The sequence below is a fragment of the Curtobacterium sp. MCPF17_046 genome, from assembly GCF_003224295.1.
GTDB lineage: Bacteria > Actinomycetota > Actinomycetes > Actinomycetales > Microbacteriaceae > Curtobacterium.
The window spans coordinates 173,015-341,197 of the sequence record NZ_QKLB01000002.1 but is presented as its reverse complement, the minus strand read 5'-3'; the positions used below and the strand labels follow the sequence as shown (position 1 = coordinate 341,197).

Sequence of the window (168,183 nt, the reverse complement as noted above, 5' to 3'; positions counted from 1 at the left end):
CAACGACACCGGGGAGGTGTTCACACGGACGGACGCCGAGGACCTCGCCCGCTGGTCCGTCGCGCACGGGATCGAGGTGCTCGCCTGGTGGGAGGTCACGCGCGACCAGCCGTGCACCCCGTCGATCCCCACGTACATGTGCTCGGGCGTGACCGACGCACCGTGGACCTTCGCCCGTGCCTTCGTCCGCGGGGCGACGAGCTAGTCGGGGAGCCGGTCAGTCCGGCCGACGCAGCGTCGCGACGCCGTCGTGCAACGGCTGTGTCTCCCACCCAGCCGTGACGGCCCCGTTGGCCAGGTCGACGCGGACGTGCAGCAGGTGCGGTGTCTCGACGAACCGCACGTCCACCGACACGACGTCCCCGGAGCGCGCCCCGCTCGTGGCGGTCGCACCCGCGACCAGCCACTCGCCGTCGCCGACAGGAGCCGTCACCTCGCCGGACGGGTCGACCAGGGTGAGCACCCAGTGGCCGGACGGGTCCTGGGACAGGTGCACGGCCTCCAGTCCGGAGTCGCCGGCCACCGGTGCCGGCGATGACGGCGGGGTGGCGGGCAGGATGCCGAGCGGCTCGCCGACGAGCGGCGGCAGCGCGAGCCCGGCGAGTCGGGCGCGCAGGCGGTCGTCCGCGTCCGCCGGACCCGCGCGGTCGACCGCGGGCAGCAGGTGCTCCCACACCGCGTCCAGGACGGCCTGCATGTCGGTGCTCTGACCGGTCATCGCGACGACCACGTCCGACTCGGGGAGCACGACGCAGAACTGGCCGTAGGCACCGTCACCGCGGAAGCCGTGCCGGGCCATCCAGAACTGGAAGCCGTACCCCTGCGACCAGTCCGGGTCCGCCTCGTCCGGGTTCACCACCTGCACGCTCGTGGCCTGCTCGACCCAGTCCTCGTCGAGGATGCGTTCGCCGTCCCACACGCCGCGCTGCAGGTACAACTGACCGAGTGCGGCGATCGCGTCCGTCGTCGTGTAGCCGCCGCTGTAACCGAGTTCCGCGCCGGTGTCGTCGCGGCGCCACGAGAAGTCGTCGATGCCGAGGGGGGCGAAGAGCCGCGGCCGCAGGTACTCGAGCAGGGACGTCCCACTGGCCCGCCGGACGATCTCGGCGAGCGTGTACGTGCACGGCTGGTTGTAGGCGAAGACGCTGCCGGGTTCCTCGTCGGGCGGCAGGAGCAGGAACCCACGGACGGTGTTCGTCGGGTCGATCGCCTCGGCGCGGTCGATCGTCTCGCTCCGGTGGCCGCTCGCCATCGCGAGCAGGTGCCGCACGCGCATCCGCCGGGTCCGTTCGTCGGTGACCTCGGCGTCGAGCTCCGGGAAGTGACCGACCACGGGCGCGTCGAGGTCGACCAGTCCGGCGCGGACGGCGATCCCGACGGCGGCCGCGGTGAAGCTCTTGCTGAGCGAGTACAGCAGGTGCACCCGGTCCGGCGCGAAGGGGGCCCACCACCCTCCGGCGGCGAGCTCGCCGTGCCGCAGGACCATCAGGCTGTGCGGCTCCACTCCGGGCGCGGCCTCGAGCGCGGAGACGAGCTGGTCGATGCCCGCGGCGTCGATGCCGAGTGCGGACGGGGAACTGCGTCGGAACGTCGTCGTCACCCGTCCGACCCTAGCCCGACCGGCCGTTTCGACGTCCGGCTCGCCCGACACGCGGACGGGAGGCCCGGATCACCCCGCCGGTCGGGTACAGTTGACGACGTTGGCCACCCAGGTGGGCAGCGTGCGGATGTGGCGCAGTGGTAGCGCATCACCTTGCCAAGGTGAGGGTCGCGAGTTCGAATCTCGTCATCCGCTCGGAACAGCAGGACACGTGAACCCCTCGGCCGGTCGGCCGGGGGGTTCAGTCGTTCGCGACGGCTCGCGCGCCGGGGAGGGCGACCCAGTGCTGCGCCCCTGCGTCGACCACCGTCACGAGCACCGTGTCGCAGCCGCGGCAGCGGGCGACGCTGCCCATCGCGGTCCGGTACACCCGGGTCACCGCCAGGCGGCCGGTCGTGTCGCAGCCCGAGCAGCGGAGCCGGGCCGAGGTGGCATCGACCCCGAGCACCTCGCCGAGGTCCCCGGCCAGGGCGTTGCCGTCGACGATCGTCATCAGGAGCCTCCGAACCGTTCCGCACGCACCCCGGTGGTGTCGTGTCCGAGTTCCCCGAGCCAGCGCAGGACCTGTTCGACGAACGGCGTCGACCCGCAGACGTAGACCTGTGCGTCGGCGTCCGGCGGCAGGACGGCGGCCGCGAGCCGGTCGCGCGTGAGTCGTCCGACCGGGGCCGTCGACCCCTCCGGGGCGCGTCGGCTGTACACGACGTCGAGGTCGAAGGGCGCGCGGTCCGCGGTGCGCAGGGCTGCGTCGAGCTCCGCTCGGAAGAAGACGTCCTCCGGGGTGCGGACGGCGTAGAGCAGCCGGAAGGGCGTCGGGTCCTCGGCGTCGGCGTGCGCGGCGACCATCGGCAGGAGCGGCACGACGCCGGACCCGCCGGCGATGAGCTGCACCGGGCGGGACGCCGGGTCGGCGCCCGGACGCCAGACGAACCAGCCGCCGAGGGGACCGTGCACCTCGAGCGCGTCACTGACCTCGACGGCGTCGACGAGGAACGGGGACACCTCGCCGTCCTCGACCCGGTCCACGGCGAGCGTCACGCGCGTGCCGTCCCCGGAGGACGCGATGGAGTAGGACCGCGTGGCCTGGTAGCCGTCCTCGGCCGTCAGCCGCAGGTCGAGGTGCTGCCCGGGGTCGTTGCCGGGCCATGACGGCACGTCGAGCACCAGCCGTCGGGCGTTCGGGGTCTCGGGGGAGACCGCGGCGACGGTCGCCGGGTGCCACCCCGGGCGGCGGAGCGGACGGCCCGGCGTGACGGGACCGGTGCGTGCCTCCAGGCCGGGGGCGCCGTCGGTGCTGGACAGGGTCACCAGTACCGCTCTTCCTTCCACGGGTCGCCGTGCATGTTGTAGCCGGCGTTCTCCCAGAAGCCGGGCTCGTCCTCGGCGTGCATCGTGATGCCCCGCACCCACTTCGCGCTCTTCCAGAAGTACAGGTGCGGCACGAGCAGCCGGGCCGGACCGCCGTGCTCCGGGCTGAGGGGCTCGCCGTCGGCCTCGAACGCGATCCATGCCTGACCCTCGAGGAGTTCGTCGAGGGGGACGTTCGTCGTGTAGCCGCCGAAGCTGTGCACCATGCAGAAGTCGAGCGAGGTCTCGATGTCCGCGAAGAGCTTGTCGAGGGGGACCCCGCGCCAGGCCATGCCGAGCTTCGTCCAGTGCGTGACGCAGTGGATGTCGACCGTGACGTCCTCGAGCCCGAGCGCCCGGACCTCGTCCCACGTCCAGGTGTGCAGGCCGGACTCGGTGCGGATCGAGAAGCTCCACTCGGAGGGCTCGATCTCGGGTGTGGCACCCGCCGAGAGCACCGGCCAGTCCTGCACCAGCGTCTGCCCGGGCGGGATGCGGCTGTCGTCGGCGTCCCGGCGGCGTCCGCCGAACCCGCGTGTGAAGGTGGCCATCGCGTCCTCGTTCCCATGGTCGTCGCCGGCGTCGTCCCGCCGCTGCGTCGATCCTGCCGCACGGCCGACCACTTGTCAGCAGCCGCGCGGCGCTGGGCGTGGCGTGCCCGATCGGTCAGGTGCCCGGGTGCTGATCCGCGTGCTGCTGGTGCGCTTCGTGCGCGAAGACCACGTCCGGCGCGTCGACGGAGCGGTCCGTCACCGTGGTCGGGGCCTCGAGGTGCACGGCCCCGGACGGCACGATGCCGGCGCCGCCGAAGCGCTCCATCACCCGCCACTGGACGACCACGTCCTCGCCCGCGTGCCCGATCGGCAGGGTCTCCCAGAACCCGAAGCCGCCGACCGCCTCGAGCGCGGCCCGGTCGTACATCGCACAGGCGCCGACCCACGCGACGCGGTACGGCAACCAGCCGCCCGGCTCGACGTCGAGCTCGGCGGCGACGTGGACCAGGTTCGCGGCGTTGTGCAGCGACCAGCGGTCGAACCCCGGCGTGCCGCGGCGCACCACCTCGGGGACGACCGGGCCGTCCCACAGCGCGAACGGTGCCGTCTCGTGCGGACGGCGGTCCTCGAGGTACGACAGCCCCTGGACCGCGCTGCCGACGAAGCCGGTGCCGAGCGATCGCAGGGCGTCGAGCATCCGGTGCACGGACCCGGGTTCCAGCCAGACGTCGTCGTCGAGGAACAGGACGGCGTCCGCGGTGGCGTGCGCGAGCAGGAAGTGCCGGTGCTCGGCGAGTCCGCGCCGCTCCGGGTGGGTGAGCAGCGTGACGGGCCGACCCTGGGCCTCCAGGACGCGGACCATGGCGGCGATCGCCGGCTGCGCGGCGGCGTCACCCGTCGCGGACTGGTCGCTGAGCACGAGACGGAAGGCGACGTCGGTCTGGGCCGCCAGGCCGGCGAGGGTCGCGGCGAGCTCCGCCGTACGCCCGACGGTCGGGACGAGGACGTCGACGTCGACCGGGGTGCTCTCCACCGCCGGGTCCTCGGTCGGGCGACCCCACTCGCCGGACCACCGTGCCCCGCGCGTCATGCGTCCCCGGACACGGCGGTCGGGTCTCCCGTCGGCGCGCCGGTGCCGGCGCCGGTGCCGGCGGCGGTCTCGCGGATGCGACGGACGACGGCGCTCGTCGAGTGCTCGGCGACGTAGTCGACCATGACGACCTCGCCGCCGTGGGCCCGCACGACCTCGGTCTCGCTGAGCATCTCGGGGGAGTAGTCGCCGCCCTTGACGTAGACGTCCGGCCGGATGCGCTCGATGAGCGGGATCGGGGTGTCGGTCGCGAACACCGTCACCAGGTCGACGCAGGCCAGCGCGGCGAGGACGCCGGCGCGGTCCTCGGCGGTGTTGATCGGCCGCTCCGGACCCTTCAGTCGACGGACCGAGTCGTCGTCGTTCAGTGCGACGACGAGCAGGTCGCCGAGCTCGCTCGCCTGGCGGAGGTACGTGGTGTGCCCGCGGTGGACGACGTCGAAGCAGCCGTTCGTGAACACGATGCGGCGCCCGGCGCGACGGGCCTCCTCGACGGCGGCGGCGAGCTCGTCGTGGTCGACGACGGTCTCGGCCGGTGCGGACACCGAGGCCACGAGCGCATCGGCCGTGCAGACCGAGGTCCCGGCCTCGCGCACCACGACGTCGGCAGCCGCCTGGGCGAAGGAGACGGCCTCGCGGACCGGGGTCCCGACGGCGAGGGCGACCGAGGCCGCGGCGCAGAACGTGTCGCCGGCGCCGGACGCCTGCTGCTCGGACGCCGGCGTGGCACGCGTGCGGTGCACGTCCGACAGCGTGCTGTCCGCGCCGGCGGCCTCGAGCAGCACCGTCCCGTTGCGGTCGAGCGTGACGACCGCGTTGCGCGCGCCGGTGACGGCGAGGACCTCGTCGCGTGCGGCGACCACGGTCGTGGCCCGATCGGCGCCCTGCCCGAGGTCGCGGCCGAGCAGCGCGGCGGCCTCGCCGGCGTTCGGCGTGACGAGGTCCGGACGGAGGGTCTGCCAGCGGCTGAGGTCGTGGGCGTCCACGACGACGGTCGTGGGGCGGTCCTGTCCGAGGACCGGCACGATGGCGGTGGCGTCGACGCCGAGGTCGTAGTCGCAGACGACGACCGTGTCCGCACGGGCGTCGGTCGCCGTCCCGGGGGCGTCCCCGGACGCGGTGCCGCGCACGGCTGCCGCCGTCGCCTCGGCGAGGAGGGCCGTGTCCGCCGCACTCGGCGGTCCGGCCAGGTCGTCGACCCGGACGACGACACGGTCACCCCCGACGATGCGGTCCTTGCAGGTGGTCGTCGCACCCGGGACCGCGACGAGCCAGCGCGTGTCCACCCCGGCGGCCTCGAGCCGGTCACGCAGGACCCGCCCGGTCTCGTCGTCGCCGATCAGGGCGACCATGCGGACGCGCGCACCCAGGGCGCGGGCGTTGACCGCGGTGTTCGCCGCGCCTCCCGGGACGGCGATGGTCTCGGTGACCCGGACGACGGGCGCGGGGGCCTCGCGCGACACCCGTTCGGCGGCACCGACCGTCCAGCGGTCGAGGATGACGTCCCCGACCACCACGACGACGGGCTCCTGCGCCGCGACCGCGTCGACGACGCGACGGACCGAACGGACGTCGGCGCTCATCGGACGTCCTCGGCGGTGGCGGTGTCGGTGTCGTGGCTGCCCGCGGTGGCCGGGTCGACGGCGTCGGTGGTGCCGGTGGGGGCGCTCGTCCGACGCGGGGCTGCCTCGAGGTGCACGACCGTGGTGGTCGTCATCTCGTCGAGCAGGTGCGGGCCGTAGCCGAAGCCGGAGCCGGAGGCGCCGCGGGGCTCGGCGCTGCCACCCGGTGCGCCGCCGAACACGGCGTTGATCTTCACGGTGCCGACGGGCAGCTCCGCGGCGGCACGGAGCGCGGTCGCGGTGTCGCCGGTCAGGACGGTCGCGGCCAGGCCGTACCGGTCCTCGGCGGCCAGGCGGAGCCCCTCGGCCATGTCGTCCACGACGCGGAGCGGGGCGATCGGACCGAAGGTCTCCTCGGTGAGCACGAGCATGTCGTCGGTGCAGTCGGTGAGGACGGTCGCGGGGTAGAACGTGCCGGCACCCTCCGGCACCGAGCCGCCCGTCAGCACCCGGGCGCCGGCATCGACGGCCTGGTCGACGTGCTCCTGGACGGTCGTGCGCAGACGCTCGTCGACGAGGGGACCGAAGTCGGCGGCGGCCGAGGCGGTCTTCCGCTCCGCGGCGCGCACCAGGGCGGCGGTGAAGTCATCGGCGATGTCGCGGTGCACGTAGACGCGCTCCACGCTCGTGCAGATCTGTCCGGTGTTCGCGAAGGCACCGAGGGCGACCTGTTCCGCCGCCCACACCGGGTCGACGTCGGCGTCCACGACCGCGGCGTCGTTGCCGCCGTTCTCGCGGATCACGTGCGCGCGGGTGCGGAGCGCGGCCTCGGCCAGGCGGTCGCCCGTCGCCGTCGAGCCGACGTGCGCGTACACCGCGATGCCGTCCTCGGCGAGGAGCTGCTCACCGGTCGTCGCGTCGCCGTCGACGCCCACGAGCACGCCCTCGGGGAGCTCGGCGGCGAGCAGGCGGTTCAGGAGCGCGATCGTGCCCGGGCTCCGCTCGCTGCCCTTGTGCACGACCGTGTTGCCGGCGACGATCGCCGCACCGAGGATCCCGCACGCGACGGCGACGGGGTCGTTCCACGGCGTCAGCGCGAGCACGACGCCGCGCGGGTGCGGGACGGCGAAGTCGGCGGCGCCGTGGTTCCCGCGGAGCGCCTCGCCCCGGTGCAGCGGGCCGAGCTCGGCGTACTGGATGAGCGTGTCGATGCCGGCCTCGACGCCGCCGAGGGCGTCGCCCGGCACCTTGCCGGTCTCGCGGGTGTTCATCGCGGCGAGTTCGTCGGCGTGCCCGCGGAGCCGCTCGGCCGCGGCGCGGAGGACCGCGCCGCGCTCACCGGGAGCAGTCCGGGCCCATCCCGTCGCCGCCGCCCGCGCACGCGCGACCGCGTCGCGCACCTCGTCCGCCGTGCTCCGGCGGGTCTCCGAGGCCACCTCGCCGGTCACGGGGTCGAGCACCGTGATCGTGTCCGCGGACGGGTCGTCCGTCGACGGGGCGGTGGTGGTGGTGGCGTCGAGCGTCATGTGCGTCCTCTCGTGGTGGTCCGGCCTCGTGGCACCGGCCCCTCCACGCTCCTCCTTCTCCGCTGGACACGCCCGGGGGATGCGTGGGTGTGTCCACGGGACGCAGCGCGGAGCGGCGCCGCAGGGCTGCTGCACACCGGCCCGACCGCGGCCGGGTAGGAACGAAGGGATGCGGTCGGACGACCCGCCGCGTCGGACACGAGGAGGACGACGGGCGTGGTGCAGATCGGACGTGGCGGCGAACGGTTCGAGGGGGTCCGCGAGATCGCGGTGCTCCGCGGTGGGGGACTCGGCGACCTGATGTTCGCGATGCCCGCGATCGAGGCCCTCGCGGCCGCGTACCCGGAGGCCCGCCTGACGCTGCTCGGGACCCCGATGGCGGCGGCGCTCCTGCCGGGGCGCACGGACGCCGTGCACGCCGTCGAGGAACTGCCCGTCTCGCCCGGTGTGCGTGACGGCGGTGACGGGGCACCGGACCTCGAGGACTTCTTCGCCCGGCTCAGTGGCCGGTTCGACCTCGCCGTCCAACTACACGGCGGCGGGCGCAACTCGAACCCGTTCCTGCTCCGCCTCGGCGCCGCGCACTCGGTCGGCACCGCCACCGAGGACGCCACCCCGACCGAGCGCTGGGTGCGCTACGTCTACTACCAGCACGAGGTGCTGCGCGCGCTCGAGGTCGTCGGGCTGGCCGGTGCCGAACCGGTCACCCTGGACCCGAGGATCGTCGTCGGTGCCGACGAGCGCGCCGCGGTCCGGGACCGACTCGGGGTACGGGGCCGCCTGGTCGCGATGCACCCGGGCGCGACCGACCCGCGCCGCCGGTGGAGCCCCGAGCGCTTCGCCGCGGTGGCGATCGCCCGGCTCGAGGCAGGCGACGACGTCGTGCTCGTGGGCGACGACTCCGACCGACCGGCCGCGACGAGCATCCGGGCGTCCGTGTCCGAGGCGGTCGGGCCGGAGGTCGCCGCACGGCTGCACGACCTGACCGCCGTGCTGCCCCTGCGGGAACTCCCCGCCGTGCTCGCCGCGGCCGACGTCATGGTCGGTGACGACTCGGGCCCCCGGCACCTCGCGGTCGCCGTCGGCACGCCGACCGTGGGCGTCTTCTGGTTCGGCAACGTCATCAACGCCGGTCCGCTCGACCGCGGCCGGCACCGCGTGCTCATGAGCTTCGTCACCCGCTGCCCGGTGTGCGACGTCGACGTCACCCAGGTGGGGTGGAGCGCCGAGCGCTGCGAGCACGACCCGTCCTTCGTCGACGAGGTCACGCCGGACCGTGTGCTGGCCGACGTCGAGGACCTGCTGGCCACCACCTGAGCGGCTGCGCCCGCGCGGCGCCACCGCAGACGGACGGGAGGCCCGGTACCAGCTGGTACCGGGCCTCCCGTCCGTCAGGCGCGTGCGACGGTCAGGGCCAGCTGGGCTCGGTCGCCGGCATGATCGACAGCTCGCGGATCTCGCAACCGGCCGGCTGGGAGAGGGCGAAGATGATCGAGTTCGCGACGTACTCCGGCTCGATGAGCTGCGCGTCCGGACCCGGCTTGTACTGCTCGGTGCGGTCGGCGAAGAAGTTCGTGCGCATGCCCGCCGGGATCACGTTCGTGACACCGATGCGGCCCGCGGTCTCGGCGGCGAGGGCCTGCGAGAACCCGCGGACGCCGAACTTCGACGCCGAGTAGGCGGTGCCGTGGCCGACGCCGCGCAGGGCGAGCGACGACGAGATCGTCACGACGCGGCCGTGCGAGGCCTCGAGCGCGGGCAGGGCGGCACGGACGGTCGACGCGGTGCCGATCAGGTTGACGCCGACGATCTTCTCCCAGTTGCCGGAGGAGATCGCGTCGATCGGGGCCGGGGTGTCGATGCCCGCGGCGGTCACGACGGCGTCGAGGCCTCCGTGGCGCTCGACCGCTTCTGTGACGGCGCGTTCGACGGCGTCGGTGTCCGAGACGTCCACGGCGACGGCGTCGACGCCCTCGGGGACCGCGTCGATCCGGAGGTCGAGGACGATCGGGGTACCGCCGGCCTCGGTGACGGCGGCGACGACGGCCGCGCCGAGTCCGGAGGCGCCGCCGGTGACGAGGACGCGGCCGATGGGGGTGGTGGGGACGGGCATGGATGTCCTTCGGTTCTGGTGCTGTGGTCGTGAGGTGGAGAGCGGGGCTCAGCCGACGCGTTCGATCGCGGCGGCCAGGCGGGTGGTGGAGCGGCCCGGGTGGAACGGGACGGTGACGACCCGGCCGCCCCACTCGGCGAGGGTGACCGACTCGGGGAGTTCGTCGGCCGTGTAGTCGCCGCCCTTCGCCCAGACGTCCGGCTTGAAGCGACGGAGCGCCTCGTCGGGGGTCGACTCGTCGAACACGACGACGGCGTCGACGCAGTCCAGCGCGAGGAGGAGCTCCACGCGGTCGTCCTGCCCCATGATCGGGCGGTCCGGACCCTTCAGTCCGCGGACCGACTCGTCGGAGTTCAGGCAGACGACCAGGCAGTCACCGAGGGCGCGGGCAGCGGACAGGGTGCGGGCGTGCCCGGCGTGCAGCAGGTCGAAGCAGCCGCCGGTCGCGACGACGACACCGCCGGCGGCCCGGACGTCGTGCACGACCCGGAGGGCGTCCCGGTCGGCGCCCGGCACCGCGATCGGTGCGGGTGGTGCGCCCGCGACGAGCGAGGCGACGCCGCCGGCCGCGAGGTACGCGGAGGCGTCGACGACCCCGGCGGTGACCGCGTCGGCGATCTCCGCGCCCGATGCGAGCGCGACGGCGACGCCGGCGGCGAGACGGTCACCGGCACCGCAGGGGTCGCCGGCGGTGACGGAGGGTGCCGGGACGAACCGGGAGTCGAGGCCGCGCTCGGTGCGACGGCCGACGAGCGCGCCGCGTTCGCCCATGGTCACGGCGACGGCGTGCGCCGCCCACCGGGCGACGAGGTCGGCGGCGGCGTCGGTGGCGAACGCGACCCCGGTGCCGCCGAGCCCGGTGAAGCGCTGCGCCTCGCTCGCGTTCGGGGTGACCACGGTGACGCCGACCACGGGCGCCTCGCCCTTGGGGTGCGGGTCCCAGACCACCGGGGTGCGCTCGGCGACGGCGGTGAGCGCCGACCGCATGTCCTCGGCGGCGGTCAGCCCGCGACCGTAGTCGGCGACGACGACGGCGTCGGCGTCCTCGAGCGCGGCGCGCATCTCAGCGGTGACCGCGGGGACGGGCGGGGTGTCGCACCCCTCGTCGATGCGGACGAGGGCGTGGTCCCCGACGCGCACCCGGGTCTTCACCGGGGTCGGTGCGCCGGAGGGGCCCTCGACGATCGTGACGCCCGGCAGGAGCGACCGCAGCCGCTCCGCGGGGGCGTCGTCGCCCAGCACGGTCACGAGACGGACGTCGTGGCCGTCCTTCGCGAGCATGGTGGCGACGAGCCCGGCACCACCGGCCCGGCGCTGTTCCGAGCGGACGTCGAGCACGGGCACCGGGGCGTCCGGGCTGAGCCGTTCGCTCGTGCCGCTGACGTCCACGTCGAGCAGGGTGTCGCCGACGACGACGATGCGGAGCTGACGGTCGGTCATCGGGTGCCTCCTCGGCGGAGCGCGGGCTCCATGGCGCGGCAGAGGGCGTGGACGAGGACGAGCTGCGCCTCCTGCACGTTGGCGGACGGGCCGTCGATGGCGATGACGTCGTCGACCGCGCTCGCGAGCGGGTTCGGGACGGGACCGGTCATGGCGACGGACCGGGCGCCGACGTCGCGAGCGGCGGCCGCGGCGGCGAGCAGGTTCGGGCTCTTGCCGCTCGTGCTGAGGAGGACGACGACGTCGCCGGCCCGGGCGTGCGCGCGCACCTGCCGGGCGAACACCTGCTCGAAGCCGTAGTCGTTGCCAATGGCGGTCACGGCGGAGGTCTCGGCGTGCAGCGCGATCGCGGAGTACGCCGGGCGGTCGCCGTCGAACCGGCCGGTGAGCTCCGAGGTCAGGTGCTGCGCCTCGGCCGCGGACCCGCCGTTGCCCGCCGCGAGGAGCCGACGTCCGGCGACCAGGCGGGCGGCGATGTCGTCCGCCCATGCCGCGATGTGGTCGCCGTGGTCGACGAGCGACGCGATGACGGGCACCGACGCGGCGATGTGGTCGAGCACGACGCGCGTGCTCGTGCCCTCAGCGGGGCCGGCTGTGCCGGACTCGGTCGTGCCGATCCCGGTCTGCTCGATGGTCATCGGGCGTTCCTCTCGGTGATGGGTGCGGTGGCTCCGACGCGGCCGCCGGCGACCAGGCGCTCGTACACGCGCTGGGTGTCGGCGGCGACCTTCTGCCAGGTGTACTTGGCCTCGGCGCGGCGACGACCGGCGTGCCCGTAGGCCGCCCGGCGCTCCGGGTCGTCCAGCAGCCCACCGAGCGCGACCGCGAGGCCGTCCTCGTCGCGCGGCTCGACGTGCAGGCCGGTGGCGTCCTCGACGACGGTGTCGATGAGGCCGCCGACGCGGGAGGCCACGACGGGCACGCCGCACGCCATGGCCTCGAGCGGGACGATGCCGAACGGCTCGTACCAGGGCGCGCAGACGACGACGTCGGCGCTGCGGTACACGGCCCCCATCTCCTCCTGCGCGAGCTGCCCGCGGAAGGACACGTGGTCGCGGATCCCGAGGTCGCGGGCCAGGGAGTCGAGTCGCTGGTACTCGGGGTCGTCGGGCAGGTCGGCCCCGGCGACACCGGCACCGCCGACGACGACGAGCTCGACGTCGCGACCCTCGGCGACCAGGCGGGCGACGGCGGCGATGGTCGTGCCGACGCCCTTGCGCTGCACGAGCCGGGAGGCGGTCAGGACGCGGTGGGTCCGGCCGCGCTCCTCCACGGGGCCGTCCGGGCGGAACAGCTCGACGTCGACGCCGCAGGGCACGACGGAGATGGAGCGGAGGGGGACGCCGAGGGTCTTCAGCTCGAACGCCTCGTCCGAGCACGTCGCGACGACCTGGTCGGCACCGCGGCCGACGGCCGGTTCGAGCCACTCACGCTCGGGCGGGCTGGTGTCCGCCGAACCCTGGTGCCGACGCTTGACGACACCGAGGGCGTGGAAGGTCTGGACGACGGGGATGCGCGGCTCACCGGTGCGCAGCTGCACCTGGGTGACGGCCTCGAGGGCCGCGTGCCCGGACATCCAGAAGTGCCCGTGCACCACGTCGGGGCGGTCGGACAGCCACTCGGATGCCAGGACCTGGGCGAACGTGCCCATGTAGGGCAGCAGGTCGTCCTTCGGCACGTGCTCGGCCGGACCGGCGTCGACGTGCACGACGTCCACGCCGGGGCGGAGGGTGACACGGACGGGCAGGGCCGCGTCGTCGCGGCGTGTGTAGACCGTGACCGTGTGGCCGCGGTCGGCCAGGGCCGCGGAGAGGGCGGCGACGTGGACGTTCTGGCCGCCGGCGTCGACGCCGCCGAGCGTCGCGAGCGGGCTCGCGTGCTCGGAGACCATGGCGATCTGCATCTAGCTGCTCCTCCCACCGGCCGGCAGCGCTGCGGCTCCGGCGGTCTCCGTCTCCCGCTCCGGACGCGGCGTGCGCATCCGGGCGTGGTGCTCAGTGTGCACGTCGTCGAGCAGGGCGTCCCAGTCCGCGGTGAAGCGGGACAGCGCGTGTCGCGCGAGCACGGCCTCCCGGGCGACGAGACCGCGTCGGCGCGCCTCGTCGGGGTCCTCGAGGAGCGTCCGGGAGGCCCGGACGAGCTCGTCGACGTCCGTCGCGATCGCACCGGCCTCGGCGGGCACCGTGCGGGACGCGTCCGTGGTGGCGAGGACGAGCACCGGCATCGCCATGTGCATCGACTCGATGAGCGACAGCCCGAGCGAGGTCCAGCGGTTCGCGTGGACGTACGCGCGGCGCTTCGCGAGGGCCGCGTGCATCGGGTCGGGCTTCACGTCCCCGAGCCCGACGAGCAGGTCGCCGTGGCCGAGTCCGGCGAGCTTCTCGGTGCCCATGCCGAAGACGTCGACCGGGGCGACCGCACCGAAGCGGGGGAGCAGGTCGGTGCCGACGACCCGGTTGCGGCGGACCGGCTCGTTGATGACGGCGCCGAAGCGCTCGAGCTCGCCGGTGTACAGAGCACCGGGGTCGACGACGCCGTGTTCGACGACGGTGGTCCGGGTCGAGCCGCAGTCCCACATCAGGGCGTTCCAGTGCGTCACGTGCGCGATCGTCACGTCGTCCCGGTCCCGGAACGGGTGCAGGCTGTCGGGTACGTCGAGGCGTGGAGCGTTGTGCTCGACGAAGACGGTCGGGAAGTCCGTCCGCCCGAGGAGCCGCTGCGCGACCGCGAGTTCCTCCGGTCGCTGCAGGACCACCAGGTCCACGCCGGCGTCGGCGACGTCCTCGGGTGCGATCTCGACGGCGTTCGTCCCCCAGTCCCGGCCACCACGGCCGAGGCCCCAACCGTCACGCTCCGGGGTGGTCGGGATGAGGTACTCGTGCGGGCCGCGGACGAAGGCGTCCATCCAGCCGCCGTGCACGTGCCACACGAGGATCCGCATGCACTGCCTTTCGGTCGCTGTCGATCAGGAGGAGGAGGAGGAGGAGGAGGAGCAGCAGTGCCGCACGCTACCGATCGGCGTCTGGCGGCGTTCGCAGGGACCCCTGGTTCGTCCGGAGAGCGCACCCGACGAGCCGTTCGTGGGCCGCGAGGACGTCGTCGACGCCGACACCGGCCAGACACGGGTGGCCGGGCACGGGGCAGTCGCGTGCCCGGCTGAGACGGCACGGCGCGCCCTGGTCGCCGAGCAGTTCCACGTGCGCCGCGTACGGCGCCCACTTCACGGCGGGGACCACGGGGGAGAACAGACTCACGATCCGGGCCCCGACCGCTGCGGCGAGGTGGGCCGGCCCGGTGTTCCCGACGACGACGACCTCGGCGCCGGCGAGGACGGCGGCCAGCTCGGCCGGGCTGGTCCGACCGCCGAGGTCGATGCCGGTGCTGCCGGCGACCGCGGCGGTCAGCTCCCGCTCGCCCGGCGAGCCGGTGACGACCACCGGGACGCCGAGCCGGGCGTACTCCGCCACGAGCGCCCGGTGCGAGGACGGCGGCCAGGACCGCGCCTCCACACTGGCGCCGGGGTGGACGACGACGTACCGCTCCAGCGCGGCCACCACCGGGGGCACCGCGACGTCCTCGCCGACGCGGACCCGGAGCAGTCCGTCGTCGCCCTCGGGCAGGGTGAAGCCCGCGGCCGCGGCGATGCGGAGCGCTCGTTCGGGTTCGGGGACGTCCTCGGGCAGGTCCTCCCCGGGTCGGAGCCGGACGTCGAGCAGCGAGCCCGGGTGGTCGACGGACGCACCGGAGACCCTCGGCACCCCGGCGAGCCGGAGCAGCATCGCGAGCGGCAGCGGGGACTGGTGGAAGGACGTCAGCACCACGGCCTCGTCCGGGCGTTCCGCGTCGACGAGGGCGCGGAACTCGGCCAGGACGCCGTCGTCGAGCGGTCGGGCGGTCTCCGTGACCCACGGCGCCGCCCACACCCGGAGCGTGTCCACCCCGGGCAGCAGCGCGCCGGCCGGGGCACCCTGCGGGCCGCACAGCAGCGTCACGTGGTCGGCGCCGGCCGCGACGGCACGGACCGCCGGCCCGGCGACCAGGACGTCGCCGAAGGAGTCGAGTCTGGCGACGAGCACCCGCCGACCGCCGGTGTCCCGGTCGCTCTCGGTGTCCACGGTGTCCGCGGCACGCACGGTGTCCGCGGCGCTCACGGTGTCACCGGTGCCGCCTGGGCGACGACGAGTGCGACCGCCTCCTCGATCGTCCGGGCGACGGTGGTCGCGCCGTCGACCTCGGCCGGCAGGGTGCGTGCGGTGGGCACGAGGACGCCTTGCCCGCCCGCTGCGGCCGCGGCACCGACGTCCGCGCCGATGTCCCCGATGACGACGAGGTCGGCCGGGTCGAGGCCGAGCCGTGCGGCCGCCGCGAGCACCATGCCGGGGCGGGGCTTGCGGCAGGAACAGTCGTCGGCGCGGTCGTGCGGGCAGACCTCCCACACGTCGAACGGCCCGACCAGCTCGTCCACCCGGGCGTTCGTCGCGTCGACCTGTTCGCGGGTCGCCATGCCCTTCGCGATGACCGACTGGTTCGTGACGACGCCCACCGCGAGTCCCGCTGCCCGGGCCGCGGCGACGGCGCGCGCGGCACCGGGGACCGGGACGACGAGGGCCGGGTCCGCGTTGTAGGGGACGTCGACCACCAGGGTGTCGTCTCGGTCGAAGAGCACGCCGCGCAGCGGTCGGTCGGAGAGGGCCACACCCCTCTCTACCGGGCGGACGCGGGGCTCGCCCAACCGGGCTGCGTGCGGTGGCGCGCCGCGGACAACTCCCCGGGCGTGGCGGACGGGGCGGTCGGCGCCCGGTAGCGTCGGACCTCGTGACCGCCGTTCCCACCCTGCCCCCGTCCGACGGCCGCCCGGAGCTCGTCGTGCTCCGTGCGATCAAGCTCGGCGACCTGCTCGTCGCCGTCCCCGCGCTGCACGCCCTCAGGCGGGCGTTCCCCGGGCACCGGATCACGCTCGCGACGACGGCCTGGCTCGCGCCGGTCGTCGAGCTCGTCCCCGACGTGGACGTGCACCTCGCCCAGCACGGCCTCGACCACCCGATCGCGGTCCCGGCGGGTGTCGTGGACGTCGCGGTGAACCTGCACGGTGCCGGCCCGGAGTCCGGGCAGCTCATCGACGCGCTGCAGGCCCGCCGCGTCATCGGACACGGCGCACCCGACGGGCCCGAGTGGCAGCACGACGTGCACGAGCGCGAGCGGTGGGCGGGTCTCATGACCGCGCACGGCATGCCCGCCGACCCCGACGACGTCTCGATCGCGGTCCCGGCCGTCCCCGCCGTCGTCCAGGGCGCGGCGGTCGTGCACGTCGGCGCCTTCCACGGCGCCCGGCACTGGCCGGTCGACCGCTTCGCCGCCGTGGTGCGGGGGCTGGTCGAGCGCGGCCACCACGTGGTGCTGACGGGAGGCGCGGACGACGTCGAGCGCGCACTGGCCGTCGCGGAATCGGCAGGTCTGGACGACGCGGCGGTGCTCGCGGGTCGCCTCGACCTGCAGCCGTTCGCCGCGGTCGTGGCGGCAGCGAGCCTCCTCGTCACGGTGGACACGGGAGCGGCGCACCTGGCGTCGGCCTACGGGATCCCGTCCGTCGTGCTGTTCGGACCGGCTCCGCCCGAGGCCTGGGGTCCGCCCGCGTCCGGCCCGCACGTGGTCCTCACCGACGCCTCGGTCCGGCGCGGTGACGTCTTCGCGGAGGACCCGGACCCGGCGATCCTCGCGGTCACCGCCGAGGACGTGCTCGCGGCCGTCGACGGGCTCGGGGTCGTGCCCGCCGTCCGCGCACCCAGCACCGGTCGGTAGCGTCGATCCGACGGCACGGAAGGTCCGGCCGTCGGAGGGAGTCGCCGTGTTCGAAGCAGCCAACATCCGGGACTGGATCGGTCTGCCGGTCGTCGACGACCAGGACGACAAGATCGGCAACCTCGAGAGCATCTACTACGACACCGCGACGTCGGAGCCGGCGTTCGGGTCGATCACGACCGGCGTCGTCGGGAAGAAGCTCGTCTTCGTCCCCCTCGTCGGCGCGACCGTGACCCCGAAGCACCTCGTCGTGACCTTCGACAAGAAGGCCGTCAAGGACGCTCCGTCGATCGCGACGGACGGCGAACTCGACGCCGCGCTCGAGCCCGAGCTCTTCGCCCACTACGGTCTGCCGTACCAGCCCGGCGCGGGCGGCGAGCGTCGCCTCGGTCGTCGCTGACATCCCGGCGGCGGGAGTCGAGCCGGACGGACCGACCGTGCCCGCTCGACCCCGCCCGTCGGGCCGCCCACCCGCCCGAACCCGTTCCGGAGCCCACCCTGCGCCGCTCGACCGTCCCCCGCGTCCTCACCGCACTCGTCGCGACCGTCCTGCTGGCGGGGACGGCGTCGGTCGGCGGGGTACCGGGCACACCGACCGCTCCCGGTGCCGCCGTCGCCGCTCCGCTCTGGCCCGTCCCACAGCCCTTCCCGGCCACCGACGACCCGCCCGAGACGCTCGCCGGGCTGCCGCCGGGCAGTGCGTACGTCGCGCTCGGTGACTCGTACTCCGCCGGGTACGGGCTCGGGCACCCCACCGGGCTCCCGGTCCGGGCGTGCGCGCAGTCCGGCGAGGACTACCCGCACCGCATCGCCGCCCGCTTCGGACTCGACCTCACCGACGTCACCTGCGCGGGCGCGACGAGCGAGGACGTCCGGGACCGCGTGCAGTTCCGCGGCGCCCGGCCGCAACTCGAGGCGCTGTCCGCCGACACGCGGCTCGTGACACTGACGATCGGCGGCAACGACGCCGACCTGTTCGGCACCGCGGGCTCGTGCCTGGCACTGTCCGCCACCGGCCCGGTGTTCTCCGGCCAGAACGCCCCGTCCTGCCGGTCGACACTCGCGTCCGACGGGGTGGACACCCTCGGCGCCAAGATCCAGGGCCGCGTCGCCCTCGGCGTCGCCGAGACGCTCGCCGACGTCCGGGCCGCGGCGCCGAACGCCACGGTGATCGTGCTCGGGTACCCGGCGATCTTCCCCGACGCGGCACATACCCCGTCGTCGGGCTGCTTCCGCCCGGCCGTCGACCTGGGGACCCTGGCCGGGCGGTTCCCCCGGGACACCTACCCGTTCACCGACGCCGACGTCCGCTGGCTGCACGGCGTGCAGGAGCAGCTGGACGACGTGACCCGGAACGCGGCGCAGGCCGCGGGGGCGACCTTCATCGAGGTGTTCGCCGAGACGCAGGCGCACTCGGCGTGCGCGCGGAAGGGCGCCTACGTCGAGGGGATCTCGCTCGAGTCGCTCGGCGGCCTGAGCCGGATCGACCTCCGTCCCGGCGCGCTCCACCCGAACCGCGCCGGTGTGCGCTTCCTGACCGACCGGACCGCGGACGTGCTCCGGAGCAGGTTCGGCTGAGCCGACACGTCCGTCTCGGACCCGCTCCGCGGTCCGAGTGCCCCGCGACCGCGGAGCGGGTCAGCGCAGCACCGCGGCGAGCCGGTCCAGGAGCACCGGGACCGCCGTCAGCGCCGAGATGTGTCCGTCCGCGGGCCGCTCCTCGTACGCCACGGCGGGGAGTGCCGCGGCGAGGCGCCGCCCGTGTGCGACCGGCACGACCCGGTCGCGGGCTCCGTGCACGACGGTCGTCGGGACGGTCACGGCGGACAGCGGGAACCCCCAGTCGGTGACGAACGCCACGTCGTCGTCGGTCGCGCCCTGCAGGCCCGACCCATCCGCCGCCGTCGCGTCCTGCCCGAGCGCGGCCCAGTCCCCGTCCAGGGCGGCCCAGTCGCGGTCGACGAACTGGGACGGGTCGAACGTGGCGGTCGACGCCCAGGCGAGACGGGCCTCCCGTCCGGCGGCGGCCGACCGGAGGCCACCGTCGGCCGCCATGCCGTCCCACCACCCGGTCGTGTCGTCGAACGGCGCGGGCGAGGCGACGACGGCCGCGGCGGCGACCCGGCCGGGCAGCAGTGCCGCGGCGGCGAGCGCGTGCGGGCCACCACCGGACCCGCCGAGGACCGCGACGCGGGGGAGTCCCAGCGCGTCGAGGACCTGTTCGAGGTCGCGAGCGCCGTCCGCGACGCGTCGTCCGGGCAGGGGGTCGGCTCCGCCGTAGCCCGGTCGGGTCACCGCGACGAGACGGAGCCCGCGGGCCGCCGCCGCGCTGGTGAGCGGCTCGAAGAGGGCGCCCGTGTGCGGGGACTCGTGGTGCCACACCACGGTGGGCCGGACGGCGTCCGGTGCGGTGTCGTCCACGAGGACCGAGCGGCCGTCGCGGAGTCCGATGCTGCGCATGCGCGCGAGGGTAGTCTCCGACCGTGCCCCTCCGTTCCGCCGGTCTCCTGCTGCACCGGGGGAGCGGTCCCGCCCTCGAGGTGTTCATCGCGCACATGGGTGGCCCGTTCTGGCGTCGGCGGCCGCGGGCGTGGACGATCCCGAAGGGCGAACCGGTCGCGGGCGAGGACACCCTGACCACGGCGCTGCGGGAGTTCACCGAGGAGATCGGCACAGCACCGCCGGACGGTGTCCCGCACCTGCTCGGCGACTTCCGGCAGGCCTCGGGCAAGGTCGTCACGGTCCACACGCTGCACGCACCGGACTTCTCCGTCGACGTGGTGCGCAGCAACACCGTCGCGCTCGAGCTGCCGCGCGGCTCCGGTCGGTTCGTCGAGGTGCCCGAGGTCGACGACGCGCGCTGGACGCCGGTCGACTCCGCGCGAGGGCTCGTCGTGGCCGGGCAGGTCGCCGCGCTCGACGCCCTCGCAGCGCGCACCTGACGCCTCCCGTTTCCTGCCCGAGCACGACGGGGAAGGGCGAGCGTCGGGCGTGCGCGGGGCGCTACCGCTCGCCGACCGTCCGGACGGAGCCGGTCGCGGTGCGGATCGAGCCCGTCGCCGCCCGGTGGACCGTGGCGACGGAGCCCGTGATCGTCTGGATCGCACGGCTCACGGTCGGGATCGAACTCGTGACGACGGCCAGCGACGAGGTCAGGACCTCGATCGACGACGTGCTGAGGTGCGGCTGCGCGGTCGTGTGCACCGGGAACCCGCGGCGCGCGAGCACGACGACGGAGAGCCCGCCGAGGAGCACGACCGCCCCGGCGAACGGCAGCGTCTGCAGCCCGGAGAGCCCGAGCACCTGCCCCCCGAGCGCGGCACCACCCGCGATGCCGATGTTCGACGCGCCGTTCACCAGGGCGCCTGCGATCTCCGGGCTGACCCCGCCGGTGCGGATCGCGGCGGCCATGAAGAGCGTCCCGGTCGTGCCGTTCGCCGCCATCCAGACCCCGGCGACGAGCATCGTGCCGGCCAGGGACCCGTGCGTGAACGGCATCACGACGAAGGCGGCGGCCATCGCGGCGATCGACACGACCAGCGTCTGCCGTGGTGCGCGGTCGACGAACAGCCCGGCGAGCCAGAGTCCGACCACGCCGGTGCCGCCGAGCACGAGCAGCGCGCCGGACACCATGCCGGCGTCGAGCCCGGCGTCGACGACGTAGGGGCCGACGTACGTGTACACGACGTAGTGCCCGGCGAACAGCAGCAGGTCCGCGACGACGACGGAGAGCAGTCCGGTCCGGGCCCACGCCCTGGGGGACCCGACGTGCGGGGACGCGGCCCCGCGGACGGAGGGGAGGAAGGCCGCCGCGACCACGGCGAGGACGGCGGCGCACGCGGCGACCCCGCCGACGGCCGGTCGCCAGCCGACCGTCTCGCCGACGCCGGTGGCGAGCGGCACGCCGATCACGAAGCCGAGCGAGCTCCCGGAGTAGACGAACGCGATGGCCCGGCCGGCCAGCCGCGGCGGCACGATCCGGGTGGCGTACGCGGACGCGACGGAGAAGAACAGGGCGTGCGCGATGCCGCCCACGACCCGGCCGGCGCAGACGACGGCGAACGAGGGCGCGAGGGCGACGAGCGCGTTCGACACCGTGTACCCGACAAGGGTGGCGACGAGCACCGTCTTGCGTGGCAGCTTCGCCGTGAGGGACGTCAACGGCAGCGCGAGCAGCGCGACGGCGGCCGCGTACACCGTGATGACGACGCCCATGGTCGACTCGGTCACGCCGAGGTCGCGGCTCATGGTCCCGAGCAGGCCGACCGGCATGAGTTCGGTCGTGATGGCGAAGAACGTGGCGAGCCCGAGCACGGCGATCCCGACCACCGACGACGTCGTGACGGTGATCGGCGTCGTGTACGGGTGGACGGTCTGGTTGCTGGTGGTGGACACGGCTGACCTCCTCGAGGACGTGGAGGAGCGCGCGCGGACGACGGGTCGGCCGGGGGAGAGCGCGCTCGGGTGGACGGGATGTGGAGACGGAGTTCTTGCCACTCCACGGCGAGTGCGCCCGTCCAGTGTTGCACGCTCGATCCGGTTCGCGCGAGAGCACCCGGGTGGCTCTCAGGAGCGCTCCAACGCCGCGCGGGCAGGAGCCGTCAGTACATCCGACTCGTGGCGGTGCTCGTGACCGTGCCGCGTACCGCACCGCCGACCAGGCGCACCCACAGCGTCCCGCTGGCCGACGTCGCGGAGAGCGAGACCGTGCCGTGGAGGGCGTCCTCGCGGGGGTAGCAGGCGCTCGTCCCCTCGATCCGGTCCGCCGTGGCGACGAGGCAGATGGTCGACGGGTCCCGTCCGACCGCCGCCCACACGTTCCACGGCGTGCCCGCCGCGTCGCCCGACAGCGAGCGGTTCGTGAAGACGAGCCGCGTCGAGCGCAGCGCGACCGGGGCCTCGATGGAGCCGGGGAGTTGGTCGGCGAAGGTCTGCGGCAGGTCGAGCATCTGTTCGACGGTGACCGTGCCGGCCGCCGGGGTCACGGTGGCGCGACCGGGTGCCGCGGACCTCGCGCCGACCGAGAGTCCGACCCCGGTGCCGAGCACCAGTCCGACCACGACGGCGCCGGCACCGGACGCCCAGAGCACGGTCCGGTCGGTCCGGCGCGCCCGGTCAGCCAGCCGTCGGGCACCGGCGAGGAGGCCCGATCCGCCCCGGTCGGGCGCGTCGCGATCCGCGCCGTTGTCCGCGCCACCGACGACGACGCCGCCCTCTCCGACCCCGTCCCCGCCGACCCGCTGGTCGTCGGCCCGGTGGTCGTCGGCCCGGTGCTCGCCGGGGTCGCGGACGTCGGCGTCCCCGGCGAGGCCCGGGATGACCGCGCCGTCGTCGGTCGGGTCGCCCTCCGGACCGGCCGACCGGCCACGTCGCGACGCGGGGCGGGCCGCCGCCCGTCGACCGTCGGCGCCGGAGGACGTGGCGGGCGCGACGTCGGAGCGGGGGCGCCTCCGGGCCTCCCGGTCGAGGTCCGCCAGCGCGATGCGGGCGCGGGCAGCCTCGGTGGGTGTCGACGCGGCGCCCCAGGCGATGCGTTCGAGACGGGCACGTGCTGCCGCGTCGTCGTCGGTCCGGCTCATGCGCGCTCCTCGTCGTCACGCCTGGGGCAAGACTGCCACCGCAGCGGTGTCGGCGCCCACCCAGACCGGGGGGAGTACGCCCGAGGGATGACCGACGCGCAGAACGACCAGTCGACCGACCCGGCGGTGCCCGCCGACGCCACCGGTTCCACACCGGCGGACGTCGACGAGGAGACCCTCGAACCGCTCAGCCACGACACCCAGTCCGGCGCGGCCGACTACGTCGCGACGAGCCCGGGCGGCAGCGGCACCGAACGCCACGTCCCGCTCCCCGAGGAGGAACAGGGCCGCGACACCGAGTACGACCCGGTCGACCAGGGACCGCAGCAGGAGGGCCAGGGCGGCTGAGCCGCGGCTCGTGCGGCCCCGCGCCCGCCGTCACCGCACGAGCCGGCGCAGGACCGCGCGCTCCGCGAGCGTCCACACGGCGCTCGTGACCAGGTACAGGGCGGCGGCGAGCGGCGCGACCGCGGCGAAGACGACCGAGACGAACGGGACCCACCGCGCGATCCCGGCCGTGACGGCCGCTCCCGGCACGGTGACGTCCGGGGCGGGGACAGGCGCCGGGTTCCAGTGCTGCTGTGCCCGACGCGTGTGCTCGACCGCGACGACGAGCACCGCGAGCAGCACGAGCACGAGCCAGCCGTGCACCCACAGCGGGGACGTCAGCACCGCGACGGCCGACTGCGCGAGCGGGATGCCGGCGAGGGACGCGCGGAGCAGGGTGTTGACCGTCCCGTCGATGCTCGCGTGCGTGAAGACCGTGTACAGCAGCGAGACCACGGGTGCCTGTGCGAGGACGGGCAGGCACCCGGCCAGCGGTGCCACCCGTTCGGCCGTGTACAGCTCCTGGAGCGACCGCTGGAACCGTGCGGTGTCGCGACCGGCACGTCGGCGGAGTTCCGCGATCCGCGGCGCGAGGCGGCGACGGTCCCGCTCCGCCCGGACCTGCAGCACGGACAGCGGGACGAGCAGGACGCGGACCGCGAGGGTCAGCACGACGACGGCGAGCGCCGCTGCTGCCGGTCCCGCGACCGGGGTGAGGGCGTCGGTGAGGACGGCGACGAGGTCCGCGCCGGCGTGCAGCACGGCGCTGAGGCCGGGCAGGGTGGTGATGTCCATGGATGGTCCTTCGATCGGAGGGGTCGGGCGCGAGCGCGGCCCGACACCGACCGGTGTCAGACCGCCGGGACGCCCCCGGGAGCCCGTGACCGCACGTGCCCGTCCGCATCCGGGTTGCTCCAGGCGATCCGGGTGACGAGGTCCGGTGCCGTGGAGGGCACCGGGAGACGGTCCGCTCCGACCGCGGCGATGAGCAGGGCGACGAGCCGCAGCACGAGCGCGGCTGCGGCGAGCGCGGCGAACCCGGCGACGGTGACGCCCACGACGGTGACGCCGAGCACGGCGACCGCGAGGGCCGGTGGTGCACCAGGGACCCATGCGTGACCGAGCGCGGCGGGGCCCGGCGCGTGCAGCGCGGAGACCACGCGGAGCAGCACCTCGATGACCGTCATGGTGCGGCTCAGCGTACCGTCCGCGAGCCTCCGGAGACGTGCCGGGGACGCGGGGCAGGATCGGTGCATGAGCGCAGCTTCCCCGAGCACCCCGGCGACGGTCGCGCTGGAGCGGGCCGGCGTCCCCTACACGCCACACGTCTACGAGCACCACGAGAGCGCGACGAACTTCGGCGAGGAAGCAGCGGCGGCACTCGGGCTCCGCGAGGAGCAGGTCTTCAAGACCCTCGTGGTGTCGGTCGACGGTGAACTCGCGGTGGCGATCGTCCCCGTGGCGGACCGGCTCGACCTCAAGGCCGTCGCGGCGGCCGTCGGCGGGAAGAAGGCGTCGCTCGCGGACCCCGCGCTCGCGGAACGCCGCACCGGGTACGTCGTCGGCGGGATCAGTCCGGTGGGACAGCGGACACGACTGCGCACCGTGCTGGACGCGTCGGCCGCCGACCACGCGACGATCTTCGTGTCCGGCGGGCGCCGCGGGTTCGACATCGAGGTGGTCCCGGCCGACCTGGTGCGCGTCACCGACGCGAGCACGGCGGCCATCACCCGGACCTGAGTCGACTCGCCGCAACTTCTTCCCGGACACGGGAATGACCGCGGCCCTCCTGCGTTGCATTGAGCCGAAGGCACTCAAGTTCCCCAGGAGGTCCCTTTGCCACAGACGTTCGGCCCGACCGGCGGCAACGACTCGTTCGACGAGTTCCTCGCACGACTGCTCGCGGCTTCACAGAACCCCGGTCAGTCCCAGCGGTCCATGCCGTTCGGACGGCCGGTCGACATCACCCGGCTCCTCAGCCGGCGCACCCACGAGCTGCTCCAGCAGACGGCCGCGTACGCCGTCGAGCAGGGGCAGCACGAGATCGACGCGCTGCACGTGCTGCACGTGCTCGTCGGCACCGAGCCCTTCGCGGCCGTCCTCCGGTCCGCGGGTGCCGACCCCGAGCGGTTCGCCGCCGAGGTCGAGCAGCGCCTCCCGATGCCGTCGGGTGACCGTGTCGAGGGTCGCCCGGCCCTGACCCCGTCCGCGCAACGGATCCTGCTCGAGGCCACACAGGCCGCGCGCGGGTTCGGCAGCACGTACACCGACCCCGAGCACGTCTTCTTCGCGCTCGTCACCGACCAGGACACCGTCGCGGGGCAACTCCTCGCGAGCGCCGGCGTCACCCCGCAGGTGATGCAGTCCTACGCGCACGACGCGGCCGAGGCCGCACGAGAGGGGCGCCCCATGCCCGGCACCACCACCACCGCCGACCAGGACCAGCAGTCGGAGACCCCGACGCTCGACCAGTACGGCACCGACCTCACGGCACGCGCTCGTGACGGCCGCATCGACCCGGTGATCGGCCGCGCCGACGAGATCGAGCAGGCCGTCGAGATCCTGCTCCGCCGCACCAAGAACAACCCCGTCCTCATCGGCGAGCCCGGCGTCGGCAAGACCGCCATCGTCGAGGGACTCGCCCAGCGCATCGTCGACGGAGACGTCCCGGCCCTGCTGCAGGGCAAGCGCGTCGTCGCGCTCGACCTGCCCGGCATGCTCGCCGGCACCCGGTACCGCGGTGACTTCGAGGAGCGCCTGACCAAGGCGATGGACGAGATCGCCGCGCACGCGGACGAGCTCATCGTCTTCGTCGACGAGCTGCACACCGTCGTCGGCGCCGGTGGTGGCGGCGAGGGCGGTTCGATGGACGCCGGCAACATCCTCAAGCCGCGCCTCGCCCGCGGTGACCTGCACCTCGTCGGCGCGACGACGCTGAAGGAGTACCGCCGCATCGAGAAGGACGCCGCACTCGAGCGTCGCTTCCAGCCCGTGACGGTGGGGGAGCCGAGCGTGGAGGACGCGGTCGCGATCCTCACCGGTCTCAGCCCCCGCTACGCCGAGCACCACGGCGTGACGTACTCCGACGAGGCGCTCCGAGCGGCCGTCGAGCTCTCGCACCGCTACGTGACCGACCGGCACCTGCCGGACAAGGCCATCGACCTCATCGACCAGGCCGGTGCCCGCCGTCGCCTCGCCCGGTCGGGCGACGTCGACGTCGACGCGCTCCGTGCCGAGGTCGCCGACCTCACGGCCCGCAAGGACCGCGCCGTCGCCGGGGAGCAGTACGAGGAGGCGTCCGACCTCCGCGACGAGATCGCCGGACTGGAGGCCCGGATCACCGCCGCCGACACGGGTGACGTGGCCGCGTCCTCCGTCGCGCACCCCGTGGACGACGTCATCACCGAGGCGGACATCGCAGCCGTCGTGTCGCGCGCCACCGGGATCCCGGTGACCCGACTCGGGTCGGCCGACAAGACCCGCCTCGCGAGCCTGGAGTCCGAGCTGCACGACCGCGTGGTCGGCCAGGACGACGCCGTGCGGGCGATCGCGAAGGCGGTCCGACGCAGTCGCACCGGGATGGGCGACCCGCGTCGCCCGGTCGGCAGCTTCCTGTTCCTCGGACCGACCGGTGTCGGCAAGACCGAGCTCGCCAAGGCGCTGGCCTCGTCGCTGTTCGGGGACGAGTCGGCGATGCTCCGCTTCGACATGAGCGAGTTCGGCGAACGCCACACGGTCTCGCGACTCGTCGGTGCCCCTCCGGGGTACGTCGGCTACGACGAGGCCGGGCAGCTGACCGAGCGCGTCCGTCGGAACCCGTACTCGGTGATCCTGCTCGACGAGGTCGAGAAGGCGCACCCGGACGTGTTCAACCTGCTCCTGCAGGTGCTCGACGACGGACGGCTCACCGACGGACAGGGCCGGACGGTCGACTTCCGGAACACGGTGGTCATCATGACCTCGAACATCGGGTCGGAGTTCCTCGCGTCCCGCTCGGGTGCGCTCGGGTTCTCGGTGGCGGCCGACGGCGGCTACGCCGAGGAGGACCTCCGCAACCGCGTGATGGGCAGGCTGCGCGAGTCGATGCGGCCGGAGTTCATCAACCGGATCGACGAGATCGTGCTGTTCCGCAAGCTCGAGCGCGGGCAGCTGCGCTCGATCGTGTCGCTGCTCCTGCAGGACACGGCGTCCCGGCTGGCGGCGCAGGGCATGGTGCTCTCGGTGTCCGAGTCGGCGATCGACTGGCTCGCCGAGCACGGCTACGAGCCGGAGTACGGCGCCCGCCCGCTCCGCCGACTGATCCAGCGTGAGGTCGACGACCGCATCGCGACCCTGGTGGTCGACGAGCAGGCGTACGACGGTGGCACCGTCCGGATCGACGTCGAGGACGGCCGGCTCGTCGCCCGCGCGTCCGCCCCCGCCGCGGTCTAGTCCGACCCACACCCGAGCACGGCCCCGGTACCCCAGCGGTACCGGGGCCGTGCTGCGTCCGGCGGCACCGATCGTGTTCGGCGATGCAATTCCAGGAATGTTCGAGAAAGGGGTTGCGCTCGCATTCCTGACGCCGATAGTGTTCACGAGCATCACCGGCTGTACGAGACCGAGAGGGGGCCGACAATGATGATCTCCACGACGAACCCGTTCCGTGGAATCCGTGGGATCGGCGGCACCCCGCTCCGTTCGCACTGACGCGGGACGTCCCGCTCCAGCCGTCCTCCCTCGATCGATCGAAGCTCCATCCCGCGCTGCGCTGACTGCGTGGTGGTGCCGCTCCGGTCGTCGTCGCACAGCCCTGTCGTGCCGCGCCGCACGCGCCGTGCACGCCACGACTGCCCGTCCTGCTGACGGCCGCCCGTCCTGCTGACGGTCGCCCGTCCTGCTGACGGCAGCCGGGCGTGGCGGCGGGGTGGACCGAGGTCGGGCCGCGAGCGGCGGACGTCTCCCGCGACGACTCCACGCGGTGACCCCGTTCGGTCACCGACAATGCAGCCGTGCGCATTCCTGCGCGCCCGGCGACCATTCTCGCCCGCATTCACCGGGCGGTCTTCCGGACCCGTTCCCGACGCATTTCCGCGCTCGGTGGTCGGGTTCTCCGTCATGCCCTCGGGCACTCACGAAAGGCACCACCGTGTCGAACGACATCGACGTCCGTCCCCCCGATACCCGCGCGGTGCGCCGCCGGGTCACGCTCGCCGACCGCATCGCCCTCCGGATCGGCATGTCGCTGATCATCTGGAGCCGTCGGACGCACCACGTGCGCCCCTCGGTCGACTTCGCGACCCGGCAGCGGCTCGACCGCGAGCGGCGCGAGCGCGAACTCGACCTGCTCGTGCGGAGCGCCGCGATGCGCATGTGGCGCTGAGCGCGCCGCGCCGCGTCGCGGCCGCCTCCGCACGGACGGAGCTGCACCACGATCGGACCACGAAGACGACATCGGACCAGGCTCGTCGCCTGGTTCGATGTCGGATTCCTGGTTCGACCCCCGACGGCGTGCCGGCGCCTAGCGCTTCCGGTTGGCCACCAGTGCGACCGCGTACGACGGGAACCACGTGCCGGCAGCGGGGCCCCCGTTGCAGGTCCCGTCGCTCGCGCCCGGCGTCTTCACCCAGAGCAGGGCGTCGAGCCGGGTCCTGCCCGCCGCGACCTGCGGTCGCCCGCCGAGGCCGGCCCCGGTGGGGTTGCACCAGGTGCCGAGCCACCCACGACCGTTCCTCGACACGTCGATGACGTACCGGGCACCGCCCGTCATCGTGCTGAGTCGCTCGGCGTAGACCCGCTCACCGTCGACGCCGTAGAAGTTCGCGACGTTCGTGAAGAAACCCCGGGCCTGGGCGACGCCGGCCTCCCGCAGGTACGACGCCTGCAGCTCCGCGCTGTTCCAGTTCTCGTTGCCACCGTCCAGGTAGGTGGGGACGCCCGCGGCGGCGTAGTCGCGCACGGCGGCAGCGATGATCCCCGGCCGTCTCGCGCGTTCTGCGGTGCACGTGCTCAGGTGCGCCAGGGAGTCCGGCTCGACGATCACGACGGCCCGGTGCCCCTTGAGGTCGGCCGCGATGCGGCGGTTCCACTCGGCGTACCGGGACGGGGTGAGGCCGCCCGCCGAGTACCCGCCGCAGTCGCGGTTCGGCACGGCGTAGGTGACGAACACCGGTGTCGTGCCGGCGCGCTCGGCGGCGGCGAGGTTCCGTGCGATCACGCGGTCCAGCGCGTCGCCCGTGTACCACTCGCCGAGCCAGATCGCGATCGGCTGCTGCGCGATGGTCCGGGCCGCAGCGGCCTCCCTCGTCCGGCCCGCAGCGCTGAGTGCCGCCGCGGCCTGCGCGGGCTGGCTGTCCGACTGCCGGAACAACCCACCGGCGAAGACCTGCCCGGGTGTCGCGGAGTGGAGGGCAGCGCGCGGCAGCGGTGCGACGACGGCCGCTGTCGCAGGGGCCGGGGACGTGACGCTGCCCGCAGCCACCGCCGTCGCTGCGATCGCGAGCGCGACCAGTGTCCTGATCCTCGAGTGCATGATCCCGTCCTGTGTCCGTCCGCTGCCGGGACGCCCCCGCCGTCCCGCTCCACCTGCCGCAGACCATCAGAACCCGTGGAGCGGCGAGAGGGCGATCTCCAGAACGAGGGACAGACGCCGGACAGCCGGGTACGTGCGGCGCCTGCGGTCGCGTACCGTTGTGCGGTGACCGAAACCGCAGCTGCACTCGTCGAGCGCCTGACCGCCATCGTCCCGGACTTCCCGAAGCCCGGCATCCTGTTCCGCGACGTGACGCCGGTGTTCTCCGACCCGGTGGCGTTCGGCCGCGTCTGCGAGGCCCTCGCGGCGCCGTTCGCGATCGGCGCGGGCTTCCAGGCGGTCGCCGGCATCGAGGCGCGCGGGTTCGCCCTCGCCGGCGGCATCGCGGCGCAGCACCAGGTCGGCGTCCTGACCGTGCGCAAGGCCGGCAAGCTGCCCGGCGAGGTGCTCGGCGAGCAGTACGCGCTCGAGTACGGCGAGGCAGAGCTCGAGCTCCGGCCTGGCCAGCTCCCGCAGGGCACGCGCGTGCTCGTCGTCGACGACGTCCTCGCGACCGGGGGCACCGCTGCGGCGACGGTCACGCTGCTCGAACGCGCGGGGTACGAGGCGATCGGCTTCGCCTCGCTGCTCGAGCTCGACGGGCTCTCGGGCCGGGAGCGCCTCGAGCCGCGCCTGCCCGTCACGACGCTCGGCCGCGTCCCCGCCTGAACCGCCACGGCCGCGCACTAGTCTTGAGCCACCCCTGAACCGACCGAGGAGCACCACCATCGTGACCGACGCAGTCGCACCCGAGCCCGCCGACGTGCCCCAGGCGCCCGAGCCCCGCACCGCGACGACGACCACGACGGGCACCGAGCTGTTCGACGGCGTCCGCGGTGTCGTCGCCGTCCGGGTGGCCGGTGTGCTCAAGGACCTGGCGGCCGAGGTGGCGGCCGGCGACGTCGTCGAGCCGGTGACCCTCGACGAGCAGGACGGCCTCGACATCCTCCGGCACTCCGCCGCGCACGTGCTCGCGCAGGCGGTGCAGCAGATCAACCCGGACGCGAAGCTCGGCATCGGGCCGCCGGTCACCGACGGCTTCTACTACGACTTCGACGTGGCCGAGCCCTTCACGCCCGAGGACCTCAAGGCGATCGAGAAGGGCATGGACCGCATCGTCAAGCAGGCCCAGCGCTTCCGCCGCCGGGTCGTGACGGACGACGAGGCCCGCGAGCTCATGGCGGGGGAGCCCTACAAGCAGGAGCTCATCGGCCTGAAGGGCGCCGCTGCCGAGGGCGACTCGGGCGAGAGCGTCGAGGTCGGCGCGGGCGAGCTCACCGTGTACGAGAACGTCGACCCGAAGTCCGGCGAGGTCGTCTGGCAGGACCTCTGCCGCGGCCCGCACGTCCCGCACACCCGGTGGATCGGCAACGCGGCGAAGCTCATGCGCGTCGCCGCCGCCTACTGGCGCGGGTCGGAGAAGAACCCGCAGCTGCAGCGCGTGTACGGCACCGCCTGGCCCGACAAGGACCAGCTCAAGGCGTACCTCGTGCGCCTCGAGGAGGCGGCGAAGCGCGACCACCGCAAGCTCGGCGCCGAACTCGACCTGTTCTCGTTCCCCGACGAGATCGGCTCCGGCCTCGCGATCTTCCACCCCAAGGGCGGCATCATCCGCCGTGAGATGGAGGACTACTCGCGTCGTCGGCACGAGGAGAACGGCTACTCGTTCGTCTACACGCCGCACATCACCAAGGGCGACCTGTTCGAGCAGTCCGGTCACCTCGGGTGGTACAAGGACGGCATGTTCCCGCCCATGCACATGGACGAGGCGCGGGACGAGGACGGCAACGTCACCCGACAGGGCGCGGACTACTACCTCAAGCCCATGAACTGCCCGATGCACATCCTGGCGTACCGGTCGCAGGCCCGCTCCTACCGCGACCTGCCGCTGCGGATGTTCGAGTTCGGCACGGTCTACCGCAACGAGAAGTCCGGCGTCATCCACGGCCTCACCCGGGTTCGTGGCCTGACCCAGGACGACGCGCACATCTTCACCACGCAGGAGAAGATGAAGGAGGAGCTCACCACGACCCTCCAGTTCGTGCTGTCCCTGCTCCGCGACTACGGTCTCGACGACTTCTACCTCGAGCTCTCCACCAAGGACCCCGAGAAGTACGTCGGCGACGACGAGGTCTGGGAGGTCGCGACGAACACCCTGCGCGAGGTCGCCGAGGAGTCCGGGCTCGAACTCGTCGCCGACCCAGCCGGTGCGGCCTTCTACGGCCCGAAGATCTCCGTGCAGGCGCGCGACGCCATCGGCCGCACCTGGCAGATGTCCACCGTGCAGCTCGACTTCAACCTCCCCGAGCGGTTCGGCATCGAATACACGGCTGCCGACGGCACCCGTCAGCGCCCGGTGATGATCCACCGCGCCCTGTTCGGGTCGATCGAGCGGTTCTTCGGCGTCCTGACCGAGCACTACGCGGGGGCGTTCCCGGTCTGGCTGTCCCCGGTGCAGGTCGTCGCGATCCCCGTCGCCGAGGAGTACGGCGACTACCTCGACGAGGTGGTCGCGAAGCTCCGTGCGAAGGGCGTGCGCGCCGAGGTCGACCACTCGGACGACCGCATGCAGAAGAAGATCCGCACGCACACCAAGGCGAAGGTGCCGTTCCAGCTCATCGCGGGCGGCGACGACCGCGACGCCGGGGCGGTCAGCTTCCGGTTCCGGGACGGCCGCCAGGACAACGGCGTGCCCGTGGACGAGGCCGTCGAGCGCATCACGACGGCCATCCGCGACCGCGTGCAGGTCTGATGTCCGGCCCGCTCGACGACGAGGGCGACCCGCTGGTGATCCGGGACGCCGCCACCCAGGCGGCGGTCCCGGACGCCTTCCAGCGCCTGTGGAACCCGCACCGGATGGCGTACATCGACGCCGGCCGGGCGGGCGAGGGTCGCGGGCACCGTGACGACTGCCCGTTCTGCGAGGCACCGCGGAAGTCCGATCGTGAAGCCCTCATCGTCGCGCGGGGCGAGCACGCGTACGTGTTGCTCAACCTGTACCCGTACAACAACGGCCACCTGCTCGTCTGCCCGTACCGACACGTCCCGCTCTACGACGAGGCGTCGCCGGAGGAACTGCAGGAGATCGGCGAGCTGACCCAGACCGCGATGCGGGTCCTCCGCCGGGTCGCCCACTGCGACGGGTTCAACATCGGGATGAACCAGGGCGAGGTCGCCGGCGCCGGTGTTGCCGCACACCTGCACCAGCACATCGTGCCGCGGTGGCAGTCGGACGCCAACTTCTTCCCGATCATCGCCCGGACGAAGTCGCTCTCGCAGATGCTCGGCGAGACCCGTCGACTCGTCGCCGAGGGGTGGCCGGAGCACTAGACTGGGGGGATCATGAGCGACAGCACCCCCAGCACCGTCACCGCCACTTCGACCACCGGGTCCTCACGCGTCAAGCGCGGCCTCGCGGAGATGCTCAAGGGCGGCGTCATCATGGACGTGATCGACGCCGACCAGGCCCGCATCGCCGAGGAAGCCGGCGCCACCGCCGTCATGGCCCTCGAGCGCGTCCCGGCCGACATCCGTGCGCAGGGTGGTGTCGCCCGCATGTCCGACCCGTCGATGATCGAGGAGATCATCGCCGCCGTGTCGATCCCGGTCATGGCGAAGGCCCGCATCGGCCACTTCGTCGAGGCCCAGGTGCTCCAGGAGCTCGGCGTCGACTACATCGACGAGTCCGAGGTGCTCTCGCCCGCCGACTACGTCAACCACATCGACAAGTGGGGCTTCACGACGCCCTTCGTCTGCGGTGCGACGAACCTCGGCGAGGCCCTCCGCCGCATCACCGAGGGCGCGGCCATGATCCGCTCCAAGGGCGAGGCCGGCACCGGCGACGTGTCCGAGGCCACGCGCCACATCCGCACCATCTCGAAGGAGATCGCGGCGCTGCGGAACCTCAAGGAAGACGAGCTCTACGTCGCCGCCAAGGAGCTGCAGGCCCCGTACGACGTCGTGAAGGAGGTCGCGCAGACCGGCTCACTCCCGGTGGTGCTCTTCACCGCCGGTGGTGTCGCCACCCCCGCCGACGCCGCGATGATGATGCAGCTCGGCGCGGACGGCGTGTTCGTCGGCTCCGGCATCTTCAAGTCCGGTGACCCGGCCAAGCGCGCCGCGGCGATCGTCAAGGCCGTGACCTTCCACGACGACCCGAAGGTCATCGCCGAGGTCTCGCGTGGGCTGGGCGAGGCGATGGTCGGCATCAACGTGGCCGACGTCCCCGCGCCGCACCGCCTCGCCGAGCGTGGCTGGTAACGCCGCGCCCCGGATCGGCGTCCTCGCCCTGCAGGGGGACTTCCGCGAGCACATCTCGTCCCTCACGGAGCTCGGCGCCGACGTCGTGCCGCTCCGCCGTCCGGAGGAGTTGGCGGCGCTCGACGGCGTCGTCATCCCCGGCGGTGAGTCGAGCGTGATGGACAAGCTGTCCCGGACGTTCGGCCTCGCGGAACCGCTCGCCGATGCCATCCGGGGTGGCCTGCCGGCCTACGGCACCTGCGCGGGCATGATCATGCTGAGCGCGCGGATCACCGACGGCATCGCCGGGCAGCACACGCTCGGGATCCTCGACACGACGGTCCGACGCAACGCCTTCGGCAACCAGAACGACTCGTTCGAGACGGACATCCCGATGCCGGAACTCGGCGCGGACCCCGTGCACGCGGTGTTCATCCGGGCGCCCGTGGTCGAGGAGCACGGCGTCGACGTGCGCGTGCTCGGGGCGCTGACCGACGGGCAGGTCGTCGCGGTGCAGCAGGGCAACGTGCTGGCGAGCGCTTTCCACCCGGAGGTCGCGGGGGAGGACCGCTTCCACCGGCGCTTCCTCGACCTGGTCCGTTCCGCCTGAGCCGGGCCGCCGGTCGGCGGCGCCAGCGAGGCGGAGCCCGGCCGAGCCTCCCGGGTCGGTAGACTGGACCGGATTTTCGGCTAGACGCAAGGAGAACCGTGTCCGGGCATTCCAAGTGGGCAACGACCAAGCACAAGAAGGCGGTCATCGACCAGCGCCGTGCGAAGTCGTTCGCCAAGCTCATCAAGAACATCGAGGTCGCCGCGAAGATGGGCGGCGCCGACATGTCGGGCAACCCGACGCTGGTCGACGCGGTCCAGAAGGCCAAGAAGACCTCGGTGCCGAACGACAACATCGACCGTGCCGTCAAGCGCGGTGCCGGCCTGACCGGTGAGTCGATCGAGTACACGACGATCATGTACGAGGGCTACGGCCCGAACGGCGTCGCGTTGCTCATCGAGTGCCTCACCGACAACAAGAACCGCGCTGCGGCCGAGGTCCGGACCGCGATGTCGCGCAACGGCGGCACCATGGCCGACCCGGGCAGCGTCGCCTACAACTTCAACCGCAAGGGTGTCATCTCGGTCACGAAGACCGACGGGCTCTCCGAGGACGACGTCATGACGGCCGTGCTCGACGCGGGTGTCGAGGACGTCATCGACCAGGGCGGCGGCTTCGAGGTCATCACCGAGGCATCCGACCTCGTCCAGGCACGCACGGCCCTGCAGGACGCGGGGATCGACTACGACTCCGCCGACGCCGAGTTCGTGCCGAACCTCAAGGTCGAGGTCGATGCCGACACCGCCCGCAAGGTGTTCAAGCTCATCGACGCGCTCGAGGACTCGGACGACGTGCAGAACGTGTACGCGAACTTCGACGTGCCCGCCGACGTGCAGGCCGAGCTCGACGAGGACGAGGAATAAGACCGTGCTCCGCGTGCTCGGGGTGGACCCCGGGCTCACCCGGTGCGGTGTCGGCGTGGTCGAGGTCACGCCGGACCGGCGCGCCCGCCTCGTGCACGTGACGGTCGTCCGCACCCCGGCGGACATGGCCCTGGAACTGCGGTTGCTCGCGATCGCGGAGGGCATCGCGGAGCAGATCGACACGCACCGGCCGGACGCCGTCGCCGTGGAACGCGTCTTCGCCCAGGCGAACGTGCGCACCGTGATGGGGACCGCGCAGGCGTCCGGACTCGCCCTGCACGCCGCAGCGGCGCGCGGGCTGCCGGTCGGGCTGCACACCCCGTCCGAGGTGAAGGCCGCCATCACCGGGTACGGCAACGCGGACAAGCGGCAGGTGCAGGCGATGGTCGCGCGGGTCCTCGGCCTGGCCGAGGCACCGAGACCGGCGGACGCCGCGGACGCGCTCGCCCTCGCGGTGTGCCATGCCTGGAGGCTCGGCTCGCCGGACGCCGTCAGCACCGGCACGCAGACGCTCACGCCCGCGCAGCGCGCGTGGCGTGACGCGCAGGCCGGTGCAGCCGGGCGGAGCGCGGCGTCCCCGCTCGTGCGGAGCGGCGGTCCGAGGACGTCCGCGGTCCGCCCTAGGCTCGGGGCATGATCGCGAGTCTCCGGGGCACCTGCATCGACGTGGCCGGATCGACCGCCGTGGTCGAGGTCGGGGGAGTCGGGTACGCGGTGACGGTCACGCCGGCGCACGCCCTGACCATGCGTCACGGCGCAGAGGTGTTCGTCCGCACGGCGCTCATCGTCCGCGACGACGCCTTCGAGCTGTTCGGTTTCGACTCGGTCGAGGCGCTCCGTGTGTTCGACCTGCTGCGCAGCGTGTCCGGCGTGGGGCCGAAGTCCGCGCTCGGCGTCCTCGGGCAGATGACCGCGGCACAGGTGGCGAACGCCGTCGCGAACGACGACGACGGCGCGTTCCGGAAGGTCTCCGGGATCGGTCCGAAGACGGCCAAGCTCATCATCGTCGCCCTCGCCGGCAAGCTCGCCGCGTTCGAGGCGCCGACCGCCTCGGCTGCCGCCGGTGCGGTCGCCGCGCACCCCGCCTCCGAGGACGTCGTCATCGCACTGGTCGGACTCGGCTGGCGCGAGGAGGCCGCCCGGTCGGCCGTCGACGACGCCGTCGCGAACGAGCCCGGCGTCGCCCAGATGGGGACGCAGGCGCTCCTCCGCGCCGCGCTCGGCACGCTCCGACCGGCGGGTGCCGGCCGATGAGCGGCGGCATCACCGCGGCCGACGCCCAGTCGCCCGAGGAGCTCGCGTTCGAGGGAGCGCTCCGCCCGAAGTCCCTCGACGAGTTCGTCGGGCAGCGGAAGGTCCGCGGGCAGTTGGACCTGCTCCTCAAGGCCGCTGCCATGCAGGACCGGACGCCGGACCACATCCTGATGGCCGGACCGCCCGGACTCGGCAAGACGACGCTCGCGATGATCGTGGCGCACGAGTCGAACCGCCCCCTGCGGATGTCGAGCGGCCCGGCGATCCAGCACGCGGGTGACCTCGCCGCCGTCCTCTCGTCGCTCATGCCCGGCGAGGTGCTGTTCATCGACGAGATCCACCGGATGGCCCGATCGGCCGAGGAGATGCTCTACCTCGCGATGGAGGACTTCCGCATCGACGTCATGGTCGGCAAGGGCGCCGGTGCGACGAGCATCCCGCTCGACCTCGCCCCGTTCACCCTCGTCGGTGCGACCACCCGGGCCGGACTCCTGCCGAACCCCCTGCGCGACCGCTTCGGCTTCACCGCGCACCTGGAGTTCTACGAGCGTGACGAGCTCGAGCAGGTCCTCATCCGCGCCGCCCACCTGCTGGAACTCGACTTCGACCGGTACGCCCTGCGGGAGATCGCCGGGCGCTCCCGCGGGACCCCGCGCATCGCGAACCGTCTGCTGCGACGGGTCCGCGACTTCGCGCTCGTGCACGGCACCCGGGACGGCATGGCCGCGGTCCAGGGCGCACTCGACCTGTACGACGTCGACGAGTACGGCCTGGACCGGCTCGATCGCGCCGTGCTCGAGACGATGCTCACCCGCTTCGACGGCGGTCCGGTCGGGCTCAACACGCTCGCGGTGTCCGTCGGCGAGGAGTCCGAGACGATCGAGTCGGTCGTCGAGCCGTTCCTCGTCCGCATCGGGCTCGTCACGCGGACCCCGCGCGGCCGCATCGCGACCCCGCAGGCCTGGCGGCACTTCGGGCTCACGCCAGGACAGGCCGCAGCACAGCCGGGGTTGTTCGACGCCGACGGTGCGTGAAGGACCGGACATCTGCGTGCTCTAGACTGCTCGCGCCCGAAACCGCTCGACCGACCGGAGGGTCCCCATGGACCAGTACTTCCTCATCATCATCATCGTGGCGTTCGCGGCCTTCATGTTCTACAGCAGCCGCAAGCGCAAGAAGCAGCAGTCGGAGACCGCCAGCCAGATGGTCCCCGGTGCCCGTGTCATGCTCTCGTTCGGCCTCTACGGCACGCTCGTGTCCGTCGACGACGAGAAGGTCACCGCAGACGTCGAGATCGCACCGGGCACCGTCGTCACGGTGCACCGCCAGACCCTGTCCCGCGTCGTGCCGGAGGAGACTCCCGAGGCCGTCGAGACGACCACCACGACCGAGCCCGCGGCGGACCACGTCACCGAGCTGAACGGCGAGCCGATCTACGGCGAGCGGGTCGAGGACGTCGACACCACGAAGCGCAAGACCGAAGACTGACCGACGACGCCGTCGGGACCGCCCGACGGTGCGACACCATGGGCCCCGTGCGTTCCGACGTGCGGGGCTCACGACAGAAAGACGAGACGACCGGTGGCACGATCGACACCCGTCAAGAAGGCGCTCCGCTCGCTCACCTGGTTGGTGATCATCCTGGCGATCCTCGCGGGGCTGAACACCGCAGCGTCGATCCTCGCGAGCACGTCGAAGGACGCCTCCGACAAGTGGTACGACGGAGCGAGTTGGGTCCCGGAGCTCGCGCTCGACCTGCAGGGCGGGACCCAGATCACCCTCGCGGCACAGAGCACCGAGGGGTCGGCCGTCACCTCGGAGCAGCTGCAGCAGGCGGTGAACATCATCCGCCAGCGCATCGACGCCACCGGTGTCTCGGAGTCCGAGATCAACACCCAGGGCGCCAACAACATCGTCGTCTCGATCCCCGGCAAGCCCGACCAGGAGACCATCCAGCGCATCGAGGCCGCCGCGAAGCTGACCTTCCGTCCGGTGCTCTACACCGAGGCCGCGTCGGACAGCGCCGTCGGCGACGACGGCTCGCAGTCCGCGTCCCCGACGCCGTACTCGCCGCCCGCATCGCTCCAGGCCACTCCGAGCGCCGAGCCGACCAACGGCAGTGACCTGGCCTGGGTGACGCCCAAGCTGCAGGACCTGTACACGAACTACAAGTGCTCCGCCCCGGACGACGTGACCGCCGCCCCGGACGACGAGCCGCTCGTGACGTGTGACGCCGACGGCACCGCGAAGTACATCCTCGGCCCGGTCGAGGTCTCCGGCGCGGACATCAGCAACGCCACCTCCGGCCTCGCCTCGAACTCGCAGGGCACGACGACGGGCGAGTGGGCCGTCAACCTGACCTTCAACGGCGCCGGCACGAAGGACTTCGCGACGGTCACGAACCGCCTCGTCTCGCTCGCGCAGCCGCAGAACCAGTTCGCCATCGTCCTGGACGGCACGGTCATCACGGCACCGTCGACGAACGCGGCGATCACGAACGGCAAGGCCCAGATCACCGGCGCCTTCACCGCGGACTCGTCGAAGACCCTCGCCGACCAGCTGAAGTACGGCGCGCTGCCGATCAACTTCCAGGTGCAGTCGAACGAGGTCATCTCCGCCACGCTCGGCACCGCACAGCTCGTCGGCGGTCTCGTCGCCGGCCTCATCGGCCTCGTGCTGGTCATCATCTACTCGGTCATCCAGTACCGGGCGCTGGCGTTCGTCACGGTCCTGTCGCTCGGCGTCGCCGCAGCCCTGACCTACCTGGTCATCGCGATCATGTCCTGGCGGGTCGACTACCGGCTCTCGCTCGCGGGTGTCGCCGGCCTGATCGTCGCGATCGGGATCACGGCGGACTCGTTCATCGTCTACTTCGAGCGCATCCGTGACGAACTGCGCGACGGCCGCGCCCTCGAGAGCGCGGTTGAGTCCGGTTGGAAGCGTGCGCTCCGCACGATCCTCGCCTCCGACTCGGTCAACTTCCTCGCCGCCGTGACGCTCTACGTGCTCGCGGTGAGCGACGTGAAGGGGTTCGCGTTCACGCTCCTCCTGACCACCCTCATCGACGTCGTCGTCGTGGCGCTGTTCACGCACCCGATGATGCAGCTCATCGCCCGCAGCCGGTTCTTCGGTGAGGGGCACACGTTCAGCGGTCTCGATCCGGCCGCCCTCGGCGCGGTGTACCGCGGCCGCGCGCAGTTCCGCGCACCCATCGTCGACGGCAAGCGGCAGCGCAGTGCGCGTGAGGCCGCCCGCCGCCAGACCATCGCCGAGCGCAAGGCATCCGGCAGCACGGGCAACGACACCGGCAACGGGAAGGACAGCTGATGGCGAGCTTCAGCCAGTTCGGCAGTGACCTCTACACGGGCAAGCGGTCCTACGACTTCGTGGGACGGCGGAAGACGTGGTACCTCATCGCGGTCGCCTGCATCGTGATCTCCCTCGCGGTGCCGTGGCTCCGTGGCGGGTACCAGCTCGGCATCGAGTTCACCGGCGGCTCCGAGTTCACGGTCTCGGACGCCGAGTCGACCGACCAGAACATCGCCACCGAGACCGTCGAGCGCGTGGTGTCGGACGAGGCACCGCGTGTCTCGCAGCTCGGGACCCACGGCATCCGCGTGCAGACCGGCCAGCTCACGAACGCGCAGACCGACGAGATCGCCTCGGACCTCGCGGCCGCGTACGACGTGCCGGAGTCCCAGGTCGCCGCGACCTTCATCGGAGCGACGTGGGGCGCGGACGTCCTGGCGCAGGCCATCCGCGGTCTGGTGATCTTCCTCGCCTTGGCCGCCGTGTTCATGGCGCTGTACTTCCGCACCTGGAAGATGTCGCTCGCGGCGATGACCGCGCTCGTCCACGACCTGCTCATCACGGCCGGCGTGTACGGCATCGTCGGTCTCGAGGTCACCCCCGCGGCCGTGATCGGCTTCCTGACGATCCTCGGCTACTCGCTCTACGACACGGTCGTGGTCTTCGACAAGGTCCGCGAGAACACCGCGATCGAGTCGCACCGGACGTTCAAGCAGTCCGTCAACCTCGCGATCAACCAGACGCTCGTCCGGTCGATCAACACCTCGGTCGTGGCGCTGCTGCCGGTCGCGGCGATCCTCTTCATCGGGTCGTACGTCCTCGGCGCCGGCACCCTGCGGGACATCTCCCTCGCGCTCTTCATCGGCATCATCGTCGGCACCTACTCGACGATCTTCCTGGCGGCGCCGATGTACGCGCACCTCCGCGAGAACGAGCCCAAGGTCCTCGCGAGCGACGCGAAGAAGGCACAGGCGGCCGCGAAGCAGCGTCCCGTGCAGGCCGGGGCGGACGTCTGATGGGCCCGCAGGAGGTCGAACTGGCCGACGCGCTCCAGCGGATCGAGGACGGCGCGCCCCTGATCGACGTGCGCGAGCAGTCCGAGTGGGACGAGGTGCACGCACCGCAGGCGACGCTGCTGCCGATGTCGGAGCTGCAGGCGCGGTGGGCCGAGGTGCCCGCCGACGACGAGCACCCCGCGGTCGTCGTGTGCCACAGCGGGTACCGCTCGGCCCAGGTCGTCGCCGCGCTCGAGCGCGCCGGTGTCCCGGCGGTCAGTCTCGCCGGCGGGATGGTGGCGTGGGAGCAGTCCGGCGCCCCGGTGGTCCGCCCCGGACGGACTCCCGCCGCTGACGGCGAACGTGGTCACGAGCACTGATCCGACGCGCGTAGTGTTGTCGGATCGAGTCCCGGGAGGCGCAGCATGACCGACACGCGTGAGTCCTCGCAGCCGGATGCCGGTGCTGCTTCCCGGCCGTCCGACCTGTCGCGACCAGGGTCCGCTCCGCGCCCGTCGAGCCCGCCGCTCGGGTCGAACACGACCGGCAACATCGGGTCACTCCGGTCGCTGCTGCCGCGGCTGTTCTCCCGCGCACAGCCGGCCGGTGCCGTCGACACCCTGATCCGCACCGTCCGGTCGCACCACCCGAAGGCCGACACGACGCTGATCGAGCGGGCGTACTCGGTTGCGGAGCGCGCGCACGACGGCCAGAAGCGCAAGTCCGGCGAGCCCTACATCACACACCCGGTCGCGGTCGCGCAGATCCTCGCCGACCTGGGCATCGGCACGATCACGATCGCCGCAGCGCTCCTGCACGACACCGTCGAGGACACGGACTACCAGCTCGACCAGCTGCGCGAGGACTTCGGTGACGAGATCGCGATGCTCGTCGACGGCGTCACGAAGCTCGACAAGGTCAAGTACGGCGACAGCGCGCAGGCAGAGACCGTCCGCAAGATGGTCATCGCCATGTCGAAGGACATCCGTGTCCTGGTCATCAAGCTCGCCGACCGCCTGCACAACGCCCGCACCTGGGGCTTCGTGGAGTCGGCCTCCGCCACGCGGAAGGCCAAGGAGACCCTCGAGATCTACGCGCCGCTCGCGCACCGCCTCGGCATCCAGATGATCAAGCTGGAGCTCGAGGACCTGTCGTTCGCGGTGCTGCACCCGAAGCTCTACGTCGAGATCGACAGTCTGGTCAAGGAACGACAGCCGAAGCGCGAGCAGTTCGTGCAGAACGTCACGGCGACGCTCAAGAAGGACCTCAAGGCCGCGAAGGTCCGCGGCGACGTGATGGGCCGCCCGAAGCAGTACTACTCGATCTACCAGAAGATGATCGTGCGCGGCCGCGAGTTCGACGAGATCTACGACCTGGTCGGGATCCGCGTGCTCGTCCCGACCGTGCGCGACTGCTACGCCATGCTCGGTGCCGTGCACGCGCGGTGGACGCCGCTGCCCGGCCGCTTCAAGGACTACATCGCGACGCCGAAGTTCAACCTGTACCAGTCGCTGCACACCACGGTGCTCGGGCCGCAGGGACGTGCGGTCGAGATCCAGATCCGCACGCACGAGATGCACCAGCGTGCCGAGTTCGGCGTCGCCGCGCACTGGAAGTACAAGCAGCGCGTCACCGGTCGTGATGCCGAGAGCACGTCACAGTCCGACCAGGACATGGCGTGGCTCGCCCACATCACCGACTGGCAGGCGGAGACGAGCGACCCGGCGGAGTTCCTCGACTCCCTGCGCTACGAGATCGGTGCCAAGGAGACCTACGTCTTCACACCGCAGGGCAAGGTGATCGGCCTGCCGGCCGGCGCGACCCCGGTCGACTTCGCCTACGCCGTCCACACCGAGATCGGGCACCGCACGATGGGTGCCAAGGTCAACGGCCGGCTCGTCCCGCTCGAGAGTCAGCTGTCCAGCGGGGACGTCGTGGAGATCTTCACCTCGAAGAACCCGGACTCCGGCCCCAGCCAGGACTGGCTCACCTTCGTCCGGAGCCCCCGGGCCCGGAACAAGATCAAGCAGTGGTTCACCAAGGAGCGCCGGGAAGAGGCGGTCGAACAGGGCCGTGACGCGATCGCCCGGGCGATGCGCAAGCAGAACCTGCCGCTCCAGCGCATCATGAGCCAGGACACCATCTCCGAGGTGGCATCGGCGATGCGGTACGACGACGTCTCGGCGCTGTACGCGGCCGTCGGCGAGGGGCACGTCTCGAGCCAGTCGGTGATCGAGAAGGCGCTCGGCAGCATCCAGAACGAGACCGAGACGGACGAGCCAGAACTCGCGTTCCCGCGGCACGTGACGAGCCGCCAGCTGCGGAACAGCGACAGCGGCGTGCTCGTCCGCGGGGCGCCGGACATCCTCGTGAAGCTCGCGAAGTGCTGCACGCCGGTGCCGGGCGACCAGATCGTCGGGTTCATCACCCGCGGTCAGGGCGTCTCGGTGCACCAGGCGTCGTGCACGAACGTGAAGTCCCTCATGAACGAGCCCGACCGGATGATCGAGGTCGAGTGGGCCCCGTCGTCCAAGTCGGTGTTCCTCGTGCAGATCCAGATCGAGGCGCTCGACCGTTCCGGCCTGCTCAGTGACGTGACCCGCGTGCTGACGGACCACCACGTGAACATCCTGTCCGCCACGGTGTCGACATCGTCCGACCGGCTCGCCCTGTCCCGCTTCGTCTTCGAGATGGGTGACACGACGCACCTGGACCGCGTGCTCAACGCGGTGCGCCGCATCGACGCCGTGTACGACGTCTACCGCGTCAGCGCGGGCTGAGCCGGGTCGGCTCAGCGGAACCCGGGCCCGGGTCAGGGCAGCAGGCTGATCCCGGCGTCGCGGAAGCGGCGTTGCGCCTGGCGACCCATCGGCAGCCGCTCGGACGCCGTGAGCAGTGCCGCGAGGCGAGGCGGATCGACGAGTGCGGTCAGCACCAGACCGCGCAGCGCCTCGGCCTCCGCCGCCCCGAAGCCGCGTCGGTCGCGCAGCAGGTCGAGCGCCGTCGCGTCGGGGCTGAGGACACGCACCCCCGCCCGCAGCACGACGTCCTCCGGGCGGAGTGCGATCTCACGGACACCGGCCCAGGCCCCGCGGCGGCGGGACCGTTCACCGGCCGGCACACAACTGTCGTGGGGGAGCGGCGGACGGGAACACGCGCCCCAGATCCACGCCGCGCTCCGCCCCGCTGCCACGAACTGCGCACCGGCGACGGACCACGCGTAGGACGCCGCCCGGAGCGCCGTGTCCTGCGGTTCGGCGACGGACGCCCAGCACGCGCCCACCGGGACGAGTTCGCCGGCGAGGACCGCGGCACGTGCCTCGGCCGCCGGCCAGTCGTCGGTCGTGACGAGGCGGGAGGAGGGCACACGGAGATGATGCCCGATCACGCCACCCCGACGCCGACGGTGTGGAGAAGGAGGGTCAGCGCAGGACGTCGGCGCGGTGCACGAGGGCGGCCGCTCCGATGAGGGGACCGTCCTGGGACAGGCCGGTGGGGACGATCCGGACCTTCGTCACGAACGGGAACTCGACCCGCTCGGCGACGGCCTGTCGTGCGTACTCGAACAGGTCGGGGGAGACGTGCGAGAACCCGCCGCCGATGGCCACGACCTCGAGGTCGACCAGGCTCGTCGCCGCGGCGATCGCCTGCCCGAGGGCTCGTCCGCTCCGCTGCACCGCGGCCACCGCGACCTCGTCGCCGGCGGCGTAGGCGGCGGAGAGCTCCTCGCCGGTCGTCCCGGTGAAGCCCTGCCGTCGCGCCCATGCGACGGTCTTCGGTCCGCTGGCCACGGCCTCCAGGCAGCCGGTGCCGCCGCACGCGCACGGGTCGTCGTAGCCGCCGCACTCGACGTGGCCGATGTGCCCGGCGTTGCCGGTGGGGCCGCTGACGGTGCGTCCGTGCAGGATGAGGCCGCCGCCGACGCCGGTGGACACGATCATGCCCATCACGTGGTCGGAGCCCTGTGCCGCCCCGACCCAGTGCTCGGCGAGCGTGATCGCCAGCCCGTCCATGCGGAGGGTCACCGGCACGTCGTCCGGCACGTGGACCGCGACGCGGTCGCGGAGCGGGTACCCGCGCCAGACCGGCATGTTGAGCGGTGACACGAGCCCGTTCACCTCGTCGACCGGTCCGGCCGACCCGATGCCGACGCCGACCAGGGTCGCGTCGGTGGGGAGCGCCGCGAGCGCGGCGACCACGACCTCGTCGACCGCGGCCTGCAGCTCGTCCGAGGTCCGTCCGGGCCCGGTCGGGCTGCGGTGTCGCGTGCCCGGCAGGACGACGCCCTGGTCGGTGACGAGCGCGGCTTCGACCTTGGTGCCGCCGAGGTCGACGGCGAGGGCGAGGGCGAGGGACGAGGACGTGGTGCTGGACATGCGCACTCCGGTGTGGCGGTCGGGAGGCCCGGCAGCGGTCCGCGACGCTGACGTCGCGTCCGGCGCAGCCGACCCGGGGAGGGGATCGGATGGGAGGTCAGGGGACGGAGCCCCGGAGCCGCGGCCCCCACGGGGGCCGACGGCCGTCAGTAGGACGAGGTGTCGTCGCCGCGGTCGGAGGAGGAGCCGGTCGCGACGCGGTGTGCGACCTCGTCGAGGATGCGTGCCGAGGCGCTCGTGCCGATCCGGTCGGCGCCGGCGCGGACCATCTCGAGCAGGGTGTCGAGTCCGCGGACGCCGCCCGAGGCCTTGACGCCGGTGTCGGCGCCGACGGTCTCGCGCATGAGGCGGATGTGCTCGGCCGTGGCACCGCCACCGGCGAAGCCCGTCGAGGTCTTCACGAACGACGCTCCGCCGGCGACCGCAGCGCGGCTGGCGGCGACGATCTCGTCCTCGGTGAGGTAGGCCGTCTCGAGGATGACCTTCACCACCGTGTCGCCGGCTGCCTCGACCACCGCGCGGACGTCCCGCTCGACCCGCTCCCAGTCGCCGGACTTCGCGGCGCCGATGTCCTGGACCATGTCGAGTTCGAAGGCGCCGTCCGCCAGGGCCTGCAGCGACTCGGCGACCTTCGTGGCGGTCGTCGTGGTGCCGTGCGGGAAGCCGATCACGGTGCCGACGCCGACCCCGGTGCCCTGGAGGCGCTCGACCGCGTGGCGGACGTCGCTCGGACGGACGCACACGCTGAACACGCGGTACGTGGCGGCCTCGTCGAGCTGTGCGTCGACGGCTGCGCGGTCCAGCTCCGGCTTGAGGATGGCGTGGTCGATGAGCCGACGGACGGCCTCGGCGGTGACGGGGAACGATGCGTTGTCCACCCGGCAAGCCTACTGGCAGGCGCACGGCGTACCGTTCCGGCCATGCGCGTCCTCGTCACCGGGGCCACCGGGTACATCGGTGGCCGACTGGTCCCCAGACTCCTCGACGCCGGACACGACGTCCGGGTCCTCGTCCGCAACCCGCAGAAGCTGCAGGACGTCCCGTGGAACGACCGGGTGGAGGTGTCCGAGGGGGACCTGCAGGACGCCGACGCCGTCCGGTCGGCGGTGGACGGGATCGAGGCCGTGTACTACCTCGCGCACGCCATGGGCGCCGACGGCGACTTCGAGCAGGCCGAGCGCGACGCCGCCCGGACGATGGCGCGCGTGGCCCACGAGTCAGGGGTGCAGCGGTTCGTCTACCTGGGCGGCCTGCACCCGGACGGCGAGCTCAGCAAGCACCTGCGCAGCCGGAAGGAGGTCGGGGACGTCCTCCTCGGCTCCGGCGTGCCGACGGTCGCGCTGCAGGCCGGCGTCGTCATCGGCAGCGGGAGCACCTCGTTCGAGATGATCCGGCACCTCACCGACGTCCTGCCGTGGATGCCGGCGCCGCGGTGGGTCCGGAACCGGATCCAGCCGATCGCCGTCCGCGACGTCCTGTACTACCTGGTCGAGGCCCTGACGATCCCCGCCGACGTCAACCGCACCTTCGACATCGGCGGGCCGGACGTGCTCCGGTACGGCCAGATGCTCAACGGGTACGCGGTCGAGGCGAAGCTGCCGCAGCGTCCGATCTCCGTCCTGCCCGTGCTGACGCCCCGCCTGGCAGCGCACTGGTTCAACGTCGTCACGCCGATCCCGCGCAAGCTCGCGACGCCGATCATCGAGTCGCTGCAGTTCGAGTGCGTGCAACGTGAGCACGACATCGACGACGTCGTCCCGCAGCCCGAGGGCGGCCTCACGTCCTACCGGCGCGCGGTCCGGCTCGCCCTCGCGAAGATGCGGTCCGGCGAGGTCGAGACGAGCTGGCGCAACGCGACCCTGTCCAGCGGCTCTGCCGACCCGCTGCCGAGCGACCCCGACTGGGCCGGCCACACGGTCTACGTCGACGACCGCAAGCGGCACTCGTCCGCACCGCCCGAGGCCGTGTGGAGCGTCGTCGAGTCGATCGGCGGCGAGAACGGCTGGTACTCGTTCCCCCTGGCCTGGGTCGCCCGTGGGTGGCTCGACAAGATCGCCGGTGGCGTCGGGCTGAACCGCGGCCGCCGCGACCCGAAACGCCTGGAGCAGGGCGACGCGCTCGACTGGTGGCGGGTCGAACGGCTCGTCCGCGGCCGGTACCTCCGGCTCCGCGCCGAGTTCAAGTCGCCCGGTCGCGCCTGGCTCGAGATGACCGTCACGCCCGCGGACGACGGCGGCAGCGACTACCACCAGCGCGCGATCTACTTCCCGCAGGGCCTGGCCGGACGGCTGTACTGGTACGGGATCCTGCCCTTCCACGGCGTCATCTTCCCGGGCATGGTCGAGCGGATCACCGCCCGGGCCGAACGGGAGGCGCACCGCACCGATTCGACGCAGCGCAACTCCACGTACCAGGATGACGTCGCGCAGCCCGCGCACGAGGAGACGGCATGACCGACGACGGCACGGTACGAGGACGATGACGGCACGCAGGGGACGACCACCCATCGGTTCGTCGCAGCAGCACGGGTCGGCCCGTCCCCAGCCCGTGGCGCGGGCGGCCGGTGCACGCGACGCTCGGGCCTCGTCCGCCTCCGGGCGCGGGGAGGACGGACTGCCGGCGTTCACCCGGCCGGCTCTGGCGCCCTCGTTGCTCGCCGCCGTCGTGCTGCTCGCCTGCGTCGCCTTCATCGACTCGTCCGCGTTCGTCTTCGCCCGTTGGGGCGTCACCGTGCTCGCGCTCATCGTGCTCGTCTTCGCCGTCCGCGGCCGCGTCTGGTGGGCGGCGGTCCTCACCGCCGCCGTGGCGGTCTGCTGGAACCCCGTCGTCACGCTGCCGCTGCCAGGTGAGCTGTGGGCGGGCCTCCAACTCGTGGCCGCCGCGCTCTTCATCGTCGTCGGCATCGCCGTGAAGGTCCCGCGCCCGGCGGAGTGAGCCTCCCGGTCGCCCCTCCGTCGGCGCGTCCGGCGCGCGCGGGCCGACCGGCGGCGCGGACGGTAGGATCGGCGGTGCCGTGCACGGAGCACGGCAGTGCGACCTGGAAGGCGTGGATGAGCGACGAGACCGAGCCGGTGACCGAGAGTCCTCTGCTGACCCCTCGACCGTCCTCCGGCGGTCTCGACCGACCCGACGTCGTGCTCCGCAAGGGGCGGCTGACGCTCATCAACGGGCACCTGACACCGCAGCAGTCGATGATCGAGGACCTCCTGTTCCTCGACGACGCACTCACGGCCGGCGACGTCGACCACCTGCTCATCCGCGGGAACGACCAGCGCCCGGTGATCGCCGTCGACGAGCGGGACCGCCAGCGCGCCGAGAGCGCCGTCATGGCCGCCGGCGCGGGAGAGCCCTTCTACGCCAAGCCGCCGGGCAAGCCCGCCGTGCTCGTCCTCGACGACGGCTTCGGGTCGGTGGACGAACCGGTGCTCCGCGTGTTCCGTCCCCGGCTCGAGCCCATGGGCCGGCTCCGCTACGGCGCGGAGACGAGCGTGCAGCTCGAGTTCTGGCGGGTCACCGAGACCGAGGTCCTCGCGCCGGTCGAGAACGCCCTGATGCGCCGCAGCCTGCCGATCGAGGAGTTCGTCCTCGTCGACATCGACCGGTACGGCCGGTCCTGGAGCACGGTCGAGCACATGTTCGACGACCACGTGTCGGACATCCGGTTCCCGATCGACATCGTCTTCTCGTGGGTGGACGGCAACGCCATCGAGTACCAGCGTGCCCGCCAGGCCGCACAGGCGGACGCCGTGCTGGGAGAGGGCGACGACGCCCCGGCCCGGTTCCGACAGATCAACGAGCTGAAGTACGCGCTCCGGTCGGTGCACACCTTCGCGCCGTGGATCCGAACCATCTACATCGCGACGGACTCACCGGCGCCCTCGTGGCTCGCCGACCACCCGAAGGTCCGCATCGTCCGCAGCGAGGAGTTCTTCGCCGACCCGTCCGTCCTGCCGACGCACAACTCGCAGGCCGTCGAGTCGCAGCTGCACCACATCCCGGGGCTCAGCGAGCACTTCATCTACTCGAACGACGACATGTTCTTCGGTCGGCTCATCGACCCGTCGGTGTTCTTCAGTCCGGGCTCGGTCACGAAGTTCATCCTCGCCGACACCCGGATCGGCCTCGGCGTGAACAACGCCGCGCGGAGCGGGTTCGAGAACTCGGCCCGTGTGAACCGGAGGCTCCTGCAGCAGCGCTTCGGCGCCGTGACGACGCGACACCTCGAGCACGCGGCCACCCCGCTGCGAAAGAGCATCATGACCGAGATGGAGCACGAGTTCGCCGACGAGTTCGCCGCGACCGCGGGTTCGCGGTTCCGTGCGGCGGACAACATCTCCGTCACGAACTCGCTGTACCACTACTACGCACTCCTCACCGGGCGCGCGATCATCCAGGAGAACGCCTCCGTCAGCTACATCGACACGACGATGCAGGCCGGGCTCCGGACGCTGGACGAACTGCTCAAGAAGCGCAACGTCGACTTCTTCTGCCTGAACGACGGCAGCTTCCCGGAGGTCAGCGACGAGGAACGCACCACCCGGGTGACCGACTTCCTCGAGCGCTACTTCCCGTTCCCGGCACCCTGGGAGCGTCCCGAGGCGTGACGGCCCGAGGCATGACGCCCGAGGCATGACGCCCGAGGCATGACGACCCGAGGCATGACGACCCGAGGCATGACGACCCGAGGCGTGCCGCCCCGAGCCTGATCCCCGCCGAACGGCGGACGGGAGGCCCGGTGCCGCTCGGCACCGCGCCTCCCGTCCTCCCATGGGTCAGCGCCGGATGGGCGAGACCGGGATCGTGTCGAGGGTGAAGACCGGCATCGACGCGGTGACAGGGGCCGGTTCGACCGCCGGGGGGATCACGACGCCGGCTGCGGCGAGACGCGCTTCCGTCTCGACAGAGGAGACCGGCTCACCGACCGTGGCGTACGTCCCGATGGGGACCACGGAGTGGACGACCTGGTTGCCGTACACGTGCATCAGGTTGAACGACTGCGCGCCGTCACGCCCGCGGGTACCACGCTGGAACTCGTTGAGGTCCTGCGTGTAGCACGTGGCGCTGGCCACCGAGACGGGGATCCCGGCGAACACGGCGCTGGTCGAGTAGTGCAGGTGCCCGGCGATGATCGAGATGACGTCGCTCCCCTCGACCACCTCGGCGAGGGCAGCCTGGTCGCGGAGCTCGACGAGGACGGTCAGGTCCTGCACGCTCGGGACGGGCGGGTGGTGCATCGCGAGGATCGTGCCGTGCGGCGCGGGCTCGGACAGGACCTCGGCCAGCCAGTCCAGCTGCTCGGGGGAGACCTCGCCGTGGTGGTGGCCCGGCACGCTCGTGTCGAGCGTGATGACGCGGAGTCCGTTGACGTCGTAGACGAAGTCGACGGGACGGTCGGTCGGCTGGAGCCCGAAGAGCTCCTGGCGGAACGCACCGCGCTCGTCGTGGTTTCCCATCGCCCAGATCACCTGGGCACCGATGCGTTCTGCAGCGGGCTCGATGATCGCGCGGACACGGGTGTACGCGCCGGGTTCGCCCTTGTCGGCGACGTCGCCGGTGACGACGATCGCTTCGGGTCGGGCACCTGACGCCTCGATCTCGGCGATGATCTGACCGAGACGTTCCGCCGAGTCGACCGCCCCGTACAGGGGACCGTCGCCGGCGAGGAGGTGGGTGTCGCTGAGGTGGAGCAGGAAGTGGTTCGGCCTGGGGTGTTCGGCCGTCCGGGCGTCCATCGGGTCTCTTCTTCCGTTGGCAGCGAGTGCGTGGTGCAACACGATGCCACACCGACTTCGACGATTCCAACACCGCGGTGTGAACGCCCCGTGAACTGTGGCGGCGTGTCCGATGTCCGCGGGATGACGCGATCGCTTGAGGCGAAACGCAACGCCCCCGACCACGGAGTGGACGAGGGCGTTGCGTTTCTTGCCGAGGAATGTCACCTACTTCGTGCCGGCTCCGACCTGCGGGGCCTGGTGGGTCCCTTCGAGGTCAGGACCGTGGTGCGCGGCGTGCGCAGCCTCGAGCTCCGACTTCGACACCGGCTCGATGCGGTCCTCGAAGAAGAAGCGGGACACGCGCGCCCGGGCCTTCTGCATGGAGCTGATGCGACCACGAGCGTCGGGACGGATCATCAGCGGCTTGTAGTCGTTGAACTCCAGCAGGCGCCACCGCTCGTACTCGTCGAGCTGCTCGTGTACCTCGATGAACTCACCGTGCGGCAGGCGCACGATGCGGCCCGACTCGTACCCGTGCAGGACGATCTCGCGGTCCTTCTTCTGCAGGGCGAGGCACACCCGCTTCGTGATCCAGAACGCCACGAACGGACCGAGGACCGTCGCCGCCTGGAGCACGTGGATCACGTGGTTGATCGAGACCATGAAGTGCGTCGCGATGAGGTCGGAGGACGCCGCCGTGAACAGCGCACCGTACAGCGTGATGCCGGCGACACCGAGGGCAGTGCGGGTCGGGGCGTTGCGCGGACGGTCGGCGATGTGGTGCTCGCGCTTGTCGCCGGTGACCCACGCCTCGATGAACGGGTAGACGAAGATCGCGACGACCAGGCCACCCAGGACCGCGATCGGGACGAGGATGTTGAACGACACCGTGTACCCGAACCAGACGACCTCCCAGTGCGGCGGCACCAGACGGAGCGCGCCGTCCGCGAAGCCGATGTACCAGTCGGGCTGGGTTCCGGCGGACACGGGGGAGGGGTCGTACGGGCCGTAGTTCCAGATCGGGTTGATCGTGAACAGCGACGCGATGGCGGCGAGGGTGCCGGCGACGATGAAGAAGAACCCGCCACCCTTCGCGGCGAACGCCGGGAGGATCGGAACGCCGACGACGTTCTCGTTTGTCTTGCCCGGACCCGCGTACTGCGTGTGCTTGTTGACGACGACGAGCACGAGGTGCACGCCGAGCACCGCGACCAGGATCGCCGGCAGCAGCAGGATGTGGAGCGTGTACAGGCGGCCGACGATGTCGGTGCCCGGGAACTCACCACCGAACAACAGGTAGGCGATCCAGACGCCGATCACCGGGATGCCCTCGATCATGCCGACGATGATGCGGAGACCGTTGCCGGAGAGCAGGTCGTCGGGGAGCGAGTAGCCGGTGAAGCCCTCGGCCATGGCGAGGATCCAGAGCACGAAGCCGAAGACCCAGTTGAGCTCACGCGGCTTGCGGAACGCGCCGGTGAAGAAGACGCGCGCCATGTGCAGCATGACCGAGGCCACGAACAGCAGTGCGGCCCAGTGGTGGATCTGTCGGACGAACAGCCCGCCGCGGATCTGGAACGAGATGTCCAGCGTCGACTGCAGGGCGACCGACATCTCGACGCCCTTCATCGGGACGTACGGACCGTTGTAGACGACCTCGGTCATCGACGCCTGGTAGAAGAACGTCAGGAAGGTCCCCGAGAGCAGGACGACGACGAAGCTGTAGAGCGCGACCTCGCCGAGCATGAAGCTCCAGTGGTCGGGGAAGATCTTGCGCCCGACCTCCTTCACCAGTCCGGAGAGGCTCGTGCGCTCGTCGATGTAGTTCGCGGTGTAGTTGATCAGCCGCGACCCACGGTCAGGAGTCGGCTTGTTCGACGACTCGGTGTTGGGGGTGGTTGTCGTTGTGCTGCTCATGAGCGGGCACGCTCCCAGAAGGACGGGCCGACCGGCTCGTGGAAGTCGCTCTGTGCGACCAGGTAGCCGTCGTCATCGACCGAGATCGGAAGTTGGGGGAGGGGGCGGGCCGCCGGTCCGAAGATGACCTCGCAGTTGTTCGAGACATCGAAGGTGGACTGGTGGCACGGGCACAGCAGGTGGTGCGTCTGCTGCTCGTAGAGCGCGACCGGGCATCCGACGTGGGTGCAGATCTTGGAGTACGCGACGATGCCGTCGTAGCCCCAGTTCTCCTGGCCCTTGCCGGGGTTGAGGTCCTTCGGGTCCAGGCGCATCAGGAGGACGGCGGCCTTCGCCTTCTCCTCGAGCATGTGCTCGGAGTCGAGCATGCCCTCGGGGATGACGTGGAACACCGATCCGATGGTGACGTCGGACGCCTTGATCGGCAGACCCGTCGGGTCCTTGGTCAGGCGCAGGCCCGACTTCCAGAAGGTGTGACGGAGCAGCTCGTTCGGGTCTTCCTTCGGCGCGAGGTCGCGCACCAGGACGATGCCGGGGAGGGGGAACGCGACGAGGGCACCGATGAGGGAGTTGCGGATCAGCTTGCGACGGCTGAAGCCGGATTCCTTGTCGGCGAGCTGGAATGCCTCGACCGCCTTGGCACGGGTCTCGTCCGAGCCGCGCGTGGTGTGGCGCATCTCGGTGAGCTCGCGGTCGGAGACCAGGGTCTTCGACCAGTACACGGCGCCGATGCCCAGCGCGAGCAGCGCGAGCGTGATCGAGAGCCCGAGGAAGAGGTTCGCCGAGCGGACGGACCCGAAGTCGTCCGCGTCGATCGGGAAGGCGATGTACGCCGCGATCGACAGGACGCTGCCGATGATCGACAGGTAGAAGAACGTGGCGACCTGACGCTCGGCCAGGCGCTGCTTCTTCGGGTCGACGTCGGTGCGCCGAGCGCGGTGCGGCGGCTCACCCGGGTTCTCGAACCGCTCCGCCGGCAGGACAGCGGTCCCGGCCGGCTGCGTCGCGCCGTGCTTCTCGACAGCCGAGGACGAGTTCAGCGCCTCGTCATCGTGCTCTGCCATGGTGTTCCCTTCAGTGTCGTGCGACACGGACGATCAGTTCTGCTTCGCGGTCAGCCAGACGGTCATCGCGACGACCGCGCCGAGCCCGAAGATCCAGATGAACAGACCCTCGGCGACCGGGCCGATGTCACCCAGGCCGAAGCCACCGGGCGACCGGTTGTCCTGCACGTACTTGAGGTACGTGATGATGTCGGCCTTCTGGTCCGGCGTGAGGTTCAGGTCGTTGAAGACCGGCATGTTCTGCGGGCCGGTCAGCATGGCCTCGTAGATGTGCTTGCCCGAGACGTCGCGCAGGTTCGGCGCGTACTTGCCCTCGGTCAGGGCACCACCGGCGCCGGCGACGTTGTGGCACATGGCGCAGTTGATGCGGAACAGCTCCGCGCCTTCTGCGGCGTCGCCCTCGGAGCCGTTCGTGAGCTCCTTGCCGGGGACCGACGGGCCGGGGCCGAGCGAGGCGACGTAGGCGGCCATCGCGTCGACCTGCTGGTCGGTGAACTGCTCCGGCTTCTCTTCACCCTGCGGGCCCTGCGCGGCGAGGGGCATGCGGCCCGTGCCGACCTGGAAGTCCACCGACGCGGCGCCGACACCGATGAGGGACGGGCCCTCGCTCGTGCCCTGCGCCGACAGCCCGTGGCAGGTGGCGCAGTTCGACGCGAAGAGCTTCTCGCCCTCGTTCACCTGGGACTGGCTCGACTCGGCGACGGTGCTCGACGTGCTGTCCTCGGCGTTGGCCGAGGTGCTGAAGAGCGCGTACGCGCCGCCCGTCGTCATGAGCGCGACGGCGAGGAGGGACACGGTCGCCAGGGGGGAGCGACGGCCCTTCTTGTTCTGCTTCGTTGTGTTGAACATGCTGTGGGGCTGCCTGATTCTCACTTGAGGAGGTAGATGACGGCGAAGAGACCGATCCACACGACGTCGACGAAGTGCCAGTAGTAGGACACGACGATCGCGGTGGTGGCTTCCTTGTGCCCGAAGTTCTTCGCGGCGAACCCACGGCCGAGCGTGAGGAGGAAGGCGATGAGGCCACCGGTCACGTGCAGGCCGTGGAAGCCGGTGGTCATGTAGAACGCGGAGCCGTAGGCGCTCGAGGAGAGCGTCATGCCCTCGTGCCAGAGGTTGGCGTACTCGAAGATCTGCCCACAGACGAAGATCGCGCCCATGCAGTAGGTGACGAAGAACCACTCCGTCATGCCCCAGTCCTTGGGGTTCCAGCTGGTGCGGTGCACCTGGAACCGCTCGGCGGCGAAGACGGCGAACTGGCAGGCGAAGCTCGACAGCACCAGGATGATGGTGTTCACCGACGCGAACGGCACCTCGAGCTTGGCGGTCTCGGTCGCCCAGAGCTCGGGAGAGGTGCTGCGCAGCGTGAAGTAGATCGCGAACAGGCCGGCGAAGAACATGACCTCGCTGCCCAGCCACACGATCGTCCCCACGGCAACGGGGTTCGGCCTGTTCAGGACCGGACCGCTGACGGATCTGGAGAGAGGGGTGCTTGTCACGTCCTCCATTATGGCGGAATCCACCGACAGTGTTTTCGCAGGCAACTGGCGGGTCTTCGAGAATCAGTACGATCGAGCCATGTCTGACGCTCTCTCCTGGCCTGCGGTGATCAGCGCGCTCATGGCGCGCGAGGACCTCTCGATCAGGCAGTCCACATGGGCCATGGAGCAGATCGTCCAGGGTCGGGCCACCGACGCCCAGATCGCCGCGTTCGCCGTGGCGCTCCGCGCGAAGGGCGAGACGGTCGACGAGGTCGTCGGGTTCCGCGACGCGATCCTCGACGCCGCGGTCCCGCTCGACGTCGACCCGATGGCCCTCGACATCGTCGGGACCGGCGGCGACGTCGTCGGCACGGTGAACGTCTCGACCATGGCCGCCGTCGTCATCGCGGCCGCGGGCGTCCCCGTGGTCAAGCACGGGAACCGCGCGAGCTCGTCGAAGTCCGGCTCGAGCGACGTGCTCGCCGCACTGGGCCTCGACCTGACCATGGACGCCGCGCGTGTCGCCGAGACCTTCCAGCGTGTCGGTCTGACCTTCGCCTTCGCGAGCGCGTTCCACCCCGGATTCGCCAACGCAGCCGCGGTCCGGCGGGAGATCGGGGTCCCGACGGTGTTCAACTTCCTCGGGCCCCTGGTCAACCCGGCGCGCTGCGAAGCGAACGCGGTGGGCGTGGCACAACTCGACCTCGTGCCGATCATCACGGGCGTGTTCCAGACGCGTGGGGCGACGGCGCTCGTGTTCCGCGGTGACGACGGGCTCGACGAGCTCACCACGACCGGGCACAGCCACATCTGGCAGGTCTCCGGCGGTCGCGTCACCGAACACGACCTCGACCCGCGCGACCTCGGCATCGCCCGTGCGCGCACCGAGGACCTGCTCGGCGGCGAGCCGGCGGAGAACGCGGCCATCGTCCGCCGGGTGTTCGCGGGGGAGTCCGGGCCCGTCCGGGACATCGTCCTGCTGAACGCGGCGGCGGGTCTCGTCGCCTTCCGGCTGGCGCAGGACCCGGACGAGGTCGACCGTCCGATCCTGCAGCGGTTCCGCGAGCAGCTCGTGGTCGCAGCGGACTCGATCGACTCCGGCGCCGCGACGCGCAAACTGGACGAGTGGGTGGGCGTGGCGCCCGCCGCCGTCTGACCCGTACCGCCCGGGGTCACCCCGGACGGACGCCCGCGCCTGGTCCCGACGCAGCACGGACGCGACGACGGGAGGCCCGCACCGGTCCGTGGAACCGGTACGGGCCTCCCGTCCGTGTCAGGCGATCCGCGTCAGCGGACGTCCTCGTCGACCCAGTCGAAGGTCTTCGTGACGGCCTTCTTCCAGAGGCGGAGGGTGCGCTCGCGCTCGGCGGCGTCGAGCTGCGGCTCCCAGCGCTTGTCCTCCTGCCAGTTGGCACGGAGCTCGTCGAGGTTCGCCCAGAACCCGACCGCGAGACCGGCGGCGTAGGCGGCACCGAGGGCCGTCGTCTCGGCGACCACGGGCCGGACGACCGGCACGTCCAGGATGTCGGCCTGGAACTGCATGAGGGCGTCGTTCGCGGTCATGCCACCGTCGACCTTGAGCTCGGTGAGCGCGACACCCGAGTCGGCGTTGACGGCGTCGAGGACCTCGCGGGTCTGCAGCGCCGTCGCCTCGAGGGCGGCACGCGCGATGTGGCCCTTGTTGACGAAGCGGGTCAGGCCGACGAGGGCGCCGCGGGCGTCCGGGCGCCAGTACGGCGCGAACAGCCCGGAGAAGGCCGGGACGAAGTACACGCCACCGTTGTCCTCGACGGTCGTGGCGAGCGTCTCGACCTCCGGCGCGCTGCCGATGATGCCCAGGTTGTCACGGAGCCACTGGATGAGCGAGCCCGTGACGGCGATCGACCCCTCGAGGGCGTAGTGCGTCTCCTGGTCGCCGAGCTTGTAGCCGACGGTGGTGAGCAGCCCGTTTTCGGAGCGGACGATGTCGGTGCCGGTGTTGAAGATGAGGAAGTTACCGGTGCCGTAGGTGTTCTTCGACTCGCCCTGATCGAACGCGGCCTGCCCGAAGGTGGCGGCCTGCTGGTCGCCGAGGATGCCGGCGATCGGGACCTCGCGGAGCAGGCTCGAGGACTCGACGTGGCCGTACACCTCGGAGGAGCTGACGATCTCCGGCAGCATCGACTTCGGCACACCGAAGTCGCCGAGGATGTCGTCGCGCCACTGCAGCGTCTCGAGGTCCATGAACAGCGTGCGGGACGCGTTCGTGACGTCGGTCTTGTGGACGCCGCCGTCGGTGCCACCGGTCAGGTTCCAGAGGACCCAGGTGTCGGTCGTGCCGAAGAGCAGGTCGCCGGCCTCGGCCTTCTCGCGTGCACCCTCGACGTTCTCGAGGATCCAGGCGATCTTCGTGCCCGAGAAGTAGGTCGCGAGCGGGAGTCCGACGATCGCCTTGTAGCGGTCGGTGTCGCCGTCGGCGAGCTTGTCGACGATGGCCTGCGTGCGGGTGTCCTGCCAGACGATGGCGTTGTAGACGGCCTTGCCGGTGGTCTTGTCCCAGACGACCGCGGTCTCGCGCTGGTTCGTGATGCCGACCGCCGCGACGTCGTGGCGGGTGATGTCGGCGCGCGACAGGGCCTGACCGATGACCTCACGGGTGTTGTCCCAGATCTCGGCCGGGTCGTGCTCGACCCAGCCCGCACGCGGGAAGATCTGCTCGTGTTCCTTCTGCCCGACGGAGACGATCGAACCGGAGTGGTCGAAGACGATCGCTCGCGTGCTGGTGGTTCCCTGGTCGATGGCGACGATGTAGTCGGCCATTGGTGCTCCTTACGACGGTGTTCGGTGCTGCGGCCGGGCCGGGTCGACCCGGCCGCGAGGGTGGTGCAGGTGGTGGGGAGCGCGTCGGACGCGCTGGTGGTGCGGGGGTTCCCTGCGGTGCTAGGACACCATCGGGAGGAGCGCGCCGGAGACGACGGCGGCGAGGGCGCCACCGACGAGCGGGCCGACGACCGGCACCCAGGCGTAGGACCAGTCGCTCGTGCCCTTGCCCTTGATCGGCAGGATGGCGTGCGCGATGCGCGGGCCGAGGTCACGGGCCGGGTTGATCGCGTAGCCGGTCGGGCCACCGAGCGAGACACCGATCGCGATCACGAGGAAGGCGACGGGGATCGCGCCGAGCTCGGCCGGGGTCTGGCCGTTCGTGAACGCGATGACGACGAAGACGAGGACGAACGTGCCGATGATCTCCGTGACGACGTTCCAGCCGTAGCTGCGGATCGCCGGACCGGTGGAGAAGACGCCGAGCTTGGCGGCGGCGTCGGGCTCGGCGTCGAAGTGCTGCTTGTAGGCGAGCCAGACGATCACGGCACCGATGACCGCACCGATGAGCTGGGCGAGCCAGTAGAGGAACATCTCGCCGACCGTTATGTTGCCGAGGATCGCCTGCGCGAGGCTGACCGCGGGGTTCAGCTGGCCGCCCGACTTGTAGGAGACCGTGACACCGGCGAAGACCGCGAAGCCCCAACCGATCGTGACCATCAGGAAGCCGGCCCCGAAGCCCTTGGACTTGGTGAGCGAGACCGCGGCGACGACACCGCCACCCAGGATGATGAGCATCGCCGTCCCGACGAGCTCAGACATGAAATTGACGCCGATGCCGTCCATCGGTACCTCCGATTAGCTGTGTTCGGGGGCCCGGCCTGAGCACCGGCACTCCCCGTCGAGTGATTGAGCCCGAGCATAGTGCTGGGCGTTTGCCCGATGTGGGGGACAGCGAGGCTGCTGCCGCGAAAGTGAGAGGACGTGCACGCACCCTGGTCACCCGGGTCCGCGCGGAGCAGCGACGGGGCCCCGCACCGTGAACGGATGTGCACCGGAACGGCACGGGCGCGCGGCCGTGCCCCTGGTGCGCGCACCTCCCGGCGGTACAGTGAGCCGACTCCGGACGACGTCGGCGGTGGACGGCTGCGGACCGGTCTCTCACCCGTGTCACACCGTGGAGGCGCAGCATGAAGAAGCTCATCAACGACCCGCAGGCCGTGGTCATCGAGACCGTCCGCGGGTTCGCCCTCGCCCACTCCGAGCACGTCGTGCTCGTGGAGGACCCGGTCCACGTGGTCCGACGCGACGCCCCCGTCCGCGGCAAGGTGGGCATCGTGAGCGGCGGCGGCAGCGGGCACGAACCGCTGCACGCCGGGTTCGTCGGACCCGGCATGCTCGACGCCGCCGTCCCGGGCCCGGTCTTCACGAGCCCGACCCCGGACCCCATCGTCGCCGCCACCAAGGCGGTGGACGGGGGAGCGGGCGTGCTGCACATCGTGAAGAACTACACCGGGGACGTCCTCAACTTCGAGACCGCGGCCGAACTCGCCGCCATGGAGGACATCCGCGTCGAGAGCGTCGTGGTCGACGACGACGTCGCCGTCCAGGACTCGCTGTTCACGGCGGGCCGACGCGGCGTCGCCGGCACCGTGGTCGTCGAGAAGTGCGCGGGCGCGGCGGCCGAGCGCGGTGACGACCTGGACGCCGTCACCGCCGTGGCCCGGCACGTCAACGAGGTCACGCGCTCGATGGGCCTCGCGCTCACCTCCGGCACCGTCCCGCACGCCGGTGAGCCGTCGTTCACCCTGGCCGACGACGAGGTCGAGCTCGGCATCGGCATCCACGGCGAGCCCGGACGCGAACGGATCGCGATGGCACCCGCGGACGAGCTCGTCGACCGGGTCCTCGAGCCGATCCTCACCGACCTCGCCGCTCCGGCCGGCTCGCGGCTGCTCTTGTTCGTCAACGGGATGGGCGGCACCCCGCAGTCCGAGCTCTACATCGCCTACCGGCGCGCCGCCGAGGTGCTCACGGATCGCGGCCACGAGGTCGCGCGTAGCTTGGTCGGCAACTACGTCACCTCCCTCGAGATGCAGGGGTTCTCGATCACCGTCACGGTGCTCGACGACGACCTGATCGCCCTCTGGGACGCACCGGTCGAGACCCCGGCACTGCGCTGGGGTCGCTGACACCGGGACCGCACGACACCACCAGCACGACGACACCGCTCACGACGCCGACCTGCTCGGCCGCACGAAGGGACACACCTTGTCGCTCGACACCGCATGGGCCATCGACTGGGTCCGCCGCACCGCCGCCACGATCGACCAGCACCGAGCGGAGCTCGTCACGCTGGACCGCGAGATCGGTGACGGTGACCACGGCGAGAACCTCGACCGTGGGTTCCGCGCGGTCGTCGAGTCGCTCGACACCGCAGCCCCGGAGACACCGGGGGCGGTGTTCAAGCTCGTCGCGACGAAGCTCATCTCGACCGTCGGCGGTGCCGCCGGTCCGCTGTTCGGCACCGCGTACCTCAAGGCGGCCCAGGCAGCCGGGGACGCGGCCGAACTCGACGCGGACACCCTGGTGGCCGTGCTCACGGCGGCCCGCGACGGCGTGGTCTCCCGTGGCAAGGCCGAGGTCGGCGACAAGACGATGGTGGACGCCTGGACGCCGGCCGTCGACGCCGCCGCAGCATCGGCAGCCGCGGGGGAGACGCCCGAGCAGGTCCTGGCCGCCGCCGCCGACGCCGCGGCCACCGGCGCCGAGTCGACCGACGCCCTCGTCGCGCGGAAGGGCCGCGCGAGCTACCTCGGCGAGCGTGCCGTCGGGCACCGCGACCCCGGCGCCCAGTCGAGCGCCTACGTCCTGCGCGCCGCGGTGGACGCGGCATGAGCGTCGGGATCCTGGTCGTCTCGCACAGTGCCGCCGTCGCGCAGGGCACGGTCGACATCGCCCGGCAGATGGCCGGTGACGTCCGGCTCGTCGCGGCGGGCGGCACCGACGACGGCGGGATCGGCACCTCGTTCGAGGCGATCTCGGCCGGGATCGAGGAACTCGCCGCCGCCGACGCCGTCGTGGTCCTGTGCGACCTCGGCTCCGCCTACCTGACGACCGACACGGCCCTCGACTTCCTCGACGAGGGCCTCCGGGCACGCGTGCACGTCTCCGACGCGCCGCTGGTGGAGGGGACCGTGGCCGCGGCCGTCGCAGCGCAGACCGGTGGCGACGTCACGGCCGTGCTCGATGCGGCGTCCACCGCCGGTGGTACCGGGACGGCTGGTCCTGCCGACCGCACCGACGCGGCGGGCGGCGGGGGAGCCTCCCGGCCGGGAGGCGCGGGACAGGCCGCCGAGAGCGGCGACGCGGACGGGGCGGTCGCCACCGCCACCGCCACCGCCGAGCTCGTCAACGAGTCCGGCCTGCACGCGCGCCCCGCCGCCGAGTTCGTGAAGGCGGCCGCTCGGCACGAAGCCGTGGTCCGGGTGAACGGCGTCGACGCGAAGAGCCTCCTCGCGATCATGGCGCTCGCGCTGCCGAAGGGGGCCTCGGTCACGGTCGAGGCGTCCGGGGCGGACGCGCAGGACGCGGTCGACGAACTCGTCGCGCTCGTCCGCTCGGGCTTCGGCGAGTAGCCCCGACCGGCCGGTGCGGCGGCAGGACCGGCCGGTGCGGCGGCAAGACCGGGCGGTGCGGCGGCAGGGCGGGCCGGTCAGTCGCTCGTGACGACGGACTGCAGTCCGGTGACGCGCAGCAGGTCGAGCCGCGACGCGTCCTCGCTGCCGGGCAGGACCGTGTAGACGACGATCCGCAGGTCGCTGCCCGGCACCGAGAGCGTGTCGCAGTCGACCTCGATCGGGCCGACCGGCGTCCGCAGGGTCTTCCGGCTCGTCCGGTGCTCGGCGATCCGGGCCTCGCCCCAGCGGCGCTCGAACTCCGGGCTGGTCGCGCGGAGGTCCCGGACGAGTTCGGCGAGGCGCCGGTCGTCCGGGTACCGCCCGAGCGCACCGCGCAGGTCGGCTGCCAGGTCGGATGCGAAGGCCTCGCCGTGCTCGTCGTCGAAGTCGACGCCCTCGTGGCCGTCGGTGAAGAACTGCCAGACGAGGTTCGCCGACCGCCCCTGCCACCGGTCGCCGTCACCGGATGCCGCGGCCCAGAGGTCGTTCCGGTACAGCAGGTCGTGGCTCGCGGTGAAGACGGCGAGCGGCACGTCGGCCAGCCGGTCGACGATCCGCTGCACACCGGGAGTGATGTGCCGTGGAACGACGCCGCGTGACGGGGGAGCTGCCCCGGCGACGCGGAACAGGTGGTCGCGCTCCTGCTCGGTCAGCCGGAGCGCGGTGGCCAGCGCGGAGAGGAGTTGCGGCGACGGGTTCAGTGCCCGCCCCTGCTCGAGCCGTACGACGTAGTCGACGCTGACACCGGCGAGTGCCGCGAGCTCCTCGCGCCGGAGGCCCGCCGCCCGCCGCCCCGGACCGGCGGGCAGACCGACCTCGGCCGGGCTCACCCGGTCGCGCCAGGACCGCAGGACGTCGGAGAACTCGCTCATGCGTCCATCCTCGCGCGGATCGGCGATCCGACCGTGGTACTCGTAGTCCTCCTGTCGGCCAGGCAGCACGTCGAGGGGTGCCTGGGGGAGCGGATCGGCAGCGCGCAGGATGGACCCATGACCACCACACTCATCACCGGGGCGAACCGCAGCCTCGGCCTCGAGACCGCCCGCCGCCTCATCGAAGCCGGCCACACCGTGATCGCCGGCGTCCGCGACCCCGACGACGCCGACGCCGTCCGTTCCCTCGGTGCCTCCGTCGTCCAGCTCGACGTCACCGACCAGGCGAGCGTCGACGCGGCGTTCGCGTCCGTCCCTGCCCTCGACGTCCTCGTCAACAACGCCGGGATCAGCGGCACCTCGTACGGGGTCGACGACCTGACCGCCGAGGCGATGACGGCCGTCCTCGAGGCGAACGTCACCGGCATCGTCCGCGTCACCCAGGCCGCCCTGCCGCTGCTCCGCGCGTCCGAGCACCCCGTCGTCGTCAACGTCGCCTCCGGCGTCGGCTGGCCGCGGTTCCTCAGCACGCCCGGCCACGACGAGTTCCCGGTGCCGATGATCCCGTACGCGGCCTCGAAGGCGGCCGTCATCGCCCTGACCGTGCAGTACGCGAAGAACCTGCCGACCTTCCGGGTCAACGTCAGCGACCCGGGCTACACGGCGACCGACTTCAACGGTCACTCCGGCCACCAGACGGTCACCGAGGGCACCGACGCGACCGTCGCGCTGGCGCTCGTCGGCCCGGACGGCCCGACGGGGGAGTTCCACAACCGGCACGGGCGCATCGACTACTGACGTCGACGCTGGGCTGGACGGACGGGAGGCGCGTGGCGGGCTCGACCGCGCGCCTCCCGTCCGTTGTCGGTCCAGCGGGACGTGTCGGACCGGACGGCGGCCTCAGCCGCCCCAGTGGGTCGGCCGCTGGAAGCCGTCGTCGAGCCGGGTGTCAGCGTCACCTCGTGCCGCGTTCACCTGCATCTGCGTGAGGAAGACCGCCCCGCGGAGGTCCGCACCGGACAGGTCGGCGTCGCGGAGGTCGGCACCGATGCACTCGCACGAGCGGAGCTCCGCGCCGGAGAGGTCGGCCCCGATGAGCAGCGCGCCGCGGAGGCTCGCGCCCCGCAGGTCCGCCCGCCGCAGGTCGGCGCCCACCAGGTCGGCGCCGGGGCCGACCCGGAGGCGGCCGACGCGACGCTCGTCAGCCCGGGTGTCGCGGCTGTCCCCGCCGCGGACCAGGGCCCGCGCGTTCCGGCTCGCCGCGAGCAACAGCGGTCGTGCGGCGTCGTACTCCGCGTCGACGTCGATGCCGAGGATCGTGTCCGGGTCGGCGTCACTGAGCGCACGGACGCGCTCGAAGTCCCGTGTCAGCCGTTCGGCGTCCGTGTCGGCAGGGGTGATCGTGATGGCCTCGTCGAGGTACCGGAGCAGTTCGTGCAGCCGCCGCACGACCGGGAACGTCGCGAACATCGCCTGGCGGGTGGCGTCGTCGTCCCGCCAGGACCGACCCGCGAAGGTGTGCCGCGAGACCTTCTGCCCGGCGCCGGAGCAGTCGAAGACCGTGCAACCGCGGAACCCCTCGGCCCGGAGGCGCGGATGGATCGTGCAGGCGTCGGCGCCGTCGAGGTTCGTGCACGGGTCGCCGGCGGGTTTGTCGACGGGGAAGTCGACGGACCGGGTGAAGGCCAGCGCGACGCAGCAGAGGCCGAAGCAGTTCGCGCAGTCGGCACCGAGGTCCTCGCGGCGGCCGAGGGTCACCCGGGTGCGTGTCGTCATCAGGGTCGAGGCTCCACAGCGACGTGAGCGGCGCCGTCCGCGGTGGTCAGCGCCGCGTCCGGAGCGCGTTCGTCGCCCAGAGCGCGACGGCGATCAGCACGGGCTGGAAGAGGAGTCGGACGAACCGCTTCGTGTCGGTGTCCAGCCCGAAGCCGTCCCGGTGGTGCAGCCACTGCGCGACGTTGCCGGGGAAGATGGCGGTGAAGAAGACCGCGGCCACCCAGCCGACGGTCGCCTGCCGGCGGACGAGCAGCATGAGCGCGGCGCCGAGGGAGATCTCCGCGACGCCGGACGCCAGGACGGTGACGTCCGGGTCGAGCGGCACGAACTCCGGGACCTGCGCCCGGAACTCCTGGCGGGCGACGGTGAGGTGACTGATGCCCGCCCACGTCATGGCCGCACCGAGCAGGATGCGGACCATCGTGCGAGGCACGGTGGAGTGGACGGGATGGCGGCGGTCGATCTCTCGGACAGTCATGTTGTGCACAACATAACACGGAGCCCCGAACGGCAGGGGAGCCGAGGGCGGCGAATCCGTCGCGCCGCGCGCCTCGGTCGGTCTGAGCTGACATAATATGCATTATCGGCGCGCAGTCACCAGCAACGCGAGTGCGGCACAATCACCGCATGAGCACTGGAACGCCCGACCAGAAGCCCGCCGTCCTGTTCGTCTGCGTGCACAACGCCGGGCGGTCGCAGATGGCCGCGGGGTTCCTGCATGCGATCGCCGGTGACCGCATCGACGTCTTCTCCGCCGGGTCCGAGCCGGCGGACCAGGTGAACCAGGTCGCCGTCGCCGCCATGCACGAGGTCGGCATCGAGATCGTCGGTCAGACGCCGGCGATCCTGACGACCGACGCGGTCCGGAACGCCGACGTCGTCATCACCATGGGCTGCGGAGACGCGTGTCCGGTGTTCCCCGGCAAACGCTACGAGGACTGGGAGCTCAGCGACCCGGCCGGCCTGCCGATCGAGGACGTCCGACCGATCCGCGACGACGTCCGCGGACGCGTCGAACGCCTGGTGGCGACGCTCGTCTGAGCGCCGCTCCCAGGCGTCCGCGGGTGTGCTGCCCTAGTTCGACGAGTCGTCGGACGAGGTCGGCACGTCCGAGCTGTCGATCTCGAGGGCTGCGTTCTCCTCGCCCTGCTCCTCGACGGTGTGGTCCGTGTCGGGCTGCTGGGGCTCGTCGGCCTGCGTGGTCTCTTCTGCCGGGTCCGGCTGGCTGTACGTCATGTCGGTGACGCTACGCCGCGGTCGCTCGATGGTCGCAGGGACCGCTCGTTCCCGGACAGACGGGAGGCCCGTGGCGAGTTCCGCCACGGGCCTCCCGTCGTTCGATCGCAGTGGTCAGAAGCCCAGCGCGGTGTTCATGTTCGCGGCCGCGTTGAAGAACGCGATCGACGAGAAGATGCCGATGACGAGCGACAGGACGGAGATGATGACACCGGCGATCGCCAGGCCACGGCCGCGCTCCCCCGTGCGCTTGATCTGCGACAGGGCGATGAGGCTGACGACGAGGCCCGCGATGTTGATGACGAAGGCGAGCACGAAGCCGACGATCGCGAGCGTGCTGAACTTCTGGCTGCTCTGCGCCGTGCTCTGGTACGGGTTGGTGGTGTTGGTCATGATGACTCCGGTGCGAGGATGACGTCAGGTCGCTGACGATTGGTCGACTCTGAACGTACTGACACGGTGGACCGGTGTCCGGAAAGCGGCGCAGGCACCCGCGAACTGGGGACAGACCGATCGTACGAGCGGCGGCACCGAGCGTTGCGTCAGCGCAGGTACCGGCGCACCAGCTCCGGGAGCTCCGCCGGCTCGAACGGCTCGTCCGTCGCCTCGAGTTCGTCCGCCGTCCACCACCGGGCCGCCAGGATGTCGACACGTTCGTCGTCCGTCCACTCGGCGTCGGACAACGTGAAGCCCGCCGTCCGGACGACGTAGAACTCCGCGTGCCCGCGGTCGTGGTCGGCCTGGTCCCACGTGACCGCGAAGTCCCAGGACCACACCGGCTCCCCCGGGTCGGTGATGACGATGCCGGTCTCCTCGCGGAGCTCCCGGACCGCCGCGTCCCGGTGCGACTCCCCCGGGTCGACGCCGCCGCCCGGGGTGATCCACCGGTGCGCGCCGTCGGAGGACGGCGCCTTCGTGTCCATGAGGAACACGCGTCCGTCGGGGTCGAGCAGGAGGATCCGGGAGGTCCGGCGCAGGCCGTGTGCAGCAGTCACGGCACCGACGCTAGCCGCCGGGTGCGACGCACGCGCCGCGCGACGGCGAGGGCCGACGGCTCAGTCCGTGAAGGAGCTGACGTCCCCGACGAGCTTCGTGTGGTCTGCGGGGATCGGCTCCACCGCGGCGAGGGCGATCTCGGCGGCGAACTCGGACACGCTGTAGAGCTTTCCGACGGCCTCGCGGCGACCCTCGATGGCGCCGGGGTTGATGCGGTTGAGCAGGGTCGCCGTGATGGTGCCCTCGATCATGTCGCCGGAGACGGTGACGAACTCGATGCCCGCGGCCTCGAGCTGCGGCAGGAGTTCGCGCAGGGCGAGTTCGCCGGCGCGCTTGCTCTTCGCGACCGGGACGTACTCGGGCAGCGTCTCGGCGGTCTCGACGAAGTGGGCCTGGTGGCTCGTGACGAAGACGACGCGGGACCCGGCGGGCATGTGCGGCACGGCGGTCTGCAGCATGTCGACCTGCGCGTCGCGGTTGAGTCGCAGCGCGTAGTCGTCGCCCATGCCGGACTCCATGCCGCCGGAGGCGTTGAGCACGAGCAGGTCGATGCCGCCCCACTCCTGCACGACCGCGTCGACCATCGCCTGCACGGAGTCGTGGTCGGTGAGGTCGGCCCCGAGGGCGAGCGCCGCTCCCCCGGCCGCGACGATCTTCTCCGCGATCTGCTCGGCACGACGTGCCTTGTTGCGGTAGTTCACGACGACCTTGGCGCCGGCCTCTGCCAGGTACCCGACCGTGTCCGCTCCGATGCCGCGGGAGGACCCGGTGACGAGGGCGCGCGTGCCGTCGAGGGATCCGGGGGCGAGGGGGCTGCTCACAGTGGTGTCTCCTGTCGTGGGGCGGCGCCGGTCCTGGTCGTCCCGGGCGGCATCGAGCCTACCAAGGCGCGGCGCGGCCAGCCCGGTGCCCGCGCCGCCGTAGGGGCCACCAGTCGCCTCGCCGGAGGGCGCTGGTACGTTGGTCGGACAAGACCGGACGTCGCGACGCAGCGACCGCCGCGCGCGATGTACGGGGAGGGAGATCGCGTGGACGTCACGGAATGGACGCAGGTGATCGTGTGGATCGCACTGGTGCTCGTCCTGGGGGTGGTCGAGGTGTTCACCCTCGACTTCGTCTTCATCATGCTCGCTGCCGGGGCAGCCGGCGGCCTGGTCGCCGCACTGCTCCGCGCCGAGTGGTGGCTGTCGACGCTCATCGCCGCGGTGCTCGCGCTGCTGCTGCTCGCCGTCGTGCGTCCTCGGGTGCTCCGAGCGCTGAACCGCGGTGCCGACCCGCACCGGACCGGTATCGACGGCCTGGTCGGGATGAGCGGCACGGTCGCGCTCGCGTTCACGTCCTCCGGTCCCGGTCAGGTCCGCCTGGCCAACGGGGAGACCTGGAGCGCGCGCTTCGCTCCCGGCACCACCGACCGCACACCACCACTCGGCACCCGCGTGGTCGTCGAGTCCATCGAGGGCTCCACAGCCGTCGTCCGCACCGAACAGAAGGCTGGCCAATGACCCTGTCCACCGGGACGGTCGTCCTGATCGTCCTCATCGCCGTCGTCGTGGTCTTCGTGATCGTCGTCCTCACCAAGGCCATCCGGATCGTCCCCCAGGCCACCGCCGGCATCGTCGAACGGCTCGGCAAGTACCACAAGACCCTCAACCCGGGATTGAACCTGCTCGTGCCGTTCATCGACCGTCTCCGGCCGCTGCTCGACATGCGCGAGCAGGTCGTCTCGTTCCCGCCCCAGCCGGTGATCACCGAGGACAACCTCGTCGTCTCGATCGACACCGTCGTGTACTTCCAGGTCACCGACGCCCGCGCCGCCACGTACGAGATCGCGAACTACCTCGGCGCCGTCGAGCAGCTCACCACGACCACGCTCCGCAACGTCGTCGGTGGGCTCAACCTCGAAGAGGCCCTGACCAGCCGCGACAACATCAACGGGCAGCTCCGCGTCGTGCTCGACGAGGCGACCGGCAAGTGGGGCATCCGCGTCGGCCGTGTCGAGCTGAAGGCCATCGAGCCGCCCGTGTCCATCCAGGACGCGATGGAGCAGCAGCTGCGTGCCGAGCGGAGCCGTCGTGCCGCGATCCTGCAGGCCGAGGGCACGAAGCAGTCCCAGATCCTCGAGGCCGAGGGCCAGCGGCAGGCGGCGATCCTCGCGGCGGAGGGTGACGCGAAGGCCCAGGTCCTCCGCGCCGAGGGTGAGGCGCAGGCGATCGCGACGGTGTTCGACGCCATCCACACCGGCGACCCGGACGAGAAGCTGCTGTCCTACCAGTACCTCCAGATGCTGCCGAAGATCGCCGAGGGCACGTCGAACAAGCTCTGGATGATCCCGAGCGAGTTCACCGAGGCGCTCTCCGGCATCGCGAAGGGCTTCAGCGCCACGCGGACCGGCGGTGCACCCGCAGCCGGCCCGGCGGGCAGCGGCGACTTCCTCGAGAAGATCTCCAAGCTCGCGGGCGAGAGCCTCGTGACCACCACCGCCGCGACGACCGGGAGCGGCACCGCGGCCCGGAGCGCGGACGCCACCGCGGCGGACATCGTGCCGGAGTCCGCGCTGGCGGACCGCCTCGCCGAGTCGGACCGGAGCGTCGACGAGAAGCTCGCGGCCGCCGCCGACGCGACCCGCGCCCAGTTCCGGACGGACGAGCAAGCCGGCTCGACCGACGGGCAGGCGCAGGGCGAGGACCGCTCCCCCGCGGTCTGACCGACACTCGACGACGGCCCGCTCCCATCAGGGAGCGGGCCGTCGTCGTGTGTGCCGCGCGACGCCTACGCGCCGCGGCGGGCACGGAGCACCTGCAGGCGTTCCTGCAGCAGCTCCTCGAGTTCTTCCCTGGAGCGCCGTTCGAGCAGCATGTCCCAGTGGGTCCTCGGCGCCTTGACGTCCTCTGCGGCGACCTCGACGGGGGTGCCGTCGTCGCCGAGCAGTCGTCCTTCCATCCCGGTGCGCGGGTCCGACCAGACGGCCGGGACCTCTGCCTCGGCGGAGAAGACGATGTCGAAGGTCTCTCCCGAGACCGCCTGGTAGACGGCACGCTTCCGCTCGGAGAGCTCGACACCGTCCTCGCTCTGGAGGCTCTGGCTCCCGAGCCGCATGCCTCGGAGACTCCGATCAGCCATGTCCGACTCCTCTCGCTCGTTCCTCCGGTCCAACCCACACCACCCGCCTTTCGTTCCGGAGGGGTGGCATTCACAGTCGGTTCCCAGTGCACGGCGCGGCCCCGGGTGGCAAGTCAGCGGCGGCGGTGCCCCCACGGAGCGCAGGCGAGCAGGACGAGCAGACCGCCGAGCGACAGCGAAAGCGTGATGCTCCCCGACGCCACGGTCGCCGGGGTGGTCGACGTGCCGAGCGGCACGTCCGTCACCATCGAACTCGCGGTGTACGCCGGGACCCGGTCGATGGTCCGACCGCTCGGGTCGATGACCTGGGATGCCCCCACGGTGGAGATGTTCACGAGCGACCGTCCGGTCTCGACCGCCCGCATCCGGGCGATCTCGAGCTGCTGGAGGTTCTCGTCGGTCCCGTCGAAGTCGGCGTTGTTCGTCTGCGCCAGGATCACCTGCGCTCCCCCGTCCGCCAGGTCCGCCGTCAGGCCGTCGTCCACCACGTCGAAGCAGATCATCACGCCGGCCCGGATGCCGGCGACCGGCAGGACGTTCGGCTTCGTCCCCGGGGTGTAGTCGCGCTGCAGGAGCCCGATCAGCGACGGGGCGAGCTTCGAGTAGAACCACCGGTCCGGGACGTACTCCCCGAACGGCACCGGGCGCTTCTTGTCGTACGAGGCCCCCCAGCCGTCGTCGTCCCACACGAACGAGGTGTTGTGCAGGACCCCGGATGCGGTCTGCGTCACGCCGCCTGCGACGAGCGGGGCCCCGACGCTCCGCACGACGGCGTCGAGCGCGGACGCGATGACCGGCTCGCGGCGGGGGTCGTACTCCGCCGCCGCCTCCGGCCACACGACCAGGTCGACGCCGCGGGCCTCGACGTCGGTGGCCGCGACCTGCGACCGGAGGACGTCGCCCGGTTCGGCACGGTCGAAGTAGCCGGCCGGGCCGTTCCCCTGCACCGCCTCGACCCGCACCGTGCCGTCCACCGCCGTCGGCCACGCGGGCACCGCCAGGACCACCGAGACGAGCAGGCCGGCGGTCGCGACGCGGACCGACAGGCGGAGCCCGCCGACGAGTCCGAGCGAGACCACGACGGCGACGCAGTACACCACCACGAAGCTCAGTCCGAGGACGCCGACGTACGCGGCGAGGTGCGTGAACGGCCCCTGGGACTGGGACAGCCCCACCCGACCCCAGGCGAACCCGCCGTACGGCCAGCTGCCGGAGAGCCACTCACGTCCTGTCCAGAGCGCTGCGACCACCGCCGGGAGGCCCCACACGCGTCCGGCGGTCGAGGTCACGACGCGCCCCACCCACCGGGAGGCGAGGGCGATCGCCACCGTGCCGACGGCGAAGAGCGCGGCCTCGAGCAGCGCGAGCGCGAACCACGGCACCGGTCCGAGGTACCGTCCGGCCCACGAGATCACCGGCACCCAGAACGCGACGCCGGCGACGAAGCCGAGCCACGAGGCGCGACGGGCCCGCTGCCCGATCGCGGCGAGCAGGAGGCACGCGACCGCCGGGTACGCGAGGAACCACCAGCCCGGCGACGGGAACGACAGGGCGAACAGGAGTCCGCCGACGACCGACAGCGGCAGCGCCTGCGCGAGGGGCAGGGCCGCGCTCAGCGCGTCGCCCTCCGTCCCGGGCCGCCACCGCCCGGCGGACGCGCGCACCGGACGCACGGGTGTGGCGAGGACCGTCACCGGGCCTCCCGTCAGACCGTCGCGTAGGCGACGATGCCGCGGCGCACCGCGTCCGTCGCTCGACGGGCCGTGCGGGCGAGGTCCTCGTCGCCCGCGTTGCGGATCTGGTCGAGGAGGTCGATGACCTGCTTCGACCAGCGGACGAAGTCGCCCGCGGCGAGGTCGAGCGACCGCAGGACGTCGTCGAGCGGGGACCCGGAGGCCCACCGGAACATCCCGAGCGCGATCGCCGGTGTCGGCGGCTCGGAACCGGCGAGCCGGGCGTCGCGCTCGACGTCGTCCAGGCGGGCCCAGATCGTGAGCGTCTCGTCCAGGGCCGGCCGGAAGGCGCCGCGGGGCACGGCGTGCTCGGTGCCCGGCGCGTCCTCGCGGCGGGGCTGGTAGACGATGGTCGCCGCCATCCCGGCGAGCTGCGCGGGTGTGAGTTCCTTCCACACGCCGGCCTCGAGGCACTCGGCGACGAGCAGGTCGCGGTCCCCGTAGATGCGCTGCAGCCGCCGACCGCCGGCCGCCACCGTGACGTCCCCGGAGTCGTCCTGCACCAGGTACCCGAGTGCGAGCAGCACGTCGGTCACGCGGTCGAACGTCGTCGCGACCGCACCCGTGCGGGACCGGATCTGCTGCACGAGCTTGTCGTTGCTGCGCTTGAGCTTGTACCAGCGCTCCGCCCAGCGGGCGTGGGCCTCGCGGTCCGGGCAGGCGTGGCACGGGTGCCGCTGGAGCTGCCGGCGGACCTCCGTGATCGCGGACTGGCGGTCTTGGCGGGCCCCGTGCGAGGCCTCGCGGCCGCCGGGCACGTTCGATCGCTCGAGGTCCGACAGCCGCCGGCGGAGTGCCGCGTACTCCGTGAAGTCGCCGAGGTGGCACTGCATGGCGTTCTGGTAGCCGTCCAGGGACTCCTGCTGCGACCGGACCTTGCGGGCGAGGTCGACGACGGACCGGTCCGCCTGGAACTGCGCGAACGAGGTCTCGAGGACCTCGCGCGTGCGGTCGCGGCCGAACTGCTCGATGAGGTTCACGGCCATGTTGTAGGTCGGCTTGAACGACGAGTTGAGCGGGTAGGTCCGACGGCTCGCGAGCGACGCGACGGCCTGCGGCTCGAGGCCGTCCGACCACTGCACGACCGAGTGGCCCTCGACGTCGATCCCCCGACGCCCGGCACGACCCGTGAGCTGCGTGTACTCCCCCGGCGTGATCGGGACCCGGGCCTCGCCGTTGAACTTCTCGAGCTTCTCGAGGACGACGGTGCGCGCCGGCATGTTCACCCCGAGGGCCAGGGTCTCGGTGGCGAAGACGACCTTGAGGAGCTTGCGCTGGAACAGGTCCTCGACGACCTCCTTGAACGCGGGCAGCAGCCCGGCGTGGTGTGCGGCGACCCCGCGCTCGAGCCCCTCCAGCCACTCCCAGTAGCCGAGGACGGCGAGGTCCTCGTCGAGCAGGGTGCGGCAGTGGTACTCGGCCGTCTCGCGGATCTCACGCCGCTCGTCCGCGGTCGTCAGCGACAGCCCCGAGCGCACGACGTGCCGGACGCCCTGGTCGCAGCCGTTCCGGCTGAACACGAAGAAGATCGCGGGCAGGAGCATGCGCTCGTCGAGCATCTTCGCGATCTGCTCGCGGTGGGCCTTCTCCGCACGGGGACCACGGCGGTCCGGGTACACCGGGCGCCCGCGACGGCCGCGCGGACCGTTCGTGCCGTGCCGGTTGGCGCCGCCGACGAGCCGGAGGAGCTCGGGGTTGACGCGGTTCGTCGCCGCGGCACCGGACGAGTCGAAGAGGTCGACCATCTTGTTCCCGACGAGCACGTGCTGCTCGAGCGGGACCGGGCGGTCCTCGGAGACGATGACGTCGGTGTCGCCGCGCACCGTCTGCAGCCAGTCGCCGAACTCCTCGGCGTTGCTGACGGTCGCGGAGAGCGACACCAGCCGGACCTCGGTCGGGAGGTGCAGGATGACCTCTTCCCAGACCGCGCCACGGAACCGGTCGGCCAGGTAGTGCACCTCGTCGAGCACCACCCACGCCAGGTCGTCGAGCAGGTCCGAGTCGGCGTAGATCATGTTCCGCAGGACCTCGGTCGTCATCACGACGACGCGGGCCCGGGGGTTGACGTTCGTGTCGCCGGTGAGCAGCCCGACCTCGGTCTCGCCGTACGCCTGCACGAGCTCGGCGTACTTCTGGTTGCTCAGCGCCTTCATCGGCGTCGTGTAGAACACCTTCGCGGTCGGCTGTCGCATCGCCAGCCAGATCGCGAACTCGGCCACGATCGTCTTGCCGGCGCCGGTCGGTGCGGCCACGAGCACGCTGTTGCCGCGGTCGACCGCGTCACACGCCGCGAACTGGAACGGGTCGAGGTCGAAGCGGAGGTCGGTCCGGAACAACTCGAGGTTCCGCGAGCGACGGCGGACCTTCGCGGCGGCGAACCGCTCGGCGGGGCTCAGGCTGGTCTCGGTCACAGGCCGTACTCCTCGTCGAGCTTCGCCTGGCGCTTCGCCAGACGGCGGTCGTGCAGCCACGTCACCAGGCAGGCGGCGAAGTAGAGCACGACCATCGGGATGGCCAGGATGAACATGGACAGCACGTCCGCCGACGGCGTGACGAGCGCGGTGAAGACGAGGATCAGCACGATCGCGACCCGCCACGACCGGACGATCGCCGCGGCCGTCAGGACCCCGACGAAGTTGAGCAGGACGAGGAAGACCGGCAGCACGAACGCGATGCCGACCGCGACGATGAGCTTGATGACGAAGTCGTAGTACGCCTTCGCGTCGACGATCGACGTGTCCTGCGCCGAGACGAAGCTGCCGAGGATGCCGACGACGTGCGGCAGGACGTACCACCCGAAGGCGCACCCGGCGAAGAACAGCGGGATCGCCGAACCGAGGAAGCCCCACACGTACTGCTTCTCACGACGGACCAGGGCCGGGACGATGAAGGCCCAGATCTGGTACAGCCAGACCGGGCTCGCGATGACGACGCCGATCGTGACCGCGATCTGCAGGCGGAGGTCGAACGCACCCGTGATCATCGGGAAGTTCAGCTCCGCGGTGTGCCCGCCGACCCGGGCCAGCTGCGTGACCGGGGAGCGGAGCGCGTCGAGCACGAACGGTGTGAGGAACCAGCCGCCGACCGCCGCCACCAGGACCGCGACGACGGCCTTGAACAGGCGGTTGCGCAGCTCGATCAGGTGTTGACCGAGGGACATGCGGCCTTCGGGTTCCTTCGGTCGGCGCCCGTGCCGCTTCTCTCGCCCGCCCGCGGTCGTCGAAGCCATGCACCGATCCTACGGCAGCGGTCTCTCAGTGGACGTCGAGAGCGGCCGCCGCGAACGCGCGCACGGCCTCCCGGGCGGCGGGTGGGTCGATCACCACGGCGCGGCCGGGCAGCCCGGCGACGAGCCGGACGACCCCGTCGAACCCGGCCGACGCCGCGAGCCGGATGCGCACCCGCCCGTCGGCGTCCGGCGCATCCGCGGTGTCGGCGAGGAAGTCGGCGACGAGCGGCAGGGACGAGGCGTCGAGCTCGACCGTGACGATGACGTCCTGGGCGCTCTGCTGGAACAGCGTGTCGGGCAGGACGACGTCCTCGATGGTCCGTTCGGCGGGCCGGTCGTCCACGCGCACGCCGGACATCCGGTCGAGGCGGAAGGTGCGGATCGCCGCGCGGTCGAGGTCCCAGCCGCGCAGGTACCAGTCGGCGTCGATCGACTCGACGCGGAGCGGGTCGACGCGACGCGTGCCGCCCTGCGTCCGCGGTCCCGCGTACTCGAACAGGAGTCCACGTCGCTCGGACATCGCCTGACGGATGACGGTCAGGGACGCGTCGTGCAGGTCCTGGCCGACGGCCACGTTCCCCGCGGCGCCACCCGCACCGCGCGACAGTTTCGCCATCAGTGCCCGGATGGCGTCCGTGTCGGCGGCCTCGGGCAGGGCGGACAGGTACTGGAGGCCCGCGATGAGTGCCGACGCCTCGCGCGCTGACAGCCGCGGGGCGTCGTCGATCGCCACGAGGTTCGTCAGCACGATCATGTCGTTCTGGTCGAAGTCGTCCCAGGCGATGTCGAACAGGTCGCCGTGCTGGTACTGCATGGTCTCGCCCGGGACGCCGGACACCGCGATGAGCTCGACGGCACGCCGGATGCGGGACTCGGGGACCCCGAAGTGCCGGGCGGCCTCGGCGACGGAGACGCGTTCCCGGTCGATGAGGTACGGCACGAGTGCCAGCAGGAAGGCGAGCTTGTCCTGCGCTTGCAGGGGCTGGGCGTCAGCCACGGTCGGGTCCGTCCTCGGGCAGGCGGCGACCGTCCTCGGCGCCGCGGTGGTCGGCGGTCCGTTCGGGCGGCCCGGAGTGGTCGGCGACGAGCACGCGGAGGCGGTCGACCACGCGCTGCCGCAGGTCCTCCGGTTCGACGACCCACACCTCGGGGCCGAACGCGGCGAGTTCCTCGGCCAGGATCTGCGGGTCGACGTGGTGGACCACCAGTTCGCCGTCCGTCGTCGCGGTGGTGTCCCGCCGACGGGCCAGACGGCGTTCGGCGTCCGACCCCGGTACGACGTGCACGGTCGCGGTGCGCTCCGCCCAGACCCGGTCCAGGCCGGCCAGCGCCCGCTCCCCCGCGTCCGCCGGTGCCGGGTGCTGACCGACCTCGAACAGGGTCACCGGACCGACGATCCGGGACAGCAGGTAGTTCTTCTCCGACCGCGTCGCGAACTCGTGCGCGGCGAGCATCCACCGGCCGCCGTGCTGGACGAGCGCGAGCGGCGCGAGCTCGCGGACGCGGGCCTCGTGGTGGCCCGGCGTGATGTACGCGAACCGGACGGCGGCGCCCCGGTCGAGGGCCGACCGCAGGGGTTCGAACGCGGTGTCCCGGGTGCGCAGCCGCGGGGCGTAGGCACCGATCGCGGTCGCACCGTCGCCGCTCTCGTGCTCCGAGCCGTCGTCCTCGGACCCGGCGGAGCGCACCTTGAGCAGTCCGCGCCTGGAGTCGGCCGACAGGGCGCCCTCGCGCCACGCCATCGCGGCGAGCGACAGCAGGGCGGACTCGTCGGGCGTGAACCGGACGTCGAGCGGCAGGTCGTACTCGCCCTTCGGGATCCGGTAGCGCAGCGTCTGGTTGTTCCCCGCGGCACCCGGCGTCTCGATCGTCTCGAGCGGGATCCCGAGCTCGCGGACGTCGTCCTTGTCGCGCTCGAACTGCCGCTCGAGCGAGGCGTTGTCACCGCCGGGCGCGTACCGCTGCCGGTACCCCTGGACGTTCGCCAGGATCTCGGACTTCGTCAGCCCGGACTCCGTCGAGAGCAGTGCGAGCACGAGGCTGAACAGCCGTTCCTCGGCGGGCACACGGGGAGCACGGGTGGTGGGCACGTGCCGATCCTACGCAGCCGCGGGTCAGCGCGGCATCGCGCCGAGCACGTCGATGACGTACGCGTACGCGGCACCCTGCTGGTGGACGATCGCGAGGACCTGGTCCCCGACGTGCCGGCCGATCAGGGCGTTCCGGATGCCGTCGACGACCTGGCCCTCGGCCAGCGGGAGCGGCTGCGCGCCGGACCCGTCGGTCCAGCTCGAGCCCGCGACGGTGGAGTCGGTCGTGCTGCTCCCCCACGTGACGGCGGTGTACTTGACGACCGCGGTGTCCTCCGCGGTCAGCGTCGCACCGTCGCCCTTGCGGAGCAGGTGCTGCTCGTCCTTCTCCGGCGCCGGCCACGAGGGGATGGTGATGCCGGGTGCACCGTCCGGTGCGAGCACGACGGCGGGCATGCCGTCGCCCGCGAGCTGGGGCGTGCCGGTGGCGCGGGCGGCGAACGCACGCTGCACGTCGACGACGAACACGGCCGCGTCCTCGGCCTTCCCCGTCGAGCGGGAGGGGGCGGTGCCCGAGAGTGCCGACTTGGGCATCGCGACGGCGAGTCGGTCGCCGACCTGGGCGCACTCGAGGGCCTCGCCGAGCGCACCGGCGTTGGTCGAACCGGCCGTGATCGGGTTCGAGGAACCGGTGTAGCCGCTGGTCTGGGCGACCTCGCCGGTCGCGCCGTCGACGAGCGTGTACTCGAGGACGACCGGTGTGCCGTCCCCGATCGTGCGGCCGTCGCCCTGGCGGAGGACGGAGACCTGGGTGCCGGTGGCGGTGAGACCGGCGGGCACCGTGACGTCCGGCTGCGAACCGAACGCGCCCCTGGCCGAGACGGCCTCCGACGCGGCTCCGGACGGCGCGCACGTGCTCGACGATCCCGCACCGGGAGCGGCGCACGCCGTCAGCGACGCGACGAGACCGATGGTGACCACGAGTGCGGGGATGGTGCGCACGGATCCTCTTTCCGTTCGATGCAGGACGGGCACGGAGGTCAGCTTAGTGGGCGTCGTCGTCGGGTCCGGACGCCGCCGAGCCGCCGTCCGGGGCACCGTCCTCGCCCGCCTCGGCCGCCGCGACCTTGCGGGCCTGGGCGGCCGCCTGACGCGCGACCTTGCGGAGCTTCTTGTCGCTGGCGCCACGCTCGCCGACGGTGCCGGGGGTCCAGGCCTCGACGTCCTCGTCCGAGAACTCCGCCTTGCCGGCACGTCGCTTCAGGTTCGGCAGGACGACCCCGTCCGCCAGGCGACGTGCGGTGACCAGGAAGCCGGTGTGCGCCACCATCCGGTGGTCCGGACGCACGGCGAGCCCCTCCACGTGCCACGTGCGCACGAGCGTCTCGCTCGACTGCGGGTCCGTGAAGCGCCCGGTGTCACGGAGGGCCTCGGCCGTGCGCGACAGCTGCGTGACCGTCGCGACGTAGCAGACGATGAGCCCGCCGGGCACGAGGGCGTCGGCGGCCTCGTCGACGCACTCCCACGGGGCCAGCATGTCGAGCACCACGCGGTCGATGCTCTGCGGCTCGACGGCCTGCGGGAGCTCCTCGACGAGGTCCCCCACGGTCACGGACCAGTTGTCCGGGACCGCCCCGAGGAAGGTGCCGACGTTGCCGCGGGCGATCGCGGCGAACTCGTCGCGGCGCTCGAACGACTGCAGACTGCCGGTCGGGCCGATCGCCCGGAGGAGCCACAGCGAGAGTGCGCCGGAACCGACCCCGGCCTCGACGACCCGTGCGCCGGGGAAGACGTCCGCGAACGCGACGATCTGGGCCGCGTCCTTCGGGTACACGATCGCGGCACCGCGCGGCATCGACATGACGTAGTCGTTGAGCAGGGGCCGCAGCGCCAGGTACTCGTCCCCGGAGCTCGCCCGGATGACCGAGCCGTCCGCCTGCCCGATGACGTCGTCGTGCGCGAGCATGCCGCGGTGCGTGTGGTAGACCACGCCGCGCTCGAGCGACAGCGTGGTGAGCTTCCCCTTCGGGCCCGTGAGCTGGACGCGGTCGCCGGCACGGAACGGTCCGCGCGGCGGGGTGTGCGGCGCCCCCCCGACCGGGTGCGGCAGCTCCACCGCGTCCTGCGCGGTCGGCTCGCCGGGGGTGGTGGGCTCGTCGGTCGTGGCGTCGCTCATCGCGTGTCCCCTTCGGTGACGGGGGCCGACGCCGGGACGGAGGCCGGGCCTCCCTGGCGGTCGGTGGCACGGGCCGCCAGGGCCGGGCCGGTGAGTTCGAGCAGGCGGTCGACGGTCACGCCGTCCAGGGTGTCGAGGAGGACGTCGCAGGCACCCTCGGCGAGCGGGACGATGTGCTCGACGCCCACCGTCACCGCGCCGGACGCGACCGCCGAGGCGACGCCGGTCGCGGAGTCCTCGATCGCGATGCACGTGGTCGGGTCGACCCCGAGCTGCGCGGCCGCGCTCAGGTAGGCGTCCGGGTACGGCTTCGGGCGCTCGACGTCGTCACCGGCGACGACGACCCGGAAGCCGCGTGCGCCGAACGCCTCGGCGGTGACCAGGGCCATCGTGCGGCGCGACATCGTGACGAGTGCGGTCGGGACCCCGCGGTCGTGCAGTTCCTCGACGAGTTCACGGGCACCGGGACGCCACGGCAGGTCGTCCCCGTGCAGGCGCTCGACCACGAAGTCGGTCATCCACGCGACGATCTGCTCGACCTCCATGTCGACGCCCTTGGCACGGAGGATCTCGCCGGACCGCTCGAGGCCGCTGCCGACGAGCGACAGGCCGTCCTCGTGCGTCCACTCGGCGCCGAAGCGCGCGGTGAGCACGACCTGCGACTCCTGCCAGATGGGCTCGGTGTCGATGATCGTGCCGTCCATGTCCCACAGCACGGCTGCGGGCAGCACCGGGTCGGGCCGGACGGTGGTGGGGGGTTGCGCGGTCACGGGCGACGAGTCTACCGGCGGCGTCGGCGCCCCCCGGGCCGGGGACGCCCGCCCGGGGGCAGCGGGTCTATCGTGGATGCCTGATCGTGCTCCGGTCCGACGCGCGCGACTGCGGGTGCGTCGACCCGCTCCACAACCAGGAGGCCCCTGCCGTGCCACAGCACTCCCCCTTCAGCGACGGACGACTCCTCGTCGTCGCGTTCGAGGGCTGGAACGACGCCGGCGAGGCCGCGAGCGGACTCGCTCGTCGCATCGTCGACGCCCTCGAGCTCGATGAACTCCGCGAGATCGACGGGGAGCGGTACGTCGACTACCAGTTCAACCGTCCCGAGGTCGGCTTCGACGACGAGGGCGAGCGGGCCGTCACCTGGCCGCGCATCGTCCTGCACGGCCCGAGTGCCGAGGGCCGACCGGTGATCGGGGCGACCGGCGCACCGACCGAGCGGGACGTGTTCGTGCTCGTCGGCCCCGAGCCGTCGCGGACCTGGCGCGCCTTCTGCGCCGAGGTCATCGACCTGGCGGACGTGTACTCGATCGACGCCGTGGTCTTCGTCGGGGCGATGCTCGCCGATGTCCCGCACACCCGGCCCATCTCGGTCTTCGTGTCGAGCGAGAACGCCGGCGTGCGTGCGGCGTTCGACGTGGACAAGTCGACGTACGAGGGCCCGACGGGCATCCTCGGGGTCCTCGCCGACGCGATGGACAAGGCCGGGCTGACCACGCTGTCGCTCTGGGCGTCCGTGCCGCACTACGTGCACAACGCCCCGTCGCCGAAGGCCACCCTGTCGCTGCTCGACAAGATGGAGGAGCTGACGGACGTAACCGTGCCGCGCGGCACCCTGCTCGACGATGCCGCGCAGTGGGAGGAGGGCATCGACGCCCTCGCCGCGGACGACGAGGACATGGCGTCCTACATCGGCCAGCTGGAACAGGCGCGCGACACGGTCGACTCCCCCGAGGCCTCCGGCGACGCCATCGCGCAGGAGTTCGAGCAGTACCTGCGGCGCCGGGAACACAAGGACGGCAAGGACGGCGGCGGGGCGGCGGGCGAGGGCCCGTGGCGGCCGCCGCAGCCGCCGCAGTAGACGCGGGCGTGTGACGGACGGGAGATCCGGTACCAGCTGGTACCGGACCTCCCGTTCGTCTCGGGGTGGCAGCGTCCGCCGCCACGGCGGTCAGGCGATGCGGATGCCGAGCAGGGCGTCGACGAGGTCGACGAGCTCGGGGGTCGCCGCCGTCCCGCCGGCGATCGCGGTGTCGACCACCGCGACCGCGCCCGGCGTGTCGAGGTCGTCCGCGACCCGGGCCCGGAGCCGCGCCACGACGGCGTCGGCGTCCTGCTCGGAGCCGGAGCCGGAGCGCACCCACGTGTCCCAGGCAGCGAGGCGGCGGCCCGCGTCGTCGAGGTCGCCGTCGGTCCACTCCCAGTCGTCGGAGTACCGGTGCGAGAGCAGGGCCAGGCGGATGGCGCGCGGATCGGCGCCACCGTCGAGGAGCCCGCGCACCGTCACCAGGTTGCCGAGCGACTTGGAGATCTTCGCCCCCTGGTAGGCGACCATCCCGGTGTGCACGAAGGCGTTCGCCAGCGGCTGGGAGGCCAGGGCCGCGGCGTGCCCGGCGCTCATCTCGTGGTGCGGGAAGACGAGGTCGCTGCCACCGCCCTGCACGCTGATCGGCAGGCCGAGCTTGTCGCCGGCGATGACGCTGCACTCGATGTGCCAGCCCGGGCGTCCGGGGCCGATCTCGGTGTCCCAGCTCGGTTCGCCCTCGCGCTCGGCACGCCAGAGCAGCGGGTCGAGCCGGTCGCGCTTGCCGGGCCGGTCGGGGTCGCCGCCGCGCTCGGCGGAGAGGGCGAGCATCGTCTCGCGGTCGAGACGACTCTCGTCGCCGAGCGTCCAGGCGTCGCTCGGGCGGCTGACGTCGAAGTAGAGGTCCTCGCCGTCGGAGTCCGGCGTCGGCACCGTGTAGGCGTAGCCCGTCTCCTCCAGGTAGGCCACGGCCTCGGCGACGCGCTCGACCTCGTCGGTGACGGCCACGTAGTCGTCCGGCGGCAGGACGCGCAGGGCCTCCATGTCGCGGCGGAACAGGTCGATCTGCGAGGCGGCGAGCTCCCGCCAGTCCACGCCGTCACGCGTCGCCCGCTCGAGGAGCGGGTCGTCGACGTCGGTCGTGTTCTGCGCGTACCGCACCGGCAACCCGGCGTCCCGCCACGCCCGGCCGAGCGTATCGAAGGCCAGGTACGTCGCGGCGTGCCCGAGGTGCGTGGCGTCGTACGGGGTGATCCCGCAGACGTAGAGCGACGCGTCGTCGTTACCACGCGTCGGGTCGACGGGCTTGCCGGTCGCGGTGTCGTGGACGAGCGGACGGGGGCCGGCCCCCGGGACCTCGGGGACGCTCGGTGCCTGCCAGGCCCTCACGGCTCGACCACCCCGAGGGAGAGCAGCACGATGAGGACGACACCGAGGAGGATGCGGTAGACCACGAACGGCATGAAGCTCCGCTTGCTGATGTAGTTCATGAACGCGGCGATGACGACGAACCCGACGACGAAGGCCACGACGGTCGCGATCAGGGTGTCCGCCACACCGAACGGCGCTCCGGTGTCGCCGAGGCTCGTCGCGGCCTCGTACAGCCCGGACAGGAACACCGCGGGGATCGCGAGGAGGAAGGCGAACCGCGCGGCCGCCGGACGGGTGTACCCGAGGGCGAGCCCCATCGAGACCGTCGCGCCGGACCGGGAGACGCCCGGGACGAGCGCGAGGACCTGCGCGAGCCCGATGAGGATGCCGCCCTTGAAGGTCATGTGCTCGATCCGCCGGACCTTCCGTCCGACCCGGTCGAGCACGCCCAGGACGACGCCGAAGACGATGAGCACGATCGCCACGATCCAGAGCGACCGGAACGTGGTCTCGATGCTGTCCTGGAGCAGCAGGCCGACCACGCCGATCGGGATCGTGCCGAGGATGACGAGCCACCCGAGGCGGACGTCCGGGTCGTTCCGCGGGACCTTGCCACCGAGCGCGCCGAACCACCGCCCGATGATCCGGGTGATGTCCTTCCAGAAGTAGATGAGCACGGCGGTCTCGGTGCCGAGCTGCGTCACCGCGGTGAAGGCCGCACCGGGGTCCTCCGCATCCGGCAGGAACAGCCCGACGATGCGCAGGTGCGCGCTGGAGGAGACCGGCAGGAACTCGGTCAGACCCTGGACGAAGCCGAGGAAGATCGCCTCGAAGATGTGCACGTGTGCGGCCTTTCGCCGGTGCTGGACTCGGTCGCCGTTCCCGACGACGACCATGCACGGTATCAGTAGGTCGCGAAGAGGTCTCCGAGGACGCGGCGGCCGAACGCCAGCGACTCGAGCGGGACCCGCTCGTCGACGCCGTGGAACATCGCGGGGAAGTCCACCCCGGCGGGCAGCTGCAGTGGCACGAAGCCGTACCCGGCGATGCCGAGACGGGACAGCGCCTTGTTGTCGGTGCCGCCGGAGAGCAGGTACGGCAGGACCGGGGCGCCCGGGTCGTGCCGCTCGAGGACGTCCCGGACGGCGTCGACGAGCGGACCGCCGAAGTCCTGCTCGAGGCCGACGTCCTGGTGCGTCATGGTGACCTCGACGTCCTCGCCGGCGAGTTCCCGCACGCGGGCCAGGACGGTCTCCTCGTCACCGGGCAGGCAGCGGATGTCGACGAGCGCGGTGGCCTCGTCCGGGATCACGTTGTGCTTGTACCCGGCCTGCAGGACGGTCGGGTTCGTGGTGGTGTGCAACGCCGCGTGGATGAACCGCGCCGCGGAGCCGGTGGCCAGGGCGACCTCGTCCGGACCGGTGGCGACCGGGTCGACGCCGAGGAAGCGGGCGACCTCGGCGACCATCGCCTCGGTCGTGTCCGAGAGCCGGACCGGCCACTCCTCGCCGCCGATCCGGCCGACGGCGGCGGCGAGCTTCGTGACGGCGTTGTCGCGGATGACGTGCGAGCCGTGCGCCGCGGTCCCGTGGGCGGTCAGCTTCACCCACATGAGCGCCTTCTCACCGGTCTGGAGCAGGTAGGCGCGACGGTCGCCGAGCGTGATCGAGTAGCCGCCGACCTCGCTGATGGCAGCGGTCGCCCCGGCGAAGACCTCGGGATGCGTGTCCACGACGTGGTGGGCGCCGAGGATGCCCCCGGCCTCCTCGTCCGCGAAGTACGCGATGACGAGGTCGCGCTCGGGAGCGCCCTGGCGTTCGACCACGTCGGCCAACGCCGTGAGCATCATCGCGTCCATGTTCTTCATGTCCACGGCGCCACGACCCCAGAGCGACCCGTCGCGCACCTCGCCGCCGAACGGGTCGACGGACCAGTTCGCCGGGTCGGCCGGTACGACGTCGAGGTGCCCGTGCACGACGAGGCCCGGCTTGCTGCGGTCCCGGCCGGGGACGCGGGCGACGACGCTGACCCGGTCCGGCTCGGACTCGAACAGCTGCGGGGTCAGGCCCAGGTCCTGCAGCGCTGCCTCGACGTAGTGCGCTGCCTCGGTCTCACCCCGGGACTTCCCCTCACCCCAGTTCGTGGTGTCGATCCGGATGAGGTCCCGCGCGATCGCCGCGGTGCGTTCCAGCTCGGACGTCATGCGACAACGCTACCGGCGACACCACCGAGCACCGCGATACGGTCGCGCCGCGCCCGGGATGCGCACCCGTGTTCAGCGTGCGTTCACAGCCGTGCTAGTGTCTTCTCTCGGCAGGAAGGCCGGGGAAACCCGGTCGGTCAGCCCGGTGCGAGAGCACCACACCCAGTCCGGGTGGCGGAATTGGTAGACGCGCTAGCTTGAGGTGCTAGTGCCCGTATTAGGGCGTGGGGGTTCAAGTCCCCCCTCGGACACGGAGTACCTGGTCTCCGGACCACGTGCTCGGACACTTGTGTTGAGACAAGCGGCGAACGGCCCTCCTCCGGGAGGGCCGTTCGTTTTTCCGCGCCCAGAGCGCGGTGCGGTTCTCGGTCAGCGCCGGGCGCGCCGCACCACCCAGACGGCCACGCCGCCGATGAGCAGGTACGGCCACGTCGCGACGACGGGGTCGAGCACACCGTGTCGCCAGTCCCGTCGCGTCGACCCGAGGCGGGCGCCGACCGGGTCGTCCGCACGCTCGGCGGCGATCCCGGTTTCCTTGACGAGCCGGTCCGGCCGGCCGCGGAGCGCGTCCGTGACCCGGTGCGTGGCGACGTCGAGGCGGTCGCCGACGACCAGGAGCATCCAGTGCGCCAGGCGGCCCTCGCTGAAGCGGCGGTAGGCGTACCGCTTCACGACGCCGGCGATGCCGGACAGGGGCTGCGCGGTGCCGAACACCGGCGTGACGTGCGCGTGCTCGATCGACCGCTCGCGGCCCTCCCCACCGGGCTGCTGCTCCGGTCGGTCCCAGTGCGCGTTCGTCGCCGAGCCGGCCTCGCGGGACAGCTTCGGGACGCTCGGCCGGTCGGCGAGGTCCAGGTCGCTCCCCCATCCGGGGATCCGCGCGCGGAGTTCGTCCGCGGACGGCAGGTCGCGCGGCTTGTCCGCCACGTACGCGATGTGGTCGTCGGCGCCGTGGCCGTCCGGTGTGGTGCGCATGCTCTGGTCTCCGTTCTCGCTCACGGCACGATCACCGGCTTGATGCAGCCGTCGAGCTTCGCCGAGAACAGGTGGTACGCCTCGTCGATGTGCTCGAGCGGGATCCGGTGCGTGATGACGTCGCTCGGCTTGAGGTGCCCGGCCTGGATGTGCTCGAGCAGCCGCGGCCACTGGCGCTTCACCGGCGCCTGGTTCATGTGGATGGTGACGCCCTTGTTGAGCGCGTCGCCGAACTTGACTGCGCTCGGGATCGGGCCGTAGGCGCCCATCACCGACACGGTGCCGCCCTTGCGGACACCGTCGATCGCCCAGTTCAGCGCGATGGGCGAGCCGCCCTGCAGCTTGAGCTTCGAGCTCGTCACGTGCTGCAGGTAGTTGCCGTCGGCCTCCGCACCGACCGCGTCGATCACGCTGTCGGCGCCGAGGAAGTCGGTCTGCTTCTTCATCTCGACGACGATGTCGTCCACCTCGGCGAAGTTGATCGTCTCGGCCTGCGCGAACTCGCGGGCCTTCGCCAGGCGGTACTCGAGCTGGTCGACGACGATCACACGGCCGGCGCCCATGAACCACGCGGACTTCGCCGCGTACAGGCCGACCGGGCCGGCACCGAGCACCACGACGGTGTCGCCCTCGCGGATCGACGCGAGCTGGGCACCGAAGTACCCGGTGCCGAGTGCATCCGTCATCATCAGGGCGTCCTCGGCGTCGAGCCAGTCCGGGATGACCTGCGGGCCGACGTCGGCGAACGGGACGCGGACGCGCTCCGCCTGCCCGCCGTCGTAGCCGCCGGTGGTGTGCGAGTACCCGAAGATGCCGCCGACCGCGGTCGCGTTCGGGTTGACGTTGTGGCAGTTGGTGAACAGGCCGCGGGCGCAGAACCAGCAGGTGCCGCAGGAGATGTGGAACGGGACCATCACCCGGTCGCCGACGCTGAGCGTCTCGACGGACGACCCGACCTCCTCGACGACGCCGATGAACTCGTGACCGAAGGTGTGGCCGACGCGGGTGTCCGGCATCATGCCGTGGTACAGGTGCAGGTCCGACCCGCAGATCGCGGCACGTTCGACACGGATGACCGCGTCGTTCGGGTGCTCGATCCGGGGGTCGGGCTTGTCCTCGACGCGGACCCGGTAGGGGCCGCGGTAGGTCATGGCGCGCATGGCGCTCCTCTCGCTCGTACCGTCCACGCTGACGGACGGCGGATGGGAGGCGGCCCAGGCTCGCGTTCGACGCACAGCCGCCACGCGGACGGAGGGGAGGCCCGGTACCAGCTGGTACCGGGCCTCCCGTCTGCAGGCAGTCGCGTGCTAGCTCTTCGCGGCGTCCACGAAGTTCTGCCGCGGGTCGGTCTCCTTGATGAGGGACGTCGCGTCGCGGCCGGAGACCGCACCGGTCACCCAGCCGATGACGATGCGCGCCTTGCGGTTCAGCGTCGGCATCGCGTACACGTGGTACGAGCGGTGCGCCATCCACGCCAGCAGGTTCGTCATCTTGATGCCCTTGATGTTCGCCGCGCCCTTGGCGACACCGTACGAGGCGACCGTTCCGATGGACGGGTGGCGGTACTCCACGAGGGGCTTGCCCGTGATCGAGGCGACGATGTTGTCCGCGACGACGACGGCCTGCCGGACGGCGTTCTGGGCGTTCGGCGGGTAGTACGCCGGCTGCTTCTCGGCCGTCAGGTCCGGGACCTGGGCGACGTCGCCGAGGCCCCAGACGCCCGGGACGACCTCGTGCGTGTCCTCGGACTCGACCTGGAGCTTCGCGTTGGCGGCGAGGTGCCCCTTCGGCCCGCGCGGCAGGTCGGTGGCGTCGAGGAGCGGGTTCGGCTTGACGCCGGCCGTCCAGACGAGCAGGCCGGTGGCGAACTCGTCACCGTCGGAGAGCTTGACGATCCCGCCCTCGCAGCTCGGCATGGTGGTCTTGAGGCGGACGTCGATGCCGCGGGCACGGAGGGACTCGAGGGTCCACTTCGACAGCTCGGGGCCGACCTCGGGGGCGACCCGGTCGAGGGCGTCGATGAGCACCCAGCGCGGCTGTTCGCCGGCGAGCGACGGGTACGTGGCGATCGCGGCCTGGGAGACGTCGAACAGCTCACCGATCGCCTCGACCCCGGTGTAGCCGCCGCCGATGAAGATGCTCGTGAGCAGGCGACGACGCTCGTCCTCGTCGCGCGTGGCGGCGGCCTTCGCGATGTTGTCGAGGAGCTTGGCGCGGACGTACGCGGCCTCCTCGACCGTCTTGAAGCCGACGCCGACCTCGTCGAGGCCGGGCGTCGGGAAGGTACGGGTGACCGAGCCGAGTGCCACCACGAGGTGGTCGTACTCGAAGGACCGGTCGTCACCACCGGCCGTCGCGACGGAGACCGTCTTGTCGGCCGAGGAGATCCCGGTGACCTTGCCCTGGATGACCCGGGTCTTGCGGAGCGCACGTCGGAGTTCGACGGTGACGTCCTTCGGGGCGATGTGACCGCCGGCGACCTCGGGCAGGAACGGCAGGTACGTGTAGTACGTGTTCTGGTCCACGAGGGTGATGCGCATGGGCACCGAGGCGGCGTGCTTCTGGAGCTGCTTGACCGCGGTGTAGCCGGCCGAGCCGCCGCCGAGGACGAGGACGTGGGGGATGGAGTCTGCCATTCCTCCGGTCTACCCGATCCGGCCCCTCCCCGTCATCAGCGCCGCACCTGTGCGGCCGATCCGGTCCCGATCCGGATCGTCCACGGGTCAGCTGCGGCCGTCGCGGAGGCGCCACCACGCCGTCTCGGCGACCTCGCGGCCGGTGTACACGCCGTGCTGCGTGCGACGGGACTCGTTCAGGGAGAACCGCCGGAGCCGGTAGCCGCCCCCGAAGCGGTCGATGATCGCCTCGGGTGAGGAGTCCGCGTCGCGCTTGACGTACCAGGTGCGGTCGTCGTCGACCGGCTCGATCACGCGCGGGTCACCGTCGCCCGCCGATGCGGGAGCGGAGGATGTCGATGCGCTTCTGGATCTGCTCGATGCTCGCCTGCGCGACGGCCGGACCACCGCTGATCCGACGGAGCTCGGCGTGGATCGACCCGTGCGGTTCGTTCGCGTGCCGGGACCAGATCGAGACGAGGCGCTGCAGTTCCGACCGCTGCTCCTTGATCGTCATGTACATCGGCCGGTCCACCGGCTCGGGCGCCTTGGGCGTCCCGTCCTTCGGGACGCGGCCCTTCGACCGCTTGGCCTGGGTCGCCTGCCGGGCGCGGAGGAGGTCCCGCACCTGGTCGGGCTCGAGCAGCCCGGGGATGCCGATGAAGTCGAGTTCCTCGAGCGACCCGACCTCGCCGCCGGTGCCGAACTCGCCGCCGTCGTAGAGGACCCGGTCGAACGACGCCTGCGAGTCGAGCGCCTCGAACGGCTGCACGTCGAGCAGGCTCTCGGAGGCCCGGTCCTCCTTGTTCGCCTCCGCCACCATGGCGTCCTCGGGGTTGTACATGCCGTCCTCGGCGTCCTTCGGGCGGTCGAGGGCGTGGTCGCGCTCCAGCTCGAGGCTGGCGGCCAGCGCCATCAGCCCGGGCACGCTCGGCAGGAAGACCGACGCGGTCTCGCCGCGGCGTCGGGCGCGCACGAAGCGGCCGATGACCTGGGCGAAGAACAGCGGCGTGCTCGCGCTCGTGGCGTAGACGCCGACGCAGAGCCGCGGCACGTCGACGCCCTCGGACACCATCCGGACGGCGACCATCCACCGCGAGGTGTCCTCGGCGAAGGACTGGATCCGGCTCGACCCGGCGGCCTCGTCGGACAGGACCACGGTCGGCCGCTCCCCCGTGATGCGCTGCAGGATCCGCGCGTACGCCCGGGCGGTCGTGGTGTCGGTCGCGATCACCAGCCCGCCTGCGTCCGGCACGCCACGGCGCACCTCGGTGAGGCGCTTGTCCGCCGCCGAGAGCACGGCGGGCATCCACTCGCCCTCCGGCGACAGCGCGGTGCGCCAGGCCTGCGCGGTGATGTCCTTCGTGACGGGGTCGCCGAGCGAGGCGGCCATCTCGTCGCCCATCCGGGTCTTCCAGCGCATCTGCCCGGCGTAGGCCATGAACAGCACCGGGCGGACGACGCCGTCCTTGAGCGCCCGGCCGTAGCCGTAGTTGTAGTCCGAGATCGAGGTGCGGATCCCCTGCTCGTCCGGGGCGTACTGGACGAACGGGATCGGCGCCGTGTCCGACCGGAACGGCGTGCCGGACAGCGACAGTCGGCGCGTGGCCTTCGTGAACGCCTGCCGGATGCCGTCGCCCCACGTCAGCGCGTCGCCGCCGTGGTGCACCTCGTCGAGGATCACGAGGGTCTTGCCGCCCGCGGTGATCCGCTCGTGCACCTCGGGGTTCATGCCGACCTGCGCGTAGGTGATCGCGACGCCCTGGTAGTGCCGGCCGAACATGCCGTCGCCGTTCTTGAACATCGGGTCGAGCCGGATGTTCACGCGGTCGGCGGCGTCGGCCCACTGCCGCTTCAGGTGCTCGGTGGGCGCGACGACGACCAGGCGGTCGACGGTGCCGCGGGCGAGGAGCTCGGTCGCGAGGCGCAGCGCGAAGGTGGTCTTGCCGGCGCCGGGGGTCGCCGCGGCGAGGAAGTCGCGCGGTTCCTTCTCGAAGTACTTCGTGAGCGCTTCGACCTGCCAGGCGCGGAGCTTCGAGGCGGTGCCCCATGCGGCACGTTCGGGGAAGGCGGGCGACAGGTGCTCGGCCGCCGCGTTGCCCGCGACCTCGGCGATCGCCGCCGGTCCGGTGGGGCGGTGGTCGTCGGACAGCCCGTCGATCGGGAGTTCGGCGGGTTCCTGGTGCTCGATGTTCTCCGCTGCGCTCACTCCACCCGAGTGTACCGGCACGCGGTCGCCCGACACGTGTCAGTCCTGCCGGGCGTGCGGCGCCCGCGGCGTGCTCGGGCCGGGACCGCCGCCGGACCCGCGCACGAGTGACGCGGGACGCAGGACACCGGCACCGAAGCGCGCGGTGACCGCGTCCACGGTCGTCTCGGTCTCCCGCCACGGCGCGTCGTCGTCCCACAGCGCGTTGCTCGCGGCCGCCGGCACGAGGTTCTCGCCGCGGACGCCGATGAGCCGGATCCGGTTGCCCGGACGGTGCAGGACGTCGTACAGCTCGACGGCCTCCCGGTGGATCCGCTTGGCGACGTCGCTCGGCTCGGCGAGGGTGCGGGAGCGGGTGAGCGTCGTGAAGTCGGTGTACCGCACCTTGAGCGCGACGGTCCGGGCCTGGACCTCGGCGCGTCGGAGCCGGACCGCGACCTTCTCGGCGAGTCGGAGGAGTTCCCGCGCCACGTCGTCCCGCTCGGTGAGGTCACGGCCGAACGTGACCTCGTGCCCGATCGACTTCTCACCGACCCCGGCCTCCACCGTGCGCGGGTCCCGCCCCCACGCCAGGTCGTGCAACCGCTGTCCACCGGCCGGACCGAGCAGCGACACCAGGGACGGCAGCGGGGTCGTCGCGAGGTCCCGCACGGTGTGGATCCCCCGACGCTCGAGCGTCTCCTGCGTCTTGCCCCCGACGCCCCACAGGGCCGAGACCGGCTGCGGGTGCAGGAAGGCGATGGTGTCGGCGTGCGGGACGACGAGCAGGCCGTCCGGCTTGGCGCGGCTCGAGGCGAGCTTCGCGACGAACTTCGTCGACGCGGCACCCACCGAGCAGTGCAGGCCCGTCTCGGCGAACACGGTGCGGCGGATCTCGGCGCCGATCTGCCACGGCGTGCCGTACAGGCGGAGGGCCCCGGCGACGTCCAGGAACGCCTCGTCGATGCCGAGCCGCTCGACCCGCGGGGTGAAGCGGTCGAAGATCCGCATGACCTGCGCGGAGCGGGCGCTGTACTTCTCGAAGTGCGGCTCGACGATGACGGCGGCGGGACACCGCCGTTTCGCGACCGCCATCGGCATCGCCGAGTTGATGCCGTACCGGCGGGCCTCGTAGGTGGCGGCCGTGACGACGGAGCGGTCGGAGTCGTGCCCGACGATCACCGGCAGGCCGACGAGGTCCGGGCGGTCGAGCAGTTCGACGGAGGCGAAGAAGGCGTCCATGTCGACGTGCAGGACCGTCGCGGAGCGGTCGTCGACGGGCGTGTCGGAGACGATCCGGTTGCGTCCGTCCTGCTTGCTCACCGGGTCATGGTCGCACGGACCGCCGACACCGCAGCTGCCGGTTCACCGCGGCAGCGGACCGAGTTCGGCCGCCGCGATCGTCCGCATCGCCGAGTCCCGTGTCGACGGGTGGTACTGGCCGGCGCGGACGTCCCGGGCCAGGCGGGCGAGTTCGTCGGTCGACCGGAAGGCCGACCCGCCGACGACGCGCATCGCCTCGTCCACCACGTGCTGCGCGGTGTCCACGGCACGGGCCTTCGTCCCGACGAGCAGCGGGAACCAGCGGTCGGAGTCCACCAGGTCGTCGACGTCGCGCGCCAGTGCGTCGACCTGCAGGTGCACGGCGTCGGTCGCGCTCCGCATCGCGGCCACGGCACGACGGACGTCCGGGTCGGCGGAGCGGGCCGTCCCGTCCGCCGCGGTGCGGGCGGCCACCCGCTCGACCGCGAGCGTCACCGCACGCGAGGCGATGCCGACGTACACGGACGCGACGAGCAGCTCGAACGCGGCGAAGACACCGAAGACCAGCGGATCGGCCACGGGTCCGACGGGCAGGACGGGCACGATCCGGTCGGCGGGGACGTGCAGCCCCTCGAGCAGGGTCGTCCGGCTCTGCGTGGCCCGCATGCCGAGGGTGTCCCAGTCGTCGAGGTGCCGCACGCCACCGTCGCCGCGCAGCGCGAAGCCGTGCACGAGCCGGGGCTCCGGGCCGGACGTGTCCTTGCCGAACACGCTCAGCACGTCCCACGCGGGCGCCAGGGACGTCGAGACCTTCGTGCCGGTGAAGCGGTAGCCGCCGGCGCCGTCCGGCTCGGCCACGGTGCGCGAGTCGAACAGGACCGCGTCGTTGCCGGGCTCGCTCACGCCGAACGCGAGGAGTCGGTCCGCTGCAGCGGCGTCGGTGACGGTGTCGAGGAACGACCCGCCCCTGGCGGACACGGCGCGGGCGGCCTGCACCCACACCTGGTGCATCCCGAGCCCGAGGGCCGTCGCCGGTGCCGCCTCGGCGAGCGTCCGCTGGACCGCTGCGGTCGCCCGGAGACCCAGCCCCGAGCCTCCGTCCCGGACGGGCACGCCGATCCGCAGGTAGCCGGCCCGTCGGAGTTCGTCGAGGTCCTCGACGCAGAACGCGTTGTCCGCGTCGTACCGGGGAGCACGGTCGGCGATGCGGGCGAGGAGCTCGTCCGGCACGGACCAGGGACGCTGCTCGAGCGGGGTGGACGAGGTCATGGGACGAGAGTACGGTCGCCAGGCGTGTCAGACCGTCATCCCTGGACCAGGTTCGTCGCGATCGGTGACTCCTTCACAGAGGGCATCGGCGACCCGGACCCGTCGTCCGTCGGCGGGCACCGCGGGTGGGCCGACCGCGTGGCGGACGCGCTCGCGGACGGCACGGACGAGGACTTCGCGTACGCCAACCTCGCGGTGCGGGGGCGCCTGCTCCGGCAGATCGTCGACGAGCAGGTGGAGGCGGCGCTCGCCCTCGGACCGGACCTCGTCACGGTGTCCGCGGGCGGGAACGACGTCATCCGTCCCGGTTCCGACCCGGACGAGCTCGCCGAACGGTACGACGGGATGGTGGAGCAGCTCCGCCGGGACGGTGCGACCGTGGTGCTCTTCACCGGACCGGACGTCGGGACCACGCCGGTGCTCGGCATGGTCCGCGGGAAGACCGCGGTCTACAACGAGCACCTGCACGCCATCGCACTCAAGCACGGCGCACTCGTGACGAACCTCTGGGCGCTCCGGGTCCTCCGGGACCCGCGGATGTGGGCGCCGGACCGGCTGCACCACTCACCGCTCGGGCACGGGACCGTCGCGGCCGCCGTGCTCGGCACGCTCGGTGTCCCGCACGCACTCGGACCGTCGGTGCCGGAGCCGCTCGCCGCCCGACCGTGGCGGGAGGCGCGGGTCGAGGACCTGGGTTGGGCGAAGGAGTACCTCCTGCCCTGGGTCGTGCGACGCGTGCGGCGGACGTCCTCCGGTGACGGCGTCACGGCGAAGCGGACCACCCTGCAGCCGGTGACCCGGCGCGACTGAGCACGGCCGAGGGCGGGACCCGGAGCGAGCGCCGCTCGCTAGCCGACCAGGGCGCCCGGGTCGAGCTCCACGCCGCGGAACGGGTTCGTCCACCGCCACCAGACGCCGGGGTCCTCGATCGACCCGTCGAGCTCGAGCGGCACCGTGACCGGGTCGTGGTGCTCGACGGTGAACCGCACGCGGCCGACGCGCTCGCCCGCCGCACCGAGCGTCACCGGCTCGAGCGTCGTCTCCGCCGAGACGGTCGTGCTCCCCCACACCAGGACGGACGCCGCCCGGCTCGCGGTCGCGTCGACCTCGTCCTGCCACGGTGCCGTGTACGTGCCGAACGTCTGTCCCTCGTTCGTCAGGGTCACCACGTGGAAGTCGTCCGCGACCGAGTGCAGCAGCCGACGGACGTCGGCGTCGAGGGCGTCATGGTCGACCCCACCGAGCATGGCGCCGACGACGGTCACCGGTCGGCCGCCACGCTCGTAAGTGGCGGCGAAGAGCAGGCACGCTCCCGCTTCGTCGAGGGTGCCGGTCTTGATCCCCTCGACACCGTCCATGCCGAGCAGCTTGTTCGAGTTCTCGATCTCGCCGACACCCGGGACCGTCACCGACGCCGTGCCGACGACCTCCTTGACCACCGGCTCCGCGAGCGCGAGCTGCCCGAGGTCCACCAGGTCGGTCGCCGTCGACCGGTTGCGTGGGTCGAGGCCGGTCGGTTCGACGATCGTCGTGTCGTCCAGCCCGTGGTCGTCGAGCCACGTCGCGGCTGCGGCACGGTAGGCGTCCATCGACCCGAACGCCCAGAGGGCGAGTGACCCCGCGTAGTTGTTCGCCGACTCCATGAGCGCCACCTGCAGCACCCGGTACTCGGACATCCGCCCGTCGGCCGGCAGCGGGGCGACCTCACCGTTCAGCGCCGCGTACTCCGCGTACAACGCCTCCATCGCCGGCGTGAACCGGACCGACGGCCCCTGCTTCCCGACCGGGAGGGGCTTCTCCTCGAGCACGACGAGCGCCGTCACGATCTTCGAGATGCTCGCGATCGACCGCTGCTGCCGGTCCCCGCTGGTCGTGAGACTCTCCGGGAACCCCTCGGCCTCGACAGCGGTGGCACCGTAGTCCGGGAACCGGAGCTCCGGCGCGCGCACCCTGGGTGCCTCGTAGGTCGCGGTGCTCGCCGTGGCCGGGGCGAACGGCACGAGGGCGGCCGCGGCCAGGAACGCGGCGACCAGCAGGAGGACGGCGACCACGGCGAGCGTCACGGGCCTCCGGAGCGCGGAGCGGGGGCGGCGGACGACGTTCGGCACGAGACCGGATCGTACTGGAGGCCCGGGGCGCGTCCCTGGGACCGGCACCGTCGGCGCGTGGCGCCTCGGGCCCTCCGGTCGCCTGTCGGGTCGGCCGACGGACCGCACCGGTCAGCGCGAGCGCTGCGCGTGGGCGACCGCCCAGAGGCCGACGGCGCTCGCCGCGGCCACGTTCAACGAGTCCACCCCGTGGTGCATCGGGATCCGCACGGTGGTGTCCGCGGCGGCGACCGCCGCGGGCGTCAGGCCCTGGCCCTCCGTGCCCATCACGAGCGCGACGCGCTCGGGGACGTCCGCGACGAAGGCCTCCAGGTCGACGGAGCGGTCGGTGAGCGCCATCGCGGCCACGTGGAAGCCCTGGGCGCGGAGGTCCTCGCCCGCCGCCGGCCACTCCCCGATGCGTGTCCACGGCACCTGCAGCACGGTGCCCATGCTCACCCGGACGCTCCGCCGGTACAGGGGGTCGGCGCACCGCGGGCTGACGAGCACCGCGTCGGCACCGAGCCCGGCGACGCTGCGGAACACCGCGCCGACGTTCGTGTGGTCGACGACGTCCTCGAGGACGACCACGAGACGCGCGTCCCGGACGACCTCCGCCACGGACGGCAGCACGGGACGGTGCATCGCGGCGATCGCCCCGCGGTGCATCCGGAAGCCGGTCAGCTCCTCGAGGAGGGCGTCGGACCCGACGAACACCGGGCCGTCGTGCCCGTCCACCAGCGGCAGGACGCTCTCGAGCCACTTCTCCTGCACGAGCACGCTCCGGGGGACGTGTCCGGCCCGGACCGCGCGTTCGATGACGGTGTTCGACTCCGCGATGTACAGGCCGCCCTCGGGCTCGGTGACCCGTCGGAGCGCGACGTCGGTCAGGCGCGCGAAGTCGTCGAGGCGCGGGTCGTCGAGGGAGTCGATGCGGACGGGGTGCACGGTGCTCGTTCCGGTCGGGAGGGCGGTGGTGGTCCGGCTCGGGCCCGGCGGCGCGGGTCCCGGTCCGGGGCGGCGCCCGCACGGGGAAGGCCCGGGGACGCTCGGCGGTTGAGGGTACCGTGGACACGATGGCGACGAGCGACGGCACTGCGGACGACACCGCGGGGGACGACACCGCGACGGACGACAGCGCGACGGACGACACCGCGACGACCGGTGCGACCGCTGCCGCGTTCGAGCAGGCGGTCGCTGTCCTGCAGGGCAGGCGCATCGCCGTGCTCACCGGCGCGGGTGTCAGCACCGACTCCGGGATCCCGGACTACCGCGGAGCAGGCCGGGTGGTCCGCAAGCCGATGACCTTCCAGGAGTTCCTCGCCGATCCCGCCAAGCGGCAGCGCTACTGGGCCGGGTCGCACCTCGGCTGGCGGACCTTCGCCGCGGCACGCCCGAACGACGGGCACCGCGCGCTCGCGGAGCTCGAACAGGCCGGCGTGGTGAGCGGCATCGTCACCCAGAACGTCGACGGGCTGCACCTGCGCGCCGGATCGCGTCGGGTGGTCGAGGTGCACGGCTCGATGGACCGGGCGGTGTGCCTGACGTGCGGGCAGGTCTTCTCCCGCGCCGACCTCGCCGCGGTGCTCGACCGTGACAACCCCTGGATCGACGAGCCCGGGACGGTGCAGCTGCAGCCGGACGGGGACGTCGAGATCACCGACGTCGAGCGGTTCCGCGTGCCGGACTGCACGGTGTGCGGCGGCGTGCTCAAGCCCGACGTGGTGTTCTTCGGCGAGTTCGTGCCCGCCGAGAAGTTCCGTGAGGCCGTGTCCATCGTCGCCGAGGCGGACGCGCTCCTCGTCGTCGGGTCGTCGCTCACCGTGAACTCCGGCGTCCGGCTCCTCGACCACGCGACGCGGCGCAGGCGACCGGTCGTCATCGTCAACCGGGGCGCCACGCGGAGCGACCGTCGTGCCGCGGTGAAGCTCGACGCCGGGACGACCGAGACCCTCGTCGAGCTCGCGGCCCGGCTCACCGCGTCTGCGATGATCGACGGGTGACGACCCTCCTCTGCCTGGTCCGACACGGCGAGACCGACTGGAACCGGCAACGGCGCATCCAGGGGTCGACGGACGTGCCCCTCAACGACACCGGGCGACGGCAGGCGGCCGAGACCGCCGCGCTCCTGGCACGCCGGTCGTTCGACGCCGTCGTCTCGTCGCCCCTGTCCCGGGCCCTCGAGACCGGGACGATCATCGCCGACCACCTCGGGTTGGCCGCCCCGGCGGCGTACGACGGTCTCCGGGAACGCTCCTACGGCGAGGCGGAGGGTCTGACCCACGTCGAGATCGCGGAGCGCTGGCCGCACGACGCCGTCCCCGGGCGCGAGTCCCGCGCGGCGCTCCTCGACCGGGTGACCGAGACGCTCGCCGAGATCGCCGTGCGCTACGACGGCGGCGCGGTCGTCGTCGCGACCCACGGCGCGGTGATCCGGACCGTCGTCGACGCCGCCGCACCCGGGACGGTCGAGCGGTCGACGGTCCCGATCCGCAACGGGTCGGTGCACACCTTCCGGTGGGACCCCGAGCGCTTCCGTGCCGAACTGGTCCGCTCCGACGACCCCATCGACGACCTGTCGGACGCCCCGGGCCGGTACGCGTTCGAGTACCAGAACCCGCTCGAGCGCCGAGGCTGACGCCGCCCATCCGGGGAGCGTGCCGGGCAGCGTCGGACTAGCCTCCGGTGCACGGCGGCCCGACGACCGGGACGCCGCTGCGAGGTGAGGCAGTGAACGCAGGTGGACGGCATGCCGGCGACCGCTCCCGGGAGGGCGACGCCCTCCGTCGCGATCCGTGGGGCGACGACGACGACCTCGATGCCACGTTCGGGCCGGACACGGCCTCCGTCCGGACCCGCACGGGCGGCGAACGGCTCCGGGCCGGGACCCTGGTCGTCGTCGGCGTGGTCGTGGTGGCCGCGGTCCTCGTCCTGGTGCTCGGGGTCATCCTCGGCCAGGTCCAGCGTGGGGTCGGCGGCGTGTTCCCGCAGCCCGACGCGGACGGGCGCCGCTTCGTGACCGCTGCCGCCGCGCTGCCGGGCGTCGCCGCCGTGGACGCGCCCCGGACGGAGAAGACCTCGTTCGCGGGCTACGACGTCACCGCGGTGGTGCATGCCGAGCCCGACCTCCCCGCCACTGACAGACGGGCGCTCGTGACCGCCCTGAGCACCGCGTCCGCCGACTCCTCCGGCTCGGGCGTCCGCATCTGGGCGACGCTCGACCTCGGTGCCGTGCGGGTCGGGGTCTCGGACTCCCCCGAGACGAGCCAACGGCGACTCGAGCTCGCCGACGGCCTCGCGGCGATCGGCGGCGTGCTCACGGTGACCTGCGTCTTCGCCGACGCGACCGACGGTCGGTCGGACGCCCCCGCCGCACAGGACGTGGTCGTCACCACGCACGGCCAGGGCGTGGGCTTCGCCGCGGTCGCCGCCGCTGCCGAGGCGGTCGGGGACGACGTGTTCCCGGGCGTCCAGGTCCGCACCCGTCATCCCTGACGGGTCGGACCGTCCGGTCTCCTCCGCCGTCCCGTCCGCTCCGCCGTGCCGTCCGGCGTGCCGCCGGCGGACGGTCCGCGCCCTCAGCTCCGCCGACGCCGCGACCGGTCGGCCACGGCCCGCTCGACCGCCTGCGTGACGCGCTCGGCGGAGTCTTGCCACCGGAACCGGGCCACCTGCGCGACGGAGGCCGACGACGCTGCGTCCCAGCGGGCCTCCAGGCGGCGGACGGCGGCCGCGACGGCGGACGGTGACGACGGGTCGAAGTACTCCGCCGCGTCGCCGCCGATCTCGCGGAAGATCGGGACGTCGCTGACGACGACCGGTGTGCCGACGCCCATCGCCTCGACGAGCGGGATGCCGAACCCCTCGTCGAACGAGGCGGTCGCGAGCGCCGTGGCGGAGCGGAGAACGGCGAGGTACTCGTCGTCGGTCGCTCCGTCGTGGAACACGAGCGCGCCGGCGGGCGCGAGCCGCTGCAATCGCGTGCGGTCGGCGGCGGTGACACGGGACATGCAGTGCAGCGTCCAGTCCGGACCGAGCAGGGGCAGCGCCGCGGCGAGCGTCTCGACGTTCTTGTACGGCATGAACGAGCCCATGTACACGAGCGACTTCGTCCGTCCACCGTCGGCGGCCCGTGGCTCGGCCGGGTCGGCCGCGTTGTACGCGACGGTGACCGGGCGGGTCGTGAGACGGTGCTCGGCGATGAGGCCCGCCGTCGTCCCGGAGACGGTCACGACACCGTCGGCCCCGTTCAGCAGGAGGCGCTGCGGCCACCACGCCAGGTGGAACGCCCGCCAGCCGAGACGCAGCGGCCACGCGAACTCCCGCGGTGGCGTCCGGTTCCGGTAGTAGATGAGGTCGTGCAGGGTCAGCACGAGCGCGTACCGGCGCCCGCGTGAGCCCATCGTCTGCATGGGCGAGAAGACCGCGTCGAGGCCGAGCCGGTTGACGTGCCGCGCGACGAGGGGCTCGCCGGGGTCGGTCGGCGCCGGGATGCGTTCCCACGGCACTCCCCCGGGCAGCGAGGCCAGCTGGCGTTCGTCGGACACGAGCAGGACGTGGTCGTGTCGGTCGGGCAGGTGCGCGGCGATCCCCGCGGTGAAGCGGCTGATCCCGTCGTGTCGACCGATCCGGACGTACCGGCAGTCGATGCCGATGCGCAGGCGCGTCACGAGGGGTCGCCTCCCGTCCGGCGAGTGCGGTCCGCAGCGCCACCGGTCGGTCCCTCGGGAGCGTTCGGTCCCTCCGGCGCGGTCGGTCGGCGCGTGGCGCTCGCCCGGCGTGGGGTGCTCGCCCGCTTCCGTCGGCCGGGAGCGCCCGGGGCGGGGTCCGCCATCCGGCGCAGGACCGCCGCGGCCGCCGCGGCCGGCGTCTCGTAGTGCACGAGGTGACCGACCTCCGGCACGACGACGAGCTCGGCGTCGCGGAGTCGCGACGCGAGGGCACGCTGCTCCGGCACGGCCGTGATGTCGTCACGCTCGGCGGCGACCATGAGCACCGGCACCGCGATCCGGTCGGCGAACTGCGAGACGTCGGAGGTGACCGAGGTCCGGAACGCCTCGAGGACGCTGGTCCGGTTCGCGAACGCCGAGAAGTACCGGTCGTGCTGGTCGTGCACCCAGCGGCGGACCGTCGGGTCGGCGGACTTCAGCATCGCGATGCTCATCGCGCGGACGATCCCGCGGTTGCGCAGCAGCCCGAGGCCGAGCGCGCGGGGCAGCCGGGCGCCGAGCCGGTAGTACGCGATCGCGACGGCCGTACCGATCGCCCGTGGACCCTGCAGGGCCGGGGCGGCGATGGGGTTGACGAGGACGAGCAGGCGCGTGTCGAGCCCGGCGGCCACCGACGCGGCGACGACGATCGAGCCGAACGAGTGCCCGAGGACGACGGTGTCGCGGTCGAGTCCGAGCGCGGAGTGGAAGCCGTCGAGCCAGGCGACGTACGCGTCGAGGTCCGCGGTCGGGAGCGGGTCCGACGTGCCGAAGCCGGGCAGGTCGGGCACGATGACGCGCACGCCCGACGGATGCCCGGCCACGAGGTGCGCCGCGACGGACTCGAGCCCGTGGTGGTCCCCACGGAAGCCGTGCACCGCGAGCACGGTCGCCGGAGGTGCGCTGCGGGCACGGCCCTCGGCGCCGACCGCCGGCCCGTACTCCCAGTAGTGCGTGGTCCGGCCGTCGACCTGGACCGCGCGGTGCACGACGGGGGTCGCCGCCAGGAGCGACTGGTACGGGGACAGCACGGGCGGTTGCATCCGCGCCAGTCTAGGGAAGCCCTCCGGCGTGCGCCGTGACCCGTCCTGCGGGTCCCGCCGTGTCGGTGCGGTTGGCTAGCCTGGCCGCGTGACCTCCCCCGCTGCCGCCGTCGACCCGTCGACCCGGCCCCCGCAGGACCTGACGACCCGACCGTGGTGGCACGCGCTGGGCGTCTTCGACCTCGAGACCACCGGCATCGACGTCGAGACCGCCCGCATCGTCACCGCCCACGTCGGGCTGATCGACATGACCGGGCGCTCCATCGTCGAGGGTGCGTGGCTCGCCGACCCCGGTGTCGCGATCCCGGAGCAGGCGTCCGCGGTGCACGGGATCACGACCGAACGTGCACGGGCGGAGGGTCGGCCGGCCGGCGAGGTCGTCGCCGAGATCGTCGCCGCGGTCGAGGCCGTGTTCGCCCGCGGGATCCCCCTGGTCATCTACAACGCCCCGTACGACCTCACCGTCCTCGACCGGGAGGCGAAACGGCACGGCATCGCCTCCCCCGTGATCGGCAACGTCGTCGACCCGCTCGTCATGGACAAGGCGCTCGACACCTACCGCAAGGGCAAGCGCACGCTCGAGGCCGCGTCGGCGTGCTACGGGGTCCGGCTCGACGACGCGCACGACGCCGGCGCGGACGCCATCGCCGCCGGACGGGTCGCGCAGGCCATCGCCGCGAAGTACCCCGACGACCTCGCGATCAGCGCCGAGGAGCTCCACCGCAAGCAGGTCGCCTGGTGCTCGGAGCAGGCGACCTCGTTCCAGGAGTACATGCGGGCGAAGCGTGACCCGACGTTCACCGCGGACGGCCGGTGGCCCCGTCGCCACTCGGCCCTGGGCATGTAGCATTCCGAACGGGGCGTGCTCGACCGTGCCGTCCCCCTGACGACGCACCACACACCACGGGGAGATCCGCGCACGTGTTCCTGAAGACCTTCGGGTGGTCCCTGGCCATCACCGTGATCGCCCTGGCCGTGGCGCTCGTGTACGGCGGGTGGAGCGCGGTCATCATCACCGCCATCCTCGGCGTGCTCGAGATCAGCCTCAGCTTCGACAACGCGGTCGTCAACGCCCGCATCCTCGAGCGGATGAACCCGTTCTGGCAGAAGATGTTCCTCACCGTGGGCATCGTCATCGCCGTCTTCGGCATGCGCGTGCTCTTCCCGCTGCTCATCGTCGGGGTCACGGCGTCGCTCAACCCCGTCGAGGCCGTCCAGCTCGCGCTCGAGAAGGGCCCGATCGACGAGCCCGGCACGTACGCGTACCTGCTGCACGAGGCACACCCGCAGATCGCCGCCTTCGGTGGCATGTTCCTGCTCATGATCTTCCTCGACTTCATGTTCGAGGAGCGCGAGATCCTGTGGCTGAAGTGGCTCGAGGCGCCGCTGCTCTTCATCGGCAAGCTCCCGATGGTCAACGTCGTCGTGGCCCTCGTGGTCCTCGCGATCGCGGGCACCACCGCCGGCGACCACCAGTCGATCGTCCTCGTCTCCGGGATCGCCGGACTCGTCACCTACTTCCTCGTGACCGGTCTCGGCGGGCTGTTCGACGTCGACGACCCGAAGGACGACGGCAACTCGTTCGAGAACACCGGCGAGATGGTGGCCGAGGCGAACCGGATCAGCGGCAAGCGCAAGGTCGGCACAGTCGCCGGCAAGGCCGCGTTCCTGCTGTTCCTCTACCTCGAGGTCATCGACGCGTCGTTCTCGTTCGACGGCGTCATCGGCGCCTTCGCGATCACCGCCGACCCGATCATCATCGCGCTCGGCCTCGGCCTCATCGGTGCCCTGTTCGTCCGGTCTCTCACCGTCTTCCTGGTCCGACAGGGCACGCTGGACGAGTTCGAGTACCTCGACCACGGTGCGCACTGGGCGATCGGTGCCCTCGCGGCGATCCTGCTCATCACGATCACCACCGAGGTGAACGAGGTCGTCACCGGCCTGATCGGCGTCGTGTTCATCATCGCCGCGTTCATCTCCTCGGTGGTCCGCAACAAGCACAAGACCGGCGAGCACCAGCCCGCCGACCAGCACGTCACCGTCGCCTCCTGACACCAGGGGCGACCGCTCCACCGCAACCACGACGAAGGGTTCACCGCCATGGGTCTCAGCCTCCAGAAGGGCCAAGCGCTCTCGCTCACGAAGAACGACGGGAGCGCACTGACCCGCGTCCGGCTCGGTCTCGGGTGGGACGCCGTCACGACCAAGCGCGGCCTGTTCGGTCGCAAGGCAGCCGACGTCGACCTCGACGCCTCTGCGATCTTCTTCGGTGCCGACGGCCAGCCGGTGGACTACGTGTGGTTCAACCAGCTCCGGAGCAAGGACGGCTCCGCGCAGCACACCGGCGACAACCTGACCGGCGACGGTGACGGCGACGACGAGGTCATCCGGATCGACCTCAGCGCGGTGCACGGTGCCGTCCAGCAGATCGTGTTCGTCATCAGCAGCTACAGCCGGCAGACGTTCGACAACGTGCAGAACGCGTTCTGCCGGGTGGTCGACGACTCGACGGCCGGCGCTCCTGAGGTCGCCCGCTACCAGCTCACCGACTCCGGGCAGCACACCGCGATGGTCATGGCGAAGGTGTCCCGCACGGGAGCAGGATGGACCTTCACCGCGATCGGTGAGCGGGCCGACGGCCGGACCGTGCAGGACCTCGTCGGTCCGGCGGCAGCCGCACTCTGACCCGCCCGGACACCGCAGCACCGCACCGACGGAAGGACGATCGATGGCGACCCTCTCGCTCTCGAAGGGCAACAACCTCTCGCTGACCAAGACCGACCCGGGCCTGCGCCGGGCGATGATCGGGCTCGGCTGGGACCCGCGCACGACCGCGGGCGAGCAGTTCGACCTCGACGCTTCCGCCCTGCTCGTCGGCGCGAACGGCAAGGTCCGCTCGAACGACGACTTCATCTTCTACAACCAGCTGCAGTCGGTCGACGGCTCCGTGGTGCACCAGGGCGACAACCGCACCGGTGAGGGCGACGGGGACGACGAGCAGATCCTCATCGACCTCGACCTCGTGGCCGCGGACGTCGCGCGCGTCGTCATCGTCGTCACCATCGACCAGGCCGACGCCCGGCACCAGAACTTCGGGCAGGTCCGTGGTGCGTTCTGCCGCGTGGTGAACGACGAGACCGGCAACGAGGTCGTCCGCTTCGACCTCACCGAGGACGCGGCCTCGGAGACCGGCATGATCTTCGCCGAGATCTACCGGTACGACGGCGAGTGGAAGTTCCGCGCCGTCGGCCAGGGCTACGCCACCGGACTCCGCGGCGTCGCGACCGACTACGGCGTCGTGCTCGACTGACGCTCCCCTCCAACCCGAAAGGACCGATCATGGCCGGACTCTCCCTCAGCAAGGGCGGCAACCTCTCCCTCACGAAGACGAGCCCGGGACTCACCGTCGCCACCGTCGGCCTCGGCTGGGACCCGCGCACCACCGCCGGCGAGGCCTTCGACCTCGACGCCTCGGCACTGCTCGTCGGCGCCGATGGCAAGGTGCGCTCGGACGCCGACTTCATCTTCTACAACCAGCCCCGCAGCGCGGACGGTTCCGTCGAGCACAAGGGCGACAACCGCACCGGCCAGGGCGACGGTGACGACGAACAGATCGTCATCGACCTGCAGAGCCTGCCGGCCGACGTCGACCGCGTGGTCGTCGTGGTGTCCATCGACCAGGGTGAGGCCCGCCGCCAGAACTTCGGACAGGTGCGCAGCGCCTACTCACGGGTGCTCGACCAGGACGGCACGGAGATCGTGCGCTTCGACCTGTCCGAGGACGCCGCTCCGGAGACCGCGATGATCTTCTCGGAGATCTACCGCAACGGCGCCGAGTGGAAGTTCCGTGCGGTCGGCCAGGGCTACCAGTCCGGGCTCGCCGGCGTCGCGACCGACTTCGGCGTCAACCTCAGCTGACCCGCCGGGCCACCACCCTGGCCCGCTCCGCACCACCCCGTCCTCCCACCACGTCACAGGAGACCACCGATGCCCGGACCGCTCGCTCCGCCGGAGCCCACCGACCCGTCCCAGGACGCACTCGTCCTCCGCGCTGCCGACGCCGCCGAGGTCGTCACGCCGGACGACGCCCCGGGGATGGTGCCGGTGGACGCCGGTCGTCAGGCGCAGATCGCGGCCCAGGCCCGTGAGTTCGTGGACGAGGTCGCGGGCCTCGACCCGCGGTCGCCGGCGTTCACCGAGAAGGTCGACGGCATCAACGCCATCGCGAGCTCGGAGATCGCCCGGTCGGGCGGCTTCTCGTCCCGCATGCTGGAGCGCTCGCAGTCCTCGGTGGCGGGCGCCAAGCGCACCGGCGACGGCGCCCAGGTGAAGGTCGCGACGACCCTCGGTGACCTGCGCTCCACCGTCGAGGACCTCACGCCGAACCAGGCCGACCTCAGCACGGGCCGGAAGATCCTCGGCATGATCCCCGGCGGCAACAAGCTGGCGAAGTACTTCCAGCGCTACGAGTCGGCGCAGACCCAGCTCGACAAGATCATCAAGTCGCTCATGGCGGGGCAGGACGAACTCCGCAAGGACAACGCGACCCTCGCTGACGAGAAGGTCCAGCTGTGGGAGACCATGCAGCAGCTGAGCGAGTACGCCGTGTTCGCGAAGGCCCTCGACGCGGCCACCGTGTCGAAGATCGAGAGCCTGCGGAACGGCGGTCGGGTCGACGAGGCGCAGAAGCTCGAGTCCGACGTGCTCTTCCCCGTGCGCCAGCGGCACCAGGACATCCTGACGCAGCTCGCCGTGTCCGTACAGGGCTACCTGGCGATGGACCTCGTGCGGAAGAACAACACGGAACTCATCAAGGGCGTCGAGCGCGCCCGCACCACGACCATCGCGGCGCTCCGCACGGCCGTCGTCGTGGCGCAGGCCCTCGCGAACCAGAAGATGGTGCTCGACCAGATCGACGCGGTGAACAACACCACGAACGCGATGATCCTGCAGACCAGCGAGATGCTCCGTGACCAGACCACGCGGATCCACGAGCAGGCGACGAACTCCGGTGTGAGCGTCGAGACGCTGCAGAAGGCGTTCGACAACGTGTTCCAGACCATGGACGCGATCGACTCGTTCCGCTCGCAGGCCGCGCAGAACATGTCGTCGACGGTCTCGGCGCTCGAGTCGGGCATCCAGCGCGCGAAGCCGTACCTGGAGCGGGCCCGCCAGGGCGACGACGACCAGCGATCGGTCACGCGATGACGACCGCGGTCGACTCCCGTGCGTGACCGTCTCCGCGCACTGTTCGGCCGCGACGACGACGACCCGGACCGCCGTGTCGCCGACCCCGATGCCGAGACACCCGCGTCGGCGGCGGCCGCTGCTGCCGCACGCATCGACGTCCGCGGGTCGGGTGGGGCCGCCGACGACGCGACCGCGGCTGCCGGCCTCGACGACCTCCGTGCCTTCGTGCGCGCCGCCGGGGCCGACCTCCCGACCGTCGTGTCCTCGCGGGTGCGCCACGTGGAGGACCTGCTGCGTGACGCCGCCGGGACCGTGATCGCCCGGGGCGCGTCGACGGAGCAGCGGTACCTGTTCCAGGCCGTCGTCGACGACTACCTGCCCACGCCCGTCCGCACGTACCGGTCCCTGCCCCCGTCGGACCGCACCCCGGACAGCACCGCCACGGCGACCCTCGCCGGCCAACTCGACGTCGTCGCGGAGACGGTGGAGGACATGCACGAACAGATCAGGAGCGGCGCGATCGCCGAACTCTCCTCGCACGGCCGGTTCCTCCGGGACCGCCTCGGCGACGGTGACGAGGGTCTGCGTCTGCGTGGAGCGGACTCGTGAGCGGGCGGCTCGTCCCGGGAGCGAACGCCGCCGTCACGGCTGAGAACCCCGGGCTCACGGCCGTGGTCGTCGGCATCTCGTGGGACCAGATCGCGAGCCGCGGCCCGTCCGCGGAACTCGTCCCGGTCGCGATCGTGTGCGGGCCCGACGGACGGGTGCTGTCGGACGACGACCTGGTGTTCTTCAACCAGCTCGAGAACGCGGACGCCTCGGTGCGGTACCTCGACGAGTCCGACCAGGAGGAGATCGACGTCGACCTCGCCTCGGTCCCGGACACGGTCGACAAGATCGTCTTCGCGGTCTACCTCGACCCGGACCCGCGGTCACCGAAGGACCTCGGCTCGGTGCGCTCGATGTCCGTCCGGGTGAGCACACCGGACGGTCGGGAACTCCTCGTCTTCCCGCTGCCGTCCGAACGCAACCACATGATCGACGCGGTCATCCTCGGCGAGCTGTACCGCCACCGGTCGGAGTGGAAGTTCCGCGCCGTCGGCCAGGGGTACACGACGGGGCTGACGGGGCTGCGCGCCGACCACGGCATCGGCCGCTCCCGATGACGGCAGGGCACCCGTTCCTCCGCCGGCGCGTCCGTCCCACCCCGCCCGGTCAGGAGGCCCGTCCCGGCGCCGCAACGCCTGGTGCGTCGCATGCGTCGCCCGCTCTCGGCACCGCGGGCACCGGCTCTCCCGTCGGACGGCCGCCGGCCCCGCCGCCACACGTGTCCCCGGCGTCGAGCGGGCAGTCGCAGGCGAGCGGTTCCGGTTCCGGGCTCAGCCTGTCCTTCGGCCGACCGGCACCGACGTCCGGTGGGGGGCACGCGGCTTCCGCCCCGCCGACGACCGGCCACTCGGTCCCCGGTTCGCCGACGACGGCCGCCCCGTCGACGCGGTCCACGCACGCCTCCACCCCGGTGTCCGGTACGACCCGCTCGGACCGCGTCGCCCGTCGCCTGGCCGAGCGCGCCTCCCGGATCCGTCCCTTCCCGGCACCGGACCCCCGTGACGTCCGCATCCTCGGACCGGACGAGCCCGTCGCCCGCATCGACCGTCGCCGGTCGGCCGTGGGGGCGCTGCGCATCACCGGGTCCACGAGCGTCGCCTGGGAGTCCGTCGACCGCGTCGTCGGCGCCACCACGGTGGACGGCGCCACCGCCGGACGGGCTGTGCAGACGTCCGGCAACCGACCGCTCGTCGGGTACGACGGGCGCGACGTCCTCGTCTCCCTCCGGCACGTCCGCGATCTCCGGCGCGCCCTCGTGATGTGCCGGGGGCAGGAGCGTCTCGTCGTGGCCCTGCACGACGGCACGACCCTGGCCGTCGACCCCGGCGACGCGGACACCACGGTGATCCTGGCGCTCTCCGTCATCGACGGTGAACTCGAGCTCCGCGCCGAGCCGTTCCCCCGGGCGTCCCACGACGGGGACGTCTTCGCCGCGTTCGGGTTCGTCCTGTCCGCCCCGACAGTCGGAGTCTGATCCGTGCGCCACTTCGCCGCCGTTCCCGACCAGGAACAGCTGTTCCTCCGCCCGCCCGAGGACGTCACCCGGGACAGCGACCAGGACCTCCGCGCGGTGGCCCTCGGTGCGACGCTGTACACGCCGGGGATCCGCCCCGACCTCGTCCGCGACGTCCGCCGGCAGACCGAGCTCGGTGCCGGGTCGATCGTGCTCTGCCTCGAGGACTCCGTCGGCGACGACGACCTGCCGCGCGCCGAGGCGAACGTGGAGGCAGCACTCCGGACCCTGACCGAGGACGCCGACCCGGCCACGCTGCCGCAGCTGTTCCTGCGCGTCCGGACACCCGAACACCTCACCCGGCTCGTGGACCGGCTCGGCGACCGTGCGCTCGACGTGCTCAGCGGCATCGTCCTGCCGAAGTTCGAGAACAGCGACGGTGTCGGAGCCCGGTGGTTCGAGGTGCTCGACGCGGCGAACGCCGGGCGCGGGTCCGACCGTCGGTTGCTCGTCATGCCGATCCTGGAGTCGCCGGCGATCATGCACCGCGAGTCCCGGACGGACGCCCTCGCCGACGTGCACGACCTCCTGCTCGCCCGCCGCCGGGACGTGCTCGCCGTGCGCATCGGCGCCACCGACCTGTCGAGCGTGTACGGCCTCCGGCGCCCCTCGCACCTGACCGTGTACGACGTGCAGGTGCTCGCGTCCGTGATCGGCGACGTGGTGAACGTCCTCGGCCGCGCGCGGGACGGCTTCGTCGTCGCCGGGCCGGTGTGGGAGCACTACCCGGACTCCGACCGCGTGTTCCGCACGCAGCTCCGGGCGTCGCCCTTCCAGGAGGCCGGCGACCTGGCGCTCCGCCGGCAGCTGCTCCTCGAGGGGTTCGACGGGCTCCTCCGCGAGGTCACCCTCGACCAGGCGAACGGTCTCACCGGCAAGACCGTCATCCACCCGAGGCACGTGCCGCTCGTGCACGCCATGTCGGTGGTCAGCGACGAGGAGTTCTCCGACGCGTCGGACGTGCTCGCGAACGCCTCGGGCGGGGTCGCCGCGTCGCGGTACGGCAACAAGATGAACGAGATGAAGCCGCACCACGCCTGGGCGGAACGCACCATGCTGCGGGCCCGGGCGTTCGGTGTGACCACCCCGGACGTGACCTACGTCGACCTGCTCGAGCGGAGCCTCCCGTGACCACGACCACGCTGCCGACCCCCGCCGACCTCGGTGTCGAGCTCGTCGACGACCGGACGGCCCTGGGCGACACGACCGTCCCGCTGTCGTCGCTCGTGCGGCTCGCGCTCCGCCGCAACCCGAAGCGGGCGCACCTGCTCGTCTCGACGGTGCTCGCGAAGCACGTCCCGACGGTGCCGGCGGTCGCGCTCCTGGCCGGCGAGGCGCTCGGCGCACGCGTGGCCGACGTGCTCGACGGCGGCGCGCGCTTCGACGCCGGCGCCGCGGGCCGCTTCCGCGCGGTGCTCGACGCGCAGGCCTCGGCGGGCGACGCCGCAGCACACGACGCGCTCCACCGGACCGCGACGACGCTGCGGACGGACCTCGCGGCCTCCCGTCCGGCCCACCCCGAGGCCCTGGTCCTCGGCTTCGCGGAGACCGCGACCGCGCTCGGCGCCATGGTCGCCGAGTCGCTCGGGGCCGCGACCCTGCACTCCACCCGGCACGAGCTCCCCGGCGTGTCCGCGGCAGCGGGCTTCGACGAGGCGCACTCGCACGCCACCGCACACCGGCTGCTCCCGGCGCACGACGACTGGTTGCCGACCGACGGCACGGTCGTCCTCGTCGACGACGAGCTCAGCACGGGGGCGACGGCGCGCGCCACCATCCGCGCCCTGCACGCCCTCGCACCGCAGCGGCAGTGGGTGGTGGCCGCACTCGTCGACCTCCGCTCCGACGCCGACGTCGCCGCGACCGAGGCCCTCGCCGTCGAACTCGGGGCCCCCGTGGCCGTGGTCGCGCTCGGTCGCGGCCACGTGACGCTCCCCGCGGACCTCCCCGCGACGGCCGCGGAGGTCGTCGCGGCCCTCGCCACCCCGCTCGACGCACCCGGTCCGCTCGACGCCGGCAGCCCGGAGGGCCACGACGTCGCGCCGGACGGCGGCGGGACCGCGGACGGGAGGCCCGTCCCGGACCCGGCACGCGCCTCCCGTCCCGACGCGGTCACCGTGGTGACCGCCGCGCCCACCGCGGTCGACCGGACCGGCACGCCCGCGTCCCGCGTCCGCACCCCGCGCACCGACGTCGAGGGCACCGCCGCCGACCTCGCGACCGTCCTCGGCGAGGCGCCGGGCCGGGTCCTCGTGCTCGGCACCGAGGAGCACATGGCGACCCCGCTCGCGGTGGCCGATGCCCTCCGCCGTCGGACGGGTGCCGACATCCTGTCCTCCACGAGCACCCGCTCCCCCGTCGCCGTCCTCGACGACCCCGCGTGGCCCATCCGGTCCGGGATCCGCCACCGCTCGCACGACGACACCGTCGACGGTCCCGGTGAGCGCTGTGCGTACAACGTGCGCGGGTTCGACGCGGTCGTCGTGGTGCCGGAGCCGGGCACCGACCCGGCCCGGTTGGAGGGTCCGGACGGGCTGCTCCCGGCCCTCGCCGCCGTGACCCCCCGCGTCGTGCTCGTGACGAGCGCGCTCGCGGACGCCGACGACCGAGCGCAGCGCGACGGTGGGACACCTCCCCGCCCGCTCACCGGGCCGTCCTTCGGCTCCTACGAGCCCGACGACGTCACCTGGCTGCTGCAGGACCTGGCGGACGCCGCCCTCGAGGCGGACACCGCCGACCGGGAGCGTGCGATCCAGCTCGAGGGCGCGAACTACGCCGAGTCGTTGCCGGTCGAGTACGTGCCGACCGAGGCGTACGAGGAGCTGTACCGCGACGCCCTCGACCGCTCGGCCGACCGCATCGCGGAAGCGGTCGGCATCGTCACCGACCTCGTGCTCCGCGACCGGCCGCACGCCGTGCTCGTGTCCCTCGCGCGTGCCGGCACCCCGGTCGGGATCCTCATGCGCCGGTGGGCCGCAGAACAGCGCGGTGTCCGGCTCCAGCACTACACGGCGAGCATCGTCCGCGGGGTCGGCATCGACGAGACCGCGCTCCGCTGGCTCGCGGCGCACCACGACCCGGCGCAGGTCGTCTTCGTCGACGGGTGGACCGGGAAGGGCGCCATCACGCGCGAACTCACGGACGCGCTCGACCGGTTCGCGGCGACCGACGGCGTGCGGTTCGGCGACGAGCTGGCCGTCCTCGCCGACCCGGCCGGGTGCACCCCGCTGCACGGGACCCGTGACGACTACCTCGTGCCCTCCGCGTGTCTCAACTCGACGGTCTCCGGACTGGTGTCCCGGACCGTGTTCAACCGGTCCTGGACGCCCGAGGGAACGCTGCACGGTGCGAAGCAGTACCGCGAGCTCGCCGGCCGTGACCGTTCCCGGTCCTTCGTCACCACGATCGCCGCCCGGTTCGCGGCGGTCCGCTCCCGGGTGGACGCGGCCGTGGCCGCGGACGGCGGACCGACGACCCGTGCCGTCGACTGGCGCGGCATGCGGACGGTCGAGGCGATCGGCGCCGAGTACGGCATCGAGGACCTGCACCTCGTCAAGCCCGGCGTCGGTGAAACCACCCGCGTCCTGCTCCGGCGGGTGCCGTGGCAGGTGCTCGTGCGCGATCCCGACGACGTCGACATCGCGCACGTCGTCGCCCTCGCCCGGGAGCGCGGCGTCCCGGTCGTGACCCGGCCCGACCTCTCCTACAGCTGCGTCGGGCTCATCCACCCGCTCGGCAGCCGCGTGACCGGGTCCGCCGCCACGACCACTGGAGCCGACGCATGACCGCCCTCGTCGGGTTCGACCTCGACCGCACCGTGGTCTACTCGTCCGCCGCGCTGACGCTCGACGGTCCGGACGAGGCTGCGCCCTCCCTCGTCGTCACCGAGGTGTACCAGGGCCTGCCGCTGTCCTTCATGACCCGCGCGGCGGAGCGTGCCCTGTCGGACCTCGCGGCAGCCGCCGTCGTCGTGCCGGTGACCACCCGGACGGTCGCACAGTACCGGCGGATCCGCCTGCCGCTGCCGCCCACGGGCTGGGCGGTGACCACGAACGGTGCGGTCGTCCTGCACGACGGCGAGCCGGACCCGGCGTGGACCGAGACGCTCCGCGAGGAGATGGCAGCGACGTCGGCGCCGCTGCCGGAGGTCGAGCAGCGCCTCGCGACCGATCTGCCGACCGGGGCGGTCCTCCGCACCCGTCGCGCCGAGGACGTGTTCGTGTACGCCATCGTCGAGCGCTCGGAGCTGCCGGACGCGGCGGTCGAGTCGTTCGCCGCCGACCTCGCCGGGCTGGGCTGGCGGGTGTCCGTGCAGGGCCGGAAGCTCTACGCGGTCCCGGCGCCGATCCGGAAGGAACGAGCCCTGGCCGCCGTCGCCGAGCGGATCGGTGCGACCCGGACCGTCGCCGCCGGGGACTCGCTGCTCGACCGGGAGATGCTCGCCTGGGCGGACGTCGCGATCCGCCCCGCACACGGCGAACTGCACGCCGTCGGTTGGTCGGCGCCGAACCTCGTCGTCACCGCGGCGCAGGGGGTGCTCGCGGGCGAGGAGCTCATCGGGCTCGCGGCTGCGGCGGTGGCGGACGTGCCGGCGTCCGTCTGAGGCCGCGTCCGTCCGCGTCCGCCTCTGCTGCGTCAGCCCCTGCTGTGTCCGCCTCTGCTGCGTCAGCCCCCGGACGACGAACGGGCGGCCCTCCCTGAGGAGGACCGCCCGTCCGGCGCTGGGAGGCTGCTTACTTGCTGAAGCCCTTGAAGCGCTGGTTGAACTTCTCGACGCGGCCGGCCGAGTCGAGGATGCGCTGCTTGCCCGTGTAGAACGGGTGCGAAGCGGACGAGATCTCGACGTCGATGACCGGGTAGGTCGCACCGTCGAGCTCGATGGTCTTGTCGCTGTTCGCGGTCGAACGCGTCAGGAACGTCTCACCGGAAGCCAGGTCACGGAAGACGATGGCGCGGTACTCGGGGTGGGTGTCGGTCTTCATGGGGATTCCTCGGTGGATCGCGATGACGGAAGATGGGAAGTCGTTGGCGGACGCCAGCCGTCCACGTTACCAGAACGCGGGACGGATCGGGAGCGCCGCCGTCGGGTGTGTCAGACCGCGCGGGCGGTCCAGCGCCCGGCGTCCTTCGAGACGGTGAGCTCGACGCCGAACGCGGTGGTCAGCGTCTCGGCGGTCAGGACCTCGTCGATCGGGCCGGCGGCCTGCACGTGACCGTCCGACAGGACCAGGGCGTGCGTGAAGCCCGCCGGGATCTCCTCGACGTGGTGGGTGACGATGACGATCGCCGGCGAGTCCTCGCTCTGCGCGTAGCCGCCGAGGGTGCGCACGAGGCTCTCGCGGGCCCCGAGGTCGAGCGAGGCGGCCGGCTCGTCGAGGAACAGCACCTCGGGATCGGTCATCACGGCGCGGGCGATCTGCACCCGCTTCTGCTCGCCGTCGCTCAGCTCGCCGAAGGTCCGGTCGGTGAAGGCGCCGAGGCCCCACTCCTCGAGCACGCGCTGTGCACGACGGACGTCGAGCTCCTCGTACTCCTCGTTCCAGCGGCCCGTGACCGAGTACGCGGCGGTGAGCACGACGTCGATGACCTTCTCCGTCACCGGGATGCGGCGCGCCAGGGCGGTCGACGCGAAGCCGATCCGCGGGCGGAGGTCGAACAGGTCGGCGCCGCCGAGCTCGGTGCCGAGGACCTCGACATCACCCGACGTCGGGAAGGTCTGCGCGCCGGCGACCTGCAGCAGCGTGGTCTTGCCGGCACCGTTCGCACCGAGCACCACCCAGCGCTCGTCGTCCCGCACCTCCCACGAGATCCCGTCGAGGATGGTGGCCCCGTTGCGGACCACGGAGACGTCTGACAAGCGCACGACCGAGGGCATGCACCCAGCCTACGCGAGCGGGCTCCGCTCCCCCGTCAGCGCCGCGCTCGACGGGCAGGAGCCGCGACGGACGGGAGGCCCGGTGCCGGTCACGGGGACCGGCACCGGGCCTCCAGGCCGGCGCGTCAGCGACCGGCGAGGACCTGGTCGTAGACCGCGCGCGTCTTCGTGGCGATGGCGCCCCAGGTGAACTCGCTCTCGACCCGCAGGCGACCGGCGCGGCCCATGAGCTTCGCGAGCCCGAGGTCGCCGAGCACCTCGTTGAGGGTCGCGGCGAGGTCGGCGACGTACCGATCCGGGTCGGTCGGGGTGCCGGTGCCGTCGGTCGCCTGGTCGATCGGCACGATCCGACCGGTCAGCCCGTCGGCGACGACCTCGGGGATCCCGCCGGTCTTCGTGCCGACGACGGGGATGCCGCATGCCATGGCCTCGAGGTTGACGATCCCGAGCGGTTCGTAGATCGACGGGCAGACGAACACCGTCGCGCTCGACAGCACGTGCACGATCTCGCGGTGCTCGAGCATCCGGTCGATCCAGACGACGCCGCTGCGACGGGTCCGGAGGTCCTCGACGAGTCCGGTGACCTCGGCGAGGATCTCGGGTGTGTCGGGCGCGCCGGCACAGAGCACGACCTGGACGTCCTCGGGCAGCGAGGCCACCGCGCGGAGCAGGTACGGCAGGCCCTTCTGCCGGGTGATGCGGCCGACGAAGACGACGCTCGGGCGGTCCGGGTCGATGCCGAGCGCGCGGACGGCGTCGTCGTCGCGTTCGGGCTTCCAGTCGTCGATGTCGATGCCGTTGTAGACGACCTTGACGCGGTCCGGGTCGATCGACGGGTACGAGCGGAGGATGTCCGCGCGCATCGCCTTCGACACCGCGACGACGCCGTCGGCGTTCGTGAACGCCTCGCGCTCCATCCAACTCGACAGGCGGTACCCGCCGCCGAGCTGCTCGGCCTTCCACGGGCGGAGCGGCTCCAGGCTGTGCGCGGTCACGACGTGCGGGATGCCGTGCGTCAACTGCGCCAACCGGCCCGCGGAGTTCGCGTACCAGGTGTGGGAGTGCACGAGGTCGGCACCCTCGACGTCCGCCGCGATCTGCACGTCGGTGCCGAGCGCCTGGAGCGCGCCGTTCGCCTGTTCGAGCCCTGCAGGGGTGCGGTACGCCCACACGCCCTCCTCGTCGCGGAACCCGCCGAACGCCCGGACACGGACGTCGGTGTCCGTCCCGGACCGCAGCGCCGCGGTCAGCTGGGCAACGTGGACACCGGCTCCGCCGTACACCTCTGGCGGATACTCCCTGGTCAGTAGATCGACTCGCACGCGTTCACGGTAACGGTTTCCCAGTGCTGACGCCTACTGTGAACGACATGGCAACGAAGAAGGTATTCGGCATCGTCCTCGCCGGCGGCGAGGGCAAACGACTCATGCCGCTCACCGCGGACCGTGCGAAGCCGGCCGTGCCGTTCGGTGGGAACTTCCGCCTCGTGGACTTCGCGCTGTCGAACCTGGTCAACTCCGGGCTCCAGCGCATCGTCGTCCTGACGCAGTACAAGTCGCACTCACTGGACCGGCACGTCTCGCAGACCTGGCGCATGGAGGGGCTGCTCGGCTCCTACGTGGCCTCGGTCCCCGCGCAGCAGCGGCTCGGCAAGCGCTGGTTCGCCGGCTCGGCCGACGCGATCCTGCAGTCCCTCAACCTGATGCGCGACGAGCGGCCCGACATCGTCGTCGTGGTCGGCGCCGACCACGTGTACCGGATGGACTTCTCGCAGATGGTGGAGGCCCACATCGCCTCCGGTCGCAGCGCCACCGTCGCCGCGATCCGGCAGCCGATCGAGCTCGCCGACCAGTTCGGCGTCATCAAGGTCGACGACGCGGACCCGACCCGCATCGAGGCCTTCCTCGAGAAGCCGAAGGACGCCACCGGCCTGCCGGACTCCCCGGGCGAGGTGCTCGCGTCGATGGGCAACTACGTCTTCGACGCCGACGCCCTCGTCGACGCGGTCCTGCGGGACGGCCAGATCGAGACGTCGAACCACGACATGGGTGGCGACATCATCCCGGACTTCGTCGCGCGCGGCGACGCCGGCGTCTACGACCTGCAGCGCAACGAGGTGCCCGGGTCGAACGACCGCGACAAGTACTACTGGCGGGACGTGGGCACCATCGACTCGTTCTTCGACGCGCACATGGACCTCATCGCACCCGTGCCCGTCTTCAACCTGTACAACCAGGACTGGCCGATCTTCAACCAGCAGACGAACCTGCCCCCGGCCAAGTTCGTGCGCGACGCGAACGGCAACACCGGCGCGACCGTCGACTCGATCGTCTCCCTCGGGTGCCTGCTCTCCGGCGCGCAGGTCGAACGCAGCGTCATCGGCCCGTGGGCGACCATCGACTCGCAGGCGCGGGTCCTCGACTCGATCGTCTTCGAACGGGCGACCATCGGGGCGGGTGCCGTGGTGAACCGCGCGATCCTCGACAAGGACGTCGTCCTCGCCCCCGGTGCCTCGGTCGGTCTCGACCGCGAGGCCGACGAGGCCCGCGGGTTCACCGTGACCGACTCCGGGATCACCGTCGTCGGCAAGGGCGTCCGCGTCGAGGCCTGAGCCACCGTCCGACCCGACGAGGACCCCGTCGCCCGCTCCGGGTGGCGGGGTCCTCGTCGTCGGTCGTGTGACGCCGGCCACCGTCACACGACCGGGCGTCCCGGTAGCGTGGTCGGGTGCCGCGCTTCCTCGTCGTCCTCGATGCCGACTCCACCCTGCTCGAGGACGAGGTCATCGAACTCCTCGCCGACGCCGCCGGGACCCGGCCACGTGTCCAGGCTGTCACGGAGCGGGCCATGCGCGGCGAGATCGACTTCGCGGCGAGCCTCCGGGAGCGGGTCGCGACGCTGGCGGGCCTCCCGGTCGGGGTGGTCGCCGAGGCGCAGCAGGCCGTCCGGGTCACGGACGGTGCGCGCGAGCTCGTCGAGGGCGTCCACGCCGCCGGTGGGACGGTCGGCGTCGTGTCGGGCGGGTTCCACGAGGTCCTCGACCCGTTCGCCGACGCACTCGGGCTGGACCACTGCCGGGCGAACCGCCTCGAGGTGCGCGACGGCGTGCTGACCGGCCAGGTGCTCGGGGCCGTCGTCGACGCACGGGCGAAGGCGGACTCGCTGCTCGCCTGGGGCGCGGCGGACGGGGTCGACCCGGCACGCACGGTGGCGGTGGGCGACGGCGCGAACGACCTCGGGATGATGGCCGTCGCGGGGCTCGCCGTCGCGTTCGACGCGAAGCCCCGGGTCCGCGCCGAGGCCGACGTGGCCGTGGTCGACCGCGACCTGTCAGTCGTCCTCGCGGCGCTCGGCCTGCGCGGCTGAGGCCAGCCACCGGGGCGTCGCCGCGCGGCGCGCTGCCTGCGCCGACCACCGGTCAGCCGGACGGGCGGCCACAGGCGCTGCCCGGGACGGACCCGGAGCCGCAGCCAGGGACGGCCCCGGAGGCGCAGCCCGTCAGTGGCCCATGCCGAGGCCGCCGTCGACCGGGATGACCGCGCCCGAGATGTAGCCGGCACCGTCGCCGGCCAGGAACAGCGTCGCGTCCGCGACGTCGTCCACGCTGCCGTAGCGCGCGGCCGGGATCGCCTTCTTGAACTCGGCCTGCAGCTCCTCCGAGAGGGCAGCGGTCATGTCCGTCTGGATGAACCCGGGAGCCACGACGTTCGCGGTGATGCCGCGTGACCCGAGCTCGCGCGTGATGGAGCGGGCCATGCCGACCAGGGCGGCCTTCGACGACGCGTAGTTGACCTGCCCGATCTGACCGTAGGCGCCGACGACGCTCGACATGAGGACGATCCGGCCGAACTTCGCCTTCATCATCCCCTTCGTCGCGCGCTTGACCACGCGGAAGGTCCCGGTGAGGTTCGTGTCGACCACGCTCGTGAAGTCCTCCTCCGACATGCGGAGCAGGAGCTGGTCGTTCGTGATGCCGGCGTTCGCGACGAGCACCTCGACCGGGCCGAGCGCGGCTTCGACCTCGGTGAAGGCCCGGTCGACCGATGCGGTGTCGGTGATGTCCGCCTGCACGGTGAGCGCACCCTCGGGGCCGCCCTGGCCGTTCCGCGACGTGACCGCGACGCGGTGCCCCGCGGCGACGAACCGGACCGCGAGCGCGTGGCCGATGCCGCGGTTGCCGCCGGTGATGAGGACGGTACGGGGGGTGGTCATGGGCGCTCCGTTCGCTGGTGGTCGATGGCGGTCGCGGACGCCGGGCCCGGACACGCCCGCACGAGCCTAGCGGTGCGCTCCGGGCGAACGGCCGGTCCCCGCACGGGCCCGCCGTTGTCGTACCCCGGGCGTAAACTGGAGGCCGGCAGACGGAGACCCCACCGCATGAACCGCAAGACGCAGAGCACGCAGCGCATCCAGCTCCAGCGCACGACCCCGGAGCACGTCACCGCGCGCCCGACGGCCGCGCAGAACGTCACGACCCTCCCCGACAACCCGGAGATCGACCGCGCCCACCGGCTCTCCCGCTACGTCTGGCAGATGGCGTTCCGCGTCGTCTGCTTCGTGGCGGCGGTGCTCATCTGGAGCGCCTGGCACAGCTGGATCGCGGTCGTGCCCATCGTCGCGGCAGCGATCGTGCCCTGGGTGGCCGTCGTCCTCGCGAACGCGGGCAACCGGACCGGCGGCGACGTCGTCCGCCCCGGCGGAGCGGTCGAGCTGTACGCCGCTGACACCCGCCTCCGCGACGAGCAGGAAGAAGCCCGCGCCCAGGCGTACCGTTCCGAGCAGGAGCGGCTCCGCGACGCCGCGCAGCGCGCGCAGGAGGACTGGCAGCGCAACGGCGACCGGTCGCGGGTGTGGCCGACGCGCAACGGCGGCCGCCGCTGATGGGAGCGACGTTCGACCTGTTCACCGAGCCCGGGGCGACGCCGGTCTGCTCGCGGGCCGGGTGCTCGTCGACGGCGGCCTGGCGTGTGAACTGGCGCAACCCGCGCATCCACGCTGCCGACCGGGTGAAGATCTGGGCGGCGTGTGACGAACACCGCGGCTTCCTCGCGGACTACCTCCGGTCCCGGTCCTTCCCCGTGCGGGTGACCGGCATCGACGAGGACGTGGACGACCTCGACGACACCGCGGCCCGCGCCGCGGGTGACGGGCGATGACGGACGGCTTCGACCCCGGATCCCGGTACGGTCGCCGCCATGCAGAGCGGCTCCGCCGGGCCGCCGCGCGTCCCGCCGCGGACACGGACGACCACAGCGACGGCACCGGGAGACCGGGCGAGCCGTTCGTCGGGTGGCGCTTCGTCCGGAGCCGCCGGTGGCTCGGGTACTTCGCGATCGCCGTCGCCTTCGGGGTCGTGTGCGCCCTGTTCGGCATGTGGCAGTGGGACCGTCGGAACGAGGCGGTCCGACAGAACGCCCAGATCGCCGCGAACTACGACCACGCTCCGGTCCCCCTCGACGACGTCCTCCCCCGCGCCGACACGTGGCGCGAGGACCTCACCTGGCTCCGGGTCAGCGTCACCGGCCGGTACGACACCGACCACCAGATGCTCGTCCGGAACCGGGTGCACAACGGTCAGCCCGGGTTCGAGGTGCTCACCCCGCTCGTCACCGCCGACGGCCGGGCGTTCGTCGTGGACCGCGGCTGGGTGCCGACGGGGAACCGCCAGGACAGCCCGGACGACGTTCCCGCTCCGCCGAGCGGGACCGTGAGCGTCGTCGTGCGGTTGCAGGAGTCCGAGCCACGCATCCCCGGCCGCAGCGACCCGGCTGGCTCCGACCAGGTGCAGTCGGTCACGCTCGCCGACGTCGCGGACAAGGCGGGACACCCCATCTGGACCGGTGCCTACGGGCAGCTCGACAGCGAGTCCCCGGCGCCGGCCGAGGCCCGACCGCTCGGGTGGGAACGCCCGAGCGCCGACACCGGCCTGCACTTCAGCTACTTCATCCAGTGGTTCCTGTTCGCGGTCGGCGGGTTCGGCTTCCTCGGCTACGTCATGCTGCAGGAGTACCGGAACCTCAACCAGGACGACCCCGAGGAGCGGGAACGCGCGCTCGACCGGCAGCGTCGCAAGGAGACGAAGCCGAAGTCGGACGCCGAGATCGAGGACGAGCTCCTCGAGTCGCGGCGCTGAGCCGGCCGGTCACCGCGCTCGGCCGCGCATCCGCCGCGCCACTACGCGAGCTCGATGAGCTCCGCGTACTCCTTGTTCCAGTGGTCCTCGGTGCCGTCCGGGAGCAGCAGGACACGCTCCGGGTTGAGCGCCTCCACCGCGCCGGCGTCGTGCGACACGAGGACGACGGCGCCCTCGAAGCCGGCCAGGGCACCCAGGATCTCCTCGCGCGACGCCGGGTCGAGGTTGTTCGTCGGCTCGTCGAGCAGCAGCACGTTCGCGCCCGAGACCACGATCATCGCGAGCGACAGGCGGGTCTTCTCGCCGCCGGAGAGCACGCCGGCCTTCTTGTAGCCGTCGTCACCGGTGAACAGGAACGAGCCGAGCACCCGACGGGCCTCGGTCTCGTTCAGGTCGGTCGACGCGGAGACCATGTTCTCGATCACCGTGCGGTTGACGTCGATGTTCTCGTGCTCCTGGGCGTAGTAGCCGATGCGCAGGCCGTGGCCGGGCTGGATCTGCCCCGTGTCCGGCTGGTCCGCGCCGGCCAGGATGCGCAGGAGGGTGGTCTTGCCGGCGCCGTTGAAGCCCAGGATGACCACGCGCGAGCCGCGGTCGATCGCCAGGTCGACACCCGCGAAGATCTCCAGCGACCCGTAGGACTTCGACAGCCCCTCGGCCATCAGCGGCGTCCGGCCGCACGGAGCCGGCGTGGGGAACCGGATCTTGGCCACCCGGTCTGCGACGCGCTCGTCCTCGAGCCCGGCGAGGAGCTTCTCGGCACGGGCGACCATCTGGTGCGCTGCCGCCGCCTTCGACGCCTTCGCGCCGAAGCGGGCGGCCTGGTCCTTGAGCGTCGCCGCCTTCTTCTCGGCACCGGCGCGCTCCTTGCGGCGACGCTCCTCGTCGGCGACACGCTGCCGCTGGTACAGCTTCCAGCCCATGTTGTAGATGTCGATGGTCTGGCGGTTGGCGTCCAGGTAGAACACGCGGTTGACGACCTCTTCGACGAGCTCGACGTCGTGCGAGATGACGATGACGCCGCCGGGGTAGGTCTTGAGGTGCTCACGCAGCCAGACGACCGAGTCCGCGTCGAGGTGGTTGGTCGGCTCGTCGAGGATCATCGTGTCCGCGTCGGAGAACAGGATGCGCGCGAGCTCGATGCGGCGGCGCTGCCCACCGGACAGCGTCTTCAGCTGCTGGTCGAGGATGCGGTCCGGCAGCTTCAGGTTCGAGGCGATCGACGCCGCTTCCGCCTCGGCTGCGTACCCGCCCAGGGCGTTGAACTCGTCGTCGAGTCGCGAGTAGCGCTTCATCGCCTTCTCGGCGACCGCCGCGTCCTCACTGGCCATGTCGATCGTCGCCTTGCGGATCCCGTCGACGAGCTCGCCGAGACCGCGGGCATCGAGGATGCGCTTCCGCGCCGTGTCCTCCGGGTTGCCGGACCGAGGGTCCTGCGGCAGGTAGCCGATCTCGCCGGAGCGGTCGATCTTGCCGTCGGTCGGGGCGGTCTCCCCCGCCAGCGCCTTGGTCATCGTGGTCTTGCCGGCGCCGTTGCGGCCGACGAGGCCGATCTTGTCCCCCCGCTCGACGCGGAAGGACACGTTCTCCATCAGGAGGCGAGCCCCGACGCGGATCTCGAGGTCGTGCACGGCAAGCACAGAGGTCGTCCAATCAGTTGGTGGATGTGCACAACGGTGTGTGCGGGAGGTGCACCGCTACGCTGACGGGACCGATGGTCCGAAACGGACCAGCAGTCCATTCTAGGAGAATCCATGACGAACGCCACCGGGTTCGCTCCCCGCGCAGTCCTCGCCGACCGTCTGCGCACGCACGGCCTCGCCACCGACGCCGCGCTCGTCGCGGGCGGCGCGCTGTTCACCGCCGCGCTCGCGCAGGTCGAGGTGCCGATGTGGCCGGTCCCCGTCACGGGGCAGACCCTGGCCGTCGTCCTCGTCGGCGCGACCCTCGGAGCCCGCCGCGGTGTGCTCTCGATGCTCGTCTACGCGATCGCCGGGCTCGCCGGTGCGCCGTTCTTCGCCGACGCCCAGGGCGGCCTGCAGGCCCTCACCCTGCCGAGCTTCGGGTACGTCATCGGCTTCATCCCCGCGGCCGGCCTCATCGGGTGGCTCGCGCGCCGCAACTGGGACCGCGGGGTCGGTCGCGCCGCGGCGGCCATGCTGCTCGCGAGTGCGGTCCCCTTCGTCACCGGCCTGCCCTACCTCGCGGTGGCCCTCGGCGCCCTCGGTGCTCCGAACGACCTGCAGTCCGTCCTCGCGGCGGGTCTCTACCCCTTCATCGTCGGCGGCATCGCGAAGGCGCTCATCGCCGCTGGCCTGCTGCCCCTCGCCTGGAAGGCGCTCGGCCGCCGCTGATCGCGCTCCGGACCACGTCCGGACAGGAGGCCCGGTACCAGTCGGTACCGGGCCTCCTGTCGTGCGTGCTGGTCGGCTAGATCGAGAAGCCGAGCGCGCGCATCATCTCGCGACCGTCGTCGGTGATCCGCTCCGGACCCCACGGCGGCATCCAGACCCAGTTGATCCGGAAGGCGTCGACGATGCCGTCGAGGGCGTTGGCCGTGTCGTTCTCGATGACGTCGGTCAACGGGCACCCCGCACTCGTCAGCGTCATGCTGATGATGAGGGCGCTCGCTTCGTCGTCCCAGGCGAGGTCGTAGATGAGCCCGAGGTCGACGATGTTCACGCCGAGCTCCGGGTCCTGGACCTCCTTCAGGCCCTCGACGACCTCGTCGAACTTCTCGGGGGCGAGTGTCGTGATCATCGTCACTCCGCCGTGGCCGCAGCGGCCTGCACGTAGCGGTCGTAGCCCTCGTTCTCGAGACGCTCGGCCAGCTCCGGACCGCCCTGCTCCGCGACCTTGCCCGCGACGAACACGTGCACGAAGTCCGGCGTGATGTAGCGGAGGATGCGCGTGTAGTGGGTGATGAGCAGCACGCCGAGCCCGGTCGCGGCCTTGGCGCGGTTGACGCCCTCCGACACGATCTTCAGGGCATCGACGTCGAGGCCGGAGTCGGTCTCGTCGAGCACGGCGAACTTCGGCTTGAGGAGTTCGAGCTGCATGATCTCGTGACGCTTCTTCTCACCACCGGAGAAGCCCTCGTTGACGTTGCGCTCCGCGAAGGACGGGTCCATCTTGAGGTCGGCCATCGACGAGCGGAGGTCCTTGACCCAACCGCGGAGCGCGGGCGCCTCGCCGTCGATCGCCGTCTTCGCCGTGCGGAGGAAGTTCGACACCGTGACGCCGGGAATCTCCACCGGGTACTGCATGGCGAGGAACATGCCCGCTCGCGCGCGCTCGTCGACGCTCATCGCGAGGACGTCCTGCCCGTCGAGGGTGATCGATCCACCGGTCACGTGGTAGCGCGGGTGCCCGGCGATCGTGTAGGCGAGGGTCGACTTGCCGGAACCGTTCGGGCCCATGATCGCGTGGATCTCGCCCTCGTTGATCGTCAGGTCGACGCCCTTGAGGATCTCCTTGGTGCCCTGGTCGGTGTCGATCGAGACCTGCAGGTCGCGGATTTCGAGAGTGGACATTGCGTTCCTTCGGTCGTGGCTGTGGTGCGGCGTCAGCCGCGGAAGAAGTGGACGGGTCAGTCGACCGGAACCGGGTCGTGGACGTCGACGTAGACGTCGCCGTCCCGGACCTCGACCCGGAAGACCGGGACCGGCTCGTATGCCGGGAAGTTCTTCGGCTTGCCGGTCGTCAGGGAGAACTGCGAGCCGTGCGCCCAGCACTCGAGCGAGTCGTCCTCGACGAAGCCCTCGGACAGCGAGATCTCCCCGTGGGTGCAGGTGTCGCCGATGGCGTGCACGGTCCCAGCGGAGTCCTTGACGATCGCGACCGCCGTGCCGTCGACGACGACCCGCATGGGGCTGTCGACGGCGATGTCGCCCTCGGCGCAGACCTTCTCGGCCATCAGGCGTCGGCCCCGGTCGTCCCGGCACCGGTCGACTCGGCGCCGACCAGGTCCGCGGCGGGCCCGGCGAGGACCGTCCGGCCCTCGGCGAGCTCCTGCTCGACCGCGGCGACCAGACGTTCCTCGAGCGCGGGCGCGCCGATCTTCTGGATGACCTCGACGAGGAAGCCGAGGACGACGAGACGCCGTGCCTCCTCCTCGGGGATGCCGCGGGCCTGCAGGTAGAAGAGCTGCTCGTCGTCGAAACGGCCGGTGGCGCTGGCGTGCCCGGCACCCTCGATGTCCCCGGTCTCGATCTCGAGGTTCGGGATGCTGTCCGCGCGGGTGCCGTCGGTGAGCACGAGGTTCCGGTTCTGCTCGTACGAGTCGGTGCCCGGAGCGGTCCGCCCGATCAGGACGTCCCCGATCCACACCGTGTGCGCGCCGGCGCCCTGCAACGCGCCCTTGTAGTTCACGCGGCTGCGGGTGTTCGGTGCGTCGTGGTCGACGTACACCTGCTGCTCGATGTACTGCCCGGCGTCCGCGAAGTACACCCCGTACATCTCCGCGTCGGCGCCCTGCGCGCCGAGGTGCGTCGACGGGTTGACACGGACGACGTCGCCGCCGAGCGAGACCACCACGTGCTTGAGGAAGGCATCGCGGCCGACCTCGGCGAAGTGGGTCGACACGTGCACGGCGTCGTCGTCCCAGTCCTGCACGGTGACGACGGTCAGTCGTGCGCCGTCCCGGACCACGATCTCGAGGTTCTCGCTGAGGAGCGCGGACCCACGGTTGTCGATCACGACGATGCCCTCGGCGTGCTGCTCGGCCGTGATCACGGTGTGCGCGGCACGCGGGTGCGTCCCGAAGTCCGACCGCGTCACGGTCATGGACTCGTGCTCGCCGGTCGCCTTCACGGTGATCGCGAGGACGGCGTCACGGGCGCTCCAGGCAGCGGCAGCCGCCCGGTCCTCCGGCAGTCCGGCACCACCGACGCGCGGGTCGTCGCTGCGACCCCACTCGACGTCGGCGCCGGCGGACTGCGTCGCGAGGAAGGGGTACGCCGAGCCGTCCAGCGTGCTCTCGAGGAGCGGCCGGATCTTGTCGAGCGGCGCGAACTTCCAGTTGACCTCTCGGCCGGTCACGGCGGGGAAGGCACCGACGTCGCCCGAGCGGAACCGCTCGGAACGCGTCTGCACGGGCACCTTGGTGTCCCAGCCGCCGTCGGAGTGCGCCCGGGCGCCGTGCTGGTCCGTACCGCCCGACGTGAGCGTGCTCGCGGGCTCCGTCGGCTGGTCGATGTGGGGAGGAGGGGTGGAGCTGGACATCTAGCCGACGGATCCTTCCATGCTCATCTCGATGAGCTTGTTGAGTTCGAGTGCGTACTCCATCGGGAGCTCGCGAGCGATCGGCTCGATGAACCCGCGCACGATCATCGCCATGGCCTCGTCCTCGGGCATGCCACGCGACATGAGGTAGAACAGCTGCTCCTCGCTGACGCGGGAGACCGTTGCCTCGTGTCCGAGCTGCACGTCGTCCACGCGGATGTCGATCGCCGGGTACGTGTCGCTGCGCGAGACCGTGTCCACGAGCAGCGCGTCACAGCGGACGGTGTTCGCCGAGTGGTGTGCCGCAGGGTCCACGCGGACCTCGCCGCGGTACCCGGCACGACCGCCACCACGGGCGATCGACTTCGAGACGATCGACGACGTCGTGTACGGCGCCATGTGGATCATCTTCGCGCCGGCGTCCTGGTGCTGACCCGGGCCCGCGAAGGCGACCGAGAGGGTCTCACCCTTGGCGTGCTCGCCGGCCAGGTAGATCGACGGGTACTTCATCGTCACCTTCGAGCCGATGTTGCCGTCGATCCACTCCATGGTGGCGCCCTCGTGCGCGATCGCACGCTTCGTCACGAGGTTGTAGACGTTGTTCGACCAGTTCTGGATCGTCGTGTAGCGCACGCGTGCGTTCTTCTTCACGATGATCTCGACGACGGCGGAGTGCAGGGAGTCCGACTTGTAGATCGGGGCGGTGCAGCCCTCGATGTAGTGGATGTAGGAGTCCTCGTCGGCGATGATCAGCGTCCGCTCGAACTGGCCCATGTTCTCCGTGTTGATGCGGAAGTACGCCTGCAGCGGGATCTCGACGTGGACGCCCTTCGGGACGTAGACGAACGAGCCACCCGACCAGACGGCCGTGTTCAGCGCGGCGAACTTGTTGTCACCGGACGGGATCACGGTGCCGAAGTACTCCTGGAACAGCTCCGGGTGCTCACGCAGCGCCGTGTCGGTGTCCATGAAGATGACACCCTGCTGCTCCAGGTCCTCGCGGATCTGGTGGTAGACGACCTCGGACTCGTACTGCGCGGCGACGCCGGCGACGAGACGCTGACGCTCGGCCTCCGGGATGCCCAGACGCTCGTAGGTCGTCCGGATGTCCTCGGGGAGGTCCTCCCACGACTCGGCCTGGTTCTCCGTCGACTTCACGAAGTACTTGATGTTGTCGAAGTCGATGTCCGACAGGTCCGCACCCCAGGAGGGCATCGGCTTGCGGTCGAAGATCTTCAGCGCCTTGAGGCGGTTCGCCCGCATCCACTCCGGTTCGCCCTTGCGCTCGGAGATGTCGGTGACGACCTCGTCCGAGAGCCCGCGGCGGGCGGAGGCGCCGGCCGCGTCGGAGTCGGCCCAGCCGAATTCGTACTGGCCGAGCCCTTCGAGTTCTGGACGGTCGATGAGCACGTCGGACATGGTCTCCTCGTTTCCTTCTCGCAACAGCGTCTCCGGTACAACCCGGTGGTGTCGGACACCATTCCACCGCGGACCGCCGACACGACGGACCGGGTGTTGCTGCCTCGCAACGTCGATGCTTCCACGCAGTCCTGGCATCGAGCGGCGATCTCGGCCCTTTCGGAGCCGGCGCCTGCCTAGACTTGACTGCTGCTGAACCCTCGAATCCTACAGGTCCAGGGCCCGGAACAACAGGAAGGCACCACCCTCGTGACTCGCGTCGCACCGTCCGTCGAGCAGGACACCCCGACCTCGACCCGCTGGTGGTCGCTCCCCCGGGCCGTGGACCGCCGCGTCGTCGTCCTCGCCTGGGCCTCGTTCGTCGTCGAGGTCGTCCTCATCGGCACGGGCGGACTCGTCCGGCTGACGGCGTCCGGTCTCGGGTGCCCCACCTGGCCGAAGTGCACGACGGACTCCCTCGTCTCGACGCCGGAGATGGGCATCCACGGGGTCATCGAGTTCGGCAACCGTCTGCTGACCTTCGTGCTCGTCATCGTCGCGATCGCGATGTTCCTGGCCGTCGTCCGCATGCGCAAGACCCGGCCGGAACTGTTCTGGCTGGCGTTCGCCCAGGGCGCAGCGATCCCGGTCCAGGCCGTGATCGGCGGCGTGTCGGTCATCACGAACCTCAACCCGTACGTGGTCGGGCTGCACTTCGTCGTCTCCGCGGTGCTCACGAGCGTCACCGCCGCACTGGTCTACCGATCGGTCAACGGCCCGCGGGTGCGCGACCGGATCGTCCCCTCGTGGTACTCCGGCGTCGTCCGAGGTGCAGTGGTCGCCGTCGCCGTGACGGTCCTCGTCGGGATCCTCACGACCGGCAGCGGACCGCACGCCGGGGCGAGCGAGCGCGTCGACGGCGGCGCACTGCACCGGACCGGCTTCGACACCGAGCTCCTACAGCACCTCCACGCGATCCCCGCCTACGTCACGTTCGCGCTCACCCTCGTCCTGGTCATCGGTGCGGTGCGGCTGCGGATGTCGAGCCGGACTCCGCTCCTGCTCCTCGTCGTCGAGTTCGTCCAGATCACCGTCGGGCTCACCCAGGCGAAGACCGGGCTCCCGGTCGGGCTGGTCGGCGCCCACATGGTGCTCGCCGGGCTGCTCGTGGCGGCGATGACCGCCGTGGTGCTCTCGACGCGGTCGAGTGCCGGACGGCAGGCCGTCCGCGCCTGACGGTCGGCGCCGGGCAGGACGTCCTCCGCGGGACGATCCCGGCGCCCCGAGCCGGACGGGAGGCCCGTACCGGTCCCAGCGACGGCTCCCGTCTCGAGTCAGGTGGCGGCGTCGGCGCGCAGCGCCCGTCCCGAGCCGGACCGACGGCACCCTCGAACCCATCCGCGCCTGCCGTCCTGAGCCGGACCGCTGACACGCTCCGGGCCGACCCGTGCGTCCCGCCCTGAGCCGGACGGGTGGCGTGCTCCTGCCTGGCCCGTGCCTCCCGTCCTGAGCCGGACGGTCGTGATCCCGGCCGTCGCGTGCCTCCTGTCCTCACCCTGACGGAAGCCGGACGCGGGCCGACCCGCGGGTCCGGACCGAGCCTGGCCGGGCCGGACCGAGCCGGGATGGACGGACTGCGTGCGAACCGGCCGCACCCCCTGGCCCCGCAGACCCGGACCGCGCCACCGTCTCCCTCGTGGAGAGCAGCACGGACCTGCGTGCAGCTCGCGGGTCCTTCCCCCGCCCCGCCGGCGCCGGTCCACGACGACGGCCCCGGTCTCCGAGGAGACCGGGGCCGTCGTGACGCGCCTCAGATCGTGAAGGTGAAGACCTGCGGCAGCAGCGGGTCGATGCCCACGGCGATGAAGAGCAAGGTCAGGTAGGTGATCGAGCTGCGGAACACGCGCATCGGCTGCACCTGCTCCATGTGCTGGATCGCCCGGTTGTACAGCAGGTGCGACTCGACGACGAACCAGATACCGGCCGCGAGGGCGACCACGGTGTACAGCGGCCCCATGGCCGCCACGGGGACGAGCAGCAGCGAGCAGACCAGCGTCGCCCACGCGTACAGCACGACCTGGAGCCCGACGACCGTGCGGCCGCGGACGACGGCGAGCATCGGGACGTCGGCGGCGTCGTAGTCGTCGCGGTACTTCATCGAGAGCGGCCAGTAGTGCGGCGGCGTCCAGAGGAAGATGACCATGAACAGGATGACCGGTGCCCACGTCAGCGACCCGGTGACGGCGGCCCAGCCGATGAGCACGGGCATGCACCCGGCGGAACCGCCCCAGACGATGTTCTGCGGGGTGCGGCGCTTGAGCCAGAGCGTGTAGACGAAGACGTAGATGAGGATCGCGGCGATGCTGAGGGCGGCGGCGAGCCAGTTCACGAAGACGACGAGGACCACCGTCGAGGCGATGCCGAGTGCCCACGAGAAGACCAGTGCCTCGCGGTCGGAGAGCTCGCCGGTCACCAGCGGGCGGGTGCTCGTCCGCTTCATCAGCCGGTCGATGTCGCGGTCGATGTAGCAGTTGAAGGCCGAGGCCGAGCCCGCCGACATCGCGCCGCCGAGCATCGTCCAGAAGACGAGCCACAGGTCGGGCACACCCCGTTCCGCGAGGAACATCGTGGGTGCGGTCGTGACGAGCAGCAACTCCATGACGCGCGGCTTGGTGAGCGAGACGTACGCCCGGACCTTGCGGGACAGCATCGACCGACGAACGGTGTCTGGCCTGGTCACGGTGGCAGTCGGCAAGGGAACCTCAGTCTGTTTCGCTGCAGTCCGCACGCTCGGGTGGACGGCACCGTCGGCGTCCGGGCATGCGTGTCCGCGGAATGGTCGCGGCTCACCGACAGTTTACGCGATCGACGGCGCCACGACGATGTCCCGCCGCCGCCCGTCCCGATCCCGCCGTCCCGCCATCCCGCCATCCCGTACGTCGACGGCCGGACACGCCCGGTCGTCGGTCCGCCGCCCGATGACCATCCAGCCTCGCCGGTCACCTGGACACCTTCTGAGTGCCGGTTCACTATGCTGGAGAGGCCCTCCCGCAGCGTGCCCCGATGACGTCGGCCGCGTTCGAGCCGGTCGGCTGCCGGCAACGGCACCGCGACGGAGCCCCGGGTCGGCAACATGTCCGTGCGATGGCACGAGCCCTCGCACATGTCGCATCAATGAAGGGTCAACATCCAAGTGGCTGAATTCACCTGGGACGCCATCGACCGGAAGGCCGTCGACACGGCCCGCGTCCTCGCCGCCGACTCTGTCGAGGCGGCCGGCAACGGTCACCCCGGCACCGCGATGAGCCTCGCGCCGCTGGCTCACCTCCTGTTCCAGAAGGTGATGCGCCGCGACCCGAGCGACTCCACGTGGATCGGCCGCGACCGCTTCATCCTCTCGGCAGGCCACGCCTCGATCCTCCAGTACGTGCAGTTCTACCTGCACGGCTACGGCCTCGAGCTCGACGACCTGCAGCACCTGCGCAAGTGGGGCTCGAAGACCCCGGGCCACCCTGAGTACGGCCACACCGACGGCGTCGAGATCACGACCGGCCCGCTCGGCCAGGGCCTCGCCTCCTCCGTGGGCTTCGCCTACGCGCAGCGCTTCGAGCGCGGCCTGTTCGACCCGGAGACCCCGGCCGGCCAGTCGCCGTTCGACCACTACACCTACGTGATCGCCGGAGACGGTGACATGCAGGAGGGCGTCACGAACGAGGCCGCCAGCCTCGCGGGCCGCCAGCAGCTCGGCAACCTCATCGCCTTCTACGACTCGAACCAGATCTCGATCGAGGACGACACCGACATCGCGTTCTCCGAGGACGTCCACGCCCGCTACGAGGCGCTCGGCTGGCACGTCCAGGTCGTCGACTGGAAGAAGACCGGCGAGTACAGCGAGGACGCCGAAGCGCTCCACGCCGCCGTCGAGGCCGCGAAGCAGGTCCACGACAAGCCGTCGCTCATCGTCCTCAAGACGATCATCGGTTGGCCGTCGCCGACCAAGCAGAACTCCGGCAAGATCCACGGCTCGGCACTCGGCGCCGACGAGCTCAAGGGCCTCAAGGAGGTCCTGGGCTTCGACCCCGAGAAGACCTTCGACGTCGACCCCGAGGTCCTCGACTACACCCGTGGTGCGATCGCCAAGGGCCAGGCCGAGCACGCCGAGTGGCAGAAGTCCTTCGACGCGTGGGCCGCGGCCAACGCCGACAAGAAGGCGCTCTTCGACCGCGTCCAGGCGAAGGAGCTCCCGGAGGGCCTCGAGGCCGCACTGCCGGTCTTCAGCTCCGAGAAGGCCGTCTCGACCCGTGCCGCCTCGGGCAAGGTCATCAACGCCATCGCGCCGCTCATGCCCGAGTTCTGGGGCGGTTCGGCCGACCTGGCCGAGTCGAACCTCACCACGATCGAGGACGGCAAGTCCTTCGGTCCGGCCGAGGCCACGACGAAGACCTGGACCACCGACCCGTTCGGCCGCGTCCTGCACTTCGGCATCCGCGAGCACGCCATGGGCTCGATCCTCAACGGCATCGTCCTGCACGGGAACACCCGTCCCTTCGGCGGCACGTTCCTCATCTTCAGCGACTACATGCGTCCGGCGGTCCGTCTCGCCGCGCTCATGAAGGCGCCGGCGATCTACGTCTGGACGCACGACTCCATCGCCCTCGGCGAGGACGGCCCGACGCACCAGCCGATCGAGCAGATCAGCGCCCTCCGTGCGATCCCGGGTCTCGACGTCGTCCGCCCCGCTGACGCCAACGAGGTCGCGTACGCCTGGCTCGAGATGCTCAAGCACCAGGACCGCCCGGCCGGCATCGCGCTGAGCCGTCAGAACCTCCCGGTCTTCGAGCGTGGTGAGGGCGACGCCTCCGGCGAGACGCTCGCCTCCGCGAAGAACGTCGCCAAGGGCGCCTACGTCCTGGCCGAGGCCCCGAACGGCACGCCGGACGTCATCCTCATCGGCACCGGTTCCGAGGTGCAGATCGCGCTCGACGCGCGTGAGCAGCTCAAGGGCGAGGGCATCAACGCCCGCGTCGTCTCGGCTCCGTCGCTCGAGTGGTTCCACGAGCAGGACGAGGCGTACCGCGAGTCGGTCCTGCCGAAGGCCGTCAAGGCCCGCGTCTCGGTCGAGGCCGGGATCGCGATGAGCTGGCGCGACATCGTCGGTGACGCCGGTCGCAGCGTGTCGATCGAGCACTTCGGTGCCTCGGCCGACTACCAGAAGCTGTTCGAGGAGTTCGGCTTCACCACCGAGCACGTCGTCTCGGCGGCCAAGGAATCGATCGCAGCAGCCTCCTGACCCCCTGGGCCGGGCCCGGACTCCGGGCCCGGCCCTTCCGTACGGGAGGCCCGCGGCGACTCCGCCACGGACCTCCCGTCCCGGGGGCACGTCCCCCGCACAGACCCCGGCTCGAGCAGCCGACGAACGAAACGAAGAAGAGAAGAAGCGAATGACTGACACCACTCCCACCGAAGCCCTCTCCGCCGTCGGCGTGAGCATCTGGCTCGACGACCTGTCCCGCGAGCTCCTCGAGACCGGCCGTCTCGAGAACCTCATCGCGGACCGCAACGTCGTCGGCGTCACCACCAACCCGACGATCTTCGCCTCGGCCCTCGCCAAGGGCGAGCGCTACGACGCGCAGGTCAAGGAGCTGGCCGCGGCCGGTACCGACGTGACCAACGCGATCTTCGAGATCACGACGCGTGACGTCGCCGACGCGTCGGACATCTTCGCCCCGATCTACGCCTCCTCGAACGGCTTCGACGGCCGCGTCTCGATCGAGGTCGAGCCGGGTCTCGCGCACGACACGGCGAAGACCATCGAGCAGGCGAAGTTCCTGTTCGACAAGGTCGGCAAGGAGAACGTCCTCATCAAGATCCCGGCGACGGTCGACGGCCTCGAGGCCATCACCGAGGTCATCGGTGCGGGCATCTCGGTCAACGTCACCCTGATCTTCTCGCTCGAGCGCTACCGCGCCGTCATCGACGCCTACCTCGGCGGGCTCGAGAAGGCCAAGGCCGCCGGCCACGACCTGTCGAAGATCCACTCGGTCGCGTCGTTCTTCGTGTCGCGCGTCGACTCCGAGATCGACAAGCGTCTCGACGCCATCGGCTCCGACGAGGCCACCGCGCTCAAGTCCAAGGCGGGCATCGCCAACGCCCAGCTCGCCTACCAGGTCTGGACCCAGGCCTTCGCGACCGAGCGTGCCCTCGGCCTGCTCGAGTCCGGCGCGAACACGCAGCGCCCGCTGTGGGCCTCGACCGGCGTCAAGGACCCGTCGCTGCCCGACACGCTCTACGTGACCGAGCTCGCCGCCCCGAACACCGTCAACACGATGCCGGGCAAGACCCTCGAGGCGACGTTCGACCACGGCGAGGTCCACGGCGACGCGATCGCCGGCACCTTCGACGACGCGAACCAGGTCATGGACCAGCTCGCTGCCGTCGGTGTCGACTACGACGACGTCGTCGCGCTGCTCGAGAAGGAAGCCGTCGAGAAGTTCAACGTCTCGTGGGGCGAGCTCGTCGACACGGTCCAGACCGCGCTCGAGAACGCCAAGTAGGAGTGACCGTCTCCATCGCCGCCAGCGGTGACGCGGCGCGGGCCATCGACACGGTGGTCCCGCGCCTCGTCACCGACCTGGTGGCGTCCGGGATCACGGCGCAGGACGCCGCCCTGTGGGGCCCCGCCGCGGAAGCCGAGGCGTCGAAGCGCCTCGGCTGGGTGGAGGCGGTCTCCGTCTCCCGTCCGCTCGTCGCCGAGGTCGCCGCGCTGCGCGAGCAGTTGCTCGCCCAGGGGGTGGACCGGGTGGTGCTCGCCGGCATGGGCGGCTCGTCGCTCGCGCCAGAGGTCATCACCCGCACGGCCGGGGTCCCGCTCGTCGTCCTCGACTCCACCGATCCCGCGCAGGTCCGCGCCGCGCTGACCGACCTCGAGCGCACGGTGCTCGTCGTGTCGTCGAAGTCCGGTTCGACGGTGGAGACGGACTCGCAGCGCCGGGTGTTCGAGCAGGCGTTCCAGGACGCCGGGATCAACCCCGCCGAACGGATCGTCGTCGTCACCGACCCGGGCTCCGCGCTCGAGGCGACGGCACTCGAGGCCGGTCACCGGGTCTTCACCGCCGACCCCACGGTCGGCGGTCGGTACTCCGCGCTCACCGCGTTCGGGCTCGTCCCCGCCGGTCTGGCCGGAGCCGACATCGCCGAACTACTCGACGAGGCCGACGCCATCTCGGTGCTCCTCGCGGTCGACACCGACGAGAACCCCGGGCTCGTGCTCGGAGCAGTTCTCGGCGGGACGGCTCCCCTCCGGGACAAGATCGGGATCGTCGCGGACGGGACGCACATCCTCGGCTTCGGCGACTGGGTCGAACAGCTCATCGCCGAGTCGACCGGCAAGGACGGCCGCGGGCTGCTGCCGGTCGTCCTCGACGTCGACTCCCCCGAGGTGACCGCGGGTCTGCCCGACCTGCAGGTCGTCCGGCTGGTGGGCTCCCGGGAGGACGAACGACACGTCGCCGCCGGCGAGGTCGAGATCACGGGCACGCTCGGCGGGCAGTTCCTCGTCTGGGAGTACGCGGTCGCGGTCGCCGGGCGCCTGCTCGGGATCAACCCGTTCGACCAGCCCGACGTCGAGGCCGCCAAGGTCGCGGCCCGGGCGCTGCTCGACGCGCCCGCCGCCGAGACGACGGCCCCCGCGTTCGAGGACGACGGCGTCGCGGTCTCCGCGACCGGCGGACTCGAGACCGGCGCGACGCTCACCCAGGCCGTGTCGAGCCTCCTGGCTGCTGTCAGCGAGGACGGCTACCTGGCCGTGCAGGCGTACGTCGACCGTTCGGCCGGCCACGGCCTGGAGGCCCTCCGCGACCTCCTCGCCGAGCGCACGGGCCGGCCCGTCACCTTCGGGTACGGGCCCCGGTTCCTGCACTCCACCGGCCAGTACCACAAGGGCGGTCCCGCGAACGGCGTCTTCCTGCAGATCGTCTCCGACGAGCAGGACGACCTGGCCGTCCCCGGCCGCCCCTTCACCTTCGGTCGGCTCATCCGAGCCCAGGCCGCCGGCGACGCGAGTGTCCTCGCCGAACACGGCCGCCCGGTGCTGACCCTGTCGACGCGGGACCTCCCCGCAGCGACGGCGGTCATCACGGCTGCAGTCACCACCTGATCAAAGGAGTTCACCGACATGTCACCGGTGGCGATCACCCCGGAGCACAACCCGCTCCGGCTGCCCACGGACCGTCGACTGAACCGGATCGCGGGTCCCAGCACCCTCATCATCTTCGGAGTCACGGGAGACCTCTCCCGCAAGAAGCTGATGCCCGCGGTCTACGACCTCGCCAACCGGGGGCTCCTGCCGCCCGGCTTCGCGCTGGTCGGGTTCGCTCGGCGTGACTGGGAGGACCAGGACTTCTCCCAGCTCGTCCACGACGCCGTCAAGGAGCACTCGCGGACCCCGTTCGACGAGGACGTCTGGCGTCAGCTCGAACAGGGCATCCGCTTCGTCCAGGGGTCCTTCGACGACCCCGAGGCGTTCACGCTCCTCAAGGAGACGGTCGACACCCTGGACGCCGAACGCGGGACCCTCGGGAACCACGCGTTCTACCTGTCCATCCCGCCGAAGATGTTCCCGGTCGTGACCGAGCAGCTCAAGCTGTCCGGGCTGACCGAGAAGCGCGACGGGTCGTGGAGCCGGGTCGTGGTCGAGAAGCCCTTCGGTTCGGACCTCCGCACGGCCCGCGAACTGAACGCGATCGTCGAGAGCGTCTTCGCGCCCGACGACGTGTTCCGCATCGACCACTACCTCGGCAAGGAGACCGTCCAGAACCTCCTGACGCTCCGGTTCGCGAACCAGATGTACGAACCCATCTGGAACTCGAACTACGTCGACCACGTGCAGATCACGATGGCCGAGGACATCGGCGTGGCCGGACGTGCCGCCTACTACGACGGCATCGGTGCGGCGCGGGACGTCATCCAGAACCACCTGCTGCAGCTCCTCGCCCTCACGGCGATGGAGGAGCCCGTCTCGTTCAAGGCCGGACACCTCCGTGCCGAGAAGGAGAAGGTGCTCTCCGCGGTCCGCCTGCCCGAGGACCTGTCCTCGGCGACCAGCCGCGGGCAGTACGCCGGCGGGTGGCAGGGCGGCGAGAAGGTGCTCGGGTTCCTCGAGGAAGCGGGCATGAACCCCGAGTCCACGACCGAGACCTTCGCGGCCATCCGTCTCGACATCGCGACCCGCCGCTGGCAGGGGGTTCCGTTCTACCTGCGTGCCGGCAAGCGACTCGGCCGCCGCGTCACCGAGATCGCGATCGTGTTCAAGCGCGTGCCGGAGGACGTGTTCGGCATCGAGCAGTCGCCCCTCGGCCAGAACGCGCTCGTCATCCGCGTGCAGCCGGACGAGGGCGTCACGCTCCGCTTCGGCTCGAAGGTCCCCGGCGTCGGGACGCAGGTCCGCGACGTCACGATGGACTTCGGCTACGGCCACGCGTTCACCGAGGCCTCCCCCGAGGCCTACGAACGGCTCATCCTCGACGTGCTCCTCGGTGACCCGCCGCTGTTCCCGCGGCACCAGGAGGTCGAGCTGTCCTGGAAGATCCTCGACCCGATCGAGGAGTTCTGGCGGACACAGGGCCAGCCCGAACAGTACCGTCCCGGCACGTGGGGCCCGGCTTCGGCCGACGAGCTCCTCGCACGCGACGGTCGGACCTGGAGGCGTCCATGAAGATCGACCTGCCGAACACCACGGTCTCGAAGATCCAGAAGACCCTGGTGCACATCCGCGAGGAGGGCGGCGCCGTCGCACTCGGTCGCGTGCTCACCCTCGTCGTCTCGACCGCTCTCGGCCGCGAGGAAGAGGCGATCGAGGCCGCGAACCAGGCGTCCCGCGAGCACCCGATGCGCGTCGTCATCGTGTCGAAGAACGAGGGCGACATCGCGTCCCCCGGCCGTCTCGACGCGCAGATCCGCGTCGGCAGTGACGCGGGTGCCAGCGAGGTCATCGTCCTCCGCGCCTACGGCGAGACCGCTGCGGACGAGGAGAGCCTGGTCACCGGGCTCCTCCTGCCCGACGCGCCCGTCGTGGCCTGGTGGCCGGAAGCCGCGCCGGAGAAGCCGTCGGTCTCGCCGCTCGGCCGGATCGCCCAGCGCCGGATCACCGACGCCGCGGCGCAGAAGGACCCGAACGGCGCGATCATGGCGCTCGCGGACTCCTACGCGCCCGGCGACACGGACTTCGCCTGGACCCGCCTCACGCTGTGGCGGAACCAGCTGGCCGCAGCACTCGACCAGCCGCCGTTCGAGCCGATCACCGCGGTGGAGGTCTCCGGCGCGTTCGACAGCCCGTCGACGGTGCTCCTCGCCGCCTGGCTCGGGCTGCAGCTCAAGGTGCCGGTCGACGTCACGACCTCGCCGCGGGCCACGGGTTCGAGCGGCATCCACGGCGTGAAGCTCGTGCGCGACTCCGGCACCATCGAACTCGAGCGCTCGCTGGTCGACGTGGCGACGCTCTCGATGCCCGGCCAGCCGACGCACGACCTGTCCCTGCCGCGCCGCAACCTGCGCGACTGCCTGGCCGAGGAACTCCGTAGACTCGACCCGGACGTCCTCTTCGGAGACGTCGTCAAGCACGGGGTGGCCAAGCTCCGCGAACGCATCGCGGGCTGACCACCGCCACGGTCCGACCGTCCGTCCTCCCCCGCCCTGCCCGTCAGGTCGGCAGGTCGGACGGCCGGCCGGACCGACCGCGGTCACACCGGTGACCGCACCACGAACACGGGAGTCACGTGACCAACGAACGGCGGGTGCTGGTGCACCCCGACAAGCAGGCCCTCGGCGCCTCCGTCGCCGCACGCTTCATCACGAAGATCATCGACGTGCTCGACGAGCAGGGACGGGCCGACATCGCGATCAGCGGTGGTTCGGTCTCCACGCTCGTCCTCGCGGCGATCGGGCAGTCGCAGGCGCAGGAGAGCGTCGACTGGTCGAAGGTCCACGTCTGGTGGGTCGACGAGCGCTGGGTGCCCGCGGGCGACGCGGACCGGAACGACGCCGGCACGCAGACGGACTTCCTCGACCACGTGAGCATCCCGGCCGAGAACATCCACCCGATGGCGACGTCGGACGCCGGCCTCACCATCGACGAGGCCGCGACGCAGTACGAGCGCGAGCTGCACGACGCCGCTCCCGACTCCGCCGACGCGCCCCGCTTCGACATCACGCTGCTCGGGGTCGGTCCGGACGGGCACACCGCGTCGCTGTTCCCGGAGTTCCCGCAGCTCCGCGTGACCGACCGCATGGTCGTGCCCGTCGACGACTCGCCCAAGCCCCCGGCACAGCGCCTGACCCTCACCTACCCGGTGATCAACGCGTCGCAGCGCGTCTGGGTGATCCTGTCCGGCGCCGAGAAGGCATCCGTGCTCGGCCTCGCCCTCGCCGGTGCCGCCGTGGACGAGGTCCCTGTCGGCGGCGTGCAGGGCCGCAAGCGCACCGTCTTCTTCGTCGACCAGGACGCCGCACGCGACGTCCCGGAGAACCTCATCGCGTCGACCTACTGACGCACCGCACGACGGACTGGAGGCCCGGTACCAGCTGGTACCGGGCCTCCCGTCCGTCGTGGGGTCGCCACCGGCGGACGGCGCGCGGCATGTCATGCGACCTCGACGGGGCCCGAACCGACGGCGACGACCGCGGCGACCTCCCCCGACGACAAGGGCCCCCGCTCCTGACGGAGCGGGGGCCTTCGGACGTCTGCTGCTACTTGGCGGCGGTGCCGCGGCGCTGACGCAGCTGCTGCAGCGCGTCCTCGAGGAGCTGTGCCGCTTCCTCCTCGGTGCGACGCTCCTTCACGTACGCGAGGTGCGTCTTGTACGGCTCGGTCTTCGCGACCTGCGGCGGGTTCTCCTTGTCGCGACCGGCCGGGAGACCGGTGGAAGGCGAGTCGACCGTCTCCGGGATCTCCTCGTCGGGGAGGTTCGCGGCGAAGTACCGCACGACCTCGTTGCCCATCGCGTCCCAGTACGAGATCGCGACGCGCTCGGCCTGGACGCCGCGGTCCTGCTCGCCCATCGGGCCGGCGCCGACGCGCGACCCACGGATGGCGCTTCCTCCGGATGCCATGTCAGCTCCCTGCCGTGAACTTGTTGATGAGACCGAGCACGATGATGCTCGAGATCCAGAGGAGCCCGAGGATCACGGTGATGCGGTTCAGGTTGCGCTCGGCGACGCCGGATGCCCCGAGGTTGCTCGTCACACCACCGCCGAACATGTCGGAGAGGCCGCCACCGCGACCCTTGTGCAGGAGGATGAGGAGCGTGAGCAGGAGGCTCGTGATCGCGAGCAGGACCTGCAGCACGACGGAGAGTATCGCCACGACGTACCTTTCGTGTCAGTCAGCCATCCGAGTATACCGGTCACGCGGGCTGCGCTCCGGACCCGGACGGGGTGTGTGCACAGCACGAGGCGCGACGGGCGGACCCGTCGCGCCTCGTGCGGTCGTTCTAGAGACCCACGTGCTGCTGGAAGCGCGCGATCGCCGCGAACTCCTGCACGTCGAGCGATGCGCCACCGACGAGTGCGCCGTCGATGTCGGGCTCACGGAGGAAGCCGGCGATGTTGCCCGACTTCACCGAGCCGCCGTAGAGGACGCGGGTGTCGGCTGCGGCCCGGTCGCCCCACGCCGCTGCGATCCCACGGCGCAGTGCGGCGCACTCGTCCTGGGCCTGCTCGGCCGTGGCCGCCTGGCCGGAGCCGATCGCCCAGACCGGTTCGTACGCCACGACGATCTCGGCGGGCTGCACCGCACCGAGGACGACCCCGAGCTGCTCGACCGGCACGACACCGGCGCCGCGCTGTTCGCGCTGCTCACCGGTCTCGCCGACGCACACCACCGGGACGAGGCCGTGCTTGACCGCCGCCGCCGTCTTCGCCGCGACGACCTCGTCCGTCTCACCGTGCATGGTGCGACGTTCGGAGTGCCCGACGATGACGTACTGCGCATCGAGCGCGGCGAGGAACGCGCCGGACACGTCGCCGGTGTACGCGCCGGAGTCGTACTGTGACAGGTCCTGCGCGCCGAAGGCGATCGGCAGCTTGTCGGCCGAGATGAGCGTCTGCACGCTCCGCAGGTCCGTGAACGGTGGGAAGACCGCCACCTCGACGTCGGCGTGGTCGTGCCGAGCGTCCTTCAGCGTCCACGCGAGCTTCTGCACCGTGGCGATGGCCTGGAGGTGGTCCAGGTTCATCTTCCAGTTGCCGGCGATGAACGGCGTGCGGGTCATGCCGTCCACCCCAGTGCTTCGAGGCCGGGGAGCGACTTGCCCTCGAGGAACTCGAGACTCGCCCCGCCGCCGGTGGAGATGTGCCCGAACTGGTCGTCGCGGAACCCGAGCGAGCGGACGGCAGCTGCCGAGTCGCCGCCACCGACGACGCCGAGGCCGTCGACCTCGGTCAGCGCCTGCGCGACGGTCTTCGTACCCGCTGCGAAGGCGGGGAACTCGAACACGCCCATCGGGCCGTTCCAGAACACCGTCTTCGACGAGGAGACCGCTGCGGCGAACCGTTCCGCGGTCTCGGGGCCGATGTCGAGGCCGATGCCGTCGGTACCGAAGGACGAGGACTCGATCGCGTCGGCCGCGACCGTCTCGTGCTCGGCGTCCGCGGCGAACCCGGAGGCCACCACGACGTCCGTCGGCAGGTCGATCGTCACGCCGAGCTCGGTCGCGCGCGAGAGGTACTCGCGCACGGTGTCGAGCTGGTCCTGCTCGAGCAGCGACTTCGCGACCCCGTGGCCCTGCGCCGCGAGGAAGGTGAAGAGCATGCCGCCACCGATGCAGATGGTGTCGACGCGGGGCAGCAGGTGGTCGATGACGCCGAGCTTGTCGCTGACCTTCGACCCGCCGAGCACGACCGTGTACGGGCGCTCCGGGTCCTTCGTCAGACGCTCGAGCACGGTGAGCTCCTGCTCGATGAGCTGTCCTGCCGCGCTCGGGAGCGCAGCGGCCAGCTCGTACACCGAGGCCTGCTTGCGGTGCACGACGCCGAAGCCGTCGGAGACGAACGCATCACCGAGTGCGGCGATGCGGTCGGCGAAGGCGGCGCGTTCGGCGGCGTCCTTCGAGGTCTCCTCCGGGTTGAACCGGAGGTTCTCGAGCAGCAGGACGTCACCGTCCTCGAGGGCCTCGGCGGCCGCGGTCGCCTCGTCGCCGACGGTCTCGCCGACGAAGGCGACCGGCTTCGCCAGCAGTTCGGACAGCCGCTGGGCGACCGGCGCGAGCGAGTACTCGGGGGCCGGAGTGCCGTCGGGTCGACCGAGGTGCGACACGACGATCACACGCGCACCGGCGGTGATCAGCGTGTTCAGCGTGGTGAGCGACGCCCGCGCGCGGCCGTCGTCCGTGATCGTGCCGTCCTTGAGCGGGACGTTCAGGTCACAGCGGACGACGACGCGCTTGCCGGCGAGCTCGCCGAGGTCCTCGAGGGTGCGGAGAGCCATCAGGTCAGAGCTTCTCGCCCACGAACTCGGTCAGGTCGACCAGGCGGTTCGAGTAGCCCCACTCGTTGTCGTACCACGAGGTGATCTTGACCAGGTTGCCCATGACCTTGGTCAGGCCCGAGTCGTAGATCGAGGAGTGCGGGTCCGTCGTGATGTCGGTGGACACCAGCGGGTCCTCGCTGTAGAGCAGGATGCCCTTCAGCGGGCCCTCGGCGGCTGCCTTGTAGACGGCGTTGATCTCGTCGACCGTGACGTCCGACTTGGTCTCGAGCGTCAGGTCCGTGATCGAACCGGTCGGCACCGGCACGCGGAGCGCGAAGCCGTCGAGCTTGCCGGCGAGCTCCGGGAGGACCAGGCCGATGGCCTTCGCCGCACCCGTGGAGGTCGGGACGATGTTCAGGGCGGCGGCACGGGCGCGACGCGGGTCCTTGTGCGGTCCGTCCTGCAGGTTCTGGTCGGCGGTGTAGGCGTGGACCGTGGTCATGAGACCGCGCTCGATGCCGAACGCGTCGTGGAACACCTTGGCGAGCGGCGCGAGGCTGTTCGTGGTGCACGAGGCGTTGGAGATGATGTGGTGGTTCGCCGCGTCGTAGGTGTCCTCGTTCACGCCGAGGACGATGGTGACGTCGTCACCGGTCGCCGGGGCGGAGATGATGACCTTCTTGGCACCGGCGTCGATGTGCTTCTGCGCGTCGGCGGCCTTGGTGAAGAACCCGGTCGACTCGATGACGATGTCGACACCGAGCTCGCCCCAGGGGAGGTTGGCGGGGTCGCGCTCGGCGAGCACCTTGATGGCCTTGCCGTCGACGACGATGTTGTCGCCGTCGAGCTCGACGGAGACGCCGAGCTTGCCGGTGATCGAGTCGTACTTGAGCAGGTTCGCGAGCGCGGCGTTGTCGGTGAGGTCGTTCACCGCCACGATCTCGAGGTCGCTGCCCTTGGCCAGAGCGGCCCGGAAGAAGTTACGGCCGATCCGGCCGAAGCCGTTGATACCGATCTTGACGGTCAATGGAGCTCCTGTTGGGTGTGGAGCGCCTCGGGAGGCGCTGCTTTTCGGAGTGTGGAGGCGTCGTCTGGGACGACGGCCGGCCCACGTGTGGTGGACGATACGCCCCGTAACGTCGCCGGAACGACCCTAGCAGTCGGACCCCCTCGGACCACCTGCATGACGTCGACCCGTGCGGGTCGGCGTCCGGTGGCCGAGGGGGTCCGGAGGACGACCGGGCTCAGGCGCCTTCGAGCTCCTCGGGCACGCTCGCCTCGGTGCCGGGCACGCCGAGGTCGGACGCGCGCTTGTCGGCCATCGCGAGCAGTCGGCGGATCCGGCCGGCGATGGCGTCCTTGGTCATGGGCGGGTCCGCGTGCTGGCCGAGCTCGTCGAGCGAGGCGTCACGGTGCTCGAGCCGGAGGGTCCCGGCGTACTGCAGGTGGTCGGGCACGTCGTCGCCGAGGATCTCGAGGGCACGCTCGACGCGGGCGCAGGCGGCGACGGCGGCCTGCGCCGAGCGGCGGAGGTTCGCGTCGTCGAAGTTCACGAGCCGGTTCGCGGTGGCACGGACCTCGCGGCGCTGGCGCATCTCCTCCCAGTCGGCGGTCGTCCGGGCGGCGCCCATCGCGGTGAGCATCTGGCCGATGGCCTCGCCGTCGCGGATGACGACCCGGTGCACGCCCCGGACCTCCCGGCCCTTCGCGGCGATCCCGAGGCGGGAGGCGGCACCGACGAGCGCCATCGCGGCCTCGTTGCCCGGGCAGGTGACCTCGAGCGCGGCGGCCCGGCCCGGGTCGGTGAGGGTGCCGGATGCGAGGAAGGCGCCGCGCCAGATGGCGGCGAGGTCCTCGCGGGTGCCGGTGGTCAGGCGGTTCGGCAGGCCGCGGACCGGGCGACGGCGGGCGTCCATGAGTCCGGTCTGGCGGGCGAGCGTCTCGCCGGCCTCGAGGACGCGGACGAGGTAGCGGGTGCCGCGCCGGGACGAGGCGGTCGACCCGACGGAGGCCTCGCTGCGCACGCCGTACAGCTCGGCGAGGTCCTTCCGGACACGGTGCACGATGATCCGGGTGTCGAGTTCGACCTCGACCGCGATCCGGCCGGAGATGACGTGCAGCCCTCCCGCGAACCGGAGGACGGTCGCGAGCTCGGCGGCGCGGACCGTGTTCCGGTTGACGACGACCCTGGCCAGCTCGTCCTTCACCTCGGCAGTCAACGGCACGGCATCATTCCTTACGTTCTTCGGGGTGGGGTTCCGCGGCCCCGGGGCGCACGCGTGTGGAGACAGCCGGTGGGACGGTCACTCCCGGCCGAGATCTCGGTTCTTCACACGCACGGCGACGTTGGGCATCCCGCGGAGGAGGCTCGCCAGCTCGGCGACGATGGCGACCGAACGGTGCTTGCCGCCGGTACAGCCGATGGCGATCGTAGCGTGTCTTTTGTTCTCCCGCTGGTACCCCTCGAACACCGGCTCGAGCACGGAGGCGTAGCGCTCGACAAACGAGCGGGCTCCCGGCTGCTCGAGGACGTAGTCGGAGACGGGCGCGTCGAGGCCCGTGTGCGGCCGGAGTTCCGGGACCCAGTACGGGTTCGGGATGAAGCGCACGTCGGCCACCATGTCGGCGTCCGCGGGCAGACCGTACTTGAAACCGAAGCTCATCAGGGTGACCTGGACACCGACGAACCGGTCCTCGGCGAACCGCTCCGTGACCGCGTTCGCGAGCTGGTGGATGTTCAGGTCGGAGGTGTCGATGACCATGTCCGACGCTTCCCGCAGCCCGAGCAGCCGCGCGCGTTCCCGGGCGATGCCGTCGAGCAGGGTGTCCTCGCCCTGCAGCGGGTGCGGGCGGCGGACCTGCTCGAACCGTCGGACCAGGACCTCGTCGGTGGCCTCGAGGAACAGCACGCGGACCCGCGCACTGGTGCTCTCGCGGACCTGCTGGACGGCGTGCTCCGGTTCGGTGAAGAAGCGGCCGCCACGCACGTCGACCACGGTCGCGATCTTCGGGATCGACTCCCCCGCGCGGTCGGCGAGGTCCGTGAGCGGTCCGAGCATCTGGGTGGGCAGGTTGTCGACCACGTACCAGCCGAGGTCCTCGAGCGCCTTCCCCACGGTGGACCGACCGGCACCGGACATGCCGGTGACGATGAGCACGTCGTGCTGCTGCTGGGAGGTGGTGTCGGTCATCTGCGAAGGAGCTCCGTCGTGGTCGGGCCGGGCGGGTCGCCCGGCCGGTGCGAGCGCCGGCCCAGGTCGGAGACCAGGCTACCGTCCGGCCGGGAGGCCCGTGCGGACGTCATGCGGGCCGCTGCGGCCCGTCGGGGCCCGCGTCGGGGACGCGCACCGGGCCTCCCGACCGGGCGCCGACCGGGTCGGCACCCGTGTCCGGTGCGCTGGGCGGGGTGGGAGCACTGGGCGGGGTGGGAGCACTGGTCGGGGTGGGAGCACTGGTCGGGGTGGGAGCACTGGCCGACTCCGGGGCGCTCACCGGGACGGTGGTGAGCTTGCGCACCACGGCGGCCGCGGTCGCGGGCCCGACACCGGGCACCTCGCCGACCTCCTCTGCGGTGGCCTGCCGCAACCGGGTGACCGAGCCGAAGTGCTTCAGCAGCGCCGCGACACGGCTCGGCCCGAGCCCGGGGATCTCCGACAGCTGCGACTTGACGTCCCGCTTGCGCCGCGTGCGCTGGTGCGTGATCGCGGAGCGGTGGGCCTCGTCACGCAGGCGCTGGATGAGGAAGAGCGCCTCGGAGTTGCGGGGCAGGATCACCGGGAAGTCGTCGTCGGGCAGCCAGAGCTCCTCGAGCCGCTTCGCGATCCCGACGAGCGCGATGTCGGTCACCCCGGCCTCGTCCAGCGCGCGCTTCGCCGCCGCGACCTGCGGCTGCCCACCGTCCACCACGAGGAGCTGCGGCCGGTACGCGAAGCGCTTCGTCGGCTTCGTGCCCTCGACCACGTCGTCCACGGTCGCATCGGGGACGTCGGGCAGGGCAGCGTCCTCGTCGAGACGGGCGAGCCGCCGTGTGAGGACCTGGTACATGCTGTCCGTGTCGTCGGTCGTCTCGGCGATCGTGTACCGGCGGTACTGGTCCTTGCGGGGCAGCCCGTCCTCGAAGACGACCATCGAGGCGACGACGTTGGTGCCCTGCAGGTGCGAGATGTCGTAGCACTCCATCCGCAGCGGCGCCTCGGCCATGCCGAGGGCCTCCTGGATGTCGGCGAGGGCCGCAGCACGGGTCGTGTAGTCGGCCGAGCGCTTGGTCTTGTAGAGCATGAGCGCCTGCTGGGCGTTCTGCGAGGCGGTCCGGGCCAGACCGGCACGGTCCCCGCGCTGGGCGGTGCTGAGCTTCGTGCCACGACCACCCCGGCGGTCGCTGAGCCACTGCTGCAGGGCGTCGGCGTCGTCGGGCAGGGCCGGCACCACGACCTCGCGCGGCGGTTCCTCGCCACCGGCACCGGCAGGCAGGTCCGTCCCGGCGTACACGCCCTGGACGATCTGCTCGACGAGGTCCCCGGTGCTGATGTCGAGTTCCTTGTCGACCACCCAGCCGCGCACACCGCGGATCCGGCCGCCCCGCACCGAGAACAGCTGCACGGCGGCGGCGAGCTCGTCCTCGGCGATGCCGAACAGGTCGAGGTCCACCGAGTCCTTGAGCACCACGGCGGACTTCTCGAGCACGGCTTCGAGGGCCTCGACCTGGTCCCGGTAGCGCGCCGCCTGCTCGTACTGCATGGCGTCGGCCGAGGCGGCCATGCGCTGCCGCAGCTGCGTGATCACACGCCGGTCGTAGCTGCCCATGAAGCGGACGAACTCCTCGACCAGCGCCCGGTGCTCCTCGATCGTGACCCGCTGCGAGCACGGCCCGCCGCACTTGCCGATCTGCCCCGGGAAGCACGGCTTGCCGGTCTGCATCGCGCGCTTGTACGAGGACTCCGAGCAGGTGCGGATCGGGAACACCTTGATCATGAGGTCGATCGTGTCGTGCACCGCCCAGATCTTCGGGTAGGGCCCGAAGTACTTCGCGCCCTTGATCTTGCGGTTGCGCGTGACCATCACCCGCGGCGCCTCGTCCGCCATGGTGATCGCCATGTACGGGTAGGACTTGTCGTCGCGGAACTTGACGTTGAAGGGCGGGTCGAACTCCTTGATCCAGGTGTACTCGAGTTGGAGCGCCTCGATCTCGGAACCGACCGTGGTCCACTCGACGCTGCGCGCCGTCAGCACCATGCGCCGGGTGCGCTCGTGCAGCGTCGGCAACGGCGCGAAGTAGTTGCTCAGCCGCGCGCGGAGGTTCTTCGCCTTGCCGACGTAGAGCACCCGACCGGCCTCGTCGCGCCACCGGTACACGCCCGGGTCGGTCGGGATCTCACCGGCCTTCGGACGCCATGCGACGGTGTCCGCCACCTACCGAGCACCCGCCTTCGCCGCCGCGGCGCCGCGCACCTCGCCCTGACGGCCCTGCACGGACCGCTGCTTGCCGACGCGGGCGTCCTGGGCGTCGAGGATCTCCCGCAGGAAGACCCCGGTGTGGCTCTCGGGGACGTCGGCGACGTGCTCCGGCGTGCCGGTCGCGAGCACCGTACCGCCGCCGGACCCGCCCTCGGGCCCCATGTCGATGAGCCAGTCGGCGGACTTGATGACGTCGAGGTTGTGTTCGATCGTGATCACCGTGTTGCCCTTGTCGACCAGGCTCTGCAGCACGAGGAGCAGCTTGCGGACGTCCTCGAAGTGCAGACCCGTGGTCGGCTCGTCGAGCACGTACACCGTGCGGCCGTTCGAACGGCGCTGGAGCTCGGTGGCGAGCTTCACGCGCTGGGCCTCGCCGCCGGAGAGCGTCGTGGCACTCTGTCCGAGCCGGACGTACCCGAGGCCCACGTCGACGAGGGTCGCCATGTAGCGGTGGATCGCGGAGATCGGCTCGAAGAACTCGGCCGCTTCGCTGATCGGCATGTCGAGCACCTCGGAGATGTTCTTGCCCTTGTAGTGCACCTGCAGCGTCTCGCGGTTGTACCGGGCACCGCCGCAGACCTCGCACGCGACGTAGACGTCGGGCAGGAAGTTCATCTCGATCTTGATCGTGCCGTCGCCGGAGCAGTTCTCGCAGCGACCGCCCTTGACGTTGAAGCTGAAGCGCCCGGGCTGGTACCCGCGGGTCTTCGCCTCCTGCGTCTCGGCGAACAGCTGCCGGATGCGGTCGAACACGCCCGTGTAGGTCGCCGGGTTGGACCGCGGCGTCCGGCCGATCGGCGCCTGGTCGACGTGCACGACCTTGTCGAGCTGGTCGAGGCCCTTCACGCGGGTGTGCTTGCCGGCGATGTGCCGGGCACCGTTGAGCTGGTTGGCGAGCACCTTGTAGAGGATGTCGTTGACCAGCGTCGACTTGCCCGAGCCGCTCACGCCGGTGACCGCCGTGAACACGCCGAGCGGGAAGTCGACGTCCACGTCCTTGAGGTTGTTCGCCCGCGCACCCTGCACGCTGATGACGCGCTTGCGGTTCACCTTGCGGCGCTCGGACGGCATCTCGATCGCCCGACGTCCGGCCAGGTAGTCACCCGTGATCGACTCGCGGTTCTCGATCATGTCCGCGTAGGAGCCCGAGTGCACGACGTTGCCGCCGTTGACGCCCGCGCCCGGACCGATGTCGACGACCCAGTCCGCGGTGCGGATCGTGTCCTCGTCGTGCTCGACGACGATGAGGGTGTTGCCGAGGTCCTTGAGCTTGACCAGGGTGTCGATGAGCCGGCGGTTGTCGCGCTGGTGCAGCCCGATGCTCGGCTCGTCGAGGACGTACAGCACGCCCGTCAGACCGGACCCGATCTGGGTCGCGAGCCGGATGCGCTGTGCTTCGCCGCCGGAGAGACCGCCGGCTCCCCGCGCCAGGGTCAGGTAGTTGAGGCCGACCTCGAGCAGGAACTCGAGCCGCGCCCGGATCTCGCGCAGCACGGCGGCGGCGATGTGCGCCTCCCGGGCGGTGAGCGTGATGTCGGCCATGAAGCCGTAGGCCTCGTCGAGGGCCATGTCCGTGACGTCGGCGATGCTGCGGCCGTCCACCGTCACCGCGAGGACCTCCGGCTTGAGGCGGGTGCCGTCGCACACGGGGCACGGCACCTCGCGCAGGTAGCCCTGGAACCGCTGTCGCTGCGAGTCGGTCTCGGCCTCGGCGAACTTGCGCTCGATGTAGGGCATGACGCCCTCGAACCCGCTCGTGTACCGCATCTCGCGGCCGAAGCGGTTCTTCCAGGACACCGAGACCTCGAAGTCCTTGCCGGTGAGGATGGCGGCCTGCACCGACGCGGGCAGCTGGTTCCACGGCGTGTCCAGGCGGAAGCCGAGCTCCTTGCCGAGACCGGCGAGCAGCTTCTCGAAGTAGGAGTACAGCCCGCTCGTCCCGGTCCAGGGCAGCAGGACGCCGTCGGCCAGGGAGGCCTCCGGGTCGCCGAGGACGAGGTCCGGGTCGACCGACATCCGCGTGCCGAGGCCGGAGCACTCGGGGCAGGCGCCGAACGGCGCGTTGAAGGAGAACGTCCGCGGCTCGATCTCGGTGAGCGCGAGCGGGTGGTTGTTCGGGCACGAGAGGTTCTCGGAGTAGGTCCGGACCGCACCGGGGCCCTCGTGGTCGACGAGGTCGATCGCGACGGTGCCGTTCGTGAGCCGCAGCGCCGTCTCGAGGGAGTCGGTCAGACGGCCGAGGATGTCGTCGCTCGCCACCAGCCGGTCGATGATGACCGAGATGTCGTGCTTGACCTGCTTCTTGAGCGTCGGCGGGTTGCTCAGCTGGATGCGCTCCCCGTCGACGATCGCGCGCGCGTAGCCGGACGCGGCGAGCTCCTGGAAGAGGTCGACGAACTCGCCCTTCTTCTTCGACACGATCGGCGCGAGCACCTGGAACCGGGTGCCGGTCTCCTGCGTCATGAGCTGGTCGGCGATCTGCTGCACGCTCTGCTTGCTGATCACCTCACCGCAGACGGGGCAGTGCGGGATGCCGATGCGCGCCCAGAGCAGACGCATGTAGTCGTAGACCTCGGTGATGGTGCCCACCGTCGACCGCGGGTTGCGGTTCGTGGACTTCTGGTCGATCGACACCGCGGGCGACAGGCCCTCGATGAAGTCGACGTCCGGCCGGTCGACCTGGCCGAGGAACTGGCGCGCGTACGCGGACAGCGACTCCACGTACCGCCGCTGCCCCTCGGCGAAGATCGTGTCGAACGCCAGCGAGGACTTGCCGGAGCCGGACAGTCCGGTGAAGACGACGAGCGAGTCGCGCGGGATCTCGAGGTCGACGTCGCGGAGGTTGTGCACGCGTGCGCCACGGACGCTCAGCGTCGACGTGTCGTGCGGAGCCGTCCCACCGGGCAGGTGCAGGTCCGACGGCTCGTCGAAGTCGTCCGGGTCGGACATGGCGGTTCCGCGGTCAGAGGTGATGGTCATCGCAGACGATTCTACGAAGCCGCTCCGACAATCGTCCGCCGGGGCGGATCAGCCGAGTGCGTCGAGAGCGAACGCGACCCCGGAGGCGTCTTCGCTCGCGGCCCACAGCCGGGCCGCTTCGCCGCGGTCGTGAGCGCGCGGCTCGGCGGGGACGACGGCCGCAGGCCCGCGGAGCTGGAACCAGCCGGCCGGACCCCAGTACTGGCCGGACCGGACGTCGGTGCCGACGGCGGCGTGGACGAGCGGCACCGCACCGGCGTCCTTGCCCTGCGCGATCCAGCGTTGGCCCGGCCCGATCCAGGCGGGCTCGGCGCCCGAGGACGCAGAACCCGGTGTCCCGACGCCGTGGGCACCCGGACGGCTCGTCGCCGTGCGCCGTCCGGTCAGCGAGTCGAGCGCGAGGCCGGGGTGCGCCACGACGCTCGTCACCGGCGACCCGGCGTCGGCGAGCCGCTGCGCGAGTTCGAACCCGAAGAGCATCACGGCGAGCTTGCTCCGCGCGTACTGCCGGTAGCCGTTGTAGTGCCCGGCTCCGAGCGGGTCGTGGCGGTCGAGTGTCACCCAGCGGTGCGAGATGGACCCGAGGTGGACGACCCGACCACCCGTGGCGGTGAGCAGCGGGAGCACGAGACCGGTCCACGCGAAGTGGCCGAGGTGGTTCGTGCCGATCTGCAGCTCGTGGCCCTCGGCGGTGGAGCGTCGCTCGCGCGAGCCGACCACCCCGGCGTTGTTGAGGACCGCGTGCACGGGTCCGAGCGCCGCGAGCGAGTCGGCCGCGGACCGTACGGAGCCGAGGTCGGCGAGGTCGAGGTGCACGTGCTCGAGCGTTGCGTCGGGCACCACCGCCCGGATGCCCCGCTCCGCCGCGGTCGCCTTCTCGGGGTTCCGGGTCGCGAGGACGACCCGGTGTCCGGCGGCGGCCAGCTGCTCGGCGGCCTGGTACCCCAGGCCCGCGCTGGCGCCCGTCACCACCACCGTGCGACGGGCGTCGTCCGACGCCGACGGCTCCCCCGGCTCAGACGACATGGCCTGCGGACTCCATCTGCCGCAGCGCCTTCTTGAGGTCCTGCACCTCGTCGCGGAGCCGGGCCGCGAGCTCGAACTTCAGTTCGGCCGCGGCCTGCAGCATCTGGTCGTTCAGGTCGGCGATCGTCGCCTCGAGCTGGGTCGCGCCCTCGCCCGCGATGCCCTCGCGACGGAGGGACGGCGTGGGGGCACGTCGACCGTCCCGCACGCCGCCACCGCGACGCTCGAGGAGCTCGCGGGTGTCGTCGTTCTCGCGGTTCAGGACCTCGGTGATGTCCGCGATCTTCTTGCGGAGCGGCTGCGGGTCGATGCCGTGCTCGAGGTTGTAGGCGACCTGCTTCTCACGCCGCCGGTCGGTCTCCTCGATGGCCTGCTTCATCGAGTCGGTCATCTTGTCGGCGTACATGAGCACCTGACCCGACACGTTGCGGGCCGCGCGACCGATCGTCTGGATGAGCGACGTCGACGACCGCAGGAACCCCTCCTTGTCGGCGTCGAGGATCGCGACGAGGGAGACCTCGGGCAGGTCGAGACCCTCGCGGAGCAGGTTGATGCCGATGAGGACGTCGTACACGCCCTGGCGCAGCTCGGTCAGGAGCTCCACACGCTTCAGGGTGTCCACGTCCGAGTGCAGGTACCGCACACGCACGCCGGCGTTCCCGAGGAAGTCCGTCAGTTCCTCCGCCATCCGCTTGGTGAGGGTGGTGACGAGGACGCGTTCGTCCTTCTCGGTCCGCTGCTTGATCTCCTCGAGCAGGTCGTCGATCTGGCCGTCGCTCGGCTTGATGACGATCTCGGGGTCGACCAGGCCGGTCGGACGGATGATCTGCTCGACGACGCTGTCCGTGATGCCGAGCTCGTACTTGCCCGGGGTGGCGGACAGGAAGACCTTCTGCCCAACGCGGTCGAGGAACTCCTCCCACTTCAGCGGGCGGTTGTCCATCGCGCTCGGCAGCCGGAACCCGTGCTCGACGAGGGTGCGCTTGCGGGAGGCGTCGCCCTCGTACATCGCACCGATCTGCGGCACGGTGACGTGCGACTCGTCGATGACGAGGAGGAAGTCGTCCGGGAAGTAGTCGATGAGACAGTGCGGCGCTTCCCCGGGGCCGCGGCCCTCCATGTGCCGGGAGTAGTTCTCGATGCCCGAGCAGAAGCCGATCTGCTCCATCATCTCGATGTCGAACGTCGTGCGCATCCGGAGCCGCTGGGCCTCGAGCAGCTTCCCCTGGCCCTCGAGCTCGGCGAGTCGTTCGGCGAGTTCCTCCTTGATGGAGCTGATCGCCCGGTGCATGACGTCGGTGTCCGCGACGTAGTGCGACGCCGGGAAGATCGACACGGCCGGCAGGTCGTCGATGACGTTGCCCGTCAGCGGGTGGAGCGAGGACAGCGCCTCGATCTCGTCCCCGAACATCTCGATGCGGATCGCGTGCTCTTCGTACATCGGGATGATCTCGAGCGTGTCGCCGCGGACCCGGAAGGTGCCACGGGCGAAGTCGACGTCGTTGCGCTGGTACTGCATGCTGACGAACTTCCGCACGAGCTGGTCGCGCGAGATGGTCTGGCCGATGTGCAGCGCCACCGAGGCGTTCATGTACTGCTCCGGCGTGCCGAGGCCGTAGATGCACGAGACGGTGGACACCACGACGGAGTCCCGTCGGCTGAGGAGCGAGTTCGTCGTCGAGTGCCGGAGCCGCTCGACCTCGGCGTTGACGGAGGAGTCCTTCTCGATGAAGGTGTCGGTCTGCGGGACGTACGCCTCGGGCTGGTAGTAGTCGTAGTACGACACGAAGTACTCGACGGCGTTGTTCGGCATGAGCCCACGGAACTCGTTCGCGAGCTGCGCGGCCAGCGTCTTGTTGTGCGCGAGCACGAGTGTCGGCCGCTGCACCTGCTCGATCAGCCACGCCGTCGTCGCCGACTTGCCGGTACCCGTGGCGCCGAGCAGCACCACGTCCGTCTCACCGGCGTTGATGCGGCCCGCGAGCTCGGCGATCGCCGCGGGCTGGTCACCGCTCGGCGAGTACTCACTGACGACCTCGAACGGACGGATGGCACGCGTGGGCTTGACGGCGACTCCCATGCTGTCCACAGTAGGCGCGGCTGCCGACATCGGACGGTTCTGCTCGCCCACGGCGTACTGTCACCTGATAGCGGACTCCGAGGGTCCTGATCGGCGACGGTCGTAGCCTCCGGTCCGTTCAGCAACCCGACCGAAGAGGCCCCATGACCACGGCCCCCGCTGCGGCGCCAGCACCGATCCCGACGAAGGGCACCCCGTTCCGCGGACGCATCCGCGGCCGGGTGCTCGTCCTGCTCTGCTTCATGTACGCGATCTCGTACATCGACCGGACGAACATCTCCACGGCCCTGCCGCACATCACCGAGGAGTTCGGGCTCACCGAGTCCGCCGCCGGGTACGTCGTGGCCGCCTTCTCACTCCCCTACGCGCTGCTCCAGGTGTTCGGCGGGACGATCAGCGAGAAGGCGGGTCCGCGCCGCGCGCTCTTCGTCATCACCGTGGTGTGGGGCGTCGCGACGCTCTGGACCGGTCTCGCGGTCGGGTTCTGGACGCTGCTCGCCGCACGGCTCCTCCTCGGCCTCAGCGAAGCGGCCGCCTTCCCGTCCGCGACCCAGGCGATGAGCCGGTGGATCCCGCGCGACCGGAACGGCTTCGCGCAGGGCGTCGTGCACTCGGCCGCCCGCCTCGGCAACGCCCTCGCGCCCCTCCTCGTGGCGTACTTCATCGCGATCAGCGGATGGCGACTCGCCTTCTTCGCCACGGCCCTCCTGTCCGTCGCCTGGGGCATCGTCTGGTTCGTCGCCTTCCGGGACCGCCCCGAGGACGCCCGCGGGATCACCGCGACCGAGTTGGCGGAGCTCCCGCCCGTGGAGACCCGGGCGACCCGGCCGCCGGTCCCGTGGCGGGCCCTCGCGAAGCAGATCCTGCCGGTCTCCTTCGTCGACTTCGGCTACGGCTGGACGCTCTGGGTCTTCCTGACCTGGATCCCGACCTTCCTCAGCGACGAGTACGACCTCGAGATCACCGCCTTCGCGTGGTTCACCACCGCGGTGCTGCTCGCCGGCGTCGTCGGCGACACCGTCGGCGGCATGCTGAGCGACCGGATCATCCACCGCGGCGGGGACAGCCGCCACGCGCGCCGGGTGGTCCTGGTCGTCGGGCTCGGCGGATCACTCGTGTGCCTGCTGCCCCTGCTCGTCGCCGGACAGAGCCTCACCGTGGCCACGGTGTCGCTCGCGCTGTCGTTCTTCTTCCTCGAGCTCTGCAACGCGAACCTGTGGGCGATCCCGATGGACGTCGCGCCGCAGTGGTCGGGCACGGCTTCCGGCTTCATGAACACCGGCTTCGGCGTGGCGGGCGTCGTCTCGCCCATCGTCTTCGGCACGCTCATCGAGGCCTCCGGCTGGCAGATCCCGTTCGGGATCTCCTGTGCCCTCCTCGCGGCCGCCGCCGTCGTGGCGTGGGTGATGAAGCCTCAGCGGCTCACCATGACGGACGGGGTGCTCGAGACCGGTGTCCCGGCAGCGGAGCGCGGCGGGACCCACTGACCGCACGGCCGGGAGGCCCACAGCACCCCTGACCGGTAGGGCTGCTCAGGCGGCGGTGCGCGCGACGCGCCGTCGTGCGCGCGACGGGCGACCGGTGAGCGGCACGCTGAGCGGCGTCCACCGGAACACCTCGGTCACCGCGACCGACAGCACGAGGACGAGCACGACGGTCACGAGCGTCAGCCACGGCTTCGGCACCACGGCTTCGAGCCAGCTGTCCCCGTACAGCAGGATCCAGATCACGAACGGGTGGCTGAGGAAGATCCCGAACGACCGGTCCGAGGCGTAGTCGACGACCCGGGCCAGTGCGCCGTCGGCGCGGCGGCGGTCCGCCCACGCGGCGCCGATCGTCAGGAACCCGACGAAGACCGCGGTGCTCCACAGCACCTGGACGGGCTGCAGCGGAGTGCCGGCGGCGTAGAGGGACTGCCCGAGGCCGACCTGCACCCACCAGACCCCGAGCGTGACGGCACCGGCCCCGGCGAACGCCCACAGGACGGCCCGTCGGTGCTCGCGGATGAAGCGCAGGAACGCATCGGCGTGGTCCGCGGCGACGGCACCCGCCACGATGAAGAACACGTACGAGAAGAAGAACTGCTTCTGGTAGCCGTGCAACCAGTCGATCGAGTGCGGCTCGTACTTGTAGGCGGCGAAGACGGCCAGCTGGACGACGAACGAGACCACCAGGAGCGTGACGTGGTGCCGCCGGGTGACCCTGACCAACCAGACGATCGCCGGCAGGAGCAGGTACACCTGCATCGTCACGAGCAGGAAGTACAGGTGGTACCAGGCCGTCCCGGTGACGATCCCCTCGGCTGCGGTCGTCACGAGTGCCGGGACGTCCCCACGGGTCGTCCCGTCGATGAGCCAGGCCGCCACGACGTACACGAACGACCAGGCCAGGTACGGCACGCCGACGAGCAGGAAGCGGCGGGGCCAGAACTGCGCGAGCGGCCGTGGGCGGAGGGACCAGCTGTACACCAGGACGAACGCGGTCAGCGAGAAGAAGACCAGCCGGGTGAAGTGCAGCAGGCCGAGCACGGCGTAGAGCCCGACGTCGTCGGAGGCGACCGTGTGGCTCGTCGTGTGGACGCCGATGACGCAGGCGAAGGTGAGGATGCGCAGCACGTCGACCTCGTACAGGTGGCGCGGGCGCCCGGACGCCGTCCGCGTCGGCGTCTGCACACCCGTCGTCGTGCCCGTGGTGTCGGCCGCAGTGGCGCCGGCCGCAGTGCTGTCGGCCGCAGTGGTGCCGGCCGCATCGGTGGCGGTCGCACTCGTGCCGGTCGTTGCGCTCGCGGCGTCGTGCCCGGTCGGTGTGGGACGCGCGCTCACCGTGACTCGGCCATCGCTCGGACGCGGGCCCGCTGGACCTTGCCGGTGGGGGCGCGCGGGAGGTCGGGCACCAGGGAGATCTCGGCCGGCCGACGGAACCGGGTCAGGGCGGACTCCGCCAGCGCCGCGAGGTCCTCGAGCAGGCCCGCGGTGTCGACGTCCTCCTGCGCGATGACGTAGGCCACGGGGACGGCACCGAGCACGTCGTCCGGCCGCCCGACCACGACGGCCTCGAGCACGCGAGGGTCACGCAGCAGGACGTCCTCCACCTCCGACGGGTAGACCTTCTCGCCGCCGCGGTTGATGACGTCGTCGGAGCGGCCCGCGAGGGACACCCAGCCGTCCGGTGCGATCGACCCGAGGTCCCCGGTCGACAGCCACCCGTCGGCGTCGAACCGGTCGGCCGCGCGTCCACCCAGGTACGACCGGACGATGCCCGGTCCCCGTACCCAGAGCGCACCGATCTCGCCGGCCGGCAGCACCGCGCCGTCCTCGCCGCGGACCTGCACCTCGGAACCGACGGGCAGTCCGACGGAACCAGGCCGCGCCGGTGCGCCGAGCGGCGTCGCGGTGATCTGGCTGGCTCCCTCGGTCATGCCCCAACTCACGACGAGCGGGACGTTCCCGAGGGCGGCGCGCACCGTGTCGGGCAGCGGGGCCGACGCGCTCCGGACGAAGCGGAGCGTCCCCGGGAACGCCAACGGACCGGTCTTGGCGAGGACCGCGAGGACCGCGGGCACCGCGTTGAGCCAGGTGATCCGGCGCTCCTCGAGCAGTTCCCAGAAGCCGGTCCGTCGGAACCGGCGGTCGAGCACGAGCGTCGCGCCGGCGACGAGGGTGGCGAGGAGGCCCACGACCTCGGCGTTGACGTGGAACAGCGGCAGCGAGTTGAACCCGCGGTCGTGCTCGGTCAGCCGGTTGTGCTCCGCCACGGCGTGGGCGACGGCGAGCAGCTGTGACTCCGGCAGCTCGACGCCCTTCGGCGTCCCGGTCGACCCGGAGGTGAACAGGACGACCGAGCCCTGTCCGGGAGCGTCCGGCACACCCTCCGCCACGTCGCCGTCACGCACCCCGGTCGGGAGGTACGTGGCCGCGTCCACACCGGCGGCCGGCGCCCCGGGGACGGTCGCGTCCTCCGGACGGTCGGAGACGACCATGACCGCACCCCCGAGGAGGGCTGCGAGCCGAGCGGGTTCGGTGGCCGGCTGGCCGGTGTCGACCGGGACCGACCGGCGCCCGGAGGCGACCGCGGCGAGGTGGACGACGGCGAAGGCGAGCGGGTCGCTGACGTCGACGAGGACACCGCCGGAGGCCGGCATCCCGATCGCGTCGAAGGTGCGCGACCAGGCGGTCACGGCGTCGTGCAGCGCACGGTACGTGAGGACGCGGTCCGAGCGGGCGTCCTCGAGGTACGAGCGGTCGCCGTCCTGCTCGGCTCGGCGGCGGACGAGGTCGGCGAGCCCGGGCAGCGTCGGCGGTCCACCGACCGCGGTCGCCGGGTCGGCCCCGCTGTCGGGGACGCCCGGGGAGGTGGGAGAGGAGGGACCGCCGTCGTGCTGCACCGTCCCATCGTATTTCCGTCGCCTATGACCGCGCGGAGGGAACGTCGGGCGTGGGGAACCGGTGTAGCAACCACTGCCACAACGCGAGCATGTGCGGGTCGCCGTGCTCGTCGAGCGGGGTCGTGTCCTTGACCACCCGGGAGTGCGCGTGGCGGGCATCACCGCCGGGCAGCCTGGTCAGGATCGCGTGCGGGTCGGCCCCGGGACGTGGCGGAGCCGTCCGGGTCCGCCAGGGCTCGCCCGTGCCACCGGCGCCGCCCCGTCCCGCGAGCCCGAGCGCCGTCCACGAACCGGCGATCCGCGGTCGGTAGGAGTCGCGGACGTCGTCGAGCGCGTACATGCGGGTCGCCGGGGTCCGGCCGGGGCGGTCCATCCAGGCCGCGTGGACGGGACCGACGGACTCCACCGGCGCAGCGAACATCAGGGCACCGAGGACGGGCCGGATGTGGGCGATGTACGCGGCCTCGCCTCCGCCCTGTGAGTGGCCGGCGACGACGATGTCCCCCCAGGTGATGTCCTCGTCGGCCTGCACGAACCGCCCCCAGCCGCCGTCGGGGTCCACCTCGTCCAGGTGCGCCACCGCGTCCCGGAACCGCGACACGATCGAGCCCGCCGGGGTGACGCTGCTGTACTCCGAACTCCGGGTGCCGTCGAACCGGTTCCGCTGGACCTGTCCGTAGCAGCGCGCATCGGCCTCGCACGTCGCGGACAGTGTCTTGCCGAGGTTCCAGTAGTCGAGGCCGAGCACGTGGTACCCGTCGCCCAGCGCCGTCGTCAGGAAGCGCTGGTACTCGGCCGGCTTCGACCGCGTGGCCGGCAGGAACAGCAGCAGCGGACCGTCCGGTGTGGTCCGGGCGGCGAAGTCGTTCCGGTTCGGCGACAACCGCTCGCCGTCGATGGAGCCGAGACGGAAGCGGTGGAAGACGTCGTGCGGCGTCTCCTCGGGGCCGAGCGTGCGGTGCGGCAACCCCGGCCGCCCGCCCTCGGCGACCCGCTGCCCGCCGAGCACGTTCGCGCCGACGAGCGAGGCCAGACCGATCGCGACCAGGACGAGGACCGCGACGACGAGCAGGCGGTGATGAGCCCTCATCGGACGAGTCGGGCCCAGACCTCGTCCGCCGAGCGGATCGTGTCCTCGACCGAGCGGGTCGCGTCGACGACGTGGTCGGCGAGGGCGAGACGGACCGCGTCCGACGCCTGGGCGGCGACCCGCCGCTCGGCGTCCGCACGCGCCATGCCACGGTGCTCGACGAGCCGCTCGACCCGGACCGCGGCCGGGGCGTCGACGACCACGACGGCGTCGAAGCGCAGGGGGCGTGCGCCGGCCGCCTCGGCCAGGAGCGGCACGTCGTAGACGACGACCGCGTCGGGGTCCGCGGCCCCGGCGGCGTCGAACCGCTCCTGCGCGAGACGCCACACCTCCGGGTGGGTGATGCCCTCCAGGTCCTTCCGGGCGGCGGCGTCCGCGAACACGATCGCGCCGAGCGCCGGACGGTCGAGCTCGCCCTCCTCCGTCACGACCGCGGGGCCGAACCGCTCCCGCACCGCGGCGAGGCCAGCACTGCCCGGAGCGACGGCGTCCCGTGCGAGCTGGTCGGCGTCCACCACCACCGCGCCGTGTTCGGCGAACCGCCTGGAGACCGTCGACTTGCCCGCGGCGATGCCGCCCGTGAGTCCGATGATGCGCACGACGACAGCGTGGCACGGACGGCTCCACGAACGCCGGAAGCCCGGCCCGACCGCCCCGTGCGGGACGATCAGGACCGGGCTCCGGTCAGTGCGACTCGATCAGTCGATCGAGCGGTGCTCAGTTGGTCGAGCTGAGCTTCTCACGGAGTGCCGCGAGGGACGCGTCGTCGGCGAGGGTGCCGGCGCCGGTCGTCTCGCTCGTGAACGACGACGAGGCAGCGGCCGGGAGGTCGAAGCCACCCTGCGCCTCTTCGGTGAGCGACTTGGCGACCTGGGCCTTGTGGGCCTCCCAGCGGGCCTGGGCGGCAGCGTACTGACGCTCCCACTCCTCGCGCTGGGTGTCGTAGCCCTCGAGCCACTCGTTCGTCTCCGGGTCGAAGCCCTCGGGGTACTTGTAGTCACCCTTGTCGTCGTACTCGGTCGGCATGCCGTAGAGCGCCGGGTCGAACTCGGTGCTCTCCGGGTCGACGCCCTCGTTGGCCTGCTTGAGGCTGAGCGAGATGCGGCGACGGTCGAGGTCGATGTCGATGATCTTGACGAACACCTCGTCGCCCACGGACACGACCTGCTCGGCGAGCTCGACGTGCTTGTTCGAGAGCTCCGAGATGTGCACGAGACCCTCGATGCCGTCCGCGACGCGGACGAACGCACCGAACGGCACGAGCTTCGTGACCTTGCCCGGCGCGATCTGACCGATCGCGTGGGTGCGGGCGAAGACCTGCCACGGGTCTTCCTGCGTGGCCTTGAGCGAGAGCGACACGCGCTCGCGGTCCAGGTCCACCTCGAGGATCTCGACGGTGACTTCCTGACCGACCTCGACGACCTCGCTGGCGTGCTCGATGTGCTTCCAGCTGAGCTCGGAGACGTGGACGAGACCGTCGACGCCGCCGAGGTCGACGAACGCACCGAAGTTGACGATCGACGAGACGACGCCCTTGCGGACCTGGCCCTTGTGGAGGTTGTTGAGGAACGTGGTGCGCGACTCGGACTGCGTCTGCTCGAGCAGGGCGCGGCGCGAGAGGACCACGTTGTTGCGGTTCTTGTCGAGCTCGAGGATCTTCGCCTCGAGCTCCTGACCGAGGTACGGCGTCAGGTCGCGGACACGGCGCAGCTCGATGAGCGAGGCCGGGAGGAAGCCGCGGAGGCCGATGTCGACGATGAGACCGCCCTTGACGACCTCGATGACCGTACCGGTCACGACACCGTCGGACTCCTTGATCTTCTCGACGTCGCCCCATGCACGCTCGTACTGTGCACGCTTCTTCGACAGGATCAGGCGGCCTTCCTTGTCCTCCTTCTGGAGGACCAGGGCCTCGACCTCGTCACCGACGTTGACGACCTCGTTGGGGTCGACGTCGTGCTTGATCGAGAGCTCGCGCGAGGGGATGACACCCTCGGTCTTGTACCCGACGTCGAGGAGGACCTCGTCGCGGTCGATCTTCACGACGGTGCCGGAGATGAGGTCTCCGTCGTTGAAGAACTTCAGGGTCTTCTCGACCTCGGCCAGGAAGTCATCAGCCGAGCCGATGTCGTTGATGGCGACCTGCTTGGGAGCCTTGGTCGTGGTGGTTGTCATGTAGAGATTGCTCCGAACGGACATGAGTCGGGCCAGGCGGCGAGGGAGCGACCCCCGGTCCGCGATCCGGTCCTGCAGGTCGTGCGACCTGTCGGACCCGGTGCGAGCCACCGTGGCGGTGTGTGTTGTTGGCGCGGATTGCGCCGCACAAGTCTATCCAGCGGGACCGGCGCCCACAACCGGGCGTGTCACGGTCAGCCGACGAGCGCACTCCGCAGCGTGTCGAGCCCGACGCCGCCGAGTGCCAGGGCGCGGTGGTGGAACGCCTTGAGGTCGAAGGACGACCCCTCGCGGGCGGCCACGTCGTCCCGGATCGACTCCCAGACCCGCTGCCCGACCTTGTACGACGGGGCCTGACCCGGCCACCCGAAGTAGCGCGCGACTTCGAACTGCACGAACGCGGGGTCCATGTTGACGTTCCGCCCCATGAAGTCGAGCGCGTACTCCCACGTCCAGCCGCCGCCGTCCGGGTTGGTCTTCTGCAGGTGCACCCCGATGTCGAGGACCACGCGGGCCGCGCGCATCCGCTGACCGTCGAGCATGCCGAGGCGGTCGCCGTCGTCGTCGAGGAACCCGAGCTGCTCCATCAACCGCTCGGCGTACAGCGCCCAGCCCTCGACGTGTCCCGACGGACCGGCGAGTTGGCGCCGCCAGGTGTTGAGCTCGCCGCGGTTGTACACGGCCTGGCTGATCTGCAGGTGGTGCCCCGGGACGCCCTCGTGGTAGACCGTCGTCTTCTCCCGCCAGGTGCCGAACTCCGTGACGCCCTGCGGGACGGACCACCACATCCGCCCGGCGCGCGAGAAGTCGTCCGACGGGCCGGTGTAGTAGATACCGCCCTCCTGGGTGGGCGCGATCCGGCACTCCAGGCGCTTGATCGGGTCGGCGATGTCGAAGTACCGGCCGTCCATCGCCCGGATCGACTCGTCGCTGGTCTCCTGCATCCAGGCGCGGAGGGCGTCCGTGCCGTGCAGGACCCGCGACGGATCGGCGTCGAGGACCTCGATCGCGCGGGCGACGCTCGCGCCGGACTCGATGCGGTCCGCGATCCGCTCCTGCTCGTCGCGCATCCGGGCGAGTTCCTCGATGCCCCACTCGTACGTCTCGTCCAGGTCGACGACGGCGCCGAGGAACCGGCGGGAGTGCAGGGCGTAGTCGTCGCGACCGACCGCGTCGACCGGGGTCGAGAGCGGCAGGACGTCGTGCTGCAGGAAGGCGCCGAAGGACCGGTAGGCGGCCGCGGCGACCTCGGCCCCGCGCGTCAGTTCGGCGCGCAGCTGCTCCGGGACCGGCGCCCCGCCCTCGAGCGCGGCGCCGTCGACGAGCTGCCGGAAGAACCCGTCCGGTGCGCCGTTCCGGCCGGCCTGTTCGGCGATGAGCTCGACCTGGCGCTTCGCGGCGGTGACGCCCTCGCGGGTGCCCTCGAGCAGCGTCTCCCGGTACCCCTCGAGGGCGTCCGGGAGGGCCTGCAGACGTCCGGCGACGTCCTGCCAGTCGTCCGTCGTGGCGGTCGGCATGAGGTCGAACACGTCCCGGAGGGACTGCGCGGGGCTCTGGATGACGTTGAGGTCCCGGAGGTGCAGCCTCCGCTCGTACGACTCGACGGTCAGGTCCAGCTCGGATCCGAGGTCGGCCTTCGTGACCCGGTCGACGTCGTCGCGGGCGTCGGCGGCGTCCAGTGCACGGCGGGCGGCGCGAGCGGCGTCGGCGAGGGCCGCGGCACCCGCCGGGGACGTGTCGCCGTAGGAGTCGGTGCGCCCGGGCACACCGATGTACGTGGCGACCGTCGGGTCGAGCTCGACGAGCGTGGTGACCCACTGCTCGGCGACCTGGTCGACGGCGGACGGCTGGCGGACGGGACGGTCATCGCTCATGTCGTCGACCCTACCCAGCCCCGCTCCCCCGGTCACCGGAGGCGAGCGGCGGGCGGTCCGACGGACAGTGCGCCACGGTCAGTGCGCCGCCGACTCCCAGTTCCGGCCGACGCCGACCGACACGTCGAGCGGCACGCTCAGCTCGGCGGCACCGCCCATGCGGGTCCGGAGGATCTCCTCGACGCGCTCCTGCTCGCCGGGCGCGACCTCGAGGATGAGTTCGTCGTGCACCTGCAGCAGCAGCCGGGAGCCGAGGTCGCCGTCGCGCAGGTCTGCGTCGACCCCGAGCATCGCGATCTTCATGATGTCCGCCGCGGATCCCTGGATGGGCGCGTTCAGGGCGGCACGCTCGGCGTTCTCGCGGAGCACCCGGTTCGGGCTCTTCAGGTCCGGGAACGGTCGACGACGGCCAAAGATCGTCTCGGTGTACCCGTCCTCGCGGGCCTGCTCCACCACGTTCCGGAGGTAGTCCCGCACGGCGCCGAAGCGGGCGAAGTACTCCGTCATGAGCGTGCGGGCCTCGCTCTGCTCGATGCGGAGCTGCTTCGAGAGCCCGAACGCGCTGAGGCCGTACGCCAGGCCGTAGGACATCGCCTTGACCTTGGTGCGCATCTCGGGGCTGACGTCGGACGGTTCGACGCCGAAGACGCGGGCGCCGACGAACCGGTGCAGGTCCTCGCCCTCGTTGAACGCCTGGATCAGGCCGGCGTCCCCGGACAGGTGCGCCATGATCCGCATCTCGATCTGCGAGTAGTCGGCCGTGAGCAGTGTCGTGTACGGCTCGGCGACGGCGAACGCGGACCGGATGCGGCGCCCGACGGCGGTCTTCACCGGGATGTTCTGCAGGTTCGGGTCCGTCGAGGAGACACGTCCGGTGCTCGTGCCGGTCTGCTCGTACCGGGTGTGGATGCGACCGTCGACGACCGCGGCGTCGAGGGTGTCGACGATCTGCCGGAGCTTCGTGGCGTCGCGGTGCTGCAGCAGCAGTCCGAGGAACGGGTGCGGGTGCTGCTCCTGCAGGTCGGCCAGGCTCGCGGCGTCCGTGGAGAACCCGGTCTTCGTCTTCCGGGTCTTCGGCATCGCGAGCTCGGTGAACAGGACCTCCTGCAGCTGCTTCGGCGACCCGAGGTTGACCTCGTGCCCGATCTCCGCGAAGGCCTGCTGCGCGAGCTCGGCGGCGCGCTCCCCCAGCTCGTGGGAGAGCCCGGTGAGCACCGGTCGGTCGATCCCGACGCCGGTGGTCTCCATCCGCGCGAGCACCGCCGTCAGCGGGAGCTCGATGTCGTCGAGCACCGTCAGCGAGCTCGGGTCGATGCGGGCACGCAGGGCCGTGGTGACGCGGAGCACGTACCAGGCGTGCACGCCGACGTTGACCGGCTCCGTCTCGGGGACGAGCTGGTTCGGGTCGGCGGTCGGCAGCTCCTCGCCCAGTTCCTGGTACACGAGGTCCGCGAGGGGCTGCCCCTGCTTGCCGGGGTTCGCGAGCCAACCGGTGATGCGGGCGTCCCCTGCGACGCCCGCGATCGTGAACCCCGCGGTCCCGAGCGCCTTGATCGCGGCCTTCGCGTCGTGGAAGTGCTTCGGGGCGTCCGAGGCGAACCACGTGGCCAACTGCTCGTAGTCCAGCGCCCCGCTGCCGCCCGGCACGAGGACGGCGTCGTCGTGGGTGGCGATGCCGATCGCGCTCAGACGACCGTCGATGACCTCGACCGCGACGCCGTACCCGTTCTCGGCGTCCGCGGCGTCCTTCCGCTCGAGCCAGTGACCGAGTTCCTCGTCGATGAGGGTCTTCACCGGCGGCGGCGTGGGACCGGCGTCCTCGACGGTGCCGTCGGTGGTGACGGCGTCGGCCGCGTCCCCGCCGCCCACCACCTTGAAGACGCGGTCGAGCAGCGTGCGGAACTGCAGGGTCGCGAACAGCTCGCGGACCGCGGCTTCGTCGAGCGGTCGGAGGGCGACGTCGGCGGGACCGACCGGCAACTCGACGTCGGTGACGAGCCGGTTCAGCTTCCGGTTCCGGATCGCCCTGTCCTTCTGCTCGCGCAGGTTGTTGCCGACGACGCCCTTGATCTCGTCGGCGTGCTCGAGCACGCCGTCGAGCGAGCCGTACTGCGTGATCCACTTGACGGCGGTCTTCTCGCCGACCTTGTCGATGCCGATCAGGTTGTCGCTCGTCTCACCGACGAGGGCGGCGATGTCCGGGTACTGGTGCGGCTCGATGCCGTAGCGCTCGTACACCTTGTCGCGGTCGTAGCGGGTGAGCTCGGAGACCCCGCGCACGGACGGGTACAGCAGCGTGACGTCGTCGTTCACGAGCTGGATCGAGTCGCGGTCGCCGGACACGACGTACACCTGGTACCCCTGGTCGGCGCCCTGCTTCGAGAGGGTCGCGAGGATGTCGTCGGCCTCGAAGTCCTCCTTCGTGACGGTGGTGATGCCCATCGCCTCGAGCGCCTGCTGCAGGAGCGGGATCTGGCCCTTGAACTCCGCGGGGGTCTCGGAGCGCGTGCCCTTGTAGTCCTCGTACTCCCGGGTGCGGAACGAGAACCGGGAGATGTCGAACGCGACCGCCAGGTGCGTCGGCTTCTCGCGCTGGAGGAGCATGAGCAGCATCGAGATGAAGCCGTGGATGGCGTTCGTGTGCTGCCCCTCGCGGTTCACGAAACTGTCGACCGGGAGGGCGTAGAACGCCCGGAACGCGAGCGAGTGGCCGTCGATGACCATGAGGGTAGGCTTTGCGGAGTCCGACACCCGGACAGCCTACCGACGGCCCCCGACGGCCGGCCCCGGGCCGGCTCCGAGGACGGCGGGCAGGACCACGCCCGAGGAGCACGCATGACCGACGCGACCACCACCACCGGCTCCCCCGAGGGCCTCGCCGAGTACGCCGACCGCGGCATGGGCGAACTCGCGGAGAAGATGGGCATGGTCTTCACCGAGCTCTCCGCCGAGCGTGCCGTCGCGAGCATCCCCGTCGAGGGCAACCGCCAGCCGGTCGGGCTCCTGCACGGTGGCGCGTACGTCGTCCTCGCCGAGAGCCTCGGCTCGATGGCGGCGAACATCCACGCCGGCCCCGGTCGGTACGCCATGGGCATCGAGCTGAGCGCCTCGCACTCCCGCAGCGCGACGAGCGGCCGTGTGACCGGCACGTGCACCGCGATCCACCTCGGCGGAACCCTCACGACGCACGAGATCGTCCTCACCGACGACGAGGGCCGTCGTTGCTCGACCGTGCGCATCACGAACATCATCCGCGACGCTCGCTGAACCCCGCGGTCGGTCAGTCCTCGGGCGGCGCCTGGAGCAGCAGTCGGGCGTCCCCGAACCCGAGCCGCCGGTACAGCGTCTCGCCGGCGACGCTCGAGTGCACGGTCGTCCGCTCCGCACCGACCTCCTCGGCGAGGTCGAGTGCCGCACGGACCAGCCGCTGCGCGACACCGCGGCCCCTGGCCTCGGGTGCGACGTACACCGTCTGCACGTCGGCCGTGCACCGCTCCGGGCGGTCCGGGGTCGGTGGTCGGGCGACGATCGCGAGCCAGGCCATGCCGACGACGACCCCGTCGAGCTCGGCGACCACGCACCGGTGCGTCTCCGAGTGCGCGAGCGCGAAGGCCGTCATGGCCTCGCGGAACGCCTCGGGCGTCCCGGCCGGGGCCGTGCCGTCCTCGTCCACCCGCCACCGCCACCGCAGGTCGGCCACCGTCGCCATGTCCTCCGACCGGGAGGTCCGGATCACCACGTCGTCCATGTGCCCAGCCTGCCAGCTGGCGCCGCCGGAGCGAGGACCGCATGACGCCGGACGCACGGAAGGCGCCGTCCGCTCCGGACGGCGCCTTCCGTGGGGTGGCTGGTGGGACTACTTCTTCGCGCTGAGCTGCTCGATGATCGCCTTGGCGACGTCGTGCATCGTGAGCCGGCGGTCCATGGACGCCTTCTGGATCCAGCGGAAGGCCTCGGGCTCGGTGAGGCCCATCTTCTCGTTGAGCAGGCCCTTGGCGCGGTCGACGAGCTTGCGGGTCTCGAAGCGCTCGACGAGGTCCGCGACCTCGGCCTCGAGCGTGATGATCTGCTGGTACCGCGAGAGGGCGATCTCGATCGCGGGGAGCAGGTCGTTCGGCGTGAAGGGCTTCACCACGTAGGCCAGCGCGCCGGCCTCGGTCGCACGCTCGACGAGTTCCTTCTGGCTGAACGCCGTGAGCAGGACGACCGGGGCGATGTGGTTCTTCGACAGCTTCTCGGCCGCGGAGATGCCGTCGAGCTGCGGCATCTTGACGTCCATGATCACGAGGTCGGGACGCAGGTCGGTGGCGAGCTGCACCGCGGTCTCGCCGTCTCCGGCTTCACCGACCACGTCGAACCCGTTGTCGCGGAGGATCTCGACGATGTCGAGACGGATGAGCGACTCGTCCTCGGCGACGACGACGCGACGGGGTGCGGCTGCGGTTGCTTCTGTGTCACTCACGACGAAGAGCCTACTAGACGCGCGATCGGACGGCGGCATCCGGACGCGATCCCCAGCGGGTCCGATCGGGCACCTGACGGGACCGGCCGAGCGGACCGAGTACGAGTGGCGGGACTCGAACCCGCACGCCAGAGGCAGAGCATTTTGAGTGCCCCGTGTCTACCATTCCACCACACTCGCGAGCGGAGCCAGCGTAGCAGCCACCGCGACGACGCCCCGCCCGGACCGGCGCCCTCGCCGCACGGTACGGTCGGAGGTCCGGCAGTCCAGTCAGGAGGAGCCACGGTGGATTCACGCGCCGTCCGCACGTTCCGGGCGTTCGTCATCGTCACCGGCGCCGTCGCGATCGTCGCCGGCATCGTCGCCGTCGTGTGGCCGCGGCCGACACTGGTGCTCGTCGCGCTGCTCTTCGGGGTGTACCTCGTCGTCTCCGGGGCCATGCGGGTCTTCGCGGCCGCGCGGGGACACGGCACGTCGACCGTCTGGCGCTGGACCTCCGGCGTCGTCGGGTCCCTCGTCGGGATCGCCGGACTCGTCACGCTCGTCGACCCCGCGGTACCGCTCGTCGTCTACGCGGTCCTGGCCGGGGTCGGGTTCCTCGTCGAGGGCGTCGCGGCGCTCGTCGGTGCCCTCGTCGGGCACCCCGGTTCCTCCCGGGTGCCGTCCGTCGTGAGCGGGCTGCTGTCGCTGCTCTGCGGCGTCGCGGTGCTGCTCGCCCCGACGCTCGCCCTCGAGGTCTTCACCGTCCTGGCCGGCATCACCCTCGTCGGCGTCGGCAGCGCGGCGCTGCTCCTCCTGCCCGCGCGCGCCTCCGCCCGGCGCTGAACCGGATCGACGCAGCCCGGCGGCGGGGCTGCGTCAGGCCGACCCGGTCCCGAAGAGCAGACCGAGGACGTACGTCACGGCGGCGGCGCCGAAGCCGATCCCCAGCTGTCGGAGCGCCCGTCGGAGCGGCGACGCTCCGCTGAGCACACCGACCACGGCACCGGTGCCGAGCAGCGCGAGGCCGACGAGCGCCGAGGCCACCCCGATCGCGGCCCAGCCGTCGAGCCCGACCAGGTACGGCAGGACCGGGATGACCGCGCCGGAGGCGAAGAAGCAGAAGCTGGAGAGCGCAGCGCTCGTGCCGGTGCCGACCGCCTCGTGCTCGTCGGCCCCTTCGGTGCCGACCGGGCGGGGCAGCGCGGAGCGGCTCCGCACCACCGGCACCCCGCCGGTCGCGGGGCCGGCCAGTAGGGCGGCGAGGACCTCGTCGGCGTGGGCTGCGGCCTCGTCCTCGGACATCCCGCGCGCCCGGTAGACCAGCGCGAGCTCGTTCGCGTCCACGTCGAGGTCGGCGACCGCGCGCTGTGCTTCGGGATGCGGGGTCGATGCGTCGAGGAGCTCCCGCTGTGACCGGACGGACACGTACTCCCCCGCCCCCATGGACAGCGCACCGGCCAGCAGGCCCGCGATGCCGCTGAGCAGGACGAAGTGCCGGTCCGCCCCGGAGGCGCTCACCCCGATGATGAGCGCGAGGTTCGACACCAGTCCGTCGTTGGCGCCGAACACCGCCGCGCGGAAGGTGCCGGACAGGCGCATCCGCCCGCGGTTCGCCAGCCCGCGGACGACTTCGCCGTGGATCCGCTCGTCGGCCGCCATCTGCGCGGTCGCGTCAGCATCGTCCGCGTACGGCGAGCGGTCCTCCGCGCGTTGCATGAGGGCGAGCACGAAGACCGACCCGAACCGCGCCGCCAGCGCGGCGAGCACCCGGGTGCGGAGGCTCCCCCGCAGCGGTCGTCCGACGTCGTCCCCGAGCAGGTCGCGCCAGTGTTGCTCGTGACGCCCCTCGGCCTCGGCC

The 168,183-nt window shown here is 71.8% G+C and carries 159 protein-coding genes, 3 tRNA genes and 1 pseudogene (1 of these 163 running past the window's edge); 70 read left to right on the top strand and 93 right to left on the bottom strand.

The window, feature by feature from the left end; all coding sequences use genetic code 11:
- Positions 1–205: pseudogene (locus DEJ32_RS03200) on the top strand (hypothetical protein); the annotation flags it as partial.
- Positions 206–217: 12 nt separating this feature from the next.
- Here the strand turns inward: DEJ32_RS03200 and DEJ32_RS03195 are convergent.
- Positions 218–1,600, bottom strand: a complete 1,383-nt coding sequence (locus tag DEJ32_RS03195; protein ID WP_110900262.1) for a serine hydrolase — start codon at positions 1,598–1,600, stop codon at positions 218–220.
- A 123-nt stretch (positions 1,601–1,723) separates the two neighbouring features.
- Here DEJ32_RS03195 and DEJ32_RS03190 point away from each other — a divergent pair.
- Positions 1,724–1,795, top strand: a tRNA-Gly gene (locus DEJ32_RS03190).
- A gap of 46 nt (positions 1,796–1,841) precedes the next feature.
- On the opposite strand, the gene DEJ32_RS03185 is transcribed toward DEJ32_RS03190, so the two are convergent.
- The 6 genes from DEJ32_RS03185 to DEJ32_RS03160 form a co-directional block, all read right to left on the bottom strand.
- Positions 1,842–2,093 carry a DUF6510 family protein gene (locus DEJ32_RS03185; RefSeq protein WP_110824908.1) on the bottom strand — a complete coding sequence of 84 codons (252 nt, stop codon included), beginning with the start codon at positions 2,091–2,093 and terminating at the stop codon, positions 1,842–1,844.
- Positions 2,093–2,908 (bottom strand): ferredoxin reductase, encoded by an 816-nt coding sequence (locus tag DEJ32_RS03180; protein ID WP_258368880.1) that lies wholly within the window; start codon positions 2,906–2,908, stop codon positions 2,093–2,095. Before DEJ32_RS03180 ends, DEJ32_RS03185 begins: the two co-directional genes overlap by 1 nt.
- Complete coding sequence (locus DEJ32_RS03175) at positions 2,905–3,498, bottom strand: molybdopterin-dependent oxidoreductase (protein WP_110825197.1); 594 nt, start codon at positions 3,496–3,498, stop codon at positions 2,905–2,907. The genes DEJ32_RS03180 and DEJ32_RS03175 overlap by 4 nt, the downstream gene beginning before the upstream one ends.
- Before the next feature lie 115 nt (positions 3,499–3,613).
- Positions 3,614–4,474 carry a glycosyltransferase family 2 protein gene (locus tag DEJ32_RS03170; protein ID WP_258365890.1) on the bottom strand — a complete coding sequence of 287 codons (861 nt, stop codon included), beginning with the start codon at positions 4,472–4,474 and terminating at the stop codon, positions 3,614–3,616.
- A 53-nt stretch (positions 4,475–4,527) separates the two neighbouring features.
- Positions 4,528–6,114 carry a D-glycero-beta-D-manno-heptose 1-phosphate adenylyltransferase gene (rfaE2, locus tag DEJ32_RS03165; protein ID WP_110900260.1) on the bottom strand — a complete coding sequence of 529 codons (1,587 nt, stop codon included), beginning with the start codon at positions 6,112–6,114 and terminating at the stop codon, positions 4,528–4,530.
- Positions 6,111–7,619: an aldehyde dehydrogenase gene (locus tag DEJ32_RS03160; RefSeq protein ID WP_110900259.1), complete on the bottom strand. Its 1,509-nt coding sequence runs from the start codon at positions 7,617–7,619 to the stop codon at positions 6,111–6,113. The genes rfaE2 and DEJ32_RS03160 overlap by 4 nt, the downstream gene beginning before the upstream one ends.
- A gap of 216 nt (positions 7,620–7,835) precedes the next feature.
- On the opposite strand from DEJ32_RS03160, the gene DEJ32_RS03155 reads away from it, so the two are divergent.
- Positions 7,836–8,936, top strand: a complete 1,101-nt coding sequence (locus tag DEJ32_RS03155) for a glycosyltransferase family 9 protein (RefSeq protein ID WP_110900258.1) — start codon at positions 7,836–7,838, stop codon at positions 8,934–8,936.
- Between the two features lie 91 nt (positions 8,937–9,027).
- On the opposite strand, the gene DEJ32_RS03150 is transcribed toward DEJ32_RS03155, so the two are convergent.
- The 7 genes from DEJ32_RS03150 to DEJ32_RS03120 all read right to left on the bottom strand — a co-directional run bounded on the left by DEJ32_RS03150 (position 9,028) and on the right by DEJ32_RS03120 (position 15,868).
- Positions 9,028–9,732, bottom strand: a complete 705-nt coding sequence (locus DEJ32_RS03150; protein ID WP_110824913.1) for an SDR family oxidoreductase — start codon at positions 9,730–9,732, stop codon at positions 9,028–9,030.
- A gap of 48 nt (positions 9,733–9,780) precedes the next feature.
- Positions 9,781–11,172 carry a PfkB family carbohydrate kinase gene (locus tag DEJ32_RS03145; RefSeq protein ID WP_110900257.1) on the bottom strand — a complete coding sequence of 464 codons (1,392 nt, stop codon included), beginning with the start codon at positions 11,170–11,172 and terminating at the stop codon, positions 9,781–9,783.
- Positions 11,169–11,810 (bottom strand): SIS domain-containing protein, encoded by a 642-nt coding sequence (locus DEJ32_RS03140; RefSeq protein ID WP_110824915.1) that lies wholly within the window; start codon positions 11,808–11,810, stop codon positions 11,169–11,171. The genes DEJ32_RS03145 and DEJ32_RS03140 overlap by 4 nt, the downstream gene beginning before the upstream one ends.
- Entirely contained in the window at positions 11,807–13,075 is a 1,269-nt protein-coding gene (locus DEJ32_RS03135; RefSeq protein ID WP_110900256.1) for a glycosyltransferase, read from the bottom strand. The genes DEJ32_RS03140 and DEJ32_RS03135 overlap by 4 nt, the downstream gene beginning before the upstream one ends.
- Positions 13,076–14,113, bottom strand: coding sequence for a glycosyltransferase (locus DEJ32_RS03130; protein WP_110900255.1), 1,038 nt, complete (start codon positions 14,111–14,113; stop codon positions 13,076–13,078). It abuts the gene before it with no gap.
- Positions 14,114–14,180: 67 nt separating this feature from the next.
- On the bottom strand, positions 14,181–15,287 hold the full coding sequence (locus tag DEJ32_RS03125; protein ID WP_110825198.1) for a glycosyltransferase family 9 protein: 1,107 nt from the start codon (positions 15,285–15,287) through the stop codon (positions 14,181–14,183).
- Between the two features lie 32 nt (positions 15,288–15,319).
- Complete coding sequence (locus tag DEJ32_RS03120) at positions 15,320–15,868, bottom strand: HAD-IIIA family hydrolase (protein ID WP_110900254.1); 549 nt, start codon at positions 15,866–15,868, stop codon at positions 15,320–15,322.
- A 119-nt stretch (positions 15,869–15,987) separates the two neighbouring features.
- On the opposite strand from DEJ32_RS03120, the gene DEJ32_RS03115 reads away from it, so the two are divergent.
- The 3 genes from DEJ32_RS03115 to DEJ32_RS03105 are packed head-to-tail and all read left to right on the top strand — an operon-like array spanning position 15,988 to position 18,549.
- Entirely contained in the window at positions 15,988–16,971 is a 984-nt protein-coding gene (locus DEJ32_RS03115; RefSeq protein WP_110900253.1) for a glycosyltransferase family 9 protein, read from the top strand.
- Between the two features lie 46 nt (positions 16,972–17,017).
- Positions 17,018–17,371 carry a PRC-barrel domain-containing protein gene (locus DEJ32_RS03110; protein ID WP_110900252.1) on the top strand — a complete coding sequence of 118 codons (354 nt, stop codon included), beginning with the start codon at positions 17,018–17,020 and terminating at the stop codon, positions 17,369–17,371.
- Complete coding sequence (locus DEJ32_RS03105; protein ID WP_110889796.1) at positions 17,368–18,549, top strand: SGNH/GDSL hydrolase family protein; 1,182 nt, start codon at positions 17,368–17,370, stop codon at positions 18,547–18,549. Before DEJ32_RS03110 ends, DEJ32_RS03105 begins: the two co-directional genes overlap by 4 nt.
- Before the next feature lie 60 nt (positions 18,550–18,609).
- Here the strand turns inward: DEJ32_RS03105 and DEJ32_RS03100 are convergent, their stop codons facing one another.
- Positions 18,610–19,431, bottom strand: a complete 822-nt coding sequence (locus tag DEJ32_RS03100; RefSeq protein ID WP_110889797.1) for an alpha/beta fold hydrolase — start codon at positions 19,429–19,431, stop codon at positions 18,610–18,612.
- 23 nt (positions 19,432–19,454) lie between these two features.
- Between DEJ32_RS03100 and DEJ32_RS03095 the strand changes: the two genes are divergently transcribed.
- Complete coding sequence (locus DEJ32_RS03095) at positions 19,455–19,913, top strand: NUDIX domain-containing protein (RefSeq protein ID WP_110824923.1); 459 nt, start codon at positions 19,455–19,457, stop codon at positions 19,911–19,913.
- A gap of 61 nt (positions 19,914–19,974) precedes the next feature.
- On the opposite strand, the gene DEJ32_RS03090 is transcribed toward DEJ32_RS03095, so the two are convergent.
- Together DEJ32_RS03090 and DEJ32_RS03085 are read right to left on the bottom strand one after the other, a co-directional pair.
- Positions 19,975–21,366: an MFS transporter gene (locus DEJ32_RS03090; protein WP_110900251.1), complete on the bottom strand. Its 1,392-nt coding sequence runs from the start codon at positions 21,364–21,366 to the stop codon at positions 19,975–19,977.
- 206 nt (positions 21,367–21,572) lie between these two features.
- On the bottom strand, positions 21,573–22,550 hold the full coding sequence (locus tag DEJ32_RS03085; RefSeq protein WP_110900250.1) for a hypothetical protein: 978 nt from the start codon (positions 22,548–22,550) through the stop codon (positions 21,573–21,575).
- An 87-nt stretch (positions 22,551–22,637) separates the two neighbouring features.
- Between DEJ32_RS03085 and DEJ32_RS03080 the strand changes: the two genes are divergently transcribed.
- Positions 22,638–22,898 carry a hypothetical protein gene (locus DEJ32_RS03080; RefSeq protein ID WP_110824926.1) on the top strand — a complete coding sequence of 87 codons (261 nt, stop codon included), beginning with the start codon at positions 22,638–22,640 and terminating at the stop codon, positions 22,896–22,898.
- A gap of 30 nt (positions 22,899–22,928) precedes the next feature.
- On the opposite strand, the gene yidC is transcribed toward DEJ32_RS03080, so the two are convergent.
- Both yidC and DEJ32_RS03070 read right to left on the bottom strand, forming a co-directional pair.
- Positions 22,929–23,672 (bottom strand): membrane protein insertase YidC, encoded by a 744-nt coding sequence (gene yidC / locus DEJ32_RS03075; protein WP_110889801.1) that lies wholly within the window; start codon positions 23,670–23,672, stop codon positions 22,929–22,931.
- Positions 23,673–23,728: 56 nt separating this feature from the next.
- Positions 23,729–24,064: a DUF6412 domain-containing protein gene (locus DEJ32_RS03070; protein WP_110900249.1), complete on the bottom strand. Its 336-nt coding sequence runs from the start codon at positions 24,062–24,064 to the stop codon at positions 23,729–23,731.
- Between the two features lie 67 nt (positions 24,065–24,131).
- Here DEJ32_RS03070 and ybaK point away from each other — a divergent pair, with 67 nt between their 5' ends.
- The 3 genes from ybaK to DEJ32_RS03050 all read left to right on the top strand — a co-directional run bounded on the left by ybaK (position 24,132) and on the right by DEJ32_RS03050 (position 28,239).
- Complete coding sequence (gene ybaK, locus DEJ32_RS03065; protein ID WP_110824928.1) at positions 24,132–24,617, top strand: Cys-tRNA(Pro) deacylase; 486 nt, start codon at positions 24,132–24,134, stop codon at positions 24,615–24,617.
- 96 nt (positions 24,618–24,713) lie between these two features.
- Positions 24,714–27,308: an ATP-dependent Clp protease ATP-binding subunit gene (locus DEJ32_RS03060; protein WP_110900248.1), complete on the top strand. Its 2,595-nt coding sequence runs from the start codon at positions 24,714–24,716 to the stop codon at positions 27,306–27,308.
- A 697-nt stretch (positions 27,309–28,005) separates the two neighbouring features.
- Positions 28,006–28,239 (top strand): hypothetical protein, encoded by a 234-nt coding sequence (locus tag DEJ32_RS03050; protein ID WP_110889806.1) that lies wholly within the window; start codon positions 28,006–28,008, stop codon positions 28,237–28,239.
- Positions 28,240–28,377: 138 nt separating this feature from the next.
- On the opposite strand, the gene DEJ32_RS03045 is transcribed toward DEJ32_RS03050, so the two are convergent.
- Positions 28,378–29,388: a glycoside hydrolase family 6 protein gene (locus DEJ32_RS03045; protein WP_110889807.1), complete on the bottom strand. Its 1,011-nt coding sequence runs from the start codon at positions 29,386–29,388 to the stop codon at positions 28,378–28,380.
- A gap of 165 nt (positions 29,389–29,553) precedes the next feature.
- Here DEJ32_RS03045 and DEJ32_RS03040 point away from each other — a divergent pair, with 165 nt between their 5' ends.
- From DEJ32_RS03040 to DEJ32_RS02975, 14 genes are all read left to right on the top strand, one after another.
- A complete protein-coding gene (locus DEJ32_RS03040) occupies positions 29,554–30,096 on the top strand; it encodes an adenine phosphoribosyltransferase (RefSeq protein WP_110900246.1) in 543 nt (180 codons plus the stop codon).
- Between the two features lie 61 nt (positions 30,097–30,157).
- Positions 30,158–32,179 carry a threonine--tRNA ligase gene (gene thrS, locus DEJ32_RS03035; protein WP_375342309.1) on the top strand — a complete coding sequence of 674 codons (2,022 nt, stop codon included), beginning with the start codon at positions 30,158–30,160 and terminating at the stop codon, positions 32,177–32,179.
- Entirely contained in the window at positions 32,179–32,757 is a 579-nt protein-coding gene (locus DEJ32_RS03030; protein WP_110900245.1) for an HIT domain-containing protein, read from the top strand. The genes thrS and DEJ32_RS03030 overlap by 1 nt, the downstream gene beginning before the upstream one ends.
- A gap of 12 nt (positions 32,758–32,769) precedes the next feature.
- The gene (pdxS, locus tag DEJ32_RS03025) at positions 32,770–33,687 is read left to right on the top strand and encodes a pyridoxal 5'-phosphate synthase lyase subunit PdxS (RefSeq protein ID WP_110824933.1); all 918 of its coding nucleotides are present in this window, start codon (positions 32,770–32,772) and stop codon (positions 33,685–33,687) included.
- Complete coding sequence (pdxT, locus tag DEJ32_RS03020; protein WP_110900244.1) at positions 33,677–34,276, top strand: pyridoxal 5'-phosphate synthase glutaminase subunit PdxT; 600 nt, start codon at positions 33,677–33,679, stop codon at positions 34,274–34,276. The genes pdxS and pdxT overlap by 11 nt, the downstream gene beginning before the upstream one ends.
- A gap of 98 nt (positions 34,277–34,374) precedes the next feature.
- Positions 34,375–35,139, top strand: a complete 765-nt coding sequence (locus DEJ32_RS03015; protein WP_110824935.1) for a YebC/PmpR family DNA-binding transcriptional regulator — start codon at positions 34,375–34,377, stop codon at positions 35,137–35,139.
- Between the two features lie 4 nt (positions 35,140–35,143).
- Entirely contained in the window at positions 35,144–35,776 is a 633-nt protein-coding gene (gene ruvC, locus DEJ32_RS03010; protein WP_110824936.1) for a crossover junction endodeoxyribonuclease RuvC, read from the top strand.
- Complete coding sequence (gene ruvA / locus DEJ32_RS03005; RefSeq protein ID WP_110889811.1) at positions 35,773–36,393, top strand: Holliday junction branch migration protein RuvA; 621 nt, start codon at positions 35,773–35,775, stop codon at positions 36,391–36,393. The genes ruvC and ruvA overlap by 4 nt, the downstream gene beginning before the upstream one ends.
- Positions 36,390–37,427 carry a Holliday junction branch migration DNA helicase RuvB gene (ruvB, locus tag DEJ32_RS03000; RefSeq protein WP_110824938.1) on the top strand — a complete coding sequence of 346 codons (1,038 nt, stop codon included), beginning with the start codon at positions 36,390–36,392 and terminating at the stop codon, positions 37,425–37,427. The genes ruvA and ruvB overlap by 4 nt, the downstream gene beginning before the upstream one ends.
- A 67-nt stretch (positions 37,428–37,494) precedes the next feature.
- Positions 37,495–37,881, top strand: a complete 387-nt coding sequence (gene yajC / locus DEJ32_RS02995; RefSeq protein ID WP_110824939.1) for a preprotein translocase subunit YajC — start codon at positions 37,495–37,497, stop codon at positions 37,879–37,881.
- Positions 37,882–37,974: 93 nt separating this feature from the next.
- A complete protein-coding gene (gene secD / locus DEJ32_RS02990) occupies positions 37,975–39,720 on the top strand; it encodes a protein translocase subunit SecD (RefSeq protein WP_110889812.1) in 1,746 nt (581 codons plus the stop codon).
- Positions 39,720–40,718 carry a protein translocase subunit SecF gene (secF, locus tag DEJ32_RS02985; RefSeq protein WP_110900243.1) on the top strand — a complete coding sequence of 333 codons (999 nt, stop codon included), beginning with the start codon at positions 39,720–39,722 and terminating at the stop codon, positions 40,716–40,718. Before secD ends, secF begins: the two co-directional genes overlap by 1 nt.
- The gene (locus DEJ32_RS02980) at positions 40,718–41,077 is read left to right on the top strand and encodes a rhodanese-like domain-containing protein (RefSeq protein ID WP_110824942.1); all 360 of its coding nucleotides are present in this window, start codon (positions 40,718–40,720) and stop codon (positions 41,075–41,077) included. The genes secF and DEJ32_RS02980 overlap by 1 nt, the downstream gene beginning before the upstream one ends.
- A gap of 45 nt (positions 41,078–41,122) precedes the next feature.
- Positions 41,123–43,477, top strand: coding sequence for a bifunctional (p)ppGpp synthetase/guanosine-3',5'-bis(diphosphate) 3'-pyrophosphohydrolase (locus DEJ32_RS02975; RefSeq protein ID WP_258368878.1), 2,355 nt, complete (start codon positions 41,123–41,125; stop codon positions 43,475–43,477).
- 32 nt (positions 43,478–43,509) lie between these two features.
- Here the strand turns inward: DEJ32_RS02975 and DEJ32_RS02970 are convergent, their stop codons facing one another.
- From DEJ32_RS02970 to deoC, 3 genes are all read right to left on the bottom strand, one after another.
- A complete protein-coding gene (locus DEJ32_RS02970; protein ID WP_181420567.1) occupies positions 43,510–44,064 on the bottom strand; it encodes a type IV toxin-antitoxin system AbiEi family antitoxin in 555 nt (184 codons plus the stop codon).
- 55 nt (positions 44,065–44,119) lie between these two features.
- Complete coding sequence (locus tag DEJ32_RS02965; protein WP_110900241.1) at positions 44,120–45,073, bottom strand: ROK family protein; 954 nt, start codon at positions 45,071–45,073, stop codon at positions 44,120–44,122.
- A gap of 146 nt (positions 45,074–45,219) precedes the next feature.
- Positions 45,220–45,951, bottom strand: a complete 732-nt coding sequence (gene deoC, locus DEJ32_RS02960; RefSeq protein ID WP_110900240.1) for a deoxyribose-phosphate aldolase — start codon at positions 45,949–45,951, stop codon at positions 45,220–45,222.
- 42 nt (positions 45,952–45,993) lie between these two features.
- Here deoC and DEJ32_RS02955 point away from each other — a divergent pair, with 42 nt between their 5' ends.
- The 3 genes from DEJ32_RS02955 (at position 45,994) to DEJ32_RS02945 (ending at position 49,677) form a co-directional block, all read left to right on the top strand.
- Positions 45,994–47,526 (top strand): SDR family oxidoreductase, encoded by a 1,533-nt coding sequence (locus DEJ32_RS02955; RefSeq protein ID WP_110824945.1) that lies wholly within the window; start codon positions 45,994–45,996, stop codon positions 47,524–47,526.
- 25 nt (positions 47,527–47,551) lie between these two features.
- A complete protein-coding gene (locus tag DEJ32_RS02950) occupies positions 47,552–48,007 on the top strand; it encodes a DUF6804 family protein (RefSeq protein ID WP_181420566.1) in 456 nt (151 codons plus the stop codon).
- A gap of 116 nt (positions 48,008–48,123) precedes the next feature.
- Positions 48,124–49,677, top strand: a complete 1,554-nt coding sequence (locus DEJ32_RS02945; RefSeq protein ID WP_110900285.1) for a stealth conserved region 3 domain-containing protein — start codon at positions 48,124–48,126, stop codon at positions 49,675–49,677.
- A 168-nt stretch (positions 49,678–49,845) separates the two neighbouring features.
- Here DEJ32_RS02945 and DEJ32_RS02940 read toward each other — a convergent pair whose 3' ends face one another.
- The 5 genes from DEJ32_RS02940 to DEJ32_RS02920 form a co-directional block, all read right to left on the bottom strand.
- Positions 49,846–50,805 (bottom strand): phosphodiesterase, encoded by a 960-nt coding sequence (locus tag DEJ32_RS02940; protein ID WP_110824946.1) that lies wholly within the window; start codon positions 50,803–50,805, stop codon positions 49,846–49,848.
- Between the two features lie 207 nt (positions 50,806–51,012).
- Positions 51,013–52,704, bottom strand: coding sequence for a cytochrome bc complex cytochrome b subunit (locus DEJ32_RS02935; protein WP_110900239.1), 1,692 nt, complete (start codon positions 52,702–52,704; stop codon positions 51,013–51,015).
- Positions 52,701–53,768 carry a ubiquinol-cytochrome c reductase iron-sulfur subunit gene (locus tag DEJ32_RS02930; RefSeq protein WP_110824948.1) on the bottom strand — a complete coding sequence of 356 codons (1,068 nt, stop codon included), beginning with the start codon at positions 53,766–53,768 and terminating at the stop codon, positions 52,701–52,703. Before DEJ32_RS02930 ends, DEJ32_RS02935 begins: the two co-directional genes overlap by 4 nt.
- 33 nt (positions 53,769–53,801) lie before the next feature.
- A complete protein-coding gene (locus DEJ32_RS02925; RefSeq protein WP_110824949.1) occupies positions 53,802–54,617 on the bottom strand; it encodes a cytochrome c in 816 nt (271 codons plus the stop codon).
- Positions 54,618–54,637: 20 nt separating this feature from the next.
- A complete protein-coding gene (locus tag DEJ32_RS02920; protein ID WP_110824950.1) occupies positions 54,638–55,276 on the bottom strand; it encodes a heme-copper oxidase subunit III in 639 nt (212 codons plus the stop codon).
- Positions 55,277–55,346: 70 nt separating this feature from the next.
- Here DEJ32_RS02920 and trpD point away from each other — a divergent pair, with 70 nt between their 5' ends.
- Positions 55,347–56,405, top strand: a complete 1,059-nt coding sequence (gene trpD, locus DEJ32_RS02915; RefSeq protein ID WP_110824951.1) for an anthranilate phosphoribosyltransferase — start codon at positions 55,347–55,349, stop codon at positions 56,403–56,405.
- Positions 56,406–56,536: 131 nt separating this feature from the next.
- Here the strand turns inward: trpD and glpK are convergent, their stop codons facing one another.
- Together glpK and DEJ32_RS02905 are read right to left on the bottom strand one after the other, a co-directional pair.
- Complete coding sequence (gene glpK / locus DEJ32_RS02910) at positions 56,537–58,048, bottom strand: glycerol kinase GlpK (RefSeq protein ID WP_110824952.1); 1,512 nt, start codon at positions 58,046–58,048, stop codon at positions 56,537–56,539.
- A 120-nt stretch (positions 58,049–58,168) separates the two neighbouring features.
- Positions 58,169–58,894 (bottom strand): MIP/aquaporin family protein, encoded by a 726-nt coding sequence (locus tag DEJ32_RS02905; RefSeq protein ID WP_110824953.1) that lies wholly within the window; start codon positions 58,892–58,894, stop codon positions 58,169–58,171.
- A gap of 344 nt (positions 58,895–59,238) precedes the next feature.
- Between DEJ32_RS02905 and dhaK the strand changes: the two genes are divergently transcribed.
- From dhaK to dhaM, 3 genes are all read left to right on the top strand, one after another.
- The gene (gene dhaK, locus DEJ32_RS02900) at positions 59,239–60,240 is read left to right on the top strand and encodes a dihydroxyacetone kinase subunit DhaK (protein WP_110900238.1); all 1,002 of its coding nucleotides are present in this window, start codon (positions 59,239–59,241) and stop codon (positions 60,238–60,240) included.
- Between the two features lie 79 nt (positions 60,241–60,319).
- Entirely contained in the window at positions 60,320–60,946 is a 627-nt protein-coding gene (dhaL, locus tag DEJ32_RS02895) for a dihydroxyacetone kinase subunit DhaL (protein WP_110889822.1), read from the top strand.
- Positions 60,943–61,686 (top strand): dihydroxyacetone kinase phosphoryl donor subunit DhaM, encoded by a 744-nt coding sequence (gene dhaM / locus DEJ32_RS02890; protein ID WP_110900237.1) that lies wholly within the window; start codon positions 60,943–60,945, stop codon positions 61,684–61,686. Before dhaL ends, dhaM begins: the two co-directional genes overlap by 4 nt.
- Before the next feature lie 77 nt (positions 61,687–61,763).
- Here dhaM and DEJ32_RS02885 read toward each other — a convergent pair whose 3' ends face one another.
- Entirely contained in the window at positions 61,764–62,600 is an 837-nt protein-coding gene (locus DEJ32_RS02885) for a helix-turn-helix transcriptional regulator (protein WP_110900284.1), read from the bottom strand.
- Positions 62,601–62,717: 117 nt separating this feature from the next.
- On the opposite strand from DEJ32_RS02885, the gene DEJ32_RS02880 reads away from it, so the two are divergent.
- Positions 62,718–63,398, top strand: a complete 681-nt coding sequence (locus DEJ32_RS02880; protein ID WP_110889825.1) for an SDR family NAD(P)-dependent oxidoreductase — start codon at positions 62,718–62,720, stop codon at positions 63,396–63,398.
- A gap of 102 nt (positions 63,399–63,500) precedes the next feature.
- On the opposite strand, the gene DEJ32_RS02875 is transcribed toward DEJ32_RS02880, so the two are convergent.
- Positions 63,501–64,376 (bottom strand): pentapeptide repeat-containing protein, encoded by an 876-nt coding sequence (locus DEJ32_RS02875; RefSeq protein ID WP_110900236.1) that lies wholly within the window; start codon positions 64,374–64,376, stop codon positions 63,501–63,503.
- A gap of 46 nt (positions 64,377–64,422) precedes the next feature.
- Complete coding sequence (locus tag DEJ32_RS02870) at positions 64,423–64,854, bottom strand: hypothetical protein (protein WP_110900283.1); 432 nt, start codon at positions 64,852–64,854, stop codon at positions 64,423–64,425.
- Between the two features lie 149 nt (positions 64,855–65,003).
- Here DEJ32_RS02870 and DEJ32_RS02865 point away from each other — a divergent pair, with 149 nt between their 5' ends.
- Positions 65,004–65,417 (top strand): arsenate reductase ArsC, encoded by a 414-nt coding sequence (locus DEJ32_RS02865; protein ID WP_110900235.1) that lies wholly within the window; start codon positions 65,004–65,006, stop codon positions 65,415–65,417.
- Positions 65,418–65,450: 33 nt separating this feature from the next.
- Here the strand turns inward: DEJ32_RS02865 and DEJ32_RS16115 are convergent, their stop codons facing one another.
- From DEJ32_RS16115 to DEJ32_RS02845, 4 genes are all read right to left on the bottom strand, one after another.
- Positions 65,451–65,612 (bottom strand): hypothetical protein, encoded by a 162-nt coding sequence (locus DEJ32_RS16115; protein WP_181419537.1) that lies wholly within the window; start codon positions 65,610–65,612, stop codon positions 65,451–65,453.
- 114 nt (positions 65,613–65,726) lie between these two features.
- Positions 65,727–66,005 (bottom strand): DUF4190 domain-containing protein, encoded by a 279-nt coding sequence (locus DEJ32_RS02855; protein WP_110824963.1) that lies wholly within the window; start codon positions 66,003–66,005, stop codon positions 65,727–65,729.
- 149 nt (positions 66,006–66,154) lie between these two features.
- Positions 66,155–66,607 carry an NUDIX hydrolase gene (locus DEJ32_RS02850; protein WP_110900234.1) on the bottom strand — a complete coding sequence of 151 codons (453 nt, stop codon included), beginning with the start codon at positions 66,605–66,607 and terminating at the stop codon, positions 66,155–66,157.
- Positions 66,608–66,667: 60 nt separating this feature from the next.
- Positions 66,668–67,429: an SDR family oxidoreductase gene (locus DEJ32_RS02845; protein ID WP_110889830.1), complete on the bottom strand. Its 762-nt coding sequence runs from the start codon at positions 67,427–67,429 to the stop codon at positions 66,668–66,670.
- Positions 67,430–67,636: 207 nt separating this feature from the next.
- On the opposite strand from DEJ32_RS02845, the gene DEJ32_RS02840 reads away from it, so the two are divergent.
- Both DEJ32_RS02840 and DEJ32_RS02835 read left to right on the top strand, forming a co-directional pair.
- Entirely contained in the window at positions 67,637–68,110 is a 474-nt protein-coding gene (locus DEJ32_RS02840) for an NfeD family protein (protein WP_181420565.1), read from the top strand.
- Positions 68,107–69,312 (top strand): SPFH domain-containing protein, encoded by a 1,206-nt coding sequence (locus DEJ32_RS02835; RefSeq protein WP_110900232.1) that lies wholly within the window; start codon positions 68,107–68,109, stop codon positions 69,310–69,312. The genes DEJ32_RS02840 and DEJ32_RS02835 overlap by 4 nt, the downstream gene beginning before the upstream one ends.
- 65 nt (positions 69,313–69,377) lie before the next feature.
- On the opposite strand, the gene DEJ32_RS02830 is transcribed toward DEJ32_RS02835, so the two are convergent.
- The 9 genes from DEJ32_RS02830 to DEJ32_RS02790 form a co-directional block, all read right to left on the bottom strand.
- Entirely contained in the window at positions 69,378–69,728 is a 351-nt protein-coding gene (locus tag DEJ32_RS02830; RefSeq protein WP_110824968.1) for an RNA polymerase-binding protein RbpA, read from the bottom strand.
- A gap of 113 nt (positions 69,729–69,841) precedes the next feature.
- On the bottom strand, positions 69,842–71,422 hold the full coding sequence (gene lnt, locus DEJ32_RS02825) for an apolipoprotein N-acyltransferase (protein WP_258368875.1): 1,581 nt from the start codon (positions 71,420–71,422) through the stop codon (positions 69,842–69,844).
- Between the two features lie 11 nt (positions 71,423–71,433).
- Complete coding sequence (locus DEJ32_RS02820) at positions 71,434–73,872, bottom strand: RNA helicase (RefSeq protein ID WP_110824969.1); 2,439 nt, start codon at positions 73,870–73,872, stop codon at positions 71,434–71,436.
- Entirely contained in the window at positions 73,869–74,621 is a 753-nt protein-coding gene (gene tatC / locus DEJ32_RS02815) for a twin-arginine translocase subunit TatC (RefSeq protein WP_110900231.1), read from the bottom strand. The genes DEJ32_RS02820 and tatC overlap by 4 nt, the downstream gene beginning before the upstream one ends.
- A 94-nt stretch (positions 74,622–74,715) precedes the next feature.
- Positions 74,716–75,687, bottom strand: a complete 972-nt coding sequence (locus DEJ32_RS02810; RefSeq protein ID WP_110900230.1) for a YafY family protein — start codon at positions 75,685–75,687, stop codon at positions 74,716–74,718.
- On the bottom strand, positions 75,680–76,780 hold the full coding sequence (locus tag DEJ32_RS02805; protein ID WP_110824972.1) for a YafY family protein: 1,101 nt from the start codon (positions 76,778–76,780) through the stop codon (positions 75,680–75,682). Before DEJ32_RS02805 ends, DEJ32_RS02810 begins: the two co-directional genes overlap by 8 nt.
- Positions 76,781–76,804: 24 nt before the next feature.
- Complete coding sequence (locus DEJ32_RS02800) at positions 76,805–77,722, bottom strand: FKBP-type peptidyl-prolyl cis-trans isomerase (RefSeq protein WP_110900229.1); 918 nt, start codon at positions 77,720–77,722, stop codon at positions 76,805–76,807.
- 43 nt (positions 77,723–77,765) lie between these two features.
- The gene (locus tag DEJ32_RS02795; protein WP_258368874.1) at positions 77,766–78,896 is read right to left on the bottom strand and encodes a tRNA (adenine-N1)-methyltransferase; all 1,131 of its coding nucleotides are present in this window, start codon (positions 78,894–78,896) and stop codon (positions 77,766–77,768) included.
- A complete protein-coding gene (locus tag DEJ32_RS02790; protein ID WP_258368873.1) occupies positions 78,893–79,666 on the bottom strand; it encodes an HAD family phosphatase in 774 nt (257 codons plus the stop codon). Before DEJ32_RS02790 ends, DEJ32_RS02795 begins: the two co-directional genes overlap by 4 nt.
- A 152-nt stretch (positions 79,667–79,818) precedes the next feature.
- On the opposite strand from DEJ32_RS02790, the gene DEJ32_RS02785 reads away from it, so the two are divergent.
- Positions 79,819–80,751, top strand: coding sequence for a proteasome assembly chaperone family protein (locus DEJ32_RS02785; protein WP_110825207.1), 933 nt, complete (start codon positions 79,819–79,821; stop codon positions 80,749–80,751).
- 90 nt (positions 80,752–80,841) lie between these two features.
- Here the strand turns inward: DEJ32_RS02785 and mshC are convergent, their stop codons facing one another.
- From mshC to DEJ32_RS02770, 3 genes are all read right to left on the bottom strand, one after another.
- Positions 80,842–82,083: a cysteine--1-D-myo-inosityl 2-amino-2-deoxy-alpha-D-glucopyranoside ligase gene (gene mshC / locus DEJ32_RS02780; RefSeq protein ID WP_110824974.1), complete on the bottom strand. Its 1,242-nt coding sequence runs from the start codon at positions 82,081–82,083 to the stop codon at positions 80,842–80,844.
- A complete protein-coding gene (locus DEJ32_RS02775) occupies positions 82,080–82,907 on the bottom strand; it encodes an undecaprenyl-diphosphate phosphatase (protein ID WP_110825208.1) in 828 nt (275 codons plus the stop codon). Before DEJ32_RS02775 ends, mshC begins: the two co-directional genes overlap by 4 nt.
- Positions 82,908–82,969: 62 nt before the next feature.
- Positions 82,970–84,268, bottom strand: coding sequence for a M20/M25/M40 family metallo-hydrolase (locus DEJ32_RS02770; protein ID WP_110900228.1), 1,299 nt, complete (start codon positions 84,266–84,268; stop codon positions 82,970–82,972).
- A gap of 165 nt (positions 84,269–84,433) precedes the next feature.
- Here DEJ32_RS02770 and DEJ32_RS02765 point away from each other — a divergent pair.
- A tRNA-Leu gene (locus DEJ32_RS02765) sits at positions 84,434–84,519 on the top strand.
- A 118-nt stretch (positions 84,520–84,637) separates the two neighbouring features.
- On the opposite strand, the gene DEJ32_RS02760 is transcribed toward DEJ32_RS02765, so the two are convergent.
- From DEJ32_RS02760 to DEJ32_RS02730, 7 genes are all read right to left on the bottom strand, one after another.
- Complete coding sequence (locus tag DEJ32_RS02760) at positions 84,638–85,267, bottom strand: hypothetical protein (RefSeq protein WP_258368872.1); 630 nt, start codon at positions 85,265–85,267, stop codon at positions 84,638–84,640.
- Positions 85,264–86,403 (bottom strand): zinc-dependent alcohol dehydrogenase, encoded by a 1,140-nt coding sequence (locus tag DEJ32_RS02755; protein WP_110824976.1) that lies wholly within the window; start codon positions 86,401–86,403, stop codon positions 85,264–85,266. The genes DEJ32_RS02760 and DEJ32_RS02755 overlap by 4 nt, the downstream gene beginning before the upstream one ends.
- 147 nt (positions 86,404–86,550) lie before the next feature.
- Complete coding sequence (locus DEJ32_RS02750; protein ID WP_110824977.1) at positions 86,551–87,879, bottom strand: NAD(P)/FAD-dependent oxidoreductase; 1,329 nt, start codon at positions 87,877–87,879, stop codon at positions 86,551–86,553.
- Between the two features lie 87 nt (positions 87,880–87,966).
- On the bottom strand, positions 87,967–88,173 hold the full coding sequence (locus DEJ32_RS02745; RefSeq protein ID WP_110900227.1) for a hypothetical protein: 207 nt from the start codon (positions 88,171–88,173) through the stop codon (positions 87,967–87,969).
- 7 nt (positions 88,174–88,180) lie between these two features.
- Positions 88,181–90,010 (bottom strand): DEAD/DEAH box helicase, encoded by a 1,830-nt coding sequence (locus DEJ32_RS02740; protein WP_181420569.1) that lies wholly within the window; start codon positions 90,008–90,010, stop codon positions 88,181–88,183.
- 96 nt (positions 90,011–90,106) lie between these two features.
- Positions 90,107–91,369, bottom strand: coding sequence for a DNA polymerase IV (dinB, locus tag DEJ32_RS02735; RefSeq protein WP_110900226.1), 1,263 nt, complete (start codon positions 91,367–91,369; stop codon positions 90,107–90,109).
- A 42-nt stretch (positions 91,370–91,411) separates the two neighbouring features.
- The gene (locus DEJ32_RS02730; RefSeq protein WP_110900225.1) at positions 91,412–92,578 is read right to left on the bottom strand and encodes an acyl-CoA dehydrogenase family protein; all 1,167 of its coding nucleotides are present in this window, start codon (positions 92,576–92,578) and stop codon (positions 91,412–91,414) included.
- Positions 92,579–92,602: 24 nt separating this feature from the next.
- On the opposite strand from DEJ32_RS02730, the gene DEJ32_RS02725 reads away from it, so the two are divergent.
- Positions 92,603–93,388: an SGNH/GDSL hydrolase family protein gene (locus tag DEJ32_RS02725; RefSeq protein ID WP_110900224.1), complete on the top strand. Its 786-nt coding sequence runs from the start codon at positions 92,603–92,605 to the stop codon at positions 93,386–93,388.
- 38 nt (positions 93,389–93,426) lie between these two features.
- Here DEJ32_RS02725 and DEJ32_RS02720 read toward each other — a convergent pair whose 3' ends face one another.
- Entirely contained in the window at positions 93,427–94,686 is a 1,260-nt protein-coding gene (locus DEJ32_RS02720) for a D-alanyl-D-alanine carboxypeptidase family protein (protein ID WP_146234062.1), read from the bottom strand.
- A 111-nt stretch (positions 94,687–94,797) separates the two neighbouring features.
- Positions 94,798–95,613 carry an RNA methyltransferase gene (locus DEJ32_RS02715; RefSeq protein ID WP_110900222.1) on the bottom strand — a complete coding sequence of 272 codons (816 nt, stop codon included), beginning with the start codon at positions 95,611–95,613 and terminating at the stop codon, positions 94,798–94,800.
- A gap of 128 nt (positions 95,614–95,741) precedes the next feature.
- Here DEJ32_RS02715 and DEJ32_RS02710 point away from each other — a divergent pair, with 128 nt between their 5' ends.
- The 3 genes from DEJ32_RS02710 (at position 95,742) to DEJ32_RS02700 (ending at position 98,160) form a co-directional block, all read left to right on the top strand.
- Complete coding sequence (locus tag DEJ32_RS02710; RefSeq protein WP_110900221.1) at positions 95,742–96,668, top strand: NAD-dependent protein deacetylase; 927 nt, start codon at positions 95,742–95,744, stop codon at positions 96,666–96,668.
- A complete protein-coding gene (locus DEJ32_RS02705) occupies positions 96,665–97,303 on the top strand; it encodes a histidine phosphatase family protein (RefSeq protein ID WP_110824987.1) in 639 nt (212 codons plus the stop codon). Before DEJ32_RS02710 ends, DEJ32_RS02705 begins: the two co-directional genes overlap by 4 nt.
- Before the next feature lie 92 nt (positions 97,304–97,395).
- A complete protein-coding gene (locus tag DEJ32_RS02700) occupies positions 97,396–98,160 on the top strand; it encodes a hypothetical protein (RefSeq protein WP_110824988.1) in 765 nt (254 codons plus the stop codon).
- An 83-nt stretch (positions 98,161–98,243) separates the two neighbouring features.
- Here the strand turns inward: DEJ32_RS02700 and DEJ32_RS02695 are convergent, their stop codons facing one another.
- Both DEJ32_RS02695 and DEJ32_RS02690 read right to left on the bottom strand, forming a co-directional pair.
- Positions 98,244–99,326, bottom strand: a complete 1,083-nt coding sequence (locus DEJ32_RS02695; RefSeq protein ID WP_110900277.1) for a glycosyltransferase family 1 protein — start codon at positions 99,324–99,326, stop codon at positions 98,244–98,246.
- A gap of 5 nt (positions 99,327–99,331) precedes the next feature.
- Positions 99,332–100,417, bottom strand: coding sequence for an alpha/beta fold hydrolase (locus DEJ32_RS02690; protein WP_110900220.1), 1,086 nt, complete (start codon positions 100,415–100,417; stop codon positions 99,332–99,334).
- Positions 100,418–100,505: 88 nt separating this feature from the next.
- Here DEJ32_RS02690 and DEJ32_RS02685 point away from each other — a divergent pair, with 88 nt between their 5' ends.
- The 12 genes from DEJ32_RS02685 (at position 100,506) to DEJ32_RS02630 (ending at position 112,332) form a co-directional block, all read left to right on the top strand.
- The gene (locus tag DEJ32_RS02685; protein WP_375342308.1) at positions 100,506–101,264 is read left to right on the top strand and encodes a 3'-5' exonuclease; all 759 of its coding nucleotides are present in this window, start codon (positions 100,506–100,508) and stop codon (positions 101,262–101,264) included.
- A gap of 74 nt (positions 101,265–101,338) precedes the next feature.
- The gene (locus DEJ32_RS02680; protein ID WP_110900219.1) at positions 101,339–102,469 is read left to right on the top strand and encodes a DUF475 domain-containing protein; all 1,131 of its coding nucleotides are present in this window, start codon (positions 101,339–101,341) and stop codon (positions 102,467–102,469) included.
- A 48-nt stretch (positions 102,470–102,517) separates the two neighbouring features.
- A complete protein-coding gene (locus tag DEJ32_RS02675; protein WP_110824991.1) occupies positions 102,518–103,102 on the top strand; it encodes a TerD family protein in 585 nt (194 codons plus the stop codon).
- A gap of 43 nt (positions 103,103–103,145) precedes the next feature.
- Positions 103,146–103,727, top strand: coding sequence for a TerD family protein (locus tag DEJ32_RS02670; RefSeq protein WP_110824992.1), 582 nt, complete (start codon positions 103,146–103,148; stop codon positions 103,725–103,727).
- A gap of 29 nt (positions 103,728–103,756) precedes the next feature.
- Positions 103,757–104,335, top strand: a complete 579-nt coding sequence (locus DEJ32_RS02665) for a TerD family protein (RefSeq protein ID WP_110824993.1) — start codon at positions 103,757–103,759, stop codon at positions 104,333–104,335.
- Between the two features lie 69 nt (positions 104,336–104,404).
- Complete coding sequence (locus DEJ32_RS02660; protein WP_110824994.1) at positions 104,405–105,625, top strand: toxic anion resistance protein; 1,221 nt, start codon at positions 104,405–104,407, stop codon at positions 105,623–105,625.
- Between the two features lie 18 nt (positions 105,626–105,643).
- On the top strand, positions 105,644–106,216 hold the full coding sequence (locus DEJ32_RS02655) for a hypothetical protein (RefSeq protein WP_110900218.1): 573 nt from the start codon (positions 105,644–105,646) through the stop codon (positions 106,214–106,216).
- Positions 106,213–106,773: a TerD family protein gene (locus DEJ32_RS02650; RefSeq protein WP_110824996.1), complete on the top strand. Its 561-nt coding sequence runs from the start codon at positions 106,213–106,215 to the stop codon at positions 106,771–106,773. Before DEJ32_RS02655 ends, DEJ32_RS02650 begins: the two co-directional genes overlap by 4 nt.
- Positions 106,774–107,126: 353 nt before the next feature.
- Complete coding sequence (locus tag DEJ32_RS02645) at positions 107,127–107,690, top strand: hypothetical protein (RefSeq protein ID WP_146234061.1); 564 nt, start codon at positions 107,127–107,129, stop codon at positions 107,688–107,690.
- Positions 107,691–107,693: 3 nt separating this feature from the next.
- On the top strand, positions 107,694–108,860 hold the full coding sequence (locus tag DEJ32_RS02640) for an HpcH/HpaI aldolase/citrate lyase family protein (RefSeq protein WP_110900216.1): 1,167 nt from the start codon (positions 107,694–107,696) through the stop codon (positions 108,858–108,860).
- Positions 108,857–111,514 carry a phosphoribosyltransferase domain-containing protein gene (locus DEJ32_RS02635; protein ID WP_181420564.1) on the top strand — a complete coding sequence of 886 codons (2,658 nt, stop codon included), beginning with the start codon at positions 108,857–108,859 and terminating at the stop codon, positions 111,512–111,514. Before DEJ32_RS02640 ends, DEJ32_RS02635 begins: the two co-directional genes overlap by 4 nt.
- Positions 111,511–112,332, top strand: coding sequence for an HAD family hydrolase (locus tag DEJ32_RS02630; protein ID WP_110900214.1), 822 nt, complete (start codon positions 111,511–111,513; stop codon positions 112,330–112,332). Before DEJ32_RS02635 ends, DEJ32_RS02630 begins: the two co-directional genes overlap by 4 nt.
- 130 nt (positions 112,333–112,462) lie before the next feature.
- Here DEJ32_RS02630 and DEJ32_RS02625 read toward each other — a convergent pair whose 3' ends face one another.
- The 3 genes from DEJ32_RS02625 to glgA form a co-directional block, all read right to left on the bottom strand.
- The gene (locus DEJ32_RS02625) at positions 112,463–112,711 is read right to left on the bottom strand and encodes a type B 50S ribosomal protein L31 (RefSeq protein WP_017887280.1); all 249 of its coding nucleotides are present in this window, start codon (positions 112,709–112,711) and stop codon (positions 112,463–112,465) included.
- 110 nt (positions 112,712–112,821) lie between these two features.
- Complete coding sequence (locus DEJ32_RS02620) at positions 112,822–113,604, bottom strand: ABC transporter ATP-binding protein (RefSeq protein ID WP_110825001.1); 783 nt, start codon at positions 113,602–113,604, stop codon at positions 112,822–112,824.
- A gap of 125 nt (positions 113,605–113,729) precedes the next feature.
- A complete protein-coding gene (glgA, locus tag DEJ32_RS02615) occupies positions 113,730–114,926 on the bottom strand; it encodes a glycogen synthase (protein ID WP_110825002.1) in 1,197 nt (398 codons plus the stop codon).
- A gap of 47 nt (positions 114,927–114,973) precedes the next feature.
- On the opposite strand from glgA, the gene glgC reads away from it, so the two are divergent.
- On the top strand, positions 114,974–116,215 hold the full coding sequence (gene glgC, locus DEJ32_RS02610; RefSeq protein ID WP_110825003.1) for a glucose-1-phosphate adenylyltransferase: 1,242 nt from the start codon (positions 114,974–114,976) through the stop codon (positions 116,213–116,215).
- Between the two features lie 116 nt (positions 116,216–116,331).
- Complete coding sequence (gene serB, locus DEJ32_RS02605; protein ID WP_110900213.1) at positions 116,332–116,970, top strand: phosphoserine phosphatase SerB; 639 nt, start codon at positions 116,332–116,334, stop codon at positions 116,968–116,970.
- Between the two features lie 132 nt (positions 116,971–117,102).
- Here serB and fabG read toward each other — a convergent pair whose 3' ends face one another.
- A complete protein-coding gene (fabG, locus tag DEJ32_RS02600; RefSeq protein ID WP_110825005.1) occupies positions 117,103–117,816 on the bottom strand; it encodes a 3-oxoacyl-ACP reductase FabG in 714 nt (237 codons plus the stop codon).
- A 165-nt stretch (positions 117,817–117,981) separates the two neighbouring features.
- Between fabG and DEJ32_RS02595 the strand changes: the two genes are divergently transcribed.
- The 3 genes from DEJ32_RS02595 to DEJ32_RS02585 are packed head-to-tail and all read left to right on the top strand — an operon-like array spanning position 117,982 to position 119,737.
- A complete protein-coding gene (locus tag DEJ32_RS02595; RefSeq protein WP_110891510.1) occupies positions 117,982–118,485 on the top strand; it encodes a DUF3099 domain-containing protein in 504 nt (167 codons plus the stop codon).
- Entirely contained in the window at positions 118,485–118,760 is a 276-nt protein-coding gene (locus DEJ32_RS02590; RefSeq protein ID WP_110825213.1) for a hypothetical protein, read from the top strand. The genes DEJ32_RS02595 and DEJ32_RS02590 overlap by 1 nt, the downstream gene beginning before the upstream one ends.
- Complete coding sequence (locus tag DEJ32_RS02585; protein WP_110900212.1) at positions 118,757–119,737, top strand: SURF1 family protein; 981 nt, start codon at positions 118,757–118,759, stop codon at positions 119,735–119,737. The genes DEJ32_RS02590 and DEJ32_RS02585 overlap by 4 nt, the downstream gene beginning before the upstream one ends.
- Positions 119,738–119,778: 41 nt before the next feature.
- On the opposite strand, the gene DEJ32_RS02580 is transcribed toward DEJ32_RS02585, so the two are convergent.
- On the bottom strand, positions 119,779–121,377 hold the full coding sequence (locus DEJ32_RS02580; RefSeq protein WP_110825008.1) for an ABC-F family ATP-binding cassette domain-containing protein: 1,599 nt from the start codon (positions 121,375–121,377) through the stop codon (positions 119,779–119,781).
- A 114-nt stretch (positions 121,378–121,491) separates the two neighbouring features.
- Between DEJ32_RS02580 and DEJ32_RS02575 the strand changes: the two genes are divergently transcribed.
- Positions 121,492–122,091, top strand: a complete 600-nt coding sequence (locus DEJ32_RS02575) for a biotin transporter BioY (RefSeq protein WP_110825009.1) — start codon at positions 121,492–121,494, stop codon at positions 122,089–122,091.
- A gap of 76 nt (positions 122,092–122,167) precedes the next feature.
- On the opposite strand, the gene DEJ32_RS02570 is transcribed toward DEJ32_RS02575, so the two are convergent.
- The 5 genes from DEJ32_RS02570 to sufB are packed head-to-tail and all read right to left on the bottom strand — an operon-like array spanning position 122,168 to position 126,379.
- Entirely contained in the window at positions 122,168–122,497 is a 330-nt protein-coding gene (locus DEJ32_RS02570) for a metal-sulfur cluster assembly factor (protein ID WP_110825214.1), read from the bottom strand.
- Positions 122,498–122,499: 2 nt separating this feature from the next.
- A complete protein-coding gene (gene sufC / locus DEJ32_RS02565) occupies positions 122,500–123,270 on the bottom strand; it encodes a Fe-S cluster assembly ATPase SufC (RefSeq protein ID WP_110825010.1) in 771 nt (256 codons plus the stop codon).
- Positions 123,271–123,326: 56 nt separating this feature from the next.
- Positions 123,327–123,653 carry a non-heme iron oxygenase ferredoxin subunit gene (locus DEJ32_RS02560; protein WP_110825011.1) on the bottom strand — a complete coding sequence of 109 codons (327 nt, stop codon included), beginning with the start codon at positions 123,651–123,653 and terminating at the stop codon, positions 123,327–123,329.
- On the bottom strand, positions 123,653–124,960 hold the full coding sequence (gene sufD, locus DEJ32_RS02555) for a Fe-S cluster assembly protein SufD (protein ID WP_110900211.1): 1,308 nt from the start codon (positions 124,958–124,960) through the stop codon (positions 123,653–123,655). Before sufD ends, DEJ32_RS02560 begins: the two co-directional genes overlap by 1 nt.
- Positions 124,961–126,379 (bottom strand): Fe-S cluster assembly protein SufB, encoded by a 1,419-nt coding sequence (gene sufB / locus DEJ32_RS02550; RefSeq protein ID WP_110825013.1) that lies wholly within the window; start codon positions 126,377–126,379, stop codon positions 124,961–124,963. It lies immediately after the preceding gene.
- 249 nt (positions 126,380–126,628) lie between these two features.
- Between sufB and DEJ32_RS02545 the strand changes: the two genes are divergently transcribed.
- Complete coding sequence (locus tag DEJ32_RS02545; protein WP_110900210.1) at positions 126,629–127,594, top strand: heme A synthase; 966 nt, start codon at positions 126,629–126,631, stop codon at positions 127,592–127,594.
- A gap of 574 nt (positions 127,595–128,168) precedes the next feature.
- Here DEJ32_RS02545 and DEJ32_RS02540 read toward each other — a convergent pair.
- Entirely contained in the window at positions 128,169–129,098 is a 930-nt protein-coding gene (locus tag DEJ32_RS02540; protein ID WP_181420563.1) for a heme o synthase, read from the bottom strand.
- A 453-nt stretch (positions 129,099–129,551) separates the two neighbouring features.
- Between DEJ32_RS02540 and tkt the strand changes: the two genes are divergently transcribed.
- From tkt to pgl, 6 genes are all read left to right on the top strand, one after another.
- Positions 129,552–131,648, top strand: a complete 2,097-nt coding sequence (tkt, locus tag DEJ32_RS02535) for a transketolase (protein WP_110825016.1) — start codon at positions 129,552–129,554, stop codon at positions 131,646–131,648.
- A gap of 151 nt (positions 131,649–131,799) precedes the next feature.
- Positions 131,800–132,912, top strand: coding sequence for a transaldolase (gene tal / locus DEJ32_RS02530; protein ID WP_110825017.1), 1,113 nt, complete (start codon positions 131,800–131,802; stop codon positions 132,910–132,912).
- A gap of 2 nt (positions 132,913–132,914) precedes the next feature.
- Positions 132,915–134,513 carry a glucose-6-phosphate isomerase gene (locus tag DEJ32_RS02525; RefSeq protein WP_110900208.1) on the top strand — a complete coding sequence of 533 codons (1,599 nt, stop codon included), beginning with the start codon at positions 132,915–132,917 and terminating at the stop codon, positions 134,511–134,513.
- A gap of 18 nt (positions 134,514–134,531) precedes the next feature.
- A complete protein-coding gene (gene zwf / locus DEJ32_RS02520) occupies positions 134,532–136,070 on the top strand; it encodes a glucose-6-phosphate dehydrogenase (protein ID WP_110900207.1) in 1,539 nt (512 codons plus the stop codon).
- The gene (locus DEJ32_RS02515) at positions 136,067–137,011 is read left to right on the top strand and encodes a glucose-6-phosphate dehydrogenase assembly protein OpcA (protein WP_110900206.1); all 945 of its coding nucleotides are present in this window, start codon (positions 136,067–136,069) and stop codon (positions 137,009–137,011) included. Before zwf ends, DEJ32_RS02515 begins: the two co-directional genes overlap by 4 nt.
- 119 nt (positions 137,012–137,130) lie before the next feature.
- On the top strand, positions 137,131–137,901 hold the full coding sequence (gene pgl, locus DEJ32_RS02510; protein ID WP_110900205.1) for a 6-phosphogluconolactonase: 771 nt from the start codon (positions 137,131–137,133) through the stop codon (positions 137,899–137,901).
- A gap of 199 nt (positions 137,902–138,100) precedes the next feature.
- Here pgl and DEJ32_RS02505 read toward each other — a convergent pair whose 3' ends face one another.
- The 11 genes from DEJ32_RS02505 to uvrB form a co-directional block, all read right to left on the bottom strand.
- Positions 138,101–138,463: an RNA polymerase-binding protein RbpA gene (locus DEJ32_RS02505; RefSeq protein WP_110825022.1), complete on the bottom strand. Its 363-nt coding sequence runs from the start codon at positions 138,461–138,463 to the stop codon at positions 138,101–138,103.
- A gap of 1 nt (position 138,464) precedes the next feature.
- A complete protein-coding gene (gene secG / locus DEJ32_RS02500; RefSeq protein WP_110825023.1) occupies positions 138,465–138,716 on the bottom strand; it encodes a preprotein translocase subunit SecG in 252 nt (83 codons plus the stop codon).
- A gap of 127 nt (positions 138,717–138,843) precedes the next feature.
- Entirely contained in the window at positions 138,844–139,623 is a 780-nt protein-coding gene (gene tpiA, locus DEJ32_RS02495) for a triose-phosphate isomerase (protein ID WP_110900276.1), read from the bottom strand.
- A complete protein-coding gene (locus tag DEJ32_RS02490; protein WP_110900204.1) occupies positions 139,620–140,837 on the bottom strand; it encodes a phosphoglycerate kinase in 1,218 nt (405 codons plus the stop codon). The genes tpiA and DEJ32_RS02490 overlap by 4 nt, the downstream gene beginning before the upstream one ends.
- 4 nt (positions 140,838–140,841) lie before the next feature.
- Entirely contained in the window at positions 140,842–141,846 is a 1,005-nt protein-coding gene (gene gap / locus DEJ32_RS02485) for a type I glyceraldehyde-3-phosphate dehydrogenase (protein WP_110825025.1), read from the bottom strand.
- Between the two features lie 217 nt (positions 141,847–142,063).
- Positions 142,064–143,044: a DNA-binding protein WhiA gene (gene whiA / locus DEJ32_RS02480; protein ID WP_110825026.1), complete on the bottom strand. Its 981-nt coding sequence runs from the start codon at positions 143,042–143,044 to the stop codon at positions 142,064–142,066.
- 78 nt (positions 143,045–143,122) lie between these two features.
- A complete protein-coding gene (gene rapZ / locus DEJ32_RS02475) occupies positions 143,123–144,010 on the bottom strand; it encodes an RNase adapter RapZ (protein WP_110825027.1) in 888 nt (295 codons plus the stop codon).
- Between the two features lie 109 nt (positions 144,011–144,119).
- Positions 144,120–146,228 carry an excinuclease ABC subunit UvrC gene (gene uvrC / locus DEJ32_RS02470; protein WP_110900203.1) on the bottom strand — a complete coding sequence of 703 codons (2,109 nt, stop codon included), beginning with the start codon at positions 146,226–146,228 and terminating at the stop codon, positions 144,120–144,122.
- Positions 146,229–149,252 carry an excinuclease ABC subunit UvrA gene (gene uvrA, locus DEJ32_RS02465; protein ID WP_258365883.1) on the bottom strand — a complete coding sequence of 1,008 codons (3,024 nt, stop codon included), beginning with the start codon at positions 149,250–149,252 and terminating at the stop codon, positions 146,229–146,231.
- Positions 149,253–149,300: 48 nt separating this feature from the next.
- Complete coding sequence (locus tag DEJ32_RS02460) at positions 149,301–150,278, bottom strand: SDR family NAD(P)-dependent oxidoreductase (RefSeq protein ID WP_110900202.1); 978 nt, start codon at positions 150,276–150,278, stop codon at positions 149,301–149,303.
- Positions 150,268–152,358 carry an excinuclease ABC subunit UvrB gene (uvrB, locus tag DEJ32_RS02455; RefSeq protein ID WP_110825030.1) on the bottom strand — a complete coding sequence of 697 codons (2,091 nt, stop codon included), beginning with the start codon at positions 152,356–152,358 and terminating at the stop codon, positions 150,268–150,270. The genes DEJ32_RS02460 and uvrB overlap by 11 nt, the downstream gene beginning before the upstream one ends.
- 143 nt (positions 152,359–152,501) lie before the next feature.
- Here uvrB and DEJ32_RS02450 point away from each other — a divergent pair, with 143 nt between their 5' ends.
- Positions 152,502–153,845, top strand: coding sequence for an MFS transporter (locus tag DEJ32_RS02450; protein ID WP_110891281.1), 1,344 nt, complete (start codon positions 152,502–152,504; stop codon positions 153,843–153,845).
- Positions 153,846–153,890: 45 nt separating this feature from the next.
- Here the strand turns inward: DEJ32_RS02450 and DEJ32_RS02445 are convergent, their stop codons facing one another.
- The 7 genes from DEJ32_RS02445 to polA form a co-directional block, all read right to left on the bottom strand.
- Positions 153,891–155,180, bottom strand: a complete 1,290-nt coding sequence (locus tag DEJ32_RS02445) for an acyltransferase (RefSeq protein WP_110900201.1) — start codon at positions 155,178–155,180, stop codon at positions 153,891–153,893.
- Positions 155,177–156,742: a class I adenylate-forming enzyme family protein gene (locus DEJ32_RS02440; RefSeq protein ID WP_181420562.1), complete on the bottom strand. Its 1,566-nt coding sequence runs from the start codon at positions 156,740–156,742 to the stop codon at positions 155,177–155,179. Before DEJ32_RS02440 ends, DEJ32_RS02445 begins: the two co-directional genes overlap by 4 nt.
- A gap of 22 nt (positions 156,743–156,764) precedes the next feature.
- Positions 156,765–157,832 carry a hypothetical protein gene (locus DEJ32_RS16110; RefSeq protein WP_181420561.1) on the bottom strand — a complete coding sequence of 356 codons (1,068 nt, stop codon included), beginning with the start codon at positions 157,830–157,832 and terminating at the stop codon, positions 156,765–156,767.
- Complete coding sequence (coaE, locus tag DEJ32_RS02435) at positions 157,829–158,431, bottom strand: dephospho-CoA kinase (RefSeq protein ID WP_110900199.1); 603 nt, start codon at positions 158,429–158,431, stop codon at positions 157,829–157,831. Before coaE ends, DEJ32_RS16110 begins: the two co-directional genes overlap by 4 nt.
- A 118-nt stretch (positions 158,432–158,549) precedes the next feature.
- Positions 158,550–160,007 carry a 30S ribosomal protein S1 gene (gene rpsA / locus DEJ32_RS02430; RefSeq protein WP_110825035.1) on the bottom strand — a complete coding sequence of 486 codons (1,458 nt, stop codon included), beginning with the start codon at positions 160,005–160,007 and terminating at the stop codon, positions 158,550–158,552.
- Between the two features lie 194 nt (positions 160,008–160,201).
- Positions 160,202–161,881: a DUF885 domain-containing protein gene (locus DEJ32_RS02425; RefSeq protein ID WP_110825036.1), complete on the bottom strand. Its 1,680-nt coding sequence runs from the start codon at positions 161,879–161,881 to the stop codon at positions 160,202–160,204.
- Positions 161,882–161,959: 78 nt separating this feature from the next.
- Positions 161,960–164,632, bottom strand: coding sequence for a DNA polymerase I (polA, locus tag DEJ32_RS02420; protein WP_110900198.1), 2,673 nt, complete (start codon positions 164,630–164,632; stop codon positions 161,960–161,962).
- A gap of 84 nt (positions 164,633–164,716) precedes the next feature.
- On the opposite strand from polA, the gene DEJ32_RS02415 reads away from it, so the two are divergent.
- Positions 164,717–165,148, top strand: coding sequence for a PaaI family thioesterase (locus tag DEJ32_RS02415; protein ID WP_110825038.1), 432 nt, complete (start codon positions 164,717–164,719; stop codon positions 165,146–165,148).
- A 13-nt stretch (positions 165,149–165,161) separates the two neighbouring features.
- Here DEJ32_RS02415 and DEJ32_RS02410 read toward each other — a convergent pair whose 3' ends face one another.
- From DEJ32_RS02410 to DEJ32_RS02400, 3 genes are all read right to left on the bottom strand, one after another.
- Complete coding sequence (locus DEJ32_RS02410; RefSeq protein ID WP_110900197.1) at positions 165,162–165,629, bottom strand: GNAT family N-acetyltransferase; 468 nt, start codon at positions 165,627–165,629, stop codon at positions 165,162–165,164.
- Between the two features lie 108 nt (positions 165,630–165,737).
- A complete protein-coding gene (locus DEJ32_RS02405) occupies positions 165,738–166,343 on the bottom strand; it encodes an ANTAR domain-containing response regulator (protein ID WP_110825040.1) in 606 nt (201 codons plus the stop codon).
- A gap of 100 nt (positions 166,344–166,443) precedes the next feature.
- Positions 166,444–166,523 (bottom strand) — tRNA-Leu (locus DEJ32_RS02400).
- Positions 166,524–166,628: 105 nt separating this feature from the next.
- Between DEJ32_RS02400 and DEJ32_RS02395 the strand changes: the two genes are divergently transcribed.
- On the top strand, positions 166,629–167,168 hold the full coding sequence (locus DEJ32_RS02395; RefSeq protein WP_181420560.1) for an HdeD family acid-resistance protein: 540 nt from the start codon (positions 166,629–166,631) through the stop codon (positions 167,166–167,168).
- Positions 167,169–167,201: 33 nt separating this feature from the next.
- Here the strand turns inward: DEJ32_RS02395 and DEJ32_RS02390 are convergent, their stop codons facing one another.
- A protein-coding gene (locus DEJ32_RS02390) for a VIT1/CCC1 transporter family protein (protein ID WP_110825042.1) crosses the window boundary here: on the bottom strand, positions 167,202–168,183 show its 3' portion. It continues 158 nt past the right edge of the window; only the last 982 of its 1,140 coding nucleotides appear in the window; its start codon lies beyond the right edge, outside the window; the stop codon is at positions 167,202–167,204.

What these genes read in the sequence shown, in the direction of transcription:
- DEJ32_RS02575 (WP_110825009.1), top strand. Translation starts at nt 121,492, where the DNA reads ATGACGAACGCCACCGGGTTCGCTCCCCGCGCAGTCCTCGCCGACCGT.
- DEJ32_RS02870 (WP_110900283.1), bottom strand. Translation starts at nt 64,854, where the DNA reads ATGACTGTCCGAGAGATCGACCGCCGCCATCCCGTCCACTCCACCGTG.
- DEJ32_RS02415 (WP_110825038.1), top strand. Translation starts at nt 164,717, where the DNA reads ATGACCGACGCGACCACCACCACCGGCTCCCCCGAGGGCCTCGCCGAG.
- DEJ32_RS02945 (WP_110900285.1), top strand. Translation starts at nt 48,124, where the DNA reads ATGAGCGACGAGACCGAGCCGGTGACCGAGAGTCCTCTGCTGACCCCT.
- DEJ32_RS03145 (WP_110900257.1), bottom strand. Translation starts at nt 11,172, where the DNA reads ATGACCGACCGTCAGCTCCGCATCGTCGTCGTCGGCGACACCCTGCTC.
- DEJ32_RS16115 (WP_181419537.1), bottom strand. Translation starts at nt 65,612, where the DNA reads ATGACGTACAGCCAGCCGGACCCGGCAGAAGAGACCACGCAGGCCGAC.
- DEJ32_RS02830 (WP_110824968.1), bottom strand. Translation starts at nt 69,728, where the DNA reads ATGGCTGATCGGAGTCTCCGAGGCATGCGGCTCGGGAGCCAGAGCCTC.
- DEJ32_RS02425 (WP_110825036.1), bottom strand. Translation starts at nt 161,881, where the DNA reads ATGAGCGATGACCGTCCCGTCCGCCAGCCGTCCGCCGTCGACCAGGTC.
- DEJ32_RS02885 (WP_110900284.1), bottom strand. Translation starts at nt 62,600, where the DNA reads ATGAGCGAGTTCTCCGACGTCCTGCGGTCCTGGCGCGACCGGGTGAGC.
- DEJ32_RS03175 (WP_110825197.1), bottom strand. Translation starts at nt 3,498, where the DNA reads ATGGCCACCTTCACACGCGGGTTCGGCGGACGCCGCCGGGACGCCGAC.
- ruvB (WP_110824938.1), top strand. Translation starts at nt 36,390, where the DNA reads ATGAGCGGCGGCATCACCGCGGCCGACGCCCAGTCGCCCGAGGAGCTC.
- DEJ32_RS02730 (WP_110900225.1), bottom strand. Translation starts at nt 92,578, where the DNA reads ATGACCTCGTCCACCCCGCTCGAGCAGCGTCCCTGGTCCGTGCCGGAC.
- DEJ32_RS02965 (WP_110900241.1), bottom strand. Translation starts at nt 45,073, where the DNA reads ATGTCCAGCACCACGTCCTCGTCCCTCGCCCTCGCCCTCGCCGTCGAC.
- ybaK (WP_110824928.1), top strand. Translation starts at nt 24,132, where the DNA reads ATGAGCGCAGCTTCCCCGAGCACCCCGGCGACGGTCGCGCTGGAGCGG.
- DEJ32_RS02755 (WP_110824976.1), bottom strand. Translation starts at nt 86,403, where the DNA reads ATGCGCGCCATGACCTACCGCGGCCCCTACCGGGTCCGCGTCGAGGAC.
- DEJ32_RS02925 (WP_110824949.1), bottom strand. Translation starts at nt 54,617, where the DNA reads ATGTTCAACACAACGAAGCAGAACAAGAAGGGCCGTCGCTCCCCCCTG.
- rfaE2 (WP_110900260.1), bottom strand. Translation starts at nt 6,114, where the DNA reads ATGAGCGCCGACGTCCGTTCGGTCCGTCGCGTCGTCGACGCGGTCGCG.
- DEJ32_RS02590 (WP_110825213.1), top strand. Translation starts at nt 118,485, where the DNA reads ATGGGAGCGACGTTCGACCTGTTCACCGAGCCCGGGGCGACGCCGGTC.
- DEJ32_RS02570 (WP_110825214.1), bottom strand. Translation starts at nt 122,497, where the DNA reads ATGATCACGACACTCGCCCCCGAGAAGTTCGACGAGGTCGTCGAGGGC.
- DEJ32_RS02665 (WP_110824993.1), top strand. Translation starts at nt 103,757, where the DNA reads ATGGCCGGACTCTCCCTCAGCAAGGGCGGCAACCTCTCCCTCACGAAG.
- DEJ32_RS02630 (WP_110900214.1), top strand. Translation starts at nt 111,511, where the DNA reads ATGACCGCCCTCGTCGGGTTCGACCTCGACCGCACCGTGGTCTACTCG.
- yidC (WP_110889801.1), bottom strand. Translation starts at nt 23,672, where the DNA reads ATGGACATCACCACCCTGCCCGGCCTCAGCGCCGTGCTGCACGCCGGC.
- DEJ32_RS02675 (WP_110824991.1), top strand. Translation starts at nt 102,518, where the DNA reads ATGGGTCTCAGCCTCCAGAAGGGCCAAGCGCTCTCGCTCACGAAGAAC.
- DEJ32_RS03070 (WP_110900249.1), bottom strand. Translation starts at nt 24,064, where the DNA reads ATGACGGTCATCGAGGTGCTGCTCCGCGTGGTCTCCGCGCTGCACGCG.
- DEJ32_RS03130 (WP_110900255.1), bottom strand. Translation starts at nt 14,113, where the DNA reads ATGCGGATCCTCGTGTGGCACGTGCACGGCGGCTGGATGGACGCCTTC.
- sufB (WP_110825013.1), bottom strand. Translation starts at nt 126,379, where the DNA reads ATGTCCGACGTGCTCATCGACCGTCCAGAACTCGAAGGGCTCGGCCAG.
- DEJ32_RS02875 (WP_110900236.1), bottom strand. Translation starts at nt 64,376, where the DNA reads ATGACGACACGCACCCGGGTGACCCTCGGCCGCCGCGAGGACCTCGGT.
- dhaK (WP_110900238.1), top strand. Translation starts at nt 59,239, where the DNA reads ATGAAGAAGCTCATCAACGACCCGCAGGCCGTGGTCATCGAGACCGTC.
- DEJ32_RS03100 (WP_110889797.1), bottom strand. Translation starts at nt 19,431, where the DNA reads ATGCGCAGCATCGGACTCCGCGACGGCCGCTCGGTCCTCGTGGACGAC.
- tpiA (WP_110900276.1), bottom strand. Translation starts at nt 139,623, where the DNA reads ATGACCCGCACGCCGTTCATCGCCGGCAACTGGAAGATGAACCTGGAC.
- secF (WP_110900243.1), top strand. Translation starts at nt 39,720, where the DNA reads ATGGCGAGCTTCAGCCAGTTCGGCAGTGACCTCTACACGGGCAAGCGG.
- DEJ32_RS02835 (WP_110900232.1), top strand. Translation starts at nt 68,107, where the DNA reads ATGACCCTGTCCACCGGGACGGTCGTCCTGATCGTCCTCATCGCCGTC.
- DEJ32_RS02710 (WP_110900221.1), top strand. Translation starts at nt 95,742, where the DNA reads ATGGCGACGAGCGACGGCACTGCGGACGACACCGCGGGGGACGACACC.
- yajC (WP_110824939.1), top strand. Translation starts at nt 37,495, where the DNA reads ATGGACCAGTACTTCCTCATCATCATCATCGTGGCGTTCGCGGCCTTC.
- DEJ32_RS02595 (WP_110891510.1), top strand. Translation starts at nt 117,982, where the DNA reads ATGAACCGCAAGACGCAGAGCACGCAGCGCATCCAGCTCCAGCGCACG.
- sufC (WP_110825010.1), bottom strand. Translation starts at nt 123,270, where the DNA reads ATGTCCACTCTCGAAATCCGCGACCTGCAGGTCTCGATCGACACCGAC.
- uvrA (WP_258365883.1), bottom strand. Translation starts at nt 149,252, where the DNA reads ATGACCATCACCTCTGACCGCGGAACCGCCATGTCCGACCCGGACGAC.
- rapZ (WP_110825027.1), bottom strand. Translation starts at nt 144,010, where the DNA reads ATGACCGACACCACCTCCCAGCAGCAGCACGACGTGCTCATCGTCACC.
- DEJ32_RS03140 (WP_110824915.1), bottom strand. Translation starts at nt 11,810, where the DNA reads ATGACCATCGAGCAGACCGGGATCGGCACGACCGAGTCCGGCACAGCC.
- DEJ32_RS02505 (WP_110825022.1), bottom strand. Translation starts at nt 138,463, where the DNA reads ATGGCATCCGGAGGAAGCGCCATCCGTGGGTCGCGCGTCGGCGCCGGC.
- DEJ32_RS02950 (WP_181420566.1), top strand. Translation starts at nt 47,552, where the DNA reads ATGACGGCACGCAGGGGACGACCACCCATCGGTTCGTCGCAGCAGCAC.
- DEJ32_RS03150 (WP_110824913.1), bottom strand. Translation starts at nt 9,732, where the DNA reads ATGCCCGTCCCCACCACCCCCATCGGCCGCGTCCTCGTCACCGGCGGC.
- DEJ32_RS02450 (WP_110891281.1), top strand. Translation starts at nt 152,502, where the DNA reads ATGACCACGGCCCCCGCTGCGGCGCCAGCACCGATCCCGACGAAGGGC.
- DEJ32_RS02585 (WP_110900212.1), top strand. Translation starts at nt 118,757, where the DNA reads ATGACGGACGGCTTCGACCCCGGATCCCGGTACGGTCGCCGCCATGCA.
- DEJ32_RS02980 (WP_110824942.1), top strand. Translation starts at nt 40,718, where the DNA reads ATGGGCCCGCAGGAGGTCGAACTGGCCGACGCGCTCCAGCGGATCGAG.
- DEJ32_RS16110 (WP_181420561.1), bottom strand. Translation starts at nt 157,832, where the DNA reads ATGAGGGCTCATCACCGCCTGCTCGTCGTCGCGGTCCTCGTCCTGGTC.
- DEJ32_RS03160 (WP_110900259.1), bottom strand. Translation starts at nt 7,619, where the DNA reads ATGACGCTCGACGCCACCACCACCACCGCCCCGTCGACGGACGACCCG.
- DEJ32_RS02920 (WP_110824950.1), bottom strand. Translation starts at nt 55,276, where the DNA reads ATGGAGGACGTGACAAGCACCCCTCTCTCCAGATCCGTCAGCGGTCCG.
- DEJ32_RS02935 (WP_110900239.1), bottom strand. Translation starts at nt 52,704, where the DNA reads ATGAGCAGCACAACGACAACCACCCCCAACACCGAGTCGTCGAACAAG.
- glgC (WP_110825003.1), top strand. Translation starts at nt 114,974, where the DNA reads ATGGCAACGAAGAAGGTATTCGGCATCGTCCTCGCCGGCGGCGAGGGC.
- DEJ32_RS02490 (WP_110900204.1), bottom strand. Translation starts at nt 140,837, where the DNA reads ATGGCTCTCCGCACCCTCGAGGACCTCGGCGAGCTCGCCGGCAAGCGC.
- uvrB (WP_110825030.1), bottom strand. Translation starts at nt 152,358, where the DNA reads ATGGGAGTCGCCGTCAAGCCCACGCGTGCCATCCGTCCGTTCGAGGTC.
- sufD (WP_110900211.1), bottom strand. Translation starts at nt 124,960, where the DNA reads ATGTCCAGCTCCACCCCTCCTCCCCACATCGACCAGCCGACGGAGCCC.
- DEJ32_RS02770 (WP_110900228.1), bottom strand. Translation starts at nt 84,268, where the DNA reads ATGACGTCCGAGCTGGAACGCACCGCGGCGATCGCGCGGGACCTCATC.
- DEJ32_RS02670 (WP_110824992.1), top strand. Translation starts at nt 103,146, where the DNA reads ATGGCGACCCTCTCGCTCTCGAAGGGCAACAACCTCTCGCTGACCAAG.
- DEJ32_RS03045 (WP_110889807.1), bottom strand. Translation starts at nt 29,388, where the DNA reads ATGCACTCGAGGATCAGGACACTGGTCGCGCTCGCGATCGCAGCGACG.
- pdxS (WP_110824933.1), top strand. Translation starts at nt 32,770, where the DNA reads ATGAGCGACAGCACCCCCAGCACCGTCACCGCCACTTCGACCACCGGG.
- DEJ32_RS03030 (WP_110900245.1), top strand. Translation starts at nt 32,179, where the DNA reads ATGTCCGGCCCGCTCGACGACGAGGGCGACCCGCTGGTGATCCGGGAC.
- DEJ32_RS02930 (WP_110824948.1), bottom strand. Translation starts at nt 53,768, where the DNA reads ATGGCAGAGCACGATGACGAGGCGCTGAACTCGTCCTCGGCTGTCGAG.
- DEJ32_RS02690 (WP_110900220.1), bottom strand. Translation starts at nt 100,417, where the DNA reads ATGCAACCGCCCGTGCTGTCCCCGTACCAGTCGCTCCTGGCGGCGACC.
- DEJ32_RS02620 (WP_110825001.1), bottom strand. Translation starts at nt 113,604, where the DNA reads ATGCCCTCGGTCGTGCGCTTGTCAGACGTCTCCGTGGTCCGCAACGGG.
- ruvA (WP_110889811.1), top strand. Translation starts at nt 35,773, where the DNA reads ATGATCGCGAGTCTCCGGGGCACCTGCATCGACGTGGCCGGATCGACC.
- DEJ32_RS02880 (WP_110889825.1), top strand. Translation starts at nt 62,718, where the DNA reads ATGACCACCACACTCATCACCGGGGCGAACCGCAGCCTCGGCCTCGAG.
- DEJ32_RS03135 (WP_110900256.1), bottom strand. Translation starts at nt 13,075, where the DNA reads ATGCAGATCGCCATGGTCTCCGAGCACGCGAGCCCGCTCGCGACGCTC.
- DEJ32_RS02460 (WP_110900202.1), bottom strand. Translation starts at nt 150,278, where the DNA reads ATGTCGTCTGAGCCGGGGGAGCCGTCGGCGTCGGACGACGCCCGTCGC.
- glpK (WP_110824952.1), bottom strand. Translation starts at nt 58,048, where the DNA reads ATGGCCGACTACATCGTCGCCATCGACCAGGGAACCACCAGCACGCGA.
- DEJ32_RS02855 (WP_110824963.1), bottom strand. Translation starts at nt 66,005, where the DNA reads ATGACCAACACCACCAACCCGTACCAGAGCACGGCGCAGAGCAGCCAG.
- dhaM (WP_110900237.1), top strand. Translation starts at nt 60,943, where the DNA reads ATGAGCGTCGGGATCCTGGTCGTCTCGCACAGTGCCGCCGTCGCGCAG.
- tal (WP_110825017.1), top strand. Translation starts at nt 131,800, where the DNA reads ATGACTGACACCACTCCCACCGAAGCCCTCTCCGCCGTCGGCGTGAGC.
- DEJ32_RS02660 (WP_110824994.1), top strand. Translation starts at nt 104,405, where the DNA reads ATGCCCGGACCGCTCGCTCCGCCGGAGCCCACCGACCCGTCCCAGGAC.
- DEJ32_RS02625 (WP_017887280.1), bottom strand. Translation starts at nt 112,711, where the DNA reads ATGAAGACCGACACCCACCCCGAGTACCGCGCCATCGTCTTCCGTGAC.
- DEJ32_RS02410 (WP_110900197.1), bottom strand. Translation starts at nt 165,629, where the DNA reads ATGGACGACGTGGTGATCCGGACCTCCCGGTCGGAGGACATGGCGACG.
- DEJ32_RS02905 (WP_110824953.1), bottom strand. Translation starts at nt 58,894, where the DNA reads ATGGACGGCATCGGCGTCAATTTCATGTCTGAGCTCGTCGGGACGGCG.
- DEJ32_RS02865 (WP_110900235.1), top strand. Translation starts at nt 65,004, where the DNA reads ATGAGCACTGGAACGCCCGACCAGAAGCCCGCCGTCCTGTTCGTCTGC.
- DEJ32_RS02515 (WP_110900206.1), top strand. Translation starts at nt 136,067, where the DNA reads ATGAAGATCGACCTGCCGAACACCACGGTCTCGAAGATCCAGAAGACC.
- DEJ32_RS03185 (WP_110824908.1), bottom strand. Translation starts at nt 2,093, where the DNA reads ATGACGATCGTCGACGGCAACGCCCTGGCCGGGGACCTCGGCGAGGTG.
- zwf (WP_110900207.1), top strand. Translation starts at nt 134,532, where the DNA reads ATGTCACCGGTGGCGATCACCCCGGAGCACAACCCGCTCCGGCTGCCC.
- DEJ32_RS02560 (WP_110825011.1), bottom strand. Translation starts at nt 123,653, where the DNA reads ATGGCCGAGAAGGTCTGCGCCGAGGGCGACATCGCCGTCGACAGCCCC.
- DEJ32_RS02795 (WP_258368874.1), bottom strand. Translation starts at nt 78,896, where the DNA reads ATGAGCGACGCCACGACCGACGAGCCCACCACCCCCGGCGAGCCGACC.
- DEJ32_RS03080 (WP_110824926.1), top strand. Translation starts at nt 22,638, where the DNA reads ATGACCGACGCGCAGAACGACCAGTCGACCGACCCGGCGGTGCCCGCC.
- trpD (WP_110824951.1), top strand. Translation starts at nt 55,347, where the DNA reads ATGTCTGACGCTCTCTCCTGGCCTGCGGTGATCAGCGCGCTCATGGCG.
- DEJ32_RS02975 (WP_258368878.1), top strand. Translation starts at nt 41,123, where the DNA reads ATGACCGACACGCGTGAGTCCTCGCAGCCGGATGCCGGTGCTGCTTCC.
- DEJ32_RS02940 (WP_110824946.1), bottom strand. Translation starts at nt 50,805, where the DNA reads ATGGACGCCCGGACGGCCGAACACCCCAGGCCGAACCACTTCCTGCTC.
- DEJ32_RS02955 (WP_110824945.1), top strand. Translation starts at nt 45,994, where the DNA reads ATGCGCGTCCTCGTCACCGGGGCCACCGGGTACATCGGTGGCCGACTG.
- tatC (WP_110900231.1), bottom strand. Translation starts at nt 74,621, where the DNA reads ATGTCCCTCGGTCAACACCTGATCGAGCTGCGCAACCGCCTGTTCAAG.
- rpsA (WP_110825035.1), bottom strand. Translation starts at nt 160,007, where the DNA reads ATGACAACCACCACGACCAAGGCTCCCAAGCAGGTCGCCATCAACGAC.
- fabG (WP_110825005.1), bottom strand. Translation starts at nt 117,816, where the DNA reads ATGACCACCCCCCGTACCGTCCTCATCACCGGCGGCAACCGCGGCATC.
- DEJ32_RS03085 (WP_110900250.1), bottom strand. Translation starts at nt 22,550, where the DNA reads ATGAGCCGGACCGACGACGACGCGGCAGCACGTGCCCGTCTCGAACGC.
- DEJ32_RS02750 (WP_110824977.1), bottom strand. Translation starts at nt 87,879, where the DNA reads ATGGCAGACTCCATCCCCCACGTCCTCGTCCTCGGCGGCGGCTCGGCC.